The following is a 230,686-nucleotide window of genomic DNA, read 5'->3' on the forward strand; positions in this document are numbered from 1 at the left end:
ACGCAGGTGTCGGGACAGTCCAGGGGGCACGCGCCGGGATGCACGGTGGTGGCCATGCCGCGGATGCTATCGTCACCGGCCGCCCCGCAACGGCCCGTCACCGCTGCCACCGCGGCGCGCGGCGGCTACCATCGCGGTGCACACACCGATGTCGACCCGGCCGGGGCGAACCCGCCGGGTCGGTGTGGTGGCCGGCTACCCTTGCGGGGGTCGTCCCACCCGTCGGGGCGGGAATGCCCCGGCGGTGACCGGCCGTTACACCGGAAGACCAGCACCACGAGCGAGGGGAAGTCGAACATGGGCGAGCGCATGCTGCGCGGTAGCCGGCTGGGCGCGGTCAGCTACGAATCCGACCGCAACACCGAGCTCGCGCCGCGCCAGACCCGCGAGTACCTCTGCGCCAAGGGCCACCAGTTCGAGGTGCCGTTCGCCGTCGACGCCGAGGTCCCCACCACCTGGGAATGCAAGTTCGACGGCAGCGTCGCCCGGCTCGTCGACGGCACCGAACCGGAACAGAAGAAGGCCAAGCCGCCGCGTACCCACTGGGACATGCTCCTGGAGCGGCGGTCCATCGCCGAGCTGGAGGACATCCTGGCCGAACGGCTCCAGGAGGTCCGCACCCGCCGCGGCCGCGCCTGACCCGCACACACGACGACGCCCCCGGGAGGTCCCGGGGGCGTCGTCGTGTGTGCGGTGTTCAGGGCCGGCGGGGCTCCACGATCTCCCCCTCGATGGCCCGACCCTCGTCGACCACCTGCGGGGCCACCACGTCCTCCCCGGCCGGCGGCGCGGCCGGTTCCCCCTGCCGCACCCGCACCGTACGCGGACCGAACAGGTCACCGGCGACCATCGACGACACCCGCCGCTCGGTGGCCCGCTGCACCCCCGCACGCGCCAACCGGCGCACCGGCGGCACCAGCAGCAACACCCCCACCAGCCCGCTGATCAGGCCGGGGATCGCCAGCAGCAACGCACCGGCCAACCCGACCAGCCCGTCGGTCACCTGCCGGCCCGGCGGCTGCCGGGACTCCACCGACGTGCGGAACCCCCGCCAGGCGCGCATCCCCTCCCGCCGCAGCAACACCAGCCCCAGCAGGGACGCGGCGAACACCAGCAGCACCGCCGCACCGAACCCGACGGCCCGGCCCACCCCGATGAACACGGCCAACTCCGCCACCACCGCCAGCAGCAGGACCAGTGGCACGAACCTCAGGTATCGGCGCATCTCACCTCATCCGCGTCGCGCGGCACCCGCTCACCGCCACCGGCCGGACAATGCCCGCGGGGCGACAGGCCCGCCCCTCCAGCATGCCACGCCCCCTCACGGCCACCGGTCGTGACCGCGACGCCACCGCGCCGGCCGCCGGTCCCGCAACCCCCAGGTGGTGATCCGCCACAACGCCTCGGCCACGATCAGCGGGCTCATCTTGCTCGCCCCCCGCTCCCGCTCCACGAACGTGATCGGCACCTCCACGATCCGCACCCCCGCCCGGTGCGCCAACCGCGACAACTCCACCTGGAACGAGTACCCCTGCGAACACACCGACTCCAGCCGCATCGCCCGCAACGCCGACAACCGGTACACCCGGAACCCGCCTGTCGCATCCGACACCGGCATCCCCAACGCCATCCGCGCGTACAGGTTCCCGCACCGCGACAGCAGCAGCCGCCGCCACGGCCAGTTCACCACCCGCGCCCCACCCACCCACCGCGACCCGATCACCACGTCGGCGTCGCGGGCCGCCGCCAACAACGCCGGCAGGTCCTCCGGGGCGTGCGACCCGTCGGCGTCCATCTCCACCACCGCGTCGTAGCCGTGCTGCCGCGCCCACCCGAACCCGGCCAGGTACGCCGCCCCCAACCCCTGCTTACCGGGCCGGTGCAGCACGTGCACCTGAGCGTCGGTGGCGGCCATCGCCTCCGCGAGCGTCCCCGTACCGTCGGGGCTGTTGTCGTCGGCGACCAGCACGTCCACCGCCGGCGCGGCCCGACGGACCCGGGCCACCACGTCGGCGACGTTGTCTGCCTCGTTGTAGGTGGGGACCACCACCAGCACCCGGCCCACCCCCGGCTGTCCCCCGGCTGCCTCGCCCACGCCTGTCCCCCGTTCCTGCCGGCTCACCCGGCGGCGGTGACCTCCCGGCGACGCCGCAACGCCCCCGCGACGACCAGGGCCGCGACCGCCAGCCCGGCCAACGCCACCTCCGGCCACCATCCGGCCCGGGTGGCCGGGGTACGCCCCTCGGCGAGCGTCACGTCCCGCACCACCACCGCCCGGGTGTTGAACCCGGTGGCGTCGCTTACCCGCCCGTCCGGGGCGACGAACCCGGACACCCCCACCGTCGAGGCCATCAACGCCGCACGACCGTGCTCCACCGCCCGCAACCGCACCATCGCCAACTGCTGCCGGGCCTCCGCCACGTCGAACGTGGCGTTGTTCGTCTGCACCACCAGCAACTGCGCCCCACCGTCGACGGTGTCCCGCACCAGCCCGTCGTAGGCCACCTCGAAACAGATCACGTCCCCGAGCACCACCGCACCCGCGTCGACCACCCCCGGCGACGCCCCCGGCACGAAATCGGCCCGCACCCGGTCCACCTGCTTGGACACCGCACGCGCCAACGACCGCATCGGCACGTACTCCGCGAACGGCACCGGATGCCGCTTCGTGTACACCTGACCCAGATCCGGGCCACCGCCCGGCCGCCACAGGATGCCCGCGTTACGGACCTCACCGTCACCCGGGCCGGCGAGCACCGCACCGACCAGGATCGGTGCGCCGATCGCATCGGCGGCCTGCGAGATCCGGGCCCCGGCCGCGGCGTTACGCAACGGGTCGATGTCCGAGGAGTTCTCCGGCCACACCACCAGGTCGGGACGCCGCTCGGCACCCGAACCGACGCGCTCCGCCAGCGTCAACGTCGCGTCGACGTGGTTGTTCAGCACCGCCTGCCGCTGGGCGTTGAAGTCCAGACCCAACCGGGGCACGTTGCCCTGCACGATCGCCACCCGCACCGTACGGCCACCCGCGTCGGCCCCCGACGGCACCAGCCACCCCACCGCCACCAGCGCCACCACACCCGCCACCACAGGGGCCACCGGCTGCCACCGCACCACCGGCCACCGCCGCCACACCGCCACCAGCAGCAACCCGCCGACCACCGCGACCACCGCGGTGACCAGCGGCGCACCCCCCAACCACGCCCACCCCAGCAGCGGCGACGAATCCTGACTGAACGCCAGCCGCCCCCACGGGAAACCCCCGAACGGGGTACGGTCCCGCAGCGCCTCCTGCCCCACCCACAACACCCCGGTCACCGGCGGCCACGCCCACCGCCACCGGTCCACCACCGGCGACACCCACGCCGTCGCCGCCCCCAGCACCGCCAGATAGCCGGCCTGCAACAACGACAGCAGCACCCACGGCAGCAGCCCGGTGTGCAGGTTCGTCCACGCCAGCAGCGGCGCGAACAACGCCACCCCGGTCAGGAAACCCAACCCGGCGCCCGCACGCAGCCGCCGCCGGTGCGTCGCCGCCGCCAACCCGGCCACCCCGACCGCCGCGAACGGCCACCAGCCGTACGGCGGGAACGCCACCAACAACGCCAGCCCGGCGGCCACCGCCACCGGCACCGCCACCCGCAACGGCAACGGCGACCGCACCGGCCGCACCACGGTCGGGGTACGCGTCTCATCCCGGTCGAGCGTCGTCACCGGCACCTCACCACGATCACGGGCCGAAGGCTACCCGCCCCGCGCCGGTACTCCCGAGACCACCGAGCCCGAACCGACCGAGGTCACCCCGGCCCCACCGCCCTGATGCGGGAACCGGTCGGGGTGGGGCGGACACGAAATCGGGGCGCGGCCTAAGCCGCGCCCCGATGCTCCCAGGCCCTTCCCGGCCGGTGGGGCGAGAACGAGCGACGCCGACCTTCGGACCGACCCGACGGTGGACTGGCTGCCCCCGCCTGGCCGTTGTCTACTGGCCGTGCCCCTCACCCTGCCCGTACACCGGTAACCGCGGCCGGTTCGCGCCGCCCCGCCGACCCCCGCCCGCTGGACCTGGCCGCCGCGACGCGATACACCAACAATGTCGCTCGGCCAGCGGACGAAGGGACGAAGCGAACAACAGCCGCTTCCCGTAGTAGGACTCAAAGACGGTACGGCCTACACCCCCGCCGCTGTCAACCCACCCACGGCCAGTCGCCCCCACCGACACGGCGTGTCGCGTCGGCGGGTCTCAATCCCCACCCAGATGCCGCCGCAGCAACGCCCCCGCCGCCGCCGGATGCTCCGCGGCGAGCAACCCACCGGCGGCCAGCACGTAATCCACGTCCACCACCGGCCGCGCCGCCCGCGGCAACGGCCACCCCCCGGCATGATCGGTCAACACCTGCGTCAACACGCCCACCGCCGCCCCGGCGTCAGCGTGACGCAACACACCCCCGGAACCCACCAGCAACCGCACGTCCCGCAGATCCCGCCCCGCCCGCTCACCCGTCGCCGCACCCCGGGCATGCCGCCGCAACGCCACCGTCGCCGCCAACGCCGCGATCCGCCCCTCCACCACCCGGTCCCGGCCGTCGACCGGCAGGAACCCCGGATCGGCCGCCCGCGCCGCCGCCGCCACCCCCAACGTCTCCTGCTCCGCCACATCGAGCAGCCGCTCCTCCACCGCCGCCCGCACCACCCCCGGCGCGCTCCACCGCATCCCCAGGTCACCCTCCACCGTGCGGGCCCGCCACAGCGACCCCGCCACCTCCCGACCCGGCCCGTCGGCCCGCTCGTCCGGCGTCAACACCGAATACACGTCGGTCGTCGCCCCACCCACGTCCACCACCACCAGGTCACCACCCACCACGTCGGCGAGGACCTCCACCCCCGTCAACACCGCATCCGGGGTCGCCGCCCGCACCAACCGGCCGAACCGGGCCCCCCGCGACAACCGCTTCCCCCCGATCACGTGCCGCAGGAACACCTCCCGGATCGCCGCCCGCGCCGACGCCGGCGCCAACACCCCGATCCGGGGCAACACGTTGTCCGCCACCGTCACCGGCACCCCCGCCGCCGCCAACACCCCCCGCAGCGCGTCCCGCACCTCCACGTTGCCCGCCAGCACCACCGGCACCCGCCACCGGGCCCGCGCCAACCGGGTCGCGTTGTGCGTCACCGTGTCGACGTCCCCGCCGTCGGTGCCACCCACCAGCAACACCACGTCCGGGCGGGCCGCCCGCACCGCCGCCAGCTCCGCCGACCCCAACCGGCCCGCCGCCACGTGCACCACGTTCGCGCCCGCCGACAGCCCCACCCGTCGACCCGCCTGCGCGGTCACCAACGGCTCGTAACCCACCACCGCCAGCCGCAACCCGCCACCCGCCGACGAACACACGTACCACGGCAGCACCCCGGCCGGCCCCGCGCCGGCCCCGTCGGCCGCCGCGCCCACCGCCGCGTCCAACCCGTGCAGCACATCCGTGCCGACCGACGTGGGCGCCGACGCCGCCCCCACCAGCCGGCCCGCGTCCAGATCCACCACCGCCGCCTTCGTCCAGGTCGACCCGACGTCGGCGCAGACCGCCAGCCTCACGCCGCCGCCGGAACGACCACGGTGCCCGTCGCCGTCACCGCCACCACCGGCTCCGCCAACACCTCCGCCGCCGACCCACCCCGCTCCGGCCGACCCCGGCACACCACCCGCGCCACGAAGTCGATCCCCCGGCTGCGGGTACCCACCCGCACCACCGTCGCCGTCACCTCCACCACGTCACCCGCCCGCACCGACGACACGAACTGCACATCCGAGTACGACGCGAACAACCCCTCGTCACCATCGGTACGGATACACACCTCCGTCGCCACGTCCCCGAACAACCCCAACACGTACGCCCCGTCCACCAGGTTCCCCGCATAGTGGGCATGCGCGTACGGCACGTACCGCCGGTGCGTCACCGTCAACCCCAACCGTGCGTCACTCATCCCCGCGCCTCCCTGTCCGTCACCAACGCATGCACCAGGTACGACGCCACCTCACCCGGCGTGGTACCCCGACCGAAGATCCGGTCCACACCCAGCTCCGCGGTCATCGTCTCGTCGAACCGCGGCCCACCCACGATCAGCAACGGCCGCTTCCCCGCCGGCATCGCCTCCCGGAACGCCGCCGACATCTCCCGCGTGTTGTGCAGATGCGCATCCCGCTGCGTCACCACCTGCGACACCAGCACCGCATCCGCCCGCTCCCGCCGCGCCGCCTCCACCAACTCCGGCACACTCACCTGCGCACCCAGATTGGTGACCTTCAACTCCCGGTAGTACTCCAGGCCCTTCTCCCCGGCGATACCCTTCACGTTGAGGATCGCGTCGATGCCCACCGTGTGCGCATCCGTGCCGATACACGCCCCCACCACCGACAGCTTGCGACGCAACCGCCGCTTCACCACCGCGTTGACCTCCTTGGCCGACAGCAGCGGATAATCCCGCTCCACCACCTGCACCGCCGACAGGTCCACCAGATGGTTCACCCGCCCATACACCACGAAGAACGTGAACCCGTCACTCATCGGCTTCGCGTGCACCAGCATCGCCGGATCGATGCCCATCTTGTTCGCCAACTGCACCGCCGCACCCTCGGCCCGCTTGTCGTGCGACACCGGCAACGTGAACGACACCTGCACCATGCCGTCACCCGTGGTGTCCCCGTACGGCCGAACGACCGTCTTCTCACTCATGATGGTTGCTGCTCCAGGATCTCCGTGGCCGGGTTGTAGTAGTCCACCTCGTGCCGCGCCACCCCCGACAGGCCCTTGCCCCGGTCCGCCGGCCGCTTCATGATCCCGAACGTGCCCTCGGCGATCGCCGTCAACAACGACTGGTCCCCGATCCGCTCCAGCAGATCCACCGCCTCACCCAACACCCGGTGCGCCCGCTGCTGGATGAACCCACCCGGCGCCGGCACGAAATCCTCGTGCAACCCACCCGCCGCACCCAACACGTACCGCACGTTCTGCAGGGCGATGTCCCGGTCCGACAACCACGGCGTCACCACCGCCTCGGTCATCATCCCCACCAGCAGGATCCCCTGCCCCGTCATCGTCCCCACCAGATTGAAGAACCCGTCCAACAGATTCCCCCGGAACACGTCCCCCGTCATGTGCTTCGTCGGCGGCATCCACTTCAACGGCGCATCCGGGAACAACTCCCGCGCCAACAACGCATGCGCCAACTCCAGCCGGAACGACTCCGGCACCTCCGGATTGATCTCGAACGCGTGCCCCAGGCCCAACTGGGCGTCGGCCAACCCCGCCTCGTGCGCGAAGAACTCGTTGAGCAACTGCGACACCGTCACCGTGTGCGCCTCATCCACCGCATCCGCCGTGGTCAGGTAATTGTCCTCACCGGTGTTGATGATGATCCCCGCCCGCGCGTGCACCTGCCGCGAAAACCGCTGATCCACGAACGTCCGAATCGGATTGATGTCCCGGAACAGAATCCCGTACATCGAATCGTTGAGCATCATGTCCAGCCGCTCCAGGCCGGCCAACGTCGCCATCTCCGGCATGCACAACCCCGACGCGTAGTTCGTCAGCCGCACATACCGGCCCAACTCCCTCGACGTCTCGTCCAACGCCGCCCGCATCAACCGGAAATTCTCCTGCGTCGCGTACGTACCCGCGAAACCCTCCCGGGTCGCCCCCTCCGGCACATAGTCCAACAACGACTGCCCCGTCGACCGGATCACCGCGATCACGTCCGCACCCGCCCGCGCCGCCGCCTGCGCCTGCGGAATGTCCTCGTAGATATCCCCCGTCGCCACGATCAGATAGATCCACGGCCGCTGCTTCGGATCCCCGTACCGCTTCACGAGGCGATCCCGCTCGGCCCGCCGCCTGTCGATCCGCCGCACACCCGCAGCGACCGCCCTGCGGGCCGCCCGACGCGCCACCGTCGCCGCCCTGCCAGCGGGCAGCGCGAACCGCACCGAACCCGCCGCCGCCTTCTGCGCCAGCAACGTCACGTCGTCCAACTGCTCCCGCACCAGCGCGTCGAACACCGGCACCGCCACCCCGTGCCCCAGACCCACGTCCGCGACCACCGCATCCACCAGCCGGTTCACCCACGGAATACCGTCCGGGTCCGCACCCGCCACCCCCGCCAGGCGCAGCACCGCCCGCTCCACCGACACCGTGGTGTGGGTACGCGCCAACTCCACCACCGGCTGCCCGGCCCGACGCGCCAACTCCCGCGCCCGCGCCACCAGCACCGGATCCAGGTCGAGCTTCCCGCTCACCACGTCAACCCGCCGCACCCGACGACGGCGCGGACCCGCGCCGGCACCTCAATGGTCCGCTCGCTCACGACACGCCTTCCTCATAGATGACCTCACCACGCAGCACCGTCGCCCGACACACCGGCAACGGCGTCGGATCCTCCGGCCCCCGCAACTCCGGATCGGCGGACTGCACCACCGGCAACCCCCGCTCCACCCCCGCCGGGGCCTCCCACACCGCGAACGTCGCCGGCGCCCCCTTGGCGATCACACCCTCGTTGTCCAGACGCACCGCCCGCCACCCACCCCGGGTGTGCGCCGCGAACGCCGCCCGCACACTCATCCGCTGCGCCGCACTGTGATGCGCCGCCGCCGCCCGCACCGCCCCCCACGGATCCAGCGGCGTCACCGGCGAATCCGACCCGAACGCCAACGCCACCCCCACCCCGTGCATCGCCCCCATCGGATTCGACTCCAACGACCGCACCAACCCCAACCGCGACTCGTACATCCGACCCGCACCACCCCACAACCGGTCGAACGCCGGCTGCATCGACGCCACGATCCCGAACTCCACGAACCCGGCGATCAACGCCTTGCTCATGATCTCCGCATGCTCCACCCGGTGCCGCGCCGCCCGCACCCGATCCGTCCCCAACACCGCAGCCGCCCCCGCGAACCCCGCCAACACCGTCCCGATCGCCGCGTCACCGATCGCATGGAACCCGCCCTGCACCCCGTGCGCCGCACAGTCCACCAGATGATCACGCACCTGATCCGCGCTCAGATACCCGTGCCCACACCCCTCACCATCGCGGTACGGCCCCGACAGATGCGCCGTCCGCGACCCCAACGCCCCGTCCGCGAACAGGTCACCACCCGCACCCACCGCCCCCAACTCCCGCGCCCGCGCCGCCCCCGACAACTCACCCCAGTACCCGTACACCTCCGGCAACCCCGCACCCGACAAACCCAACAGACCCGTGAAATCCTCCTCGTCGGAGATCTCCGGACCACCACACTCGTGCACCGCCGCGATCCCCAACGACGCCGCCCGCGCCAACGCCACCCGCTGCGCCGCCACCCGCTGCCCCCGCGTCACCCCGGCCCGCGCCACCGCCCGCACCACATGGTGCGCGTCCCGCCGCAACCACCCCGACGCGTCGAAACCCGGCAGACCCGCCACCTGCGGACACGCCGCCAGCAACGCCTGCGACACCAACGCCGAATGGATCGACGCCTGCGACAGATACACCCGCCGGCCACCCGCCGCCCGATCCAACCGCGCCGCGTCCGGCAACGCCGCATCCACCCAACCCGACTCGTCCCAACCGTGCCCCAACACCACCGCGTCCGGCGCCAGACCCGCCGCGAACACCGCCACCGCATCCAGCAACTCCGCCGCCGACCGCACCGACGACAGATCCAGACCCGACAACACCAACCCGGTGTCCGTCGCGTGCACGTGCGCGTCCACGAACGCCGGCGTCACCAGCGCCCCACCCAGCTCCACCACCCGGTCGGCGACCGGCGCGTCAGCGTCCGCACCCAACCAGGCGATCCGCCCGTCCCGCACCAACAGCGCCGTCGCGCTCGGCTCCGCCGGACAGTGCAGCACTCCACCGCGGTACAACGTCGAGGGGTTCGTCATGGCACTCAGTCTGCCGCCAACCGGGACGCGAAGAGACCACGTACCCCCGGCTCCGACCGCACCAACCCCAACGCCAACTCCGCGTGACCCGGCACGTAACCGTTGCCCACCAGCATCGTCACGTCCGCCGCCAACCCCTCCGCACCCAGAGCCGCCGCCGCGAAACTCGTCGCCATCGAGAAGAAGATCACCGTGCCGCCGTCCGCCGTGGCCAACACCGCGCCGTGCTCACACCCCGGCACGTCCACGCACACCACCGTCACGTCCGCCGGCCCACCCAACGCCGTCGTCACCGCCGACGACACCCCCACCGGATCCCGGGCGTCAGCCAACGCCACCACCGACGCCAGACCGGCCGCCACCAGCGCGTCCCGCTCCGCCGCCACCGGCACCACCCCGACCGTACGACCAGCACCCGCCCGCCGCGCCGCCGCCAACGACAACGACCCGCTCTTACCCGCCCCACCGATCACCGCCACCGTCACCGGCGACCCGTCACCCGCCCGCTCCCGCCGCGCCACCTGCTCGGCGACCACCCGGGCCGTCAACGCCGGCGCCCCACACACGTCCAGCACCGCCAACGCCAACTCCGGATGCAGATCCGCCGGCAACACCGCCGCGATCGACCGCGCGAACAGGATCGCGTACCCGTCACACGGCACCTGCTCGCTGCGCCCGTCCCACCGGGCCAACCCGTCGAGGATCGCAAGCGGGGTCAGCGTCAACGACACCAACGTCGCCACCCGGTCACCCACCGCCAACCCCAACGGCGACCGCCGGCCGGCCTCCTCCACGGTGCCGATCAGCATCCCACCCGACCCGGTCACCGGATTCTGCATCTTGCCCCGCACCGACACGATCTCCAGCACCTCGGCACGGACCTTCGCCCCGTCGCCGTCGTGCTTCTGCGCCAACTGCCGGAAACTCGCCGCGTCCAGATTCAGCCGCTCCACCCGGATGCGCACCTCGTTGGGGGCGATCCGCGGGTCGGCGTCCAACCGCCAGGCCGCCTGCGGCAGCACCCCCGCCGGTTCCACGACACGGTGCAGACCCACCGGTGACGTCACGCCGACCTCCCCTCTCCACCGCCCGAAGCCCCGACCAGGACTCGCATCGCGGGAAAACTTACGGCAGACTAATTTCTTCGCCGGATATTTTCCAGTAGCCTTCGGATCTACCGATCATCGCACCAGCTTGCCGGTCACCCCGGCCGCACGCACCACGAGGAGGGGCCGTGACCCAGACCCAACCGATGGCGACCATCCCCGGCCCCCGCCCCGCCCCGGTCGCCGTACCGACCGCCGGGCAGCCCTACGAATACCGCCGCACCCCCCTGGTCGAACCCGACTGGACCCGCTTCCCCGGCTGGCGGGACGTCACCCGCGAACAGTGGGAGAACGCCCAGTGGCAACGCGTCAACTGCGTCAAGAACATCAAGCAGCTCCGCGCCGTCCTCGGCGACACCGTCGACGAGAGCTTCTACACCGACCTCGCCGCCGACCAGCAGGCCCTGGCCACCATGTCGATGCTGGTGCCACCCCAAATGATCAACACGATGGTGCCGTTCGCCCCGATGACCACCGAGGCGTTCCGCGCCGACCCGATCCGCCGCTACATGATCCCCGTCGCCGCCGACCGGCGCACCGACTGGCCGTCGCACCCCTACGCCAGCCGCGACTCCCTGCACGAACACGACATGTGGGTCGCCGAGGGCCTCACCCACCGCTACCCCACCAAGGTCCTCGCCGAACTGCTCTCCACCTGCCCCCAGTACTGCGGCCACTGCACCCGGATGGACCTCGTCGGCAACTCCACCCCCGCCGTCGACAAGCTCAAGCTCACCCTCAAGCCCGTCGACCGCTACGACGCCCACATCACCTACCTCAAGGCCCACCCCGGCGTCCGTGACGTGGTCGTCTCCGGCGGTGACGTGGCCAACGTCCCCTGGCGCAACCTGGAGTCGTACCTGATGCGGCTGCTCGAACTGGAGACCGTCCGCGACATCCGGCTCGCCACCAAGGCCCTGATGGGCCTGCCCCAGCACTGGCTGCAGAACGACGTCGTCGAGGGCCTGGAACGGGTCGCCCGCACCGCCGCCCGACGCGGCGTCAACCTGGCCATCCACACCCACGTCAACCACGCCCAGTCGATCACCCCGCTGGTCGCGAAGGCCGCCCAGACCGCCCTCGACGTCGGCGTCCGCGACGTGCGCAACCAGGGCGTGCTCATGCGCGGCGTCAACGCCACCGCCCCCGACCTGCTCGACCTGTGCTTCGCCCTGCAGGGTGAGGCCGGCATCCTGCCGTACTACTTCTACATGTGCGACATGATCCCCAACGCCGAGCACTGGCGGGTCCCCGTCTGGCACGCCCAGCAGCTCCAGCACGACATCATGGGCTACCTGCCCGGCTACGCCACCCCCCGGATCGTCTGCGACGTGCCCTTCGTCGGCAAGCGCTGGGTGCACATGCTCACCGAGTACGACCGGGAACGCGGCATCTCCTACTGGACCAAGAACTACCGCACCTCCATCGAGTCGGCCGACCTGGAAGCGCTCAACAAGCGCTACGCCTACTACGACCCGATCGACACCCTCCCCGAGGCCGGCCAGCAGTGGTGGGCCGCCCACCGCGACGACTGAACCCGCACCACCCCGTCGCCCCCGTGACCCGGACCGGTCACGGGGGCGACGGGCGTCACGCCCCGCGCGGGGCGTACATGATCACGGCGACGCCGAGCAGACAGATCGCCGCGCCCGCCAGGTCCCACCGGTCCGGCCGGAAGCCGTCGACCAGCACCCCCCACGCCAGCGATCCCGCCACGAACACCCCGCCGTACGCGGCCAGGATGCGGCCGAAGTTCGCCTCCGGCTGGAACGTCGCCACGAACCCGTAGACGCCCAACGCGATCACCCCGGCGGCGATCCACCACAGGCCCCGGTGCTCCCGCCAGCCCTGCCAGATCAGCCACGCCCCACCGATCTCGGCGAGCGCGGCCAGGACGAACAACACCAGCGAACGGGCGACCAGCATGCCCGCACGCTAACCCGGGTGGCCCCCGCACCGTGCCCAGGGGCCACCCGACCGGCGTGGACCGTCAACGCATGGCGTCCCGGACGTCCCGACCGGCGTCCTTGACGTGCTCGCCGGCCTGCCGGGTCCGCGCCTCGCTCTGCTCGGTGGCGCCCTCGGCCCGCATCCGCTCGTTGTCGGTCATGTCGCCGAGCCGCTCCTTCGCGGCGCCGGTCAGCTCCTGGGCCTTGTTCTTCGCCTTGTCGGTGAAGCTCATGTCGCCTCCTGTCGCTGCGGCGGTCACGGGGCCGCTGCCCCGTACCGGTGGCGTCCCCGATCCGACCGACCCGAAACAAAACCGCGCCGTAGGCGCTGGTCGGAAGGGGTGCGCCTTGGCGCACCATCTGTAAGGCATCCTAGGACAATAGGTGGCCGGCTGGGACCGGCGGATGCTGGTTGACTGGGCGGATGAGCGAGATCATCCTGATCCGGCACGGCGAGACGACGTGGAGCGCCAGCCGACGGCACACCTCGTACACCGACCTGGAGCTGACCCCCGACGGCGAGCGGCAGGCCCGCGCCCTGGCCGGGGTGCTGGCCGGGCAGCGCTTCGCCACCGTGCTCGCCAGCCCCCGGCGACGCGCGCTGCGCACCGCGCAGCTCGCCGGCCTCACCGTCGACGCCACCGACGACGACCTCACCGAATGGCACTACGGCCGGTACGAGGGCCGAACCACCGCCGACATCCACACCGAACGCCCCGACTGGGACCTCTGGACCGACGGCTGCCCCGACGGGGAGACCCCCGACCAGGTCGGAACCCGGGTCGACCGGCTGCTCGCCCGGCTCACGCCGCTGCTGGCCCAGGGCGACGTCGGGCTGGTCGGGCACGCCCACCTGCTCCGGGTCGTCGGCGCCCGGTGGATCGGCCTGCCCGCCGCCGGCGGCGGCAAACTACGCCTGGACACCGCCACCGTCAGCGTGCTCGGCCACGAACACGGCCGCCCGGTGATCCTGCGCTGGAACGGCCGCTGAGCACCGGGCGGCAGCTACGCCGGGGCCTCCGCGCCGCTGCGGGCACGGCTCCGCAGCTCCCCCACGGCCACCTTCGGCGGACGCCCCTCGTACGGGGTGGACAGCACCACCGTCGTGCGGGTGGTCACGTTCGCCGCGGTGCGGATCTCCTGGAGCACCCGTTCCAGGTCGGCCGGCCCGGCCACCCGCACCAGGAGCAGGTAGAAATCCTCCCCCGCCACCGAGTAGCAGGAGTCGATCTCGGGCAGGTGGGCCAGCCGCTCCGGCGCGTCGTCCGGCTGCGACGGGTCGAACGGCCGGATCGCCACGAACGCGGTCATCGGCAGGTCCAACGCCTCGAACGACACCCGGGCGGTGTACCCGTTGATCACGCCGCGCTGTTCCAGCCGGCGGACCCGCTGGTGCACGGCCGAGACCGACAGGCCGACCCTCTCCGCCAGATCCGTGTACGACAGGCGGCCGTCGGCGGTCAGCGCGGCGATGATGGCACGGTCGATCTCCTCCACCCGTGCAACCTACCCGGTGGAGCGCTCCCCTGGCGACGACGTCCCGCCCGATGTGACGCTCAGCGGGCCGCCCGGTCGCGCACCGCGTCCGCCGCGAAGTTGAGCACCTCGGCCAGATCCTCCTCGTCGAGGAAGGGCAGATCGGTGAGGATGTCCGTCACCGACATCCCCTCCGCCATCATCGCCAGCAGGGTCGCCACCGGGACACGGGACTGCCGCACGCACGGCGCGCCGCCCATCACCTCGGGGTCGATGGTGATCCGGGGAAACGTCACCGGCACAGGTTAGTCCCTCGCCAGCGCCCGGGAGATCACCAGCCGCTGGATCTGGTTGGTGCCCTCGACGATCTGGAGCACCTTCGCCTCCCGCATGTACCGCTCGACCGGGTGGTCGGCCACGTAGCCGGCCCCGCCGAGCACCTGCACCGCGTCGGTGGTCACCCGCATCGCCACGTCGGTGGCGAACAGCTTCGCCTTGGCCGCCTCGATCGAGTACGGCCGGCCGGCGTCGCGCAGCCGGGCCGCCGCCAGGGTCAGCGCCCGCGCGGCGGAGATCTGGGTGGCCGCGTCGGCCAGCAGGAAACCCACCCCCTGGAAGTCGACGATGGCCCGGCCGAACTGCTGCCGTTCCCGGGCGTAGCCGACGGCGTAGTCCAACGCCGCCTGGGCCAGGCCGACCGCGCAGGCGGCGATGCCCAGCCGCCCCGAGTCCAGCGCGGACATCGCGATGGTGAAGCCCGCGCCCTCCCCGCCGATCAGCCGCTCGGCCGGCACCCGGGCGTCGTCGAAGGCGATCTGCGCCACCGGCGACGAACGCAGCCCCATCGTCCGCTCGGCCGCCTGCGGGGCGATGCCCGGCGTGCCCCGGTCGGCCAGCAGGCAGGAGATGCCCTTCGGGCCCGGTCCGCCCGTCCGGCAGAACACGTTGTAGAAGTCCGCCACCTGGGCGTGCGTGATCCACGCCTTGACCCCGGTGACCCGGTAGTCGTCGCCGTCGCGGACCGCCCGGGTGGTCAACCCGGCGGCGTCCGACCCCCCCTGCGGCTCCGACAGGCAGTACGCCCCGAGCAGTTCCCCACCCACCAGCTCCGGCAGCAGCTTGCGCTGGGCGTCGGTGCCGAACGCGGCAAGCGGGTAGCAGGACAGGGTGTGCACGCTGACCGCCTCGGCGACCGCGAGCCACCGGCCGGCGAGGATCTCCAGCACCTGCAGGTAGACCTCGTACGGCTGGGCCGCACCGCCGTGCTCCTCGGCGTACGGCAGGCCCAGCAGGCCGGCCCGGCCCAGGGTGCGCAGCACGTCGCGGGGAAACTCGGCGCGCTCCTCGAAACCGGCGGCCCGGGGCGCGAGTTCCCGGTCGGCCAGTTCGGTGGCGAGGTCGAGCAGGTCGTGGGCCTCGTCGGTGGGGAGGATGCGGTCGACAGTCATAGCGCGATGAGCTCCAGAGGTGGGTGAGCCGCCGCCCGTCGTCCGCCGGGCGCCACCCCGCAAGCTTAACGGTCGTTCGGGTCGGGGCCCAGTCCGGCGTCGGCTGGCACCCCGGGTGAACCGTCCCCGCCGCGGCTACGTACCACCGGACGCCTTCCCCGGTCCCGACGAGCCCGACCGGAGTTCCCATGCACCGACGCGCAGCACTGACCTCGACGGCGGTGGCCCTCGCCGCGCTCGTCGCCGGCTGGGCGGCCCTGACCGTCCCCACCGCGAACGCCGAGACCGACACCGCACCACCGGCCGCCACGAGCCCGGCCGACCCCGCGACGCCCGCCCCGCCACCGGCCACCGCCGACGCCCCGGTCCCCACCGGGGCACCGGCCGCCGCGCCCGTCGGGTCCCCGGTGGACCGGCACGGCCGGCTACGGGTGTGCGGGGTGCACCTGTGCGACGCGGCCGGCGAGCCGGTCCAGTTGCGCGGGATGAGCAGCCACGGCCTGCAGTTCTTCCCGAACTGCCTCAACACCGACTCGCTGGCCGCGCTGCGCACCGACTGGCGGGCCGACTTCGTCCGGGTGGCGATGTACGTCCAGGAGGGAGGATTCGAGACCGACCCGGCCGGCTTCACCCGCCGGGTCGACGAGGCGGTGGAGACCGCCAGCGCCCTCGGCCTCTACGTGGTGGTCGACTTCCACGTCCTGACCCCCGGCGACCCGCTGGTCAACCTGGACCGGGCCCGGTCGTTCTTCGCCGAGGTCGCCGCCCGGCACGCCGCACGGACCAACGTGCTCTGGGAGATCGCCAACGAACCCAACGGGGTCGCCTGGGCCACCATCAAGAGCTACGCCGAGCAGGTCATCCCGGTGATCCGCGCCGCCGACCCGGACAGCGTGGTGCTGGTCGGCACCCGGGGCTTCTCCTCCCTCGGCGTCTCCGAGGGTGCCGACGAGACCGAGGTGACCGACGACCCCGTCGAGGCCGAGAACATCATGTACACGTTCCACTTCTATGCCGCCTCCCACCGGGACCTGCAACGCGACACGGTGGCCCGGGCCGCCCGGAGCCTGCCGCTGTTCGTCAGCGAGTTCGGCACCCAGACCTTCACCGGCGACGGCCCCAACGACCTGGCCAGCGCCACCACCTGGCTGGACCTGCTGCAACGCCTGAAGATCAGCTACTCGATGTGGAGCTACTCCGACGGCCCGGAGAGCAACTCGGTGTTCCGGCGGGGCACCTGCGCCGGCACCGACTTCACCGGCACCGCCGTGCTGACCGAGTCGGGAGCGTTCATCCGCTCCCGGATCCTGGGCTGAGCCGCCGGGACGCCCACCGTCGATACCATCACCCCATGCAGACGGAGGTCGTCTTCGAAACGCACTCCTGGAGCGAGGACAACGAGCGGGGCGTCGCCACCGGCTGGCTGCCCGGCCGGCTGTCGGCCCGGGGCCGGGAACTCGCCGCTGAACTCGGGCGACGCCGACGCACCGACGGCATCTCGGCGGTGTTCACCTCCGACCTGCGGCGGGCGGTGGAAACCGCCGAGATCGCCCTCTCGGGAACCACCGTCCCGGTGCTGCACGACTGGCGGCTACGGGAGTGCGACTACGGGGAGCGGAACGGCAGTCCGGCGCGCGAACTGCACGAACAGCGCAGCCGCTACCTCGACCGTCCCTACCCCGGCGGGGAGAGCTGGCGACAGGCCGTCCGACGGGTCGGACGCTTTCTCGACGACCTTCCCACGCGGTGGGCGGGGCGGCGGATCCTGGTGATCGGACACGTCGCCACCCGATGGGGGCTCGACCACCGGATCGACGGGGTAAGGCTGGAGGACCTGGTGGACGCCGACTTCGCCTGGCGGGAAGGCTGGGAGTACCGGCTGACGGACCCGCCAGGGCCGTCGTCCTCCTGACCGACCGACGCCGGTCAGCCGGCGACGACCGCCGAGATCCGGCGGACCCTATCGGGGTGGGTCAGCACGTCCACGCTGTCGACGTACTGGTCCACCGCGCCGACCAGGGGACGGTCCCGCAGGGACGGGTCGACGATCGAGTTGCGCAGCGCGGTGGCCACGCGGGGCGCGTCGAGCACCAGGAAGGGCCGCCCGTGGAAGGGCCGGACCGCGACGTCGACCGGTCCGGCCAGCCCGGTGTCGTTGGTCCACCCGGCCACCGTCTCCAGCGCCCGCACCAGCCCCGCCTGCCGGTGCGGCCATTCGCCGGGACCGAGCGTGTCGGCCAGCGCCGCCACCACCGGGCCGGCGTCTGGTAGCGCGGCGAACACACTGCCGAGCCACTTGTCGTACGGCGGCCAGCGGCGACGGGCCAGCAGGCCGAGCCGCATCAGGTCCCGGGCGACGCGGGCGGCCACCAGCCGGCTGCCCAGCGCGTCGCCCACCTCCGCGCACCGGCCGACGAGATGCTCGGCCTGCCCCACCCGGGTCCACCCGGCGGCCAGCACGTGCCGCCACACGTCGTCCGGATACCAGGCCAGGGCGGCCCGGACCGCGCCGAGGGCACCGTGCAGCCCGTCGTGGAAGACCGCACCGCCGGTCAGCTCGGCCAGCCGCTGGGTCGGCACGGCGAGCCAGTCGTCGGTGGTGACGGCGACGGTGGGGTCGAAACCGAGCCGGCCCCGCAGCCAGTCGGGCAACCCGACCACCTCGACCCCGCTGCGGTCACCGTCGACGTCGGGCAACCCCACCCGGGCCGTCGGCCAGCCGCGGAAGCGGGTCGGCCGGCCCAGGAACCGCAGCGGCAGGTCGGCCAGTGCCGCGCGCAACGGTGCCAGTTCGCCCGGGTCGGCGACGAAGACCTGGGCCCGCGGCCCCCAGTCGTGGTCGGTGGAGCGCTCGGTGTCCAGGCCCAGCAGCTCCGAACCGCCGTCGAGCAGGCCGGCGGAGTACCGCAGGCCGGGCAGGCGGTCCATCAGCAGCGGCGCGATCGCCTCGTCGTGGAAGCGGCGGCACAGGACAAGACCGGGCACGAACTCCATGCCCGGCAGTCTCACCCGGCGGCCACCGTGCCGTCACGCCGGTTTCCGACCGGCACCCACCCCCGACGCCGGCGTTGTGGAGGATCGGCAGGCCGAGGCCGACGATGGTGGTGGCAGGTGGATCGCGGTCATCGGTGTTCCCGCGGAGCGGTGGTGCCGCGGGTGGAGCGCAGGCTCCACCCGATCGACACCGTGAGCGTCACGACGATCACGCCGAGGGTGACCGGGATGGGCAGTTTCCCGACCGGGGTCTCGGACAGGATGAGCTTGACGCCGGCGAAGCCAAGCAGGACGGCGAGGCCGTAGTGCAGGTGGACGAAGCGGCGAAGCAGCCCGGCGAGGCAGAAGTACAGGCTGCGCAGGCCCAGGATGGCGAACGCGTTGGCGGTCCACACGATGAAGGTGCTGGTGGTGATGGCCAGGATTGCGGCCACGGAGTCGATGGCGAAGATCAGGTCGGTGGCCTCGACCGCGATGAGCACCACGAACAGCAGGGTGGCGACGCGCTTGCCGGTGATGCGGGTGAAGAACCTGTCGCCGTGATAGGTGGCGTCGGTGGGGATGATCTTACCGACCAGGCGCACGACCGGGTTGCGGTCGGGCGATGTCTGCCCGCTGTGCCGGAAGGCCATCTTGTAGCCGGTGTAGATGAGGAACACGCCGAACACGTACGCGGTCCAGAAGAAGGTCTCCAGCAGTTCGGCACCGACGAAAATGAACACCAGGCGGAAGAGCAGGGCGCCGATGACGCCCCAGAACAGCACCTTGTGCTGGAACGCAGGCGGTACGGCGAAATAGTTGAAGATCAGCGCGAAGACGAAAACGTTGTCGATCGACAGGGCCTTCTCGATCAGGTAGCCGGCGTAGTAGGTGCCGGCCACGTCGCTGCCCTGCCACACCCACAGGATCACGCCGAACAGCAGCCCGGCGGTGATCCAGATGCCCGACCAGACTGCGGCCTCACGAAAGCCGATGACGTGGTTGTCGCGGTGCAGGAACAGATCGACGGCGAGCATCGCGGCCACCGCGAGCATGAGCAGGGCCCAGATCCACCAGGAGACGGCCACGGGGATACCTTTCGACCAGCCGGACCCGCGACCGCGGGCCGGCGTGCTGGTCGAAGGTCTCCCCGAGCCACCGCACCGGTGGCTTGGCCGCCGGAACCCGGATGGGCCGGATCCGTACTGACGACGGCGCATTGAGCGTCTGGGTACTCCCCCTCGAACTACGATTAAGGATTCACGAAAAATGAATCGTGTGTCAACCGGATCCGGCTGACAGAACGCTGTGGATCCGCGGCACCTCGGGAAGGCGCTGCCGACCTCCGACCGCGGCGAGGGAGGCCAGCCGCCGGTGACAGCGGAGACCGGGCCGGTGCGGCCGGTGGGCGTCCCTCATCCTGTCGGTGAGGTGTGCCAGGCTGTCGGGCGTGGCAGACCAACAGCCGATCCTGCTGATCGACGCGCCCAGCCTCTACTTCCGGGCCTACTTCGGGGTGCCCGAGTCGGCGGCGCGGACCGACGACGGCCAGCCGGTCAACGCCGTGCGCGGGTTCCTCGACATGCTCGCCCAGCTGGTCCGCACCCGCCGGCCCGACCGGATGGTCTGCGCGCTCGACCACGACTGGCGGCCCGCCTGGCGGGTGGAGCTGCTGCCGTCGTACAAGGCGCACCGGGTCGCCCCGGCCGGCGGCGAGGAGGTGCCCGACACCCTCTCCCCGCAGGTGCCGGTGATCCTCGACGTGCTGGCCACGATCGGCATCACCGCCGTCGGCGCGACCGGCTACGAGGCCGACGACGTGCTGGGCACCCTGTCGGTCACCCAGCCCGGCCCGGTGGAGGTGGTCTCCGGCGACCGCGACCTGTTCCAGCTCGTCGACGACGAGCGCCGGGTCCGGCTGCTCTACATCGGTCGCGGGGTCGCCAAGCTCGACGACTGCGACGACGCCGCCGTCCGGGCCCGCTACGGTGTCCCCGCCGACCGGTACGCCGACTTCGCCGCCCTGCGCGGTGACCCGAGCGACGGGCTTCCCGGGGTGCCCGGGGTCGGCGAGAAGACGGCCGCCCGGCTGATCGACCGCTACGGAGACCTGCCCGGCATCCTCGCCGCGCTCGATGATCCCGGCTCCGGGTTCGCCCCGGGGCTACGCGCCAAGCTCGACGGCGCCCGCGACTACCTGGCGGTGGCCCCGAAGGTGGTCCGGGTCGCCACCGACGTGCCGCTGCCGGCGCTGCCGACCACGCTGCCGACGGCGCCCGCCGACCCCGACCGGCTGCTGGAGCTGGCCCAGCGGTGGAACCTGGCCGGCTCGTGCCGGCGGCTCGTCGACGCCCTCGCCCAGCACTGACCGCGCGGAGGCGGTGCGGGCGGATCGTCCACCGGTCCGCCCCGCACCACCGACCGGACGGTCGGGATCCCGCCGTCGGAGCCTGCGGCGGTCAGCGCGACGGCGGGGGCGGGGCGTCCCGACGGGACGGGAACGGGGTGCCCGGCCGGCCCAGGGTGGTCGACCGGGCGCGCAGGCCCACCGGGTCCGGGGCCGCCTGCGGTTCGACGACCGGCGCGTTGACCTGCCGGGCCTGCAGGTAGGCGGCGGCGGCCCGGTCGTCGTCGGTGGGCGCGGCCAGCAGCGCGTAGACCAACCCCACCACCACGAAGATCACCGCGAGGACGATCGGCACCAGCAGGGTGCTCACCCCCGCGCCGGTCACCTCGCCGCGCTGCCCGTGCAGGTGCACCGACAGGGCACTCATCCCGGTGAAGTGCATGCCGTTGACCGCCACCCCCATCACCAGGGCGGAACCGACGATCGCCAGGCCCCGGCGGACGGTCATCGCCAGCCACAGCGCCACGGTGGCCGCGACGATGGCGATGGCCACCGACAGCCCGACCCGGGTGGCGTCGTAGTTCAGGTCACCGTTGAGCCGCATCGCGGCCATCCCGGTGTAGTGCATGGCCGCGACGCCGATCCCGGTGAACAGGCCACCCCCGAGGACCTTCGCCGCACCGAGCCGGCCGGTGCCGACGATCGCCAGGCCGATCCCGACGGCGGTGACGGCGATCACCGTGCTCGCGGCGGTCAGCGGCACGTCGTACCGGATGCGGGTGCCGGTGACCGCGAACCCGAGCATGGCCATGAAGTGCATCGCCCAGATCGCGGTGCCACCGATCGCCCAGGCGGCCAGCAGGCCCCACCAGAACCGCTGGCCGGAACCGGTGGCGGTACGGATCCGCCCGGCACAGACCAGACCGAGGAACGAACCGAGCACGGACAGCGCGTAACTCAGCGCCGGTGTTATCCACCCGTACTCAAAGTGATTGATCTCCGCCACAGCGGTCTTCCCCCCACTCATTACCGGCGCGTAGGCGACCGCGCCCGAGCAATGATCGGGGAGCCTGCGAGCAGGCGCAACAGCGGCCCCCCCGGCAATCCGGGGGGTGCCGTCACGGTGACCGTCCGATGCGTCGATTCACCGCCCGAGGGTGACCGAAAGTGATGATCAGGCGGAGGGGTAATGGGCGAGTACGCCCCGGTTCACGGCGGCGATCGCCTGCCGTGCGGTGGCCCGCAACTCCGTCGACGCCCCACCGGAGTCGGATAGTTGACCGAGCAGGTCGGCGACCTGTCGGGCCCAGCGGACGAAATCCCCGGCCGGCATCTCCCCGTCGAACTGGTGCCCACTGGCGAGCACCTTGGCCAGGGTCTCCCCCCGCGCCCACCGGTAGATCGGCCAGGCGAACCCCAGATCCGGCTCCCGGGTGGCGGTCAGGCCCCGCTGCGCCTCGTCGGCCTCGATCTCGCTCCACAGCTTGAGCGTCTCGTCGACCGCGTCGGCGACCGGCCCACGCGGCAGCGACGCCCGCTCGTCGACGTCCCGCCGGGCCTCGAACACCACCACCGAGACGGCGGCGGCCAGCTCCGCCGGCGACAGACCGTCCCAGACACCCCGCCGCAGACACTCGGCGACCAGCAGGTCGGCCTCCGTCCAGATCCGGCCCAGCATCCGACCGGCGTCGGTCACCCCACCGTCGGCCGACAGGTAACCCCGGGCGGTCAGCAGGGCGACGATCCGGTCGAAGGTCCGGGCCAGGGAGCCGGTCCGCCCCGACACCCGCTGCCGCAGCTCGTCGGTGTCCTTCTCCAGCCGCCGACGCCGCTCCGCCCACCGGGCGTGATCCTCCCGCTCCGGGCAGGCGTGGCAGGGGTGCCGCCGCAACTCGGTGCGGAGCTGGCTGAGCCGGTGGTCCTCACCGGCGGCCTGCCGGGACCGGCCACCCCGCCGGCCACCGTGCCGGTCCAGCCCGGTGCCGCTGACCTCGGCGGCGAGATCCCGCCGGGCGGCCGGCGAACGGTGGTTGAAGTGCTTGGGCACCCGGATGCGGGCCAGCACCTCGGCCGGGGTGGTGAAATCGCCGGGACTCACCCGCCCCGCCCAACGGTCCTGGGTGAGCACCAGCGGCCGGGGCTCACCGAACCCCCCGGTCGCCGGGTCGAGGACGACCGCGAGCCCGGCGCGCCGCCCGGACGGCACCCGGATCACGTCACCGACCCGCAACCGCTCCAACGCCGCCACCGCGGCGGCCTTGCGCTGGGTCTGCCCCTGCCGGGCGATGGTCCGCTCCCGGTCGGCGATGGCCACCCGCAGCGCGAAGTACTCGTCGAAGTCACCCTGGTGACAGGCCGCCTCCGCGCCGTACGCGTCGATGGTCTCGGTGTTGCGCTGCACCTGGCGGGCCAGCCCGACCACCGACCGGTCCGCCTGGAACTGGGCGAACGACGACTCCAGCAGCGCACGGGCCGGCTCGGCACCCACGCTACCGACCAGGTTGACCGCCATGTTGTACGACGGCCGGAAGCTCGACCGCAGCGGATAGGTGCGGGTGGAGGCCAGGCCCGCCACGTGCCGGGGATCGGTCTCGGGCGACCACACCACCACGGCGTGCCCCTCGACGTCGATGCCCCGCCGACCGGCCCGCCCGGTGAGCTGCGTGTACTCCCCCGGGGTCAGATCGACGTGGGCCTCGCCGTTGAACTTGACCAGCCGCTCCAGCACCACGCACCGGGCCGGCATGTTGATGCCCAACGCCAGGGTCTCGGTGGCGAAGACCGCCTTGACCAGCCCCCGGACGAACAACTCCTCGACGACCTCCTTGAACACCGGCAGCATCCCGGCGTGGTGGGCGGCCAGACCACGCTCCAAGCCGTCGAGCCACTCCCAGTAGCCCAGCACGCTCAGGTCCTCGCCGGGGATCGCGGTGACCCGGGACTCCACCACCCGACGGATCTCGGCGCGTTCCTCCGCCGAGGTCAGCCGCAGACCGGCCGCCAGGCACTGCTGCACGGCGGCGGCGCAGCCGGCCCGGCTGAAGATGAACAGGATCGCCGGGAGCAGCCCCTCCCGGTCGAGCCGGTCGACGATGTCCGGACGCAGCGGCCCCCGCCAGCGCGGACCACGCCGACCGCCGCCGGGGCCGGCGCTGCGCCCCTCCCCCAGCTCCAGCCGGCGGGTCTGCTCCCGGGTGTAGCGCAACAACTCCGGGTGCACGTCGTGCTTGCGGGCCGCGTCGGCGTCGTGGAACAGGTCGAACATCCGCCTGCCGACCAGCATGTGCTGCCACAACGGCACCGGCCGGTGCTCGCTGACCACCACCGCCGTCTCACCGCGCACCGTGACCAGCCAGTCGGCGAACTCCTCGGCGTTGGAGACCGTCGCCGACAGCGACACCAGGGTGACCGAGGAGGGCAGGTGGATGATCACCTCTTCCCAGACCCCGCCCCGGAACCGGTCGGCGAGGTAGTGCACCTCGTCCATCACCACGTAGGCCAGGCCGGCCAGGGTGGCCGAACCGGCGTAGAGCATGTTGCGCAGCACCTCGGTGGTCATCACCACCACCGGGGCGTCCCCGTTGATCGCGTTGTCGCCGGTGAGCAGCCCGACCTGCGCGGCACCGTAACGCTGCACCAGGTCGTGGTACTTCTGGTTGGACAGCGCCTTGATCGGCGTGGTGTAGAAGCACTTGCGCCGGGGGGCGGGGGGCGCGTCCCCGGCCGGCGACGCCGCACCCGGCACGCCCCGCAACGCCAGGTGCACGGCGAACTCGCCGACCACCGTCTTGCCCGCCCCGGTCGGGGCGCAGACCAGCACCCCGCTGCCCCGCTCCAGCGACTGGCACGCCTCCCGCTGGAAGTCGTCGAGGTCGAACCCCAGGTCGAGGGTGAACTCTTCCAGGGCCGGGAACTGGGCGGCCTGGGCAGCCCGGCGACGGGCCTCGGCGTACCGCTCGGCGGGGCTCGACATGTCAGCAAGATTAATCGGTACCACCGACACCCACCCGCCAAGGCCGTCCGGCACGGCCGTCGGGGCGGGTCGGTAGGGTGCACGACGTGCCGGATCATGCCGAACCGTCCCCGACCCCGAACGGCGTCACGCACGCCACCCGGGCGGGCGCGTCCCGCCATCGCGTCCAGGCGGTGCTCTTCGACTTCCACGGCACCCTCGCCCAGGTCGAACCGGCCCACGACTGGGTGGTCGCCGCCGCCGCGACGTGCGGGGTCGAGCTGGAGCGGATGCGGGCCACGGCGCTGGCCGACCGGCTGCTCACCGCCGGCCGGGCCGGCGGCCCGCTGCCGGCCCGGGTACCACCCCGGCTCGCCGAACTCTGGGCCGACCGGGACCTCTACGAGCACGCCCACCGGGCCGCGTACACCGGGCTGGCCGAGACGGTGGACGCCGGGATCGAGGGCTTCGCCGAGGCGCTCTACGAGCGGGTGCTGGCCCCGGACGGCTGGGTGCCCTACCCGGACACCGCGCCGGTGCTCACCGCGCTCCGCGACGCCGGGATCCCGGTGGCGGTCGTCAGCAACATCGGCTTCGACATCCGCCCCCTCTTCGCCGCCTGGGGCCTGGCCGACCTGGTCGACGCGTACGCGCTGTCGTACGAGGTGGGGCGGTGCAAGCCGGACCCGGGCATCTTCCTGCGCGCCTGCGGGATGCTGCGGGTGGACCCGGAACGGACGCTGATGGTCGGGGACACCCCGGCCGACGCCGGGGCGGTCGCCGCCGGCTGCGGGGTGCTGGTGCTGCCGGCCGCCGGACCAGGCCGCCCCAGCGGTCTCGGCACCGTGCTCGACCTGGCCCTGCCCTCCCCGTGACCGGGTCGTCCGGCCGGGCGACGGCGGTCGGGCTGGTGCTCGGCGGGGCGTTGTCGGTGCACTTCGGCTCCGCCGTGGCCGCGCTGCTCTTTCCCCGGGTCGGCGTCCCCGGCACGGTCACCCTGCGGCTGGCCATCGGGGCGGTGCTGATGCTGCTCGTGTGCCGCCCCCGGCTACGCGGACACGACCGGGCCGACTGGCTGGCCGTGGGCGCGTTCGGGCTCGCCCTGGCCGGCATGAACTCGGTCTTCTACCAGGCCATCGAACGGATCCCGCTCGGCCCGGCGGTGACCCTGGAGGTGCTCGGGCCGCTCACCCTGTCGGTGCTGACCGCCCGCCGGTGGACAGCCTGGTGCTGGGCGGGCCTCGCGCTGGCCGGGGTGGCGCTGCTGGGCCAGGGCGGCTTCGACCGGCTGGACCCCGTCGGCGTCGGCCTCGCGCTCGCGGCGGGCGCGCTGTGGGCCGCGTACATCGTCAGTTCCGCGCGGGTCGGCGGTCGCTTCCCCCGGGCCGACGGGCTGGCCCTCGCCCTCGCCCTGGCCGCGCTGCTGTCCCTGCCGTTCGGCCTGGCCGACGCCGGGGCCCGGCTGTGGCATCCGGGGGTGCTGGCCCTCGGGGCCGGGTTGGCGCTGCTCGCCTCGGTGCTGCCCTACACGCTGGAACTGCTGGCCCTGCGCCGGCTGGCCACCTCGACCTTCGCCGTGCTGATGAGCCTCGGTCCGGCGCTCGCCGCGCTCGCCGGCTGGCTGATCCTGGGGCAGGACCTGCACCCGGTCGAGGTGCTGGCGATCGGCCTGGTGGTCGTCGCCAGCATCGGCGCGGTCCGCGCCGCCGCCCCCAGGGGGCCGCTCACCGCAGCAGACGCACCGCCCGAGGCACCGCGCTGATCCGTACCGGCAGGTCCAGGGAGCGCTCCCCGTCGGCGTAGGTGGTGATGCCCTCGGCGGCCAGTTCGACGGTACGGGCCCGGAAGCTGCTCGCCAGCGGATGCGTCACGTGGGTGCCGGCGTAGATGCGCGGTTTGACCCGGATCAGGGTGCGCCTGTCGAAGCGGCCGCCGACGACCACGTCGAGCAGCCCGTCGGTGAGGTCGGCGGCGGGGCAGATCCGCATACCGCCCCCGTAACGGGCACCGTTGCCCACCGCCACCAGCACCGCGTCCACCTCGTGCGCGACGCCGTCGAGGCGCAGCGTGTAGCGGCGCGGGCGCAACCGGGCCAGCTCGACGAGGATCGCCAGGTCGTACCGGCGGGGGCCGCGCGGCCAGCGCATCCGGTTGGCCCGCTCGTTGACGATCGCGTCGAAACCGGCGGCGAGGACCGCCCCGTACCAGCGGTCGGTGCCGTCGCCGCCGGTCATCCGGGCCAGATCGACCCCACGGGTACGGCCGGCCCGCAGCGCGGCGGCGATCACCGCGACGGCGGCGAGGGGATCGGCCGGGAACCCCGCGTCGGCGGCGAAGTCGTTGCCGGTGCCGACCGGCACCGGGGCGAACGGCACCGCCGTACCGCCGACCGCCTGCAGCGCCCGGTGGACCGTGCCGTCGCCACCGACCGCGACCAGCGCGGACGCCCCGGCGGCGACCGCCGCGTGGCAGGCCGCCTCGGCCCCCGCGGGGTCGTGCGCGGTGAGCAGCTCCACCGGGTGCCCGGCGGCGGCGAGGCCGTCGAGGACCCTGGGCAGCAGCGCCCGGTGCCGGCCCCGGCCGGCGACAGGGTTGGCGAGCACGGCGACCGGGCCAGCCGCCCGACGATCGTCTGCGGTCACGGCGAGCACCGTACCGGCTCGACCGGTCCCCCGGCTGACCCCGATTCCCTCTGCGTCCCACCTGGTCCGGTGGCTGTTCTTCCGCCTTGCTCGCGGGTGGAGTCGGGGTCACCACCTGTGGAGTCGGGGTCACCACCTGTAAGGCATCCTAGGCTGCTAGGTGGGATGGATCCGGGGTGGGGATGACCGGTGCGCGTCCTTTCGACCTGACGACGTCAACGGCTCGGTTCCCGGCCGGGCACCACGGCACCGGGCACCACGACGAGGTTTCCCGGCCTCCGGGGCTGCCGGGCCGGGCTCCCGGTGTGACGCCGTCGACAGGTGACGCGTCACCGTCATCAGTTCGAAAGGATGCGAACCGACCACCGGTCCCCACCCGCCAGCCCGGGGGGCCGGCGGGTGGGGACCGGAACCGGCCCACCGGTGCGGGCCGGACGTGGTGGGTCAGCCGTGTGCCTTCTGCTGGCAGGGCACGCAGAAGCGGGCCTGGGGCAGCACCTCCAGCCGCTCGGCGGGGATGGACACCTCGCAGCGTTCGCAACGGCCGTAGTTCCCCTCGGCGATCCTGCGCAGCGCGCCGGCCAGGTGGTCCAGGCTCTGCCGGGTCGCCGCGATCAGCGCGCCCCGGGTGTGCGCCTCGGCCGGGTCACCGGTGTCGGCGGTCAGCTCGGTCAACCGGGCGGTCTGCGACGCGAACTGGTCGGTGAGGCTCTCGCGGAGCATGGTCAGCCGGTGCTGGTCGGCCTGGTGGTGCAGATCGGTGCTCATGGAAGGGTCCTTTCGGGCTCAGAGAAGCCGGGAAATAGAAAAAGGGCCGAAGCCTGGTGGCTTCGCCCTGGTGGCCGTTGCGGAGGATGCGGGGTCTCCGGGTGGGCCACGCCCGGCGGGGATCGGGCTCGGCCGCCCCTGGGTGGGCACGACGGCGGGCAGGGTCGCGTCGGGAACGGTCCCGCCGGGAACCACCGCCCCGAACCGGCCGACCACGACCACCGCCACCGGGGAACCGGTGGCGGTCGGGCGGAGGCTGACGGCCGGGTACATGGGGGCAACCATAGGCCGTGTCCGGGGGAAAACCAACGGATAACCACCGTCGGGCCGACCACTGCCGGACCGCCGTCGGCGGCCCGGACGACCGGCCCGACGGCTGTGCTTACATGGGCACCATGGCACAGCCGGTGATCCTCACCATCGACGACGACCCCGCCGTCTCCCGGGCGGTCGCCCGGGACATCCGCCGCCGGTACGGCGACCGGTACCGGGTGGTCCGGGCCGACTCCGGCCCCGGCGGGCTGGAGGCGCTGCGGGAGATCAAGCTGCGGGGCGAACGGGTGGCGGTGATGCTGGCCGACTACCGGATGCCCGAGATGAACGGCATCCAGTTCCTGGAGGCCGCGATGGACCTCTTCCCCGCCGCCCGCCGGGTGCTGCTGACCGCGTACGCCGACACCGAGGCGGCGATCGACGCGATCAACGTGGTCGACCTGGACCATTACCTGCTCAAGCCGTGGCACCCGCCGGAGGAGAAGCTCTACCCGGTGGTGGACACCCTGCTGGAGGCCTGGCTGGCCAGCCCCGACCAGGCCAGCGACGAGATCCGGGTGGTCGGGCACCGCTGGTCGGCCCCGTCGTTCGCGGTCCGTGACTTCCTCGCCCGCAACCTGGTGCCCTACCGCTGGCTGCTCACCGACGACCCGGAGGGTGGCCGGCTGCTCGCCGCCGCCGGGGCCGACGCCACCGACGTACCGCTGGTGGTCACCCCGGACGGCAAGGCGCTGGTCGCCCCGACGGAGGCGGAACTGGCGGCGGTGGCGGGGCTCACCGTCGCCCCGTCCGCCGACTTCTACGACCTGGTGGTGGTCGGTGGTGGGCCGGCCGGGCTCGGCGCCGCCGTCTACGGGGCGTCGGAGGGGCTGCGCACCGTGCTGGTGGAGCGGCGGGCCACCGGCGGCCAGGCCGGGCAGAGCAGCCGGATCGAGAACTACCTCGGTTTCCCCGACGGGGTCTCGGGCGCCCAGCTCACCGACCGGGCCCGCCGGCAGGCGTTGAAGTTCGGCGCGGAGCTGCTCAGCACCCGCGAGGTGGTGGGGCTGGAGAGCGCCGGAGCGGCCCGGCTGCTGCACTTCGGCGACGGCAGCACCATCGCCGCGCACACGGTCGTGCTGGCCACCGGCGTGTCCTACCGGGTGCTCGACGCACCCGGTCTGGCCGACCTGACCGGGCGCGGGGTGTTCTACGGCGCGGCGTCGACCGAGGCACCCAGCTGCGTCGATCAGGACGTCTGGATCGTCGGCGGGGCCAACTCCGCCGGCCAGGCGGCGGTGCACTTCTCCCGGTACGCCAGCCGGGTGCACCTGCTGATCCGGGGCGCCGACCTGACCGCGTCGATGTCGTCGTACCTGATCCAGCAGTTGGACCGGATCGACCGGATCGTGGTGCACCCGCACACCGAGGTGGTCGGCGGCGAGGGCGACGGGCACCTGGAACGGCTGCGGCTGCGGGACACCCGCAGCGGCGACGTCCGCGAGGTGGACGCCTCGTGGCTGTTCATCTTCATCGGCGCGGAGCCGCGCACCGAATGGCTGGACGGGGTGCTGGTCCGCGACGGGCGGGGCTTCATCGTCGCCGGCCCGGACCTGACGGTCGGTGGCCGCAAACCACCGGGGTGGACCCTCGCCCGCGACCCGTACCACCTGGAGTCGAGCCTGCCGGGGGTGTTCGCCGCCGGTGACGTGCGGGCCTCCTCGGTCAAGCGGGTCGCCTCGGCGGTCGGTGAGGGTGCCATGGCCGTCTCGCTGGTACACCGCTATCTGGAGGCACAGTGAGCGACTCCGACGAACGACTCACCCCGGACCAGATTCGGGAGCTGTTCCTGTTCGCCGCCCTCGACGCCGACCAGCTCGACTGGCTGGCCGAACACGGTCGGGTCGAGCACCGGGCCGCCGGCACCGTGGTCTACGCCGAGGGCGAGGAGGCGACCTGCTTCTTCACCCTGCTGTCCGGCACGGTGTCGATGAGCCGGCGGGTGCACGGCGACGACCTGGAGGTCACCCGCACCGACCAGCGCGGCGTGTACGGCGGGGCCACCCAGGCGTACCTCGGTGGACAGGTCGACCAGGTCTACCTGAACACGCTGCGCGCGGTCACCGACGCCGCGTTCCTGGTGCTACCCGCCGAGACGTTCGCCCACGCGGTACGGTCCTGGTTCCCGATGGCCATGCACCTGCTGGAGGGGCTGTTCTTCGGGATGCGCGACACCCAGACCATCATCGGCGAGCGGGAACGGCTGCTCGCCCTGGGTTCGCTGTCGGCCGGGCTCACCCACGAGTTGAACAACCCGGCCGGGGCGGCGGTACGGGCCACCTCGGCGCTGCGGGACCGGGTCGCCGGGATGCGGCACAAGCTGGCGATGATCGCCGACGGCCGGCTCGACGGCCGGCGGCTGCACGCCCTGGTGGAGTTGCAGGAGGAGGCGGTGAAGCGGGCCGCCCGCGCGCCGCAGCTGTCGCCGATGGCGGCCAGCGACGCCGAGGACGCCCTGGCCGACTGGCTGGACGGGCAGCGGGTCACCGCCGGCTGGGACCTGGCGCCGACGCTTGTCGCCGCCGGCCTGGACACCGCCTGGCTGGAGCAGGTCCGCGAGGTGGTCGGCCAGCAGGACCTGGAGTCGGCGGTGCGGTGGCTGTCGTACACGTTGGACACCGAGCAGTTGATGGCCGAGATCGACGACGCGGTCACCCGGATCTCCACCCTGGTCGGCGCGGCCAAGCAGTACTCGCAGCTCGACCGGGCCCCGCACCAGGTGGTGGACGTGCACGACCTGCTCGACGCCACCCTGGTCATGTTCAAGGCGAAGGTGCCGCCGGGGGTGCGGGTGGTCCGGGCGTACGACCGGGACCTGCCCCCGATTCCGGCGTACGCGGCCGAGCTGAACCAGGTGTGGACGAACCTGATCGACAACGCGTTGTCGGCGATGGGCCCGGAGGGCACCCTGACGCTGCGCACCGGCCGGGCCGGCGACCTGCTGGCCGTCGAGATCGTCGACACCGGGCCGGGTATCGCCGAGGCGGTCCGGCCGCGTATCTTCGAACCGTTCTTCACCACCAAGGCCGTCGGTGAGGGCACCGGGCTGGGGCTGGACATCTCGTACCGGATCGTGGTCAACAAGCACCACGGCGACATCCGGGTGGAGAGCGTGCCCGGGTCGACCGTGTTCCGGGTGCTCCTGCCGTTCAGCGCCCCGGCCCGCGCCACCGACGCCCCGGGACGCTGACAGCGAATCCGGCCGTCCGAGGATGCTGTGATCGCGCGGTCACAGAGGATAATGGTTGGTCGCCGTCGGGGGCAAGTAGTGGTTCCCCTCATGTCGCCGGGAGTGGCCCGGCCATACGCTCGGCCACGGGGGGTCTGCCGTCCGCCGCAACCGGCCGGCAGGTCGCCGTACCCCGTCCCCGACGCAGGCGGAGGCCATCGTGACCATCGACCGGGTGACGACCGGGCCGGCGACCGCCGGCACCGCGGTCGGCTACACCGTTGAGGAACTCGCCCGCAAGGTGGGCATGTCGGCGCGGAACATTCGTGCCCACCAGGCCCGCCGGCTGTTGGCACCCCCGGTGCGCCGGGGTCGGGTCGCGCTCTACGACGACTCCCACGTCCGCCGGCTGGAGGCCATCCTGACCCTGCAACGGCAGGGTTTCAACCTGGTCTCCATCGAGGCGATGCTCGGCGTGCGGGGCAGCGACGACACCTCCGACGGGCTGACCGCGATGCTGCAACGGTTGGCTGCCGAACGGCCCGCGTTGACCCACGCGTTGACCCGGCACGGGGTGATCGGGCGGGCGCCGGACGGCACGGTGCGCACGGTGCGGCCCCGGCCGTTGCGTGCCGCGTTGGACCTGCACCGGGTCCGGATGGGCACGGTGCCGGCGTTGCAGGCGCTCAGTGAGGTGCTCGACAGCGTCCGGCCCCTCGCCGACGAACTGGTCGCGGAGGTCACCGCCCGGATGTTGACGCTCGCCCCCGAACTGGGTGGCGGGCCCCGGCCGTCGTGGTCCGACGGGGACCGGGAGACGATCCTGCTGACCCAGGGGGTGGTCAACGTGCTCACCGAGGCGTTCCGGTTGGCGGTGGAGCACCAGGCCGAGGCGCACATCGCGGGCCTGCTGGACACAAACGGTCCACAGCCGACGCCCGTCGGGGACGGCGCCCTGGCCGACAAGGGCTGACGCCGCCGCAGCGGGGGCCCGGGTCAGCGGTCGGTGTCGTCGAAACGGGACACCCAGGCGACCAGACCGGAGCGGGACTCCACGCCCGCCTTGCGGTAGATCCGGGTCAGGTGCGCCTCCACCGTGCGGGGGCTGATGTGCAGCTGACGGCCGATCAGCCGGTTGGTGACGCCGGTGCTGGCCAGCCGGGCGATGTGCCACTCCCGGTCGGTCAGGGCGGTCTCGGCGAGCGCCCGCACCGGCCGGGCCAGTCGCAGGCCGACCCGTTCGGTGCCGCACCGGACGGCCAGTTCCTGTGCCCGACGGCGGGCCCGGCCGGCGGGGCCGTGCTGGTCCACCGCCTCGGAGGCGCGGGCGATGGCGACCAGGGCGAGGCTGTGCCGCAGCGTCATGCCGGCGGCCCGGAACCGGTCCGACGCGGTACGCAGGTACGGCAGCGCCGTCAGCACCTCGCCCCGGGCGAGCAGCACCTCTCCGTACGCCGATTCGGCGAAGGCGTACTGGCCGGGCAGGCCGAGCAGGTCGGCGGCGGCCAACGCGGCGCGGGCCCGCCGGTACGCCTCGGGCAGGTCCCCGGCAGCCAGGGCGGCGGCGCAGAGCAGTTCGTGCCACATCGGTCGCAGGGAGGCCTGCAGGCGGGTGAGCCGGCTGTCGCCACCGGCGTCGGTGAGCATCTCCACACAGGTGGCGGGGTCCCCGGCGAGCAGTGTCGCGGTGGCCAGCGCGGTCGCCGCGGTCCGTCCCGACCAGCTGTCGAGGTCGTTGGCGAGCTCCACGGCGGTGCGGGCCAGGGCCACCGCGCGCTCGTCGTCGCGCGGGCCACCCCGCCACGCGGTGGCCTGCGCCTCGAAGGCGAGGGCGAAGCTGAGCAGGGAACGGCTGCCGATCCGGCGGGCGATGCCGCCGGCTTCGGTGGTCAGCCCGATCACGGTGCCGAGCTGGCCCCGGTGGTAGGCGACCTGGCTGCGGCCGAGCAGCAGTTGGCAGAGCCCGTCGTCGCGGTGGGCGTCCCGGACCAGGGTGATCCCCCGGTCGAGGTGCCGGGTGGCGTCGGCGGGGCGTTCCAGGAACAGCTCGGCCAGCCCGAACGCCAGCAGGCAGTCGGGGCGCTCGCGCAGGTCCCGGTCGGGCAGCGCGTCGACGATCGGCGCGCCGACGGCGAGCAACTCCCGGGCGATCTGCACCTCACCGTCGTGGGCGGCGGCGAGTCCGCGCACGGCGAGCAGGCCGGCCCGGTCGACGCCGCTGGCCTCGCCGTCGGGTGCGCCGCCGGGCACCGGCGACGGGTGACCGGACAGGATGCCGATCGCGCCGAGTTCGGTGGCGAGTTGGAACGCCCCGGCGGTCGGCGTCGGTGTGCCGACCAGTTCCCGGCGGCTGATCGCGGCGGCCTCGGCGTAGTTGCCGAGCAGGCGTTCCACCCGTACCCACTGGGCGACGGCGGCGGTCCGGCGGCCGGTCGGATCGACGGGCAGTTCGGGGACGACCTCCCGCAGCAGGGTGCGGCTCTCGGCGAGGTTGCCCATCTCGCCGGTGATCCGGGCCAGCAGCAGGGTGACGTCGTGCCGGCTGTCCGGGGAGCCGGCCGGCGGGCGTACCGCGCGCAACGCCGTACGCAACCAGCGGACGGCCAGTTCCGGGGCGTCGCCGCGGATCTGCTCGGCGGCCCGGCAGAGCACGTCGACGTAGGGTTCGACCGGCCGGCCGTGGGGCAGCCCGAGCAGGTGTTCGGCCTGCTCCGCCCGCTCGGCCGGCGGGGCCTGCCGGGCGAGCAGCACGGTCAACGCCCGGTGGTGCGCCTCCGCCCGCCAGGCCGGGTCGGTGTCCTGCGCGACCGCCGCGCGCAGCACCGGGTGCCGGAAGGTGAACCGTGCCGTGGTCGGGACGACCCGCAGCAGGTCCCGGCGGACCAGACGCCAGGCGGACTCGGTCACCTGCCCGGCCGGCAGCCGGGCGACCTCGGCGAGCAGGTCCACCCCGCACGGTGTGCCGCACACGGCCGCGGCGCGCAGGCAGGTCGCGTCGACCGGGGCCAGGCCGGCCCACTCGGCGCGCAGGGTGGCCACGGCCCGGTCGGTGAGCCGGGGCCCGGTGGTCGGCGCAGCGTCCCGGTCGCCGTCGGCCGGCCCGACGGCGTCCAGCGCGGCGAGGTAGCCGGGGTTGCCGGCGGCCCGGTCGTGGCGGCGGCCCAGGTCGGCCGGGTCCTCGTCCGGGTACAGCGCGACGGTTTCGGCGAGGCTGAGTGGCCCCAGTTCGATCCGCTCCCGGCCCCGGCCGCCGGGGACGCCGGCGTCGGGCGGGCCGAACGGCATCGCGGTGTCGAGCTGGCGGGGCCGGTAGACCAGGATCAGCAGCAGCGGCGCCGACACCGGGTAGCGCAGCAGGTGGGCGACGAGCCCCATGGACGAGGTGTCGGCCCAGTGCAGGTCGTCCAGGACGAGGGCCAGCCCGTCGCGGGCGGCCAGGGTGAGCAGCCGGCGGGCCAGTTGGTAGGTGCGGAACTGGCGTACGTCGAGCGGAGCGACGGCGGGCGGGGTCGGCAGGCCGTCGGGCACGGCGGTGGGGTGCTGTGGGTCGACGCTCACGGGGTGGGGGGCGCCGAAGGCGTGCCGGAAGACGTGGAACGGGATGTCCCGCTCGGCTTCCACGCAGGTGCCGACGGCCCGGGGCAGGGCCGGGAGGCAGCCGTCCAGCGCGGCGTGGACGAGGCGGGTCTTGCCGATTCCCGGGTCGCCGACCACCTCGCACACGACCTGGGTGCCGGTGCGGACGCTGTCGGCGTGGGCGGCGCGGATGCGGGCGACCTCCGGCCGCCGTCCGACGAATGGTGAGCCGGACAGCGCATCCTCCAGCCCAGCTGCCGTCACGCAGATCACGTGTATTCCCTGCGACCCTCCAATGGGGATTGCCGGGACTATACCGGTGGCCGGAAACACGAGGAACATCGATGTCGCGGGGGTGACCGAACGATTCGGCCCGCTGACCGTACGGATGGCGGAATCGGCCGTTTCCGGTGTGGCGTCGTCGTGCGGCGTCGGTTGGTGGTCAGCGGGTGGGCGGGGTGACAGGCAGCGCGGCGATCAGTCGGATCTGCGCGGTGCGGGACTCGTCGATGCGCCGGGCCAGGTCGCGGACGGCCGGGGCGACCGCCACCGCCAGGTGCGCCCGGGCCAGCGCGGCGGCCTGCCGCTGCTGCGGCACCAGCACCGCCACCAGGGCGGCGTCGTAGCCGGCGTCCGGGGTGCCGCGCAGCAGTGCCACCGGGTCGGGGGTGTCGCCCGGGTCGGGGTGGGCGTGCCGGTGGTGGTCGCCAGCCGGGCCGGCGGCGGCGATCCACCGGCGGGCCTGGGCCACCTCGTCGCTCTCGGTGGCGTCGATCGCCGCGACGAGGGTCCGCAACCGGGGTTCCCGGACCCGCTGCGGTGCGGCCCGGACGATGGCCAGGGTCCGTTCCTGGTGGGCGGTCATGGTGTGCAGGAACGCCAGGTCGGTTCCGTCTACCACGGTCGTCGTGCCCGACGGTGCCGGCGCGGGGGTGGCCGGGGCGCGGTGGACGCGCATCCGGCGAGCAGCAGGGCCGCCACGGCGACCAGGGTGCCCCGGCGGCGGCCGGGTCGGCCGGCGGGTACGGGTGGCCGGCCGCCGCCGGCCCGTCGGGGGCCGGCGGCGGGTGGGGACGTGACGCCCGGTCGAGGCGGTGGCATGGTCGACGGCCGGGTCAGATCCGGGTCCACAGGGCGGGCACGTAGGGCGGTTCCCAGCCCGGCAGGGCGGTGTGCGCCTGCCGGCACCGGTAGCTCACCGCCTGGTAGGTGACCACGTCGCCGACCTGGTAGCTGCGACCGGCCGTCCAGCTGCCACCGGTGGTCGGCGCGGCGGTCGGGGTCGGGGTGCGGGTCGGGGTGGGTGTGGGGCCCGGGGTGCGGGTCGGCGACGGGCTCGGGGTGGGGGTGGGGCCGGTTCCGCCTATCTGCACGTCCACGCAGGAGTAGAAGGCGTTGGCGGTGTCGGAGATGTTCCAGACGGCCAGGATCTTCTGTCGGCCGGTGAAGCCGCCGAGGTTGACGGTGTGCGAGACGGTGGCCTCGGGTTGCCGGCCGCCGCCGTCGACGACGCCGACCCGGGTGCCGCCGATGAAGTACTCCCAGGTGCTGGTGGCGTGCCGGGCGGTGTTCACCCAGGTGAAGGTGACCGTGCTGCCGACCGGGGTGGCCGGCCAGCCCCGGTTGTCGTCGTTCAGGACGTCGAACTGGGTGATGCCGGCGTTGCAGCTGCGCAGGCCCTTGACGCCTTCGACGCTCTGCGGCTCGTAGCGGATCTGCCCGCAGTCGGGCACCTTGCCCTGTGCGCAGAGGGCCTGGCGGCTGGGCGGGGCGGAGACGTAGCCGTGGGCCTGGGCGGGGGCGGCGAGGCCCAGGGAGGTGACGACGGCACCTGTCGTCACCAGGGGGACGGTGATCGTGCGGCGCATGGGGTACTCCTCGACGAGGGGGGATTGTCACCACGGTAAATTAAAGTTTGTTAACAGTAAAGACGTCTTCCTGTTTTCGGCACCGGATGCCGGCCACCCCCGGGACTGTCCCGACCCGCGACGGGTATCCGCGCCCGCATGGAGTGCCGAGGGCGGGTCCTCGTAATCTCGGCGGACGTCGGCGCCGGCCACGACACCGCAGCCGGCGAACTGGCCCGCCGGCTGCGGGAACGCGGCCTCACGGTGGACCGGCTGAACCTGCTGGACGTGCTGCCGCGCCCGGTGCGCTGGATGCTGCGGGAGGCGTACCGCGACGTGCTGCGTCGGCTCCCCCGCGGCTACGACGCGCTGTTCACCCTGACCGCCCGGTCCCGGCTGTCCGTCGCACTGATCCGCGGCCTGCTGCGACCGGTACGACGCCGGCTGGGCCGGGCCATCCCACCGGACACCCTCGCCGTGGTGACCACCTACCCCTTCGCCAACCAACTCCTCGGACCGCTGCGCCGGCAGGGCCGGCTCACCGTCCCGGTGGTCAGCTACGTCACCGACTTCGCCCTCCACCCCACCTGGCTGAGTCCCGGCGTGGACCGGTACTACGCGCTGCGGCACGCCGAGGCGCCCCCGGCCGACGCCGACGCCACCCCGGTCACGACGGTGCAACCGCTGGTGTCACCCGCCTTCGGCGGCGCGCACCGCACCGACCGGCGGCAGGCCCGCCGCCGGTTCGGGCTGCCCGAGCAGGACCGGCTGGCGTTGATCGTCGCCGGGGCGTGGGGCGCCGGGGACGTCGAGACCACGGTGGCGGAGGTCGGCGCGACCGGCTGGGCGCGACCGGTGGTGGTGTGCGGGCGCAACACCCCGCTCTACGAGCGGCTGCGCCGGGACTGGGAGCACGTGTTCGGCTGGGTGGACGACATGCCGACCCTGATGCGCGCGGTGGACGTCGTGGTGGAGAACGCGGGCGGCCTGACCTGCCAGGAGGCGCTCTCCGCCGGGGTGCCCGTGGTGACCTACCGGCCGCTGCCCGGACACGGGCGGGCCAACGCCGGCATCCTCGCGCGGGCCGGCCTGACCCGACGCGCGTCGTCGGTGGAGCAGTTGCGGCCGGCGCTGGTGGAGACCGCCGGCCGGCGCGACCGGCCCGACCCGCTGTCCGCCGACCCGGCCGCCGTGGAGGCACTGGTCACCGCGATGGCCGCCGTACCCGGTGACGGCCGGGCGTACCACCGGCCACGCCGGGGCCTCGGCGACGCCGTGGCGGTGGTCGCGGCGCTGCTCGCCCCCACGCGGGACCACCGGTGAGGCAGCGGACGGCGGGCCTGCTGGCGGCGGGCCTGGTCGCCGTCGCCGCCGGCCTGCACGGGGCGCCGGCGGTCACCGCGCTGCCGGCGCTGCGGGGGCGACTGCTGCACCGGCTCGACGGGGTGGGACCGCCGGACCGGATCGCGCTGACCTTCGACGACGGCCCCGACCCGCGATCCACCCCGCACTTCCTGGAGGTGCTGGCCGCCCACCGGGTACGGGCCACGTTCTTCCTGCTCGGCACGATGCTGCGCCGGCACCCCGAGCTGGGACGGCGGCTGGTCGCCGCCGGGCACGAGGTCGCCCTGCACGGCGGGGAACACCGCAACCTGCTGCTGCGGGGGCCGCTGGCCAACGGCCGCGACCTCGCCGCCGCCCACGAACTGACCGTCGCCGTCACCGGGCAGACGCCCCGGTTCTACCGCCCGCCGTACGGGGTGTCGACCGGGCCGGCCCTGCTGGCCGCCCGCCGGTTGGGTCTGCGGCCGGTGCTCTGGACATGCTGGGGACGGGACTGGACCCGTACCGCCGACGCCCGGTCGGTCCTGGCCGAACTCCGTCGCGGTCTGCGCGGCGGCGGCACCGTGCTGCTGCACGACTCCTCCTGCGCGGCCACGCCCGGCGCGTGGCGGTCCGCCCTCGACGCCCTCCCCCACCTGCTCGACGAGTGCCGGCAACGGGGGTGGACGGTGGGCCCGCTCGGCGACCACCTGGACGGGACATGACCCTCGCGGTGCTGGCCGCGCTCGTCGCGGCGTTCGCGTTCGCCCTGTCCACCACGCTGCACCAGCGCGCGGCCAAACAGCAGCAGCGGCGGCGGGCGCTGGACCTGCGGCTGCTCTCGCGGCTGGTGCGGACCCGACTCTGGCAGCTCGGCTGGATCCCCGACGTCGTCGGCGTGGGCGCCCACGCCGTGGCGCTGCGCTACGGACCGCTGACCCTGGTGCAACCGCTGCTGGCCAGCGGGCTGTTCATGGCCATCCTGATCGAGGCCGGCTGGCGCCGGCAGCCGGTGCACCGGCGCGACCTCGCCGCCACCCTCGTCGGCACCGCCGGGCTGGTCACCTTCCTGGCCGCAGCCGACCCCCGGGCCGGGGTGACCGAGCCGGGCGCGGCGGCCTGGGGGTGGGTCGCCGCCGGCACCGTCGCCGTCGTCGCCGGCTGCCTGGCCGCCGCCCGCCGGGCCGGCGACGCGGCCCGGGGCACCCTGCTCGGCATCGCCGCCGGGGTCCTCTACGGGGTGAGCGCCGCCCTGCTCAAGGCGGTGGCCGCCCGGTGGCACGGCGACCCGGTCGCGCTGGCCCTCGACCCGAGGTCGTGGGCGCTGGTGGTGGTCGCCCTGCTCGGCGTGCAGGTGAACCAGGCCGCGTTCCAGCACGGACGGCTCGCCGCGCCACTTGTCGCGTTGACCCTGACCGAACCGGTCACCGGGGTGCTCGTCGGGGCCACGGCGTTCCGGGAGACCCTGTCGCTGACCGGGGTCCGGTTGCCGCTCGTCGTCGGCGCGGTCGTCGCCCTCGTGGTGGGCGTCCGGCTCGGCGTGTCCCGGGCCGCCCGGGACCCGGCACCCGCCGGGCGGCGGTGAGCCGGGTGCCGGTCAGTCCGGGGGCACCAGGACGAGGCGACCGGCGGTGGTGCCGGCCCGCTGGTCGGCCCAGGCGTCGACCGCCTCGGCCAGCGGCCGCACCTGGTGGGTGACGGTCAACCGGCCGGCGGCGGCGTGCCCGGCGACCAGCGTGATGGCCGTGGCCCGTTCGGCGGGGGTCAGCTCGTTGTTGGTGTAGCCCAGCAGGCGCAACGATCCGCCGCGCAGGGTGGCCGAGTCGATCGTCGCGGTCGGCGCGGCCGACCCGCCGAGGTTGACCAGCCGGCCACCCGGGGCCAGGGCACGCAGGGCCGCCACGGCGGGCACCCCGAACAGGGGGTCCAGCACCAGGTCCACCGGGCCGTCGGCGGCCTGCCGGAACCGCCGGGCGAGGGTCTGCGGATCATCGGTGGCGGTGAGCCGGACCACCGCGTCCGCGCCGCAGCGGCGGGCGGAGTAGACGGCGGCGTCGGACCGGCAGGCGGCGACCACCCGTCCCGCCCCGGCGAGCCGGGCGAGTTGCACGGCGGCCTGCCCCACCGTGCCGCCGGCGGCGAGCACCAGCACCACCTCCCCGGGTCGTAGGCCACCGCGCAGGGTCAACGCCGCCCAGGCGGCGACCGCCGAGAGCCCGAGGGCCGCCACCAGGTGGTGGTCGGCGTCCGGCGGCAGGGGCACCGGGTCGGCGGCGGGGACCACCGCGTACCCGGCCAGGCTGCCGTCGCCCGGCGCCATCCCCGCCCGGGTGGGGAACCAGACCGGGGTGCCGTCGTCGAGGGTGCCCACGCCCTGCACCCCGGGGACGTACGGCAACGCCGGCGCGCCCAGGTAGGAGGTGCCCGAGGCGCAGAGCAGGTCCAGCGGGGTCAGCGGGGCGGCGGTGACGCGTACCCGCACCTCACCGTCGGCCGGCACCGGTCGGGGGCGGGTGACCACCTCGGGTGGCACGCCGTGACCGGTGACGACGACGGCGGACATCGACGCGGGGTCGGCTCCGGCGGCCATCAGGTGGCGATGTCGGGGTAGGGCAGCGAGAAGTGGGCCAGCCGCAGGCCGTACTGCTTCTGGTAGGCCATCGGTTCGACGTGGTCCCGTTCGAACATGGCGATGAACAGGGTCAACGTCAGGAACGGGTGGGCGCCGAGGGCGAAGAGCCGGACGTGGTCGTGGCTGGCCAGCGCGTCGCGTTCCTCGTCGGTGAAGCGCAGCCAGGTGCTCGCCTCGCCGGTGTGGCAGTTGAGGACCGCGTTGGCGCGTTCGGCCTCCCACCAGGTCACCGTGCCGTGCGGGTCGGTGCGGTAGCGCTCGACCAGCTCCGGGTCGCGGTCGACGGTGTAGAGGAACTTGTCGACCAGGTAGCGGCTCATGCCGGCGCTCCGTTCGGGTACCAGGTGAAGTACGCCTCCATGGTGTGGAACAGGTCGAGGGTGTCCACGTGGTCGGCCTTGGCACCCGCGCCGGCCACCCCCATCATCAGCATGAAGTCCATGAAGCCGTGGGTGGCGTTGCCGGGGGCGTGCAGGCTGTCCAGGGTCACCTCGGACAGGCAGCCGTCGAGGTCGCCGTTGGCGATCCACTCCACCGCCCGGCGGTCGAACTCCGGGTCGGGGCCCTGCGGGCCGAACTGGCGGGGCCCGCCCAGCTCCAGCGACAGGTGGCCGGTGCCGATGACGGCCACCCGCAGGTGGCTGGGCCAGCTCTCGACGATCTCCCGGATGGCCGCGCCGAGCTGCACGAACCGTTTCGGCTGCGGCAGCGGCGGGGCGAAGATGTTGGTGTAGATGGGCACGATCGGCAGGTCCGCCTCGGGCCGCAGCGTGATGATCGGGCAGGTGATGCTGTGGTCGATCCGCAGCTCGTTGCTGAAGGCCAGGTCGAACCCGGCGTCCAGGCCGGCGCGCAGCACGTGGGCCGACAGGTCCTCCTGGCCGCGCAGCAACATCCGGGGCAGGCCGAACTCGCGTTCCTCGTTGTACCAGTTGGCGTCGTAGAACGGGGCCTTGCCGACCAGGAACTGCGGCATGTTGTCCAGCCAGAGCTGGTGGAAGTGGTCGGAGCCGACCATCACCAGCACGTCCGGCCTGGCCCGGGTGAGGGTCTCCCGGAAGGCGAGGATCTTGCGGGCCCAATCGTCGGCGAACGGGGGCCGGTCCTCGCCGGTGGCGGTGGTGGCGCGGTAGTAGAACGGATGGTGGGTGGAGGCGATGACCGCGACGACCTGGGCCATGGCCGCTCCTCTCGCAGACGGTGGAGGTGGGGGGATCAGTCGGCGTCGTCCGGCACGTACCGGGCGTTGCGGTCGACGGTGCGGTAGATGTCCATGCCGAGCGGGCGACGGCGTTCCTCGGCAAGGTGGCCGAGCAGGCCGGCGGTGCGGGCCAGCAGGGCGAAGCCGCGCAGCAGGTCGATGGGCAGGCCGAGGTCGGCCAGGGCCGCGCCGCACACGCCCGCGCCGTTGAGCGGCAGGGTGCGGCCGAGCACCTGCGGGTGGACCCGGCCGATCGCCTCGAACAGCCGCAGGTGCGGCCCGCGCAGGCCCTCCTGCTCGGCGATCGCGATCAGCACCGGGGTGCGCGGGTCGGTCTCCTTGTGCACCGGGTGGCCGAGCCCCGGCACCAGACGCCTGTCGGCGCGGGCGGCGCGGACCGCGTCCAGGGCGACGGCGTCCCAGCCGGCGTCGTCGGTGGGCGGCTCGGTGAGACCCGCGAGGGTGTCGGCGAGGAACCTGCCGCAGTCCTCGGTGACGCCGAGGAAGCGGGAGCCGCCACCGAGCAGGCCGGCGGCGATCGCGCCCTGCAACGCCTCCGGCGCGCTGAGGTAGGTCAGCCGGGCGGCGATCGCGGTGGGGGTGAAGCCGTGGTCGGCCAGGGCCACCAGGACGGTCTCGAAGACGCGGACCTCGCCGGGGCCGGGGCGACGCCCGGCGACCAGCCAGAAGGCCAGTTCACCGAAGCCCACCCGGCCCATCAGGTCGCCGGCCAGGTCCTGACCGAGCAGGCGGATGGTGGTCGGGTCGGAGGTGCCGATCGAGGTCGGGAAGTCTAGCTGCCGGTCAGCCACGCGCGGATCTCCTCGCCGTGTTCGTCGAGCGCGGGCGGCGGGGTGCCGTACCGCGCGGGGGTGTCCGAAAGGGTGATCGGGTGCCGGATGCCGGGCACCGCGGCGGCGCCCTCGCCGACGGTGACCACCGGGTCCAGCCCCAGGCGTTCGGCGAGCGCCACCCCGCCGTCGATGGTGTTGATCGGGGCGCAGGGCACCCCGACGGCCATCAGGTCGGTGAACCACTCGTCGCGGGTGCGCCGGCGCAGCCGTTCGACCAGCAGCGGGCGCAGCGCCTCCCGGTTGGCGGTGCGGTCCTGGTTGCGGGTGAACCGGGGGTCGTCGACGAGTTCCGGCAGGTCGAGCACCTGGCAGAGCCGGCGGAACTGCCCGTCGTTGCCGGCGATGACGATCAGCTCGCCGTCGGCGACCGGCAGTGGCTCGTACGGGAAGAGGCTGGGGTGGGCGTTGCCCATCCGGTAGGGCACCACCCCGCCCGCGACGTAGCCGCTGCTGTGGTTGACCAGGCCGGACAGCGCGGAGGAGAGCAGGTTGACCTCGACGTGCTGGCCACGGCCCGAGTCGTGCCGGTGGTGCAGGGCGGCGAGGATGCCGATCGAGGCGTGCAGCCCGGCCATCACGTCGAACACGGAGATGCCGGCCCGGTAGGGCGGGCCGTCCGGGTCGCCGGTGAGGCTCATCAGCCCGGAGATGGCCTGCACCATCAGGTCGTATCCGGGGTAGCCCGCGCCCGCGCCGGTGCCGAACCCGCTGATCGAGGCGTAGACCACCCGGGGGTTGCCGGCGGCGACGGTGTCGTAGTCCAGCGCGAAGCGGCGCAGCCCGCCGGGCTTGAAGTTCTCGATCAGGACGTCGGCGCGGGCGGCCAGCTTGTGCGCCACGGCCAGGTCGTCGGGGTCCTTGAGGTCGAGCGCGATGGACCGCTTGTTGCGGTTGATGCCCAGGTAGTAGGTGGAGACGTCGTCACGGACCGGCGGCATCCAGGTGCGGGTGTCGTCGCCGCCGGGCCCCTCCACCTTGATCACCTCGGCCCCGAGGTCGGCCAGCAGCATGGTGGCGTACGGCCCGGCGAGGATGCGGGAGAAGTCGGCCACCACGACGCCGTGCAGCGGCCCGGTCCTGCTCGGTGTCTCCTCCGCCATGCCCCACCCCTCGACTTGACCGCCAGGCGGACCACTGTCCGCCTGGCCAGTTTCCCGATGAGCCCACCGGGCGTCAACACCCCGAGGCAATTCTCGGGAAACTCCCAGCTCCACGCCGTTTGCAACGAGCGGAAACAGTTCGGCAACTCGCCCTTGACATGACCGGTGACCGGGAACACACTGGCGAAACTTGATCTGACCGTACAGCGGACGATCGTCCGCAGACCTCGGAACGGAAGTGGCGGCGATGAGCGCGAACGAGGGGCGGACACCGGCGGTGGGCCGGCCGGTGGTCTTCCGCAACGGCCTGGTGCTGACCATGGACGACGCCCACACGGTGCTCCCCCGCGCCGACGTGCTGGTCGTCGACGACCGGATCGCCGCCGTCGGCGTCGGGCTGGACGTGCCCGAGGGCACCTGGGAGATCGACGCGGCCGGCGGCATCGTCATGCCCGGCATGATCGACACCCACCGGCACATGTGGCAGACCGCGATGCGCGGCTACGGTGCCGACTGGACCCTCACCCAGTACTTCGTCTGGTACTACCTGGAATCCGGCAAACTGTTCCGCCCCGAGGACGTCCACGCCGGCAACCTGCTCGCCGCCATCGAGGCGATCGACGCCGGGGTCACCACCACCGTGGACTGGTCGCACGGCCTGCAGACCCCGCAGCACGCCGACGCCGCCGTCGACGCCCTGGAGGCGGTGCCGGGCCGGTTCGTGCTCGCCTACGGCAACCTGCAACAGGGGCCGTGGGAGTGGGCCACCACCCCCGAGTTCCGCGACTTCGTCACCCGCCGCATCCACGGTCGCGGCGACCGGCTCGGCTTCCAGATGGCCTTCGACGTCACCGGCGACCCGGCCTTCCCCGAGCGGGCCGCCTTCGAGGTCGCCCGGGACCTCGGCGTACCCGTCACCACCCACGCCGGGGTCTGGGGGGCCACCAACGACGACGGCATCCGGCTGATGCACGAGCACGGCTTCATGACCGAGTCGACCGTCTACGTGCACGCCGCCACCCTCAACCGCGACTCGTACCACCGGATCGCGGCCACCGGCGGCTCGGTCTCGGTGTCCACCGAGAGCGAGCAGAGCGCCGGCCAGGGCTACCCGCCCACCTGGCAGCTACGCCAGCACGACATCCCGGTCTCGCTGTCCATGGACACCAGCGTCTGGTGGAGCGGGGACCTGTTCTCCGCGATGCGCGCCACGCTCAGCGCCGACCGCTCCCGGGAACACCTCGAGGCGCACGGTCGACAGGAGACCGTCACCCACTGCCACCTGCGCGCCGAGCAGGTGGTGGAGTGGGCGACCCGGGGCGGCGCCCGGGCGCTCGGCCTCGACCACCTCGTCGGCGCCCTCACCCCGGGCCGCCGGGCGGACGTGGTGCTGATCAAGAACGACCGGTCACCGGTGATGTTCCCGATCCTGCACCCCTACGGCCACGTGGCGTTCCAGGCCCAGCGCGGCGACGTGCACACCGTGCTGGTCGACGGCCGGGTGGTCAAGCACGAGCACCGGCTGGTCGACGTCGACCTCGCCGCCGCCCGCACCGCCGTGGAACGCACCGTCGAGCACCTCACCGCCACGATGGGCGTCGACGCGTGGGAGAAGGGGATGAACCCGGACGTCCCCGAGACGGCGGTGCTGGACAACCCGTACACCTACACCGAGTGGGACGCCGGCTCGGCACAGTGGAAGCATTAGCCATCCGACGCGCCCGGCGGGTGACCGCCCGCCGGGCGCGGGGCAGCCAGCGAAGGGACCCCATGGGGCGCGAGGCCGGAACCGACTTCATCGAGGCGCTGGCGCGCGGCCTCGACGTGCTGCGCTGCTTCCGTCCGGGCCAGCCGACGATGACGCTCAGCGAGATCGCCACGGTGACCGGGCTGGCCCGCCCCACCGTCCGCCGCATCCTGCTCACCCTGGAGGAGCTGGGCTACGTGCGCGCCGCCGACCGGGGCTTCGCGCTCACCCCCCGGGTGCTGGAGTTGGGCGTGGCGTACGTCAACTCGCTGAGCATCTGGGACGTCGCCCGCCCGCACATGCGCCACCTGGTCACCGAGACCGACGAGTCGACCTCGCTGGCCCAGCTCGACGGCAGCGACATCGTCTACGTGTCCCGGGTCGCGGTGCCCAAGATCGTCACGCTCGCGGTGACCATCGGCACCCGGTTCCCGGCCGTGGCTACCTCGATGGGCAAGGTGCTGCTGGCCGCCCTCACCCCGGCGGAACTCACCGCCGTGCTGGCCGTGCCGAGCCGCTCCGGCATCGCCGCCCGCTGGCAGCCGGACCGCGCCGAGCTGGACCGGGAACTGCGCGAGGTGCGGGCACGCGGCTGGGCCCTGGCCGACCAGGACCTGGCCGCCGGCATCCGGTCGGTCGCCACCGGGGTCCGCGACGGCGACGGCCGGGTGGTGGCAGCGCTCAACGTCACCGTGCACGCCGCCGAGACCTCACTGGAGCGGCTCACCGACGAGCACCTGCCCCGCCTGCTGCGCACCGCCGCCGAGATCAGCCGGGACTGGGCCCGGCTGGACACCGTGCCGATGACCGTGCAACGGCCCGCCACCAACCGTCCGGGCTGAGCCGGCGGCTGCGACAGCCGTCTCAGGATCACCGTCCAGGCTGGTCAGCGGCTTCCCGCCCTGGCACCGTCGGCCGTACGCCGTGCCGCACCGGCCGGCGTCCCGGCCGACGCCCTCCGCCGCCCGGTCCGGCCTCTCCCGCCGGTGCCGGGCCCGCCCCGCGACGGAGAGCGCACCGGCCGCCCGTCGATCCGTGGGAGCGTCGATGCAACCTTCCGTCCGTACCGCACCGCCCCGTCCCGGGCGGCACACCGCCCCCGCCGGCCGACCGTCCGACCGACGGTGGCGGCGACTGCGCGCCCTGCTCGTCGTGACGCTGAGCGGCCTGCTGGTCGCCTCCGGCCTCACCCTCGTCCCGACGGCCGACGCCGCCGACGGCGGGTACCCCCGTGGCCCGGCCCCGACGGCGGCCAGCATCGCCGCCGCCCGGGGACCCTTCGCGACCGCCGAGACGACCGTGTCCGCGCTGAGCGTCCGGGGCTTCGGCGGCGGCACCATCTACTTCCCGACCAGCACCGCCGAGGGCACCTTCGGCGCGGTGGCGATCGCGCCCGGGTTCACCGCCGGCCGGTCCAGCATGGCCTGGCTGGGGCCACGACTGGCCTCCCAGGGGTTCGTCGTGTTCAACATCGACACCGTGACCCGCTCCGACCAGCCGGCCAGCCGGGGCCGGCAACTGCTGGCGGCGCTGGACTTCCTGGTGGACAGCAGCACGGTGCGCGACCGGATCGACCGCGACCGGCTGGGCGTGATCGGCCACTCGATGGGCGGCGGCGGCGCGTTGGAGGCGACCATCGCGCGGCCGTCGCTGCGGGCGGCGATCCCGTTGACGCCGTGGAACCTGACCAGGGACTGGTCCCGGTCCCAGGTACCGACGCTGATCGTGGGCGCCGAGAACGACACCGTCGCACCGACCCGCAGCCACGCCGAACCGTTCTTCGCCAGCCTGCCCGACGGGTTGGACAAGGCGTACCTGGAGTTGAACGGAGCGAGCCACTTCGCGCCCAACACGCCGGACACCACCATCGCGTCGTTCAGCATCTCCTGGCTCAAGCGCTTCGTCGACGAGGACGTCCGCTACGAGCAGTTCCTCTGCCCACCGCCCCGGACCGGGGCCGAGATCTCCGCGTACCGGGACAGCTGCCCGCACGCGGTCTGACCCGCCGACGCCCCCGGCTCAGGCCGGGGGCGTCGAGGTGAGCAGCGACCACAGGGCCTGCTCCGCCAGGGCGAGGTCGAGCGGGCGACCGGTCAGCAGCTCGGCGTAGAGCGCGGACTCGACGATCCGGATGTAGAGGTAGGCCAGCGACTCCGGCTCGCCCGGCAGGGCCCGCAGGTCGGGGCCGAGCACCTCGCGGAAGATCGCCACCTGGGCACGGACGAAGCGGCGGTGCACCAGCCCCGGCGTGGTGAACAGGATCCGGGCGGCGAGTTCCGGTTCGGCGGCGAGGAACCGGCGGAACGGCGCGGACCGGGACAGCTCCCCGACGTAGTGCCGGGTCACCTCCACGACGCCACCGACCCCGTCGGCGCGCCGGGCCCGACGGGCCACGGTGAGCAGCCGGTTGCCGAGCCACCACAGCACCTCGCCCAGCAACCGGTCCCGGCTGCCGGCGACGCGGTAGAGGGTCGCCCGGCTGACCGCCAGGGCGCGGGCCAACCCGTCCATGTCGACCGTGCCGTGGGCGAGGAAGTAGTAGCCGCCGCCCCGGACCAGGGCCTCGTGGCTGAGCACCCGGCGGGGTGGCACGCCACGCGACCCGCCGGGAGCGCCGTGGCCGCCCGCGTTGTCGGGCCGTGCGGCACCGGACGTGCGGGGACGGAACGTCGCTGAACCCATACCTGGTACACGGTCGTCGACCATCGATTGTTCAACGACGTCCCCACCGGCACCGCGGTGAGCTGCGCCGACGCGAGCGGCGCGGCCCGTCGGCGGATCAGTCCGGGTGGGACGCGGCGGGACGACCGGCGATGGCCGGATAGACCTGCTCCACGATGGTCAGCAGGGTGGCGGTCAGCAGCAGGTGCACCTGGTCGCGGTCCAGCGCGCCCCGCTGGAGCCACTCCCGGGCGGTCGAGGTGGCCAGCCCCCCGTACGCCCGGATCATGCCGCGCAGCTCGGCCCGGCAGGTCGTGACGTCGGCCAGCCCGACCGCGACGAGCACGCTGTCCGCCGCGACCTCCTCGGCCTCGGTGAGCACCCGGGCGACGTCGGCGTCGTGGCCCATCCCACCGGCGGTCACGGCGGCCAGCCAGGAGTCGCGGTGCCGGGAGACCACGTCGAGGAACCAGGTGACGCTGGCGTCGACCCGGGTGCGCAGGTCGCCGTCGGGCAGCCGCTCGACGGCGACCCCGGGCACCGTCACCATCACCCGCACGACCTCCAGGTAGAGCTGCTTCTTGGTGCCGAAGTAGTGGTTGATCAGGCCCCGGGCCACCCCGGCCTCGCGGGCGACGTCGGTGGTCGACACGTCCGCGTACGGGCGCGCGCCGAACAGCCGTACCGCGCAGGCGAGGATCTGTCCCCGCCTGGCGTCGGGCTCCAGCCGCCGTCGCCGGGGTTCGGTGTCAACGCTCATCCGCCGAACCCTATCGGCAGGTCGGCGCGGCGTGTCCCGGGTCGGCGGCCGGTCTGGTCAGCCGGGGTGCCGGTCGCCGGCGGGCGGGTCGACGCCGGACGATGATCAAGGATTGTTGACACGTTGCCAACAGGGCGTGAGGGTGGACCCATGCCGACGCCTGGACTCGACACCTACACCTCGCCGTGGCGCGCGCCCGAGCACGACGACCTCGCCGACCTGGCCCGCGACTTCTTCACCCGGGAGGTGCTGCCGCACACCGAACGACTGCTCGCCCAGGGCCACCCGGACCGCGACCACTACCGGCGCGCCGGTGAGCTGGGCCTGCTCGGCCTGTCCGTGCCCGAGGAGTACGGCGGGGGCGGCGGCGGCTTCACCCACGAGGCGGTCCTGCTGCACGAGCAGGCACACGTCGGGGAGAGCACCCTCGGGCTGGGGGTGCACAGCGGCATCGTCACCGGTTACCTGGTCGCCTACGGCAGCGCCGAGCAGAAGCGACGCTGGCTGCCCGGACTGTGCCGGGGGGAGCTGGTCGGGGCGATCGCGATGACCGAACCCGACGGCGGCTCCGACCTGCAGGCGATCCGGACCCGGGCCGTCCGCGACGGCGACGACTACCTGGTCACCGGGGCCAAGACGTTCATCAGCAACGGCGGCCTCGCCGACCTGGTCGTCCTGGCCGTCAAGACCGACCCGACCCAGGGTGCCGCCGGCATCTCCCTGCTGGTCTGCGAGGTCGGCGACGAACCGGCCGGATTCCGGCGGGGCCGGCTGCTGTCCAAGATCGGGCTGCACGGCAACGACACCGCCGAGCTGTTCTTCGACGGGCTGCGGGTGCCGGCCGACCACCTGCTCGGCGGGGCCGAGGGGCTCGGCTTCGGCCAGATGATGCGGCAGCTGCCCCAGGAACGCCTGGTCATCGGCGTCGGCGCGGTGGCGGCGATGCAGCGGGCCGTCGAGCTGACCACCGCGTACGTCAAGGAACGCACCGCCTTCGGCAAACCGCTGATCGGCCACCAGAACACCCGGATGGTGCTGGCCGAGTGCGTCACCCGGACCCGGGTCAGCCGGGTGTTCCTCGACGACTGCATCGGCCGGCACGACCGGGGCGAGCTGGACGTGGCCACCGCGGCGATGGCGAAAGCCTGGCTCACCGAGGGACAGTGCGAGATCGTCGACAGGTGCCTGCAACTGTTCGGCGGCTACGGCTACACCACCGAGTACCCGATCGCCCGGATGTACGCCGACGCCCGGGTGCAGAAGATCTACGGCGGCACCAACGAGATCATGAAGGAGCTGATCGCCCGTGCCCTCTGACCCCGACGCGCCCACCGGTGGACCGCTGGCCGGGGTACGCGTCGTGGAGCTGGCCAGCCTGGCCCCGGCCCCGTTCGGCTGCATGGTGCTGGCCGACCTCGGCGCGGACGTGGTGCGCGTCGACCGGCCGGGCGGCGTCGGCCCGGGACGGCTGAGCGTCCCGGCGACCGGCCCCCTGCACCGGGGGCGGCGGGTCACCACACTGGACCTGAAGACCCCCGCCGGGGTGGCCGACCTGCTGCGTCTGGTCGAGCGGGCCGACGTGCTGGTCGAGGCGTACCGGCCGGGGGTGGCCGAGCGGCTCGGTTTCGGGCCGGAGACCTGCCGGGACCGCAACCCCCGCCTGGTGTACGCCCGGATGACCGGCTGGGGGCAGGACGGCCCGCTGGCCGACCGCGCCGGGCACGACATCGACTACATCGCGCTGGCCGGCGCGCTGGAGCCGCTGGGCCGCCCCGGGCACCGCCCGCACGCCCCGCTGAACCTGCTCGGCGACTTCGCCGGGGGTGGGATGCTGCTCGTCACCGGGGTGCTGGCCGCGCTGCTGGAACGGGAGCGCTCCGGCCTCGGGCAGGTGGTCGACGCCGCGATGGTCGACGGGTCGGCGCTGCTCACCGCCTTCCTGCACGGGATGCTCGGCGCGGGCCGGTGGACCGCCCCCCGGGGCGGCAACCTGCTCGACGGTGGCGCGCCGTTCTACGACACCTACCGCACCGCCGACGACGGGTTCGTGGCGGTGGGCGCGCTGGAACCGGCGTTCTACGCCGCGCTGCTGACCGGCCTCGGCCTGGCCGACGACCCGACGCTGCCCGCCCAGTACGACCCGGCCGGCTGGCCGGAGCTGCGGCGGCGGTTCACCGCCCGGTTCGCCGAACGCACCCGCGACGAGTGGACGGCGGTCTTCGCCGACCGCGACGCGTGCGTCACGCCGGTGCTCGCCCCCACCGAGGCGCACCGCCATCCGCACAACGCCGCCCGGGGCACCTTCGTCGCGGTGGGCGGCGAGGTGCAGCCGGCACCCGCACCCCGGTTCGCCCGGACCCCCGCGCCGCCGCCCCGGCCGGCACCGGACCCGGCCGAGCCGCTGGACGTCGCCACGGTCCTCGACGCCTGGGCCGACCGACCGTGACCTGCCGACCCGGCCGGCCGGCGAGCACCGGTCCGGCGCTCGACCGGGTGCGGCGGTGGGCGACCGGCGGGGCAGTCGAGCCGGAGCGGCGACGGACCGGGCCGGTCAGCCCACCGGGACGGCGGGAGCCGGACGGGCGGGGGTGGCGGCCGGTAGTTGGCGGTCGTGCCACCGGGTGAGCAGGGCCAGCGAGGTGACCGCCCCGACCAGCGCGAGGAACATGTCCCACTGGGTGTCCCAGACGTCGCCCTGGGTGCCGAGGAAGTCGTCGGCGGCGGAGCCGCCGGCCACCGAGGACCACCACTCGATCATCTCGAAGAAGGCGCTGAAGGCGAGGCAGGCGCAGACCACCAGCGGGGCGAGCCAGCGGCTGCCGCGCAGCGGGGAACGCCGGACGAGGATCTCGCGGACCAGGATCGCCGGGACGAAGCCCTGCACGAAGTGCCCGAGCCGGTCGTACGGGTTGCGGGAGAGGTCGAGGGCGTCGCGTACCCAGTCACCCGGCGGGACCCGCGCGTAGGTCCAGTGCCCGCCGACGATGAGGACCAGCGCGTGCGCCGCCAGCAGGCAGCACAGCAGGGTGGTCAACGGGAAGCGCCGCCACACCAGCAGCACCACCGGCACGCCGACGATCACCCAGACCGTCTCCAGCAGCCAGGTCAGCCGGTCGTACGGCCGGATGCCCGACAGCACCAGCGCCACGACGACGAGGCCCAGCAGCAGCGGCGGGACGAGGGTACGGGCCCGGGTCACGGCGACCACCTGTCCGATGCGTGGGGGCCGCCCAGTCGCCGCCCGGCCGCCGACGATAACAGCGCCCACGTCGGAGCACCGTCGTCGGGCCGCCCGTGCGTCGGAGCGGTGCGGCGCAGGTCCGGGTCTGCCCGGTCGGCACCGACCGAGGGGGTTTACCTGAATCCATGGGTGTCGATACGGTGCAGGCGGCCCGTCCTGGCACCCCGTCACCGCAGAAGGAGCCCCATGCCACCCGCCACCCGCACCCGAGGTCCCCGTCCCCGGCGGCTCGGCCTGCTGGCCGTCACCACCCTCGCCCTGGTCGCCGCCGCCACCGCCGTCGCCCCGCCGGCCGCCTCCGCGGCCACCGTCGACACCGGCGTGGACTACGTGCTCGTCAACCGCAACAGCGGCAAGGCGATGGACCTGTACGACTGGTCCACCGCCGACGGCGCGCCGGTCAGGCAGTACACCCGCAACGACCTCGCCGTGCAGCGGTGGCGGTTCGTCGACGTCGGCAGCGGCTACTACCAGCTCCGCTCGGCGCACAGCGGCAAGGTCCTCGAACTGCCCAACGCCCTCGACGGCACGGCCCTGGTGCAGAACCCGGCGACCAGCGGCAACACCCGGCAGCACTTCCGGCTCGTCGACTCGGCCGGCGGCTACGTCCGGCTGCTCAACCGGCACTCCGGCAAGGCCCTCGACGTGTGGGAACGGTCCACCGCCGACGGGGCGACCATCTCCCAGTACCAGGACCTCGACGGGACCAACCAGCAGTGGCAGCTCGTCCGGCCGGGCGGCACCGCCGACTGCGGCAGCGGCGCTTTCCAGGCCGAGGCGGTGCTGGCCGGCGGTACCTGGACCGTCCGCAACGGCGGGACGACCGTGCACACCGGCACCGACCTGCGGGCCGCCGTGCAGGCCGCGGTGAACAGCCTGACCGCCGGGCGGACCAGCAAGCAGCGGGTGGTGGTGCGCGGCTCGGGTTCGATGAGCGCCAACTCCCGCATCTCGCTGCCCAGCTACACCACCCTCGACGTGTGCGGGACGATCAACGTCACCGGCACCGGCTCCGGTGACCAGGCCCCCGTCTACTCCCGGGGCACCACCCAGGTCGAGGTGCAGCACCTCACCCTCACCGGCACCCCGCTGTACGGGGTCTTCCTGCGCAACGTCACCAACGTCGTGCTGGGGCAGCTCGACATGCGGCTCTCCGCCGGTCTCGGGGTCCGCATCGACAACCGGGGCGACACCAGCCAGTGGACCCGCAACGTGCGCATCGACACCGTGTACGTCTCGGGCGCCAGCTCGCACGCCGTCGAGACGTACGGCGTGGACGGGCTGACCGTGGGCACCGTCACCGCCCGCAACGTCGGCGAGTCCGGTCTGCTGCTCAACCAGACCATCAACGCCACCGTGTCCACCGTCGACGCCGAGAACGCCGGCACCGGCACCGGCTACGCCGCGTTCCGGATGGCCAACCGCAACGGCCGTATCGGCGACAGCTACCCGACCAACATCCGGGTCGGCACCGTCCGGGCCCGGGGCGGCGGCCGGGGCGTGTTCTGCGTCTCCGAGTCCGGAGGCGCGACGATCGACCGGGTCGACATCGCCAACACCGGCAACAACGCCGTGCTCATCGAGAACTGCTACGGAGTGAGCCTGGCCACCAACGGCGGCACGATCAGCGGCGGCGGCGAGGTCCGGCTCGCCGAACGCGCCGAGTTCCCCGGCAACCGGGACCTCACCCTGCGCAACTTCACCCTGGTCAACAACCGGATCGTGGAGAACCCCTGCGCCGACAACCTGACCATCGGCAACATCACCCTGAACAACGCGACGATCGTCCGCTGCTGACCCCCGGCGGGGGCGTCGGCGGCGTGTCGGTGGCATGTCGGCGCGGTGTCAGCCGGCCGGCGCACGCTGGCCGGCATGACAGCTGAGTTGATGATCGAAGCCGAGGGCCTGGTCAAGACCTTCGGGTCCACCCGGGCGTTGCAGGGGGTGGACCTCGCCGTACCCCGGGGCACCGTGCTCGGGGTGCTCGGCCCGAACGGCGCCGGCAAGACCACCGCCGTGCGCATCCTGTCCACGCTGCTGGTCCCCGACGCCGGCACCGCCCGGATCAACGGCCTCGACGTGGTACGCCAGGCCGAGCGGGTCCGGCAGTCCATCGGCCTCACCGGCCAGTACGCCTCGGTCGACGAGGACCTGACCGGGCGGCAGAACCTGGAACTGTTCGGGACGCTGCTGGAACTCGGCCGGGCCGGCGCGCGGCGGCGGGCGGCCGAACTGCTCGACTGGTTCGACCTGACCGCCGCCGCGAACCGGCCGGCCAAGACCTACTCCGGCGGGATGCGCCGCCGGCTGGACCTGGCCGCCAGCCTGGTCGGCTCACCGGACGTGATCTTCCTGGACGAACCGACCACCGGCCTCGACCCGGCCAAACGCGAGGACATGTGGGACGTGGTCCGGTCGCTGGTGGGCAACGGGGCGACCGTGCTGCTCACCACGCAGTACCTGGAGGAGGCCGACGCGCTGGCCGACGCCATCACGGTGATCGACCACGGCCGGGTCATCGCCCACGACACCCCGGACGGGCTCAAGCGGATCGTCGGCGGGCAGACCCTGGAGGTGCGGCCGACCGACCCGGCGCAGCTGGCCCCGACCGCGGCGATCCTGTCCCGGGTGGGCTCCGGCGCGCCCGCCGACGAGATCCGCAGGGGGGTGCTCGCGGTGCCGGTCACCGACGACTCCGCGTTGACCGAGAGCGTCGCCCGGCTGGCCGCCGCCGGCATCGCGGTCACCGAACTCTCGCTGCACCTGCCCAGCCTCGACGAGGTCTTCTTCACCCTCACCGGCCGGACCGCGGCCGACGACACCACCCGTACGGAGGTCGCCGCATGAGCACCCTGACCGGTACCCCGCCCCGCACCGGACCGACGCTGTCCACGGTCGTGGCACAGCCCCGGCCGTTGCGGCTGCTGCGGCACTCGCTGGCACTGGCCAAACGCAGTCTGATCAAGACCTGGCGCACCCCCGAGGCGCTGATCGACGTCACCCTGCAACCGGTGCTGTTCCTGGTCATCTTCGTGTACGTCTTCGGTGGCGCGGTCGCCGGCTCCACCCACGACTACCTCCAGTACCTGCTGCCGGGCATCCTGGCGCAGACCATCGCCACCGGGTGCATCGCGATCGGCGTCAACCTCAACACCGACATCGCCAAGGGCATCTTCGACCGGTTCCGTTCGCTGCCCGTCCCCCGGTCCGCACCGCTGGTCGGCGCGGTGTTCGGCGACGTGGTGCGGTACGTGATCGTGACCGTGTCGACCCTGGCGATCGGCTACCTGCTCGGCTTCCGGGTCGAGTCCGGCCCGGTGCAGGCCCTCGCCGGTTGCCTGCTCGCGGTGCTGTTCGCGCTCTGCCTGAGCTGGCTGCCGGTCTACGTCGGGATGAAGGTCCGCACGCCGGGCGCGGTGCAGGGGGTGATGTTCGCGCTGATCATGCCGTTGAGCTTCGCGTCCAACGTGTTCGTCGCCGCCGGCACCCTGCCGGGCTGGATGCAGGCGGTGGTGACGGTGAACCCGCTGACCCACCTGGTGACGGCGATGCGCGGACTGTTCCTCGGCACCCCGGTCGGCAACCACGTGTGGTGGACGCTGCTGTGGTGCGCCGGCTTCGTGGCGGTGTTCATGCCCCTGGCGCTGCGGGCGTACCGTCGGCGGGTCTGACCCGGCCGAGCAGGTCGTCCATCAGCTCGCCGACGCGGGCGGTGGCCGCGGCGGCCGGCCGCGCCCGCCACCCGGCCAGCAACGGCTCCCGCCGCGCCTCGTCACCGAGGGCGGCGGTGAGCCGTTCGCCGACGCCGGACGGGAAGAAGGTCGCCGAGTTGCTGCCCAGCCGGGTACCGAGCGCGAACAGCTCACAGGCGGTCCCGACCTCGCCGCACCAGGCGGCGAGTTCGGCGCCACCCAACGCCCAGGTCCCGATCACCGGCAGGTCCCGCGACGACAGCGCCTCCGCGCCGGCGGCGGCCAGCAGGTCGGCGGCGCGGGCGCCAACGTCGTGCCGGGCGGCCGGCCAAACCTCGGCGATCCGCAGATGCAGCACCACCACCGCGACCCGGAGCACGACCCGGGGCTGCGGTGGCGGACCGGTCCAGCCGGCCAGCGCGCGGATCACCGCGTCGGCGTGGCCGAGCGCCTCGGGGTGCCGCCCGCGCTGCCAGGCGAGGCGGGCCAGGCCGAGGCTCGCCTGGGCGGTCTCGATCTCCTCCCCCTGGCCGGGGGCCGCCGTCTCGACCAGCCGCCGCTCGGCCGCCGGGTCGCCGCCCAGGGCGAGCTGCACGTCCAGCATCACCTGCACGGCACGGACGTCCTGGGTCGCGCCGATCAGCTCCATGTGGTGCACGCCGCGCGCCAGCCACGTCGTGGACCCGCCGCCGTCGGTGACGGTCAGCGCCTGCCCAACGGCCTGCGCCGCCATCGCCATCCCCCAGTGGTCACCGGCCGCCCCGAACCGCCGGTACGCCTGCTCGGCGTCGGCCAGGGACGCCGCCGGCAGGCCGCCGCTGTCCCGGATCGCCGCGCGGGCGAACAGGCCGAAGCCCTGCACGTACGGGTCGGGATGCTCGACCAGCACGGTGGTGCTCGGCATCGCCAGCTCCGGGTCGAGCTGGTCGAACGCCGGCAGCACCGAGGCGAGCACCGCGTGTCGGGAGGACACCTCCCCGGGCCGTTCGGTCAGCAGCCGACGCAGGGCCCGGCGGGCGATCACGGTGAGCCGCACCGGGCCGCTGATGCCGGCGTTGACCGCCACCAGCAGGCACATCCAGGCCAGCCGGTCGGCGTCGGGCAGCGGTCGGCCGCCGGTCCGGCCGGAGACGATCGCGGAGCCGCAGCGCCGGTCGGGGGCGTCGAGGTGCAGCAGACCCCGGGACCAGCCGGAGACCTCCAGGTGCAGGCCCCGCACCGTCCACAGGTGGAACAGCGGGGTGGCGATGTCCACCGCGGCCGGTTCGTCGTCGTGCCCGAGCGCCCACCGCAGGCCGGCGACGAGGTTGTCCTGCTCGGCGGCGCACCCGGCGAACGCGTCGAGCTGGTCGGGGCCGATGAACCGGTCGAGCAGCCCGACCGCCTGCCGTCGGGCCCAGCCGACCAGGCCGGCCGTCGCCGGGGCGCGGTCACCGGCCGCGTCGAGCCGGGCCTCGCCGTACTCGCGGACGGTCTCCAGCATCCGGTAGCGGGGTGGACCGTCACCCTCGACGAGGGTCAGCAGGGACTGTTCGACCAGCCGCGCCAACCCACGCCGGACGTCGGGCAGGCCGGCGACGGCGGCGGCGAGGTCGGCGGTGAACGGGGCGGGGACCACCGCGACCCGCTGGAGCAGGTTCCGGTCGGCGGGGGCGAGCAGTTCCCGGCTCCAGTCGACCATCGCCCACAGGCTCGCGTGGCGCTCCGGCAGGCCGCGCAGCGCGGCGTCGAGCAGCGCGAACCGGTCGGTCAGCCCGGCCAGCACGTCGTCGATCGGCATGTGCCGCAGCCGGGCGGCGGCCAGTTCGAGGGCCAGGGGGAGATTGTCGAGGCGATGGCACAGGGCCAACGTCCGGTCGGTGTCCCAGGTGGGCACCGCACCACCGGCGCGGGCCCGGGACTCGACCAGCGCCACCGCGTCGGCGTCGGGCAGCGCGGTCAGCCGGTGCACCCGTTCCCCGACCAGGCCCAGCGGCGCCCGGCTGGTCGCCAGCACGGCCACCTCCGGTGGGCTCACCGCGACCAGGTCCGCGACGACCGCCGCCACCGGGTCCAGCAGGTGTTCACAGTTGTCCAGCACCACCAGGCCGTCGAGATCCGGCGCCAGGGCACGCAGCCGCTCCGGCGGGGTGAGCACCCGGCGGTCGAGACCCAGGGTGCCACCGGCCGTCGTGGTGTCCGCCCCGCCGAGAGCAGCCAGAACGGCGGGCAGCACCTCCTCGGCGGCCCGCAGCCCGGCCAGTTCGATCACCCGGGCCGGCCGTCCGGCCGCCACCGCCCGACGTACCACCTCGGCGGCGAGCCGGGTCTTGCCCGCGCCGCCGGTGGCCACGACCGTCACCAGGGCCGCGCCGGTCAGCGCCGCCTCCACCGCCTCGACGTCACGGTCCCGGCCGACGAGCGCGGTCACCGGCCGCCGCCACCCGGACGGCAGCACGGTCCGGGTCGCCGCGACCGGCGACGCCGGGCCGGTCGGGGTGGCCAGCTCGCCCCGCAGCAACGCCAGGTGGACCTGGTTGATCAGCGGCGACGGGTCGGTGCCGTAGCGGTCGGAAAGCTCGGTGCGCAGCCGCGCGACCACCTCCAGGGCCTCGGCGTCGCGCCCCTGGGCGGCGAGCATCCGGACCAGCAGGGCGGCCGACGGCTCGTCCGGCGGGGTCCGCGCGACGAGCCAGCGCAGGTCGCTGTCGTCGTACGGGCCGGGGCCGGTCAGCGCCGCCTCGGCGCGCAACGCGACGACGTCGGCGAACAGCCGGGCGGTCGCCCCGGTGTCTGACTGCGGGACCTCGGGGAACAACATCCGGGCCGCGTCGGCGGCGTCCCGGGCGGCCGGCCCGGCACCGTCACGCAGGGCGGCCCGACCCCGTTCCAGCAGCGACCGGGCCCGGACGGCGTCGACGGTGACCTGGTCGGCGGGCAACCGGTAGCCACCCGGGACGGCGACCACCGGCAGTCCGAGCCGGCGTACCCGGGAGACCAGGGCCTGCACCGCGCCGGTTGCGTCGTCCGGCGGTGCGCCGTCCCACACCGCGTCCACCAGCAGCGGGGTGGAGACCGCCCGGCCCCGCGCGTCGACCAACGTGCGGATCACGGCGGCGAGCCGTTCACCCCGGACCGGCCGGCCGTCGACGGCGAGCGGGCCGAGGATGCTGATCTGCACGGCTCCAGCATCCCTCACCGGGACACCCGGCCGACGCCGTCCCCCCGGTTCAGCGGCGGGTCCGCCGCGACCTGACCACCCCGACCAGCGCCGCCAGCAGCAGGCCGACGCCGATCACCCCGACCCCCAGCAGCAGCGACCGGGTTGCGCCGACGCCGGCCCGGGGCCCCGGGGCGGGGGCGGCGCCCGGGGACGCCGCCGCCGGTGCTCCGGTGGACGCCGTCGGGGCGGGCGGGGACGACGCGGCCGGCGTGGGGGTCGACGGGCGGGCGTAGCGCAGCACCGTCGGCAGGGTGCCGGGCGGCTGACCGGCGGTCTCGGAGACGGTGAGCAGCCAGCGGCCGTCGCGGCTGTAGCTGACCGACTCGCCCTGCGGCTCATCGGGCAGCGCCACGGTCCGGGGCGTGCCGCCGGTGAGCGCGCCCACCACGTCGCCGTCGGTCACCTCGTACTCGAAGGCGTCGGCGTAGGTGCGCAGCACGACCCGGCGGCCGTCCGGGGCGACGGCCCCGCCGGTGACCAGCCGACGGCCGAAGAACGAGTACGGGTTCGGGGTCGTGGTGAGCGGCAACCGGACCTGCCCGGCCAGCGTCAACGGCACCGTCGCGCCGGCCCGCAGCGGCCCGGCCGGCACGTAGACGCCGGCGCTGCCGCCCTGCTTGGTCACCACCACCGGGCGACCGGCCCCGTCGAGCAGCAGCGCCTCCGCGTCGTGCGCCCCGTCGGGGTACGTCAGGCGGTGCAGCACCGGCCGGCGGGCCCCGGGCGCGAGCTTCCACAGCGCCACCGTCGACCGGGTCCGGTCGTTGTCGCCGATGTCGGCGACCCAGACCGTGCCGTCCGCGCCGAGCACCAGGTCCTCGGTGTCGCGGGGCCGCGACGGGTAGGCCACCGTGCGCACCACCGCGCACCGGGTGTCGAGGAAGAAGATGCGCCGCCGGGACGCCTCGTCGGCGCCGTCGTTGACCATCACGAACCCGGAGTCGGTGGCGGCCATGCCGGAGATCTCGGTCAGCCGCCCGTCGCGGACCCGGCACACCGTGGCCGGCGCCGCCGCACGCGCCGGGTCGGGGACGGCCACCGTCGCCGCGCCGACAACGAGCAGCGTGGTGAGCAGCGTCGACACGCGGATGCCCGGCCGCCGCGTCATCGCCCCTCCCCCGCCGTGGCCGACGACGCCCGCCGCCGACGATCCGAGCACAGGAGCTTGCCGGTCGTCGTAGGCCGCGTCAATGCCGCCACCCCGCCGGGCACTGAGGTGTACGCCACCGCGTCGCGGCCGCGTACGGGCCGGTGCGGGCGGCGGCCGGTGACTAGCCTGGGTCGGTGCCTCCACGCCTGCCCCACCCGGACCCGGGCACGCCGGACACGGCGGGGCCGCTGCGGTACATCTGGTGGCTGGTCCGCTGCCAGCCGTGGCGGGTGCTGCGCGGGTCGCTGTTCGGCACGGTCTGGATGGTGGGGCTGTCGGTGCGGCCGTTCCTGGTCGCCCGCGCCGTCGACGACGGGCTGCGGACCGGCGACACCGCCGCGTTGCTCGGCTGGGTCGCCGCGATCGTGGTCGCCGGGGCCGCGCTGGCCTGGGCGGGCATCATGCGGCACCGGACCATGACGTTCATCCGGGAGGACGCCAGCGCCCGCTCGGCGGCCGTGCTGCTGCGTCAGCTCGCCCGGGTCGGGGCGGTGCTGCCCCGCCGGCTCGCCGCAGGTGACGTCGCCACCGTCGGCGGGTACGACATCGTGCGCACCTCGCAGGTGCTCACCCTGACCGGCCCCGGCGTGGGCGCGGTGCTGGCGTACGCGGTCGCGGCCGTGGTGCTCTGGTCGATCGACCCGGTGCTGGCGCTGGTGACGCTGCTCGGGGTGCCGGTGATCGCGCTGGTCGTCGGCCCGCTGCTGCGCCGGCTGGAGCGGGCCGAGGCGGTCTACCGGCAACAGCAGGGCGAGCTGACCACCCGGGCCGACGACATCGTCGCCGGCCTGCGGGTGCTCGCCGGGGTGGGTGGCCGGCACCTGTTCGCCCGCCGGTACGCCGCCCGGTCGCAACGGCTGCGGGCCGAGGGCTACCGGGTGGGTGCGGTGCTCAGCTGGGTCGACGCGCTGACCGCCGTCATCCCCGGGCTGTTCCTCGCCGTGGTGGTGTGGCTGGCCGCCCGCACGGCCGTGACGGGCGGGATCACCGTCGGGCAACTGGTGGCCGTCTACGGCTACGTGGCGGTGCTCATCGTGCCGGTCTGGTTCCTGCTGGAGGGCAGCTACCAGTTGATCCAGGGCCGGATCGCCGCCCGGCGGATCGTCGACCTGCTCCGGCTCGCCCCGGACCCGGTGGGCGGCCCGACGACCCGTCCCGCCCCGGCCGGCCCGGCCCCGCTGCACGACCCGGACAGCGGGCTGACGGTCCCGGTGGGCGGGTTGGTCGGCGTCGCCGCCGACGACCCGGCCGACGCCGCGGCCCTGGCCGACCGGCTGGGCCGGTACGTCACCGGCGCGGTCACCTGGGGCGGGGTCGCGCTGACGGCCGTCGACCTCGACGAGGTGCGCTCCCGCATCCTGGTCGCCGACCACGACGGGTACCTCTTCGCCGGGACGCTGCGGCAGATCCTCACCGGTCCACACGGCACCGTCGACGACGCCCGGATCGACGCGGCGGTGCACGTGGCATCGGCCCGCGACGTCGTCGAGGGGCTTCCCGACGGCCTCGACGCCCCGGTCGGCGACCGGGCCCGTACCCTCTCCGGCGGCCAGCGGCAGCGGGTCCGGCTGGCCCGTGCCCTGCTCGCCGACCCGGAGGTGCTGATCCTGGTCGATCCGACGTCGGCGGTGGACGCTCACACCGAGGCCCGGGTCGCGCAGCGCCTGCGGCAGGCCCGGACGGGTCGCACGACGGTGCTGCTGAGCACCTCACCGGTGCTGCTCGGGCACGCCGACACGGTCGCCCACCTGCGCGCCGGCCGGATCACCGGCACCGGGACGCACACCGCGCTGCTGGCCGCCGACCCGGACTACCGGCGGCTGGTCTCGCGGACCAGCGGCACCGACGACACGCCGGTGGGGCGGGCCGGACGGTGACGAAGCTCCCGGTCGCGAGTGCGGCGGTGGTCCGGCGGGCCGCCCGCGACGTGCTCGCCGGTGACCGGTGGGCGGTCGTCGGGGTGCTGGCGTTGCACAGCGCCGCCGCCCTCGCCGGGTTGGCCGCGCCGTGGCTGATCGGGCGGATCGTCGACCAGGTCACCGCCGGGGCCGGGGCGGGCGCGGTGGACCGGCTGGCGCTGGCCATCGGCGGTTGCGTGCTGGTGCAGGGGCTGCTCGCCCGCTACGCCCAGTACGCCGGGCACCGGTTCGGTGAGCGGGCCGTGGCGCGGCTGCGCGAGGACTTCGTGACCCGCCTGCTCGGCCTGCCCGTCTCGGTGGTCGAGCACGCCGGCACCGGTGACCTGGCCACCCGCAGCTCGGTGGACGTGTCCACGGTGGGCACCATGCTGCGTGACGTGGTGCCGGTGCTGGTCATCGCGGGGACCCAGTTGACGCTGCTGTTCGGCGCGGTGTTCCTGCTGGACCCGCTGCTCGGTCTGGTCGCGCTCGCCGGGTTCCCGTCGATCGGGTTGGCGGTCCACCGGTATCTGCGCCGGGCCACCCCGGCCTACCTGGCCGAGGGGGCGGCGACGGCGGAGCTGACCGAGGCGCTGACCACGACCGCCGAGGGTGCCCGCACCGTCGAGGCGTTGCGGCTGGGCCGTGACCGGGTCGCCCACGGCACCGCCCGCATCGGCGCGGTGTGGACCACCCGACGGGCCACCCTCGCCCTGCGGTCGGCGTTCTTTCCGGTGGTGGAGGGCAGCTATCCGCTCCCGATCGCCGCCGTGCTGCTCGCCGGGGGTGTCCTGCTGTCGCGGGGACGGGTCAGCCTGGGTGAGGTGGTCGCCGCCGCGCTCTACCTGCAACAGGCGATCGACCCGCTGGACCGGCTGTTGCTGTGGGTGGAGCAGGCGCAGCGCGGCGTCGCCTCGTACGCCCGGGTGCTCGGGGTGGGGCAGGTGCCGCCGGAGCCCCGGGGCCGGGCGGCCCTGCCCACCGGGCGCGTGGTGCAGGTGCGCGGGGCGACGTTCCGGTACGCGGACGGCCCGCAGGTGCTGCACGGCATCGACCTGACGGTCGCGGCGGGCGAACGGCTGGCCGTGGTCGGCCCGTCCGGGGCGGGCAAGTCCACCCTGGCCCGGTTGCTCGCCGGCATCGACGTGCCCGCCCGGGGGGTGGTGAGCCTCGGCGGGGTCCCGGTCACCGACCTCGACCCGGCCGAACGCCGCCGCCGGATCGCCCTGGTCACCCAGGAGCACCACGTCTTCCTCGGTACGCTGCGGGACAATCTGGCGTTCGCCGCGCCCGGCGGCACCGACGCGCAGTTACGGGCCGCCCTGGCGGCGGTGGGGGCCGACTGGTTCGCCGACCTGCCGGACGGCCTCGACACCCCGCTCGGGGCCGGAGTGCGCGACCTGGGCCCGGCCGAGGCCCAGCAGCTCGCGCTGGCCCGGCTCGTCCTGGCCGACCCGGACATCCTGATCCTCGACGAGGCGACCGCCGCGCTGGACCCGACGACCGCGCGGCGCACCGAGCGGGCGCTCGGTGCGGTGCTGGCCGGCCGGACGGTGATCGCCATCGCGCACCGGCTCAACACCGCGCACGACGCCGACCGGGTGGCGGTGCTGGAGGACGGCCGGATCACCGAGATCGGCCGACACGACGACCTGGTCGCCGCCGACGGCGTCTACGCGTCGCTGTGGCGGTCCTGGCACGGCCACTGACACCGCCGCTGATCAACCCGGGCACGGTTTCCGGCACCCCGGGACGTGCCGGAGCAGCGCGGTGAACCTCGGCTCACGGGTCCGGGCGGCGACCACCGCCCGACCCCGGTGCCACCATCGCCGATGCGCCCCGCCGGCCCGGCGTAATCACCTTGTCGCCCCACCGGTCGGCGTCTACTGTGCGGTGATGCTCTCGGGACCCCTGACGTTGACCCTCGATGCCCGAGATCCGGACCGACCCGCGCGATTCTGGGCCGGCCTGCTCCACCGGGAGGTCGTCGAGGACACCACCGGTGGTGCGCTCCTGCCCGGCACGACGACCCAGCTCAGCCTCCGGTTCGTCCCGAGCCCTGCTGAGAAGCGCGGGCCGAACCGGATGCACCTGCACCTGACCAGCACCAGCCCCGACGACCAGCGGCGGCAGGTGGCGGCCGCGCTGGACCTCGGCGGCACCCACCTCGACGTCGGGCAGCGTCCCGAGGAGGGGCACATCGTGCTGGCCGACCCCGAGGGCAACGAGTTCTGCGTCATCGAGGCGGGCAACGGTTTCCTCGCCGGGTGCGGTCCGCTCGGCGAGATCGCCTGCGACGGCACCCGGGAGGTCGGCCTCTTCTGGAGCGAGGCGTTGGGCTGGCCGCTGGTCTGGGACCAGGACCAGGAGACCGCCGTCCAGTCACCGCACGGCGGCACGAAGGTCGCCTGGGGCGGTCCGCCCGTGGCCCCGAAGCAGGGCCGCAACCGGCAACGCCTGGACCTCGCGCCCGAGGTTGACCAGCAGGCGGAGGTCGACCGACTGGTCGCCCTCGGGGCCACCCGGCTCGAGGTCGGCGCGGCCGGCGACGTCGTGCTGGCCGATCCGGACGGCAACGAGTTCTGCGTGACGGCGAGCTGACCGCCAGGCCGTTCGCCGGGGCACCCCCGTCGACTCACGGCCCGTGCCGGCCGATCGGGTCAGTCGAGGATCGTGACCGTGGTGAGTCGACTCAGACCGGAGATGGTCAGGACGCTGGCCAGCAACGGGTTCGCCACCACCGACACGCCGTCGACGTGGGCGAACAACGCGGCCAGAGCGGCGCTGTCCAGGTACTCCACGGCGGTCAGGTCGACGGTCAGCCGGTGCCCGTCGACGACGGCGTCGGCTATCGCCGCCCGGAACTCGTCGGCGTTGCTCATGTCGATCTCGCCGGTGACGGTCAGCACCGGCGCGCCGTCGGCCTGCCGGCCGGTGGCCAGGCCCAGGGGCGTGTTCATGCGGGGATCCTCGTGTGCAGCTCGACGGTGGTGCCGGCGTCGGTGGTCCGGATGTCCACGTGCGACATCAACGCGCGCATCAGGTTGATGCCGCGTCCCCGGTCGTGGTCTATCTCGGGCACCTTCCACCGTCCGGAGTCGACCACCGTGACGAACAGGTCGGTGCCGGCGGCCACCGCGAGCAGACGGATCAGCCCGGGACGGGCGTCGCGGTGGCCGTGCTCGACCGCGTTGGCGCAGGCCTCACCGGTGGCCACCAGCACGTCCTGGGCCAGGTGCGGGTCGGCGCCGGTGCGGCGCAACCACTGGCGCAGGGTGGAACGCACCGGGGCCATCTGCGAGCGGTCGGCGGGGAACGACAGCTCCAGTGGTGCCGGATGGCGGTAGAGCAGCAGGGCGATGTCGTCGTACCCGCCCTGCGGGGTCATCCGCCGCATCACCCGGTCGGCGAGCTGCTCCACCCCGGCGGTGTGGTCCTCCCGGACGGCGGAGGCGGCCTGCGCGATCCCCGTGTCGAGCGACTGGCGGCGGCGTTCCACCAGACCGTCGGTGTAGAGCAGCAGCACGGCCCGGGCCGGCACGATGCTCGTCGCGTCGGGGCGGCCACCGCGCGACGGGATGCCCAGCGGGCTGCCCCGGCCGTCGGCCAGCAGTTCGGTGTGGCCGTCGGGGTGGGTGAGGATCGCCGGTGGATGCCCGGCGCTGCTGTAGGTCAGCTTCCCGGTCTCCGGATCGAGGATGCCGCAGAACACGGTGGTGCAGGCCGCGCCGGGCAGCATCCGGGCAAACCGGTCCAGGGCGGTGAGCACCTGCGCCGGGCCGGACGCCTCCAGCAGCAGGGCCCGGCAGGCGCTGCGCAGTTGCCCCATCACGGCGGCGGCCGGCAGACCCCGGCCGACGCAGTCGCCGACGACGATGCCGATCCGGCCGTCGGGCAGGGTCACCGCGTCGTACCAGTCGCCGCCGACCTCGAGGGGGCGGGTCGCCGGCTCGTAGCGGACGGCGAACCCGGCGGGGAGCTCGGCGGGACCGAGGATGGAGCGTTGCAGGGCGACCGCCACCTCACGTTGCTGGTCGGTGGCGTGGGCCCGGTGCAACGCCTGCCCGAGCGCGCCGCACAGCAGCAGCAGGAGCATCTGGTCCTCGGTGCCGAAACCGCGCGCCGGGTCGAGTTCGAGCCAGATCACCAGCGGCCCCTGCGGCGAGTCGACAGTGGTGCCGACACCGGCGGGCCGGGACCCGGTGGCCGGGTCGATGGTGATCCGCAGGGGTGGCTGCGCCCGCAGCGTGGTGACCGTCTCGCGGACCGGGCCGGACAGTTGCTCCCAGTCGGTGCCGGGGGCGGCGGTCACCGTCGGCGTGCCGTCGGGCGCCCAGCGGACGGCGACCGCCCGGTGGGCCTGCCAGAGCTGGCTCAGCTCCTCGATGCCGGCGCGCAACGCCTCGCTGGTGCTGGCCGCCCGGGACAGCCGCTGGTTGAGCGTGCTGAGGGCGGTCTCCCGCTGCACCGCGTACCGTTCGGCGGTGACGTCGCGGATGGTGCCGACGACCATCCGCCGTCCGTGGTCGTCGGTGACCGCGTTGAAGGCGACCGCCGTCCAGAGGCGGTGCCCGTCGCGGTGCCGCAGCGGCACCACGAACGATCCGTGGGAGACGGTCATCGCCTGGGCGAACGCGTCGGCCACCAGCCGGTTCGCCGAGGCGTCGGCGACGTCGTCGGGCCACCACGGGTAGCGGGGGCGGTAGGGCAGGCCCTCGGGGCCGTACCCGAACAGTTCGGCGAAGGCGGTGTTCATCTCCACCAGCGCGCCGTCGGCGTCGAGGACGAAGAACCCCTCCTGCAACGAGTTGATCATCGCGGCCCGCCAGTTGGCGTGGTGGTTGCGCAACCGGGCCAGGTCGACGTTGGCCCGGACCCGGGCCAGCAGTTCCTCGGCGGAGAAGGGTTTGACCAGGTAGTCGTCGGCGCCCGCCTCCAGTCCCTCGACGGCGGCCTCCTGGCCGGCGCGGGCCGACAGCAGCAGCACCGGCACCCCCATGGTGCGGGGTTCGGCGCGCAGCGCGGCGACCAGTTCGAGGCCGTCCAGGCCGGGCATCATCACGTCGCTGACGATCAGGTCGGGCGGTGCGGTCCGGGCCCGGGCCAGCGCGGCGATCCCGTCGCCGACGGCGGTGACGTCGTAGCGGGACCGCAGCAGCCGGTGCAGGTACTCGCGCATGTCGGCGTTGTCGTCGGCGATCAGTACCCGGGGCCGGGCCGCGCCGGGCAGGCCGGCCGGTGCCGGCTGCGGCACCGGCGGGTCGTCGGTGTCGGCGGCCGGCAGCCAGCGCAGCGCCTCCTCGACGAACGGTTCGGCGCTGTCCGACGGCACGGGCGCGCCGACGCCGGTGACGACGTGCTCGGCGGGCAGGTGGGCGACGCCGTACGGCAGCCGTACGGTGAAGGTGGTGCCGACGTCCGGGGTGCTGTCCACGGTGATCGTGCCGCCGTGCAGGCCGACCAGCTCCCGGACCAGGGCCAGGCCGATGCCGCTGCCCTCGTGGGACCGGGACCGGGCCTGCGGCACCCGGTGGAAGCGCTCGAACAGCCGGGGGATCTCGTCGGCCGGCACGCCGATGCCGGTGTCGGCGACCTGCACCGTCGGGGTGCCGTCGTGGTCGGCGACCGTGACCCGGATGCCGCCCTGGAAGGTGAACTTGAGGGCGTTGCTGAGCAGGTTGAGCACCACCTTCTCCCACATCGTCCGGTCGACGTGCACCGGCCCCGACAGCGGCGGGCAGTCCACGTCGAGGGTGAGGCCGGCGCGTTCGACCGCCGCCCGGAACACGCTGGCCAGCTCGGCGGTGAACCGGGACAGGTCGACGGGCTCGTAGCTCGCCTGCATCCGACCGGCCTCGATGCGGGAGAAGTCGAGCAGCGCGGTGACCAGCTTGCCCAGCCGTAACGCGTTGCGGTGCATGACGTCCAGCTCGTCGCGGACCTGCGCGTCCCCGTCGCCCAGCCGGGCCCGCAGCTCCTGCAACGGGCCGCTGATCAGCGTCAGGGGGGTACGGAACTCGTGGCTGATGTTGGAGAAGAACGCCGTCTTGGCCCGGTCCAGCTCGACGAGTTCCTCGGCCCGCTGCTGCTGCACCTCGTAGGCGACCGCGCCGTTGATCAGGGCGGCGCTCTGCTGGGCCACCAGGTCGAAGAAGGTGCGGTAGCCGTCGTCGAGCGCCCGGCCGGCGCTGGCGGCCAGCACGATGACACCGATGTCCTCGGCGCCGGTCTCGCCGTGCAGCGGCAGCACCACCGCCTCGGTCGGCGCGGTCTGCCAGCCGCCGGCCGGCAGTTCGCCGGCCCGGTCGAGCAGGTCGGTGACGTGCGCCGGTCGACCGTCGGCGAGCACCTGCGCCACCGGCCACACCGCGGCGGTGGCCCCGCCCGCGCGGTCGACCTCACCGGCGCGGGTGCTGGCCGTCAGCCGCAGCCCGCCGTCGCGGGCACGCAGGTACACCGCCGCGTACGGCACGTCGGCCCCGGCCCGGCCGAGCGACGCGGCGACCAGCTCGCACGCCTCACCGACGGTACGGGCGGTGCCGGCCTGGGCCCCGAGATCCTGCAACGCGGCGAGCCGCCGCTGGCCGATCACCCGTTCGGTGGTGTCGCTGACCGCGGTGAACACGCCGCGCACCACACCGTCGTCGTCGTGCAGCGGGCTGTAGGAGTACGTCCAGTAGGTCTCCTCCCAGTAGCCGTGCCGGTTCATCGGCAGCAGCAGGTCCTCCGACCAGGTCGCCTCGCCGGTCTCCACCACGCCGCGCAGCATCGGCCCGATGATGTGCCAGATCTCGCCCCACACCTGGTCGCCGGGCTTGCCGAGGGCCGGGTGTTTGCTGCCGAGCAGCGGGCCGTAGGCGTCGTTGTAGAGGAAGCGCAGCTCCGGGCCCCACCAGACGATCATGGGGAACCGGGAGGTCAGGCAGATCCGGGTGGCGGTGCGCAGGCTCGCCGGCCAGTCGGCGACCGCGCCCAGGGAGGTGGCGGGCCAGTCGAAGGCGCGCATCCGGGCCGCCATCTCGCTGGCGCCGGTGAACACGGAACGCCCCGCCTCAGCCTCGGCCATCGCCGCCCCGCCCTCCCGCACGTCTCGCGCAGGGACGACCGCGTGTCCGCGGCTCGTCGCCGGTCACCGGCAGAGTCTCCTGCCACTGCGGCACAGCATGCCGTATGCGCCGCCGCAGCAGAAATCGGGCGGGGCGCACGGGCTCGTCGTTTCCCGGCCCGACCCACCGCACCAGACAAGTCGGTTTCGGGAAAGTTTCGGTTGCCGACGGCCCACGGTCACCCGGGCCGGCACCAGGGCCGGTGCTCCCCGACCGGCCGGTGTCGGGGGGCCGCATCGCCGCAACGACCAGGGCGTCACCCGACCTCCGAAACTTTCGGGCTATGCTGCCGACGGGCGCACGACTGTGGAGGAGATGGGCATGGCGGAGGACCGGGCGACGCTGTCGGAGATCGCGACCGCCGCGGGGGTGTCCGTGCCCACCGTCTCGAAGGTGCTCAACGGTCGACCCGACGTCGCCCCGGCGACCCGACGCCGGATCCAGGACCTGCTCGACCGGCGGTCGTACACCGCCCGCCGGGCGCCCGCGATGCCCGGTGCCGCCGGCCTCATCGACCTGGTCTTCCGGGATCTCGGCAGTCCCTGGGCGATGCAGATCCTCGACGGTGTCGAGGATCTGGCCTACCGGGCGGGCGTCGGGGTGGTCGTCTCCGCCGTGCACGGCCGCAGCCGCAGCCGCCCCGACCGGCGGTGGATCGAACAGCTCTCCAAGCGCCGCTGCGACGGGGTGCTGCTCGTGCTCTCCGACCTGTCCCCCAGTCAGCAGGGCCAGCTCGAAGAACTGGGCATCCCGGTGGTCATCATCGACCCGGCCGGCCAGCCCGGCGCGGGCATCCCGTCGGTGGGGGCGACGAACTGGTCCGGTGGGGTGGCCGCCGCCGAACACCTGCTCGACCTGGGTCACCACCGGATCGCGGTGATCGGCGGCCCGCCGACGGTGCCGTGCAGCCGCGCCCGGGTCGACGGGTACCGGGCCGCGATGAACGCGGCCAACCGCAAGATCCCCGCCGGGTACGTCCGGCACGGCGACTTCACCTCCCCGTCGGGCTACCGGGAGATGAACGCCCTGCTGGACCTCGCCCAGCCCCCCACCGCCGTGTTCGCCTGCGCCGACGAGATGGCGTTGGGCGCCTACGAGGCGCTCTACGAGCGCGGCGCCCGGGTCCCCGACGACATCAGCATCGTCGGCTTCGACGACCTCGACTCGGCCCGCTGGGCGGCCCCGCCGCTGACCACCGTGCGTCAGCCGCTGGCCGAGATGGCCGGCATGGCGACCCGGATGCTGCTCTCCCTGGTGGCCGGGGAGGGCCTGGACAGCCACCGGATCGAGCTGGCCACCCCGCTGATCGTGCGGCACAGCACCCGCCGGCTGGCCTGACCGGGTGGGTTCCGGTCTGCGCAGGCGTCACGGACCGTCCGGGCACCGGTCACGGGGTCAGCGCGGCAGGGAACGGGCCAGCCGGAAACCGACGTCGTCGATGCGCAACGTCGGGTGGCTGCGGCGGCGTACCGAGGCGCGGCAGCTCCAGTGCTCGTCGAACCAGCCGCCCCCGCGCAGCACCCGGTAGCCGCCGTACACCTCGGCGTCGTAGACGTCCCAGCACCACTCCCAGACGTTGCCGAGCAGGTCGTACAGGCCCCACGGGTTGGCGGTGCGCTCGGCCACCGGGTGCGGTCGTTCGCCGGAGTTGCCCCGGTACCAGGCGATCTCGTCGAGCGGGCCGTAGCGCGGACCGGTGGTGCCGGCCCGGCAGGCGTACTCCCACTCGGCCTCGGTCGGGAGCCGGTAGCCGTCGGCGCGCGGGTCCCAGTCGGCACCCTCACCGTCGTCGTGCAGCCGGTACGCCGGGGTGAGCCCCTCCTGCCGGGACAGGGCGTCGCAGAAGCGCACCGCGTCGACCCAGGACACCCCCTCGACGGGCAGCCGGTCGCCCCGGGTGGTGCTCGGCCGCTCCCCGGTCACCCGGGCGTACCACCCCTGGGTGACCGGTACGACGCCGAGCCGGTACGCCGCCACCCCGACCGACCAGCGCCGCTCGGTACGCCTGTCGGACAGGCTCACCTGTCCCGCCGCCACGGTCACCATCGCGGTCAGCGCGTCGTCGTCCACGGCAGCCGAGCCTAGCGAGGACCCGCCCGGGTCGGTCAGCCGACGGCCGCCGCCGCCGCGCGACCGGCGGTACGGCCGGAGAACAGGCAGCCGCCGAGGAAGGTGCCCTCCAGGGCGCTGTAGCCGTGCATGCCCCCGCCGCCGAAGCCGGCGACCTCGCCGGCGGCGTACACCCCGGCCAGCGGTTCGCCGTCGGGACGCAGCACCCGGGCGGACAGGTCGGTGTGCAGGCCGCCGAGGCTCTTGCGGGTCAGCACGTGCAGTTGCACCGCGATCAGCGGGCCGGCCGCCGGGTCGAGCAGCCGGTGCGGGGTGGCGACCCGGATCAGCCGGTCACCCCGGTAGCGGCGGGCCCCCCTGATCGCGGCGAGCTGGGCGTCCTTGCCGAACGGGTGGGCGATCTCCCGGTCCCGCGCCTCGACCAGCGCGGTCAGCGCGGCGGTGTCGAGCTGCGGGCCGTCGGTCTCGGCGGCCAGCTTGTTCATCCCGGCCACCAGCTCGGGCAGGGTGTCGGCGACGACGAAGTCGGCCCCGTGCCGCTTGAACGCCTCGACCGGGCCGGGCGCCCCCGGCCGGACGCGTTGCAGCACCTGCCGGACGCTGCGGTTGGTGAGGTCGGGGTTCTGCTCGGAGCCCGACAGCGCGAACTCCTTCTCGATGATCTTCTGGGTGAGCAGGAACCAGCTGTAGTCGTGGCCGGTGGCGCGCAGGTGCCGCAGGGTGGCCAGGGTGTCGAAGCCGGGGAACAGTGGTGCCGGCAGCCGGGCCCCGGTGGCGTCGAGCCAGAGCGAGGACGGGCCGGGCAGGATGCGGATGCCGTGCTGGGGCCAGATCGGGTCCCAGTTGCGCAGCCCCTCGGTGTAGTGCCACATCCGGTCCGGGTTGATCACCTGTCCGCCGGCGGTCTCGGTGATGGCGAGCATCCGGCCGTCGACGTGGGCGGGGACGCCGGTGACCATCCGGGTGGGCGGGGTGCCGAGCCGGGCCGGCCAGGCCCGCCGGACGAGGTCGTGGTTGCCGCCGATGCCGCCCGAGGTGATGATCACGGCCTGGGCGTCGTGCTGGAAGTCGCCGACGACCTCCCGGGAGCTGCTGCAACCCCGGGGCGCGTCGTCGGGGGCGAGGAGCGCGCCGCGTACCCCGGTGACGGCTCCCGCGGTGGTGACGAGTTCGTCGACCCGGTGCCGGAACAGCAGCGTCACCCGGCCCTGCGCGACGGCCTGCCGGACCCGCCCGGCGAACGGCTCGACCACACCGGGGCCGGTGCCCCAGGTGACGTGGAACCGGGGCACCGAGTTGCCGTGCCCGTGGGCCGCTCCCCCGCCCCGCTCGGCCCAGCTCACCACCGGGAAGACCCGGTGACCCATCGACCGCAGCCAGGCCCGCTTCTCCCCGGCGGCGAAGTGCACGTACGCCTGCGCCCACTGGCGCGGCCAGTGGTCCTCGGGCCGGTCGAAGGCGGCGCTGCCGGTCCAGTCCTGCCAGGCCAGCTCGACCGAGTCGCGGATGCCCATCCGCCGCTGCTCGGGCGAGTCGACGAAGAACAGCCCGCCGAACGACCAGAACGCCTGCCCGCCGAGGTTGTGCTCCGACTCCTGGTCCAGCAACAGCACCCGACGGCCCGCGTCGGCGGCCTCGGCGGCGGCGACCAGACCGGCCAGGCCGGCGCCGATCACGATGACATCCGTCTCCATGCGCCGACCCTACGTAGCGCGGTGCCAAAATGATCCGTGCCGGGGCGCAGTATTCACCAGCGGAATTGTCACCCGGATGACAAAGGATGGCCGATCGTGTCCGACGCCCTGCTCGACATCGAGCCCGGTCTCGCCGGTCTCGCGCCGTCGGTCGGCGACCACCTGCGCGGGCTGCGCGGACCGCTGCACGGGCGGATCCTCGCCACCGTCCGGGCCGCGATGGCCGCCCAGGGCCGGTCGCTGACCGGTGGGCAGGGGCAGGGCCTCGCCCTGGGCGTGCAGACCGCCGTCGACACCTTCGTCGACGCGGTCGCCGACCCCGCCCGGGATCTGACCGGAACCCGGGAGGTGTTCCACGCCCTGGGGCGCACCGAGTACCGCGAGGGGCACCGGGTGGACGCGCTGCGGACCGTGCTCACCCTCGGGGCCCGCGACATCTGGGCCTTCCTGGTGGAACACGCCACCGCGCCGGCCGGGCCCGGCGGGCCCGCCGCCACGCCGGCCGGCCCGGCCCCGGCCGACCTGTACGTGATCGCCGGGGCGTTGTTCGGCTACGTCGACGCGCTGGCCGGGGCCGCCGCCGAGGGGTTCCTCGCCGAGCAGCGGGACACCGCCCAGGACTGGGCCACCACCCGACGCCGACTGGTCACCCTCCTCGTGCAGCCCGACCCGCCGACCGGGGCGGTGCTGCACGCCGCCGCCGACGCGGCCCGCTGGCCGTTGCCGGCGACCGTTGCCGTGTTCAGCGTCGAGGGCACCGACGCCGAACACGTGGCCCGGGGTATCGGCGCGGGCGCGCTGGCCGCCGTCGTCGGCGACGCCATCCGGGTGGTACTGCCCGATCCCGGTACGCCGGGACGGTTCGACCGCGCCCGGCAGGCGCTGGTCGGACGACGGGCCGCGCTCGGGCCGACGGTGCAGCGGCAGCAGGCGCGGCTGTCGTACCGGCTGTCCCGCCGGGCGCTGACCCTGCACCAGCAGGGTGCGCTCGGCCCGGACCCGGTGGTGTCCTGCGACGACCACCTGCTCACCCTGCTCACCGCGTGGGAGCCGGGCCTGGCCGGGCACCTCGCCGGCACGGTGCTGGCCCCGCTGGCCGGGCTGCGGCCCACCACCCGCCGGGCCCTGGCCGAGACCCTGCACGGCTGGCTGCGCCGGCAGGGGCAGGTGGTCGCCGTCGCCGAGGACCTGCACACCCACCCGCAGACCGTCCGCTACCGGATGCGGCAGCTACGCGGCCTGTTCGGCCCGGCCCTCGACGACCCGGACGCCCGCCTCCTGCTGACCCTCGCCCTGCACCAGCGCCCGACCGGTGAGCCGGATCGTTCCGGCGACGGTTGAACCATGTGATCACGAAATACGAACCACTGTGCGTGCGTACCACCCGTTCCGCCGTGCTGCTGGGGTTACTCCTCGCGCTGCTGTCCGTACCGCTGACCCCGGCGACCCCGGCCGCCGCCCACGCCGCGCTGGTCGCCACCAGCCCGGTCCGCGACGCCGTGATCGGCTCCCCGCCCGGGGAGGTGGTGCTGGTCTTCAGCGAGTCGGTCTCCCCGGTCATCGGCCGGGTGCAGGTGCTCGGCCCGGACGGGCGGCGGGTCACCGCCGGGGAGCCGGTCGCGGACGGGGCCACCCTGCGCATCCCGGTCCGGGTGCCGGACCGGCCGCTCGGCACCTACCTGGTCAGCTACCGGGTCATCTCGGCCGACAGCCACCCGGTCGCCGGCAGCTTCGCCTACTCGGCCGGTGCGCCGTCGGCGACGCCCCAGGAGCCGGTGAGCGTCGACGAGCGCCCCTCGGGCGGGTGGACCCCCGCCGCCCGGTACATCGGCTACCTGGGCCTGGTCCTGGCGATCGGCCCCACCCTGTTCGGCGCGGTGCGCTGGCCGCGCCGTCGCCGCCGTCGCGCGGTGACCGCCACCGGGTACGTCGGTCTCGCCCTGGTGGTCGTGGGCACCGCCGGGACGTGGGTGGCGCAGGCCGCGGACATGGTCGGGGTGCCGGTCGGCGACCTGTCGCGTGGTGACCTGACGGCGGTGGCCGACAGCGACATCGGGCCGTTGCTGGGGGCCCGGCTGGCGCTGGCCGCGATCGCCGCCGGGCTGCTGGCGGCGGTGGCCGCAGGGCGGGCCGGGCGCGGCCGGCGGGTGGCGCTGGCGCTGGTGGGCCTGGCCGGGCTGGTGACCTGGCCGCTGGCCGGGCACCCGGTGGCCTCGCCCCTGCCGCCGGTGAGCATCCTCGCCGACGTGGTGCACCTGGCCGGGATGAGCGTGTGGCTGGGCGGGCTGTTCACCCTGGCGGTGTTCCTGCTGCCCGGCACCCACCGGCGGGTCCTGGGCCGGATCCTGCCGGCCTGGTCGCGGTGGGCGACCGTCGCGGTGGGGTGGCTGGTCGCCTCCGGCGTCGGGCAGGCCGCGATCGAACTCGGCCGGCCCGGCGCGCTGGTCGGCACCGCGTATGGTCGACTGCTCTGCGCCAAGGCGGCGCTGCTCGCCGCCGTGCTCGGCGTCGCGGCCTGGCAGCGGCGGGCGGTGCGCGCCGGCCGGGCCGCCGACCGGCCGGGCCGGGTCGCGTGGGCCGCCGGGGTGGAACTCGCCGCCACGGCGGTGGTGCTGGCGCTGACCGCCGTGCTGGTGCAGACCCCGCCCGGCCGGACCGCCGACACGCAGGCCGCCCGCGCCACCCGCGAGGGCGTCGCGCAGACCCTCACCAGCGGCACCTACACCCTCCAGTTCGACATCTACCCGGTCCGGGTGGGGGTGCCGAACTCGCTGCACGCGTACGTCTACACCCCGCAGGGGCAGCCGTTGCCGGTGGCCCAGTGGACGGTCAGCCTCGCCCTGCCGGCGGCCGGGATCGAACCGATGACCGTGCCGGTGGACACCCCGGAACCGCACCACGGCAGCGCCGAGATCAGCCTGCCGGCGCGCGGGGACTGGACGATCCGGTTCACCGTACGCACCAGCGACATCGACCAGGCCACCGTCACCGCGACCGTCCCGGTCCGCTGACCGGCGGGGGTACGGGGTGGCCGGGTCACCGTCCCTTACGGTTCGCCGGGCCGATCGGCTAGCCTGCATCGGCCCGGGTGTCCCCGGGCGGAGGGAGGACACCATGACCACACCGACATCCCGGCACGTCGCGCAGGAGCGGGACGCCGCCGATCCGCTCGCCGGCCTGCGGGACCGGTTCGTGGTCGACGACCTGCTCTACCTCGACGGCAACTCGCTGGGCCGGCTGCCGGCCGCCACCGGCGACCACCTGACCGGCCTGGTCCGTGGCGGGTGGGGCACCGAACTGGTCCGGAGCTGGCCGACCTGGATCGAGTGGCCGCGCCGCATCGGGGACCGGATCGCCGCCCACGCGCTGGGCGCCCGCGACGGCGAGGTGATCGTCTCCGACTCCACCTCGGTCAACCTCTACAAGCTGGCCGCCGCCGCCCTCGACGCCCGGCCCGGCCGACGGACGATCCTGGCCGACGCCGAGGAGTTCCCCACCGACCGGTACCTGTTGGAGGGGCTGGCCGCCCAGCGCGGGCACACCCTGCGGCTGCTCCCCTCCGACCTCGACGAGGGGCTGGACCCGGACACCCTGGCGGCGGCGCTGACCGAGGACGTGGCGCTGGTGGTGCTGTCGGCGGTGTCGTACCGCTGCGGGGCCCTGCTGGACGTCGCGGCGGTGACCGAGGCGGCCCGCCGGGTCGGCGCGCTGGTGCTGTGGGACCTGTCGCACGCGGTCGGCTCGGTGCCGCTGGACCTGACCGCCGCCGGGGCCGACCTCGCGGTCGGTTGCACCTACAAGTACCTCAACGGCGGCCCCGGAGCGCCGGCCTTCCTCTATGTGCGGCGGGAGCTGCAGGAGTCACTGCGGCAGCCGATCTGGGGCTGGTTCGGCCAGCGTGACCAGTTCCGGATGGGTGCCGGCTACGATCCCGCGCCCGGCCCGGAGCGGTTCCTGGTGGGCACCCCGCCGGTACTCGGGATGGCCGCTCTCGACCCGGCCCTGGACGTGCTGGCCGACGCCGGGATGGACCAGGTGCGGCAGAAGTCGCTGCGGCTCGGCGAGCTGATCATCGAACTGGCCGACGCCTGGCTCGTCCCGCACGGCTTCCGGCTCGCCTCGCCCCGCGACCCCGACCGGCGCGGCGGGCACGTGTCGCTGCACCACCCGGAGGCGTTGCGGATCTCCCGCGCCCTGGTCGACGCCGGGGTCGTCGGCGACTACCGGGTGCCGGACCGGCTGCGGCTCGGCCCGGCGGCGCTCTACACCCGTCACGTCGACGTGTGGGACGCGATGGACCGGCTGCGGGACATCGCCGAACGGCGGGCCTGGACCGGGGTGCCGGCGCAGCCGTCCCGGGTCACCTGAGCCGGACCCGGGCAGTTCCCGGATTCTCCCCGCCCCGCCGCCGACTTCGTACCAGCATGTCGGGTGGAGGCGGGGGGTGGCGTGGACGTCCTGGTCCTGATCGTGGTGCTGGCCGCCACCGTGCTGGTCGGCACCACCATCGGCGGCCGGTACCGGGTCGCCCCGCCGGTGCTGCTGATCACCATGGGTGGCCTGCTGGCGCTGCTGCCGCCGCTGTCGGACGTGGTGCTCGAACCCGAGGTGGTGCTGCTGCTCTTCCTGCCGGCCGTGCTCTACCGGGAGAGCCTGGTGATCAGCCTGCGGGAGATCCGGTCGAACCTGCTGGTGATCGCCTCGCTGGCGGTGGCGCTGGTGGTGGTGACCATGGTGGCGGTGGCGCTGGTCGCCAAGGGGCTGGGGATGAGCCCGCAGGCGGCCTGGGTGCTGGGCGCGGTGCTCGCCCCGACCGACGCGGCGGCGGTGGCCGGCCTGGCGAAACGGATGCCCCGCCGCATCCTGACCACGCTGCGGGCGGAGAGCCTCGTCAACGACGGCACCGCGCTGGTGCTGTTCTCGGTGACGGTCGGGTTGATCGTCGGTGGCACCGCGCCGGGGGTGTTCGGTTTCCTGGGGCGGTTCTTCGGCTCGGCCGCCGGAGGTGTGGCCGCCGGTCTGGTCGTCGGCCTGGTCGTGGTGCTGATCCGCCGCCGGTTGGACGACCCGCTGCGCGAGGGCGCGCTGAGCGTACTCACCCCGTTCGCCGCGTTCCTGCTCGCCGAGGTGGTGCACGCCAGCGGGGTGCTCGCCGTCGTGGTCGCCGGGCTGCTGCTGTCGTACGCCAGCCCGAGGATCATCCGGGCCCGGTCCCGGGTGTTGGCGTACGCCTTCTGGGACCTGTCCACCTTCCTGATCAACGGGGCGCTGTTCGTGCTGCTGGGGATGCAGATCCCCCGGGCGGTGAACCACGTGACCAGCACCTCGCTGGTGCGGTCGGTGGCGATCGCCGCCTCGGTCACCCTGATGGTGGTGGTGGTCCGGCTGGTGTGGTTGCAGCTGTTCTCCTACGGCCTGCCGGTGGTGGGCCGGGGCGCCACGGTGAGCCGGCGGGTCCGGGTGGCGGCCGGCTGGGCGGGGTTCCGGGGGGCGGTGTCGCTGGCCGCCGCCCTCGCGGTGCCGGTCACCACGGTCACGACGCACACGCCGGTGCCGGAACGGGATCTCATCATCTTCTGCACCGCCGTGGCGATCGTGTCGATCATGCTGGTGCAGGGCACCACCCTGCCGGCGGTGGCCCGCTGGGCCGGTCTGCGTGGGGACGAGGCACGCGGGGACGAGGTCCGGCACGCCCGCCGCCGGGCCACCGAGGTGGCGTTGGCGGCGCTGCCGGGCGTCGCCTCCGACCTCGAGGTCGACGGCACGGCGGTGGACCGGTTGCGTGCCGACTACCAGCGTTACCTGGACCTGGTGACGGAGTCCGGTGGGGGGCCGGAGGCCGACCGGGCCCAGGAGTCGGACACGCGGCTGCGGCTGGGGGTGCTGGAGCACAAGCGCCGCGAGGTGACCCGGCTGCGCGACAACAACGAGATCGACGACAGCGTGCTGCGCGAGGTGCAGGCGGCGCTGGACATCGAGGAGATCCGCCTGCTCGGCCCGCAGACCGAGGACTGAGCCGGTGTGCCGCCGACGGTCCCGGTCGGCGAAGGGCGTGCCCGGCGAGATCACCCTGCGGGCGGGGTGTCAGCCGGGCGGCGGCGGGCACTCGAGAACGGCGATCGAGTTTCCGGTGAACAGTCCCAGGTGTGGATGGCCGGAGAAGATCCGGACCGCCTCGTCGTGAGAGTCCGCCTCCACGATGGTGTAACCCGTCATACCGTCGGTGAAGTCCTCGACCCCCTGCGCCGTGACCAGCTTCTTCGCGAACAACGGAGCGCCCGGGTCGACGAGAGCCCTCTCGTTGGCCTGCGCCCACGATGCCCAGGCGTGGAGGAACTCGGTCTGCTGCTGTTCGCTGAGTGCGGCCTTGCCGGCCTCGTCGGCCGCGCCGTTGAAGAGCGCAAGGAACCTGCCCATCCCCGCATCGTAGCGGCGGCCGGCCAGGCGTACCTGCCGCGCCTCGCGGACCCCGGGGACGCGGGCGGAGCGTTCAGCGGCTACGAGCACGGACATGTCACCGGGACGACCAGCGTCGTTGAGCAGCACGTAGCCGGCGAACTTCCCAGCTCTCGACCGCAACTGTCCGATCACTGAATGCTGATCGGGTGTGGCTCGTAGGACAACCGTCCTTCCGGCCAGGAGCCGCACCCGCGTCCGGCGCGCCGGTCTTGCTGCCCGAGCATCGTCGCGCCCCGTCTAAGGAGGACCGGGTGGACAGTGTGCAGGGCGAGCCGGCACCGAGTCGGGGCGAGCAGATCCAGGCCGCGGAACACGAGGCGGCGAAGCAGCGACTCCTCGCGCAGGCCGAGGCCGAACGGATACCGGCCGAGGAGACGACCCGGGCGCTGCCGGACCGACGGTGGCGTCACGGGCAGTAGCCGACCGTCGCGGGCGGGGTGCGTCCGTTCCCGGCGACGGCATCGATTGACAGTCGTGCACGGGCGGGGTTACGGTGCGCCCAGGAAAGCGCTTTCACGCACCGTTGCCCACCTCCACCCCGTCCCCGGAGGTTCATCCGCCATGCGCAGAAGCCGCCGCCTGCCCGCCCTCGCCGTCGCGGCACTCACCACCGCGCTGCTCACCCTCACCCAGCTCGGCGGCGCACAGGTCGCCCACGCCGCCACCCTGTTCAGCGACGACTTCGCCGACGGCGACCTCGCCGGCTGGTCGAGGTCCGGTGGTTCCTGGTCGGTGGCCGCCGACGACAGCCCGGCGTTGCAGCAGGCCAGGGCCGACACCGGCGACGCCCGGCTGTTCGCCGGCAGCGCCTCCTGGGCCGACCAGGCCGTCCAGGCCCGGGTGAAGCCGCTGACGCTGCCCGGCAACGGCATGGTCGCGCTGCTGGCCCGCGCCAGCGGCGCGACCAGCTACTACCGGCTCGCCCTGCACGCCGGCGACCAGGTCCGGCTGGAGGCGGTACGCAGTGGCCGGGTCACCCCGTTGGGCACGGTGTCCCACCCGGTGACGGTCGGCGACTGGCACACGCTGCGGATCGAGGTCGCCGGGACGGTGGTACGCGGCTGGGTGGACGGCGTCCCCGTCGGGGCGGGCACCGCGACGCTGACCGCGACCGGCCGGATCGGGGTGCAGACCGGCAACGCCACCGCCCGCTTCGACGACGTGCTGGTGACCCGGGGTGAACCCGCGCCGACCAGCGCACCGCCGAGCCCCACCGCCACCCCGACCGGCGCGACGCCGACCCCCACCGCCACCCCGTCGGACACCCCGCCGCCCACCGGCCCGACGCCCACGCCCACCGGGCCGGCGCAGCGGTCCTCGGTGGTCGCCCCCGACGGCAGCGGGGACTTCACCAGCGTGCAGGCGGCCGTGGACGCCGTGCCGGTGGGCAACGCGAGCCGGTACACGATCACCATCAGGCCGGGCACCTACCGGGAGACGGTGGCGGTGCCGGCCGGTAAGCCGTACGTGTCGTTCGTCGGGTCGACCGGGGACCCCCGGGACGTGGTGATCGTCTACGACAACGCCTCGGGCACCCCGAAGCCGGGCGGTGGCACGTACGGCACGTCGGGCAGCGCCTCGGTGACCATCGACGGTAACGACTTCACCGCCCGGCACCTGACCTTCGCCAACGACTTCGACGAGGCGGCGCACGACTACAGCGCCGAGCAGGCGGTGGCCGTGCTGACCCGGGCCGACCGGCTGGTCTTCGACGACGTACGGTTCCTGGGCAACCAGGACACGCTCTACCACAACAGCGCCTCCGCCGACGCTGTCGGCCGGGCGTACTTCCGGGACTGCTACGTCGAGGGCGACGTCGACTTCATCTTCGGCCGGGGCACCGGGGTCTTCGACGGCTGCGAGATCCGTTCGCTGGACCGGGGCTCGACCAGCAACAACGGCTACGTCACCGCCGCCTCCACGATGATCGGCAACCCGTACGGCCTGCTGTTCACCGGCTGTGCCCTGACCACCGACGCGGCGGCGGCGCAGAGCGTGCACCTCGGTCGGCCGTGGCACCCAAGCGGGGACGTCAACGCGATCGGTCAGGTGGTGTTCCGCGACAGCGTGCTCGGCGCGCACGTGAAGGACTCCCCCTGGACCGACATGTCCGGCTTCTCGTGGCGCGACGCCCGGTTCGCCGAATACCGCAACAGCGGTCCCGGGTCGACGGTCACCGCCGACCGGCCACAGCTGACCGACGCGCAGGCCCCGGACTTCACCCCGCAGCGCTACCTGGCCGGCGTCGACGGCTGGAATCCGATCCCCTGAGCACCCGTGCCGCCGCCGGCCACGATCCGCCCGTGGCCGGCGGCGGAGCGGACCCGACGACAGCCGGGCATTTACATTTAACAAACTTAACTGCTAGCCTCCCCGCCATCGACGAGGAGGTATGTCATGCGACTTCGACCAGGGACGACGGCCGTACTGGCCGGCGCGGTGCTGCTCGCCGCCGCGCTGCCCGCCGCGAACGGCGTCGCCGCGCCGGCCACCGTCACCGCCGGCACCCTCGCGGCCTGCTCCGCACCGGCCTGGGCCGAGGGCGTCAGCTACCCGGCGGGCACCCGGGTCAGCTACCTCGGCCACCTCTACGAGTCGCTGGTGACCCACACCCCGCCGGCCGGCGCCGGCTGGAACCCGGCCGCCGTGCCGGCGCTCTGGCGCGACCTCGGCGTCTGCACCGGCACCCCCTCCCCCACCCCGACGCCGACGCCCACCGCCACGCCCACCCGGCCACCGTCGCCGACCCCCACCCGGCCCCCGACCCCGACACCCACCCCCGGCACGACCACGCCGCCGCCCGACGGCACGGGCTGCGCGCTGAAGTCCCGGCCGGCCGGCAAGGTGCTCCAGGGCTACTGGGAGAACTGGGACGGCGCGGCCAACGGCGTCCACCCGCCGCTGGGCTGGATACCGATCACCGACCCCCGGATCACCGGGCACGGCTACAACGTGGTCACCGCCGCCTTCCCGGTGATCCGCGCCGACGGCACGGTGCTCTGGGAGGACGGGATGGACGCCACCGTCCGGGTGCCCACCCCGACCGAGATGTGCCAGGCCAAGGCCGCCGGGCTGACCCTGCTGCTGTCGATCGGCGGGGCCACCGCCGGCATCGACCTCGGCTCGGCGGCCGTCGCGGACCGGTTCGTCGCCACCGTCGTGCCGATCCTCAAGCGGTACCACTTCGACGGCATCGACATCGACATCGAGACCGGGCTGACCGGCAGCGGCGACATCACCCGGCCGTCCCCCTCGCAGGCGAACCTGATCCGCATCATCGACGGGGTGCTGGCCCAGATGCCGGCCGGCTTCGGCCTGACCATGGCCCCGGAGACCGCCTACGTCACCGGCGGCAGCGTCACCTACGGCTCGATCTGGGGCGCGTACCTGCCGGTGATCAAGCGGTACGTCGACAACGGGCGGCTCTGGTGGCTGAACATGCAGTACTACAACGGCAGCATGTACGGCTGCGCCGGTGACTCGTACCCGGCCGGGACGGTGGCGGGCTTCACCGCCCAGACCGACTGCCTCAACGCCGGCCTGGTCGTCCAGGGCACCACCATCCGGGTCCCGTACGACAGGCAGGTGCCCGGCCTGCCCGCGCAGCCCGGTGCCGGCGGCGGCTACCTCGCGCCGGCCTCGGTGGCGCAGGCGTGGAACACCTACCGGGGCGGCCTCAAGGGGCTGATGACCTGGTCGGTGAACTGGGACGGCTCCAAGGGCTGGACCTTCGGCGACAACGTCCGCACGCTCCAGGGACGCTGAGCCCGACGGGTCGGGGCCCCGCCCGCAGCGGGGCCCCGCCCGGCGGGAGCATTCCGGGAATGACAGCCGACCCCGTACCCGCGCCGCCGATGACCTACCGGCAGGTCCTCACCACCCGCAACGTGCCCCAGCTACTGCTGTCGGCCTCGTTGTCCCGCCTGGCGTCCGAGATGCTGTTGTTCGTCGTCGTGCTCTACGTCCTCGCGCGGTTCCGTTCCCCGGTCCTGGCCGGGCTGGGCGGGTTCTTCCTGACCCTGCCCGGCTTCCTGGTCAGCCCGATGGCCGGCGCGCTGCTCGACCGGGTGGGCGCCGCCCGCGCGGTCATCCTGGACAACCTCGTCAGCGCCGTCCTCATCGGTCTGATCGCGCTGGCCTCCGTGGGCGGCCGGCTCACCCCCGCCGTGCTGCTGACCCTGCTGGGGCTCTTCTCGTTGACCAGCCCGCTCAGCGCGGGCGGGATCCGGACGCTGATCCCCCGGTTCGTGCCCGACGACGCCTACGACCGGGCCAACGCGCTGGACCTCAGCACCTACTCGGTCATCGAGGTCGTCGGTCCGCTGGTCGGCGGTGCCGTGATCGCGCTGATCGGCCCCGACCCGGCGCTGGTGCTGGTGGTCGCGATGTACGTCCTGGCCGCGCTGAGCCTGCTGCTGCTGCTGCGAGGGTCGGCCGCCGAACCGCCCCGGACGCGGCGTCGGCACCTGCTGCACGAGGCGTGGGAAGGCGTCAGTTATCTCGTCCGCGACGCCACCCTGCGCGGTCTCGCCCTGTCCTACTCCTGCTACCAGGTCACCTTCGGCATCCTCGTCGTGGCGGTGCCGGTCTCGGTGGCCCAGCGGGTCGGCGGCGCAGGGCACACCGAGCAGTACGCCGGCGCGCTCTGGAGCCTGGTGGGCCTGTGCGGTGCGGCCGGTGCGCTGACCGCCGGACGACTGCTGCGGGCCGGCCGCGAGCGGCTGCTGCTGATCGTCACCACGGTGCTGTCCGCCGTCGCGATCTACCCGTCGGGCGCCATCGCGACGCTCGCCACCCTGGCGGTCGGGCTGGCGCTGTTCGGCCTGCTGGAGGGCGCCCTCAACGTGGGTGTGCTGTCGCTGCGGCAACGGCGGACCGATCCCGCCCGGCTGGGCCGGGTCATGACGGTCTCCATCAGCGTCAACCTGATCGGGTTCCCGGTCGGCACCGCGCTCGGCGGGGTCCTGGTCGAGCGCTCCGGGTCGCTCGCGTACGCGGTCGCGGCGGGCTTCGCGCTCCTCGCGGCGCTGTGGGGCGCCCTGGTCATCCCCCGCGAGCCGGCCGGGACACCCCCGGTCAGAGCCGGGCGCCCACGTCGACGCCGTTGGCGGGGCGCAGGAAGTCCGACGTCGGGACGGATCCGTCGGCGGCCCGGGGGCCGGTGACCGTCGACGGGTCGGTGCTGGCCAGTGGCCAGGTGCCGCCGAGGTCCCAGGAGTTGCCGGCCCCGGTCGAGGAGCCGGGCGACACCTCCGGGGAGTTGCCGACCGCGAGGTTGCGGTGCAGCTGGGAGGCGGAGTGGGAGACGTCGAAGCCGGCCTTGCCGTTGCGCCACGCGGTGTTGCGGTCGAAGACCAGCGCGCCCGGGTTGCCGTTGTCGATGAAGCCGCCGGCCGAGTTGCCCCAGGCCATGCTGTTGCGGGTGACGTGGTCGACGGCGGGGCGGGGATCGTTGCCACCGCCGTGCTTGAAGCCGTTGCCGTCACCTGCGTAGTCGGGCAGGTCCCAGTAGTTGTAGCCGTTGTCGTAGGCGACGCTGTCCTCGATCAGGATGGGCGACAGGAACAGCCAGGCGTCGAACCCGTCGTCGGAGTTGCGCCACAGCCGCGCGCCGCGTACCTGGTTGTCGAGGCCCGAGCCCTCCTTGATGGCCAGTCCGTCGGCGCTCTCGCCGTTCTTGCGGGGGTCCCGGTTGCCGTAGCTGTCCAGGTTGACGATCCGGTTGCCGCTGGACGCGCCCTGCAGGTGCAGGCCGGACTCGTAGTTGTCCCGGGTGACCAGACGCTCGTACCTGCCGTAGTTGGTGTCCACCCCGAAGATCCCGTACGGACCGTGGACGATCTCCAGGTCGACGAACCGCCACCAGTCCGCCTCGACGTGCAGCACACCCCGGTCGGCGCGGGGGATGCTGGCACCCACCGCGGCCGGCGTGTACGGCATGTTCTCGCCGTCGATGACCACCTTCTCGCCCTGGTAGCTGGTGAGGGTGATCGGGTGGTACCCGGTGCCGTCCTTGAGGATCTTGATGGTGCTGGTGGGCGCGTAGGTGCCGCCGCGTACCGTGATGGTGGTGCCGGGCTGGGCCAGGTCGTGCGCGCGTTGGATGGTGCGCAACGGCCGGGCCAGCGTGCCGGGGTTGGCGTCGTCGCCGTCGGTGGCCACCACCAGCACGACGGTCCCGGGCGGCGGCACGGTGGGTGGCGGGGTCAGCGGTGGTGTGGTGGCCGGCGGGGTGATGCTCGGTGGCGGGGTGTCGTTGTGGACCGGCGGTGTGGTCGGCGGGATGTCGACGTTGCTGACCAGGACGTCGTCGAAGGACGCCGACGAGTATGTGGTCTGCACCCCGATCCGGCCGGCCCCGATCAGCGGGTTGGTGACCTCGCCGACGAAGACCCCGTCGACGCGGCCCCGCACGGTGCTGCCGGTGACCTCGACGGCGAGGGTGTGCCAGGTGCCGGTGGCCACCGGGTGGGAGATGCCGGCCAGCACGGTGACCGTGCCGCCGTTCACCGCCTGCAACTGCGCCCGGTCGTCGGGCAGCAGCGCCAACCGGTAGTAGCGCGTCGACCCGGCCGCGCGGGCCAGCAGGCCGACCTGGCTGCCGGGGCCGAGGCTGAGCGGCTTCACCCGGGCCTGGACGGTGTAGTCGGTCCAGCCGGCGTTGCCGGCGAAGAGCCGGGCGTTCCCGCTGCCCGCGTCGGACTGCCGCAGCGCCGGGGATCCGTCGGTGACGACACCCCACGTCCCACCCGACCGGGACCAGCCGGCGGTGTCGCCGTCGGTGAAGTCGTCGCTGAACATGGTGGCGGCCGAGGCGGTGGTGGCCGGCCCGGCCAGGAGGGCGGCCGTGGCGGTGAGCACGGCGGCGACCAGCGGGGCCAGCCGGTGCAGCGGGGACGGGCGCATGGGGCGTACCTCCGGCGGGGTGGGCGGCGCGGAGCAAGAATGCGCTTTCCGGACGATACGAGAGGGCATCGACATCCGTCAACCTGCCGGGTTCGACCCGACCGGAGGTCCAACGACGCGGCGGCCGACCCCCGGGAAGGGGATCGGCCGCCGTGGTCAGCCCGGCGTCACCGCCAGGTGTCGTTGGCGCTCCACGAGCCGGTGGACCCGACGGTGCCGCTACGGTTGCCCCCGGACTCCCAGGTCACCGTGCCGTTCGGGTTCTTCTTGAGGTACTTGTACTCGAACGTCGTGTTCGCCGGCAGGGCGACCGTGGCCCGCCACAACGGGTAGGCGGCCGAGGAGAGCGCCACCGCGTTGGCCGGGTTCCACGAGCCCAGCGCCGCGACGCCGCCCACCACGTAGACGTTCTGCCCGTACGTGGTGGTGGCGTTGACGGTGAACGACGCCCCCTGGGTGCCGGCCGGGTCACCCCGGAAGGTGTCGGTCACCGAGGAGGTGCCGCCGCTCGGCGTGGTCAGCGTCCGGTTGCTCCCCGACTCCCAGGTCACGACGCCGGCCGCGGTCTTCTTGAGGAACTTGAACTCCACCGTCGAGGACGCCGGCAGGGTGACCACCGCCCGGTACGTCCCACCGCCCTGCGCGGTCAGCGGGACGGCGGCGGCCGGGGCCCACGAGCCCAGCGCCGGGACGCTGCCGACGACGTAGGCGCTCTGGTCACCGGTCAGCGTGGCGGTCACGGTGAAGGTGGTGGCGACCGTGCCGGCCGGCGCGGTCGGCGTCGGCGTGGCGCTGGCGGTGGGCGTCGGGGTGGCCGTGGGGGTGGTCGACGGGCCGCCCTTCGCGTTGACGTGCAGCGCCACCGCGCCGTTGGCGGGGATCTGCACGGTGGCCCGGCCTCCGCTGACGGTCACCGTGGTGCCGGTGCAGCCGGCCGTGCCGCGCGCTCCGGAGATCACGTCGCAGTACGACCCGTCGGCCAGGCCGGTGGTGAAGGTGGCGGTGGTGGCGGAACCGGAGTCGTTGATCCCGATCCAGGCCCGGTCGCCCCGGTGGAAGCCGATGACGTTGCTGTTGACCACGGTGAAGTCGGAGACGCTCTTGACCGACTTCGCGGCGTTCGCCCAACCGACCATGCCCTTGATCCCGGTGGACCGGGTCAGGCAGTTCCAACTGCCGCCGCAGACGGTGTCGGTGACGTACCCGTTGCCGTCGGCGGGTGGCGACTGGTTGCGGTTGGACCAGGTGAAGCTGTCGTAGACCGACGGCTTGCCGTGCGGGTAGGCCAGCGCGAAGTAGTTGGCCAGCACGTAGTCGCTGCCGTCGCGGTAGGACAGCACCACCCCGTCGCGTTCCAGGTCGTGGTTGGTGACCATGGCGAACACGTTGGCGCTGGGCGCGTCGAGGTTCCAGCCGCCGACGTTGGCCAGGTTGGCGATCGAGCCCTGGAACGCGGACTTCAGGCCCTTGGCGTACCCGAAGTCGAGCACGTCGCCGTTACCGGTGAAGGCGCGCGCCTTGAGCGCGTCGTTGCTGGCCCCGTCGAAGATCTCCTGGGCGACGTACGGTCGCTTGTTCTCGGCGGTGGTGTTGCGCACCTTGCCGAGGATCGCGGCGAAGTCGTCCTTCTTGACGTGCTTGACCGCGTCCACCCGGAAGCCGTCGACGCCGAGGCCGACCAGGTCGTTGAGGAAGCCGGCGATCTTGGTGCGGACGCTGTCCTTCTCGGTGTAGAGGTCGGTCAGGGACAGCAGCTCGCAGCTGGTCACCTGGGCCTCGTTGTTCCAGTCGTTGATCGCACCGGAGGTCGGGCAGTTGTCCCCCGGGCGGTGGAAGTCGCCGGTGCCGTAGGGCACGGCGGGGAAGCTGTAACCGGGGCCGGAGAAGTCGGTGCCGGCGTACCCGACGACCGACTCGGGGTTGTTGGCGCCGGCCATGTGGTTGACCACCGCGTCGACGTACACCCGCACGCCGGCGGCGTGGCAGGTGGTGACCATGTCGGCGAACTGCTGCCGGGTGCCGAACCGGCTCTCCAGCCGGTAGGAGACCGGCTGGTAGACCTCGTACCAGGGGTGGACGCCGTCGGCGCTGCTCGGCAGGCTGACCGACTCCTGCGGCGGGGCGACCTGCACCGCGCCGTAGCCGGCCGGGCCGAGGTGGTCGGTGCACGCGGCGGCGACGGAGCGCCAGTTCCATTCCCAGAGGTTGGCGGTGACCTCGCTGTCGTTGAGGGCGACGGCGGCGGAGGCGGGAACGGTGGCCGGCAGAGCGCTCAGGCCGGCGAGGGAGGTGGCGGTGACGGCGAGGGCGAGGAGACCCCGTCGCAGACGGGCTCCCCGGGAGACGCGGGGTGTGGACATCGGGAGTGGACCTACTTCCGGGGGTCGAAGAGGCGCTTGGCGGTGGGACGGCCGTCCAGTGGAGAAGACGATGCGGCATCGATGAAAGGTTTTGCAAGACCTTGCGGCAAACTTTTCGACATCCGCCGGCAATGATCCGTAAGGAGTTGCAGCGTGCGGTGTTCCGGCCACCCGGCGTCGCCCGCGCTCCACACCGGGGTTCGCCCTGCGTCGCGCCGGGAACCCGGCGTCGTCCGTACCGTGACGAGGGGGTGCCGTGACCCGTCCGCCCACCGGCCGGGCCGGCACCGCATGGCACCGGTGACCACATCGTTACGCCGGGGCCTGCGGCCGGTCACCGAGTCCACCCGGGTCAGCACCGCCGAGGTCTTCTTCGACCTGGTGTTCGTCTTCGCGTTCCTCCAGGTCACCACCCTGATGATCGCCGAGGACAACGACCTGGGCGTGCTGCACGGGCTGCTCGTGCTGAGCCTGCTGTGGTGGTCCTGGTCGCTGTTCGCCTGGCTCGGCAACCGGGTACGCGCCAACTACGGCATCGCCCGGCTCACCCTGCTGGCCACCACCCCGGTGATGTTCGTGCTCGCCGTCACCACCCGGGAGGCGTTCCAGGACTCACCGGGCGGGATCGACACGCCGCTGTGGTTCGTGGGCTGCTATCTCGCCGTACGGTGCTGCTACCTGATCCTGCGGCTGTACTCCTCGCCGCAGCTGCGGGCCCGCGACGTCCTTGCGCTCACCGTGCCCCCGGTCGTGGCAGCCGGGCTGCTGACCGGCGCGGCGCTGCTGCCGCGCACCGCGCTGCCCACCGACCGGATGCTCGCCGCGCAGGTGCTGCTGTGGGTGCTGGCCGGCATCGTCGACTATGTCGCCGGCCAGGCCCTGCCGCTGCCACCACGCATGATCTTCTCTGCCCGGCACTGGACCGAACGGCACAACCTGATCGTCATCGCCGCCCTCGGGGAGGTGTTGATCGCGGTCGGCATCGCCGGCTCACAGCTGACCAACTCGATCGGCCTGCTGACCGCCTCCGCCCTCGCGGTGGTGGTGGCGGGCGCCCTGGAGTGGATCTACATCGACCTGTCGACGCTGGTCGGTGAGCACGCCCTGCGCGCCGCCCCACCGGCCGAACGGGTCGCGCTCGCCCGGGACTGCTACTCCTTCCTGCACCTGCCGATGATCGCCGGCATCATGCTGCTGGCCCTGGGGTTCAAGCACATGCCCTCCCTCGTCGGGGAGGCCGACACCTACACCGGCGGCCAGCCCCTGGACCACACCGGCCGCTACGCGCTGTACGGCGGCGTGGTCACCTTCCTGCTCGCCCACGCGACGTTCCAGTGGCGGCTCAGCCGTACCTGCCGGAACCTGATCTGGCCCCGGCTGGTCGCCGCCGCGACGCTGCTCGCCCTGCTGCCGGCCACCGCCGGCATCCCCGCCCTACGGGCGCTGGCCTGGCTGGCCCTGGTCTGCCTGGCCACCGCGGTCACCGAGTACCTGGTCAGCCGCAGCGAACGACGTCGGCTACGCCGGGCCCTCGTCGACGAGCACGAGGCCAGTTGCCCGCACGGGCCGGGCCGGGCGGTCTCCTGACCGGCCCGGCCGCCCACGTCGGCATCCGACGCGGACGGCCGGACCGGCGGATCACCGCCGGTCAGCGTCCCCGCGTCGGGGTGCTCACATCGGTTTCCAGCCGTCGCTACCGGCAAGGTAGCGCTGCGGCGTGTAGGTGGCCGCCTGGGCGTCACTGAGCTGGGGACGGTTGCCGTTGGTGCCGGCGCCGGGCCCGGTGTTGCGGTACTCGCGGAACCGCGCGTTCTGCCACACGTTGCCGGACATGTCGATCCAGGGCTGGGCGGTCTTCATGGTCGCGCTGAGCGTCGACTCGCGGTAGAGGACCTGGGCGTCCGGCCCCCACGGGCGGCCGAGCTGGGTGGTGTTGTTCGTCGCCCCGGTGATCGTCGACCGGTAGATCAGCATCCCGTACGTCTTGCTGGCCGGCGTCCGGGCGGCGGTGATCGGTCCACCGGTCGACCGCTTCTCGTAGATCGAGGTGCCGTCGATGACGATCGTGCCGCCGCCGAAGATGAAGTCGACGGTGCCCTCCACGTAGGAGCCGACCACGTACGCCCGGGTCTTGTCGTTGACCAGGAAGGTGTCCTGGTCACCGAGGAGCCGGACGTTGCGCAGCACCGCCCGGTCGGCGTTCAGGTGCAGCGCCACCGCCTGCTGGTCGACCCCCGAGGAGTTCTCCACGAAGTCGTTGGCGATGGTCAGGTTCTCGGCGACGAAGTTCGCCCCGTCGACGAACATGCTCGCGCTGTTGAAGGTGCCGTAGGTCGTGCCGTCCGGCTTGCGGGTGCCCGCGGAGTTGTTGAAGACGAGCACGACGTTCGACGGTGCCGAGCCGAGGCCCCGCAGGGTGACGTTGGTCTTGTTCGACGCCACCCGGACGACCTCGCGGTAGGTGCCCGGCTTGATGGTGATCGTGGTCCGGCTGGAACTGTTCGCCGGCACCGCGTCGATGGCGGCCTGCACCGTGCGGTACCTGCCGGTGCCGTCCGAGGCGACCGTCGGCGTCCCGCTGGTCGGCGGTGGGGTGGTCGGCGGAGGCGGGGTGGTGGGTGGCGGCGTCGTCGGGGGCGGGGTGGTGGGTGGCGGGGTGGTCGGCGGTGGCGGGGTGGTCGGCGCGGCGGTGGTGGGGGTGGTCGTCCCGGTGCAGGCCGTGCCGTTGAGCGTGAAGCCGGCGGGGTCGGGGTTGCTGCCGGTCCAGGTGCCGTTGAACCCGACGTCCACCACGCCGCCGGTGCCGATGGCGGCGTTGTAGTCGAGGTTGGTGGCGACGACGGCGCCGCTGGCCGGGCTGGCGGTGAAGCCCCACGCGCTGGTGATGGTCTGCCCGGCGGGGAAGGTCCAGCCGAGCCGCCAGCCGTTGACGGGGTCACCCAGGTTCTTGATCGAGATGGCGGCGGTGAAGCCACCGGTCCACTGGGCGCCGACCTGGTAGGTGACCTGACAGCCGGCGGCGGCCTGCGCCGAGACGGCGGTGACGACACCGGCGACGAGGGTGGTGGTGACGGCGGTGGCGACGATCGACGCCGCCCGCCGGGTGCGATTTCTCACGAGCGAACTCCCCGGGGTATCCGAACACGGACCGCCGTGGGAGCGCTCACACGAGCCTCGCACACCCGGTCTCCGCTGTAAAGCGTCACCGACCGGGCACTCCCGGTGGGCGCGGGCCCGTCCGGTCACGCCGACCCGGCCGGGCCTGGAGGCGGGCCAGCGCCCGGTGCTGATCATCCTGTCGGTCGGGCCTGTTACGGTCGCGCCGCTGTCACACCAGTCGAGCCGGAGGTAGGCGTGATCCGTTCGCACTTGTCGTCGTTCGCCGGAATGCCGGTGGTCCCCTTCACACCGGGGATGACACTGCCCGACGATCCGTCGGCCGTCGCCTGGCGGCTGGAGGTCGAGGACTTCGAGGCCGAGCCGGAGGAGTTCGCCGACCTGGTCGCGGCGCTGCGGGCGGAGGTGCCCGGCGAGTCGGTCCGCGCCCTGGTGATCGGCGAGTGGGGCTCGGCGTACGAGCGGGCCCTCCCGGTCGACCTGCTGGCCGACGCCGCGAAGGACTGGACCGCCCTGCGCGCGGTGTTCCTGGCCGACCTGGTCAGCGAGCAGTGCGAGATCTCCTGGCTCACCCACGGCGACCTCACCCCGCTGCTGACCGCCTACCCGCAGCTGGAGACGCTGTGGGTACGCGGGGCCAACGAGCTGACCCTGCAACCGGTGCGCCACACCGGGCTGCGGGAGCTGGGCTTCCAGACCGGCGGCCTGCCCGGTGCGGTGACCCGCGCGGTGGGCGACGGCGACCTGCCCGCCCTGCGCCGGCTCGACCTGTGGCTCGGCCGGCAGGACTACGGCGGCGACACCGGCGTCGACGACCTGGCCGCGATCCTGACCGGCGACCGGCTGCCCGCGCTGCGGCACCTGGCGGTCTGCAACGCCGAGTTCGCCGACCACGTCGCGCAGGCGGTGGCCACCGCCCCGGTGGTGTCCCGGCTGGAGGTGCTCGACCTGTCGATGGGCGTGCTCACCGACCCCGGCGCCGAGGCGCTGCTGGCCGGGCAGCCGCTGACCCACCTGCGCCGCCTCGACCTGCACCACCACTTCCTCTCCCCCGAGGTCGCACAGCGGCTGACCGACGCGCTGCCCGGTGTCCAGGTCGACCTGGACGACCCGCAGACGCCCGACGAGTACCACGGCACCGTCTACCGGTTCACCGCGGTCGGGGAGTGAGCGACGATGACGTTCGGTTCCCACGCCCAGACGTTCGCCGGCCGGCCGGTGGTCGAGTTCCCCGCCGACGGGCCGCCACCCGTCGTGGACGGCCCGGTCTGCTGGCGGATCGCCGACTGGCACTTCGACGGCGACACCCGCCAGGACCTCCTGTCGGAGCAGTTCCGGGACCGGTTCGACCGGTTCGTCGAGCAGGTCGGTGACCGGGTCGAGGCGCTCGTCGTCGGGGCCTGGGGATACGCGGCGTTCCACCACGCCCCGATCGCCCAGCTCTGCGCGGCGGCTCCCCGGCTGCCCCGGCTGCGGGCCCTGTTCCTCGGCGACATGGTCACCGAGGAGTGCGAGGTCTCCTGGATGCGGGTCGGCGACGTCAGCCCGTTGCTGACGGCCTACCCGGAGCTGGAGGTGCTGCGGGTACGCGGCGGCGAGGACTTCAGCTTCTCCCCGGTGCGACACGGGCGGCTGCGGACGCTGTCCGTGCAGAGCGGCGGGCTGTCCCGGGAGTTCGTCGCCGCGGTGCTCGGCTCGGAGCTGCCCGCGCTGCACCACCTGGACCTGTGGCTGGGCACCGACGACTACGGCGGGAACACCACCGTGGCCGACCTGGACGCGCTGCTGGCCGGGAAGCTCTTCCCGGCGCTGCGCCGGCTCGGGCTGCGCAACGCCGAGATCGCCGACGAGCTGGCCGCCGCCCTCGCCACCGCCGCCGTGGTGCCCCGGTTGGAGCGGCTCGACCTGTCGCTGGGCACCCTGTCCGACGACGGGCTAGCCGCGCTGCTCGACGGGCAGCCCCTGACCCACCTGTCCACGCTCGACCTGCACCACCACTACCTGTCGGAGGAGGCCGCCAACCGGGTGGTCGCCGCGTTGCCCGGCGTCGAGGTGGACGTCTCCGAACCACAGGATCCGGACGAGGACGACGGGGAGACCTACCGCTACACGGCGGTGTCGGAGTGACATGCGACTGACCGTGGTGGGCAACCCCGACAACCGGCGGGTCGCGCTGTTCCGGCGGGCCGTACGCGAGGCGGGGTTGCCCGACCCGGCGGTGCTGCCCTGGGCGCGGCTGCTCACCGGGGCGGCCCCGCCGGACGCCGACACCCTGGTCCGGGTCGACTCCCCCGGCGAGGACGCGGAGGTGGACCGGCTGCTGCGCGGCGCGGCCACCCCCGCCCGGCACGGGGAGCTGATCGGCCTCGCCGACACGTACACCGGGCTGGTGGCCGGAATGGGCCGGGTGGCCGCCGGGGGCGCGACGCTGCTCAACCACCCCGACGACGTGGCGGCGCTGTGCGACAAGCGCCGCTGCCACGCGCTGCTGTCGGCCGCCGGGGTGCCGGTACCGGCGGCGCTCCCGCCGGTCGGCGGCTACCCGCAGTTGCGGGCGGCGATGGCGGCGGCCGGCTGGCACCGGGTGTTCGTCAAGCCGGCACACGGCTCGTCGGCGGCCGGCGTGATCGCGCTCGCGGTCGGGCCGCGCCGGGTGCAGGCGGTCACCCCGATCGAGATCACCCCGGACGGGCTGTTCAACTCGCTGCGGCTGCGCCGCTACGACGACGAGGCGACCATCGCGGCACTGGTCGACCGGCTCGCCCCGGAGGGCCTGCACGTGGAGCGGTGGCTACCCAAGGCCGGGCTGGCCGACCGGGTGGTCGACCTGCGGGTGGTGGTGGTCGCCGGCCGGCCCACCCACGCCGTGGTCCGGGCCGCCCGGGGACCGCTGACCAACCTGCACCTGGGCAACGCGCGCGGCGACCTGGCCGCGCTGCGGGCGGCGGCCGGCCCGGAGTCCTGGACGGCGGCGATGCGGACCTGCGAGCGGGCGGCGGCATGCTTCCCCCGGTCACTGCACGTCGGGGTCGACCTGATGTTCCTGGTGGGCTGGCGGCGACACGCGGTGGCCGAGGTCAACGCGTTCGGCGACCTGCTGCCCGGGGTGCTGACCGACGGCCGGGACACCTACGCCGAGCAGGTGCACGCGCTGACCAGCGGCCGGTGGGACCGGTGGCGGGAGGAGGCCGGATGCGCACGCTAATCGGCAGTCACGACATCTGCCTGGTCACCCTCGACACGCTGCGCTTCGACGTGGCCGACGAGCTGGCCGAAGCCGGTCGGACACCCCGGCTGACCCGGGCGCTGCCGGGCGGGCGGTGGGAACGGCGGCACTCCCCCGCCAGCTTCACCTACGCCGCACACCACGCCTTCTTCGCCGGTTTCCTGCCCACCCCGGTCGGGCCGGGCCGGCACGAGCGGCTGTACGCGGCGGCGTTCCCGGGCAGCGAGACCGCCGGGGCCGACACCTGGGTCTTCGACGCCCCCGACCTGCCCACCGCGCTGGCCGGGGCGGGTTACCACACGCTCTGCCTGGGCGGGGTGGGCTTCTTCAACCGGCGCAGCCCGCTCGGGTCGGTGCTGCCCGGCCTGTTCGCCGAGGCGCACTGGGAGCCGGAGTTCGGCGTCACCTCCCCGACCTGCCTGGACGCGCAGCTCGACCGGCTGGCCGAGGTACTGCCCGGCCAGCCCGCCGACCGGCCGGTGTTCACCTTCCTCAACGTCGCCGCTCTGCACCAACCCAACCGGCACCACCTGCCCGGCGCGGCGCACGACAGCCAGGACAGTCACGCCGCCGCCCTGGAGTACGTCGACTCCCGGGTCGACCGGCTGTTCGCCCTGCTCACCGGGCGGGGACGGCCGGTGTTCACGATCATCTGTTCCGACCACGGCACCGCGTACGGCGAGGACGGGCACACCGGCCACCGGATCGGCCACGACGTGGTGTGGACCGTCCCGTACGCCCACTTCGTTCTGCGACCGGGGGAATGGTGACCAGCACCGACACGGGCCTCGACGGCTCGCCGTACCAGCAGTACCTCTACGCGTACCCGCACAAGACCTCCTACCGGGCGCTGCGGCCCCGGCCGCTGCTGGCCGACGTGTGGCGGGCGGAGGCCCGCGACGCGCTCTTCCTCTACGTGCACCTGCCGTTCTGCGAGATGCGCTGCGGCTTCTGCAACCTGTTCACCCGGGCCAACGCCCCGCAGGAACAGGTGACGGCCTACCTGCGGCAACTGCGCCGGCAGGCGGAACGGGTCGCCGACGCGCTCGGCGACGACGCCGGGTACGCCCGGGTGGCGTTCGGCGGGGGCACCCCCACCTACCTGACCGCCGACGAGCTGACCGACCTGTTCGACATCGTCACCGGCACCTGCGGGGCGCGGCTGCCGGGCGTACCGCTGGCGGTGGAGACCTCGCCGGCCACCGCGACGCCGGACCGGCTCGCGGTGCTCTCGGCGCACGGGGTGCACCGGGTGAGCATCGGCGTGCAGAGCTTCCTCGACGTCGAGGCGCGGGCCGCCGGCCGGCCGCAGCGGCGCACGGAGGTGGAGACGGCGCTCGGCGCGATCCGCGACGCGGCGGTCCCCGTGCTCAACATCGACCTGATCTACGGCATCGACGGACAGACGGCGGCGACCTGGCAGGAGAGCCTCGACGCGGCGCTGGCCTGGCGGCCGGAGGAGCTGTACCTCTACCCGCTGTACGTGCGGCCGTTGACCGGGCTGGGTCGGCGGGCGCACGGCCGGGCCGACTGGGACGCCCACCGGCTGGCCCTCTACGAGCAGGCGGTGCAGGTCCTCGGCGCGGCCGGTTACCGGCAGGAGTCGATGCGGCAGTTCCGCCGCGCCGACGTGCCCGCCCCGGACGGACCGGACTACTGCTGCCAGGACGACGGCATGGTCGGCCTCGGCTGCGGGGCGCGCTCCTACACCACCGCGCTGCACTACTCGTTCGACTACGCGGTCTCCGTGTCGCAGGTCCGGTTGGTGTTGGACGACTACCTGGCCCGGCCGGCCGACGACTTCCGCCACGCCGAGTTCGGCTTCGCCCTCGACGGCGCCGAGCAGCGCCGCCGGTGGCTGCTCAAGTCGCTGCTGCGCGCCGAGGGGGTCGACGCGGCGGCCTACGCCGCCCGGTTCGGCCGGCCGCCGGGCGAGGACTTCCCCGAGCTGGGGCGGCTGGCCGACCGGGGCTGGGCGGACGCCGACGGGCTGCGGCTCACCCCGGCCGGGTTGGCCCGCTCCGACGCGATCGGCCCGTGGCTGACCTCCGCCCGGGTCCGGCAGGCGATGACCGGGTACGTGCCCCGGTGACCGCTCAGCCGCCGCACGTCCTCCCGCCCCGCACGGAACTGCCGCTGCACGTCGTCCCGCCCCGGGCGGCGCAGCCGGCGTGTTCCGGGGCCGGGGCCGCCGACGTCGGGGCGGAGCTGGCGGTGCTCTACCGGGGGCCGCTGGCGAGCTGCAACTACGACTGCCCGTACTGCCCGTTCGCCAAGCGGGTCGACCCGCCGGAGCTGCTGCGCGCCGACCGGGCGGCGCTGGACCGGTTCGCCGACTGGGTGACGGCCACCACCGACCGGCGGCTGTCGGTGCTGTTCACCCCGTGGGGCGAGGGGCTGACCCGCAGCTGGTACCGCGACGCCATGGTGACGCTGTCGCACCTGCCGCACGTCGGCCGGGTGGTCATCCAGACCAACCTGGCCGCCCGGGTGGACTGGCTGGCCGACGCCGACCTTGCGACGGCGGCACTGTGGACGACGTACCACCCGGGGCAGGTCACCCGGGACCGGTTCCTCGCCCGCTGTGCCCGGCTGTCCGAGCTGGGCGTGCGCTACTCGGTGGGGGTGGTCGGCCTGCCCGAGCACCTGGCCGAGGCGCGGGCGCTGCGGGCCGCGCTGCCCGAGACGGTTTACCTGTGGGTCAACGCCGCCGACGGGCACCACTACACCGCCGGGCAGGAGGCGGCCTGGACGGCGCTGGACCCGCTGTTCGGCTGGAGCGTCCGCCCGCATCCGTCGCTCGACCGGCCCTGCCACGCCGGGGAGACGGCGATCTCCGTCGCGGGTGACGGCACCGTGCGCCGCTGCCACTTCCGGCCCGCGCCGATCGGCAACCTCTACGACGGGTCGTGGCGGGCCGCCCTGAAGCCCCGGGCGTGCGACGCCGCCCTCTGCGACTGCCACATCGGGTACGTCCACCTCAAGCCGCTCGGGTTGCGCGACGTGTTCGCCGGTGGGGTGCTGGAACGCATTCCCGCAGCCTGGCCGGCGGTCACCTCGCCGTCGGTCCAGACGGCCCAGCCGATCCCCTCCCCCGGCCGGTAGGAGCCGGACGTCGGCTGGCACGTCCTCAGTACGATCGTCGATCTGCCGTCCCCCGGCATGTTCGACGTGGGGCGGGCGGCACGACCGCACCACCACCGTCCGTCACCGTCATCAGGGGACCGCTGGATGTCGACGTCCGTGCTCGACCGGATCAGTGAAGCCGACCGGACGAGAAGCACCGTCCTGTCGTTGGCCGGGACGCGGGAGACCGAACTCCCCGCGACGGTCGGCACCCTGCGCCGGTTGCGGACCCTGGACCTGCGCCACAGTCGGATACGCACGCTGCCGCCGACCATCGGGGCGCTGAGCAGGCTGGAGGTGATCGACGCCAACGGCGGGGCGCTGACCGGGTTGCCGGCGGAGATCGGTCGGCTGCACCGGCTACGCGACTTGGACCTGGGTGGTTGCCCGGTGCGGGAGATCCCCCGCCAGTTGTGGGAGTGCGCCGCCCTGCGCCGCCTGCGGCTCGACGGCGACTACCAGCAGCTACCGCCGGGCATCGGGCAGCTCCGTCAACTGGAGTGGCTCTACATCGAACCGACCTGCCGGCTGGTCTGGCTGCCGCGCGGCTTCTCGGCGCTGCCGTCGTTGCAGGAGCTGGCCCTGGCGCCGGCCCCCGACGGCACGCTCGCCGGGGCGGTGTTCCGGCTGCCCCGGCTGCTCCGGCTGACCGTGCTCGGTGACGGCCCGGTACGGCTGCCCCCGGAGACGGGCCAGTTGAGCCGGCTACGCGAACTCGATCTCGGTGACGCCGTCGTCACCGACCTGCCGACCGAGCTGGCGGACCTGCCCGACCTGATCACCCTGCGGGCGCGGGCGGACCGGCTGGCCGAACCGCTGGGCGAGCTGTACCGGCGTGGTCTGCCGGCGCTGCTGTCCTACCTGCGTGACGAGGGCCGGGACGGGGTGCCGCTGCACGAGATCAAGGTGCTGCTCGTCGGCGAGGGCGAGGTGGGCAAGAGTTCGCTGGTCGGCGCGTTGCACCGGCATCCGTTCCTGGTGGGCCGGCCGACCACCCACGGGATCGAGCTGAGCAGGCTCGCCCTGCCCCACCCGGAGACCCCGGAGATGGACATCACCCTGCGGATGTGGGACTTCGGCGGCCAGGAGGTCTACCGGATCACTCACCAGTTCTTCTTCTCCCGCCGGTCGCTGTACCTGCTGGTGTGGAAGCCCCGGCAGGGTCAGGACGAGAACGCGATCGAGTTCTGGCTGCGGCTGATCCGGTTACGCATCGGCCGGGACGCCCGGGTCCTGATCGTGGCCACCCACGGCGACGAGCGGCAACCCGAGATCGACCTGCCCCACCTGCGGGCGAAGTTCGCCCCGTCGTTGCTCGGCCAGTGGGTGGTGGACAACGCCTCCGGCCGGGGCGTCACGCAGATCGAGGCGGAACTGGCCCGGCAGGCGGCCCGGTTCCCGCAGATGGGACGGCGGCTGAGCAAGCGGTGGGTGGCCGTGCGTGACGCCCTGGCCACCTTCACCGAACCACAGATCCCGTACGCCACCTACCATGCGCTGTGCGCGCAGCACCAGCTCGACGCCGATGCCGAACAGACGCTCATCGAACTGCTGCACGACCTGGGCACCGTCGTGCACTTCTCCGAGGACGACGGGCTGCGCGACATCATCGTCCTGCAACCGGAGTGGTTGACCCGGGCGATCGGCTACGTCCTGGAGGACAGCCGGACGCGCGCCGACGGCGGGGTGCTCGACCATGCCCGGCTGCGCGAGATCTGGCAGTCGCCGACGCCGGGCCGGGAGCAGTACCCGACCGCCTACCATCCGTACTTCCTGCGGCTGATGGAGAAGTTCGACGTCTCCTACCGGCTGCCCGAGAACGACCGCAGCCTCGTCGCCCAACTGGTGCCCTATCAGAAGCCGGAGGTGCCCTGGCAGGAGACGCCGCTGCGGATGCCCCGGGTCAACACGGTCAGCCTGATCTGTGAACTGTCCGACGAGGCCCCAGGGCTGATCTCCTGGCTCACCGTCCGCAACTACCGGTTCTCCACCGGCCTGCACTGGCGGCGGGGGGTGTTCCTGCGGCACCGGGCATACCACCTCGATGCGTTGATCCAGCTCGACGACGACAGGCGGCTGTCCCTGGTGGTCAAGGGAGGTGCCCCGGTCTACTTCTTCAGCATCCTGCGCGACGCCATCGAGGACCTGCTGCGCAGCCGGTGGCCCGGCCTGGCTTACCGCCTGCTGGTGCCCTGCGTCAACACGCTTGCCGACGGGCCGTGCCGGGGCACGTTCCCGCTGGTCGCGCTCGACGGGTTCCTCCGGGAGCACCGGACGGTGGTGGCCTGCCACACCTGTCTTCAGGACACCGACCTGTGGCTGTTGCTGAGCGGTTTCCCCCCTGAGCAGGGTCCCGCCTTCGCCGTGTTGGCCCGCCAGGAGCGGCGGATCGCCGAGATCGAACAGAGCATCTCGGCGGTGCACGCCACCGTCGGCCACCTGGAGGAGATCGCCAGCGACACCGCGCTGCTGCTGCACGGTATCCGCCGGATGCTGGCCGTCGAGGTGGCCGACTGCCCGGCGCTGGTCAGCATCTGCGAGGTCCCCAGGTCGCGGTACAACCCGGCCCGACTGCTGACGCACCAGTTCCAGCTCAGCCTCTGGTGCGAGTTCCCCGACCAGCAGCACCGGTGTACGCATCCCGGTTACCCGTTCACCCAGACCCGGGACTGGTTCCTGCGGGCCGGGCCGTACCTGGAGCGGCTGGCCATGGTGTTGCGGCTGATCCCGCTCACCGGCGCGGTCACCGGCCTGCTCGGTGTGCTCGAACCGGCCCGCGCCGCCGAGATGGCCCGGCTGAAGGCGGAGATCGACCTGATGGGCGCGGCGACGAACCTGCTACCGGGCGACCGCGGCACACCACCGCGACCGGCGGTGCCCGGCTCCCCGGACGCTGCCTTCCGCGGCGACGAGGTGGCCGGTTTCCGGGCCGTCCGCGAGCTGCTGTTCGCGCTGGACCCGGCGCGGGAGTTCGCCGGCCTGCGGCGGGTGGTGGCGGAGTCGGGCGACTACCTCTGGGTCTGCCCGGAGCACTACCTGCACTACGATCCGGGGCTGCCGGAACTCTGAGCGGCCCGGTCGGTCAGCGGGTGCGCTCGGCGCGGCGCAGCAGCCCGGCGGCGAGCAGCCCACCGGCCAGGACCGCCACCGCCCCGGCGGTCTGCCCGGTGACCAGCGCCGACGCGAACGCGTCGGTGACCCGACCGCGTTCGGTCTCGCCTGCGGCGGCGGCCAGCGCGGCCGGGTACGAACCGGCGCCGGCCACCGCGACCGGCGCGAGCGCGGCGAAGCGGGCGTTGAGCACCGCGCCGAGCACGGCGATGCCAAGGCTGCCGCCCACCTCGGCCATGGTGCCGTCGATCCCGGCGCCGACACCGGCCTTCGCCGGGGGGATGGAACTCATCACCGCCTCGACGATGGCCGGGTTGGCCAGGGCGCAGCCGAAACCCATCACCAGCAGCCCGGTGAGCAGCACGGCGTAGCTGTCGGAGCGGACGTGGGTGACCAGGGTGAGGCCGGCGGAGAGCAGCACCATCCCCAGGGCGATGGCCCCGGGCACCCCGAGCCGGCGGATCAGCCGGGTGGCGACCCCGCCGAGGTTGAGCAGCACGATGGACAGCGCGAACGGCACCATCCGCAGTCCCGCCTCCCAGGCCGGGTAGCCCCGGACGAACTGGAGGTCCTGGGTGAGCAGGAACAGTGCGCCGGTGGATCCGAAGGTGATCAGGACGACCCCGGTGACCGCGCCGACGAACCGGCGGTCGGTGAAGAAGTGCATGTCCAGCATGGGGGCGGCGATCCGCCGTTCCCAGCCGACGAAGGCGGCCAGCAGCAGCACGCCGACGCCGGCCGCGCCGAGGATGGCCGGTGAGGTCCAGCCGCGTTCGGGACCGTCGATGATCGCCCAGACCACGCCGGTGAGACCGGCGGTGGACAGCAGCACCCCACCGACGTCGGGCCGCCCACCCACCGGGTCGCGGGACTCCGGCACCAACGCGAGGCCGGCCACCAGGCAGACCAGCACGATGGGCACGTTGACCAGGAAGATGGCCCCCCACGGCAGGTGGGCGAGGATGATCCCGCCGATGGGCGGTCCGGCGGCGTACCCGAGGGCGCTGGTCGCCGCCCAGAGGCCGATCGCCCGGGAGCGTTCGGCACCGTCGAAGACCTGCATGGCGACGGCGAGGGTGGCGGTGACCAGCAGTGCCCCGCCGACGCCCATGCCGGCGCGGGCGGCGATCAGCTGGTCGCCGGAGCGGGCCAGCCCGGCGGCCAGCGAGCCGACGCCGAACAGCACCAGGCCGGCGACGAGCATCCGGCGGCGGCCGTAGCGGTCGGCGGCGCTGCCGGCGGTGAGCAGCAGCCCGCACTGCACCAGCGCGTACGCGTTGATCATCCACTGGATGTCGGTGGTGCTCGCGTCCAGCTCGGTGGTGAGCACCGGCACCGCCACGGTGAGCACCGTGTTGTCCAGCACCACGGTCAGCTGGGCCAGGCAGAGCACCGCCAGGATCAGCCAGCGCGACCGCAGCGGGGTCGCCGGGCCGGGCCGCGCGGCGGACAGCGCGGTGGTCATCGGGGCGGAGCGTAGCGGGCGAGCGGGTTGGTCAGGGTGCCGGCGAACTGGAGCGCCGCCGACGGGTCGGCGAGGTCGACCATCTGCTGGTTGTTGCGCAGTTGCAGCCGGTTGAGGCAGGACAGGGTGAACTCCTCGGCGAACAGGTCGTGCCGGCGCAGCCGGTCGGCCAGGTGCGGCACCCGGGCGGCGTAGTCGGTCGCGCAGTCGGCGACGGTACGCCAGAAGTCGTCCTCGTCGAGCACCCCGGCCCCGGCCAGCACGGCGTTGAGGTGGCGGAAGAAGCAGTCGAAGACGTCGGTGAAGATGGTCAGCAGCTGCTCGTCGTCGGGGATGGCGGCACGGACCCGCCGCACCAGCGGCGGCAGGTCGGCCTCGGGGTCCATCACCACGATCTCCTCGGCGATGTCCTTGAAGATGACCCGCTCCACCACGCCGTCGTGCAGCACCAGGATGACGTTCTCGCCGTGTGGCATGAAGGCCAGCCGGTGGGCGTAGAAGCTGTGCAGCAGCGGCACCAGGTAGGCGTCGAGGTAGCGGCGCAGCCACTCCCGCGCGGGCAGGCCGGACTCGGCGATCAGGGCGGCGGCCAGCGACCGTCCGTCGCGGTCGGTGTGCAGCAGGGCGGCCATGGTGGACAGCCGCCGGCCGGGGGCCAGGCCGGGCACCGGGCTCTCCCGCCACAGCGCCGCCAGCATCTTGCGGTACGGCGAGTAGCGGTCGGTGGCCGCCTCGTACTGCGGGTGGCGGTAGCCGACGGCGGCCCGCTCGCGCAGGATGGTCAGCCCGGTGCCGGTGAGCACCGGGTCGCCGGTGACCAGGTCGAAGAGCCAGTCGTTGATCGCCGGGGTGGCCTCCATGTAGGCCGCCGACAGGCCGCGCAGGAACCCCATGTTCAGCACGGACAGCGCGGTCTTGACGTAGTGCCGGCGCGGCTCGGTGACGTTGAAGAAGGTCCGGATGGACTGCTGTGGCAGGTACTCGTCGGGGGCCTCGCCGAGGCAGACCAGCCGTCGGCGGGCGACCTCCCCGGCGAAGGTGACGGCGAGGCGGTTCCACCACTGCCACGGGTGCACCGGGATGAGCAGGTAGTCGTCGGGGTCGAGGCCGGCGTCGGCCAGGGTGGCGGTGAACCGGGCCAGGGTGTCCGGGCCGAGTTCGGTGTGCAGCACGGTGGCGTAGTCGAGATCGGCGGCGCTGCTGAAGGTGGCGTGGTCGCGGTGCGCGGCGACCCAGACCAGCCGCACCGGCCGGCCGGCCTCCGGGGCGTACGCGTGGTATTCACCGATGCCGAAGCCGATCCGGCCGTTGTTGGCCACGAAGCACGGGTGCCCCTCGGTCATCCCCGTCTCGATGGACTGGAAGTCGGCGCGGGCCAGCTCGTCGGCGCCCACCGCCGGCCGGGTCAGCTTGAACGCCGTGCCGGCCAGGGTGGAGGTGATCTCCTCCAGGTAGACGGGGAGCACCTGGTCGCTGAGGCCGAGCGCGCCGCGCAGTTCGAGGCAGAGGTCGACGGCGTCGAGCGGCAGATCCTCGTCGCCGCGCCGCCGGGTGATGCTCTCCGGGTCGATCTGCCAGTGGTCGAGGGTGAACCGGCGGGCGGTGAAGCGGTACTCGACCGTGTCGTCGTCGGTGCGGACGGCCCACCGGTCGTCGCCGGTGGGGGCGGGCTCGATCAGGCGTTCGTGGGCGAACTCGGCCAGCGCCTTGGCGACCAGCAGCCGGTTGGCGTGGGCCCAGGTGGCGGGGGTCAGGTGGGCCACGGATGCGGCGGGGTTCACGCGGGCACGTCTCCTCGGGTGGCGGCCAGGAACTGGTCGCGGGTACAGACGCTGAGCAGGGCGTCCTTCTCCGGTTTGCGGATCGGTCCGACGACGGTGAAGCCGACGGCGGCGTTGAGGGCGTGCACGGCGGTGTTGCGCACGTCGGGTTCGACGACCACCCGTCGGGTGGCCGGGTCGGCGAACAGCCAGTCCAGGACGGTGGTGATGACGGCCCGGGTGAAGCCGTGCACCGGCCGGTCGGTGGGGGCGCAGAGGAAGTGCATGCCGACGTCGCCGGGCTGCGCGGGATGGAGGCCGACCAGCTCGATGCGGGCCGGGTCGTAGCGTTCGGCGAGGAACGTCGGTTCGCCGCGCCACAGCCCGAGGTACGCGTCGTGGTGCGGGTGGTCGGCGATGCCCCGGTACTCCCGGGCGACCCGGTCGACGTCGGCGTCCTGCATCAGCCAGAACGCCGACTTCGGGTGGGTCACCCAGCGGTGCAGCAGCCCGGCGTCGCCCTCCGGGTCGAGGGTACGCAGCGCGAACTCGCCGAGCGCGGGGTCGTGCCGGCGGTGGACGACGTGGGTCACGAGGTGCCGCCCGCCTGGACGCCGAACTCCTGGAAGGCGATCCGCTGCTCGATCGGGTAGTGCTCGCGTCCGGTCAGCTCCCGGATGATCCAGGAGTTGCGGTACGGGCCCATGCCCAGGTCGGGTGAGGTGATGCTGTGGGTGTGGGTGCCGGCGTTCTGCAGGAACACCCCCCGGCCGGTGTGGTCGATGCTGTAGTTGCGGGCCACGTCGAAGCGGCCGTGGGCGTCGAAGCGCAGCCGGTCGCGGATCGGGTCGAGGAACTGCGGCACCCGGTAGTGGTAGCCGGTGGCCAGCACCAGCCCCTCGGTGTCGAGGGTGAGGTCCCGCTCCTGCTCGATGTTGCGCAGCCCGAGGGTGTAGCGGCCGGCGGCCTCGTCGTACCGGGCGCTGGTGAGTTCGGTGTTGGTCAGCAGCCGGGTCGGCACCGGCCCGTGCACCCGGTGGGCGTAGAGCAGGTCGAAGATGTCGTTGATCAGGTCGGCGTTGATCCCCTTGAACAGGCTCTTCTGGGTGCCCTCCAGCCGGTAGCGGGTGGCCTCGGGCAGCGCGTGGAAGTAGTCCACGTAGTCCGGGGAGGTCATCTCCAGGGTGAGCTTGGTGTATTCGAGGGGGAAGAAGCGCGGCGACCGGGTGACCCAGTTGAGCTGGTAGCCGCAGGCGCCGAGGTCGGTGAGCAGGTCGTGGTAGATCTCGGCGGCGCTCTGCCCGCTGCCGACGACGGTGATGCTGCGCTTGGCGCGCAGCGCCGCCCGGTGCTCGCGGTAGCGGGAGTTGTGGATGACGTCGCCGCCGAGGCCCCGGCAGGCGTCCGGGACGTACGGCGGGGTGCCGGTGCCCAGCACCAGGTGCCGGGCCCGGTGGGTGACCCGTTCGCCGGCCACCTCGGCGTGCACCACGTACCGCTCGTCGGCGGGGTCGTAGGAGATGCCGGTGACCTGGTGGCCGAAGCGGACCGAGGGCAGCTTCGCCGCCGCCCAGCGGCAGTAGTCGTTGTACTCGTGACGCAACGGGAAGAAGCTCTCCCGGATGTAGAACGGGTAGAGCCGGCCGACCTCCTTGAGGTAGTTGAGGAACGAGTACGGCGAGGTCGGGTCGGCCAGGGTGACCAGGTCGGCGATGAACGGCGTCTGCAACCGGGTGGACTCCAGCAGCATGCCGGGGTGCCAGTCGAACTCGTCGCGGGCTTCGAGGAACAGGCCGTCGAGGTCGTCGAGCGGCGCGGTCAGACAGGCCAGCCCGAGGTTGTACGGGCCCAGCCCGACGGCGATGAAGTCGTGGGTCGACACAGGGGTTTTCTCCAGGGCGGGGTGGTCAGCCGACGGGGCTGGACAGCTCGGCGGTGGCCCGTGCACGGGCGTACCAGCCGGCGTGTTCGGCGATCAGGTCGAGCACGTGGGCGATGTCGTCCAGGGTGGTCTCGGGGTTGAGCAGGGTGAGCTTGAGGTGGTGCGCGCCGTCGACCTTGGTGCCGGCGACCAGGGCCGCGCCGGAGGCGGCCAGCGCCTCGCGGGCGTGCAGGTTGGCCTCGTCGACGACGTCGCGGCCGGCGCCCGGCGGCAGGTAGCGGAACACCACGGTGCTCAACTGCGAGCGGGTGACCACCTCGAAGCGGGGGTCGTCGGCGAGCAGCCGCCAGGCGGCGGCGGCGAGGTCGACCACCTCGTCGAAGAGGCTGCCGATGGCGTCGGGCCCCATGATGCGCAGGGTGAGCCAGAGCTTGAGGGCGTCGAACCGGCGGGTGGTCTGCAGGCTCTTGTCGACCTGGTTGGGGATGCGCCGCTCGGCCATCCGCGCCGGGTTGAGGTAGTCGGCGTGCCAGGTGGCGTGGCGCAGCACCCGCCGGTCGCGGACGACCAGGGCGCTGGAGCTGACCGGCTGGAAGAACGACTTGTGGTAGTCGACGGTGACCGAGTCGGCCCGTTCGATGCCGGCCAGCAGGTGCCGCCGGGTGGGCGAGACCAGCAGCCCGCAGCCGTACGCGGCGTCGACGTGCAGCCAGACCCCGGCGGCGGTGCAGATCTCGACGATCCGGTCCAGTGGGTCGATGGTGCCGAAGTCGGTGGTGCCGGCGGTGGCGACCACGGCCAGCACGGTCTGGCCGTCGCGGCGGCACCGGTCGAGGGTGTCGGCCAGTTCGTCGGTGCGCATCCGCCGGCCGGCGTCGGTGGTGACGGTGAGCACCGCGTCGGCGCCGAGGCCGAGCAGCTTGGCGGCCTTCTGGACGCTGAAGTGTCCGGCGGTGGAGGTGATGATCCGCAGTCGGGACAGCACCTCGGGCCGGCTGGGCCGGTCGGTGCCGCCGCCGACGATCCGGGCATACGCCTCCTCCCGGGCCAGCAGCAGCGCCTGGAGGTTGGACTGGGTGCCGCCGCTGGTGAAGATGCCGTCGGCGGTCGGGCCGAAGCCGATCCGCCCGGCGGTCCAGTCGACCAGCCGGCGTTCGATGAGGGTTCCGCCGGCGCTCTGGTCCCAGGTGTCCAGGGAGGAGTTGACCGCGCTGAGCACCGCCTCGCCGAGCAGGGCGGGGATGACCACCGGGCAGTTGAGGTGGGCCAGGTAGCGGGGGTGGTGGAAGTAGACGGCGTCGCGCAGGTAGACGTCGTGCAGTTCGTCGAGGGCGGCGGCGGTGTCGCCGAGCGGACGGTCCAGGTCGATGCCGGCGACCCGGGGGGCCAGCTCGTCGGGGGTGATGCCGGTGCCGGGCCGGTCGACGCCGGCCACCCGGGCCGCGACCCGGTCGATGCCCTCGGTGACGGCCCGGCGGTAGTCCTCGACGGTGCCGGCGGTGAACAGGTGGGCGCGGGGTGGGGTGGGACGCGTCCCGGTCACGGGGGCCTCGACGGTGGATCCGGGCAGGCTCATGGGCAGTCCTCGACGGTCGGTGACGGGGGCGCGGGCGGGACGGTGGGCGGGTCAGGTCGTCCCGGCGGCCCAGTTGATCTCGCAGAGTTAGGCTACCCTAACCTAACTTCTTGTCAATCCCGACACCCCGCCCCGCCCACCGGCTCAGCCCACCGGGGTGGCGTGCGCAACCGCCGGCTCGGCCGGGCGGGTCGCGCCGGCCCGGAACCGGCGCTGGTGCCCCAGTCCGACCAGGACGCCGACGGCGACCAGCACCACCGAGGCGAGCGCGACGGCGGGATAGCCGACCCGGTCGGCGGCGGCCAGCCCGACCGAGGCCGCCAGGAACGAGCAGATCAGCCCGAACGACGACAGGACCGTGAAGTCGGTGCCCCCGGTGCCCGGCCGCGAGTAGTCCATGTTGACCACGTAGAGCACGACGTTGGCCACGGTGTACGCGGCCATGAAGCAGCACAGCGCGGCCACCGTCGCCGCAAGCGGCGCACGCCCGTTCAGCAACGGCAGCAGCATGACGGTGGAGACCGCGAGGGCCGCGCCCCCGACGACGAGCAGCCGCGCCCGGCCGAACCGGTCCACCCCGACCCCGGCGAGCAGGCCGGCGACGATCGCCGGGGCGCTGATCACCACGCCGGTGACCACGCCGATGCGGGCCAGCGACCAGCCCGCGTCGACCAGCGCCGGGGTGACCAGGGCGTAGGCCGCGCCGGCTCCGGTGTAGACCAGCGGCACCACGCCGAAGGTCCACCAGCGGCAGCCGGGCTGCCCGAACACCGACAGCAACGCCCGGTACGCCTGCCCGGCGCCGGCCACCCGGGCGACCCGGTCCGGTTCCCGCAGCCGCCACACCACCACCAGGCCGACGGCGGTCAACGCGGCCAGCAGCCCGATCGCCGGCAGCCAGCCGAACCGGTCGTAGACCAGCACGCACGCGCCGCCACCGAGCAGGTTGCCCAGGTAGCTCGCGGCGACCTGGATGCCGTTGCCGGCGCCCCGCGTCCCCTCGGACAGCACCCGGACGGCGACCGCGTCGACCGCGATGTCCTGGGTGGCGGAGAGGAAGACGTAGGCGGCGCAGATCGCCACCACCGGGCCGAGCTGCCGGGTCGGGTCGGCGAACGGCAGCAGCGCCAGCAGGCTCAGCACCAGACCCGCCTGCAACGGCAGCAGCCAGGACCGGTAGTGCCCGTGCCGGCGGGAGCCGTACCTGTCGAGCAGCGGAGCCCAGAGGAACTTCAGCGGCCAGACCAGGCCGACGAACTGGAGCAGGGCCAGGGTGTCCAGTGAGGTGCCGCCGTCGCGCAGGATGGCGGTCAACCCGACGGTGATGAACCCGATGCCGAGATACTGCGTGACGTAGAGCGTGGTGAGCGTGCCGAGGCGTCCGGTCACCGCGCGCTCCAGTAACCCAACGCGGTGAGCTGCTGCTTGCCCACGCCGAGGGTGCGGCGCACGTGCCGGGTGAGCGCGCGGGTGCTGCCCGCCTCGCAGGCCAGCCAGTAGTGGGCGTCCGGCGCGGCCGGCAGCTCCGCCCGGACGGTGTCGACGAGCTGCTGCCCGTCCTGCCCGCGCGGCACCCAGGTGACCCGGTGCTGGTCCCCGGCGCGCGGGGTGAGCGCCTGCTCCCCCGGGTGGGCGTACTCCAGCCAGACCGTGGCGGGGATGCCGGCGGCGGCGTCGAGCAGGCTGTTCACCGCCGGCAGCGAGGCGGCGTCACCGACCAGGTAGAGGTGCGCGGGGGCCGGGTCGGGCAGGGCGAAGGCGCTACCCTGGAGGGTGGCCACGATGGTGTCACCGACCTGCGCGCCGGCCGCCCAGCGGGCCGCGCAGCCGTCGTGCAGGGCGAATTCGAGGCTGAACCGGCCGGTCGCCGGGTCCAGGTCGACCAGGGTGTACGCCCGCTGGTGCGAGCGACCCGCGTCGTCGAACCAGAGCCGGATCCACATGGTGGGGTGCACCTTGGCCGCCGCCAGCAGGCCGCCGTCGTCCATCAGCAGACGCCGGTAGTGGTCGCCGACCGGCTCGGTGCCGCGCACGGTCAGCCGGAAGTCCCGACCGCCCATGGCCTTGAGCACCAGGGCCTCCCAGTTCCGTTTCACACGCCCTCCAGGTAAGGTCCGCCTAAGTTAGGCGAGGGTAACTTACCTGGGGAGTCCTGTGGAGAGTGGGACCGGCACGGAACCGGGCGGTCGTCCGGCCACCGGCGTGCACCGCGACCGGTGGGGCGTACCGCACCTGTGGGCCGACACCGTCGACGAGCTGGCCCGATGGCAGGGCCGGGTGGCCGCCACCGACCGGGCCTGGCAGCTCGAGGTCGAACGGTGGCGGGCCGAGGGCCGGCTCGCCGCCCACGTCGGGCCGACCGAACGCGACTGGGACCGGTTCGCCCGGCGCTCCCGCCTCGACGACACCGCCCGGCGCTGCTTCGAGCAGCTCACCCCGGCCACCCGGCGCTGGGTCACCGCGTACGCCGACGGGGTCAACGACGCGTTGCCGGCCGGCGCGGCGGCGGCCCCGGAGTTCGCCGCCACCGGCAGCACGCCCGGCCGGTGGCGACCCTGGTCGCCGCTGGGCGTGTTCCTGGTCCAGCACATCCTGTTCGGCACCTTCCCGCAGAAGCTGTGGCACGCCCACGTCGCCGCCACCCTCGGCCCGCACGCCCGCGAGCTGTTCGCCGTCGAGGGGCCCGGCGGCTCCGGCAGCAACGCCTGGGCGCTGCCCGCCGACCCGCTGACCGGGCGCGGGCCGGTCATCGCCGGCGACCCGCACCGGCTGCTCGAACTGCCCGGCATCTACCAGCAGATCCGGCTCGCCTGCCCCGAGTTCGACGTCGTCGGGCTGGCCTTCCCCGGCGTGCCGGGGCTGCCGCACTTCGGGCACGCCGGTGACGTCGCCTGGGCGGTCACCAACGCGATGGCCGACTACCAGGACCTCTACCGCGAACAGCTACGCCGCGACGGCGACCGGGTGCTGGTCCGCGACGCCGACGGCTGGGTGCCGGCCCACCGGCACGTCGAACGGATCGAGGTACGCGGCGACGCGACCGAGACCGTCGAGGTGATCGAGACCCCGCGCGGGCCGGTGATCGACCACGACCGGCACACCGGCGAGGCGCTCAGCCTGCGCACCCCGACCCGGGTCACCGGGAACCTCGGCTTCGAGGCGCTGCTGCCGCTGCTGCGGGCCCGCACCGCCGACGACGTCGCCGACGCGCTGCGTGGCTGGGTCGAACCGGTCAACAGCGTGCTCGTCGCCGACCGGCACGGCACGGTGCTCCAACTCGTCGCCGGCCTGGTGCCCGAGCGCGACGACAGGTGCCGGCGCGAACCGGTGCCCGGCTGGGACGCCCGCTACCGGTGGCGCGGCGACTACGCCACGACCAAGCCCGTCGAGGTCGGCGGGCCGGTGGTCTGCGCCAACGACCGGCGCGACGACACCGCCGCCCTCGGCGTCGACTTCGCCCCGCCGCACCGGGCCCGCCGCATCCGTGACCTGCTCGCCGACGGCGTCGCCGCCCCCGACGTCCACATGGACACCCGACGCGGGTCGACGGTCCTGCGGGACCTGCTCGCCCGGCTCGACCCGGCCCCGCTGAGCGCGCCCGCCCGACGGCTGCGGGACCGGTTGACCGGATGGGACGGCCGGATGGCCGCCGACAGCGTCGACGCCGGGACGTTCGCCGCCTGGCGGGCCGCGCTGGTCCACCGGCTGGCCGCGCACCCCGTGTTGGGACCGTTGCACTCCCCCGGCGGCTACGACCCCCTCTTCGCGCCGTGGACCGACCCGCTGGCCCGAATCGGGCACGCCGTGGAGGGGGTGGTCGCCGGGCTGCCCCGCCTCGGCGGCGCGGTCGAACCGCTCGCCGCCGCCGCCCTGGAGGACGTCGCCGCCGGCGACCCACCCGGCCCCTGGGGGCGGCGACACCTGCTGCACCCGCTGCACCTCGGGGTGTCCGACGCGGTCACCGAACGGGTCGCCGCGATGCGGGCGGCCACCGCGCTCGGCGGCGACACCGACTGCGTGCTGGCCACCTCCAGCGTCCCCGGCGTCTCCGACGCGTGCTGGCGCGGGCCGGTCGCCCGCTACGTGTGGGACCTCACCGACCGGGCGGCGAGCCGCTGGATCGTCCCCTTCGGCGTCTCCGGTCGCCCCGACGACCCGCACTTCGCCGACCAGTTACCACTGTGGGCCACCGGTGGGCTGATCCCCGTCGGCACCGACTGGCGCACCCTGACCCCCGCACCCGAGACGAGGACCCCGTGACCTACCAGGAGCAGATCCCCGGCTTCGGTGAGCTGACCCTCACCGTGGTCGACCCGGACGCCCACGCCACGCTGCTGCACGGCTGGGTGACCGAGCCCCGCGCGACGTTCTGGGGGATGGGGTCGTACACCGTCGAGGAGGTACGCGAGGTCTACACGTTCGTCGACGGCCTGAGCACCCACCACGCATACCTGATCGGGTTGGACGGCGCGCCGGTGGGCCTGTTCCAGAGCTACCAGCCGGAGGCCGACCCGGTCGGGGAACGCTACCGGGTACGCCCCGGCGACATCGGGATGCACCTGCTGCTCGCCCCAGGCCGGCGGCCCCCGCGCGGACTCACCGACGCGATCGGCCCCGCGCTGGCCCGGTTCCTGTTCCGCGACCCCACCCGGCTGCGGATCGTGGTCGAGCCCGACGTGCGCAACCGGTTCGCGCTGCGCCGGCTCGAACGCGAGGGGTTCACCTTCGCCGACGAGATCGACATGCCCGACAAGCGCGCGCAGTTGGCGTTCCTCACCCGGGAGCGGTTCGAGGCGGACCACCCCGTACCGGCGTGAGCCGCCCGGCCCAGCACCCGTCGGGCCACCTGGGCGGGTGTGCCGGCCGGATCAGCACGTACGGATCCTGCCGCTGTGGCCGGCGGGCACCAGTCGTCCCGCGTACGCCCAGCCCTGCAACGGGTCGGACGACTGGGACGAGCGCATGTCGTCCCCGGGATCGAGTCGTGGCCAACGGATCTTGATCCAGACGCCCGCGACCTCGTCGTCCAGGACCGGATCGAAGCTCGTGGTCATCGAACAGCCGGCATAGACCAGCGTCTTGTCCCAGGCCGCACCGGCCCGCCTGCCCCCCGCCTCCGGCGACGTGCGGACGAACAGGTGTCCGGGGGCGACAACCAGGTACGGTGCCAGATCACCTGGCGGGGGCGGCACGTCCGCGTACCTCTCGGCGCGCTCGAGCGCCTCCTCGCGGGTGAGTTCCCTGGCGCCGTTCTGGAAGATGTTGGCGTTGTTGATGACGTCGGCGGCCTGGCCACCGTTCTGCGCCTGCTTGTTGCCGGTGCCACCGGTCTGGGACTGGCTGTCGCCGTGCCCTCCGCCCTGCCCGGACTGGAGACACGCCACCACACCGAAGACGACGGTCGCCAGCACCCCGCAGATCGCAACCGTCAGGTTCTTCCTGTTCCAACTCCACGCCATGGCACTCACTCCGCAGCTCGGCGCACGACCTCAGCGGTACGGGACAGCGGACGAGCGCTGGGCCTTTCGCCGGAAACTCGACCTGCGGTCAATACAAGCACCGGTTTCAATGCCTACCAAGGCACCGAACTGTCCTGAAGGCGACAAAAGCCTACCGGACCCCCGCAGACCCGTTCGCCCCGACGGCGGGCCAACTCCCGCCTTCGGCCACCATCGGTGCTCAGTGCGACGGCGTGTCGGCCCGGGTGCGGACGACCCGAGACCAGGCGGGCACCGGCAGGCGGGCGGTGGAATTGATGACGAGTTGGTGCCGGTCGCCGAGCTGGTCGTCAGCCTGGATCCTGATCTCGAACGGATCGCACTGCACGAACCCGTCGACGGTGAACGAGCCGAGCCGGTATCCCTCCGTGAGCTTGGGCTGCGGCGGAAGGGGCGCCCGACCCAACCAGAAGAACTCCGCGTCGACCGGTCGCACGCCCCGCGCGGCCAGCTCCTCCTGGAAGGTCTGGTACGGCAGCCAGGGTCCGTCACCGAACCGGTAGTCGACCCTGGTGACACCCGCGAACCCCGGGCCGGTGTTCGACAGGTGCAACTCCCAGCGATCGGCGTCGGTGGCGTGCGGTGTCCACGAATAACCGAAGCGGGGCTGGTTGGCGCGGGCGAACTGCGCCCGGGTCAACATCAGGCCGGCGAGGGCAGCCCCGATGGCGACAGTCGTCTGCAGGTCGACCAGCGAGAACCGCAACGGCCATTCGGTGGTCGCCGCGACATCGACGTTGCGACGGACGGCTTCCCAGACGAAGTTCACACCCAGCAGCCCGAGCACGACCGCAGGAAGCACGGTGAACAGGCGTGATCGCCGCACCGTGTGCCAGTGCGGCACCCCACCCGGCGCGCGGGTACCCGTGAAGTCACCGGTAGTCACCGTTCGACCGTAGTCGAGGGCGGCAACGCGGCTCGCGTACGCCCGCCGCCGACGGACGTCGGAGCGGCGTGGCGTAATCGGGTCGCGGGCCGGCCCGCCGGTGGGGACGATGTGGCGATGTCCGGCACACCCGAGGGGTTCACCTACCGCCTACGCAAGAACGGTGACGTGGAACTGCTGCACCACGGCCGCCTCGCCACCGTGCTGCGGGGCGTCGCCGCGGCCCGGTTCCTGACCGACGTGGACAGCGACGACCCGCAGGAGCTGATGGCCCGCCTCACCGGCAACTACCGGCACGGCAACGAACGGACCGCCAAACGGCACCCCCGCAACCGCGGCCGCTGACCCTCCGCACGCACCCGTCCCGGACCGGGGCCGTGGACCGTCAACCGTCGACGATCTGCTCACGGAGGATGTCGGCGTGCCCGCAGTGCTGGGCGAGTTCGCGGAGCACGTGCAGATACACCCACCGCAGCGGGACCGGTCCCATCCGGTGCCCGGACAGGACGTCGTCCAGGCCCAGCGTCGCGGTCGCCCGGCGGGACGCCGCGCAGGCCGCCCGGTACGCGTGCCGCACGCTGGCGACCGTGTCGCCGTCGTCGAGCACGAACGACTCCTCCGACGCGGCGGGGATGCCCAGCTCGGCGCGCGACCGGCCGGTGACGGCCTCGTCGAACCAGACCCGCTCCACGAAGGTCGCGTGTTTCACCAGGCCCAGCAGCGTGGTCCGGGAGGCCACCAGCGGGCGGCGGGCCTGTTCCTCGGTCAGCCCCTCCAGACAGCCGTCGAGCGCGGCACGGTGCTCGTCGAGGAACGCCTCGAACTGCGCAGCGAGCGGCTGGGCGACGACGGCTTCGGCGAAGGTCGGCGGAAAGGCGGGCATGCAGGACAGCATCCCAGACGCGCCGGTCGTCGACTGCCCGGGAATCCTCCTGACATAGTGTCGGTCGTACCTGCACGGGCACGTGGTGCCCGAAGGACCGCCGGAAGGAGGGTCGGGAGCATGACGAGATGTCCGGTCCGCTCCGGCGACGGGTCGACGGGCCACATCCCGGGCGGCGTCGACCGATGCCGGTGACGGGCCCCGCCGACGGGAAGGTCGACTTCCGCCGGACCCTGGACACCTACCGGGCGCAGCGGGGGCGGTTCCGGCTGGTCGACGTGCCCGACATGCAGTACCTGATGATCGACGGCCGGGGCGACCCCAACACCGCACCGGCCTTCACGGAGGCGGTCGAGACGCTCTATCCCGTGGCGTACCGGGTGAAGTTCGCCAGCAGGCGGGAACTCAGGCGGGACTACGTCGTCCCGCCGCTGGAGGGCCTGTGGTGGGCCGAGGACATGGCGTCCTTCACCACGGTGCGGGACAAGTCGCGGTGGCGCTGGACGCTGATGCTCATGGTCCCCGACTGGATCGGGCCAGGCATGGTCGCCGCCGCCGTCGCGCAGGTCGGGGCGAAGCGGCCACCCGGACGGATGGACGACGTCCGTCTGGAGCGGCTGGCCGAGGGGCGGTGCGTGCAGACCCTGCACGTCGGCTCCTTCGACGACGAGGCCGCCGTGCTCGCCCGTCTACACCACGAGTTCGTCCCCGCCCACCGGCTCCGCCTGACCGGCACCCACCACGAGATCTACCTGAGCGACTTCCGCAGGGTCGCCCCCGACCGGAGGCGCACCATCCTGCGCCAGCCGGTCGTCGCCGACACCCGGCCCGTCGGGGATCGTCGCGGGGCTGCCGCCGACGGCGGCGGTCAGCCGGCGCGGTAGCTCAGGTGGTAGCCCGGCGGCCAGCTGTGCAGGTTGTTGAGTTCGGCGGCCGGGCCGGTGCAGTCGGTCGTCCGGTAGCCGGCCACGGAGTGGAAACCTCCGCTCCAGGCGAGCAGCCAGGTCGCGTCGGTCGGGACGGGACGGCAGACGCCGTCGGGCGTGGCCTGCCGACCGACGACCTCGGTCGGGTAGCTGGAGTAGAAGACCAGCCCCGTGTCCGGGCTCTGGACGGGCTCGCCGGCGGTCGCGGACGACGTCGGCAGGATCGCGGTGAGCACGACGCCCAGGGCGACGGCGAGACCCGTGGCTGATCGGTGAACGGCGGCGCGCATGACGGTCTCCTTCGGTACGGCTGCGGTCCGTAATCCGGCGCGAGCCATAGAAAGTGACAGTGGTCGATATAACAATCCGTCGGGATGCGTGCGGTGTCAAGGAGCCGGGGCGGGGCAGCGGCCTGCCGATGGTGGCGTCGGAACCCCGCAGAGTGACGGAACGGCCGGTCGGACCGGACCTCGGGACGGGGCGACGGGAGGCCGTGGAAGTGTCGTACCCGTGGGCCATGATCTTGTGGTCACGGCGACGCCGGCCCGGCCGGCGCGCGCCATCAACCATGGTCGACGCCGGTGTTCCGGCGGGTGGGAGGACATGCGGTGACGGACGCTGACGAGGCCGCGGCGCGGCGGCGGAGCGTGGTGGCGGTGGTGCCACCGGCCCGGCCCCGCAAGCTGGCCAAGGTGCCCTTCGTCGAGCTGGCTGACGGGCGGTTACAGGGTGTGGTGTCCAGCGGTTCCGACATCGAGCGGGTCTACGTCTCGTCGGTGACCGCCGGTGACCACGCCTACCATTGCAGCACCAACAACAACCGGCCCTGCGGCGGGCTGCGCGGCGCGCCCTGCAAGCACCTGGAGGCCCTGGCCGACGAGGCCGTCCTCCAGTACGGCGTCGACCGGGTCGCCCGCTACCTGCGGGTCGACGCCGGTGACGGCACGCAGACCGGGGTCGAGCTGCTGTCCCGGCTGGACGCCCGGCACGAGCCGACCTCGGCCGCCGTGGTGTTCAGCCGGTTCCTGCGCCACCTGGCCTACCTGGAGCTGCCGGCCAGCACCGCCGTGCTGCCCGAGCTGCACTGGTTCCCGTCGACCGGGGCAGGTCGCTGATGCTCGGCACACAGCTGGCGCAGCTGCACGGCGACGCACCCACCGGGCTGGCCGACGCCGACGACGTGGTCGCCGGATTCGACGAGGCCCTGCTGCGGGGCTTCGCCCGGGTCGGCGAGGCGGACGCCGCCGCGCTGACCGCACTGGCCGCCGCGGTCGCGGGCACGCCGCTGGATGAACGGGTGGCCGACGCGGTGGGCAAGGTGACCGCCGGATCCATCGGGCAGGAACACCTGGCCGCCCTGGCCGGAGCCCGCACGGCGCTGCTGGGCGCGACCCACGACGCCCTGCTCGACCAGCTCGACACCGCCCTCGGGCGGCACCGGACCCCGTGGACGCCGACCGGCGAAGCGGGTGCCCCCTCCCCCGCCCGCGCCGCCGCCCGGTCCTGGCTGCACGAGACGGCCCTCGCCGGCTGGCGCGGCATCGACCACGAGCTGCTCTCCGCCGTCGGCACACCGGTCGAGGCTGCGTTGGCCGAGCCGGGGGCGCGCCGGCTGGCGGTGCTGCTCGATGGGCTCGCCGCCGAGCTGCGGGCCGGGTTGCCGGTGGCCACCATGGCGCAGCCGCCGGTACGCCGCTGGGCGGACCTGTGGGCCCGGGGCGTGCTGCTGGCCCAGGACGGGCCGGCCACCGACCCGACGGCCGGCACCACCCCGGTGAGCGGTCGCCTGCTGCCGCTCGGGGTCGACGTCCACGAGCACGAGACCGCCGTCCAGGCGCAGCTGCACGCGATCCTCGAACCGGCCGACGCCGGCACGCCCCGGCTGGTCCGGGTGACGGTGGGCGCGGCCAAGGTCGCCACGATCGGCGGCCCGGCGGTGTGGCGGCTGCTGTCGGCGTACCCGGTGCTGCTCACCGCGATCGCGCAGCGGCGGGCGCTGACCGTCACCGATCTGCCCGCGCAGGGTGGCGACCTGCACTGGGTCGATGGGCAGGCGCAGGCCGGCGAGCCCGCCGACCCGTTCGCCACCGCCCGGGTGCTGCTGGGCACGGCGACGGCGGCGGCGATCCCGCCGTTGGACCGGCATCCGGTGGCCATCGCCGAGCCGGTGCTGCTGGAGGGCTACACCGTGCACGACGGCGGGTCGACCGTCGACCTCGGCGGGCAGCGCCTCGCGGTCGCGCTGGACCGGCTGCCGGCCGCTGGGCCGCTCACCCCGGCGCTGGTCGCCGCCTCGTCGTCCTGCCTGGGCCTGGCCCGCTTCGACGGCGGCCGGTGGCTGGTGCAGCCGCTGGCGGTGCAGGCCACCGTCAAGCGCCGGCCGGTGGAGGCGCACAACGGCGACTGGGCCGACGGGGTGACCGACCCGAAGGTGGCCAAGGCCGAGGCCAGGGCGGGCGACGCCGTGGCCGTGCTGCGCGAACGCGCGGGACGGTTGCTGCGCCGATGAGCGACCCGACCCCCACGACCGGTGCCGTGCTCCCGGGTGACGTGCCGACCCCGGGCGATGTGGTGACCCCGGCCGACCTCGCTGCCGCCAACCGTCGGCAGGTGCTCTACTGGCGGCTGCTGGGGCGGCTCTTCGACCCCGACGAGCAGCCCACGCTGGAGGCGGCGAGCGTGGCCGTCGTCGACGACCTCGGCCTGCCCGCCGCGTTGCTGGACCCGACCGTGTCGGTGGACACCGTGGTGCAGCGTTTCCCCGCGCTCGCTGACGAACTGCGGGGCCTGCTCGCCCCCGACCCCGTCGGCCCGACCGACGACCGGCCCGTCGACGCCTCCCCCGACGCCGGGGCCCCGTCGGCCACGACGCCGGAGGCGACCACCGACGGCACGGAGGCGACGGAGGCGACCATCGACGGCCCGGGCGCGCCGGGCGGGGGTGACCCCGCCGACGGCGGGGTCCACCGGCCCGGCGAGGCCGAGGTACGCCGGGCCGCGCTGGTGTCGAAGCTGCTGCTCAACGTCTTCGGCACCGGGTCCGGGCCGGTCAGCGCCGGCCAGTTGGCCCGGTGGCAGGCCGACGCGGGTTGGTTCGAGCAGGCGCTCGGCTGCCCGCCGGGGGAGCTGCGTCGGCAGGGCGGCACCGGACTGGGCGCCACCCTCGCCGGGCTGGAGGGCGACCTGGTCCGCCGGATGCACCTGCGGGAGGTGCTGGCCGACCCGAAGCTGGCCGCCCAGCTCACCCCCAGCATGTCGCTGATCGAGCAGCTGCTGCGGGACAAGTCCAACCTGTCCGGGGTGGCGCTGGCCAACGCGAAGTCGCTGATCCGGCGGTACGTCGACGAGGTCGCCGAGGTGCTGCGGACCCAGGTCGAGCAGACCACCGTCGGCGCGATCGACAGGTCGGTGCCGCCGAAGCGGGTCTACCGCAACCTCGACCTCGACCGCACCATCTGGCAGAACCTCACCAACTGGAGCCCGGAGGACGAACGCCTCTACGTCGACCGGCTCTACTACCGGCAGACCGCCCGCAAGACCACCCCGTCGCGGCTGATCGTGGTGGTGGACCAGTCCGGGTCGATGGTCGACTCGATGGTCAACTGCACCATCCTGGCCTCGATCTTCGCCGGGCTGCCCAAGGTCGACGTGCACCTCATCGCGTACGACACCCGGGCGTTGGACCTGACCCCGTGGGTGCACGACCCGTTCGAGGTGCTGCTGCGCACCAAACTCGGTGGCGGCAACGACGGGCCGGTGGCGATGGCGATGGCCCGCCCCAAGATCGTCGAGCCGCGCAACACGGTCATGGTGTGGATCTCGGACTTCTACGAGTTCGACCGCTCCCAGCCGCTGTTCGACGGCATCGAGGCGGTGCACCGCTCCGGGGTGCGGTTCATCCCGGTCGGCTCGGTCAGCAGCTCCGGCCAGCAGAGCGTCAACCCCTGGTTCCGGCAGCGCCTCAAGGACCTGGGCACCCCGGTGCTCTCCGGTCACATCCGCAAACTCGTCTTCGAGCTCAAGAGCTTCCTCACCTAGGAGAATCACCCCTCATGTCCGAGATGTTGCGTGCCCCCGCCGAGGTCAAGTACGCCGACGAACTCGACTACCTGGAGTCGGTCGACACCGGCCCGAAGCCGTTCTCGTGGCGGTTGAGCCCGCGCATGGTGCGGCTGTTCGTCCTCGGCTCGGAACGGGCCGACGGTCTGGAGCGGGAGATCCCGCAGAAGTGGTTCGGTGACCGCAGTTTCGTCGAACGCAGCATCGTGACCCTGGCGTCGGACCGGGGCCTGCTGCTCATCGGCGACCCCGGCACCGGCAAGAGCTGGCTGGCCGAGCTGCTGTCCGCCGCGATCTGCCGCAACTCGACGCTGGTCGTGCAGGGCACCGCCGGCACCACCGAGGACCACATCAAGTACTCGTGGAACGTCTCGATGGTCATCGCCAAGGGGCAGTCCCGGGAGTCGATGATCCCGTCGCCGATCATGACGGCGATGGAGCAGGGCGTGGTGGGCCGCTTCGAGGAGCTGACCCGCTCCACCAGCGACGTGCAGGACGCGCTGATCTCCATCCTGTCGGAGAAGTACGTCTCCATCCCCGAGCTGAACGACGACAACATCGTCTTCGCCCAGCCCGGTTTCTCGATCATCGCCACCGCGAACAGCCGCGACCGGGGCGTCAACGACCTGTCGTCGGCGTTGAAGCGCCGGTTCAACTTCGTCCGCATCCCGGTGGTCACCAACAAGCGCAGCGAGGCGGAGATCGTCCGGTTCCGCACCGAGGAACTGCTACGCCGGCACCGCATCGAGCTGGACGTGCCGCCCACCCTGTTGGACATCCTGTTGCAGAGCTTCGCCGACCTGCGGGCCGCCGCCGCGTCGGCGACCAGCGACGACGAGAAGCTGGAGTCGGCGCTGTCCACCGCCGAGCAGATCGGGGTGCTGGAGGACGCCATCCTGCACAGCCAGTTCTTCGGCGACCGGGCCCTGCGGGTGGAGACGCTGGCCTCCTCGCTGGTGGGATCGTTGGCCCGACGCAGCCCGGAGGACCTGGCGATCCTCAACAAGTACCTGCACGGCGTGGTGGAGCCCCGGGCCAAGAAGAACGGCGAGGGCTGGGGCGGCTTCCTCGACGGCGGTCGCCAGGCGATCGCCTCGCTGTCGTGACCACCGCCGACGCCGGCACCGCCGCGCCGCCCGGCACCGCCCCGCCCGCGACCGCCGGACCGTTCGGGGCGCTGCGGGAGCAGCTCACCGACGCGGCGGCCACGTTCGCCGGTTCCGCCGACGCGCTGGCCGGCATCCTCGCCGGCATCGTCGACGACGTGGACCGGGCGCTGGGCGAGCGGTTGGAGATCTTCCCGGTCTGTCACCACTCGCCGGCCTCGGCGCTGGCGATGGTCCGCCGGCTGCGGCACAAGCAGCCCAAGGTGATCTACCTGGAGCTGTGCGAGGATCTCCAGCCGCTCCTGGGCGAGCTGCGCAACTGTCGGCTGCCGGTGGCGGTGCAGGCGTTCGCCTCCGAGCTGGACGGCTTCCCCGCCGAGTGGGGGCCGCTGAGCGTCGTCGCCCCGGTCACCGAGGCGTCCGCCGAGTACCAGGCGATCGCGTACGCGCTGGAGACACCCGGGGTGGAGCTGGTGCTGGTGGACCGCTCCACCGACCACGTCTTCCAGTGGTCACCGCGCGGCGACGCCCCGGCGGCCACCGACGCGCCGGCCGACACCGCGCCGCAGACGGCGGGCGGCGAGGCCGGGGAGCAGTCGGCCCTGCACGGCGACGCGGTCGGCGTGGAGATCGGCGACCTGCGGCCCCGGTTCGCCGAGCTGGAGGCGTACCTGCTGCACCACGGCAAGGTGCGGCACTGGTCGGAGTGGTGGGACCAGTACGTCGAGCGTCCCCTCGCCGACGCCGACCACGACACCTACCGGCAGGTGATGGTGCTGATCGGCAGCCTGTTCCGCCGGCTGCGGCCGGCCGGGTCGGACCGTACCGACCGGGACGAGGACCGGGAGCGCTACATGTGGACCCGGATGCGGGAGCACCTCGCCGCGTCCGGGGCCGACCCGGCGGACTGTCTCTACGTGTGCGGCGCGTTCCACGCCGCCAGCCGGGTCGAGCAGTTCGGCCTGGACTCCCCCGCCCCGGACTTCGCGATCACCCCCCGCACCGGCACCCGCTGGCGGTACGGGCTGATCCCGTCGAGCCACTCGGCCATCGAGGCGCAGTTCGGGCTGGCACCGGGGTCGGTGTCGATCGCCGCCGCCAACTGGACGCAGGCGGTCGGCCGGTCGGGACTGGCCCCGTACCGGCTTGACGGTCAGCGGGGCGTCAAAGGCGGCCGGGGCAAACGGAAGGCCGCCCCGCCGGTCGCCACGCCGGCCGGTCCGGTCGCCGACCGGCTCACCGGGTTCCTCGCCGCGCCACCGGCGCTCGACGGGCTGGACGAGGCGGAGCTGCGCGGGTGGTGCGTGGACATCGTCCGGTTGGCCCGCCGCAACGGGTACCTGGCCAGCACGGCCGACGCGATCGCGGTGTTCGAGACGTCGATCCTGCTGGCCGGGTTGCGCAACCGGGCCCGGCCCACCCCGTACGACTTCGCCGACGCGGCGGTGACCTGCATCGAGAAGGACGTCGTGCCGGGTCGGCGGGACGTGCGACGGCTCTGCGAGATCCTGCTCGGCGGGGACCGGATCGGGCAGGTCGGCTACGACGCCCTGCCACCGCTGGCCCGCGACGTGCTCGACCGGCTGCAACCCCTCGGCCTGGACCTGGAGAAGCGCACCATCCAGCGGGCCCTGCTGGACCTGCACGCCACCCCGGCGCTGGCCGGCTGCTCGGATCTGCTGTGGATGCTGCGGCACCTGCTGCCCGCCGACGCGGTCCGCCCGATCATGGGTGAGCGCCGGTTGGGGCACCGGTCGATCCAGGAGAGCTGGGACCTCGCGTTGGGCCGGCACCAGCGGGCGCTGATCGAGCTGGGCTACGAGGGGGTGACCGTCGAGCAGGTGCTGGAGCAGCGGCTGCGGCGGTCGGTCCGGGGCCCCGACGCGACGGCCGCCGGTGCTCTCGCCGCGGTGGAGGACGCCATCCGGTTGCTGGACAGCCCCCGGTTGGTCGACGAGTTGGGCGCGCGGGCCGTGGAACTGCTGTCCACCGAGCGCACGGTGGACGACGCCCCGGACGTGCTGCGGCGCATCCGCCGGTTGCTGGCCCACCACCGGGCCACCGCGCCGACCCTGCCGGCCTGGTGCGAGGCGTTCGTGACGACCGGGTACGCGCACTACTGCACCCTGTTGCCGACCGCGTTCGTCGAGGAGGAGACCGGGGTCCGGCAGGTCGGGGCGATGCTCGGCTTCCTGTTCAGCATGGAGAGCCTGGCGCTGTCGCTGGGCTGCGACCGGTCCCAGCTCGAACTCGCGGTGGCCCAGTCGCACCCGGAGAGCCCGGCGAAGGTCGCCCTGCTCTGGGCGGCCCGGCACCAGCTCGGCCTGCTGCCGCTGGCCGAGCTGCGGCAGCGCTGCGCCGACCTGCTGGGTAACCCGCTGGTGGTGCCGGCGTTCCCGAGATACCTCTCGGGTTTCGTGCACGCGCTGGAACCGGTGCCGGGGCTCGCGCCGTTCGTGGTGGAGACGATGTCCACCGCGTTCGCCCGGTTGCCCGACCCGGTGCTGCTGCCCTGGCTACCCACGCTGATCACCACCCTGCGCGAGCACGGCCCGGAGTTGGTGCCGCTGCTGGTGCGGGAGGCCGCGCGCACCTTCCCGGGGACGCTGCCCGAGCTGGACGCCTGGGTGCCGCCCTGGATGGGGCCGCCGGCCGGGCCCGCCCCGGTGGCCCGGCCGGGCGCGCCGACGGGGCAGGTGCACGGCCTGCTCGCGGCGCATCCGGTTGCGGTGGACGCGGTCGCCGGGCTGCTGGGCTGCGAGGGCGGCTGGTCGGAGCCGGTCGACGCCCCGACGGGGTCGGCGGCGGCGACGCTGCTGCTCGCCCATCCGGACACGGTGGAGGCGGTGTCGGTGCTGCTCGGCTGAGGCCGGCGGTCGTGCCGGGCGGCTGGTGGCCCGGCACGACCGCCGGTCGCCGGGTGGGGTGCCACCACCGCAGGTGTGGTGGCGGCACCCCACGGCCGGGTCACCGGCTGGGGGTCGTCGCCGGATCGCCGGGGTGGGTGGTCAGGGCCCGCGTCACGGGGTGTACGTCACGCCCGGGTAGTCGGCCTGGGCCTGGACGAACTGCGCCTGCCAGTCGGCGGGCCAGCCGCCGAAGGCGGTGGTGGCCAGCGGTTTGAGGCTGACGCCGGCCGCGCCGCTCCAGAAGTGCACGAACTCCCCCCAGTTGAGGTCCCGGGCGTAGACGCCGTCGAACTGGTGGAAGTGCTGGGACAGCAGCTGGAAGAACTTGTTGAGCACGACCTTGCCGCCGTAGTTCTGGTAGATCGGGTAGAACCAGTCCCGGAACCAGTACGTGTTGGCGACGGGGAAGTTGTCCGAGGTGAGCAGCTTCGCGTTCTTCCAGCGGGTGGCGTCGGTGGTCCGGCCGGTGCCGACGTAGCAGTCGTACTGGAAGATCTCGGCCCACTTGCTGTCGCCCCAGATGCCGTAGGCGGGTGAGCCGTTCACGCCGAACGCGGTGAACTCGACGGTGTGGTTCATCTCGTGGGAGATGACGTCCTCGTTGAGGTCGGTGTTTCCCCAGCCGCCGCCGCTCATGTCGTTGACGTCGCGGAATGCCGTGTTGGGGTCGAACTGGCTCAGCGCGAACCCGCCCGATCCCGCGTCGTCGTGCAGCACCTCGTACAGCCGCTGGCCGCTGAGGTTGCCGTAGTTGGCCTGGACGTACTCCCAGATCTGTTTGGCGTAGTCCTTCACCCAGGTCAGATCGGTCGAGGCCAGTCCCGGATCGCGGTAGATGGCCACGTTGGCGTCGTAGTAGTAGCGGGTGAGTGTCTCGTTGGGGGCGTGCCAGGTCTCGGTCCAGGTGGTGGCCGGGGTGGCGCTGAGGGTGGTGGTGTCGGCGGTGGCGTAGCCGGAGTTGCCGGCCACCCCCTCGGCCCGTAGCCGGTAGTAGTAGTGGGTGCCCGCCGGCAGTTTCAGGTTGTGGAACTTCGTGGTGCTGGCCGGCAGCACGTACGCGGTGCTCCAGGTGGTGCCGTTGGTCGAGCGTTCCAGCCGGTAGGCCGTCTCCCACCGGGTGTTGTCGGTCCAGGTGAGCCGGATCTGGTCGCTGGCCGCGGTGGCGAGCAGGCCGGTGGGCGCGGCCGGCGCCGGGGTGGTGGCGGTGGTGGTCCCGTAGATCTGCCACTCGCCGATCTGCATGTTGACCGACCCGTTGGTGGCGGTCACCCGCAGCCGGTAGTACCGGTAGGCGTTGGTGTTGCCGAACGAGTAGGTGTTGCGGTGGAAGCCGGTGATGAACGTCTGGTTGCTCTGGGTGTCCAGCGGCGTCCAGCTGCCGCCGGTGGTGGAGGCCTCGAAGACCCAGTTGCGCGGGTTGCGGTCGGGCCAGTCGTTGGCGGAGGTGACGGCGTAGCTGGTCACCACGGCCGCCGTGGTCGCCTCGAACTGGATCCAGCCGGCACCGCTGTAGGTGAAGTACTTGCGGTAGGGCGTGTTGTCGATGACCTTCTCGATGCCCTCGTCGCCGGTGGTCGACCACTGGTCGGTGATCGTGCCGGGGGTGTCGGTGATGTCCACCGCGGCGGCGAGGTGGACGCCCGGGAGGTGGCTCGGGGTCCCCGCGACGAGCAGGAGGATCGCGGCCACCGCGGCGAGCAGGGGCAGTGCCGCGCCCGGGGGCCGGCGGCGGATCGGGTCAGCGCGCATGGAGTGGGGTCCTCTCGGCGTGGTCGGTCCTAACCGGTGCGTGCCGGGAGCCGATGCCACCTCCCGGTGACCCCCGCGCACGCGGCACGACGGCCCGCCCCCGCTTCTCGGGGGGATCGGGTCGTCGAATAAATGGCGGGGATTGGCTCCGGAATGGCTTCGCCAGAAGCTTGACGAATCGGCCGGGCGACACCGGAATAGCATTCGATGTGGATGCCGCGACCACTCCCCGTTGACCGTCTGCGCACCGAATACTAGTTGCGGCATAGCAAGCGGTCAATGAGACCTCTTTCTCACCGATGAGCGGGAAATGCAATTACATAGATATCCCACCCGTGGGAGGCAACCCGGGACGACAGCCGGGGCCCGGGTGGGTGACGGTCCGGCCACCGGCCGGGCCGGGCACGCGGCGGCGCTGGCCGGCCGTCGTTCACTCCCATCCCGCGCGCCGTGCAGCGGCTGTTCACCCGCCTCTCGGAGGCTTCGTCACCGACACGGTCGACACCCGGATCACGTGGAGGGCTCTGCAGTGCAGCACAGGAATTCCGAGGACGCCACAGGCGGTCAGCTGTCACGCCGCCAACTGGTGAAGTACGCGGGCGTCGGCGCGACGCTCGCCGCCGCCGGCCCGTTCGTGGGCGTCGAGGCGGCCCACGCCGATCCGGACCGGCAGGATCAGGCGACGGCCGGCGCAGGTCGGGCCGATGACCGGATCTGGCGGGCCGGCGACCACCACATCCACTCCGAGTACAGCGGGGACTTCGACACCTCGACGAACCCGCCGACGTTCCACAAGGGCGCCGACGCGGTCTATCCCATCGTCACCAACGCGATCATGGCGAAGAACTTCGGACTGACCTGGGCCATGTGCACCGACCACGGTGGACCGACGCACTCCAAGGTGAACCTGGAGCAGGCGTACCCCGATCTGCTGCGGTCCCGCCGGCTGGTGCCCGAGGTGTTGCAGTTCTGGGGCATGGAGTTCGACGCCCCGGCGATGGACCACCACACCCTGATGATCCCCCGGCACGCCGACGAGGCGAAGCAGCTCTTCGAGCTGGAGAGCCGGTTCGCCAAGCGGGACCCGTTCCCGGCCGACCCGGGCCGCGACACCGAGGCCAAGATGGTGGAGTTCCTCAAGGTGGCGCGGAACATGCCGCACAAGCCGCTGGTGATCGCTCACCACACCTCCCGCTCGGCGACCGGGCTCGGGGTGTACGGGCAGGACCTCCCGCACGAGTTCCGCAACGGCAACGACGCGGCCCCGGACGTGTACGTCGGCTTCGAGGGCGCCCCGGGCCACCAGGCGGGCCCACTCAACGGCAGCGCCCGCGGCGGCTACGGCAACCACCCCACCTACGGCGGCTACGACCAGGCGACCGCCCGGGTCGGCGGGCTGTGGGACGCGCTGCTCGGCGAGGGGCGACGCTGGTGGATCACCGCGACGTCCGACTCGCACGTGCACTGGACCCGGGGCGGCACCGACTTCTGGCCGGGTGAGTACAGCAAGACCTACGTGCTGGCCCGGCAGGAGTACCACGACATCATGGACGGCCTGCGCCACGGGCGGATCTTCGTCACCACCGGTGACCTGATCAGCCGCCTCGACGTCACCGCAAGCAGCCAGGGACACTCGGCCGGCTCGGGTGAGACCGTCACCGTCAGCCGCCGCAACCGTACCGACGTGGACGTCGTGATCCGGTTCCGGCCGCCGGCCGGGACGAACGGCAACGGCGACCGGCCGCAGGTCCGGCGGGTGGACCTGATCGTCGGGCAGGTGACCGGACCGAGCATCGACCGGGACGCCGACACCAACCCCACCACCGCGGTGGTGGCCCGGTTCGGTCCGCGCGACTGGCAGCAGCAGGGTGCCCAGTACGTCATCCGGCACACCCTGCGCGACGTCGGGGTCGACAGCTACCTGCGGGTCCGCGGCACCAGCACCGACGAGGCGGAGCCGCTGGCCGACGGGCTGGAGAGCCCGTGGAGCGACCTGTGGTTCTACTCCAACCCGGTGTTCGTCCGGGTGCGCTGACCGCCCGGTCCCGGCCCGCCGTCGGCGGGCCGGGGCCGCCCGCACCCGGTCGACGACGGTGAATATGATCAGGCGTACGGCGGAGGTTCCCCCCGGGCGGACGACGGTCCAGGGTGGACGCCGACTCGCCATGAAACGCCCGCGTTCGAGCGGGTGTGGGGCAATTGGCGAATCGCGTACCGGTCCCCGGTTGTGAATCTTGACCACCCGAAAGCGCAGGTCATACGCTCCGGGCACCCTTGATTCATTTCCCGGGAAGGGAAACGAAACGCCTCATGCGAACGCCGATATTCCGCTCCGCATCGCTTTCCCGCCAGCGGTTGGCCAGCGCCACCGCCATCGTCCTCCTGGCCGGAATCACCCCCCTGGTGGTCGGCCCGTCCGCCTCCGCCGCGCCCCCGACGACGTGTAGCACCGACCCCACCGACCGGTTGGCATCGGTGCCCAGCCCGGAGAGCTTCCTCGGCTTCCCGCTCGGCACCGGCCAGGAACGGGTGGTCACCAACGAGGAGGTGCGGGGCTACCTCGACGCCGTGGACACCGCCTCGAAGCGGGTCGTCACCGGCGTGATGGGCACCAGCGTGCTCGGCCAGCCGCTGCCGTACGCGATCGTGTCCAACGAGCGCAACGTGCGGCCGGCCGTGCTCAAGGGCATCGCCGAGGACGTCCGCTCGCTGCGCGACCCCCGCCAGGTCAACCAGCAGCAGGCCGGCGAGATCGCCGAGGCGGCCCCGGCCATCGTCTGGGTCACCGCCAACGTGCACGGCGGCGAGAAGAGCGGCACCGACGCCGCCCTCAAGACGCTGTACGAGCTGGCCGCCGGGCTGTCCTGCGAGGTCCAGCAGCGCAACGACAACCTGGTCACGATCATCGTGCCGACGCAGAACCCGGACGGCCGCGACGCCAGCCGCCGGCAGAACGAGTACGGCTTCGACATGAACCGGGACTGGTTCGCCCGGACCCAGCAGGAGACCGACGGCAAGCTCGAACTGATGCGCAAGTACCCGCCGCAGGTCTTCATCGACGCGCACGAGATGGGCGGCCGGCAGTACTTCTTCCCGCCCAACGCCGACCCGATCCACCACGAGATCTCCGGCGAGGCGGTCGACTGGATCAACCGGATCGGCGAGGCCAACAAGGCCGGCTTCGGCTACAACGGCGCGTGCGGCGGTGCGGTGACCACCGAGTGCTACTTCAACTACTCCACCTACGACCTGTTCTTCATGGGGTACGGCGACACGGTACCGGCCGCCGGCTTCGGCGCCGCCGGCATGACCTTCGAGAAGGGCAGCTCGTCGGCGGTGGCCGACCGGGTGCAGCAGCAGTTCCACACCCAGTGGTCGACCCTCGGGTGGGCGGCGACGCACAAGGTCGAGGTGCTCAACGGCTGGTTCAAGGTGTGGAAGGACGCCCTCGCCCAGGGCCGCGCCGGCACGCTGGAGCCCAACGAGGTGGTCCAGCCGACCAACACCGTGCAGTTCCCGGTGCCGAACCAGACCGTCAGGTCGTACTTCCTGCTGCCCGACCGGCAGCTCGCCGACGCCCGGCAGCTCGTCGAGCGGCTGCGCCGGATGGACGTGGAGGTCTACCAGGTCAAGAAGGCGGTCAAGCTGCCCACCGCGAAGCTCTTCGGTGGTCGCTCGGCGACCAACCTGACCGTGCCGGTGGGGTCGTACTGGATCCCGATGAACCAGCCGCAGAAGCACTGGATCCAGGCGATCATGGGCGAGGACCCGTACACGCCGTTCCCGTACTTCTACGACGTGTCGTCGTGGAGCAACCCGCTGCTGATGGGTGTGAACGCCGTCTACACCGGCGCGGACGTCAAGCCCAACGCCGAGCTGATCGACAAGATCCAGAACACCGGTGGCGGCAAGATCCTGGCCGCGCCGCCACTGAAGGGCTCCTACACCTACGAGCTGGACTCCGCCGCCGCGGCCGAGTTCACCTTCACCCTGCTGGGTCAGGGCGTGCAGCTCGTCCGGGACCTCGACAACGGCCAGGTGGGGATGCCCGCCGGCGCGTTGACGCCGGAGCTGAACACCACGGCCAAGAAGCTGGGCGTCACGCTCACCCCGTACACCACGGCGGCCGTCGGCACCCCGATCAGCCGGCCGGACGTCGGCCTGTTCCAGGGCACCGGCATCTCCACCACCTCCGGCTCGCACGGTGAGGCCCGGTACGTGCTGGGCAAGCGGTGGGGCCTGGACCTCACCCCGGTCACCACCGCCGACATCAACGACAGCACCCCCGCCTTCACCGGCCGCACGGTGCTGCTGGTGCCGGACGGCAGCAACGCGACAGGTGGGCTGACCGCGACCGGGCAGGCCAACCTGCGCAACTGGATCGCCCAGGGCCACACCTACCTGGGCCTGCGCAACGAGGGCACCCGGATGGCCCGCGCCGCCGGGCTCACCTCGACCACCGAGAAGCCGAAGCCGACCGGCTACACGGTGATCGGCTCGCACCTGCGGGTCGACGTGGATCCGGACAGCCCGGTCGGGCTGGGCCGGCCGGCGGAGGACTTCGAGTTCAACAACAACGACCCGATCCTCACCCCCAGCAGCACCGGCCGCAACGTGCTGCGCTACCCGAGCGGGGACACCTTCTGGGCCAACGGCTACACGGTGCAGGGTGACGCGCTCAAGGGCACGGTCGCGGTGGTGGACGAGCCGACCGGCGCCGGGCGGGCGGTGCTGTTCGCGTTCAACCCGCTGTTCCGGGCGTACAACGAGAGTGGTCTGCACCTGGTGGCCAACGCGCTGCTCTACCCGGGCGGCGGCACCGCGGCCCGGACCGCGTCGCCGGTCCCGGTCGACCCGGCCCGCGCCGCCGCGGCGGCCGCCCCGGTCGCCGAGAACCTGGGCGGACAGTGGCGGCCGTTCACCCTCCAGGTGGCCGCCGGTGACCTGGCCCGCGCCGAGGCGGTCGTCGACAGGTACACCGACACCGCCCGGGTATCCGTGGCGGACGGCTCGGCGTACCTGGTGATCCCGAACCCGGCGGGTCTCCAGATCGACGAGCACCCGTTCCTGGGTGACCTGGTGCGGACCCTGCGGGCCGAGCAGGTCCCGCTGCGTTCCGTGGTGGGTTAGCACCCGCCAGGGTGGGGGCGACGCCGCACGGCGTCGCCCCCACGCCCGGTCCGGGCACCGCGCCTCCCGGCACCCCCACGCCGCACCGGCAGCACGTGCGCCGCCGCGACTGCCACCCCACCCCCGCGCGGAGCCGGCCATCCGGCGTCGGCTAGGAACGGTGCATGCCCCGCTACCTGCTGTTTCCCGGCCGACATCACCTGCTGACCCGGTTCCAGGCCGACTATCTGCACCGGCTCGCCACCGGCGGTCACCACGACGCTGCCGACGGCGACCACGCCGGTGCCGACGCCGGGCCGACCGGCACCGGCGGCCGGGTCACCGACGACGAGGCCACCGTGGTCTGGGCGGTCACCTCGGCCAACCACGAGAACACCCGCCGCAACCCGGTCCCCTACCACCGGCGGGAGGCGGCGATCGAACGGTTCAGCGTGCTGGCCGGGCTGCGGTCGGTGGTGGTGCCGGTCTTCGACACCGCCGAGACCGACCGGTTCGCCGAGGTGACCCTCAAGAACGTGGCGGCCACCGCCGGCCTGGAGCTGACCCCGGAGAACACCGTGGTCGCCTGCTCGACGCCGCAGGTCGCCGCCATGTACGCCCGGTTGGGGTTCCCGCTCGCCGGGGTGGAGGCCGACGTCGACCCCACCCCCGCCCGGCCCTGGGACGTGCTGTTGCGGCTGGCCGCCGACGACCCGTCGTGGCGGGAGCTGGCCCACCCCGCCACCCTCGATGTCTACGCCCGCTACCGGCTCGACGACCTGGTCCGTTCGGTCGTCAACGATCCGGTGGTCGGGGACGAGGGCGGGCTGACCGCCACCCGCGACTACCGGACGTACGCCGAGGCGTTCGCCGACGCGGCGCAGCGCAAGTGGGCGGCGGTGCGCGAGCACGTGCGGCCCGGCCGGATCGTCGACGTCGGCTGCGGCGCGGGCGCGGTGCTGGAGCTGGCCGACCGGGAGCCGACGCTGCGGGAGAGCGACCTGATCGGGGTCGAGGTGGCCCGCCACCTGTACGAGGAGTGCGTGCACAAGAAGGCACAGGGCTTCTTCGCCAACCCGAACGTCTTCTTCTACCGCCGCAACGTGCTCGGCGGGGCGGTGTTCGCGCCCCGCTCGGTGGACACCACGATGACCTTCGCGCTGACCCACGAGATCTGGTCGTACGGCGATCGGATGGCGTCGCTGCGCCGGTTCGTGCAGGCCATCTACGACCACACGGTGCCCGGCGGGGTGTGGATCAACAGCGACGTCTGCGGGCCGGACGGCCGGGACCGGACGGTACGGCTGCGGCTGTCGACCACCGACGGGGCGAACCCGGCCCGGCCCCGTGCGGATCTGGCGTCACTGCCGGCCGACCAGGTGGCCGCGCATCTCGCCGGGCTGTCCACGCGGGCCCGGCTGGACCAGTTCGCCGTCGACTACCGGTTCCCGTTCGGATTCCGCCCGGTCGACGACGGCACCGGCGCGGTGGTCGAGCTGCCGCTCGGCGCGGCGATGGACTTCCTCACCCGCAAGGACTACACCGACAACTGGCTGTCCGAGACGCAGGAGGAGTTCTGCGGGCTGGAGTGGGCCGACTGGAAGGCCCTGCTGGCCGACGTGGGCTTCGAGGTCGACCCGGCCAGCGGCCCGTACCGCAACGACTGGATCGTCACCCACCGGCTCGCGCCGACCGCGGCGCTGTCGACGGTGGACGGGGCGACGCTGGACTGGCCGGTGACGCACGTGCTGCTGGTCGCCCGCCGGCCGGTCAACACCTGACCCGGCGGGAGGACGGAAGGCCGGGGACGGGAGGGATCCTCCCGCCCCCGGCACCGCCGTCAGGAGCCGGTCAGGACAGGAACTTGTCCAGCGCCGCCTCGATGGTGCCGCTGTCCGGGGCCGCGTACGCCTTCATCGTCGTCTTGTTGTACGAGATGAAGCTCGGGCACCGGGTCGCCGGGGCGTTGACGACCCCGCCGTCGCCGATCTTCTCCGCGGTCTTCGCGGCGTAGAAGGTCAGCTGGTAGCGCGAGGAGATGTACGAGACGCTGACGTTCTTGCCGTCGCTGGCCTTGTAGTCGCACTTCTTGGGCGCGCCCTCGCTGCCCGGGACCATCGACATGCAGCCGACCACCGACACGCTGGTGAAGTCCGCCGACTTGGCGTAGTACCGCTTGTCGGAGCCGACGATCTTCGACGACCAGAACGACGGCCGCTCCGGGTTGTTCGAGAAGACGTACGCCTTGGCGGTGGCCGGGCCGCTGTAGGTGGCCGCGTTGAGGATCGGGCTGCCGTCGCAGACCGACGACAGGTCGCTGGAGTAGCGGGCCGTCACGGCGTTGTTGTTGTTGTTCGGCTGCTCCGTGGGCGGGTCGGACGCCTGCGGAGTGGACGAGGGTTCCGTGCCGGAGCCCTGGTTGGCGGTCGCGCTCGGCGTCGGGGTCGGGTCGGGCTCGTCGTCGTTGCCGACCAGGGCGAGCCCGATGCCGGCGCCGCAGAGCGCGAGGATGAGGACCACCGCGCCGATGATGAGGCCGATGACCAGGCCCCGGTTCGACTTCTGCGGCGGCACGGGAACACCGAACTGCGGGGCCTGACCGTACTGCGGGGCCTGGCCGTACTGCGGGGCCTGGCCAGGCTGGCCGTACGCCGGGTAGCCGGCGGGCGGTGCCGGCGGCCCGCTCCACGGGGTGACGTTCGGATCCGGCTGTTCTCCGTACGGAGGGTGACTGTTGCTCATCTGAAGCCCTTATCGCTGTCGACGGTACCCAGGCACTGGATCATCGGTCAGGGTAGTGAGCGGCACAAACCGAGGCGCTGGTTGTCGGGTGACAACCAACGTCGGTCGACCACACGGGGTGAGGCGGAGTGACGCTGTGTATCTGTCACTGTTCCGTCGGCAGGAACGTCAGCACCAAAACGAGAGCTCCGGACGCCGAATGTGGGGCACGGAAAAGGGATTCGGCCCGGAACGTGCCTTCCGTGCCCGCCACTGCGAGAACGGTTCACAATGTGACGTAGATCATTGCCGCACATCCCGATGATCGGCAACCGTCGGCGGCCCGGCCGGCTCCTCCCCCCGGCGCAGCACCTCCGCGGCGGTCCGGACCACGGCCCGGTCCAGCAGCCGGCCGGCTGCGTCCGTGGCCACCCCCGACCCGTCCCGACCAGCCCGTTCCCACGCGTCGAGCACCGCTCTGGCCGCAGCAACCTCAGCCGCCGTCGGGGTGAACATCGCGTTGATCGTCGCGAGCTGACCCGGGTGGACGGCGCTGCGGGCCCGGAACCCCTGCCGCAGCAGGATGCCGGTGGTGCGTTCCAGCAGCTGCGGATCACGCAGCGCCGTCTCCACCGGGCCGACCGGCGCGACGATCCCCACCGCCGCCGAGGCCACCACCACCTGCGACCGGATCGGCGCGAACTCGGCCCGGTCCGGCCCCGGTTGCAGGCCCAGTTCCCCGGCCAGGTCCGCCTCGCCGAGCCCCAGCCGCAGCACCCGGGGCGCGGCCGCGACCTGCGCGACGGTCAGCACGCCACGGGCGGTCTCGACCAGGGCCACCACACCGAAGGTGCGCTCGGCCAGCCCGAGTCGACGTTCCGCCGCGCCGAGCGCCCGGTCCACCTCGTGCAGCAGCTCCGGCTCCGCTTTGGGCACCCACACGCCGGCCGCCGCCGCCGACAGCACCGCCACGTCCGCCTCGACCTGGTCGCTGTTGATCCGGACCCACCGCTGCCCGGGGTCGGTCACGTCGGCGAGCGCGTCGGCCACCGTGCGGCGGGCCTGTTCCTTGTGGGCAGGGGTGACGGCGTCCTCCAGGTCCAGCACGAGGGCGTCCGCCCCCCGACCCGGGGCCTTGCCGATGAGGTCCGCCCGGTCACCCGGGACGTACAGGTAGCTACGCGCGACAGGCTGCACCACGCCTCCTACCGCGCGGTCCGGGCCACGTAGCGGCCCTGCGGGTCACCGGTTACCTTGCCGTCGACCAGGACGTGCGCGCCCCGCACGAAGGTGTCGGTGACCCGGGCGGTCAGGTCGAACCCCTCGAACGGGGTGTACTCCTGGGTGGACTCGGAGTCCTCGGCGCGGACCGTCCAGGCGCTGTCCGGATCGACCAGGCACAGGTCGGCGTCGTACCCCTCGGCGATCGCGCCCTTGCCGGCCAGGCCGAACCGTCGGGCCGGGTTCCACGAGGTCAGCGCCGCCACCCGGGACAGCGGCAGGCCGCGCCGCCGGCCCTCGGTCACCAGACCCGGCAGCAGGTACTCGGCCCCACCGAAGCCCGACTTGGCCAGGAAGATGTCGTCGCGCGGCTGGCCGAACTTGACCTCGTCCTTGCAGCAGGCGTGGTCGCTGACCACCCAGTCGACCCGACCGGCGAGCAGGTGTGCCCAGAGCGCCTCCACGTCCTCGCGGGGACGCAGCGGCGGGTTCACCTTGCCGCCGAGGCCGTGCGCGGTGGTGATGTCGGCCAGCAGGTGCCCGATGGTGACCTCCCGGCGGAAGTCGATGTGCGGGAACGCCTCGGCCATCCGCAACGCGGCGTCGAGCGCCTTGGCCGAGGACAGGTGCAGCAGGTTGACGTTCGGCAGCCCGGTCTCGTGGGCCAGGTACGAGGCGATCGAGACCGCCAGCCCCTCGGAGTGCGGCGGCCGGGAGGCGTGGTACGCCTCCAGCCCGGTCAGCCGGCCCTCCTGCTCCACCTGCCGGGTGTAGGCGCTCATGATCTCGGCGGTCTCGCAGTGCAACGACAGCGAGATCTGCGCCGCCAGGTCGGGGAAGCGTTCCCGGGCGGCCTGCACGCCGCGCATCACGAACTCGAAGTGCGCGTAGTCGTACCGCTCGTCGTCGGGGATCATCAGGAAGGAGTTCTGGTCGGCCGAGCGACCGTGCAGGCCGTGCCCGCCGTAGAACATGAAGATCTTGAAGGAGGTCACCCCGAACCGCTCGACCAACTCCGGGATCTCCCCGATGTGCTCGCGCATCATCGGGGCGAGATGGAAGCCGTAGTCGATGTGCGACCGGCCCTCGCAGGCGGCCAGCACCTCCGGGAAGAAGTCCGCGTACCGGCCACCACGGTTGAGGTAGTACTGCCCGGTGCGCATGTACGTCAGCGCCGTGGTGACGCCACCCTGGGCCGATGCCCGGCTCTCCGAGGCGGTGTCCTCCCCCAGCGGATTGTAGATGCCCCAGTGCTGGTGGGCGTCGACGACACCGGGAAAGGCCAGCCGGCCCTGCCCGTCGAGCACGGTGGCGGCCTCCCGCGCCTCGATCCCCGGGGCGACCCGGCTGATCCGGCCGTCGGTGATCGCCACGTCCACGGGTTCGGCGTCGGGCCGGTCGTGCCGGACCACCCGGACGTCGCGCAGCAACAGGTCGTAGGTGCTCATGCTCTCACTCCTCGGGGTGTGTCGTGGGTGGCCACCGCGGTGGCCGCTGCCGGTCCGGCCGCCGCGAGCAGCCCGGTCAGCCGCCGGACGTCCGGGGCCCGGTCCAACCGGCCGATCTCCTGTTCGACCGCCGCGGCGACCTCCTCGGGCAGCCGGCCGGCGACGTTGTGCCGGAACTTCACCGCCAGCTCCGCGCGGGTCAGGGGGCGTTGCGGCCCGCCCCGGTTGGTCAGCACCTCCTCGGTCCACTCCCGCCCGTCGCGGGTGACCACCCGCAGGACGGCCGGGAACTGGTACGGGAAGATCCGGTCGCAGCGCGCGTCGGGCACCACCTCCACCCGGTCCATCACCGCCCGGCGGGACTCCTCGACCGCGAGGGCGTCGGTGAAGTCGTCCGGGCCGACGCCCAGCACGCCACCGCCGTGCAGCCCCGCAGCCACCGCGTACGGGCCGCTGAACTGCGCCTCGTAGCCGGTGGCGGGACGACGCTTGCGGTCGATGGGCTGACCGATCGTGCGGATCACCGGGGTGGGCACCCCGAGGGTCACCTGCGCCACGTCCTGCGGGGTCACCCCCCGCGCCCGCAGGGCCAGGGCGGCGTCGATGGCCGCGTGGGTGAAGTGGTTCGCCGGGTACGGCTTGAAGAAGATGTCCGGCACCGCCCAGTCGACGCCCAACCCACGGACGATCTCCGCCGGGTCGTACTCGCCGCGCAGGAACGCCTCGAAGAAGCCGAAGCGCCCCTCCAGCACCGTCGGTGGGCCGGTGATTCCGTGCCGGGCCAGGCTGGCGGCGGTGACCGCCGAGTGGGCGGCCCACCCGCAGTGGATCCGCTTGACCGTGCCGCCGGTGCGGTTGGCCTCGATCAGGCCGGCGGCCATCGAGGCGGCCACCCCGAGCGCGTCGAGGGTCCGGTCGCCGTCCAGCCCGAACAGCCGGGCGGCGGCCACCGCGCCACCGAGGGTGCCGCAGATCGAGGTGGCGTGCTGACCGTGTTCGAAGAAGACCGAGTTGCCGGCGTCCCGGTCGTAACCGGCCATCCCGAGCCGGACGCAGACCTCCAGGCCGACGGCGATGGCGGCGACCGTCTCCGCGCCGGAGGCGCCGGTGAGTTCGGCGGCGGCCAGCGCGGCGGGCACCACCGACGCGCTCGGGTGCAGCACCGACGGCAGGTGGGTGTCGTCGTAGTCGAGGGAGTGCGCCAGCACCCCGTTGGCGAAGGCGGCCAGCGGGGCCGGCACCGGGGTGGGCAGTCCGATCGCCGTCGCCCGGCCCAGGCCGCCCTGCTCCCGGACGTACTCCAGGGCGGCCCGGCTGGTCGGCAGGTCGACCGCGGCCACGCAGAGGCCGACGACGTCGAGCACCCGGTTGCGGACGCTGTCGACCACCTCGGCGGGGAGGGCGGCGGCGGGGGTTCCGGCGGCGAAGACGGCTAGCTGCCGCCCGAGGGTCGACTCAGGCACGGCCGACCACCGCCAGCGGCCGGACCGGGGAGCCGGTGGCGCCGTAGAGGGCGAGCGGGGCCATCATGAAGGTGAACTCGTGGACCCCGTCGCGGGCGATCTCCTCCAGCGCCATCGTCTCGATCAGATAGATGCCGTGCTCGACCAGCAGCACCCGGTGCGCCGGCAGTGCGCTGTGCCCCTGGCCGGGGCGCAGGCACTCGAAGGCGATGGTGTCCGCGCCGGCGGCTTGCACCCCCGCGGCGGCCAGCCACTGCGCGCCCGCCGTGCTGATGCCCGGTACGCCCGACTCCCGGCCGACGTACCGGCCGGGGTCCTCGTCGTCGAAGTGCCGACCCCAGCCGCTGCGGATCAGCACCACGTCGCCCGCCTGCACCGGGGTTCCCTGGCGGCGTACGGCGGCGTCGAGGTCGGCCGGGGTGATCTCGTAGCCGGGCGGGCAGTCCGGCAGGTCGAGCGCGGCGGGGACGTCGAGCAGGACACCCCGGCGCACCATCGGCGCGACCGTGTGCACACCCAGCTCGGTGAACCGCCCACCGGCCTGGGCGGCGGCGGCGTCCGCGCCGCCGTGCAGCCGGCCGTCGTGGGAGACGTGGGCCAGCGCGTCGACGTGGGTGCCGACGTGGGTCCCCATCACCAGCAGGTCGTTGGCGGCGGACCCACCGTCGGCGCGGACCATGTCACCGTGCCGGCGGGGCATGCTGAGCCAGAACGGCGGATGGTTCGGCGACTGCGGCATGCCGATCGAGAGCTGCCGGCCGAGGTCGTAGATCGCTACGCCGGCGCGGACGGCGTCGAGCAGCCGGTCGGCGTGTCGGGCGGTGGTCGTCACGGTTCCTCACGTTTCAGCGGGTTACGGCCACACCGTCAGGCGACGATGTGGCGGGCTCGGAGGTCGGCGAGTTCGGCCGGATCGCAGCCGCACTCGTCGACCAGCAGGGAGTCGGTGTCCGCGCCGAGGGCGCGGCCGGTGAAGCGGACCCGTCCCGGGGTGCCGGACATCCGCCACATCACGTTGTGCATCCGCATCGGCCCGAGGTCGGGATCGTCCACGGTGGTCAGCATCTCGGTGGCTCGAACGTGCGGGTCCTCGACGATGTCCCGGGCGTCGTAGACCGGGGCGACGGCGGCGCCGGCCTCGGTGAACGCCCGGGTGACCTGGGCGCGGGTCCGCGCAGCGATCCACCCGCCGACGTGGGCGTCGAGTTCGTCGGCGTGCCCGGCCCGGCCGGCCCCGGTGCGGAACCACGGTTCGTCGATCACCTCGGGGTGCCCGACCAGCCGCAGCACCCGTTCGGCGATCGCCTGGGCGCTCGTCGACACGGCCACCCACGCGCCGTCACTGGTGCGGTACGTGTTGCGGGGCGCGTTGTTGACCGACCGGTTGCCGTTGCGCTGCTCGACGATCCCGAGCTGGTCGTAGACGGTGGGGCCGGGGCCGACGGCGGTCATGATGGGCTCCAGCAGGCTCATGTCGATCACCTGCCCCGCGCCGCCGGTGCGGTCCCGGTGCCACAGCGCCATCATCACCGCCGAGGAGGCGGCGATCCCGCAGATGCTGTCGGCCAGCCCGAACGCCGGCAGCGAGGGTGGGCCGTCGGCGGCGCCGGTGAGGTGGGCGAAACCGCTCATCGCCTCGGCGAGGGTGCCGAAACCGGCCCGCCCGGCGTACGGGCCGATCTGCCCGAACCCGGTGATCCGGGCGATCACCAGGCCCGGGTTGACCCGGTGCAGCTCCTGCGGGCCGACCCCCCAGCGTTCCAACGTGCCGGGGCGGAAGTTCTCCACCAGCACGTCCGCCCGGGCGGCCAGCCGCAGCAGCAGGGCGGCACCCTCCGGGGCGGACAGGCTCAGCCCGACGGTGCGCTTGTTGCGGGAGATCTCCTTCCACCACAGCGGATGGCCGTCGCGGGACTTGCCGTGCCCGCGCATGCTGTCACCGGCGGTCGGATGCTCGATCTTGATCACCTCGGCACCGAAGTCACCGAGGATCTGGCAGCACAGCGGACCGGCCAGGATCGTCGACACGTCCAGCACCCGCAGGCCGGTCAGCGGCCCGTCACCGGGTGGGGCGGCACCGGGCCGGTCGGCGGCGGACCGGGTCGGGTCGGGCCGGTCGTCGGTCGTCGTCATGATGTCCCCTCTCCCCCGCCGGAGCGCGGCATCGGCGGCCGGAAGCCGAGTTCGGCGGAGATCTCACCGGCGGCGGCGGCCACGAGCGCACCGTGCGCGGCGCAGACCTGCGGGGTGAACCGGTCCTGCGGCCCGCACAGCGAGATGGAGCCGAAGACCTGACCGGTGCCGTACCGGACGGCGGCGGCGACACTGCCGGCCCCGTTCTGCCGCTCGCCCAGGCTCACCGCGTACCCCTGCCGGCGGATCCGGGCGAGTTCGGCCCGCAGCAGGTCCGGGTCGGTGATCGTCGACGGGGTGACCCGGTCCAGCGGCTGCCCGAGGTACTCGTCCAACTCGACCGCCGGCAGCGCGGCCAGGATCGCCTTCGACGACGACCCCGAGTGCAGCGGGTGGCTGGTGCCGAGGGAGACCGACATGCGCACCTCGTGCGGGGAGAGCACCTGGTCGATGTAGACCCTGATCCAGCCCTGCCGCACCGACAGGGTGGCGGTCTCCCCGGTGCCCCGGACCAGCCGGACCAGGTACCGCCGGGCGATCTCCGGCACGTCCAGCGCCCGCAGCGCCGCCAGGCCCACCGCGAGCGCCCCGGTGCCCAGCCGGTAGCGCTTCGTCTCCTCGTTGAAGCTGAGGAAGTCGTCGGCCACCAGCTCCTTGAGGATGCGGTACGCGACCGCCTTCGGCAGCCCCAGCTCCCGGGCGATGGTCGACACGCCGAGGGTCTCCGGCGCCCGGCCGGCGATGATGTTGATGACGTCGAGCGCCCGCCCGAGACCGGAGCGGACCGGTCTGTCGTCCCGGGCGATGACGGGGGTGGTGGTCATGTCAGTCCTCACTGTCGACGTACGCGGGGTGGGCAGGGACCGCCGCTCACGGTGGCGTCACGGGGGTGCCCGGCGGCAATCCTCGCAACTGTCGATGTCGTTCCACCGCCACCACGAGCGCCACCGAGGCGAGCACGACGACGCCGGCGAGCGCCTGCCGGCCGGTCAGCCGCTCGTCGAGCACCACCATGCCGAGCAGGACCGCGATCACCGGGTTCACGTAGGCGTACGTGGCGACCAGTTGCAGCGGGGCACGGCGCAGCAGCCAGGTGTAGACGGTGAAACCGACGACGGTGCAGACCAGCATCAGGTACAGCCAGGCCAGCCAGGACCGGGTGGTCACCTCGGCGGGGCGCAGGTCGTGCCACTCGCCGGCGAACAGGCCGGCGACCGCCACGCAGGCGCCGCCGACCAGCATCTGCCACCCGGTGCCGACCAGGTGGTCGGCCGGCACGGCCAGCCGCTGGGTCAGCGTGGAGCCGAGCGCCCACACCACGGTCGACGCCACGATCGTCGCCATACCCGCCAGGTGCAACCCCTGGCCGGGGGCGGCGACCAGCAGCAACGCCAGCCCGGCCAGTCCACCCAGGACCCCGGCCACCGCCGCCGGCCGGGGGCGTTGACCGGAGCCGAGCCGGATCAGCAGCACCCACAGCGGCATGGCGGCGACCAGCAGGGAGGCCAGTCCGGAGGCGACGTACTGCTGACCGACGGCAAGCAGGGCACTGCCCGCGCCGACCATCAGGACTCCCCCGGCGGCGACCCCCGGCCACTGGGCCCGGGGCAGCCGCAGCCGGCCCGGCCCACGCCGGACCGCCACCACCGTGCACACCAGCACCCCGGCGGCCAGGAACCGGCCGGCGGTGGACACCATTGGCGACAGGCTCTCCAGGGTGATCCCGTTGCCGAGGTAGGTGGAGCCCCACAGCAGGTAGACCGCGCCCAGACCGGCAGCCGTGGCGGCGGGCTCACCCGGACGGCCGGGTGCCGCCGGTGGCCGGGCGGCCACGACGGTCGCCCGGTCAGCGCCGGCCATCGGCCCGGACCCCCGTCCGTGGGTCGGCCCACGGGGTGTAGGTGCACCCGGGCCGCCGGCCGGTCACGGGGTCGCCACCTCGACGTCGAGCTGCCCGGCGACCGCGTCGGCGAACGCCTCGGGCTGCTCGTCGGCGACGAAGTCGGTGCCACCGGGGATGGTGACCAGCGGCGCGTGCGGCAGGGCGGCGCGCACCACCGGGGTCATCCGGTCGACCAGGTCGTCGGCCCCGTGCAGGAGCACGGTGGGCACCGCCGCCAGGGCGGCGGTGTCGAGGGTGTGGTCGAAGACCGCCCGGTAGGCGGTGGCGTAGTCCGGCCCGGTCATCAGGTACTCGGCGACCTGCCGGTCCGCCTCGTCGGGCGTGAGCCGGGGATAGAGGCCGTACACCCGGTCCCAGATCACCCGCAGGTGCGACCCGTCCCGGTGCGGCTGGTAGCCGGGGGCGTAGGTCGCCTTCTTCTCGGCCCGCTCGGCCGGATCGTAGAGCGGCAGGCCCTGCAGGATCAGCCGACCGACCCGGTGCGGGGCCCGCAACGCCGCCTCGGCACCGATGGTCGCCCCGGTGTGCTGTCCGAGCAGGTGCACCCGGTCCAGCCCGAGGGAGTCGGCGGTCTGCCACAGCGCGGTGGCGTACTCGGGGATCGACCACGGGTGCGGTGGCGGGTCGGACATCCCGAAGCCGGGGGTGTCCACCGCGACGACGTGCAGGCCACGGGCGGCCAGTGGGGCCAGGGCCGCGTCGTAGGTGGCCGACGACAGCGGCGACTGGTGCACGATCAGCAGGGTCGGCCGGGCGGGCGGGCCGGCCTCGCGGTAGTGGACCTGACCCCAGGGCAGGTCGACGTAGCCCCGACGGGCGGTGCCACGGACCCGGCTCACCGGGTCACCGCCAGGGCGGCCATGACCTCGACGACGTGCTTGATGCCGGCCCGGTAGTCGTCGAGCCGGATGTTCTCGTTCGGCCCGTCCACCCCGGAGTCGGCCCGGGACACGCCGACGCCGACGATGGGCCGACCGGCCAGGGTGCCCTGGTTGCCGATCCACTGGGTGTACGGCTCGATCACCGGTTCGGTCCGGTAGACCCGCCGGGCCGCGTCGGCCACCAGGGCGACGAACGGGTCCCGGTGGTCGGTCATGTTCGGCCGGCTGGTCGCCATCACCTCGACGTCCAGATCCCCGAAACCGGTCGCCTCCAGGTGGTCGCAGACCGCGGCCAGCACCCGCTGCGGGTCCTGACCGGGGACCAGCCGGATCTCCACCTTCGCCGTGGCGGTCGACGGGATGCCCAGGGTGACGTCGTCACGCATGTCACCGCCGGAGATCCCGGCCACCGTGAGCGTGGGGACGGTACGGATCGCCACCGCCGCCTGCCGGTCGTCGAGGCCACCGGCGAAGCTGGTGACCCCGGCCCGGCGGCGCAGGTAGTCCCCGTCGAACTCCACCTCGGCGAGCAGTTCCCGCTCCTGGTCGGTCAGCGGGCGGACGTCGTCGGCGAAGCCGGGGACGGTGACCGTGCCGTCGGGGCGTTGCAACCGGGCCAGGGCGGCGGCCAGCCGGGCGGTGGCCGCCGGCAGTAGCGCGGTGTTCTGGCTGGTCAGGTCGCGGGGCAGGGTGCGGGCGGTGAGCCGCAGGTAGAGCACGCCCTTCTCGGCCAGTTTGAGCAGCGGGCGGTCCTGCCCGTCCACCCAGGAGTTCTCCCACAGCGCGCCGTCGCTGGTCAGCCGGTCGGCGTGGGCGTCGACGAACGAGCCGAGGCCGGGGCTGTGCAGCCACTTCTTGCCCTCGAAGATGAACCGGCTGGTGACCGGGGCGGGCAGGCCGGCCAGCCGCCAGGCGGCCACCGCGTGGATGCGGGACATCAGGGCGCCCTTGTCGTCGGCCACCCCCCGGGCGTACAGCCGGCCGTCGTGGATCTCGGCGGCGTACGGCGGGCTGATCCAGTCGGCGTCGTCACCGGCCGGCTCCACCTCGACGTCGTAGTGGGTGAAGTGCAGCAGCGCCCGCTCCCCGTCGCCGGGCATCTCGGCCAGTACGTACGGGTACGAGTGCTCCCAGTCGACGAGGTCGGCGTGGCCGCCCCAGCGGCGTACCGAGTCGGCGATGAACTCCGCCGTGGCGAGCATCTGGTCCGGTTCCTGTCGACGGCTGCGGATCCGGCAGAGCTGCTGGAGTTCGGCCACGAACTCGTCGAAGTGGGCGTCCACCGCCGCGAGCGCGGCTGCGGTGTCGGGGTGTGCCATGAGGGGTTCCTCCCACGGTGTGGTCCGGTCGGCGGTGCGGCTGCCGACCGTCAGTGGATGGTGACGCCACCGTCGACGAAGAGCGTCTGGCCGGTGACCATGGCGGCGGCGTCACTGAGCAGGTAGGCGACCGCGTTGGCGACGTCGGCGGGCTCCGCCATCCGGCCCAGCGGGATGGTCGCCAGCTTGTCGGCGAGATAGCCGGCGTCGCCGCGTACGTCGGCGGTCATGTCGGTGGGCACGATGGTGGGGCCGACCGCGTTGACCCGGATCCGGTCGGGCGCCCACTCCAGTGCCAGCACCCGGGTCAGGTGCAGCACGCCGGCCTTGCTGACGCAGTAGCCGACGGTGTCGAGCACCGCGATGTGGCCGTTGGTGGAGCCGATGTTCACCACCGACCCGTGGGTGTCCCTCAGCGCCGGGTACGCGGCCTGGCAGACCCGGAACGTGCCGGTGAGGTTCACGTCGAGCACGGTGCTGAAGTCCTGCTCGCTCATCGTCGCGGCCGGCCCCCGCCGGACCACCCCGGCGTTGTTGACCAGCAGGTCGAGCCGGCCGTGCCGGTCGAGGACGTCGGCCACCAGGTCGACGCAGGACCGGCCCGACCGGACGTCCACCCGGTGCCGGCTGTGCGGCCCGTCGGGGGTGGGGGTGTCCCAGGTGTCGGCGACGTCGGCGTGCGCCACGGTCGCCCCCCGGGCGGCCAGGGTGGCGGCGATCCGCGCGCCGATGCCCCGGGCCGCCCCGGTGACCAGCGCCACCCGGCCGTCGAACCGGTTCGGGTCGTCCGTCGGGACGCTCATGCCCCGATCACCTTGGTGTCCTCGGCCCAGAACGCGAGCCGTCGTTGCAGCAGCCGGATGACGAAGTGCGCGACCAGGCCCATCAGCGACAGCACCACCAGCACGGCGAACATGCCGGCGATGTCGAAGTTGTAGTTGGTCTGCAACAGCAGGTAGCCCAGCCCCTCCTTGGCGCCGATGAACTCACCGACGACCGCGCCGAGGATGGCGAAGACGATGCCGATGTCGAGGCCGGCGAAGATGAACGGCAGCGCGCTCGGCAGCCGGACCATCCGGAAGATCTGCGACCGGCTCGCGCCGAACACGGTGAGCATCTGGATCCGGTCGGCGTCGGCGGCCCGCAGCCCCTCGATGACGTTGACCAGCATCGGGAAGAACGAGATGACCGCCGCCATCACCACCTTGCTGGTCAGGCCGAAGCCGAACCAGAGCACGAACAGCGGGGCGAGGGCGACCTTCGGCACGGTCTGGAACGCCACGATGTACGGCATCAGGGTGGCCTCGACGACCTTGATCTGGGAGATGAAGGTGCCGAGCAGGACCGCCGCGCCGACGCCGATGGCGAAGCCGAGCAGCGACTCCTGGGTGGTCACCCAGAAGTGCCCCCAGAACTGGTCGTCGGTGAGCTGCCGGTGCAGCGCCTCGGCGATCTGGGAGGGGCGGGGCAGCACGTACTCGTCGACGTCGAGCAGTTGGGTGCCGTACTCCCAGGCGAGCACAACCACGACGAAGACCGTCGGGACGAGCCACAGCTGGGGACGGTCCCGCAGGTCGAACCGCCGCCGGGCCGGCTGCTGGCCCGGCGGTGCGCCGGGGGACGGCTTGTCGCGCACATCTGTCGTTGCCATGGCGGCACCTCGTCAGTCGATCACGCCGGCGGCGTGGAAGTGGCGGCGGATCCGGTCCACGTAGACCCCGGCCCGGTCGGAGGACATCACGCCCAGGTCGCGCGGGCGGTCCAGGTCGATGGGCAGCACCTCGGCGATGCGCCCCGGGCGGGAACTGAGCACGACGACCCGGTCGGAGAGGAAGACCGCCTCGGGGATCGAGTGCGTCACCAACACCACCGTCTGGTTGCTCTCCCGCCAGATGCGTAGCAGCTCGACGTTCATGTACTCGCGGGTCATCGCGTCGAGCGCGCCGAACGGCTCGTCCATCAGCAGCACGGCCGGGTCGTGCACCAACGCCCGGCAGATGCCGGCCCGCTGCTGCATGCCGCCGCTGAGCTCGTGCGGGTACTTCCCCTCGAACCCGGTCAGGCCCACCATCTCCAGCAGTTCCTGGGCGCGTTGCCGGTGCCGGGCGGGATCCAGCTTCTGGATCTCCGCCGGCACCATGACGTTGTCGAAGATGGTGCGCCAGGGCAGCAGGGTGGGCGCCTGGAACACCATCCCGACCTCGCGGAGGGGTCTGACCACCTCGGTGCCGGCGATCCGTACCGTGCCGCCGGTCTTCGGGCTCAACCCGGCCAGGATCTTGAGCAGGGTGGTCTTGCCGCAACCCGACGGGCCGACGACCGAGATGAACTCGCCGCGCCGGACGGTCAGGTTGATGTCGCGCAGTGCCTGGGTGGGTGCCGACCGGCGGGGCTGGTACTGCTTGTCCAGGCCGGCCACCTCGATCCAGGAGTCCTCAGACACCGTGGCCGGCTGCTGCTCCCGGCGTCCCATCGCCTTGATGGCCATCGCGTTCCCTTCCGCGTCCGCCGCGCGCTACTGGGCGGGGTAGTTGGCGGCCTTGTCGAGCACCGCGGCCTTGTCGAACTGGTTTGCGCCGGAGAGCAGACCCGGCTCCCACACGTCGCCGAGGGGAACGTCACCGGTGATCTGGCCGGCCTCCTTGGTGTACGACTGGGTCTTGGTCCACTCCTGGTCGCTGATCGCGCCCCAGTCGCCGAACTGATCCGGGCTGCCGGACGCCGGGGTGGCGGTCTTCAGCCAGGCGGTGAGGCTCCTGGTGTCGGCGGGTAGCTGCGCCGCCGCGTCCTTACCGGCGAGGATCTGCGGGAACACCTTGTAGCCGATCCGCATGGCGGCCTCCGGGTTCTTCGCGGAGAAGAGCATCGCCTTGTAGGCCGCCCGCAGGAACCGGGTGTAGACGTCCCTGTTGTCGTCGAGCTTGCGGGCGCCGACGGCGAAGCTCAGCGACCGGATCCCGTCGAAGGCGTCGGGGTTGTCGAGGTACTTCAGCGTGGTGCCGGAGTTCTCGATCACCGCGTACGCCTGGGTGTAGAGCGCCAGCACGTCGACCTTGCCGTCCTTGAGCGCCGCGGCGGCCTGCGCACCGACCCCGACGGGCAGCAGCTCGACGTCCTTGGCCGGGTCGAGGCCGGCCGCCGCGACGTAGGCCCGGGCGTACGGGGCGGACCCGGACGCCAGGCTGATCACCCCGATCTTCTTGCCCTTGAGGTCGGCGCCGCCGGTGAGGGTGCTGTCCGGCTTGACCGCCATCACCCAGGGCCAGTTCTGCACCAGGCCGCCGATGGCCTTGACCGGGACGTTCTTCTGCACCGCGCCGAGGATGGAACCGGTGTCGGCGGCGGTGAGGTCACCACTTCCCGAGGCGACCGCCTGGAGCGCGGCGACCGAGCCGTCCGTGTTGATCGTCTCGACGGTCAGCTTCTCCTCGTCGAAGTAGCCCAGTTCCTTGGCCACCGCGTACACGGCGACCTCCTCCTTCGGGCCGATCACCGCCGAGGCGATGGCGAAGGTCAACTTCGCCGGTGCCCCCGCCTCGGTGCCCGACTCGTCACCGGAGCCCCCGCATCCGGCCAGCGTCACCGCGGCGACCAGCGCCGCCGGCAGCAAACCCCACTTGTGCTTCATGTCGATACCTCGTCCTCGTTCAGGGAAAGGGCTGGTCAGCCGCGCACAGCGGCGGCGGCCGGGACGGATCGGTGCTGGTGTGGGTGGGTCGCCCCGACGCCGCCACGGCGGGCGGGAGGCGGGGACCCGGGTCGGTGGATCAGCGGGACGGGTCCCGCCGCGCCACGGTGTCGGCGAGGTCGTTGTAGACGTGCTGCTCGACGATCAGCCCGTCGCGCAGCACGAACACGTCGGCGTAACGGATGTCGTCGAAGCCGGCGCCGTCGGGCCACTGCCCGTACAGCCGACCCAGGGAGACCACCGAGACGGCGTCGCCGTCGGTGCCCACCAGGTAGCGGTCGCGGTGCTTGCGCACCCACCGGTAGGTGCCGGTCGCGCCGGCCACCAGTTCGTCGAGGTTGCGGTAGACCCGGCCGCCGGGAAAGACGATGCGGACCTCCGGTGCGAGCAGGCGACCGGCCCGGTCCAGCTCGCGGTCCTCGCACAGTTGCAGGTAGTGGTCGACCAGCCGGGCCGGTTCGCCGGCGCAGGTGCCCTCGGGGAGGTCCCCGGGCGGTCGCCCGCCGTCCATCAGCCGGCCCTGCCGTTCAGCGCCGCCTCCCACTGGTCGCGCAGCGGGTGCTCCGCGGGGCCCTGCTCGGTGAGGATGCGCATCAGCCGGTGCAGCAACTGGTCGCGGTCGCGGGCCAGGGCGAGCTGTTCGGCGTCGTCGGCGGTGAAGCCGTCGACGTCCCCGGCGTCGATCACGTCCCGGCGGACCAGTAGCTGCTCCAGCACCCGCAGCCGCTGCCGGCTGACGTGCAGCTCGGTGGAGAGTTGCAGCACCAGGTCGAGCAGCTTGCCGAGCCGGGGGTCGCCGAAGTAGTCGAACTCGGTGCTCATCACGCCTCCGGTTTGGTCGCGGACAGTACGGCCCAGGGGAAGTGCCACTCGGACCGGTCGCCCCAGCCCTCGGGCTGCATGCCGTTGCGGCGTTCATCGAACGGTGTCCAGCCGGCGTCGGTGAGGCCGGCCTCGGCGCAGATCGCGAGCAGGTCGGAGCCGAACAGGGCGTGGAAGAACGGCTCGTTGTTCCGCTCGGCGTGCTCGTAGACGGTGGCGTCGCGCAGCGGGTCACCGGTGAGTTGGAACTCCAGGAAACGCAGCGCGCCGCCCGGCTTGAGCAGGCGGGCGGCCTCCTCGATCGTCTCCCGGATGGCCGTGGCCGGCATCTCGTGCAGCACCATCGTGCCGGTGACCACGTCGCAGGAGGCGTCGGCGAGGTCGGTGGCCCGGCCGTCGGCCTGCCGGTAGTCGATGGCCAGGTCGGCGGCCTCCGCCTCGGCGTGCGCCAGGCGCAGTCCGGGGGCGGCCAGGTCGAGTCCGATGACCTGTGCGGTCGGGTAGCGGCCCACCAGCGGCCGGGTGCTCTTGCCGAAGCCGCAGCCGATGTCGACGACCCTGGTCGCGGCGGGCAGGTCGGGCAGCGCGGTCCGGGTGAACAGCTGGTGGAACTTGTAGCCGTCGTTGTCGCGCAGCATGACGATCCGCGCGCCGAACTCGTAGACGTAGGCGGACATGTCGTCGGAGAAGAAGCCGCCCGGCTGGATGTGGATGTCGTAGTCGGTGTACCAGTCCGGCAGGGGCAGGTCGGGGTCGAGGGTGAGCGAGCCGGCCGGCTGCGCCGGGACGGCGGTCAGTTGCCGGGTCAGCTCCGCACGCCGGTCCAGTACGGCGTCGCCGGCCGCCTTCCACAGCATTTTCTGCTGCACCCGCTCCAGGTGGCTGAACCAGGGGTAGAGCGGCAGTTCGCGCAGGGTCCGGCCGGCCTCGTCGATGCTGGTGGCCGGCGCACCGGTGGCGGCGTACTCCCTGGTGAGTGCTGGGTACACGGTGTCGGCCCAGCGCTTGCGCAGGCCGAGGACGAAGTCCACGGCGGATCGTTCGTCCAGGGTCAGGCGGTCCTCGACGTCGAACATGGCTGATCTCCTTTGTCGTGTCCGGTTCCACGCAGGGCGGCGCCGGATCGGGAGGGATGCTCGGGGCGGAGGCGACCGGGGTCGCCGCCGCCGGATCAGTAGGCGAGCGCCACCTGGGCGGCGGCGGGGGTGTCGTGGCGGCCGAGGAAGGCGCCGGCGAACCGGCCCTCGTAGACCGCTTCCAGGGTGGTGCGGGGGGCGTTTGCGTCGCCGACGAGATGGACCCGGGGTCCGTCGGGCGACGCGTCGAGCTGGCGGTAGAGGGAGTCGTCGGCGACCGACGGGCCGGCGTCGACGACCGCGGTGACGTCGTGAATCTCGAGGTCGGGGCCGGTGAGCGGCCCGGTCAGGGCCACCGTGGTCAGGCCTGCGGCGCGGACGGTCCGCAGTGGATGGGCCACGACGCCCAGGTCCGCGAAGCGGCTGAACAGGGCCAGTCGTGAGTAGGTGGTGATCCGGGCGGCGATGCTGGCGGTCGGGGAGACCAGGTGCACCCGGCCGCCCCCTCGGGCCAGGGCCTCGGCGACGGAGGCGGCGGCCCAGCTCCCGTCCTCGTCGATCACCACGTAGCTGCCGGTGACGGGTGCGTCGAGGGCGGCGACCGCCTGCCAGAGGTCGAGCACCGGCGGCCCGCCCGGCAGCGGCCGGGGGCGGGGGCGGGACCCGGTGGCCAGCACCACGTCGTGGTAGGCACCGGCCCGCACCTGCGCGGCGGTGATCCGCCTGCCGAGCAGCACCTCGACCCCGGTGGCGTACGCCTCGGCGGCGAGGTCCCGGGTGAGCAGGCCGAGCCGTTCCCGGCCGGGCACCCGGGCGGCGAGGCCGACCTGGCCGCCGAGCGCGTCACCCGCCTCGGCCAGGGTGACCCGGTGGCCGGCCCGTCGTGCGGCGGTGGCCGCGGCCAGGCCGGCCGGACCACCGCCGACGACGAGCACCCGGCGCGGCGGTGCCGGCCGCTGCGGGCGTCGCCAGGCCGCCGCCCATTCCCGCTCCGCCCCGACCTCGGGGTTGACCACACAGGTGATCGGCAGGCTGGCCTCGACCCGGGCGATGCAGCCCTGGTTGCAGGCCAGGCAGGCCCGGGTCTCGTGGTGTCGGCCCTGGGCCGCCTTGCGGACCAGGTGCGGGTCGGCGATGTGCGGACGGGCCAGACCGACCAGGTCCGCCTCCCCCGCCGCGACCAGTTCGGCCGCCTCGGGCAGGCTGTCGAGCCGACAGACCGCCAGCACGGGCAGGTCCGGGAAGGCCCGCTTGAAGGTGGCCGCGTGGTGTCGGAACGGCGCGTGCCCGAAGCTCATGTCGGCCATCTGGGTGGCCAGGGTGTAGCTGCCGTGATAGGCGGAGTGGCTCACGTGGACGTAGGCCAGCGGGAACTCCTCGCGCAGCCGGGCGACGATCTCCACCATCGCGTCGGGATCCAGGCCGCCGGGAAGGAACTCGTCGGCGCTGACCCGCAACCCGACCGGCAGGTCGGTGGCGGCCAGCACGGCGGTCAGCACCTCGCGGGTGAGCCGCAGCCGGTGGTCCAGGCTGCCGCCGTAGGCGTCGGTGCGCCGGTTGGTGTGCGGCGACAGGAACTGTTGGAGCAGGTGCCCGTGGCCGGCGTGCAGTTCCAGGCCGTCGAAATCGGCCCGCCGCATCCGCCCGGCGGCGGCGGCGAACGCGGCGACCACCACGGCGATGTCGTGGCGACCCATGGCGTGCGGGACGTGCGCGCCGGTGGCCCAGGCCACCGGGGAGGACGACCAGGCGGCGGTGCGGGTGGCGTCGCCGTTGGCCTGCCGGCCGGCGTGCATGAGCTGGGCGAAGATGCGCGTGCCGTGCCGGTGCACGGCCTCGGTGACCGCCCGGTAGGCGGGGATGCCGGCGTCGGTGAAGCTGCCCAGGCTGATGCTGCGTCCGGCGCTGGTCGGGTGCACCCGGATGGCCTCGGTGACGATCAGGCCGACGCCGCCGGCCGCCCGCTCGGCGTGGTAGGCGGCGAGTCGGGGGGTGGGCTCGTTGTGCAGGCCGAAGTTGGTGGTGTGGCCCGGGACGAAGACCCGGTTGCGCAGCGGGACGGAGGCGAGGCGGACTGGCGTGAAGAGGGTGTGCACCGTCCCGTCTGCCATGCTCGGGCCTCCCGTCTGGACGTACCACCACCGGACCGAAGACCGTTCGGGTGGACCGTACGCCGTTCGAATGGAGGGAACGCTAGAGCCGCCTCACGTTGACCGTCAATGACCTACCAGTCAGTAACTTGCTGGTTAGCATAGCTTTGACCTGCTGTTTCTCTCAGGCGAACGGTCGACGGTCCGCCAATCCACCCTCCTGCCGCCAATCGGACACGTGCGGGGCGGCGGCGAATCGACCCCGACAACCGCGACCGCCACGAACGGGCCGACCACCGGCCACACCCACGCCCGCGAACGCCCGGCCGCAAACAAAATCGATACATGTACATAGATCGGTTCCACCGCATATCGTGAGGGTCGAGAAAAGGGCCCGCGCGTCCCCGCGGGCACCTCGCGCCCACCGCCATAGGAGGCGGCCCATGCCTGCCGCGCCCCACCCCACCACCCTCCGCCGGATCGTCCTCGCCCTCGCCGCCTGCGCGGCCGTGCTCGTCCCGCTGACCCTCACCGCCCCCGCCGCGCGGGCCGCGCCCGTCACCGTGGTCAACGGCACGCAGTTCACCGACACCAACGGCGCCGGCGTGCACGCCCACGGCGGCGGCATGATCAAGGTGGGCGACTACTACTACTGGTTCGGCGAGAACCGCAACGACAACAACACCTTCCGGTACGTGTCGGTCTACCGCTCCACCGACCTGCGCACCTGGGAGTTCCGCAACAACGTGCTCACCCAGTCCTCGGCGGGCGAGCTGGCGACGGCGAACATCGAACGCCCCAAGGTGATCTACAACGCCAGCACCGGCCAGTACGTGCTCTGGATGCACTGGGAGAACGGCGTCGACTACAACCAGGCCCGGGTCGCGGTGGCCACCTCCAGCACGGTCGACGGCAACTACCGCTACCTGGGCAGCTTCCGCCCGCTGGGCCACGACTCCCGGGACCAGACGGTGTTCCGCGACGACGACGGCACCGCGTACCTGATCTCGGCCACCCGCAACAACGCCGACCTGAACATCTACCGCCTCACCGCCGACTACACCGGGGTCGCGTCGCTGGTGCGGACGCTGTGGCCGGACAACTACCGGGAGGCCCCGGCGATGTTCAAACGCAACGGGGTCTACTTCCTGGTCACCTCGGGCGCCACCGGCTGGTCGCCCAACCAGGCCCGGTACGCCACTGCCGGCAGCGTCGGTGGCACCTGGACCAACCCGACGAACTTCGCCGACGGCACCACCTACGACTCCCAGTCGGCGTACGTGCTGCCGGTGCAGGGCAGCGCCGCCACCTCGTACCTCTATCTCGGCGACCGCTGGGCCGGCGCGACGGGCGGCCCGGTCAACCAGTCCCGGTACGTCTGGCTGCCGCTGAACTTCCCCACCGCCACCTCGCTGACCATGAACTGGTTCCCGCAGCTCACCATCGACACCGCCACCGGCGCGGTCTCCGGGGTCGACGGCGGCTACACCTTCGACACGCTGCGCGCCCGGCACAGCGGCAAATGCCTGGACGTGCTCGACCGGTCCACCGCCGACGCCGCCGCCGTGGCCCAGTACGGCTGCAACACCGGCACCAACCAGCAGTGGCAGCTACGCGACGCCGGCTCCGGCTACGTCCAGATCGTCGCCCGGCACAGCGACAAGTGCCTCACCGTGGCCGGCGGATCCACCGCCGACAACGCCGCGGTGCAGCAGTTCGGTTGCCAGTCGGGGCGTACCGACCAGCAGTGGCAGGTACGCGACGCGGGCTCCGGGTACGTCCAGCTCGTGGCCCGGCACAGCGGCAGGTGCCTCGACGTCAGCGGCTACTCCACCGCCGACGGCGCCCGGGTGATCCAGTACACCTGCGGCACCGGCGCCAACCAGCAGTGGCAGCGGGTCCGCGTGGGCTGACCGCACCCCGTCCGCCGTCCCGCCTCCCGCAGGCCGGGACGGCGGACGACGACCGCCCCGTGCCCCACCAGCACCGAAACCCGGTGTGACGATTCCCTCACCCCACGTGTCCCCGCGCCGACGTCTACTGGACCGGACAGCAGACGTCCTCGCGGGGGTACGGGGTGCGGGACAGCACGCAGGAACAGCTCCACCGGCTCCGGTCACTGCGGACCGCCGCCGGACTGACCATCGAGGAACTCGCCGCCCGGTCCGGGGTGAGCGCCCGCACCATCGGCGGGATCGAGCGGCACACGATCCGCCGCCCGCACCCCGGCACCCTGCTGGCGCTGGGCACCGCCCTGGGGCTGCACGGGTCCGACGCCGGCCGGCTCGGCACCGCCGACGAGCAGGTCGGCGGGGTCTCCGGGCTGCCCGGGGTGACACCCCACTTCACCGGCCGCCACGCCGACCTCGCCTGGCTGACCGCCCGGCTGGGCCACCGCCACGCGGTACAGCTGATCGGCCTGCCCGGGGTGGGCAAGACCGCGCTGGCCGTCCAGGCCGCCACCCGGCTGGCCGACCGGTTCCCCGACGGGGTGCGCTTCCTCGGCCCGGTCGGGGACGCCACCGCCGCCACGATCGCGCGACGGCTGCTGCCGGCCGCCACGACGGCGTCGACCGGGTCGGACCCGCAGGCCGTCGGGGCGTACCGCGACCTGGTGCGCGCCCGGCGGATGCTGGTGGTGCTGGACGGCGTCCGGGACACCCGCCAGGTCGGGCCGTTGCTCCCCGCGGACGCCGCCGCCGTCACCCTGGTCACCGGCGGGCAGCCGCTGGCGGGGCTGCCGGAGGCCGACCGGTGGCTGGTGCCGCCCCTACCGGCCGCCGACGCACGGGCGGCGCTGACCGCGATGGTGCACGGCAGCGGCACTCCCGCCCCGGCCGTGGCCGAGCTGGCCGCCTGCTGCGCCGGTCTGCCGCTGGCCCTGCGGGTGACCGCGAACCGGCTGCTGACCCGGCCGCAGTGGAGCGCGCAGTGGCTGATCGACCGGTTGACCCGACCGGACCGGGTGCTCGGCGCGCTGGTCGCCGGGGACCTGTCGGTCCGCGACGCCTTCGAGCGGGCGTACGCCGGGCTGCCGTCGCCGGCCCGGCGCGCCCTGCGGCTGCTACCCCGGCTGGTCGGGCCCGCGCCCGCCGAGGCGGGTTTCCTCGATCTGGCCGAACGGGGCTGGCTCACCGCCGGCCGGGACCACCGCTACCAGCCCCACCCGTTGGTCTGTGCCTTCGCCCGGGTGGCACCCGGCACCTGACGCTCAGCCGGTCCCGGACAGCTCGGCGAGCAGGTCCCCGGCCCGGCGGGCCAGGTCCGGGTCGTCACAGTCGTCGGCCAGCGCGATCGCCCGCGCCAGGTACGCCGGGGCCGACCGGGTCTCCCCGGTGCGACGCAGCGCCTCGACCAGCTCCACCAGGGCCAGCGCCTCGATCGCCGGCATCGCGGTCGCGCGCAACCCGGACACCGCCTCCCGCCGGACCGCGACGCACTCCGACCACCGGCCGAGAGCGGCGAGGTCGTCGCCGATGCGCCGGCAGGTCAACGCGTCGGTGGAGGCCCGGGCGAAAGCCGCGATCGGGTGGTCCGGATCGCGCAGCAGCCGTCGCGTCCGCTCGTGCACCCGCAGCGCCTCGGCGGGTCTGCCCAGCGCCAGCAGGGAGGAACCGAGCGAGGCCATCGCCTGCGGCAGCCCCTCCGGGTCGGCCGCGCGGCGCAGCATCACCCAGGCCCGCTGCCGGTGCCGCAGCGCCGCCGCGTGCTCACCCAGCCCGGTGTGGCCGCTGGCGGCGTAGAGCAGCGCCCAACCCTGCTGGGCCGGGTCGCCCGCGCGGACGGCCCGGTCCAGCGCCCGGGTGGCGGTGGCGACACTGCGCGCGTACTCGCGTTGGCAGATCGCCTGCGCCCAGGACAGATAGTTGAGGTGGACCGCCTCGGTGCGGGGGTCGCCCAGCCGGGCGGCGGAGCCGGCGGACAACCGGAAGACCTCCGGCCAGACGTCGAGGTGCACCCGGCTGTCGGAGAACCAGTGCAGCGCGTCGACGGTGTCGACCACCTGCTCGTGCAGGCCGTCGGTGGCGGCGGACCGCAGCGCCGCGAACCAGTTGCCCCGCTCGGCGTCGAGCCAGCCGGCCGCCGCCGTCCGGTCCGGGAACTCCGTCAGCGACGCCGGGCCGCCCGGCTCGAAGTGCTGCCCGGCGGCCGTGGTGCGGGCCAGCCACCACCGCAACAGGGTGGTCCGCAACGCACCGGTCGTCGCCGGCTCCTCGGCGGTCATCCGGTCGCCGGCGAACTCCCGGACCAGGTCGTGCAGCCCGTACCGGTCCGCCGGCACGGCGGCCACCAGCCCGCTCTCGACCAGGGCCTCCAGCCGTCGCTCGGCCTCCTCGACGTCGGCGTCGCCGACCACGGCGACCGGCTCCGGGCCGAAGTCCGGGCCGGGCACCAGGGACAGCCGCCGGAAGGTGCGCCGCAGGTCCGCCTCCAGCCGCCGGTACGACAGGCTCAGCGCGGTGTGGATGCCGGCGGCCCCGGCGTCGATCACGGTGAGCCGGGCCTGCTCTCCGGTGAACCGCCGGTTCAGCTCCCCCACCGACAGCCCCGGCTCGTCCGACAGCCGTTGCCCGGTGACGCGCAGGGCCAACGGCATGTGCCCGCAGTGCCGGGCCAGCTCCGCCCACCCGGTCGGGTCGGCGTCCGCGTCGGGCGCGGCGATGGCCCGCAGCATCGCGGTCGACTCCTCGGCCGGCAACGGCTCCAGGGACAGCCACCGGGCGACGTCCAGGCCGCTGAGCCGTCGCCGGCTGGTGACCAGCACGAGACCGGGCCCGGCCCCGGGCAGCAGCGGCCTCGCCTGGGCCTCGTCGGCGGCGTTGTCCCACACCACCAGGGCCCGGCGCTGGCAGAACACCGACCGGTACGCCGTGGCCCGCTCGTCGAGCCCGGCGGGAATCCGCCGCTCCGGCACACCGAGGGCGCGCAGCAGCAGGTGCAGCGCCTCGCCGGGCGGGGTGGGGACGTCGTCCATGCCGCGCAGGTCGACGAAGAAGCAGCCGTCGGGGAACTCCGGGGCCAGGTCGGTCGCGGCCCGTGCCACGAGGCCGGTCTTGCCCACCCCGGCCGGCCCGGTGACGACGACCACGGTGGCCTGCTGCCGGTCGCCCGGCGGCCGGCGCGCGACGTCGGCGAGGGTACGCAGCGCCGCCGCCCGCCCGGTGAAGTGGCACGGTGGGGCGGGTGGCTCGCAGCCGGCGGGCCGGTCGGAGGTGACCTCGTCCAGCCGGCGGCGCGCGTCGTCCGGCACGTCGAGGACGTCACACAGGACGGTCAGGGTACGCCGCTGTGGGCGACGGACCCGGTCGCGTTCGATGTCGCTGATCGCCCGGACACTGACCCCGCAACGCTCGGCGAGCCCCTCGATCGACAGGCCCGCCGCCAGCCGGTGGGCCCGCAGCACGGCGCCCAGCGACGGCCGTTCGGGTGTGCTCGGTATCGGGTTCACCGGGCACACCCTCACAGATCACCGACCTGCGGTGCCACACATAGACCAGTGACTTACCGCATGGTCGGATCACCGACCATTCAGCCGCCACGTCTGGTATCCGCCGTAGTTGCACGCCCGGGCGTACGCCTCCCCGCTGCCGTGGGTGTCGACGCAGATGTAGCGGGTGTCGAAGTAGTTGAGCCGCAGGGACACCTGGTTCCAGTTCGGACCGTAGCCCTCGATCTGCTGCTTCAGGCTGCCGGTGCACTCGTAGGCGTGCTGTTGCGGGCCGCCGTACTCCCACATCTCGATACACCGGCCGGTCTGCCGGTTGCGGATGGTCACCCGGTCGTATCCGGACGGGGCCTTGCCCGCCGAGGTGACGGTCCACGTCTGCCAGTTGTTGCCGGCCTGGCACGGCAGGGTGTAGATCGATCCGACACTGTTGCTGTCCAGGCACATCCCGGTGGCGAAGTTCTGGAACTGGCCGGTGAACTCGTAGCCCGCCGCCGCCGGGGAGGCGGACGCCACCGCCGCCCCCGCGACCAGCATCATCGTCGCGGTCAGTCGCGCGAGAACCCCGCGCCACGTCGTGTTGCCCCTCCTGACCGTCACCCTGGCTCCTCCTGTCGTCGGTCCGGACCACTGCCGCCCGGCTGTCCCGATTACACCGACGTCTGCCGATGGAGGCCATGCAGAACGGCAGGCAAGAAGCGGCGTCCTCAGCGGTCCGCCCACCGGTGCGGTCGCCCTTTCGTGACGTCACCGGGCCCGGCCGGGAACTGCCGCCGAGTGCGGACGATTTGTCGGCCGCCGCCGGTGCGACGTCAGACGTCAGACCATTAACGTCAGTTTTTCGCGCCGGATATTACGCCGCCTTTCGACCGGCGCGGGCCGGCTGACCTCGGCGGCCACGACCATCGGTATCGCCGGATTGGCCACGGCACGTGTCGGAACTGTTGCTGTGCCGGCGTCGAATTGCGGAACCGTTATGCTCCTCGCAAGCACGGCGCATTCCCGCGCCGCTGCCGGAATTCGGCGTTGAGGGCGGAAATGAACATCGGGGAGATCGCCCGGCGGGCCGGAGTGTCCCGCAGCACCGTGTCCTACGTGTTGAGTGGGAAGCGGGCGGTGTCGGCGACGACCCGGCAACGGATCCAGGCGGTCATCGACGAGCTGGGCTACCGGCCGAACGCCAGCGCCCGCGCGTTGAAGGAGGGGCGTACCCGCACCCTCGGGCTGGTCATCCCGCCGGCCAGCCAGCGCCTGACCGACATGCAGCTGGGCTTCGTCGCCAGCGTCGTCGAAGCGGCCGCCCGGCACGACCTGGACGTGCTGCTGTCCCCCTCCGGCGGCGACCACGACCGGTCGTTCGAACGGATCGTCACCGGACGGCGGGTGGACGGGGTGGTGCTGATGGAGATCCGGCTGACCGACCACCGGGTGACCCGGCTGGCGACGGCGGGCGTGCCGTTCGTGACGATCGGCCGGACGGCAGAACCGCACGGGATGAGCTGGATCGACGTCGACTACGCGACGTTGATCTCCCGCTGCGTGCACCACCTGGCCGACCTGGGACACCGCCAGGTGGCCCTGGTGAACCGGTCCGCCGAGCTGGTAGCGGCGGGTTACGGCCCGAGCCACCGCGCCCTGGCCGGGTTCCGGGCGGCGGTCGCCGAGCGGGGCCTGACCGGTGTCGACGTCTGCTGCGGCGACGACACCCCCTCGGGCGAGGCGTGCGTGGCGCAACTGCTCGCGGACCACCCGCAGGTCACGGCGGTGGCCACCCTCAACGAGGCCGCGCTGCCCGGGATGCGGCGGGCGTTGGACGCCGCCGGTCTGTCGGTGCCGGGCGACTTCTCCGTCACCGGGGTCGCCGCCCGGCACTGGGCCGAGGACTTCCACCCGCCGCTGACCGCGGCGGACGTGCCGATGCGCCAGATGGGGGCCGAGGCGGTGGCGCTGCTGCTGGAGCTGATCGCCGCGCCCGGCGGCACGCCCCGGCACCGGCTCTACGCCCCGCCCATCTCGCTGCGGTCCAGCACCGGCCCGGCCCGGTCCCACTGACCCGGGCCGGCGGTCACGACCCGGTGACCGGTGGGTTCCGGCGTTCCTGCCGGGCTGCGGCGAGCACGAGATAGCTGCTGGCCGTCCAGGTGTACGCCCGGTCGCGCAGTCCCTTACCGGTCTCGGCGTCGAAGTTCTCGGCGAACCCGGACCTCTCGCACAGGGCGAGGAACCGCCTGCCGATCTCGTCGGCCAGCGCGGTGTGCCCGGCCCGGCGCAGCCCGTCCTCGACCAGCACGGTGGAGGGGGCCCAGATGGGGCCCCGCCAGTAGCCGTCGGCGAGGTAGTGCGGCGAGTCGGTCGGTTCGGTGGCCAGCCCGTGGGTCGTCAGGTGGGCCGCGACGCCCCGGGCCAGCGCACCGGTGACCGGGGCGGGCAGGTCGTCGCCGAGGATGACGGGCATCAGGTCGAGCAGGCTGCGGCTGGCCCGGCGTCGCCCGGTGTGCGGGCTGCGGGCGGTGAAGCGTTCGCCGTCCCACAGGTCGCGCAGCAGGGCGGTACGGACCCGGTCCGCCTCGGCCGACCAGCCGGCGGCGGGCCCGCCCAGCTCGGCGGCGAGGTCGGCCAGGCAGCGCAGTTGGCTGACCAGGAGGGCGGCCAGGTCGGCGGTCTCCAGGACCCGGCCGTCGTCGAAGGTGGTGGCGTTGTCCCAGCCGCTGTCGTTGCCGTGCTGGTAGTGGGGCAGGTCGCTGCCGGGGGCGCGGCGCGCGTCCAGCCAGAACCGGGTCCACCGGGCCAGCCGGTCGTACGTCTGGGCCAGCACCGCCCGGTCCGGCGGGGTGGGCAGGCGGCGGCGCAGTTGGCCCAGGGCCCAACCGTGCACGGGTGGCTTGACGAAGTTGTTCAGCACCTCGGAGTGGGTGACCGAGTCGGGCAGTGCGCCGGCGGCGTCCTGGTGGTCGAACGGCAGGTGGAACTGGTGCCAGGCCAGGTCCGGTTCGCCGGCGGCCAGGGCGATCGCGTTGAAGCAGTGGTCCCAGCTCCACACCTTGTCCATCCAGTGCTTGGACATCAGCACGGCCGGTCGGGTGACGAAACCGCCCGGCTCGACGGTGGCCGACCACAGCACGTACGCGGCCAGTTCGGCGGCGGGGGTGTCGGCGTCGCGCCAGGGGGCGACCGCGTCGACGAAGGCGGCGAACTCGGCGCTGCGCTCGCGGTACAGCTCGTCGAAGGTGCCGGTCGGCCGGTAGGGGGGCCGGGCGGTGGCGTACTCCTCGATGGCGATCTCCCAGGGCCGGTCGGCGGGGAGGTCCAGCCACCGGTCGGCGACGCCGAGCGCCTCGACGCCCACGACGTCGTGCAGCGGCGCGGACAGCCCGGTGACCCGGTAGCGGCGGCCCGTCTCGTAGGAGGTGAACACGGCCGAGCCGTCGACCGGGTCGCGGTAGAGGTAGGTCCCGCTGAACGGGGTGAGGGTGCCCGCCGCGGCGGCGATCCGCAGGCCGAGCCCCCGGCCCCGCAGCCGGAGGGTGTCCGGCCCCTGGTAGCCGACGTCGATCCGGCCGTCGCCGTCGCGCCAGGTGAGCAGCGCGGGGGTGGCGACGACCGTGGCGTCGGCGTGCGGGGCCAGACGCAGCACCGGGTGCATGCCGGTCTGGTGGGAGACCAGGTGCAGGTCGTCGGCGTACGTCTTCTCGGCCACCACCGGGGAGATGTCGAACCAGGAACCGCGGTAGCTGAACGGGACGTCCTGGAGGGAGAACTCCGGGCCGGACGGTGCGACGGTCATGTCGGGTGACGCCCTTTCGTGGTTCGGGTGGTCAGCCTTCGACGGTGCCACGTCGGGCCACCGGCGGCGGACGACGGAACCGAAGCCTCGAATCGATTCGAACGAAGATAGGTCCGCCCGCGCCCGGTGGTCAAGGACGACCCCTGCCGGTCCGGGCCAGCAGGCCCTCCTGGCTGACCGGCGGGCAGATCATCTGCGGAAACATCCCCTTCACCGCACCGTCATTACATTGACATCCTTCATCATTCCGCTCTACGATCCGTTGCGAATCGATTCGCATGCGAAACCCTCCCGGAGAGCGTCCCCACGCCCCACAAGGAGCCGCCGTGAACATCCCGTCCCACCGCCGGCCCGGACGAGCCCGCGCGATCACCACCCGCATCGCCGTCGGCCTGCTCGCCGTCGCCGCCACCGCCGTCGCCGCCACCCCGGCCCGGGCCGCCGACGAGTCGATCAGCATCAACTTCGCCAGCGCCGACGGCACGCCGACCTACCGCGCCTCCGGCTGGATCTACGGCATGACCGAGAACGCCAGCGGCCCGGCCGACCACTTCTACCGGGACGTCAGGTTCCAGTACATGCGGGCCGGGGGCGCACAGCTGCCGGGCAGCGGTTGGGTCGGCGGAAACTACGACCGCCGGTGGAACTCCACCCTCGCCCAGGCCCGCCGGACCGCCGCCCTGGGCGGTCAGTTCATCATCCTGCCGCACGACCTGTGGGGCGCCGACGGCGCGGGAATCTCCCGCTTCCCCGGCGACAACGGCAACTGGACCGACTACGACAACTTCCTCACCCGGCTCATCGGCGACGTCCGGGCTGCCGGGCTGCGGGTGCAGTGGGACATCTGGAACGAACCCAACATCACCATCTTCTGGAACCGCCCGATCTCCCAGTACCTCGAACTGTGGCGACGCACCTACCAACGGCTGCGGGCGGAGTTCCCCGACCAGCTCATCGTCGGGCCGAGCTGCGCCTGCGTGCCGTCGACCAACCACGCGTTCTGGAACCAGTACCTGGACTTCGTCCGCTCCACCAACACGGTGCCGGACATCGTCAGCTGGCACTCGCTGCCCGGCGACCCGGTCGCCAACGTCGCCGCGGCCAACGCCACCCTCGACGCGCGCGGCATCCCCCACCCGCGGCCGTACCAGATCAACGAGTACGGCGCGTCCAACGAGCAGAACCCGGCGGACGGCGCCTGGTACGTCGCCCGGCTGGAGCGGGCCCGCGCGGACGGCCTGCGGGCGAACTGGGCCAGCGCCGGCAACCTGCACAACGACCTGGGCAACCTGCTGGTCCGCAACGCCGCCGGCCAGCACCAGCCCAAGGGCGAGTGGTGGGTCTACCGCTACTACGCCGCGCAGACCGGGCAGATCGTCGCGGTGACCCCCAGCCCGTCCTACGACGCCTTCGCCACCAGGACGACCGGGACGGCGAGGGTGCTGGTCGGCGGCGGTCGGACCACCGGCAACCTGACGGTCAACCTGCAACGGCTGGACGCCACCAGCGGCATCGTGCAGAACAACCAGGTGCGGGTGCTCACCCAGCGCATCCCGTACAACAACGGCGGTGCGGTGCAGGGGCCGGTCACGGTGTCGAACACCGTGGTCACGCTGACCAACAACGCCGCCTCGGTGACCCTGCCGTACGGCAACCAGAACGACACGTACACCGTCACCGTGCTGCCGCCCACGGAGACCGGCTTCACGTCGGTGGCGGTGGCCCAGCACTCCCAGCAGTGCCTGGACAACACCGGCTCGGGCACCACCGACGGCAATCCCCAGCAGCAGTTCCCCTGCGAGGGCGGCGACCAGCAGGTGTGGAACTTCCGGCCGGTCGCCGGGGTGGCCGACACGTACACGGTGGTCAACCAGCAGAGCGGCAGGTGCCTGGACGTCAGCGGGGCGTCCACCGCCGACGGCGCGGCCGTCGACCAGTGGACCTGCCAGAACGGCCCCAACCAGCAGTTCACCCTGCGCCGGGTGACCTACGGGGGCAACGATCCGCACGACTACCAGCTCGTCGCCCGGCACAGCAACAAGTGCGTCGACGTCAACGGGGTCTCCACCGCCGCCCAGGCGCGGATCCTGCAGTGGACCTGCAAGCCGGTCAGCCAGAGCAGCCCGCTGAACCAGACCTGGCGGCTCTGGGGCCGGTGACACCGCCGCCCCGCGCGACCGGGGCCGGACACACCCCCTCCAGATTGATTTACGTCACTGTATTGGGTGATCCTGGGAGGGCTGGCGAACCGATTCGCCGCCACCACCCGAGGGCGGGTCCACCCGGCCCACCCCGTCGACGCACCAAGGAGCCGCCCCGTGCGCACCCCGTCCCCGAACGGACCGGTCCCCGGTCCCGTCCCCCGGTCCCGCCGCCGACACCGGCTGACCCTGTTGGTCGGCGCGCTGGCCGGCCTCCTCGTCATCGCCGGGGCCACGCCCGGCCTCACCTCGCCGGCCGCCGAGGCCGCCGCCGCGGCGATGGCCGCCATCGAGCCGGGACAGAGCACCCGGATCGTCGGCACCGCCTCCGGGCGCTGCCTCGAGGTCCCCAACTCCAGCACCGCCAACGGCACCCAGACGCAACTGTGGGACTGCCAGGGTGGGGCCAACCAGACCTGGACCTGGACGGCCAGCCGCCAGCTCACCGTGTACGGCAACAAGTGCCTGGACGCCAACGGCCGGGGCACCACCGCCGGCACGGCGGCGATCATCTGGGACTGCAACGGCCAGACCAACCAGCAGTGGAACGTCAACGCCAACGGCACCATCGTCGGCGTGCAGTCCGGCCTGTGCCTGGACGCCAACGGCAACGGCACCGCCAACGGCACCAAGATCCTGCTGTGGACCTGCAACGGTCAGGCCAACCAGCAGTGGACCTCGCCGAGCACCCCGCCCACCACCGCCCCGCCGACCACGCCGCCGCCGACCACTCCCCCGCCCGCCGGCGCCCTGCCGTGCGACATCTACGCCGCCGGCGGCACCCCGTGCGTGGCCGCGCACAGCACCACCCGGGCGCTCTACGCCGCCTACACCGGCAACCTCTACCAGGTACGCCGCTCCTCGGACAACACGACCCGCAACATCGGGCTGACCGGCACCGGCGGCACCGCCAACGCCGCCACGCAGGACTCGTTCTGCACCGGCACCACCTGCGTGGTGACCGTCGTGTTCGACCAGTCCGGTCGCGGCAACGACCTGTGGTACCAGGGCTCCAGCGTGGTGCCCGGGTCGCCGCAGAGCCGGCCGGCGGTCGCGACCTCGGAGTCGCTGACGGTGGGCGGTGCCAAGGCGTACTCGCTCTACATCAACCCGGGCAACAGCTACTGGCGCGACGGTCACCTGACCGGGGTGCCGACCGGGTCCGCGCCCGAGGGCATGTACATGGTCACCAGCGGCACCCACGTCAACAACGGCTGCTGCTTCGACTACGGCAACAGCGAGACCACCCGTAAGGCCGACGCCGCCGGCGCGATGGACGCGATCAACTTCAGCAAGCAGTGCTGGTTCGGCGGTTGCTCCGGCTCCGGCCCGTGGGTGCAGGCCGACCTGGAGTGGGGCCTGTTCCCCGGCGGCAGCAGCTCCTGGAACCCGAACCAGCGGGCCTTCACCAGCAAGTTCGTCACCGCCACCCTGAAGAACAACGGCACCTCGCGCTTCGCCATCAAGGGCAGCGACGCCCAGTCCGGCAGCCTCTACACCCTCTACGACGGCTCGCTGCCGCCGGGCTACAGCCCGATGAAGAAGCAGGGCGCGATCATCCTGGGCAGCGGCGGGGACTGCTGCAAGCCCGACGGCGGCGCGAACCTCAGCGCCGGCACCTTCTACGAGGGGGCGATGGTCGCCGGCTACCCCTCGGACGCCACCGAGAACGCGGTGCAGGCCAACATCACCGCCGCCGGCTACCGCTGATCGACCACACGTCGTCGTCGCGCCGGTCACCGTCCACGGTGGCCGGCGCGGCGGCCGTCGATGCCGGATGCCGGTCGGGCGCTACCCGGCCGGCGCGCCGAGGCGGTGGTCCAGGGCGGTGTGCCGGCGGCCCGCGCCGACGGTACGCACGGCGGCGGACAGCGCCCGGCGGGAACCGACCAGGACGACGAGTTGCCGGGCCCGGGTGACGGCGGTGTAGAGCAGGTTGCGTTGCAGCATCATCCAGGCGCTGGTGGTCAGGGGTACGACCACCGCCGGGTACTCCGAGCCCTGCGAGCGGTGGATGGTCATCGCGTAGGCGTGGGCCAACTCGTCCAGCTCGTCGAACTCGTAGTCGAGGTTCTCGTCCTCGTCGGTGCGGACGGTGAGGGTCTGTTCCTCGGGGGTGATGGCGGTGACGATGCCGAGGGTGCCGTTGAAGACGCCAGCCTGGCCCTTGTCGTAGTTGTTGCGGATCTGGGTGACCTTGTCGCCGATGCGGAACACCCGCCCGCCCATCCGCCGCTCGGGTTGCCCCTCGCGGTGCGGGGTGAGCCGCTGCTGCAGCAGGGTGTTCAGGGCGGCGGCACCGGCCGGTCCCCGGTGCATGGGGGCGAGGACCTGCACGTCGCGGCGCGGGTCGAGACCGAACCGGGTGGGGATCCGGGTGCAGGCGACGTCGACGGTCAGCGCGGCGGTGGCCTCGGTGTCCTCGCAGGCGAACAGGAAGAAGTCCGGCAGGCCGTCGAGCAGGGGTGGCCGGCCGGCGTTGATCCGGTGCGCGTTGGTGATCACGCCCGACTGGGCGGCCTGACGGAACACCCGGGTCAGCCGCACCCGGGGGATGGCCGGCGCGGTGAGCAGGTCACGCAGCACCTCCCCGGCACCGACGCTGGGCAACTGGTCGACGTCGCCCACCAGGAGCAGGTGCGCCCCCGGCGGCACCGCCTTGACAAGCTTGTTGGCCAGGATCAGGTCGAGCATGGACGCCTCGTCGACGACGAGCAGGTCGACGTCGAGGGGATTGTCCCGGTCGTGCACGGCCTCCCCGCCGGGACGCAGTTGCAGCAGCCGGTGCACGGTGGCGGCGGGGTGCCCGGTCAGCTCCGACAGCCGTTTCGCGGCCCGCCCGGTCGGCGCGACCAGGGTGATCCGGGCCTTCTTCGCGGCGGCCAGCGCGACGATGGACCGTACGGTGAAGCTCTTGCCGCAGCCGGGCCCGCCGGTGAGCACCGCCACCTTCGCCGTCAGCGCCAGCCGCACGGCGTGCTCCTGCTCGGGGGCGAGGTCGTTGCCGGTGACCGCCCGCAGCCAGGCCAGCGCCCGGGGCCAGTCGACGTCGGCGAAGTGGGGCAGCCGGTCGGCCCGGTCGTGCAGCAACCGCAGCAGGGAGCCGGCCAGCGACTGCTCGGCACGGTGGAACGGCACCAGGTAGACCGCCGGCACCGGCTCGCCGTCGTCGCCGGGCAGGAACTCCCGCACCACGCCCTCCTCGGCGATCAGGTCGTCCAGGCAGCGGGTGACGAGATCACCGGGGACGTCGAGGATCTTCGTGGCGTCGGCAACGAGCGCCGGGGCGGGCAGGTAGCAGTGGCCCGAGTCGGTGGCCTCGGACAGGGTGTACCGCAGGCCCGCCATCACCCGCTGCGGGCTGTCGTGCGGGATGCCCACCGCCTGGGCGATGGTGTCGGCGGTCTTGAAGCCGATGCCCCACACGTCGGCCGCCAGCCGGTACGGCTCCTTCGTCACCACCTCGATCGAGGCGTCGGCGTACTGCTTGAAGATGCGCACCGCGAGCGACGTGGACACCCCGACGCCCTGCAGGAAGACCATCACCTCCTTGATGGCCTTCTGCTCCTCCCACGCGGCGGTGATCTTCGCGGTGCGTTTCGGCCCGAGCCCGGCGACCTCGACCAGCCGGGCGGGTTCCTCCTCGATGATCCGCAGGGTGTCCAGGCCGAAGTGCGCCACGATCCGCTCGGCGAACACCGGCCCGATGCCCTTGACCAGGCCGGAGCCGAGATAGCGGCGGATGCCCTGGATGGTCGCCGGCAGCACGGTGGTGTACGAGTCGACCTCGAACTGCCGGCCGTACTTCGGGTGCGACGACCAGCGTCCCGACAGCCGCAGGCTCTCCCCGGGCTGCGCGCCCAGCAGCGCGCCGACCACGGTCAGCAGGTCGGAGCCCCGGTCGGTGGCGACCCGGGCGACGGTGTAGCCGGTCTCCTCGTTGACGTAGGTGAGCCGTTCGAGGACCGCGTCCAGGGTGGCGAACGGCGGGCGGGCGGGGGCGGTCACCCTCTCATCGTGCCGGGTGCCCGGCGCGCCCCGTCCACCGCCCGGACGCAGACCGGCGTCCTCCCCCGCCGGATGGGCGGGGAAGGACGCCGGGTGTCGCGGTGTGCCTGGTCAGCCGATGGTGAGGTTGCCGCCGGAGGCGGTCAGGGTGCTCTCCCGGGTCGACGCGCCGGTCCAGTCCGAGGAGAAGACCAACCGGTCACCGTCCCAGACGGTGATGCCGATCCCGTCGCGCCGGCCCGGCTCGCCCCGGTCGGTGGCGGTCACCCGCATGGTCAGTCCGGTGGCCACCGGGACCGGGTTCTGCGCGGTGGAGATGTCGTACAGGGTGACCTGGTAGCGCAGGTCGGCGACCGCTTCCCCGGCCACCGCGACACCGAACGACTCCAGCGCGGTGCTCTGGAACTTGTACCGCTTGCCGCCCGACTTGTAGCCGACCTTCGCGCTGCCGGCCAGCTTCTTGCCGTTGTTGATCCGGCCGTCCAGGGTCACCTCGATGCGCCGGTCGTCGTCGAGCGGGTAACCACCGGCGGTGGCCCCGCCCTTCAGGTAGCCCGAGCCGGCGACCGTCCGGCCGTACCCGCCGGCCACCGTGACGGTGGCCGTCGCGCTGCCGGTGTACGCCCCCGACACCGTGGCGGTGACCGGGTGCGCGCCGTGCGGCAGTACGGCGCGGCAGCTGGCCGAGCCGTCGTCCGCCGCCGCGCCGAACGGCGTCGCGACCGCCGTGCAGAGGGTCTCGTCGCCCTCGGTGAAGGTCACCGTCGCGTTGCGGACGTCACCGCCGCCACCGAGGACGGTGGCCCGCAGCAGCACGCCGGTCGTGTCGGCGTCGTCCACCGGGGAGGCCAGGGTGTCACCGGTGTAGGTGACCGTGGCCGCGCGGACCTGGGTGATGGTGAGGTCGGCGTCGCTGAGGTCGAAGAAGACGTTGCCGACCGCCTCGATCTTCAGCCGGCCCCGGGCGGTGTCCACGTTCGGCAGGGTCACCGTCGCCGCCCCGGTGTTCGGCACGCTCTCGGCCAGCACGTGCGGGAAGGTCGCCCCGCCGTCGGTGGACAGCGAGATCTTCACCTCGCCCACGTTGACCGGCGCGGTGTCCGTACCGGCCACGTCCCAGGTGACGGGCATGGTGCCGCCGCCCAGGTGGGTCGCCGACGTCGCCTGCGAGGTGACCAGGAACGGGCCGGCCGTCGGGGCGAGGGTCAACGCCACGTCGGCGCTGCCGATGCCGCCGCCGCCCGGGTGGTGGTCCCGGCCGGTGAGCCGGAAGTGCAGGGTCCGGTCGTTGGTCACGCCGACCCAGTCGGCGGTGGGCAGGAACTCCGAGTAGCAGTCCACCGTCGCGGCGGGCACGTTGCTCGCCCCGCCGGTGGCCGGTGGGGCCGGCGCGGCCGGGCAGGCCCCGGTGGCCGCGTTGGTGTTGTTCGCCGCGATCTGGGCCAGGTCGGGGAAGTGCCGGGTCGGGTCGGTGGTCACCGCGTTCTCCCCCGGCGAGTGGTACTCCAGGGTGTCGGTCGGGCTGACCGCCGCCGCCTCGCCGAACTGGCGGAACAGCGGCCCGTTGGTCTTGGTGTTGTTGACCAGCGCGGTGCCGGTGCTGCCGCCCCGGTCGTTCTGCTCCCACAGGTAGCTGACGGTGTCCCCGTCGGCGTCGGTGGCGCTACCGGTCAGCGCGAACGGGGTCCGCGCCGGGATGGTGTGCGCCGCCGCCGGCACGGTGACCACGGGGGCCCGGTTGCCGGTCTGCGCGGTCTGGAAACCGTTGTTGCCGGCCGCGCCGCCCCGGGCGGTCTCACCGACGAAACCGGACGCGCCCACGACGCCTGTCAGTTCGAGCGCCGGCACGTCGACCCCGGCCAGCGACCCACCGTTGAAGGTGACCTGGAAGCCGGTGTCGTTCGGTGCGCCGAGCCCGCCGAAGGCCGTCACGCTGACGGTGGCCCCGGCCGGCCAACCGGCGATCGCCTCGATCGCCGCCCTGATCCCGGCCGCGGTGTAGTTGCCGCCGCGCACCACCGGCACCGACGACTGCCCCGCGTAGCTGATGCTGAACGCGTCACCGTCGGTGTCGAAGCCGGACAGCGAGACGGTCTGCACCTCGTTGAGCGCCGGGCGGGTGCCGAAGACGAACGTGCTGATCTCGGTGTAGCTGCGCTGCGACCAGTACGGGTCGCTGTGCGGCTGGAGGTTGTCCTGCTGGCAGATGCCCGCGTACGCCATGATCGACGAGCCGCTGCCCGGCTCGTAGGAGTTGGCGGCGCTGCGGTTGCTGCCGGAGCAGTTGTACTGGGTGCCGTTGAAGGTGTGGTTGCCGGCGAACTGGTGGCCGATCTCGTGCGCCACGTAGTCCACGGCGTAAAAGTCACCGACCGGGGTGGGCAGGCCCGTGCAGCCGCGCGCCTTGCCGTCCAGGCCGACCACGCCGAGGCCGGCGACGCCGCCACCGGGCAGGCCGAGGCCGATGTGCCCGACGTCGTAGTTGCCCGCGCCGACGAGCTGGCCGAGCACGATCCGGTTGCGGTTGAGCAGCGAGCTGGTGCACGACGAGATCTGCGTCGGGGTGTAGCAGGCCGCCGCGCCGCACGGCCCGTTCGCCTCGGTGGCCAGGGCGGCGGTGTTCAGGTTGGTCTTGTCGGTGTCGTTGACCAGCACCAACCGGATCGCCGTCTCGTCCTCGTAGATCTGGGTGACCCGGTTGATCAGGGTCACCTTCGCCGCGGTGACGTTCTCCGCACCGAAGAAGGTGGCGTACGACGGGTCGGTGACCAGGGCCAGCCGGTAGGTGCGCAGGGTGACCGGCGCGCCCGCCGGGTCGTCCGCGGCCACCTCCGGCGACAGCGCCCCGGCCGCCGCCGCGACGTCCTCCCGCTCCACCATCGCCGGGTCGGTGTCGATCAGGTCACGGGCGTAGTAGCTGGCGTAGACGCTCTGGTCGCCGTGGTAGTACGGGTCGAGGTACCAACTGCCGCCGGTCGACCGGACCGAGGCGTGGAAGCCCAGCGGGGTCAGGTCGGCCCGGATGGTCGCCGTCGGGTCGTCCAGGCCCCGGCCGACGTACGTGCTGATCTCGGGATGCCGGGCGGCGAGCCCCGGCTCCATCACCGGCGAGTCGACCAGGCTGAACCGCTGGAAGCCCCCGGTGGGGGTGGGCAGCGCGACGGTCAGCGCCGGCTGCGACCGTCGGGCCGTGCCGGCCCGCTCGGCCGGGGCGTCGGCCAGGGTGTCGGCCAACGCGGCCCGGTCGAGGGTGTACGCGGCGAACCGCTCGGCGCGGATGTCGGGGGTACGCCCGTCGCGGGCGTTCACCGACGGCTCGCTCGGCAGCTGCCGCCAGGGGCCGGAGTCGGCCGGCGCGGCGACCGCCGCGGTGCCGCCGGTCAGCGGCAGCACGGTGGCGACCAGCACCGCGGCGCACAGCCCGGCCAGTCGGCGGCGGCCGCGACCAGCGGGATCGGGGGGTGGAACCGTCATCGAGTGGGCCTCACTTCACCAGGTATGGGGAACGGGCCGGATGGCGTGGCGTTCGTGGGCCACGCCGGGCTGTCCCGGGAAGCCCACGCTATGACGGGTCCCCTGTCGACAGACATCATCCGTAAAGTCGACGCGGTGGCACGGCGCGGCGGTGTAAATGCTCCCCAGTGGACCGTGTGGCACGCGCCGGGCAGGCCCGAACGGGCCGCCGGATGGGGCGGTCGCGGACCAGGTGCCGGGGTCAGCCGGCTGGTCGATCGCCCCGGATGCGGGCGTGCAGGTGCATGTCGTGCCGACCGTCGGCGTGCACGGCGTCGCTGCGCTTGGTGCCCTCCAGCCGGAACCCGGCGCGCAGCGCGGTCCGGCAGGAGGCGACGTTGCGGGTCGAGTGGTCCAGGTGCAGCCGGTGGAAGCCTGCCTCGTCCAACGCCCACCCGCCCAGCGCCGTCAACGCCCGGGAGGCCACCCCCGCCCGGCGGGCGGCGGGAAGCACCCAGTACGCGCACCCGGCGACGCCGTCATCGAGATCCATGCCGGTCAGGGCGATCCGGCCGAGCACCTCGACGCCGTCGCGGGTCACCGCCCAACTGGCACCGGTCTCCCGCGCCCAGGCCTGCTGGTACTCCACGAACCACTCCCGGACCTGACTCTCGGAGGCCGGATGACGGGTGTGCCAGTGCCGGATCTCCGGATCCCGGTAGGCGGCCAGGAACACCCGGGCGTCGGCCGGCTCCCACGCACGCAGGACCAGACCCCCCGGCGCGGCGAGGGTCGGCTGCGCACCGGCGGCGAGGGCCCCGGCAGGGATGGCCGGTGGCGTGGAGAGAGGGACCCGCACGCCTCATCCTCCCCCGGTGCCGTGGGCCGGTGTCAAACTCCGCTCGGGTCGACGTCGACGTCGACCCGGGCGAGGCCCCGGTGGGCGGCGAGGCGTTCCGCCTGCGCGACGATGCCGTCGTGGACGGCGGCGGACAGCTTCCGCCACGGCTGGACGGCGAGCGTCAACGCCCGGCCGGCCTTACGGGGCCGCCAGGTGCCGACGATCTCACCGCCGGCCAGGACGGCCCCGGGGCGGCCCAGCACCGGCCACAATTGCTTGGCGTGAGCCGCGTCCGGCACCAGGGTCGCCCGGTCCCGCGCCTGCAGGAACAGGTCGAACGGGCCGAGCAGGCGCACGGCCGTGGTGTCGGCGGCGCCGGTGAGCGCCGGCTCGTCGGCGGCGAGCAGCGAACGGGCCTCCCCGTCGACCCGTACCTCGACCACGTCCTGCGGCCAGCGGGCCCGCACCTCCCTGACCGGGGCGTCGAGGTAGTCGGCGACCTGCTTGGGGGTGGCCGGGCCGAGCAGCCGCAGGTAGGCGCGGACCAGGTCGAACCGGTCGCCGGGCGGCGCGGCCCGGGTGAACCCGGGGATGCGGTGCAGGACCGGTGGCGAGGTGCCGGGGCGCAGCTCCAGCCCGGCCCGCACGGCCGCCAGCCGGAACGGCATCTCGTAGAGGTGGGTGGCGGCGCACGGACGGCAGAACCGCAGGTAGGGCTCGGGCAGCAGCTCGGCCAGCCGCCCCGAGACGTCGCCCTTGACCGTCGGAATGGTGACCACCGCCCGCATCCGCGCCGCCACCTCGTCGAGGGCGGCCAGGTTGCCGATGCCGGCGGCCTTCAGCGGCCGGGCCGCGTCGTAGATGCGTTTACCCGCGTCCGCGTCGGAGTACGGCGCGACCGCCCCCGCCACCTCGGCCACGTCGGCGCGACGGTAGAGATGCGGCGCGCCGCGAACGGTCCAGAGCAGGATCAGGTCGTCCGCGACCGGTGTCGGCACCTCGACCCCGCGCAGCGCCAGGGCCCACCGGCCGCCGTCGGGGCCGGTGTCCTGCACCCCGATGTCGAGCACGGCGGTGTCCGCCGGGGTGCCCTCGACCCGGTCGAGCTGCTGCGCCCCGACCCGGAACTGCATCACCTGACGGCGGTCGATCATCCGACCAGCCTAGGTGCCACCCCCGACAACGCCTGTCCGGAGCTTCGACCGGGAACATCGTTCTTGGTGATCACGATCCGCACGGCAGCTCCACCTCCAGTCTCGTCGGTCCGCCCGGTGGGCTGGTCAGCGTCATCCGGCCGTCGTACGCCCCGACCCGCCGACGGATGCCGGTCAGCCCCGAGCCGCCGCCCTCGTCGGCGTCGCCGCGCCCGTCGTCGGTGACGGTCACCAGCAGCCGGTCCTGCTCGCGGCGGACGGTCACGTCGACCCGGCCGGCGCCGCTGTGCCGGACCACGTTGGTCAACGCCTCCGCCACCACGAAGTAGGCGGTGGCCTCCACCGAGACGGCGCAGCGTACCGGCACGTCGACGGTGAGCTGGCAGGGCACCGCGCAGCCGCCGGCCAGGCCGGCCAGGGCGCCGGTGAGGCCCCGGTCGTCCAGCACGGGCGGCAGGATGCCCCGCACCACCGTACGCAGTTCGCCGAGCGCCTGTTCCGCCGCGTCCTGCGCCTGCCCGAGGATCTCGTCGGCCCGGGCCGGGTCCCGCCGCACCGCCCGGCGGGCCGCCCCCAGCAGCACGCTGACCGCGACCAGCCGGTTCTGGGTGCCGTCGTGCAGGGAGCGTTCGATGCGGCGCAGTTCGACCGCGTGGGCGTCGAGCGCCGCGGCCCGGGTGGCGGTCAGTTCGGCGACCCGCAGCGACAGGTCGAAGCCCGGCGGCGGGGGCAGCAGCCACCGGCCCGGCCGGGCCTGGAGGCGGGCCAGCGCCGGACCGAACGCGACCGTGGCGGCCAGCCAGCCGAGACCGAGCAGTCCGACCAGCAGCGCCTCGGTCAGCCCGTCGACGCGCCACCAGACGATCCCCGGCGCGCCGGCCCCGGGCGGCAGCAGCCGGTACCACAGGGGGAACGTGAGGTCCTGCACGGCGTAGAGCGGCAGGGCCAGGCCGAGCAGTCCGCCGATCAGGCCGGTGACCGCGTGCAGGGCGACCCAGCCGAGTTCCCGGCGGACGAACGGGTCGCGCACCGCCACCCGCAGCTCGGCCGGCACCGGGCCCGGGGCGGGGATCGTCGCACCCCAGCGGGACAGCCGGGCCCGCTCCCGGTCGGCCACGGCGCGTACCGCCCGCAGCGCGCCGGGTGCCGCCGGCAGCCCCACCCAGACCAGGCAGGCCGCCGCGACGAACACCGCCCAGAGCAGCGCGGCCAACGCCAACAGTGCGGTGCCGAGGCCACCGACCAGGTGTTCGAGGGCGTCGACCGAGGCGCGGACCCGGTCCCGCAGGTGTGTCATCGCAAGACCTCCCGCGCCAACATAGGCCACCGGGCGGCCGGCCCGGCACCGTCGGTGCGGAAAGTAGCGCCTGCTGTACCAGCGCCGGTCGTGCTGGCGGGATCGTGTCCGACCCACCGTCGCGCCTAGCGTCGAACTGGTCGAACACCCGCCACCGAGGAGGCAGCCATGACCGATCCGTACCGCGTCGCCGACGCCCCGGCCGAGCCGACGCACCCGGCGACCGACCGGCTCCGCCCACTGCTGTGGGTGGTGCTGGTCGTCAGCCTCGCCGCCAACGCGGCGCTGACCACCGTGCTGGACAACCAGTGGGCCGGCTCCGCCTGCGGCCTGCTGGCGGTGCTCTGCGCCGGGACGCTGGTCGCCCGGCACCGCCGCGCCCGGTGACCGACGCCCGGGACGCGGGGCCGGTGGTGGGCCGGGTCGGAGCCCGCCCCCGGCCGGCGTTCAGCGGCCGTCGGGGGCGGTGCGCAGGGTGAGCAGGTAGCGCGCGGTGAGCGCGACGGCCCGGTCCTCGTCCCCGGTCAGCCCGGCCAGGGCCCGGGACGTCGTGTCCCCCGGGATGCCCGCGAGCGCCTGGGTCAGCCGGCCGCGCGCCGACGCCCCGGTGTCGCCCCGGGTGAGCAGCTCGATCAGGCCGGCGGCGATCCGGTCCGCCGTGGCGGGATCGGTCGCCAGCACGCTGAGCGCGTCGGCGGCGTCGACGTCGTTCACCTCGGCGACGATCATGTCGATGAGCGTCGGCACGGCGGCGGGCTCGCCACGACTGCCGAGCGCCAGCGCCGCGCACCTGCCGACCACGGGGTCCGGATGGCGCAGAGCGTCGCGGAGCAGCGCGGTGGCGTCCCCACCCGGGATCTCGACGACGGCCCGGACGGCACGTTCCCGCACCTCGGCCGCGGATGCGTCGAGCCCCTTTGTCAGCAGGGGCAGGGCGTCGATGCCCGCGTGGGCGAGCGCCCAGCGCAGCGCCCCGGCGACGTTCGGGTCGGCCTCGTCCAGCGCCGCCGCGACCAGCGCCTCCACCGGCACCGGCACCTCACCGACCGAGGCCAGCGCCGCGCGCTGACGCTGGTCCGCGCGGGGTGAGGCCAGGTCCCGCAGGAGCGCGACCACCTGCAGGACGTCCTGCCAGTCGGCGGGCCCGGCGGCGTCGATCCGCCGGAGGCGGGTGAGCAGCTCCCGCTCCGCGGCGATCCGCGCCCGTGTCTGCCGGATGAGGTCGTCGACGAGTTCCGCAGGGGTGAAGGCGGGGTCGTCGAGCGCCCGTCCCACCGCCCGCAGCGACAACCCCAGCGACCGCAGGCTCTCGATGTGGAAGATCCGTCGAAGGTCCGCGTCGGAGTAGTCGCGGTAGCCGACGCCGGTACGACCGGTCGGTCGGAGCAGTCCGAGCGACTCGTAGTGTCTGAGCATCCGGACGCTGACACCGCAGCGCCGTGACACGTCACCGATCAGCACCGCCTCACCCCGGCCCGCCGGTCCCGCCGAGAGCCACGATGCGCGTCGCCTCCCCGAGGGAGAACTCGAACCCGGCGTCCGGGTCGCGCACCAGCCGCTGCGTGGCGGCGGCGTGCGCGCGTACCCGGGGGTCCGGGTGCGTCCCGGCGGTGTGCAGGATCGTCGTGCCGGCCTCGCCGAGGGTGGCCAACGCCCGGCTGAGGCTCAGCCACGTCGCCCGGTCACCCCGCCCGAGCTGGGTGGCCAGCACCTCGGCCAGTCCGGACTCCGCGCCGTCGGGCACCAGGGCGACCGCCGCCCGCCAGGCGCTGCGCGCCACCTCGTCGTCGGGATCGGTCAGCAGGGCCCGGGTGACCGCCGGCCAGGCCCGCCGGTCCCCGATCTTGGACAGCGTGTGCAACGCCTGGCTGCGGGCCTGTGCCCGGGTCGACCCCAGGGCGGCGACGAGCCGGGGCACCGTCGCCTCCGGCGGGTGACGGGTGAGCGCCCAGGTCAGCATCTCGCGGACGGCGAAGTCCGGTTCGGTCGCGCAGCGGGCCACGAGCGGGTCGACGAACGCCGGGTCGGGGGTGGTGCCGATCGCCAGCGCCGCCCGCAGCCGCACCGACGGGTCCCCACCCGCCAGCCCCCGCAGCGCCCGCGTCGTGTCCGCTTCCGCTCTGGTCATCCGGATCACCTCCCCGACGCAGTGTCGACCCTGACACCGTGTCAGGGTCAACCGGCGGCCCGCCGCGTCCGCCCGACCCGGTGGGGTCACCGGGGGCGCAGGGCGGCCGGTGCACCGAACCGGACCGGCACGCCGGGTGAGTACAGCACGCTGACCGGCGGGCCGGTCGGCGTCGGCAGCCCGGCGGCGGTGACCAGTTCGTCGTCCAGGTGCAGCAGCTCGGCCCGGTGCAGCGGCCACTGCGGATGCCAGTTCGGCACGTGCCGGGTGCGCCCGTACGCCCGGGTGTGCAGGCCCCACCGGGCGGTGAGGAAGTGCTCCACCGGGGTCGGCCGGCGGATGGGCGCACCCACCCGGACCACCATCTCGCTGGTCGTCCCGACCGGCCCCGGCCAGCGCCGACGACACCGGTAGCTGCGCAGGTCACCGTCGTGGTCCACCCGCATCGTCGACCACAGGTACGGCAGCCCCAGGGTGAGCCGGGCGACCAGCACCGGGATCAGCCGGGACGCGTCGAGGGAGCGGAACACCACGGCCCGCCGACCGGTGTGGTCGACCGAGTAGAGCCGCACGTTGGTCTCCCAGAAGGTCCCCAGGTACGGCAGGGCCGGCCCCCGGCCGAAACCGAGGCCGACCATCCGGAAGCCGATCAGTCCGACGTAGGTGGTTCCGTCGAGGGTGTCCGGACGGGTGCCGGCCGGCAGCAGCGGCGCGACGAGTTCCGGGGCGACCGCCCAGTGCAGGAAGGTCAGGTCCGCCCAACGCTGGCGCAGCAGCGTACGGCGGAACGTCGGGGCGGGCGCGGGGGCGACGGGCTCGATCGGCACGTACCCATCCTGCTGCGCCGCCGCCAGCCGGTCAGGTGGTCGGCCTGTCGGGCCGTTCCCCGGCGGCGAGGGACGCCGGATCCACCCGTCCAGGACAAGAGGGATCCGTCTGTCCAGGAAAAATGGCTTGCCCCGTCGGCGGATGACACCAGCCGACGCCGCAGGCACCTCACCGCATGTCCACCCGCGACAGCCTGGGCATCGGACCGGTCCGGCGCGTCGATGTCCGACGGGGAACGGGCGGTCGGGGATGTCGGGTAGTTGACGCGGCGTAGTCGGGTGCCCGCTAGAGGCGGGTGCGGGGTGAGCGGAGGGTGACATCAGCCGACCCGCCACTGCGAGACGAGGTAGTCATGCCCGTCACCCCGACCTATCCCGGCGTGTACATCGAGGAAGTCGCGAGTTCCGTCCGCCCCGTGATCGGCGTGGCGACCGGGGTGACGGCCTTCGTCGGGTACGTGCGGACCGGACCGGAGCACCGTGCCGTCCGGGTCAACACCTTCGGCGAGTTCGAACGCCGGTTCGGCGGGGTCGACCGGGACTCCGAACTCAGCCTGGCCGTGCAACAGTTCTTCCGCAACGGCGGGGCCGCCGCCCTGGTGGTGCGGGTGCCCCGCGCCGACGCCCGGGCCGCCTCGGTGACCCTGCTGGACAAGGTCGGCGCCGGGGCGAAGTCCGCGCTGCTGCTGGACGCGACGAGCACCGGCGCGTGGGGCAGCGGACTGCTCGTCGACGTCGACCACGACGGCGTCACCGACGCCAAGTCGTTCAACCTCACCGTCACCGACACCGCCACCGGCGACACCGAACGGTTCACCGGGCTGTCCGCCGACCCGGCCGCCGCCGCGTACGCGGTTGCCCTGCTCAACGACCCGGACCGGGGTTCGGCGCTGGTCCGGGCGCGCGCCGGGGCCTCCGGGGCGGGCCGGCCGGTGCCCAGCGGCACGGTCGGCACCGCTCTCGGCACCCCCACCGTGGACGCCGCGAAGAACTACCGGCTCACCGTGCAGCCCGACCGGCCCACCAAGCCGGACCCGAACGACCCGGCCAAGACCGTGCCGGCGGTCGCCCCGGTGACCGTGACCGTGCTGGACAAGGGCGAGCGGTTGCCGTCCTCCCCCGCCGGGGTGGCCGCGCTGCTGCAACGGAAGGTCAACACCGCGTTGGGCGCCGCCGACGGCGCGGCCGGCCTGCGGGTACGGGTGGTCCCCACCGCCGCCGGCGGGTTGCGCGTCCTCGGTGACGTCGACGCGGTGGTCGCCCCGGCGGCCCTCGACGCGGCCTTCACCGTCGCGGGCGTCTCCCCCTCCGGTGACGTCGCCGACGGCGCGGCCCTGCTGGGCCTGGCCGGGACGACCGCCAACGTCGGCCGGTTCAGCCCGCTCGGCGTCAAGCGGCTCGGTCAGGGCGACCTGGTCACCGGCTCCGACGGCACCACCCTGCCCGGCACCGGCGCGTTGATCGGCAGCGAGGCCGCCTACACCGGCATCTACGCACTGCTCAAGACCGACCTGTTCAACCTGCTCTGCATCCCCGACGCCACCCGCGCCCGGCACGGCGACCCCGCCGCCATCGACAACGGGCTGGACCCGGAGGCCGTCTGGTCGGCCGCCTACGACCTCTGCGAGCGCCGCCGGGCGGTCCTGCTGGTCGACCCGCCGCCCGGGGTGGACGACCCGGACCGCGCCCTGGACTGGATCAACCAGCTCGGGGTCAAGGGCCCCAACGCGGTGGCCCACTTCCCCCGGCTGCGTATCCCCGACCCCACCGACGGCTTCCAGCCCCGCACCGTCGCCCCCGGCGGCACCCTCGCCGGCCTGTACGCCCGGCAGGACACCGAGCGGGGCGTGTGGAAGGCGCCGGCCGGCACCGAGGCGCAGCTGCGCGGGGTGACCAACCTGGTCTATCCGCTGACCGACGCCGAGAACGGGGTGCTCAACCCGTTGGGGCTCAACTGCCTGCGCACCTTCCCGGTGACCGGCACGGTCAACTGGGGGGCCCGCACCACCGCCGGCGCGGACGCGCTGGCCAGCCAGTGGAAGTACACGCCGGTGCGCCGGCTCGCCCTGTTCATCGAGGAGAGCGTCTACCGGGGCACCCAGTGGGCGGTCTTCGAGCCCAACGACGAACCGCTCTGGTCGCAGCTGCGGCTGAACCTGACGTCGTTCATGCAGGACCTGTTCCGCAAGGGCGCGTTCGCCGGGCGGACGCCCCGGGAGGCGTACCTGGTGCGGTGCGACGCGGAGACCACCACCGGCGACGACCGGGACCGCGGCGTGGTCAACGTGGTCGTCGGGTTCGCCCCGCTCAAACCCGCCGAGTTCGTCATCGTGCGGATCCAGCAGCTCGCCGGCCAGAGCCCGTCCTGAGAGGTGTGAGTCATGGTGCAGTTCGCGGTCAACCCGACGCGCTTCGACCCGTACAAGAACTTCAAGTTCCGGGTGAAGTGGGACGGCCGCTACGTGGCCGGGGTCAGCAAGGTCAGCGCGTTGAAGCGCACCACCGAGGTGGTCAAGCACCGCGACGGCGGCAACCCGTCGACCAGTCACAAGTCGCCGGGGCGGACCGAGTTCGAGGCGGTCACCCTGGAACGGGGGCTGACCCACGACGCCGAGTTCGCCCAGTGGGCGGGCCGGATCTGGGCGCTGCACGCCGGGGCCGGCGCGGAGGTGTCCCTGGCCGACTTCCGCCGGGACATCACCATCGAGCTGCTCAACGAGGCCGGGCAGGTCGCCCAGTCGTACCGGCTGTTCCGCTGCTGGGTGTCGGAGTACCAGGCGCTGCCGGAGCTGGACGCCAACGCCAACGCGGTGGCGATCGAGCACCTCAAGCTGGAGAACGAGGGCTGGGAGCGCGACGAGGCGGTCACCGAACCGGCCGAACCCCGGCTCGGGTCGTGACCGTCGCGGGCCCGCCGTCGACCGAGGTGGCGCTGGTCCACGCCTGGGACGACGCGCTCGGTCAGCCCGCGCCGCGCCGGGGGTTGCTGCTGCTCGGCCAGCCCGACGCCGACCGGCTGCCGGTGGGCGAGGTGACGGCGCTGCTGCTCGCCACGGCCGGCGGCTGGACGGGCGGCCGGGTGGCGACCACGGTGGACTGTCCGGCCTGCCCCGAACAGCTGGAGGTGACCCTCACCGTCGCCGACCTGCTGGCCGCCGCGCCACAGCGGGCCGACCGGGCCGCCGGCCCGTTCACCCTGCACTGGCGGGGGCACCGGCTCACCCTGCGGCTGCCCACCCCCGCCGACCTGGCCGGAGCGGCACGGGCCGGCGACGCGGCGGCGGCCGAGCGGTCGCTGCTCGACGCCTGCCTGCTCGACGCCGACCCACCGCTGACCGACCCGTCCGTCGCGCTGCCGGCGGTGTCCGCCGCGATGGCCGAGCGTGACCCGCTCGGCGTCGTCGCGGTAGCCCTGACCTGTCCGGGCTGCGGCGGCGACACCGAGGCGCTGCTGGACGTGCCGGCCTGGGCGTGGCACGCCGCCGACGTCCGGGTGCGTCGGCTGCTCGACGAGGTTCACCGGCTGGCCCGTGCGTACGGCTGGTCCGAGGCGGAGGTGCTGGCGCTGGGTCCGCACCGCCGGGCGGCGTACCTGGAGCGGGTCCCGTGAGCGGCTACCTGGCCGCGCTGGCCGCCCTGGCCGTCGGGACCGCGCCGCGGCTGCGCCCCCGCCCCCTCGGCCGGTTCGAGCCACAGGAGCCGGAACCGGACGGTTTCCCGGCCGACGAGGCACAGTGGCCGGCCACCCCGCCGCCCGCCCGGCCGGCCGACCCGCTGCCGTCGCCGGAGTCGCCGGCACCGCTGCCGCCGTCGCCGGGCACGCCGTCGGTCGTTGAGCCTGCCCCGGCCGTCGCGGTGGCGACGCCGCCCGCGCCGCCGGCCGGGGCACCGGTCCCCTGGTCGCCCCGACCGCTGCCTCCGCCCGGTGCCCGCGCCCCGGCGGTGACCGGGTCCAGCCGGCCGGTGCTGGTTCCGGCGCTGGCGGACGCGCCCCGACCGGACGCGCCCGTACCCCCGCCGGTGAACCGGGACGCACCGCCCCGACCGCCGGTCACCGCGACCACGCCGACCGCGCCGGCCGGGGCACCGGCGCTCCGCCGGGACGACCCGGACGATCCGCCGCCCCGGCCGGCCGCCCCGACGCCCACCGAGCCGGCCCCGGTCGCCGCACCGGCCCCCACCGCACCGGTGGCACGCGTCGCGCCGACCGTTCCGCCCGCCCACCGCGCACCGCCCACCCGGGCCGACGCGCGGGCACCGGAGCCGGTCGCCGTGCACGTGCACATCGGCCGGATCGAGGTCCGCCTCACCCCGCAGCGGAATCCGGCGACGCCCCCAACGGTCACCGCCCCGCCACTCACCCCGGCACCCGCCGTCGCCCCGGGCCCGGCGCCGGAACTGGAGTCGTACCTGCGCGGAGCGGGGGTGACGCGATGAGCACCGGGTACGCCCTCGCCGCCGTCACCGCCGTGCTGCGCGGGCAGTTGATGGCGTACCTGCGGGCCACCGGCGCGTCGTCGGCGGTCGGCGGGGTGTCGGTCTCCGCCGGCCCACCCGACCGGGTGACCGTCGGCAACCAGGAGGGCAACCAGGTCAACCTGTTCCTGAGCCGGGTGACCCGCAATCCCACCTGGGCCAACCTGGGGCCGCCGCCGCGCAGCACCGGTGGGGACGACGTCGCCGCGCCGCCGCTCGGTGTCGACCTGCACTACGTGGCCAGCGTCTACGGTCACGACCCGTTGACCGGGGAGATCCTGCTCGGGCACCTGCTGGCGATGCTGCACGAGACGCCGGTGCTGACCCGGGCGGCGATCCGCCGCTCGCTCGCCCCCGACCCGCCGGACCCGACGCTGCCCGCCCCGGTGGCCGACTCCCGCCTCGCCGAGCAGCTTGAGCAGTTACGGGTGAGCGTCACCAACAGCCCCGGCGGGGAGGAGAGCTTCCGGCTCTGGTCGGCGTTCAGCGCGCCGTACCGCAGCAGTGTCTTCTTCGACGTGTCGGTGGTGCTGATCGACCCGCTGCGCGGCGCGCGGGAGCCGCTGCCGGTCCGCGCGGTCAGCGCCGGCACGATCGACGTCGACGGCCCCGAGGTCGACCAGGTACGCGCCGACGGGCCGACCGGCACCCCGGTCACGGCCGGTGCGACCCTGGTGGTGACCGGCCGCAACCTCGCCGGGCCGGACGTACGGGTGCGGATCGGGGCGGCTTCGGCCAGCCCCGCCACCGTCACCGCCGGTGAGCTGCGGCTGCCGCTGACCGCGTTCGACCGGCCCGTCGCGGCCGGTATCCGGGGTCTGGTCGTCACCCACGCGGTGGCGCTGGGTGACCCGCCCACGCCCCGGCCGGCGATCAGCTCCGACGCGGTGCCGGTCACCTACCGGCCGACGATCACCGTCGCCCCCGCCGACGTGGTGGTCGAGTCCAGCCGCACGGTCGACGGGGTGCTGTTGCGCACCGGCACGGTCACCGTCGACGTCGTCCCCGGGGTCGAGACCGGCCAGCAGGTCACCCTCGGGCTGACCGGGGCGGGTGGCACGGTGCTCGCCGCGCCCGCCGGCAACGGGGTGCCGCCCGGCGGGGAGCGCACCGGGCGGATCGGTTTCGCCTTCCGCGACCTGCCGGCCGGCACGTACCTGGCCCGGTTGCGGGTCGACGGGGTGGACAGTCCGCTGCACGCCGACCCGACCGGCCGGTACGACGGCCCGGCCGTGGTGCTGTGATGCCCGCCCCACGCCCGGCCGCCCGCTGGCCCGCCCCGCCCCCGGTCACCGCCGGCGGCGACGGGCTGGCCGGCGAACTGGACCGCATCCGCCTGCTACTCAAGGGGGAACCGGCGGCCGACGCCCCGCCCGGCGGCTCCCCGCTGGACCGGATCGGCACCGGGTTCGGGCTGACCGGCTTCGAACGTGACGTGCTGGCCGCCACGGTCGCCGGTGAGCTGGGCCTGCTGGACCGGCCACCCACGTTCGCCTGGTGCCTGGACGCCCTGCCCGGCGGGCACTGGGACGCCCTCGCCGCCGACCGTCCACTGCGCGCGGCCCGGCTGGTGGAGCTGGCCGAGGGCCCCCTGCCGCACGCCCCGCTGCGGGTCGACGAGCGGGTCCTGCACGAGCTGCACGGCGTCGGCCGGCTCGACGAACGGCTCCGGCCCTACCTGGTGGCGCTACCCCCGCCGCCGGCCATCCTGCCGGCCAGCCGCCGTCGGGCCGTACGGCAGCTCTGCGCCACCTGGCAGGCCGGGCGACGCCCGCTGCGGGTGTGCGGGCCCGACCACGACGACCGGCTCGACGTGGTGGCGGCGGCCTGCACGACGGTGGGCCGGACCGGGCACCGGGTGGCCGCCGCCGAGCTGCCCCGGGCGGTGACCGACCGGGACGCCTTCGCCCGGCTGTGGAACCGGGAGGTGGTGCTCGCCGACCCGGTGCTGGTCGTCGAGCTGACCGGCGACGAACCACCGGACACGAGCGCCGCCGTGTCGCAGCTGCTGGCCCGGCTCGTCGGTGACGTGGTGGTCAGCACGCCCCGCGCGGTCGCCCTCGACGGGGTGACCCCGGGGCCGACGGTGGACCGGCCGACCCGGGACGAGCAGCGGGCGCTGTGGCGGGACCTGCTGCCCGGCCCCGCCGCGTCGGCCGCCGCCGGGCTGGCCCGGGAGTTCGACCTGGGGCACCGGGACATCCTCGACTCCGCTACCCCCGCCGCCGGGTCGGGCGACGACCCGGTCACCCGGGCCCGGGAACTGGTCCGTGGGCGGGTCCGCCGCGACCTGGACGGGTTGGCCGAGCGGATCGACGTGCGGGCCGGTTGGGACGACCTGGTGCTGCCCGCGCCCGCCCTGGCCCAGTTGCGGCAGTTGGCGGCCGCCGCGGCAGGTCGGGCGCTGCTGGTCGAGCAGGGTTTCGCCGGCCGGACCGGTCGGGGCCTCGGGGTGGGCGCGTTGTTCGCCGGGCCCAGCGGCACCGGCAAGACCCTCGCCGCCGAGGTGGTCGCCGGGGTACTCGGGTTGGACCTGCACCGGGTGGACCTGGCGACCGTGGTGAGCAAGTGGATCGGGGAGACCGAGAAGCAGCTGCGGCGGATCTTCGACGCCGCCGAACGGGGTGGCACGGTGTTGCTGTTCGACGAGGCCGACGCGCTGTTCGGCCGCCGTTCCGAGGTGCGTGACAGCCACGACCGGTACGCCAACATCGAGGTGTCGTACCTGCTGCAACGGATGGAGCGGTACCGGGGCGTGGCGGTGCTGACCACGAACATGCGCACCGCCATCGATCCGGCTTTCCTGCGCCGGCTGCGGGTGGTGGTGCCGTTCGGGCACCCGGGTCCCGCCGAGCGGGCCGGGCTGTGGCGGCGGGCCTTCCCGCCCGGGGTCGCCACCGCCGACCTGGACCTGCCCCGGCTGGCCGAACTGGACCTCACCGGCGGGGACATCCACACCGTCGCGCTGCGCGCCGCGCTGGTCGCCGCCGGGGAGGGCACCCCGGTCGGGATGCGGCACGTGCTCGACGCGGTCGCCGCCGAGTACGCCAAGCACGACCGGCCGGCCGATCCGGGGCTGTGGTCGTGAACGCCGAGGTCACGACCGTCGAGGTCGACATCCGCCGGCTGGTCGTCACCGGCGTCGACGGGCCGGTCGACGCAACCCTGGCGGCCGAGGTGGGTGCCCGGCTGACCCGGCTGCTGGCGCAGCGGGGGCTGCCGTCGACAGTGACCCCGGTGACCGATGCGCCGGCCACCGCCGACCTGCCGACCGCGCTGGCCGAGGCGATCTGGGTCCGGCTGCGCCTGCCCGGGTGGCCACGGTGACCGCCCCGGGCCCGGCCGCGCAGCGGGCGCCGCTCCCGGCGACGGAACCCGTCGCGGCACGTGACGACGCCCTCGCCACGCTGACCAGGGACCTGGTCGACAGGTACGCCCCGGCGCTGGGGCTGCGCCCCGACGCGGTGCGGGTACGCCTCGGCGGGGACGGTCGCCGGGCCGCCAACCATGGCGCGCGCGGGCTGCTGGCCGACCAGGTGGTGCACCTGGCCCCGGGTTTCGACCCGTCCCGGGCCGCCGGGCGGGCCCTGCTCGTGCACGAGCTGGGGCACCTGGCGCAGGCGGGCGGCACGACGGCGGACCCGGGACGGCAGGTGGCCGACCCGGAGGCCGAGGCGCGGGCGCTGGCCGACGCGGCGGCGGCCGGGCGGGCCCTGTGGCGGCCGGTGGCGTGGCTGCCGGCCGGGGCGGTCGCCGCCGACACCGGTGCCGTGGCCACCCCGTCGCGCCCGGCCACCCCGCCGGCCCCCGACCGCGCGCCGGCCGAGGAGGCCACGACCGGGCCGCTGGAGGCGGAGCTGGGCGCTCTGGTGGACCGCCGGTACCGGGCGGAACGGGCCCGGATGATCGACCTGCTCGACGGGCTGTGGGTCTCCGGCGACGACGTGCGGGGCTGCCTGCGCATCCTGGACACCCTGCCGTTCGTGGTCGCCCGCAGCCTGGTGCACAGCCTGCCCGCGCCCCGGCGCACCGACCTGGCCGGCAACCTCGACGACGACCACCACCGCGCCTACCCCCGGGCCGCGCTGGCCGCCCTCGGCGGGCAGACCCCCTACCTGCTGCGGGTGCTGGAAGCCGACAACGTGCACGGGTTGGACACCGACGGGCTCGACCCGGTGCGGCGGCGCACCGCCCTGAACGTGCTGCGGGCCCTGCGGACCAGTGTGTTGCGGGAGCTGCTGGCCGGTGACCGCAAGACGCAGTTCCGGGCGTTGCTGGCCGAGCGGCCCCCGTCGGGCAACGACGCCGACGCCCTGCGCGAGCAGGTCACCGCGCTGGGCGGGGCGTCGGCCGACGACGACCGGCTCGACCGGGACACCGACCTGGCCACCCGGCTGCGTCGGGTGCAACGGCTGATCGACGACCGCCGGGCCGACGAGGCGCTGCGTCAGCTCGCCGACCTGGCCCCCGCCGCACCCACCGCCGGCACCCCGGCCACCGCCGCGCCGGCCGCCGCCGGGCCGCCCGAGCCGGGGCCCCGGCTGCGGTACGTGGTCCGCCAGCTCGACGACGGCGGCCACCTCGACACCCTGCTCGACCAGGTGCCGTGGGAGGAGAAGCGGGTCGACGCGCCGCTCGGCCCCCGGCTGCTGGTCGTCCTCGCCGCCCGTGCCGAGCACCGGAACCTGGCCCGGGTGGAGGGTCTGCTGTCGTACGGGCTGTTCGACTGGGCGATCCGCGACCACGAGGCCCGCTTTGCGTACCTGCTGCTGCGCAGCCTGCCGCTGGCCGCCCAGGACCGGTGGCGGCAGCTCGACCGGGGCAGCTGGTTCGACCGGTTGGAGGAGAACATCCCCGCCGCCGACGTGCTCGGCGGCAGCTACACCGGCGTCGGCACCCTCGCCGAACCGCTGCAGCGGCGGCGGCGCAGCGCCGGGCAGGTCGACGCCGACCGGCTCGTCGCCGACATCCACCGGATCGTGCAGGGCGGCCTGGACGGGGTGAACGCCGTCGAGCTGGTCCGCCGGCTGATCGGCTACGACCGGCCGACCGGCGCGACCGCCGGTCCGGATGCCCGGGGGCGGGAGGCGCTGCGGACCGCCGTGCACCGGTTGGACGCCCTGCGCGACCTGGACCGCATCCTCGCCGCGTTGCCGGACGCGTACCTGACCCACGAGATGTGGCGGGCCGAGCTGCTCGACCTGCTCGCCCTGCGCGACCCGGCGCACCTGCAACGGCAGGCCCGCGGCCTGCTCGCGATCGGGCTGACCGACTGGGCGGTGAACCCCCGGGAGGCGTGGCTGGCCTTCCAGCTGGTGCGCAGCCTGCCGGTGGCCGACCAGACCCGGCTGGCCGCCGAGGACCCGGACCGGTGGGCCCGGATGCAGTCCGGGATGACCCCGCAGATGCGCGCCTCGCTCGCCGTCACCGCGATCGCCGGTCCGCGCCGCGTCGAGGCCCGCGACCAGCTGCGGGACCGGCTGCGTGACGACCGGCTGTGGCGGGCCGGGCGGGTCACCGAGCTACGGTCGTTGATCATCCAGGCGTACGCGTTGGACGACCGGCGGTGGGTGTTCCTGCGTTCCCGGGAGGTCCGCGCGGACCTGCTGCCCGCCCTGGCGACGCTGGTGGCGGAGCTGCGGCTGTACCACGCGACCCGGCGGCCCACGTTCGATCCGGAGTCGCTGCGCACCGACGGCACGCCGACGGTGGTGGGTGACCTGGCCCGGTTGGTCGCGGTGGGGCTGAAGCTGCTGTTCCTCAGCCGCACCGGGCTGAGTCTGTTCACCGACGAGGTCACCGTCGACGAGTTCGACCTGCACGACGCCCAGTGGATCAGCGGCGACCTGGGGGGTGCCCGGCTGCGCGACAGCGACCGGGAACGCGCCAACCGGCTGTCGCTGTCGGTGGACGCCCGGCAGGGGGTGCTGCGGGTCCGGCTGCCCCGGCTGGAACTCGACGGGGTGAACCGCACCTTCACCGGCAGTTCGCTGCGGACGGGCCGGATCACCCTGACCGATCTGGACATCGTCGCCTCGTTCTCCGACCGGGGCTACGAGCGGCCGGTCGGCGCGCAGGCGGGGATGGGCGCGTTGAGCGTCTCCGACGTGGTGTACGCCAGCGACGGGCTGCCCGGCGGGCTGCTCGGCCTGACCCGGTTCGGGCTGTCCACGCTGGCCTTTCGGGCCGGGGCGACCGGGCAGGAGGACGTGACCGAGCCGGGCCGGCACGGCTGGGTCGGCATCCCGATCATCGATCCGCTGATCCACCTGCTGCACAACGTCATCTCGTTCTACGGCGGGCTGCCGTTCCTGTCCAAGATCAGCGACGCGTTGCTGGCCCCGTACACGGCCGGAGCGCCGTTCCTCGCCCAGCAGTTCACCTCGCTGACCGCCGGGGAGATCTTCACCCCGTTGGCCAACGCGACGATCGGACTGCTCACCGACGGGGTGTTCCGTCCACCACGGACGGTCGGCGAACGGGTCACCGACGCGGTGGAGATGATGCACTCGCTGCGGGTCAGCTTCTCCAGCGCCACCGCCGAGGGGCTCTCCTTCGCCGGCCTGCAACAGGTCGGCCGGATCGAGGTCGGCCGTACGCTGATCGGGGTGGCCACCAGCCTGCCGGCCCGGCTGCGCGCCGAGCAGGAGTCGCTGCGGCTGCGCCGCGAGACCGCCACCGGATCGCAACGCGCCGCCCTGGACGAGCGGCTGCGCGCCGTCGACAGCCAGCTCACCGCGCTGGAGCCGGCCGAGCGGGAACTGGACCGGTTGGAGTCCCGGCACCGCTGGCACGCCGAGTCGCTGTCCGAGGCCGAACGTCGCCGGCTGGTGGAACTGTCCGACCAGCTCCGCCAGTCCGTCGGCGGGGCGATCGACGTCGGCGGCATCCGGGTCACCGGGCTGACCGGTCGGGTCGAGGCCGCCGGGGTGGAGATCGACCCGATCCACGCCGAGGCGTCCCTGCCGTCGCGCGCCGGGGAGTACCTGCCCGACGACGAACTGATCACCAGGTTCCGCCGCGACCGTGTTCCCGCCGACGCGGCGACGACGGCCCGGGGCAGCACCGGGTCGGCCACCGTCGCCGGGGTACGGCTGCTGCCCGGCCCGGCCGGCGCACCGGCGCTGCGGCTGGCCGCCGGGGATCTGCCCACCCGCGCCGACGTCACCGCCCAGCTCGCCGCACTGCCCGACGAGCCCCGCTGGGCGGACCGACGGGCGGAGCTGACCCGTTGGCTGGCCGACCTGGACCGGTTGCGGGAGTTGGAGTCGCTGGCCGCCGAGCCGGTCGACCCGGCCGGCCGCCCCCAGCCCGGGCACCGCACCCGGGCCCAGGAGCAGGAGCTTCAGCTGCTGCGGGAACGGGCCCGGCGGTACTTCGGCATCACCGCCGGCGGGCTGAGCGTCGGCGGGCTCGACGTCACCCTGGACCCGGCCACCCTCGGGGTGCAGGTGCGGCTGGCCGAGCTGACCGCCACCGACGTCCGCGCCGGGGCCACCGCCGTGGAGCGGCTGACGGCGTCCCGGCTGCGGGTACGCGCCGACCTCGACACCGTCGGCGGCGGTGCGCTCCCCGCCGAGCTGGCCGGCCCGGCCGCCGCCGCGGGGTTGCCGGTCGGCCGGACCGCCGTCGGTTTCGGCGTGGGTGAACTGGCGGTGACCGGGGTCTCCGGGCCGGGCGTGCAGGCGCAGCGGATCGCGTTCACCGCACCGGCCCGCGCCGACGGCACACCCGGCGAGGCGATCCACGGCCGGGTGCTGCCCGACGGCGACGACCTGCGCCTGCCCGACCTGGTGGTGGAGCAGACCGAGCTGACCGGGCTGGCGTGGAACTCCCCCGGCCGCAGCGTCTACGCCCGGGGCAGCACCCGGATCGGCCGGATGAGCCTCGACGTGCGGGTCCGCACCGGCGCGACCGCCGCCGGGCGGCAGGTCCGTGGCGCGCTGGTGCGCAACCTGGTCATCGACCGGATCGACGCCGACCGGATCGGAATGGACGTCACCGACCCGGCGCCGGGCATGAGCGTCGAGGTGGTCTCCGGCGCGCTGATCGGGGTGCGGCTGCGCGACCTCGACGTGGACCTCACCGGCGAGGAGCTGACCTACTCCGGGCGGTTGACCGTCGGTCAGCTCGACCGGCTCCGGTTCGCCGTGATCTCCCGTGCGGTGCAGGGCGGCCCGACCACGATCACCGGCACCGTGGGTGGCCGGCCGACCGGCCCGGACGCCGCCACGGTCACCGTGGACCTGATCCAGGCCGGGCCGCACCGGGTCGACCCGGTGACCGGCCGGATCCTCAGCGACCCCACCGACAGCCAACGCATCCAACTCGATGGCCTCACCCTTACCGACACCACCCTGCGGACCCCGGACGGCGCGGTCACCGTACGCCGGGCGGGCCTCGGTGGCCGGCTGGTCACCGAACGGGCCGGCGGGCTGCGGTTCGAGGACGTCGGTCCGGCCCGCATCGAGCTGGGCGCGATCGACTGGCGGGCCGGCGACGGGCGGATCGTCTCCCGGGGGCCGACCGTGCTGGACGGGCTGACCGCCAGCGGTCGCTGGGACAGCACGCCGGAGCAGCGCGACGCCGCCGGTCGGGTCGTCCCGGCCGCCGCCGCGCTGCACCTGGAGCGGCTGCACATCGCCCGGATCACCGGGCGGGACCTGCGCTACCGCGACGGGGTGCTCGACGTCGGCCTCGGCCGGCCCGAACCGGTCCCGGCCGGGGAACCGGACCGGCCGCCGTTGGAGATCCTCGACGTGGACCTGCGCGGCCTGCGCTGGTCGACGGCGGCGGGGGTGACCGCCGGACGGCTCACCACCGGGGTGACCCGGGTGGAGATCGCCGGCCGGATCGACGCCGCGCTGCACGTCGACGGCGCGTTGTGGGCCGCCCAGCTCACCCTCGCCTTCGGTCGCGGCGGCCGGATCCAGGCCCGGGTGGTCGGCGGTGAGGCTCAGCTCGGCGTCGGCCCCCGGCCGGGCGAACACGACCAGCACGTCAGCATCCAGGGGCTGGACACCGGGGTGGTCAGCGTCGGCCCGGACCACATCGAGATCGGCCCGGACGGCCAGCCGGGCCTGAACCTGGCCACCATCTCGGTGGACGCGCTGAACTGGCAGGGCGCGGCGCTCGGCCTGCGGATCCCGTCGGGCGCGGGGGCGATCACCCTGCTCGGCATCAGCGCGCGGGTCCGGGTCGACCTGTGGCCGGCGGGCACCCCGGGCGGCCGGTTCCGCCGGTTGCTGCTGCGCGAGCTGGTGGTGCAGCAGACCCGGGCCAGCGGGCTGCTGGTCGACCTGCACGACGGCACCACCATCCGGCTCAACCCGGACATCGAGGCGGTGCTCGGGGAGCTGCGGCTGGTGCCGGCAGCCGGGCAGGACGGCTTCCTGGTGGAGGCGACCCGCACGGCGGAGGGGATGCGGATCCTCGGCGGCCTGCGGATCGGGGCCATCGAGGCGGCCCGGGTCGGCTTCGACATCGGCACGTTCCTGTCCGGCGGCACGGCCGACTTCACCGCCGGCGGGCTCAGCGTCGACTTCCTCGACCACGGTGGCCTGCGGCTCAACCTGGCGCAGCCCACGCTGACCGCGATCAGCGCCCAGGTCACCGCCGACCCGCGCCGGCAACTGCTGTTCCTCGGCGCACCGACCGGCCGCCCCGAGTACGGGCTGCGGTTCACCTCGATCGGCTACGAGCAGGACCCGGCCGGTCCGGACGGCACGGCGGCCCCCGGCCGGCGGATCGCCGTACGCGGCGGTGAGGTGACCGGGCTGAGTTTCACCGACAGCGGGCTCGGGTTGTACGTCTTCGTCGAGCAGGGGCTGCTCGGCGACCTCACCCACGACCTGACCAGCGGCTCGGGTGAGCTGCCGTCGTTGGACATCCGCAACGCCCGGTTCGTGCTGGACCTGGCCACCATGCTGGGCGGCGGCTCCCCGATCCCGGCCCCGCCGCCGGCCCGGACCACCAGCGCGCAGCGCCGGGCCGCCCTGGCCGGCAAGTGGGACGCGCTGGTGCGGGTGCTGGACACCTACCGCATCGGCGAGGTGCTGGACAGCCTCAACGGGCACATCGACTTCGACGTCACCCACGACGGATTCCTGTGGGGTGAGCGGAGCTGGGAGGTGCGGCTGGCGTTGCGCGACGGGGCGGTCGACTACCGCAGGCTCACCGGCGCGCTGCCGTGGTGGACCCCGGGCCGGTTCATCGTCGAGGGCGACGACCTGGTCTACCGGGTGCACCTGCCCAGCTTCGGGGCGGAGGGCGCTCCCCCGCCGGACAACAACGTCGACCTCCTGCGGTGGCAGCTCGACACCGGCGAGGTCAGCCAGGCCCGCACCGAGCACCTGGTGCGGCTCAACCGGCTGCTGCGACCGACCGCCGCCTCCCGCGACGACCTGCTGCACACCGTCGCCGACGTGCAGAGCGACGAACCGTCGACCGGCCCGCCCGGCAGGTTGGCGATCGGCAACGTCGACGTGGACCTGTCGGTCAACAACCCCCGGGAGATCACCCTGCCGTTGGGCGGCGGCAACGAGATCGTGCTGGCCCCCGACGCGCTGGTGCACCTCGCCGTCGGCGGTGGGGTACGGCGGGCCGGCGGTGGGGGCGGCCTGCCGGGCCGGCTGCGGCCGGTGTCGTTGCAGAGCGCCACGGTGGCCCGGGTGAACCTGCTCTTCGACGGGCTCGGCCTGTCCACCGGGCAGATCCGGATCACCGAGCTGGCCGACTGCACCGTCGACTTCAGCGGGTTGGACCCGCTGCTGATGCAGGGCCGGATCACCCGGGCCGTGGCGGAGCGGATCCGCTGGCGGCGTCCCACCTCTGGAGGCACCCCGTGACCAGTCCCCTCAGCCCCCGACTGCTGCGCGCCGGCCTGGTCGTGCTCGACCCGGACAGCGGACGCAGCCGCCGGGTGATCACCCTGCAGTACAACCCGGACGCGCTGACCCGCGGTTTCCAGCTCAAGACGGCCGGGGCCGAGGGTGGGGCCCGGGGCGAGGCGCTGCGGATCACCGGCCCGCCGGTGCAGACGCTCACCCTGGAGGCCGACCTCGACGCCGCCGACCAGCTCACCGACCCGCAGACGGTGGAGCTGGGGCTGACCGCGCAACTGGCCGCCCTGGAGTCGCTGGCCTACCCCAGCCTGGCCGCCGTGCAGGACGCGGCGGCGCTGCTGGCCGCCGGAACCCTGGAGGTGGTGCCGCCGCCGGCGCCACTGGTGCTGCTGGCCTTCGGACGACGCCGGCTCTGGCCGGTACGGATCACCGAGTTGACCATCACCGAGGAGGCGTTCGACCCGATGCTGAACCCGATCCGCGCCAAGATCCGGCTGGGTCTGCGGGTGCTGACCGTCAACGACGTGGGCACCGACGGCCGGGCCGGCGGCCTGGCCATGGCCGCCCACCAGCAGCTCGAACAGCTCGCCGGTCGGGCGCGCGGCGGGCGGCTGGCCGACCTCGGCATCGACCGGCTGCCATGAGCGACCCGACCGACACCGACCCGGCCCTGGTTGCCGCGCAGAGCCGGGTCGCGGAGACCCTCTTCGCCGCCACCGGCGCCACCGGCGGCCAGCCGACGCCCGGGGCGCTCGCGCCGGACAGCCGGTACGCCGCCGTGGGCACCACGGTCACCGTCGACCCGGAGACCGGCGAGGAGATCGTGCACCTGCGTCGCCGGTTCGTGCCGCCCGCCGAGCGGCTCGCCACCGCCGGCTGGGAACCGGTCGCCGACGGCGACCGGGTCGACCTGCTGGCCGCCCGTACGGTCGGCGACCCCACCGCGTTCTGGCAGCTCTGCGACGCCAACGGGGTGTTCGACCCGACGGAGCTGATCCGCCCCGGCCAGGTGGTCCGGGTGGCCCTGCCCGAGGGGTTCCCGGGGAGCCTCGATGCCTAGCGGGGTGCGGTTGCAGGTGCTGATCGGGCCGCTGACCTTCCGGCCGGCCCCGATGGAGCTGGTGGCGGCGGTGCAGGAGGCGCAGGTCACCCAGAACGCCGGGCAGCGCTCGGGCTTCCAGCTGCGTCTCGCCCTGGGCCGGGGGTCGCCGGTGGAGCGGATGCTCGCCGACGGCAGCCTGGACCCGCCGACCCGGGTGCTGCTGGTGCTGCACCTCGACGGGCGGCCGCAGGTGCTCTCCGACGGGGTGGTGACCCGGCACGACGTGGCCCGCAGCAACGACGCGGGCGCGTCGACGCTCACCCTCACCGGGGTGGACGTCAGCCAGATGATGGACCTGATCGACCTGTCGGACCTGCCGATGCCGATGCCGGCGGAGGCCCGGGTGCTGACCCTGCTCGCCCCGTTCGCCGCGTACGGGGTGGTGCCGATGGTGGTGCCCAGCGTGCTGGTGTTCGCGCCGAACCCGGTGCAGCGCATCCCGGCGGTACGTGGCACCACCTTCGCGTACGTGTCGCAGCTCGCCGACGAGGTGGGTTACACGTTCTACCTGGAGCCGGGGCCGACCCCGGGGATGAACACCGCGTACTGGGGGCCGGAGGTGCGGGCCGGTCAGCCCCAGCCGGCGTTGACGGTCAACGCCGACGCGGGTTCCAACGTGGAGTCGTTGTCGTTCTCCTTCGACGGGGTGCAGAAGACCGTCTACCTGCTCACCGCGTTCCCCGAGCAGGTACGGGTGCCGATTCCGCTGCCGGTGCCGGACGTCAGCCCGCTCAACCCGCCGCTGGGCCGCAAGATCCCGATCCCGCTGTCGTACCGGCGGATGAACGTCGGGCGCTCCAACCCCGACGGCACCGACGACGCCACCGCCCGGATGGACGTCGTGCAGACCCTCGCCCGGGGCCTGGCCCGGGCCGCTCAGTCGGCGAACGTGATCAGCGGGTCCGGCTCGCTTGACGTGCTGCGTTACGGCCGGCTGCTGCGCTGCCGGCGGCTGGTCGGGGTGCGCGGGGCGGGCCGCGCCTACGACGGCGAGTACGTGGTGCGCAGCGTGACCACCACGGTCAGGGCGGGCGAGGTCAAACAGCGGTTCACCCTCGGCCGCAACGCCCAGGTCTCCACCTCCGGAAGGGCACAGCCATGACGACGAGGTACTACGGCAAGTATCGCGGCACGGTGGTCAACCACCTCGATCCGTTGCAGCAGGGCCGCATCCAGGTGACCGTCCCGGACGTCACGCTCCCACCGTCGAGCTGGGCGATGCCCTGCTTCCCGCTCGCCGGCATCCAGGCGGGCATGTTCGCCGTGCCGTTGCCGGGCACCGGGGTGTGGGTGGAGTTCGAGCAGGGCGACGCCGACCATCCGATCTGGACGGGCTGCTGGTACGGCTCGAAGGCGGAGATCCCGGCGCTGGTGTCGTCGGCCCCGCCGCCCACCCCGCCGATCGTGTTGCAGACCCCCGGCCAGGCCACCCTGATGATCTCCGACGCTCCGGGCCCGACCGGTGGAATCCTGCTCAAGACGCTGACCGGGGCGATGATCTCGATCAACGACACCGGGATCATCATCTCCAACGGCAAGGGCGCCTCGATCACCCTGGTCGGCCCGACGGTGGCGGTCAACCAGACCGCGTTGACGGTGACCTGATGCCCGGCCCTCTGCTGCACGTCGGGGCGGTGCTGACCTGCCCGCACACCGGCCCGGTCACCCCGCAGACCGGCAACGCGCGGGTGCTGGTCGGCGGCCTGCCGGTGGTCACCGCCACCGACGCGTACCCGGTCACCGGGTGCACCTTCCAGGTGCCGGTGGGCGCGGGCACCAAGCCGCAGCCCTGCGTCCAGCTCCAGTGGACCACCCCGGCGGCCCGGGTGCTGGTCAACGGGCAGCCGCCGGTGCTCGGCACCAGCGTCGGGCTCGGGGTCAGCGCGGAGGGCGTACCGCAGGGGCCGCCGACGGTGGCCGGCGTGCAGGTCCGGGCGGTGGCGTCATGACCTACCCGGCGTTTCCGTGGCGGCCGGACAACCGGGGCCGCTCCGGCCTGGCCGGCCCGGACCGGCACGTCGCCGACCTGGTGGAGGCGGTGCTGTTCACCGCGCCCGGGGAGCGGGTGAACCGGCCCGACTTCGGCGCCGGCCTCGGCCAGTTGCTGTTCGCCCCGGTCGACGACGCGGTGGTGGGCACGGCCGAGTTGCAGGCCCGCAGCGCGTTGCAGCGGTGGCTCGGTGAGCTGATCGAGGTCGACGACGTCCGGGTCGACCTGGCCGGGGCGGCGGTGCGGGTGCACGTCGCCTACCGGCTGCGGGCCACCGGCCGACCGGCGCAGGTGTCGGTGGAGAGGGGTGCGGGATGAGCGTGCGGTGCGACGACGACGAGCGGCGGGCCGAGGTGGCCCGGCCGGGCAGCGCGTTCAACGGCATCGACTGGGTCGAGGTGGACGCCGCCGACCAGCGGCTGCTGCACGTGGGTTTCCTGCACCCGCTGCCCGGCCAGACCGGCGGGGTGCCCGCCGGTGCGCCGCTGGCCGTCGGCAACGTGGTGGTCGACGGCGGGGTCCGGATCACCGGCGTACGGGTGCTCAGCGTCGCCGCCGCCGGGGCGGAGCTGACCGTCCGGGTGGACCGGGCCGGTGACTTCTCCCCGTACACCCTGCGGTTGGTGCGCTCGGCGGTGGACGACCGGGTGCCGCCCGGCTTCGACCCGGTGCTGTCGGCGCAGGATTTCTCGTTCAAGGCCAACTGCCCCAGCGACCTGGACCCGGCGCCGACCGCCCCGCCGGTGCCGCCGCCACCGGCGACCACCGCGCCGGCCGACTACCTGGCCAAGGACTACGCCGGGTTCCGGCGGCTGATGCTCGACCGGCTCGCCGCCCTGCCCGGCGGCGCCGACCGGCACCCGGCCGACCCGCTGGTCACGGTGGTGGAGGCGCTGGCCCACGTGGCCGACCGGCTGTCCTACCGGCAGGACGCCGCCGGCACCGAGGCATACCTGGGCACCGCCCGCAGCCGGATCTCGGTACGCCGGCACGCCCGGCTGCTGGACTACGCGGTGCACGACGGCTGCGCGGCCCGCGCCTGGCTCAGCGTGCGGGTGGCCGCCGGGTCGGACGTGGAGAGCCGGGGACTGCCCGCCGGGACCCCGGTGCTGGCCGCCGACCGGGCCACCCCGGCGGTACGCCCCGCCGACGCGACGGCGCTGCTGGCCGGCGGCGCGACCGGGTTCGAGACGCTGACCCCGCTCGCCCCCCGGGCCGCCCGCAACGAGATCGCCCTGTACGTGTGGGGCGGTCGGGACTGCGGCCTGCCCGCCGGGGCGACCCGGGCCACCCTGGTCGACCTGCCCGCCACCGGCCTGGCCCCAGGTGACCTGCTGCTGCTGGAGGAGGTGCTCTCCCCGCGGACCGGGCGACGTGCCGACGCCGACCCCACCCACCGGCAGGTGGTCCGGCTGGTGTCGGTACGCCCCACCACCGACCCGGTGACCGGGGTGGCCGTGCTGGAGGTGGGGTGGAGCGCCGCCGACCGGCTGGCCTTCCCGCTGACCGTCACCGCCTCCGTCGCCGGCACGGGCACCGACCACCTGGTGACCTGTGCGGTGGCCCGCGCCAACCTGGTGGCCGTCCAGCACGCCAGCGCGGTGTCCGGGCAGCTTCCGCCGGCCGCCGAGCACCGGTGGCGGCCGGTGCTGACCGACGAGCCGGTCGCCGCGGCGGTGCCGTTCACCACCGACACCCCGGCCAGCCAGGCCCTCGACCAGGACCCGCGCGCCGCGGTGCCGCTGATCCGGTTGGAGACCACCGAGGGCAGTTGGCGGCCCCGCCGGGACCTGCTCAACGCCGACCGCTTCGATCAGGGTTTCGTCCCGGAACGCGAGCGCGACGGCCGGGTGAGCCTGCGCTTCGGCGACGACGTGTCGGGGCGACGACCACCGGCCGGCACGGTCTTCCAGGTCGCCTGGTGGCGCGGCGGCGGCGCGGCCGGCAACCTCGGCCACGACGCGCTGACCACCCTGGTCACCGACCGGGTCGGGCTGCTCGCCGCGACCAACCCGCTGCCCGCCGTCGGCGGCACCGACCCGGAGGACGTCGAACACGCCCGGCAGCACGCCCCGGTCGCCTTCGCCACCCAGGAACGGGCGGTCACCACCGCCGACTGGGTGGCGGCGGCGCGACGGCTGCCCGAGGTGGCCAACGCCACCGCCCGGGTCCGCTGGACCGGCTCCTGGTGGACGGTCTTTCTCACCCTCGACCTGACCGGCGGGCAGCGGCTGGCCGACGAGCCGGAACTGGCCCGCCGGCTGGCCGGGCGGCTCGACCGGTTCCGGGTCGCCGGGTACGACCTGCAACTACGAGACCCGGTGGACCTGCCGGTGGAGCTGCGGCTGTGGGTGTGCGTCACCGGCGGCGCGTTCCGCTCGGACGTGCGCCGGGCCCTGCTGGACCTCTTCTCGGCCCGCGACCTGCCGGGTGGGGGGCGCGGCTTCTTCCACCCCGACCGGTTCAGCTTCGGTACCCCGCTCTACGTCAGCCAGCTGCTGGCCGCCGCGGTCGGTGTCCCCGGGGTCACCGACGTGCGGGTGACCGAGCTGCACCCGGTGGGGGTGGCCGCCGGCGGGGAACTGGACGCCCGGGTGCTGCGGGCCGGCGACACCGAGGTGATCCGCCTCGACAACGATCCCAGCGTGCCGGAGCACGGCATCCTGCACCTCGACCTGGTGGGTGGACTGTGACGTCACGAGTGGGCCGGGAACCCAATCCGCCCGGCCGGGCCGCCATCGGGTACCGGCTGGGCCGGCAGGCGGACTTCGCCGCCGAACTGGTCGACCGGCTCTCCGGCCGGCCGGAGCTGGCCGGGCTGACCACCCGGGAGGTCGACGACCCGGCGGTGGCGCTGCTGCACGCCTGGGCGACCACCCTGGACGTGCTCGCCTTCTACCAGGAGCGGATCGCCAACGAGGGTTTCCTCGGCACCGCCACCGAACGCGGTTCGGTGCTGATGCTGGCCCGCGCGATCGGCTACGAGCTGCGCCCCGGGGTGGCCGCGACGACGTGGCTGTCGTTCACCGTCACCGCCACCCCCGGCGCCCCGCAGGGGGTGCCGATCCCGGTGGGCAGCCAGGCACAGAGCGTGCCCGGCCCCGGCGAGCTGCCGCAGGTCTTCGAGACGGTGGCCCCGCTGCTGGCCCGCCCGGAGCTGAACGCGGTGGGGCTGCGGGTCACCGCGCCCCGCGCACCGCGCCCCGGTGACGACACCCTGCACCTGGCCGGCGTCGACACGGTGCTCACCCCGGGCACCGCGCTGCTGGTGCTCGGCCCCGACTGGTACGACGTGCGCCGGGTGCGCTCGGCCACCCCGGTGCTGCCGGCGGTGGTGGCCGCGTCCGACGGCGGCGCGGTGGTGCCGGCGTACACGGTGGTCGGGTTGGACGCGACGGTGGCCGCCCAGCCGCTCGGCACGGAGCTGCGCCAGTCGGGCCGGGAGGTGCAGGTGCACCTGCTGACTCAGCGGGCGGCGCTCTTCGGCTACCAGGCGCAGCCGTGGTCGGCGCTGCCGGTGGCGCTACGGGTCGGCGAGCTGAACCCGGGCACCAACCAGGTGCTGCCGGGCGCGTACGCGACCCGCAAGGACAGCTGGGTCGACGCCGCGCTGGGCAAGGACGAGCGGACGCTGCACCTGGACCAGTCGTACCCGTCGGTCGTGGCCGGGTCGTGGCTGGTGCTGGAGACCGCCGGGGTGGCGCAGGTGCGTCGGGTCGACGCGGTGGCGGAGCTGCCGGTCGCCGACTTCGGCATCGCCGCCCGCACCACCCGGGTCACCGTGGCCGGCGGCGACTCGAACACGTTCACCCGGCGTAGCACCACCGTGCTCGGCGGCAGCCGGCTGCTCCCGACGGCCGCTCCGCCGCTGACCGCCCCGCTGGCCGCGACCGCGACCCTGGAGCTGGCCCGGCCGACGCCCGGACTGGAGCCGGGCCGGCCGCTGGTGCTCACCGGCGTCGACCCGGACGGCGGGCCGGTCGGCGAGGTGGTGACGGTGCTGCGGGTGCGGGACGCGACCACGGTGGACCTGACCGCGAACGTGACCCGCCGCTACCGGCGCGACAGCGTCCGGGTGCTGGGCAACGTGACACCGGCGACCCACGGTGAGAGCCGGGCCGAGGTGCTGGGTAGTGGCGACGCGCGGCAGGCGTTCCCCCGGTTCACGCTGCGGCACGCGCCGCTGACCCACGTGCCGGCGGCGACCGCGAGCGGCTCCCGCACCACCCTCGCGGTCTGGGTCGACGGGGTGCGCTGGCAGGAGGTGCCGGCGCTGCTCGGGCAGGCCCCCACCGCCCGGGTCTACACCGTGCGGCGGGCCGACGACGGCACCGTCACGGTCACCTTCGGCGACGGCCTGACCGGGGCGCGGCTGCCCACCGGGCGGGACAACGTGGTGGCCACCTACCGCAGCGGCGTCGGGCGGTCGGCCGACCTCGCGCCGGGCCGGTTGACGATCCCGCTGTCCCGCCCGCTGGGTCTTATGGAGGTGGGCAACCCTGTGCCGGCCGCCGGGGCCGACGACCCGGAAGGGGTGGACCGGGCCCGCCGCAACGCGCCGCTGGCGGTCCGCACCCTGGGGCGGGTCGTCTCACTGGCCGACCACGCCGACTTCGCCCGCGCCTTCGCCGGGATCGGCAAGGCCCGCGCGGACCTGGTCTGGGACGACGCCCGGCAACTCGTCCTGCTCACCGTCGCCGGCCCGGACGGGGCGGAGATCCCACCGGACGCGGCGGTCCGCGCCGACCTGCTGCGGGCGCTGGACGCCGCCCGCCAGGCGGCGGTGCCGGTACGCATCCTCGGCCACCACCGCCGCCGGGTGGCGGTGACCGCCCGGCTGCTGCTGACCCCCGGGTACCGGTTCGCGGCGGTCTCGGCCGCCGCCCGCGCGGCGCTGGTCGCCGGGTTGAGCTTCGACGCCCGCGACTACGCCCAGCCGGTGCGCGCCAGCGAGGTGCAGGCGCTGCTGCACCGGGTGCCGGGCGTCGCGGCGGTCGTGCTGGAGCTGCTGTACGACGCCGGGCAGTCGCCGGCCCGCCTCGACGTGATCACCGCAGCGCCGGCCCGCCGGGTCGGTGACGTGCTGCTGCCCGCCGATCTGCTCACCGTGGACGCCGGTGACGTCACCCTGCTGGAGGCATCGTGAGGGTCGAGGAGATCTGGGACCTGCTGCCGGCCGCCCTGCGCAGCCGGGACGAGGCGGCCGGCGGGATGCTGCGCGCCCTGGTGGAGGTGCTGGCCACCCAGGCCGCCGCGCTCGACACCGACATCGACCAGCTCACCGACGACTGGTTCGTGGAGACCTGCGCCGAGTGGGTGGTGCCCTATCTCGGTGAGCTGGTGGGGGCGGGTCAGCTGCATCCGCTGGCCGACGGCGGCGGGTTGTCCGACCGGGCCCGGGTGGCCGACACGATCCGGTTCCGCCGGCGCAAGGGCACCGCCGCCGCCCTGGAGGAGCTGACCCGGGCCAACACCGGTTGGAGCGCCGCCGTCGTCGAGTTCTTCGAACGGTTGGTCGCCACCCAGCACGTCAACCACGTCCGCGACGCGCCGGCCACCGCGTCGATCCGGGCCGCCGCGCCGTTGGAGCTGGTCGGCGGGCCGTTCGAGACGGTCTGCCGGACGGTGGACGTGCGGGCGATGGACACCGGGACCGGCCGCCCCAACATCGGGCACATCGGCCTGTACGTGTGGCCGTTGCCGTCGTACCGGCTGGACCGGGCGACGGCCGCGCCGGTCGTGACGCCGCCTGACGGCCGGTGGTGGATCGACCCGGTGGGGGTGGGCCGGCAGTTGACCGGGCCGACGGTGACCGAGCCGGACATCGACCACCGGGCCGACGAGGCGAACGTGCCCGGTCCGCTGCGCCGCCGGCCGTTGCGCGACGAGTTGGCGGCGCTGGCGTCGGACAGCCCGCCGTCGGCGGAGCAGCGGCGCTGGTTCCGCGACGACGACCCGTCGTTCGTGGTGTGGATCCAGCCCACCCCGGCCGACGAGCTGCGCCCGGTGCCGCTGGACCTGCTGCGGATCTGCGACCTGGCCGGCTGGGAGCTGCCGACCGGCAGCGGGGTGCGGGTCGACCCGGTGCGCGGCCGGATCACCGTCGCCGCCGGCCGGCCGGTGCACCGTCTCGCGGTCTCCTGGTGGTACGCGTTCAGCGCCGACGTCGGCGCCGGCCCGTACCCGCGCCGGGGTGACCTGGGGGCGGCGGACGGGCCGGTGGACTGGCAGCTCGCGGTGAGCGTGACGGAGCCGCCGCGGGCCGGGGAGGTCGTCGCCTCGCTGGGCGAGGCGGTGACCGCCTGGCACGACTTCCAGGCCGCACACCCGGGCGGCACCGGCCGGATCGTGGTGCTGGACAGCCACCGCTACCGGGAGAACCTGTCGGTGCGGGTGGGGCAGGGCAGCCGGTTGAGCGTGCTGGCCGCGCAGTGGCCCCGGCCGCCGCACCGGCCCCGCCGGCAGACCGACCTCGACCCGGTCGGGGTGCGGCCCTGCCTGCTGGGCACGCTGGCGGCCACCGGGGTCGGCGTCGGGGACCGCCCGGGTGAGCTGGTCGTCGACGGGCTGCTGGTCGCCGGGACGGTGACCGTCACCGCGCCCGACGGGGGTGGGCCGGGCCTGGGCCTGGTCGAGCTGCGGCACTGCACCCTCGGGCCGACGGCGACCGGGTTGACGGTCACCGCCGGCAACGACCGGACCCGGGTGGTGGTGCACCGCTGCGTGACGGGGGCGCTGGCCACCACCGACGGACCGCTGACCGTCACCGACTCGCTGGTGCACGGCACGGTGGCCGCCGGCGACGCGGCGGCGGAGCTGACCGGGGTGACGGTGTTGGGTACCACCACGGCGCGGGTGCTGACCGCCACGGACTGCCTGTTCGACCAGCCGGTGACGGTGGCCCGCCGGCAGCAGGGGTACGTCCGGTTCAGCTATCTGCGGCCCGGCTCGGTCACCCCGCGCCGCTACCGCTGCCAGCCGGACCTCGCCCAGCAGTCCCGCCCCGACGACCCGGACGTGGCCACCCGGGTCGGTCCGGCGTGGGCGAGCACCCGCTACGGCGACGCCACCTACGGCCGGCTGGCCGCCACCGCCGCCGTGGAGCTGCGTACCGGTGCGGAGTCCGGGGCCGAGCTGGGGGCGTTCCGGCGTGCCCTGACCCCGCAACGTCTGCACAACCTCACCCTCGCGCTGGCGGAGTACCTGCCGCTGGGGCGGGTGGCCGCTGCCCTGCCCGTCCTGCCGACCGGAGGAACCACACCATGAAGGGCGACATCAGCCGCGTCACGTTCGACCAGCGGCGGCACGCGACGAGCGTCCGCAAGCAGCAGGGCCGGGTCGACCTGGACGCGGACTGGAACGAACAGCAGGACATCCAGGCGCACCTGCGGGCCACCGCGCTGACCGACGTGGTCGGCGCGGCGGGCGCGCCGGTGGTCGGCGGGGCGTTCGGGTTGACCGGCGGGGCCGACCTGAAGCTGTCGGCCGGCCGCTACTACCTCGACGGGGTGCTCTGCGAGAACGACACCCCGCTGTCCGTGTTCGCCCAGCCGGACCTGCCGGCGGGCGGGCCGTTCGTCCGTAGGCTCGACGGCACCTGGCTGGCCGGCGGCGCCCCGGTGCCGCCGGGGGTCTACGCGGCGTGGCTGCAGGTGTGGTCGCAGCACGTGACGGCGATCGAGGACCCGGCGCTGCGGGAGGTCGCCCTCGGCGGGCCGGACACCACCACCCGGCTGCGGACCGTGTGGCAGGTGCGGCTGTTGCAGGCCGGGCCGCCGAACACCCCGGTCGGCTGCGCGGACACCCCACCCGGTTGGGCGGAGCTGACCGCCGCCTCGACCGGCACCCTCGCCGTCCGCGCCGACCCGACGGGCAGCTCCGGCGGTGACTGCGTGATCCCGACCGGGTCGCCGTACACCGGGTTGGACAACCAGTTCTACCGGGTGGAGATCCTCACCGGCGGGACGCCCGGCACGGCCGGTTACGTCTGGTCGCGGGACAACGCCGCCACGGTGGCGACGTGGGAGAGCATCGACGTCGACGTGCTGACCGTGAAGGTCCCGGGCCGCGACGGCAGCGCCGGCTTCACCAACGGCTCCTGGGTGGAGCTGACCGACGACGGCCGGGAGCAGAACGCCCTGCCGGGCACGCTCGTCCAGGTCGACCGGGTGGAGGGGGACCGGATCGTGATCCGGCCGGGCACCGCCACCGGCAGCCTCGACCGGGCCGACTTCCCGTCCCGGCCCCGGGTGCGCCGCTGGGACGGCCGGGGCACCGTGCCGGCCGGGGGCGTCGAGGTGGACCTGGAACTCGGTATCAAGATCCGGTTCTCGGCGGCGGGCACCTTCCGCACCGGCGACTGGTGGTCGTTCCCCGCCCGCTCGGCGGTGCACGACGTGCAGTGGCCCCGGGTCGGCACCACCCCCGTCGCGCAGACCCCGCACGGGCCGCGCCGGGCGCACGGCCGGATCGGCGTCGTGAGCTGGGACGGCAGCCAGTGGAGCGTGCTGCGCGACTGCCGGCCGGTGTTCGCCCCGTTGACCGGGCAGGCCACGCTGAGCCTGCTCGGCGGGGACGGCCAGGAGGCGGTGCCGGTGCCGGGCAACCCGGCGACCCTGGTGCCGTTGGGGCACGACCTGGTCACCGGGGTGGCCATGGGTGGCCAGCCGGTCGCGAAGGCCCGGGTCCGGTTCACCGTCACCGGTGGGGCGGGCCGGCTCACCGCCGGGGCGGTCACCGCCAGCACCGTCACCGTGGAGACCGGCACCGACGGGCGGGCCCGCTGCGCCTGGCAGCTCGACTCCGCCGCCGCCACCCAGGAGGTCACCGCCCAGCTCCTCGACGAGGCCGGCCAGCCGGTCCACCTGCCGGTGACGTTCACCGGCGCGTTGTCCCGCGCCGACCGGGTGTCGTACGACCCGACCGGGCGGCCGTCGCTGGCCGGGGCGACCACCGTGCAGGCCGCCATCAACCAGCTCGCCGCGTCCGCCACCAGCGGCTGGGCGACGATCACCATCCGGCCCGGCATCGACTGGGTGCAGGCGCTCACCACGCTGCCCGCCGGGGACGTGCTGATCTGCTTCGCCCCCGGCCTCTACACCAGCACCGTGCCGGTCACCTTCACCGGCCGGGCCAACATCCGGGTGCTGGGCAGCGGGCCGGCCAGCCGCATCCGGGTGCAGGGGCAGGAGTACGCGCTGATGTTCGTCAACTGCGGCACCGTGTCGGTGTCGCACCTGGCGGTGGAGACCCCCGGCCCGGCTGCCGCCGAGGGGCGGCTCGGCCCGGTGTCGGCCGTCAACTGCGCCGAGGTGACGATCGAGCACTGCCAGCTCACCGGGGTGGCCGGCGCGTCGCCGCAGAGCACCTGCCTGACCGTCCGCAACGACCAGGGCACCCCACCGGGGAAGGTCCGGGTGCTCGACTCGGATTTCCTCATCGGCCACGGCCAGCAGGGGGTGCTGCTGGTGAACCCGGACCACGCGGTGGTCACCCGGTGTCGGTTCTCCTGCCCGCCCCGGCCGGCCTCGTTGACCCTGGCCGAACTGGTCAAGGACGAGAAGTTCCGCAGCCAGCTCGCCACCCAGCTGGTGGGCCGGCTCGCCCTGGACCGCGACGACCGGTTGGAGGCGGGTGAGTGGAACACCGTGATCCGGGTCGGCCGGTGGGGCGTGCGGATGAACTCGATGGTTCCGCAGAGCGAGTGGAAGACCCTGTCCACCCTGCGTCCGCCGAACGCCGAGGATCAGCGCACCGCCGAGGCCGCCGAGGCGTACGTGCTGCGGCTGGCGGACGTGGCCACCGAGGACCCGGCCCAGCTGCCCTCGTACCGGCGGCAGCTCACCTCGCTCAAGGGGCGGCTCGGGCAGAACGCCGGGCGGATCTTCGACACCGACGAGGGTCGCAAGACGCTGCGGGACTACCTGGTCGGTGAGGGGATCGAGGTGCGGGAGGCCGACGACATCGCCCGCGACCGGCGGGAGGTGGCGTTGCCGGTGCCGGGGGCGAGCCTGCGCTTCGACTCGGCGTTGAGCCAGGGCGCCTGGGAGGCGGCGGTGGCGGCGTCGCCGCCGTCGCGTCCGGTGCAGACCCCGTCGGCGGCGGCCAGGCACCTGCGCAGCGTCGCCGACCGGATCCTGCTGGAGCCGGCCTTCGGCGAGAAGTACGCCGGCGGGTACCGGCGGGACCTGACCGCCGCGGCGGAGGTGTCGGTGGGGGCCTGCGCGGTGGTGATCGGCGGCGGCACGGCGGTCGGTGACGTCGAGGTCTCCGACTGCCGCATCGACCAGGTCGCCGAGGGGGTCCACATCGGGGTGTCCTACCACAAGGGACCGCCGATCCAGGGCCGCACCATCCGGGTGACCGGCAACGACATCCACCTCTACCAGGCGTGGTGGCGTGGTTCGGGCACCATCCGGGGTATCAAGATCGGCAGCATCCGGCACGTGTTCGTCTCGGACAACCGGATCTCGGTGACCGCCGGGGCGGGCGTCGGCATCTGGGCCTTCGCGGCCGGCGGGCCGATCATGGCGATCCGCGACAACCTGGTGCAGAACTGCGAGCCGGCGATCCTGTGCAACCCGTCCTGGTCGGGGGCGCCGGCGAAGCGGCTGTGGTCGGTCACCGACAACGTCTCGTCGAACGGCTCCATCCAGGTGGCCGGGGGTGCACGCAGCTCCGGCAACGTCAGTTGAGCTGTCGCAAGCACGACTGCGTCGGCCCGGCGGTCGGGACTACGCTTTCGGTGACTGCCACTTAGCACGGTTGCGGATTGCAGATGTGGTCTAGGGGTTCAAATCCTCTGGTAGTCGCCAACAAAGCGGCGGGGCGGGCCTTCGGGCCCGCCCCGTTCGTCACCTGTGTCCCGGGCCCGCACCACCGGCGGGCCGGGTCGGCTGTCGCGCACCCCGGGACCCGGTCGCCGTGAGCACAGCCACGTTTATGAACGGTGACGCGACAGTTAAATTCGTACGGGGTTCGCCGCACATACGAGAATCGGCGGGACAAACCACGCCTGCCTGACAATTGTTTCGTCACGCCGGGTCACCTACCACGCATAGCCGACTGAGCTGCCAAAACGGCCGTTCACCGGCCGTCAGATCGCGCAGCGCGACCAGGCTATTGACCATGCGCGATGGGTCGCATATTGTTCGCGGTGCAAGTTCCACCGGACGCGATAAACACCGCCACAATCAGAAGCAGCCGTCGGCAATCGACGCAGCCTTTCCGCTGCCCGCCGTGTCGGGTCAACCGCGCACGCATTCCACCCGACCAGCAAGGAATCCCCGTGGAAATGCTCACCCCTTCCGGGCGCACCCTGGCCCTTTTCGACGGAATAGGTGGTCACCAGGGAAATCTGCTCCCCACCCTCGGGGCGTTGCACGCGCAGCCGGAGAACGCGCTCTTCTTCGACCGCATGTTCCGGACCCTCGACGACCTGCGGGAGCATCTCGGCCCCGTACCCGAGCCGGTCGTCCCCACCGGGAGCCGACTGCGCCGGTGGTTGACCGACCCCGCCACCGCGCCGCCGACCGGCACCGACGACTCGGTCGTCGCCGGCATCTGCGTCCACCTGATCCAGCTGTGCGACCTGCAACCCCGGCGGGCCGTCCCGGACACCGTCACCGCCGCCATCGGGCACAGCATCGGGCTCCAGGCGGCCATCGTCGCCGGCCTGCGGCCGAAGCGCACGGACGCCTTCCTCGCCCTGGCCGAGACCTCAATCAGGCTGGTCGCGCTGAGCCTCGTCCGCGGGCACCAGGCCACCGCCGACCGTCCCGTCCCCATCGAGCTGACCGGGCGGTACGCCACCGGCGGCGGCCAGCGCCAGCGCCCCGGCCCGATGGCGCTGGTCGACGGCCCCTCCCGGGCGGATCTCGCCGCCCTGGTCGACTGCTACCGGCGGGACACCCGACGGTCGGTCACGGTCGGCCTGGTCAACACCCCCACCACCGGCGTGCTCAGCGGGCACACCGAGGACCTGCTGCACTTCTACGCCCACCACGAGGCGATGTTCCGCGGCGGCGCGACGACCTGGACGTTCCTCACCAACACCCTGCCGTTCCACAGCCCGCACCTGGCCGCCGCCGCCGACGAGGTACGCCGGGACCGGACCTTCGTCGGCCCCCTGCCCGCCGCCGGTGAGCTGCGGATACCGGTCTACGCGGCGGACGCCCCCCGGACCCTGCCGCCCGACGCCGACCTGCTCGACGAGTTCGTCGAGCAGGTGCTGGTCCGCCCGGTCGACTGGGCGACCGCCAGCGTCCACGCCGTCACCGACGCCGGCATCACCACCGTGCTGGACTGCGGCCCCGGCCCCGCCGCCCGCCGGTTCACCCGGGAGTGCCTCGGCGGCCGGACGCTGCGCTTCGAGTCGATCCGACGAGCCTCCCGGCGACCGTGAAAGGACACCACGTGCACTGTCTACTCTTCCCGGGCCAGGGGGTGCAGCGCCGCGGCATGGGCGCCGACCTGTTCGGCCTGTTCCCCGAGGCCACCGCCAGGGCCGACGAGATCCTCGGCTGGTCCATCGAGGAGCTGTGCACCCGGGACCCGCACCGACGCCTGCGCGACACCCGCTACGCCCAGCCCGCGGTGTTCTTCGTCAACGCCCTGCTGGCACAGCAGGTGATCGCCGAACGCCCCGGGCACTACCGGTACTTCGCCGGCCACAGCCTCGGTGAGTACAACGCGCTGGTCGCCGCCGGGGTGCTCGACCTCGACGTCGCCCTGCGGCTGGTCGACCGGCGGGCCGAGCTGATGTCCCAGGTCACCGGCGGGGGCATGTCGGCGGTGCAGGGCCTGCCGGTGTCGTTCGTCAGGCGGGCGTTGACCGAGACCGGCCTGCCCCGGGTGTTCGTGGCGAACCTCAACGCCGACACCCAGAGCACGATCGCCGGGGACCGCGCCGAACTGGCCGTCGCGGCCAAGGCGATCGGCGCGCTGCCCGGGGCCCGGGTCGTCCCGCTCAACGTCAGCGGCCCCTTCCACACCCCGCTGATGGCGGCGGCGGAGCAGCGGTTCCGGGCCGTCCTGGACGGCTGCGACTTCGCCCCCGGGCACACCCCCGTGGTCTCCGGCGTGACCGGGGACGTCTTCGACACCGACCGCGCCGCCGAACTGCTCGCCCGGCAACTGTCCACCCCGGTGGAGTGGGTCCGGGCGGTCACCACCCTGCGCGCGGCCGGGGTCACCGGGTTCGACGAGGTCAACGGCAAGACCCTCAGCGCATTTCTCACCCGCATCGCGGAGAGGTGATTCACCGTATGGACACGGATATCGCGGTCGTCGGCCTGTCGGTCGAGGTTCCCGGGGCCGACGACCTCGACACCTTCTGGCAGATCATCAGTTCCGGGGCGAGCCTCACCCGACCATTTCCCACGAACCGTCAGGAAAAGCTCGCCGAATACATCAGGTATCTCCGGGCGACGAGCATCGAACCGGTGAACGAGCCCGACGTCGAATACCACAACGGCTGTTTCCTCGACGAGGTCGACACCTTCGACCACACCGTTTTCGGAATGAATCCCCGGCAGGCCACGCTGACCGACCCGCACCACCGGATGGTCATGCGCGCCATGTTCCTCGCCTTCGAGGACGCCGGTTACGGTTTCGACCGGCTCCGGGGCAGCCGTACGGGGGTGTTCGTCGGTTTCGCGGTCAACCCCGGCTCGACCTATCTGGACTACATCTGCCGCGTCGACCCGAACAACGGCCAGCAGGCCATCACCGGCAACATCCCGGCGATGCTGGCCAACCGGCTGTCGCACCTGCTGGACCTGCGCGGCCCGAGCCTGGTGGTGGACACCGCCTGCTCGGCCACCCTGGTCGCGGTGCACCAGGCCAAGAACGCGCTGCTCGCCGGGGACTGCGAGATGGCGGTGGTCGGCGGCGCCCGGATCGTCTTCTCCCCCGTCAAGCACCCGCACTCCAACATCGGTATCGAGTCCTCCGACGGGGTCACCCGCACCTTCGACGAGGCCGCCGACGGCACCGGCTTCGGTGAGGGGTCGGGTGCGGTCGTGCTCAAGCGGATGTCGCAGGCGGTCGCGGACGGCGACCGGATCTACGCCGTGATCAAGGGCAGCGCGGTCAACCACGACGGCAACACCGAGGGCATCACCAATCCCGACTCCGACTCGCAGGCCGACCTGCTGGACGCCGCCTGGCGCAACGCGGGCGTGCACCCCCGGACCCTCGGCTACCTGGAGGCCCACGGCACCGCCACCCGGGTCGGTGACCCGATCGAGCACGAGGGGATGAAACGCGCCTTCGCCCGGTACACCACCGACCGGGGGTTCTGCGCGGTCGGCACCGTCAAGGCCAACGTGGGGCACCTGTTCGAGGGCTCCGGCGTGATCGGCCTGATCAAGGCCATCGCGGTGCTGCGCAACCGGATGATCCCACCGCAGGCCAACTTCAAGAACCCCAACCCGAAGCTCGACTTCGCCGCCGGGCCGCTGTACGTCTCCACCAGCCTGCGACCGTGGGAGTCCCCCGACGACGGCCCACGGCGCTGCGGGGTCAGCGCCTTCGGCCTCGGCGGCACCAACGCCCACGTGGTGCTGGAGGAGCACGTCGCGGCGGCACCGGCGACCCCCGCCGGCCCGGGGCCGTTCCTGTTCACCCTCAGCGCGGCCACCCTGAAGTCCCTGGTCCGCCTCGGTGAGCGGTACGTGCGGTTCATCGACGCCGCCGGCCTCGACGGGGTCGACATCGCCGACGTCTGCCACACCAGCCAGGTCTCCCGCAGCGGGCACCGGCACCGGGCGGCCTTCGTCGTCCACGACGTGGCCGACCTGCGCCGGCAACTGGTCGCCTCACTGGCCGACGGGGCGTCGCCGCCGCCGGACGGCCCGTTGGGCGACGAGGCCCGCCGCTACCTGGCCGGCGCGCCGGTGGACTGGCGGCGGCTCTCCGACGGCCGCCGCCGGATCGTCCGCCTTCCCGGGTACGCCTTCGACACCACCCCCGCGTGGGTGCAGTTCCCCGACACCTGGCGGGCGCAGCTGTCGCTGGGCACCGTCGACGAGGACCACCCGGTCACCCACGACGTGGTGTTCGCCCCTGCCGCCGACCCGACGCCGGCCGCACCCGGGGCGCGGGTGCTGGCCCTGGTCGACCCGGACACCGACGCCGGACGGCTGCTCGCCGCCACCGACCTGGACGACCTGCGGGTGCTGCGGCTCGGCGAGCCGGTACGCCCCGGCGGCGCGCCCTTCGACGCCCGGTCGGCGGACTCCTTCGCCGAGATCGCCCAGCTGGTCGAGGACGACGGCATCACCCACCTGGTGCACGCGCTCGGCTTCGACGCCGTCCCCGCCGCCGACCTCGCCGGGCTCGACCTGCGGACCGGCAAGAACCTGCACAGCCTGTTCCACCTGACCAAGGCGTTGATGGCGGCCGGCGTCAAGCTGGAACTGACGGTGCTCACCCGACGCGCGGTCTGCGCCCACGACGCGGAACCCGACGTGGTGGTCGAGAACGGCGCGCTGGTCGGCTTCGGCAAGGTCATCGGCCGGGAGTACCCGTACCTCGGGGTCACCCACCTCGACGTCGACCCGGACGTGTCGCCCGACGCGGTCCGGGCGGAGATCCTCTCCCCCGAACGCGGGGTGTTCCTGTGGCGCGACGGCCGACGCCTGCACGAGGTCTTCGTCGAGGTGCCGCAGGTCGACACCGACGGCCCGCAGAGCTACCTGCGGCCGGGCGGCACCTATCTGGTCACGGGCGGCACCGGAGCGCTCGGCCTGGCCGTCGCCCACGCGTTCGCCACCCGGCAGCCCGACCTGACCCTGGTGCTGCTCAGCCGGTCCGGCCTGCCGCCGCGCGCGCAGTGGCCGGACCTGCTGGCCGCGCCGGCCGGCGACGCCCGCGCCGGGCGGGTACGCGCGGTGCGGGAGTTGGAGGAACTCGGCGCGCGGGTGCGGGTGGTGGCCGCCGACGCCGGTGACCCGGAGGCGCTGGCCGCCGCGGTGGCCGACGTCCGGGGCGAGTACGGCCGCATCGACGGCATCGTGCACGCCGCCGGCCTGCCCGGTGGCAGCACCGTGATGTTCCGGGAACTGGCCGACTTCGACGCGGTGGTCCGGGCGAAGCTGCACGCCGCGTTCCTGCTCGACCAGCTCACCCGGGCCGACCGGCCAGACTTCGTCGTGCACTTCTCGTCGGTGGCGTCGGTGTTCCCCGCCCCCGGCCAGGCCGACTACGCGGCGGCCAACTACTACCTGGACAACGTGGCCCGCAGCCGGGCCGGCGGGTCGACCCACGTGATCGCGCTGGACTGGGTCGCGTGGAAGGAGATCGGCATGGCCGTCGACCACGGCACCAGCGGAGACACCATGTTCCGGGCCCTGCCCACCCGGGTCGCGCTGGACGTCCTCGACGCGGGCCTGCGCTCCGGCCGGTCCCGGCTGTTCGCCGGGGAGCTGCACTACCGGGGGGAGCTGATCCACCTGCTGCGCTCCTACGACGTGCGGCTCTCCGCCGAGATCGACGCGAAGGTCGACAAGGAGATGCAGGCGTTGGAGCAGCGGCTGCGGCAGGCCGCCGACAGGATCCGGGCCACCGTCGACGCGGTCGACGTCGAGCTGGAGGGCCGGCCGGAGGGCGGGTACACCGACGTCGAACGGTCCGTGGCGCAGTGCCTCGCCCTCGCCTTCGGCTATCCGACGCTCGACGTGGAGGCGGACTTCTTCGACCTGGGCGGCGACTCCATCATGGCCGCCTCGGTGGCCAACTCCATCGCCGTGCGGCACGGCGTGCAGTACGACGTCGCGGACCTGCTCGCCGACCGGACCGTCGCCGAGATCGCCTACCACGTCGAGGACCTGGTCGCGTTCGCCGACGCCGCCGCCTGACGACACCGATCGGAGGGTGGCATGTCGGACATGACTACGGGGCCGGCGCTGCGGCGCATCGTCGGCTTCGCCCTGCCGCTGACCGCGGCGAACCTGCTGCAACAGGGTTACCTGCTGGTCGACAGCGTCGTCGTCGGCCGTTACGTCGGGGTCGAGGGGCTGGCCGTGGTGGGTGCCTGCGGGCCCCTGTTCTATCTGCTCAACGCCATGTTCATCGGGCTGGGCACGGCGTTCACCATCCGGTTGGCCCACCTGACCGGCGGCCAGCAGGTCGACCGTCGCCGCGACGTGGTCGCCGCCCTCACCCTCCTCACGGTCGTCTGGGCCGCCGGCTGTGTCGTCCTGGCGACGCTGCTGGTCGAGCCGGCGCTGGCGGTGATGGGCATCGACGGGCGGCTCGCCGCCGACTCGGCCCGGTTCTTCGGCACCCTGGCGCTCGGCTTTCCCGGGATCTTCGGCAGCGCCGCGGTCAGCGCCTACTTCCGTGGGCTGGGTGACTCCCGCTCGGCGATGTGGGTGCAGGGCGTCGGCAGCATCGCCAACGTCGTCCTGGTGCTGCTCTTCGTCGCCGTCCTGGACGGGGGTGTGGTCGGCGCGGCGTTGGCCACCGCGGTGGCCAGCACGGTGGCCCTGGTGGTCGGGCTGGTCTGGGCGGCGCGCACCCACCCGGTGCGGCGCGGCGGGCCGCGGCCGGCGATCCGCCGGGAACTCGTCGACGCCGCCCGGCTGGGTCTGCCCCTGGCCAGCCAGCACATCGTGCTCGCCCTCGGGATCATGGTGCTGGTCGGGATCATCCAGTCCTACGGGGAGGTGGTCCTCGCCGCGTTCACGATCGTCTCCCGGATCGAGTTGTTCACCGGCATCCTGTTCCTCGACTTCTCCGGGGCGGTGACCGCCTTCGCCGCCCAGAACCTCGGCGCGGGCGACCTGGCCCGGGCCCGCGCGGGGCTGCTGCGCACGCTGCGGTTGACGGCCGTGCTGTCGGTGCTGGTCGCCGGGGTGGTGCTGGTCGCCCGCGCTCCGTTGGCCGCGCTGTTCACCGACGATCCGGCCACCCGGGAGCTGACCGGACGCTACCTGACGATCATCTATCCCTTCCTGCTCCTCTACACCGCCATGGTGGTCATCCACGGGTACCTCAACGGTGCCGGCCGGACGACCGCGCCGCTGATCTGCACGCTCATCGCCTTCGTCGCCGTGCAGATCCCCTTCGCCTGGCTGCTGAACGGGCCGTTCGGCATCGACGCCGTGATGTGGGCGGTGGTGGCCAGCTGGACCGCCGGGCTGACCTACAGCGTGTTCTGCCTGCGGCGGGTGCTGTTCGTCCGGCCCGCGCCGGCGGCGGTGCCCGCCGCGACCTGATGCCCCGTCCATCCCCGCCCCGTGAGGACCACCAGTGATCAACCACCGCACCGTCGAGGTGACGTTCCACGCGGGCCGCAGCCGGACCGCCCACCTGACCTGGGGCCAGCAGGGCACCTGGGACGTCCTGCGCCGGTGGCTGCCGGAGATGAAGCCGTTCTTCGTGCTGACCCGGTGGCTGGACGTACCCCTGCTGCTCGAGGTCGACGACGTGCTGGCGCAGCTGTCCCACCTGCTGCAGCGGCACGAGTCGCTGCGCACGCTCTTCCCGGCGGGGGTCGACGGCCAGGGCAGCCAGCACGTCCTCGGCGAGGGCGTCGTCACCGTCGAGGTCGTCGACCGGCCCGACGGTGACCCGGTCAGCTTCGCCGACATCGTCACCGACTGTCTGGGCCGGGCCGGTGGCCGTCCGTTCGCCCACGACACCGAGCTGCCGATCCGGTTCGCCGTCGCCACCCACGAGGGCATCCCCGTGCTGCTGATGTTCGCCGTGTCCCACCTGGCGGCGGACCACCTCGGCGCGGACCTCCTGGCCGCCGAGCTGGCCGCGTTGCTGCGGGCCAGGACCGACGGCGACGCCCCACCGCCGGCCCGACCGGCGGTGCAGCCGGTCGACCTGGCCGTCTTCGAACGCTCCCCGGACGGGCAACGCCTCAACGTCGACGCGCTGGCACACCTGCGTCAGCAGCTCCGCCGGCTCCCGGCCGACCCGCTGCCCGAGCGGGTCACCCCGGTCACCCCCCGGTATTGGCGCGGGGAACTCGCCTCGGACGCCGCCGCCGTGGCCCTGCGGCTGGCCGCCCGACGACTGCGCACCACCACGTCGGTCACCCTGCTGGCCGTCGTCAACGCGCTGGTGCGCACGGTCTGTGCCACGCCGGTCTACCCGCTGGACATCATGCAGAGCAACCGGGTGGAACCGGAGCTGCGGTACACCGTGACCAGCCTCAACCAGGCCGTCCGTACCGCCATGGAGGTGTCCGGCGACACCGTCGGTGACCTGGTCGGGCACGCCCGTGCCGCGATGGGGGCGGCGATGCGGCACGCCCGCCACGACGGCCGCGCCGCCGCCCAGGTGGCCCGCGCCGCCGCCGACGCCGCCGGACGGCCCCTCCCGGTCGGCGGCCAGTTCAACGACCGGTGGTCGCTGCAACCGCGACCCGCCGGCCCGGCGCCGGACCCGCAGGCGTTGGCCGGGCTGGCCGCGACGACCACCTTCGAGTGGCCGCAGCGGGCCGCCGCCGAGGCGATGCCGTTGTACGCCGACGCGGGCGGCACCGCCGAGCGGATCCACCTGTCGCTGATGGCCGACACCGCGCTGCTCGCCCCCGCCGACATCCGGGGCTTCCTGTACGCCGTGGAGCAGGTCGCCATGGAGCTGGCCCGGGACGACGTCAGCCTGCGCCGGGTGACGGAGATCTTCGAGGGTCACCGGCTCTGTGCGGTCCCCGGAAACGCGGACACCCCGTGACCGGGCGGTAGGTGCCCGGTCACGGTCGGGTCAGTGCACGACGACGACCGCCGAGGGCGGTTCCAGGTCGGCGAGCCGGGACGGGCGGACCACGAGGAACAGCACCGCCAGCGCGGCCACCATGCCCCCGGCGACCACCAGCGCCATCGCCACCGCGCCGTTGCCCAGCACCCCCACCATCGGCGCGGCCACCGCGCCGACGCCGAACTGCACCGCGCCGAGCAGGGCCGAGGCGGTGCCGGCGGCCTCACCGTGGCGGGACAGCGCCAGCGCCGGGGCGTTCGGCATCGCCAGGCCGGCCGCCGCCAGCACCACCCACAGCGCCACCAGCAGGGCGGGTAGCCCACCGAACCCGGTCACGGCGAAGGCCAGCAGGGCCAGCCCGGCCAGGGTGCCGACGCTCAACGAGGTGACCAGGATGCGCTGCGGGGAGTGGCGGCGCAGCAACCGGACGTTGTACTGGGCCGCCCCGATCAGGCCCACCGCGCCCGCCCCGAACGCCAGCCCGAACTGCTGCTCGTCGAGCCCGTACCGTTCCTGCAGGACGAACGACGAGCCGGCGACGTACGCGAACAGTGCCGCCATGGCCAGCCCGGCGACCACGACGAGCCCCACGAAGGTCCGGTCGCGCAGCAGCGCGCCGTACAGGCGCGCGGTCGACCACACACCGCCGGGCTGGCGACGCTCGGCGGGCAGGGTCTCGGGCAGGCCGATCACGGCGACCACGACGAGCAGCACCCCGAAGACGGCCAGGGTCACGAAGACCCCCCGCCAGTCCGTCCAGCGCAGCACCCCGCCGCCGAGGGTCGGGGCGAGGACGGGGGCGGCACCCATCACCAGCAGCAGCCGGGACAGCAGGGTGGCGAAGGCGGTGCCGTTGAACAGGTCCCGCAGCACCGCCATCGCGACCACCGTGGCGGCGGCGACGCCGAGGCCCTGCACCACCCGCAGCGCGCCGAGGACGGCGATGTGCTGGGCGACGACGCAGAGTGCCGACGCCACGACGTGCAGGGCGAGGCCGGCGATGAGTGGGCCACGGCGGCCGACGGCGTCGGAGAGCGGCCCGATCAGCAGTTGGCCGAGGGCCAGCCCGGCGAGCGTGCCGGTGAGGGTCAACTGGACCGCCGCCGAGGTGGTCATGAGGTCGGCGGCGATGGCGGGCAGCGCCGGCAGGTACATGTCGATGGTCAGCGGGCCGATGGCGATCAGCGAGCCGAGGACGAGGACGAGCCGGACCCGCTGCCGGCGGGTCATCAGTTCTCCGGGCGTCGGTGCGACCTTCGTCAGCCGGTCGGGGGCGAGATCGGTCATCGGGGAAGCTCCGCCCGGTCGTGGTGCGGCCGGGCGCGAGGCGGTACGACAGTCACACCTGGCTTCAAATCCGGACCTGCTGTTCTGATTCCCGCTCCACCGAGAGGTAACGCGGGTCACAGCCGCTGGTCACGGATCAGGCCGGGTCCACGCGCCCCAGCCGCCAGTACCCCATGAAGGCGACGGCGCGGCGGTCCACGCCCCGCTCGGCGACGAGGTGCCGGCGCAGCGCGCGGATGACACCGGCCTCGCCGGCGAGCCAGGCGTAGACGGGCACGGGCGCGGTCGGGGTCGGCACCTCCCACAGCGGGGCCACGTCGACGTCGACGTCGACGACCGCCCCGGCGGGCGTCGTCCCGGTGCCCGACAGCAGCCGTTGCGCCGCCGCTGCCACGGCGGGGAGCAGCCTGCTGCCGTGGCCGCCGCCGGCGCGGGCCAGCCAGCTCACGGTGACGCCGGGTGGGGCGGACACCGGCAGGACGTCGGCCGGGTCCGGCACCTCGAGCAGCACCTTGCCCCGGGCGTCGAGGGGCAGGCGTTCCAGGATGGCGCTGATCGCGGGCACGGCGGTCTCGTCACCGGCCAGCAGCAGCCGGCCGGCGGGCGGCGGGCGGAACTCGATGCCGCCGTGCTCGCCGTCGTAGCCGGCGTCGGGTCCGAGCAGCCCGGCCTCGTCGCCGGGGCGGACCCGCAGTGCCCACCGGCCCGCCGGGCCGTGGTCGCCGTGCAGCACCAGGTCCACGTCCACCTCGGACAGGTGCTGCCGGACCGCCCGGACGGTGTACGTGCGGATCGGGCAGCGCTCCTGTTCGGGCAGGGCGCGCCAGTGGGTGTACCAGTCGTCGCCGCCGGGCAGGTGGACGCCGGGTCGGCCGGGCACCGGCAGCACCAGCTTGATCCGCTGGTCGTACCCGTTGTCGGCGAACCGGTCGAGGTCCGGGCCGGTGAAGGTGACCCGCAGGAACGACGGGCTGAGCCGACGCGCGGTGCGTACCTGGACGTCGAACAGCCGCCAGGGCGCGACGGGCAGGGTCCCGGTGCCGGTCAGGTGGTGCCGCTCCCCCGCCGGGCGAACTCGATCACTAAGCACGTAGGTGAGGCTAACCTAACCAACAACGTGAATGGCGACGTGGGTCACCCCTCCCCCGTTCGGGGCGCGTCGCCCCCTGCCCGCGCAGCCCCGAGCCTGGTCAACGCTCCCGGGCGGCGCGGTCGAGGAAGAGCAGCCGGGCCCGCTTCTCCGGCAGGTCGATCTCCGGACCGGGCACGAAGCCGGCCCGGACCAGCCGGTCGATGGCGCGGGCGTTGCGGGCGTCCGGTTCGGCGACGATCCGCAGCCGGGTCGGGTCGGCCAGCACGAACGCGAGGAACACGTCGAGGAGCACGCCGGTGAAGCCGGGCTGCGGGCCGTCGTCCGGCGGGCCGATCAGCAGGTGGATGCCGAAGTCGCCGGGGCGTACGTCGTAGCACCGCCCGACCGGGTCGGCCGCCGGCTCGTAGGTCTGGAAGAGCGCCACCGGCCGGCCGTTCCGGTGGGCCAGGTAGGCGTGGTGGGTGGTCAGCGAGTCGAGGTACGCGTAGATCTCGCGGACCCGCTCCCGGCTGGCCCCGCGCATGCCCCAGAACCGGGACCGCTCCCGGGTCACCCAGTCGTGGATCACCGCGACGTCCCGGTCGGGATCCACCGGCCGGAGGGACACCTCCCCGAATCCGTCGACGCGGCACGAGGTGGAGGTCGGCGCAGTGGTCATGGCACTCCTTCCGGGCGACCGGCCCGACGGGCCCGTCACTTTTCGCTGTCGGAACGACACCCTCGGCGACGATTCCGTCAGACCCCATCACAACTTCGGAAAGTATGCAAACGACCACCCGGGGCAATGTTCCGCCGGCGACGCCCCGCGACGGCGGCGACACCGGAACGGCGACACCGGAAAACCGCACCCGGCCACCGGCGATCGGCGACCGCATCCCGGGCCGCCGGCCTGTGACACGTCAGGCACCCCCTGGTATTGACTCGCGTATTTCGTTCTGATAGCCGACCCGGGCCGGAGCGCAAAGGCGGCGATTCGCTCGGAGCGCCGAGGATCACTAATCGTGGAACAGGGGGTGACACATTGCCGTTCGTCGTTGAATAATTGCCGCTGTCGAGTGCCGGTCCCGTGCGCGCCGGCGTTTAGGAGAAGGGACAGTCGTGAAACGTGACCAGTCACCGGTGCTGCCGGGCGACGGCTCCACGGACTACGCCCGTTACATGCGCACCGACGAGCTGCTCGCCCTGCAACGCCGCCCGGCGGAGATGCTCCACCGTGACGAGCTGCTCTTCCAGGTGGTGCACCAGTCCGCCGAGCTGTGGCTGAAGCTGGCCGAGGCCGAGCTGAGCGCCGCCGTCGGGCGGACCGGGGCCGCCGACCCGACCGCCGCGGCGGCGCTGCTGGCCCGCGCGACGCTCGCGGTACGACTGGTCACCGACCAGCTGGAGATGTTCCGGCACCTGTCGCCTGTCGACTTCCAGACGATGCAACCCGCGCTGGGCAACGGTTCCGGTGCCGAGTCGCCCGGCTGGCGGCGGGCCGCGACGGTCAGCAGGCGGCTCGGCCGGGTCTTCGCCGAGCACCTCGCCACCCGGGGCGGCAGGCTCGACGCGCTGGCACCGACCGACCCGACCCGGCGGCTCGCCGAGGCGATGATCGCCTGGGACGAGCAGGTCCACCAGTGGCGGGTACGCCACTACGAGGTCGCCCTGCGGGTCGGCGGGCACGCCCCCGGCGGCACCCCGGGCAGCGCGGCGAACGTGCTCGCCAAGCTCCTCGAACACCGGTTCTTTCCCGAGCTGCGCCCGTCCCGGCCGGGCGCCGACGTCCCGGTGGCGGCGCATTCGGGCACCGCAGAGGCATGACGAGCCGCGCCACTCGAAAAATCGTCGGCGCTCCCTGTGACAGATACCCCCACGAGGTGCGGTTCGTGCGTGAGCTGACGAGCTGGTCGTCCGGTACGGCCGATCCCGAGCAATTTCCCTACCAGGCAGTGGTCACCGAATTTCATCGTGTCGGTAAACACTTCGTCAAAAAGGAGCTCCTCGTCCAGCTGGACGCCGCGCGCGCCCGGGTGAACGCGCGGACCACCCCCGCCCGCGAGTTGTCCGCCTTCCTCGACGTGGCGCTCGACAAGTGGGACGGCCGGTACGACTACCGCAGCTACCTGGCCCTGCCCCTGCTCCCCCTGTCCACCGTCGCCCCGGAGACCGGACCGGGCGGGCGGGTGGCCGACGAGGTCGACCGACCGGGGCCCGGCGGTGGGCGCTGGGAACGTGACCGGCTCCTGGTCGACCTCGTCGCCGACGCCCTGGCCTTCGAGCTGGCCGCCTCGACCGACGCCATCGACCTGCTCCCCGAACAGCGGCCCGGACCGGCGATGGCGGCCAAGCGGTGCCGGCTCGGGGTCCGCGCCGTCGCGTCGGCCCTCACCCGGCTCGGCCTGGCCGGGGCGGTCACCGAGCGGGACCCGGTCGCGGCGGCGGTGACGCTGCACCGGCTCGCCGTCACCGGCCGCGCCCCCGCCCGGGAACGCGCCCTGGCGTTGAGCATGCTGCCGGTCTACGTCTCCCACGACGAGTACCTGTTCATCCGGGTCCTCCAGGCCTACGAGTGCGTCTTCGCCGGGGTCGCCGAGGAGCTGCGGGGCACCATCGCCGCGTTGGACACGGGCCGGCCCCGCCCGGCCGCCGGCCGGCTGGCGTACGCCCGGGAGCTGATCAGCGGTGCCGGGACGCTGTTCTCCCTGCTGGCCACCATGCAACCGGCGGCGTTCCGGACGTTCCGCGAGTACACCGAGGGGGCCAGCGCCATCCAGTCCCGCTCCTACAAGCTCATGGAGTCGCTGTGCCGTACGCCGGAGCCGGAGCGGTTGGACTCCACCGCGTACCGGTCGGTGCCGGAGGTACGCGAGGTGGTGCGGGCCGGCCAGCCGTCGATCGACCGGGCCTACCGCGCCGCGGTCCGGGCCGGCTCGCTGCGGGGGCCCGACCTCGACCTGGTACGGCAGCAGATGGCGGCCTTCGCCGAGGCGGTACTGACCTGGCGACGCACCCACCACCGGCTGGCGGTCCGGATGCTCGGTGCGCGCTCCGGCACCGGCTACACCGAGGGCACCCCCTACCTGGCGGCCGTCCGCGCCGTCCCGGTCTTCACCACCGTGTCCACCGACAACCGTCCACCCCGGACCGATCCGATCGGAGGCTGCGAGTGAGCGCACCCGCGATCCACCCGGCGCGTTGCCTGGACGCCGCCGCACACGCCACCCTGCGCGCCGAGTTCCCGCTGCTGGAGACCTGCGTCTACCTGGGCAACAACTCCACCGGCGCGGCACCCCGGGCCGTCGAACGGGTGCTCGCCGACCACTGGGCGACCCTGCGCGACTGGCGCGACGAGGTGTGGCAGGGCTGGCACGTCGGCCTCGACCGGTACGCCGACTCGGTCGCCGCGCTGCTCGGCGCACCACCGGGCAGCGTGGTCACCGACGCCAACCTGAGCACCCTGCTGGCCCGGGTGCTGTCCTGCTTCGACTACCGCCCGCCGCGCGACCGGATCGTCACCACCGACCTGGAGTACCCGACGGTGCCGTTCATCGGCACCGCGTTCCGCCGCTACGGCGCGCGGCTCGACGTGGTCGGCACCGGCGGCCCCCGGTTCGACGAGGACGCCCTCGAAGCCCGCATCGACGAGCGGACGCTGCTGGTCTGCGTACCCCATGCGAGTTTCTCCTCCGGGGCCACCATCGACCTGGCCCGGCTGGTCGCCCGCGCCCACGCCGTCGGCGCCCTGGTGGTGGTGGACGCCTTCCAGACCGTCGGGGCGGTCCCGCTGGACGTGACGGCGCTCGGCGTCGACATCGTCCTCGGCGGCGCGCACAAGTGGCTGTGCGGGGCCGGCACCGCCTTCCTCTACGTCCGCCCCGACCTGGCCGAGCGGCTGGAACCGGCGGCGACCGGCTGGCAGGCCGGCGACCGGGCCTTGACCTTCCGGGTGTCGACCGGGTGGGCGGCGGGGGCGCAACGCTTCGCCGGCGGCACGCCGTACCCGTTGACCTCGCTGATCTCCCAGGTCGGCCTGGACCTGCTCGCGGGCGTCGGGATCGGAGCGATCCGGGCGCACTCGCTGGCGCTGACCCAGCGGGTCCTGGACCGGGCGGCGGCGGCCGGCCTCACCGTGGTCAGCCCCACCGACCCGGACCGCCGGGGCGGGGTGGTCTGCCTGGACGTCCCCGACGGGGAGGAGGTCAAGCGGCGGCTCGCCGCGCGGAACATGATCTGCACCTGGCGGGGCTGGCTGCGGGTCGGACCGCACGTCTACAACACCCTCGACGAGGTCGACGCGTTCATGGACGCGCTGAGCGAGGAGCTGGACCGGTGAGCGTCACCCTGTCCCCCCGGGCGCTGATGAGCCTGCTCGTCAACGGTCCCAAGGCCGTCGACGTGCTGGAGACCGCGCTGGCCCTCGGCCTGCTCGACGCGCTGGAACCCGGCCCGGTACGCCTGGACGCGCTGGCCGACCGGTTCGGGGTGCGCCCGCTGCGGCTCTACAAGTTCCTCGACTGCCTGGAGAGCCTCGGCTGCGTCACCCGGCACGAATCCGGCGACGACATCGCCGGGGCCAGCTACCGGGCGGTGCCGGGGCTGCGCGACGCCGTGCTGGCGGTGGTCGGCCCGGACGCGATCGAACGGGACCGGGACCGCTACCCGTGGCGGCTGCTGCACGGCCGGCTCGCCGAGAGCCTGCGCGGTGAGGTCGGCATGAGCGACGACGACTTCGCCTGGCCGCCGAAGACCGACGCGCAGACCGCCGACTTCGAACGCAGCATGGCCGCCGGGCTCGGCCCGGTGATCGAGACGGTGCGCCGGCACGCCGACCGGCTCTGGGCGGACCGGCGACGCCTGCTGGACGTCGGCGGTGGTGACGGCACCCTCGCCGCGCACGTCCTCGACACCGCCCCCGCCCTGCGGGCCGACGTGTTCAACCTGCCGCCGGTGGCACCCCTGGTCGAGGCCACCCGGGCCGACCGGGGGCACCCCGACCGGCTGGGCTTCGTCGGCGGCGACTTCCTGGCCGGGCCGCTGCCGACGGGCTACGACGCCATGGCGTTCGTCCGGGTGCTGCACGACTGGCCCAACGACGTCGCCCGCCGCCTGGTCGAGCAGGCGTACGCCGCGCTGGAACCGGGCGGGCTGCTGCTGATCGCCGAGGAGTTCCGCACCCCGGACCGGCTGGCCGTGCAGTTCTTCTGGAGCTACTTCCTGATCGGTGTGGACAGCTGCGTCAGCCGGCTGCGGGAGGTCGAGTTCTACACCGGGCTGCTCACCGAGGTCGGGTTCACCCGGGTGGCGGTGCTGCCCGGCGGGTGGGAACTGGTCACCGCGTACAAGCCGGGGTGATCCACCGGTCGACGCCGGGGCCGGCGGACGCCTGAGGTCCGCCGGCCCCGGCCGGGCCGGTCAGGGGCGGCGGGCCAGCACCGCGCCGTTCGCGCCGGGAGCCTCGAACGGCACCGTGCGCACGTCGACGAAGCCGGCGTCGGTCAGCCACCGCCGGTACTCCGCGCCGGAGTAGTTCTTGCCGCCCTCGGTCTCGACGAGCATGTTCATGCCCATCAGGGCGGCCTCCGGCGGGCCGGTGCGCTCGTCGTTGAGCAGCAGCTCACTGACGACGACCACCCCGCCGGGGGGCAGCGCAGCGTGGCAGCGGGCCAGCAGCGCCCGGTTGGTCGGCTCGTCCCAGTCGTGCAGGATCATGCTGAGCAGGATCACATCGTGCCCGTCGGGCAGGGCCGGGTCGGCGAGGAAGTCACCGGCGACCGTGCCGATCCGGTCGCTCAGGCCCGCCTCCGCGATCCGCTCCCCGGCCCGCACGCACACGTGCGGCAGGTCCAGGATCGTCGCCCGCAGGTGCGGCAGACGCAGGCAGAACTCGATCGGGAACGCCCCCGCGCCGCCGCCGACGTCGAGCAGTCGGCGGTGCGCGCCGAAGTCGTACGCGTCGGCCAGCGCGCGGGCGGTGAACCGGGAGGTGGCGAACATGGCGTCCCAGAACTGGGCCACCAGCTCCGGGTCGGTGGTGTCGAACAGGGAGTCCTGCTGCTGCGGATCCCAGGTGAGTGGCCGGTTGCCGCGCAGTGCCTCGCCCACCCGGTGCCAGGGCAGGTAGGTGCGCAGGTCGGAGTAGCGCACCTGGGCACCGAAGTAGTAGGGCCGCCCCTCGACCAGGAACTGCTCGGCCAGCGCGGAGTTGCGGTAGCCGTCACCGGCCTTGTCCAGCAGCCCCAGCGACGCGCTGGCCGACAGCAGCAGGTCGGCGGGGCGTTCGTCGAGCCCGAACTCGGCGGCGGCCTCGGCAACGGTGACGGTCCGCCCGCCGGCCAGCCTGGTGAACAGGCCGAACTCGACCCCGACGGCGAGGGTCTTGAAACCCCAGACGCCGGCGACGAGGTGCATGAGAGGAGTGGGAGTGATCATGGGAACATAAGATCATGGAGCGGTGACGCGGTGGCACGCACCCGTCACTATGGAGTAATGATTCGCTTCATCCTGAACCTGTTGTGGCTCATCCTCGGTGGCGGAATCGTGCTGGCCCTCGGCTACTTCGTCGCGGCGGTGGTCTGCTTCGTGCTCATCATCACGATCCCGTTCGGGGTGGCGTCGCTGCGGCTCGCCTCGTACTCGCTGTGGCCGTTCGGCCGAACCCTGGTCACCAAGCCGGGGGCCGGCGTCCCGTCCGGGCTGGCGAACGTGCTGTGGGTGCTGCTCGCCGGCTGGTGGCTGGCACTGTCGCACCTGCTCGCCGGGATCGCGCTCTGCGTCACGATCATCGGCATCCCGTTCGGCATCGCCAACTTCAAGCTCGTCCCGGCGGCGTTCTGGCCGCTCGGCCGGGAGGTCGTCGAGGCGCCCTGACCTCACCCCGAGGCGACCTGCGGCGCATCTGTGGCGATCCGCCGGTGTCGACAGGGTGTCGATACCGCTCGATCAGCCCATAAGCGGACCCGCGGCGGCCGGACCCGCGGCGGCCGGGCCACGGGGCCGCCGGGGTCAGGGCCGCCGGTCGGCGTGCAGCCGGTCGAGGTGGGCGGCGAGTTCGTCGGTGACCAGCAGGTCGGTGCGGATCCGGTCGTGCGGGTAGCCGGCCCGGCCGATCATGTGCGCGGCGACCGGCGCGGTGGCCAACTGGAACGCGCCGACCAGCACCAGCGTGGTGACGTCCACCCCGGTCCGCAGCCGCAGCGCGCAGCCGAGCAGCACCAGCAGCAGGCCGAGCACCTGTGGCTTGGCGGCGGCGTGCATCCGCGACAGCAGGTCGGGGAAGCGGACCAGGGCGACCCCGGCGGCGAGACTGAGCAGCGCGCCGCCCAGCAGGCAGGCCGCGGCCACCACGTCCAGCACCGCGTCGACGCTCACCTGTCGTCCCGGCGGGTGGCGAAGCGGGCGACGCTGACCGAGCCGACGAAGCCGAGGATGGCCAGCACCACCAGGATCGGCAGCGCGGTCGCGTCCCGGCTGTAGGCGGCCTCGGTCGCCACGGCGGCCACCACGATCGCCAGCAACACGTCGGTGGCGACCGCCCGGTCGAGCACCGACGGCCCCCGGACGATCCGGGTGAGGGTGAGCGCACCGGCCACCGCCAGCAGCACGGTGACGATCACGGCGACAGCGGTCATCTCGAACTTCCTTCCAGGGTGGACGGTGTGTGCTCCCGGATCAGCCGCTGTTCCTCAGCCGAGCCGATCGCCGCGATCAACCGGGCCTCCAACTCCAGCACGCCGTCGCGGAAGCGTTCGACCTCGGCACGGTCGCGCACCCCGAGCACGTGGACGTAGAGGATGCCGGCGTCCCGGTCCACCTCGACGATGAGGCTGCCGGGCACCAGGGACAGCGCCTCGGCGGTCAGCGTGAGGTTGAGGTCGGAGCGGACCCGCAGCCGCACCGCGATGATCGCGCCCAGCGGGGGGTGCCCGAACCGCAGCGCCAGGGCCGCGATCTGGACGCTGGCCACCACCAGGTCCCGCAGGAAGCGCAGGGCGAACCGCAGCAGCGGCACCGGGTGCACCCGCCCGGCGAAGGTCACCGGGGGCAGCGGGAAGACGGTCAGCACCACCAGCCCCACGACCAGCCCACCGAGCACGTTGGCCCAGCTCAGCGTCCCCCAGAGCAGCACCCAGACGGTGACGAGGACGATCATCGCGACGGCCTGGTTGCGGCGGCGGGCCGCCCGGGTCAGCGGCCGGTCCTCCGGATGCTCCGGGGCCGGCCCACCGCCGGGAAGCTGCGGCGACGGCTCCCCGGGCGGCGGCGACCGGTCCGGGGAGCGCTGCGGCGGCGGATCGTGGCTCACGGGGTCCCCCCGGGGTAGACGGCCTCGACGTACGGGGTACGCCGCAGCAGGTCGTCGGCGGCGTCGGAGCTGAGGTCGAACAGCGGCCCGGCCACCACGGTCAGCCCCAGCCCCAGCACCACCAGGGCGACCGTCGGCGCGATCATCAGGCGGGGCAGCATCGCGCCCGGGTGGGCGTCACGGTCCGGCCCCTGGTAGGGCTGCTCCACCCCGTCGGTCCGGACGGTGTGCACGCTGTCCTGCGGCTCGGGCATCTCCGGGTGCGGGCGACGCCAGAACGCCAGGTTCCACACCCGGGCGATGGCGTAGAGGGTGAGCAGGCTGGTCAGCAGCCCACCGGCGACCAGCACCCAGGCCAGCACACCGCCGTCGTCCACCCCGGCCTGGACCAGGCCGAGCTTGCCCAGGAAGCCGGAGAACGGGGGGATGCCGGCCAGGTTCAGCGCGGGCACGAAGAACAGCACGGCGAGCAGCGGCGACAACCGGGCCAGCCCGCCGAGGCGGTCCAGCGCGGTGCTGCCGCCCCGGCGTTCGACCAGCCCGGCGGCGAGGAACAGGGTGGTCTGGATGGTGATGTGGTGCACCACGTAGAAGATCGCGGCGGCCAACCCGAGCGACGAGCTGAGCCCCACCCCGAACAGCATGTACCCGATGTGGCTGATCAGGGTGAACGACAACAGTCGTTTGATGTCGGACTGAGCGACCGCGCCCAGGATGCCGACCAGCATGGTCAACGCCGCGACCACCAGCAGCAGGTCGGCGGTCCGGCCGCCGGGGAACAGCAGCGTCTCGGTGCGGATGATGGCGTACACGCCGACCTTGGTGAGCAGGCCGGCGAAGACGGCGGTGACCGGCGCGGGCGCGGTGGGATAGCTGTCGGGCAGCCACGCCGACAGCGGGAAGACCGCCGCCTTGATGCCGAAGGCGAGCAGCAGCATGCCCTGCAGCACCAGCCGCAGGTCGTCGGGGAGCGCGTCGAGCCGGTCGACGAGCTGGGCCAGGTTGAGGGTGCCGGTGGCCGAGTAGACCAGCCCGATCGCCACCAGGAAGATCAACGACGAGAGCAGGCTGACCACGACGTACGTGGTGCCGGCCCGGATGCGGGTCTCGGTGCTGCCCAGGGTGAGCAGCACGTAGCTGGCGACCAGCAGGATCTCGAAGCCGACGTAGAGGTTGAACAGGTCGCCGGAGAGGAACGCGTTGCACACCCCGGCGGTCAGCACCAGATAGGTGGGGTGGTAGACCGACAGCGGGGTCTCCTCGTGCCCGTCGGCCATGCCCTGCCCGATGGAGTACACCAGCACGCAGAGGGTGACGGAAGCGGAGACCACCAGCATCAACGCGGCGAGCTGGTCGGCGACGAGCACGATGCCCAGCGGCGCGACCCAGCCGCCGACCTCGACGACGAGCGGCCCGTCGATCGAGGAGCGGACGAGCAGGGTGGCGGCCACGGCGACGGTCGCGGTGAGCACGGTGAGGCTGACCCACCGCTGTGCGCGGGGCCGGCTGGCCAACAGCAGGGTCAGGGCCGCGCCGAGCAGCGGCATCACCACCGGCAGCGGGACGAGGTAGTTCACGCGTCCCTCCCCCGCCCGCCGGCCGTCGCCGCCACCGAGGCCGCCGAGGGCCGCTGGCTGTCCGGGTCGGGCCGGCCGTCGCCGTCGAGCTGGTCGTCGGAGTCGGACTGGTCGGCGTCGTCGGTGCCCGGCCCCTCGTCCCGGTCGGCCAGGTCCATGATCCGGCGGTCCTCCACGTCGTCCTGCACCTCGTCGTGGCCGTTGAGGTGCCAGCTGCGGTACGACAGCGCCAGCAGGAACGCGGTCATGCCGAGGGTGATGACGATGGCGGTGAGCACCATCGCCTGGGGCAGCGGATCGCTCATTTCGTCGGCGTCGCTGGTGCCGACGATCGGCGGGCCACCGGCCCGACCCCCGGTGAGCAGCAACAGGTTGGCACCGTTGCCGAGCAGGATGACGCCCATCAGCACCCGGGTGAGGCTGCGTTCCAGCAGCAGGGTCACCCCGGCGGCGAAGAGCACGCCGACCACGACGATGTAGGTGAGATTGGGGGTCACACCAGCTCCTTGTCCCGTACGTCGTCGTGGGCGTCCTCCTGCTGGCGGTCCATCTCGGCGCCGAGGCTGCGCAGGATGTCCAGCACCAGGCCGACCACGATCAGGTAGACGCCGACGTCGAAGAAGACCGACGAGACGAAATGGACCTTGCCGAGCAGGGGCAGGTGCAGGTCGAGCACCGCGCTCTGCAGGAACTCCCCGCCCAGCGGCATCGCCACCACCCCGGTGCCGACGGCGAGGAAGAGCCCCGCGCCGAGCACCGCCCCGGCGTCGACCGGCGCGGCGGCGTTGAGTTCCCGCCGGCCGCCGGCCAGGTAGCGCACGGCCAGGGCCAGGCCGGCGACCAGCCCGGCGGCGAACCCGCCACCGGGGGCGTTGTGACCGGAGAAGAGCAGGTAGACCGAGAACAGCACGATGGCGTGGAACAGCAGCCGGGTGACCACCTGGAGGATCACCGAGTGCCGGTGCGCCTCGAAGCCGGCGGTCAGCCAGCGCGGCCCGCCGGTGGTCGCCGGTCGGGGGCCGGGGACGGCGCTGCGCCGGTCCAGGTCCCGGGAGCGGCGGAAGATCAGGCTGGCCACCCCGGTGGCGGCCACCACCAGCACCGCGATCTCGCCCATGGTGTCCCAGGCGCGGATGTCGACCAGGGTCACGTTGACCACGTTCTTGCCGCCGCCGTAGGAGACCGCCTCGTCGGGGAACCGCTCGGAGACCGGGGTGGCCAGCCGGCCGCTCGACGCGACCCAGGCCATCCCGGACACGACCGCGCCGACGGCGACCCCGAGGGCGATCCGGCCGCGCCGGCTGCGGCGGATCGGCCGGGCCGAGAACTTCACCGGCAGCCGGCGCAGCACCAGCACGAACATGACGATGGTGACGGTCTCCACCAGGAACTGGGTCAGCGCCAGGTCCGGCGCGCCGTGCAGGACGAACATCAGCGCGGTGCCGTAGCCGGCGACACCGACCAGGATCATCGCGGTGAGCCGGCGTAGCGCGCGGGCGGCCATCACGGCGGCGACGATCACCAGGGCGGCGACGACCGCCTGCAACGGGGTGTCCCAGGCGCGGAACTCCCGGGGCCAGGGCCCACCGGTGAGCAGCGCGCCGCCGGGCAGGACGACCAGCACCACCAGGATGATCCCGAGGTAGAACGGCAGCGAGCCGCGCTGGGTCGCGCCGGTCAGCTCCACCGCGAGCCGGTCCACCCCGGCGACCAGCCGCTCGTAGCCGGCCGCGCCGTCGACCGGGGTCCACCGGGTCACCCGCAGCCGTCCCCGGTGCAGCAGCAAAAACAGCCCGACGCCGACCGCCACCGCCAGGGCGGACAACCCGAGCGCCGGGGTCAGGCCGTGCCACAGCGCCAGGTGATAACCCGGCTCGGCGGTGGAGAACCCGTCGGCGTACGGGGCGAGCAGCCCGTCGAGGGCCGGGGCGGCGACGCCGACGGCCAGCCCGGCCACGGCGAGCAGCGCCGGGGCGGCGAGGAACGACCGGCCCGCCGGGTGCGGGTCGGTCGGCGCGACACCGGGCTTGCCGGCGAACGCGCCCCACAGGAACCGCAGCGTGTACGCCACGGTCAGCGCCGACCCGGCCACCACCCCGGCCAGCACCAGCAGGTCCGTCGTGCCGCCGTGTTGGAACGCCTCGAAGGCGGCCTCCTTGGCGACGAAGCCGGCCATCGGCGGCAGCCCGGCCATCGACGCGGCGGCCAGCACGGCGACTCCGGCCAGTACCGGCGCGCGGCGGCCGAGGCCGCTGAGTTCGCGCAGGTCCCGGGTGCCGGTGGTGTGGTCGACGATGCCGACGACGAGGAACAGGGTGGCCTTGAACAGGGCGTGCGCCAGCACCATCGCCGCGCCGGCCAGCGCGGCGTCCCGGCTGCCGGCACCGAGGACCACCATCAGCAGCCCGAGCTGGCTGACCGTGCCGTAGGCGAGGAGCAGTTTCAGGTCGGTCTGGCGCAGCGCCACCCAGGCGCCGAGGAAGAGGGTGG

Annotated in this window: 181 protein-coding genes (2 of these 181 only partly in view); 88 read left to right on the forward strand and 93 right to left on the reverse strand. The window is 73.7% G+C overall.

Annotated elements, in window-relative coordinates; genetic code table 11:
* Positions 1 to 56: the beginning of a molybdopterin-containing oxidoreductase family protein gene (locus ACN265_RS14095; protein ID WP_421407943.1), read on the reverse strand. 2,029 nt of this gene lie to the left of the window's left edge; only the first 56 of its 2,085 coding nucleotides appear in the window; its start codon is at positions 54 to 56; the stop codon falls past the left edge of the window.
* Between the two features lie 241 nt (positions 57 to 297).
* On the opposite strand from ACN265_RS14095, the gene ACN265_RS14100 reads away from it, so the two are divergent.
* Positions 298 to 639 carry an RNA polymerase-binding protein RbpA gene (locus ACN265_RS14100; RefSeq protein WP_007070998.1) on the forward strand — a complete coding sequence of 114 codons (342 nt, stop codon included), beginning with the start codon at positions 298 to 300 and terminating at the stop codon, positions 637 to 639.
* Positions 640 to 697: 58 nt separating this feature from the next.
* Here ACN265_RS14100 and ACN265_RS14105 read toward each other — a convergent pair whose 3' ends face one another.
* The 9 genes from ACN265_RS14105 to ACN265_RS14145 all read right to left on the reverse strand — a co-directional run bounded on the left by ACN265_RS14105 (position 698) and on the right by ACN265_RS14145 (position 10,969).
* On the reverse strand, positions 698 to 1,225 hold the full coding sequence (locus tag ACN265_RS14105; RefSeq protein WP_421407945.1) for an FxsA family protein: 528 nt from the start codon (positions 1,223 to 1,225) through the stop codon (positions 698 to 700).
* Positions 1,226 to 1,321: 96 nt separating this feature from the next.
* On the reverse strand, positions 1,322 to 2,095 hold the full coding sequence (locus ACN265_RS14110; RefSeq protein WP_421407947.1) for a polyprenol monophosphomannose synthase: 774 nt from the start codon (positions 2,093 to 2,095) through the stop codon (positions 1,322 to 1,324).
* Positions 2,096 to 2,118: 23 nt separating this feature from the next.
* Positions 2,119 to 3,714, reverse strand: a complete 1,596-nt coding sequence (gene lnt, locus ACN265_RS14115) for an apolipoprotein N-acyltransferase (RefSeq protein WP_421411489.1) — start codon at positions 3,712 to 3,714, stop codon at positions 2,119 to 2,121.
* A 526-nt stretch (positions 3,715 to 4,240) separates the two neighbouring features.
* The gene (locus ACN265_RS14120; protein WP_421407948.1) at positions 4,241 to 5,587 is read right to left on the reverse strand and encodes a glutamate mutase L; all 1,347 of its coding nucleotides are present in this window, start codon (positions 5,585 to 5,587) and stop codon (positions 4,241 to 4,243) included.
* A complete protein-coding gene (locus tag ACN265_RS14125; protein WP_088647080.1) occupies positions 5,584 to 5,976 on the reverse strand; it encodes a hotdog domain-containing protein in 393 nt (130 codons plus the stop codon). The genes ACN265_RS14120 and ACN265_RS14125 overlap by 4 nt, the downstream gene beginning before the upstream one ends.
* The gene (locus tag ACN265_RS14130) at positions 5,973 to 6,725 is read right to left on the reverse strand and encodes an OAM dimerization domain-containing protein (protein WP_363653125.1); all 753 of its coding nucleotides are present in this window, start codon (positions 6,723 to 6,725) and stop codon (positions 5,973 to 5,975) included. Before ACN265_RS14130 ends, ACN265_RS14125 begins: the two co-directional genes overlap by 4 nt.
* A complete protein-coding gene (locus ACN265_RS14135) occupies positions 6,722 to 8,284 on the reverse strand; it encodes a lysine 5,6-aminomutase subunit alpha (RefSeq protein WP_421407950.1) in 1,563 nt (520 codons plus the stop codon). Before ACN265_RS14135 ends, ACN265_RS14130 begins: the two co-directional genes overlap by 4 nt.
* A gap of 64 nt (positions 8,285 to 8,348) precedes the next feature.
* On the reverse strand, positions 8,349 to 9,914 hold the full coding sequence (locus tag ACN265_RS14140; protein WP_421407953.1) for an amidohydrolase: 1,566 nt from the start codon (positions 9,912 to 9,914) through the stop codon (positions 8,349 to 8,351).
* A 5-nt stretch (positions 9,915 to 9,919) separates the two neighbouring features.
* Positions 9,920 to 10,969: a zinc-binding alcohol dehydrogenase gene (locus tag ACN265_RS14145; protein ID WP_421411491.1), complete on the reverse strand. Its 1,050-nt coding sequence runs from the start codon at positions 10,967 to 10,969 to the stop codon at positions 9,920 to 9,922.
* Positions 10,970 to 11,148: 179 nt separating this feature from the next.
* Between ACN265_RS14145 and ACN265_RS14150 the strand changes: the two genes are divergently transcribed.
* Positions 11,149 to 12,555: a KamA family radical SAM protein gene (locus ACN265_RS14150; protein ID WP_204924230.1), complete on the forward strand. Its 1,407-nt coding sequence runs from the start codon at positions 11,149 to 11,151 to the stop codon at positions 12,553 to 12,555.
* Between the two features lie 55 nt (positions 12,556 to 12,610).
* Here ACN265_RS14150 and ACN265_RS14155 read toward each other — a convergent pair whose 3' ends face one another.
* The gene (locus ACN265_RS14155) at positions 12,611 to 12,946 is read right to left on the reverse strand and encodes a YnfA family protein (protein ID WP_420115255.1); all 336 of its coding nucleotides are present in this window, start codon (positions 12,944 to 12,946) and stop codon (positions 12,611 to 12,613) included.
* 64 nt (positions 12,947 to 13,010) lie between these two features.
* Positions 13,011 to 13,202, reverse strand: coding sequence for a CsbD family protein (locus tag ACN265_RS14160; protein WP_204924232.1), 192 nt, complete (start codon positions 13,200 to 13,202; stop codon positions 13,011 to 13,013).
* Positions 13,203 to 13,393: 191 nt separating this feature from the next.
* On the opposite strand from ACN265_RS14160, the gene ACN265_RS14165 reads away from it, so the two are divergent.
* On the forward strand, positions 13,394 to 13,960 hold the full coding sequence (locus tag ACN265_RS14165; protein ID WP_421407955.1) for a histidine phosphatase family protein: 567 nt from the start codon (positions 13,394 to 13,396) through the stop codon (positions 13,958 to 13,960).
* Positions 13,961 to 13,974: 14 nt separating this feature from the next.
* Here ACN265_RS14165 and ACN265_RS14170 read toward each other — a convergent pair whose 3' ends face one another.
* From ACN265_RS14170 to ACN265_RS14180, 3 genes are read right to left on the reverse strand one after another with little or no spacing between them, the layout of a single operon-like run.
* A complete protein-coding gene (locus tag ACN265_RS14170) occupies positions 13,975 to 14,466 on the reverse strand; it encodes an Lrp/AsnC family transcriptional regulator (protein ID WP_421407956.1) in 492 nt (163 codons plus the stop codon).
* Between the two features lie 59 nt (positions 14,467 to 14,525).
* The gene (locus tag ACN265_RS14175) at positions 14,526 to 14,741 is read right to left on the reverse strand and encodes a DUF433 domain-containing protein (protein ID WP_088647100.1); all 216 of its coding nucleotides are present in this window, start codon (positions 14,739 to 14,741) and stop codon (positions 14,526 to 14,528) included.
* Between the two features lie 9 nt (positions 14,742 to 14,750).
* Positions 14,751 to 15,893, reverse strand: a complete 1,143-nt coding sequence (locus ACN265_RS14180; RefSeq protein WP_421407958.1) for an acyl-CoA dehydrogenase family protein — start codon at positions 15,891 to 15,893, stop codon at positions 14,751 to 14,753.
* A 188-nt stretch (positions 15,894 to 16,081) separates the two neighbouring features.
* Between ACN265_RS14180 and ACN265_RS14185 the strand changes: the two genes are divergently transcribed.
* Together ACN265_RS14185 and ACN265_RS14190 are read left to right on the forward strand one after the other, a co-directional pair.
* Complete coding sequence (locus ACN265_RS14185) at positions 16,082 to 17,209, forward strand: glycoside hydrolase family 5 protein (protein WP_421407960.1); 1,128 nt, start codon at positions 16,082 to 16,084, stop codon at positions 17,207 to 17,209.
* Between the two features lie 35 nt (positions 17,210 to 17,244).
* The gene (locus ACN265_RS14190; RefSeq protein ID WP_421407962.1) at positions 17,245 to 17,805 is read left to right on the forward strand and encodes a histidine phosphatase family protein; all 561 of its coding nucleotides are present in this window, start codon (positions 17,245 to 17,247) and stop codon (positions 17,803 to 17,805) included.
* Positions 17,806 to 17,819: 14 nt separating this feature from the next.
* On the opposite strand, the gene ACN265_RS14195 is transcribed toward ACN265_RS14190, so the two are convergent.
* Complete coding sequence (locus tag ACN265_RS14195) at positions 17,820 to 18,887, reverse strand: DUF4037 domain-containing protein (RefSeq protein ID WP_421407964.1); 1,068 nt, start codon at positions 18,885 to 18,887, stop codon at positions 17,820 to 17,822.
* A gap of 128 nt (positions 18,888 to 19,015) precedes the next feature.
* A complete protein-coding gene (locus tag ACN265_RS14200; protein WP_420115261.1) occupies positions 19,016 to 19,954 on the reverse strand; it encodes a TerC family protein in 939 nt (312 codons plus the stop codon).
* Positions 19,955 to 20,316: 362 nt separating this feature from the next.
* On the opposite strand from ACN265_RS14200, the gene ACN265_RS14205 reads away from it, so the two are divergent.
* Positions 20,317 to 21,234, forward strand: a complete 918-nt coding sequence (locus ACN265_RS14205; RefSeq protein WP_421407967.1) for a 5'-3' exonuclease — start codon at positions 20,317 to 20,319, stop codon at positions 21,232 to 21,234.
* Positions 21,235 to 21,325: 91 nt separating this feature from the next.
* Here the strand turns inward: ACN265_RS14205 and ACN265_RS14210 are convergent, their stop codons facing one another.
* Complete coding sequence (locus tag ACN265_RS14210) at positions 21,326 to 22,219, reverse strand: MHYT domain-containing protein (RefSeq protein WP_204924239.1); 894 nt, start codon at positions 22,217 to 22,219, stop codon at positions 21,326 to 21,328.
* A 168-nt stretch (positions 22,220 to 22,387) separates the two neighbouring features.
* Positions 22,388 to 25,186, reverse strand: a complete 2,799-nt coding sequence (locus tag ACN265_RS14215; RefSeq protein ID WP_421407968.1) for a DEAD/DEAH box helicase — start codon at positions 25,184 to 25,186, stop codon at positions 22,388 to 22,390.
* An 86-nt stretch (positions 25,187 to 25,272) separates the two neighbouring features.
* On the opposite strand from ACN265_RS14215, the gene ACN265_RS14220 reads away from it, so the two are divergent.
* Positions 25,273 to 26,040 (forward strand): HAD family hydrolase, encoded by a 768-nt coding sequence (locus tag ACN265_RS14220; protein WP_421407971.1) that lies wholly within the window; start codon positions 25,273 to 25,275, stop codon positions 26,038 to 26,040.
* Positions 26,037 to 26,927: an EamA family transporter gene (locus tag ACN265_RS14225; protein WP_307826104.1), complete on the forward strand. Its 891-nt coding sequence runs from the start codon at positions 26,037 to 26,039 to the stop codon at positions 26,925 to 26,927. The genes ACN265_RS14220 and ACN265_RS14225 overlap by 4 nt, the downstream gene beginning before the upstream one ends.
* Here the strand turns inward: ACN265_RS14225 and ACN265_RS14230 are convergent.
* A complete protein-coding gene (locus ACN265_RS14230; protein WP_357927588.1) occupies positions 26,890 to 27,816 on the reverse strand; it encodes a diacylglycerol kinase family protein in 927 nt (308 codons plus the stop codon). The two genes, ACN265_RS14225 and ACN265_RS14230, sit on opposite strands and share 38 nt — an antisense overlap.
* A 435-nt stretch (positions 27,817 to 28,251) precedes the next feature.
* Positions 28,252 to 28,575 carry a TraR/DksA family transcriptional regulator gene (locus ACN265_RS14235; protein WP_421407973.1) on the reverse strand — a complete coding sequence of 108 codons (324 nt, stop codon included), beginning with the start codon at positions 28,573 to 28,575 and terminating at the stop codon, positions 28,252 to 28,254.
* A 395-nt stretch (positions 28,576 to 28,970) separates the two neighbouring features.
* Between ACN265_RS14235 and ACN265_RS14240 the strand changes: the two genes are divergently transcribed.
* From ACN265_RS14240 to ACN265_RS14250, 3 genes are all read left to right on the forward strand, one after another.
* Positions 28,971 to 30,629: an FAD-dependent oxidoreductase gene (locus ACN265_RS14240; protein ID WP_357927584.1), complete on the forward strand. Its 1,659-nt coding sequence runs from the start codon at positions 28,971 to 28,973 to the stop codon at positions 30,627 to 30,629.
* A complete protein-coding gene (locus ACN265_RS14245) occupies positions 30,626 to 32,077 on the forward strand; it encodes an ATP-binding protein (protein ID WP_421407975.1) in 1,452 nt (483 codons plus the stop codon). Before ACN265_RS14240 ends, ACN265_RS14245 begins: the two co-directional genes overlap by 4 nt.
* A 199-nt stretch (positions 32,078 to 32,276) precedes the next feature.
* On the forward strand, positions 32,277 to 33,029 hold the full coding sequence (locus tag ACN265_RS14250) for a MerR family transcriptional regulator (RefSeq protein ID WP_420119490.1): 753 nt from the start codon (positions 32,277 to 32,279) through the stop codon (positions 33,027 to 33,029).
* A 23-nt stretch (positions 33,030 to 33,052) separates the two neighbouring features.
* Here the strand turns inward: ACN265_RS14250 and ACN265_RS14255 are convergent, their stop codons facing one another.
* The 3 genes from ACN265_RS14255 to ACN265_RS14265 all read right to left on the reverse strand — a co-directional run bounded on the left by ACN265_RS14255 (position 33,053) and on the right by ACN265_RS14265 (position 37,500).
* Complete coding sequence (locus ACN265_RS14255; protein ID WP_421407977.1) at positions 33,053 to 35,896, reverse strand: ATP-binding protein; 2,844 nt, start codon at positions 35,894 to 35,896, stop codon at positions 33,053 to 33,055.
* Between the two features lie 178 nt (positions 35,897 to 36,074).
* Entirely contained in the window at positions 36,075 to 36,533 is a 459-nt protein-coding gene (locus ACN265_RS14260; RefSeq protein ID WP_421407979.1) for a DUF305 domain-containing protein, read from the reverse strand.
* Positions 36,534 to 36,747: 214 nt separating this feature from the next.
* Positions 36,748 to 37,500 carry a lytic polysaccharide monooxygenase gene (locus ACN265_RS14265; protein ID WP_357927574.1) on the reverse strand — a complete coding sequence of 251 codons (753 nt, stop codon included), beginning with the start codon at positions 37,498 to 37,500 and terminating at the stop codon, positions 36,748 to 36,750.
* Between the two features lie 138 nt (positions 37,501 to 37,638).
* Between ACN265_RS14265 and ACN265_RS14270 the strand changes: the two genes are divergently transcribed.
* Genes ACN265_RS14270 through ACN265_RS14280 form a run of 3 tightly spaced genes read left to right on the forward strand, consistent with a single transcriptional unit; the run spans position 37,639 to position 40,387 of the window.
* A complete protein-coding gene (locus tag ACN265_RS14270; protein ID WP_421407981.1) occupies positions 37,639 to 38,802 on the forward strand; it encodes an MGDG synthase family glycosyltransferase in 1,164 nt (387 codons plus the stop codon).
* Positions 38,799 to 39,527: a polysaccharide deacetylase family protein gene (locus ACN265_RS14275; protein ID WP_421407984.1), complete on the forward strand. Its 729-nt coding sequence runs from the start codon at positions 38,799 to 38,801 to the stop codon at positions 39,525 to 39,527. The genes ACN265_RS14270 and ACN265_RS14275 overlap by 4 nt, the downstream gene beginning before the upstream one ends.
* Entirely contained in the window at positions 39,524 to 40,387 is an 864-nt protein-coding gene (locus tag ACN265_RS14280) for a DMT family transporter (protein ID WP_421407986.1), read from the forward strand. The genes ACN265_RS14275 and ACN265_RS14280 overlap by 4 nt, the downstream gene beginning before the upstream one ends.
* Before the next feature lie 12 nt (positions 40,388 to 40,399).
* On the opposite strand, the gene ACN265_RS14285 is transcribed toward ACN265_RS14280, so the two are convergent.
* The 5 genes from ACN265_RS14285 to ACN265_RS14305 are packed head-to-tail and all read right to left on the reverse strand — an operon-like array spanning position 40,400 to position 44,589.
* Complete coding sequence (locus tag ACN265_RS14285) at positions 40,400 to 41,365, reverse strand: quinone oxidoreductase family protein (RefSeq protein ID WP_421407988.1); 966 nt, start codon at positions 41,363 to 41,365, stop codon at positions 40,400 to 40,402.
* Positions 41,366 to 41,391: 26 nt separating this feature from the next.
* On the reverse strand, positions 41,392 to 41,754 hold the full coding sequence (locus ACN265_RS14290; protein WP_363653072.1) for a hypothetical protein: 363 nt from the start codon (positions 41,752 to 41,754) through the stop codon (positions 41,392 to 41,394).
* Positions 41,751 to 42,614, reverse strand: coding sequence for an extradiol ring-cleavage dioxygenase (locus tag ACN265_RS14295; RefSeq protein WP_421407990.1), 864 nt, complete (start codon positions 42,612 to 42,614; stop codon positions 41,751 to 41,753). The genes ACN265_RS14290 and ACN265_RS14295 overlap by 4 nt, the downstream gene beginning before the upstream one ends.
* A gap of 35 nt (positions 42,615 to 42,649) precedes the next feature.
* On the reverse strand, positions 42,650 to 43,447 hold the full coding sequence (locus ACN265_RS14300) for a citryl-CoA lyase (RefSeq protein ID WP_204924253.1): 798 nt from the start codon (positions 43,445 to 43,447) through the stop codon (positions 42,650 to 42,652).
* Positions 43,429 to 44,589: a CaiB/BaiF CoA transferase family protein gene (locus ACN265_RS14305; RefSeq protein WP_421407992.1), complete on the reverse strand. Its 1,161-nt coding sequence runs from the start codon at positions 44,587 to 44,589 to the stop codon at positions 43,429 to 43,431. Before ACN265_RS14305 ends, ACN265_RS14300 begins: the two co-directional genes overlap by 19 nt.
* A 247-nt stretch (positions 44,590 to 44,836) precedes the next feature.
* On the opposite strand from ACN265_RS14305, the gene ACN265_RS14310 reads away from it, so the two are divergent.
* From ACN265_RS14310 to ACN265_RS14320, 3 genes are all read left to right on the forward strand, one after another.
* Complete coding sequence (locus ACN265_RS14310; protein ID WP_421407994.1) at positions 44,837 to 46,297, forward strand: amidohydrolase family protein; 1,461 nt, start codon at positions 44,837 to 44,839, stop codon at positions 46,295 to 46,297.
* A gap of 62 nt (positions 46,298 to 46,359) precedes the next feature.
* Positions 46,360 to 47,178, forward strand: coding sequence for an IclR family transcriptional regulator domain-containing protein (locus ACN265_RS14315; protein ID WP_420117026.1), 819 nt, complete (start codon positions 46,360 to 46,362; stop codon positions 47,176 to 47,178).
* 205 nt (positions 47,179 to 47,383) lie between these two features.
* Positions 47,384 to 48,337 (forward strand): alpha/beta hydrolase family protein, encoded by a 954-nt coding sequence (locus ACN265_RS14320; RefSeq protein ID WP_421407996.1) that lies wholly within the window; start codon positions 47,384 to 47,386, stop codon positions 48,335 to 48,337.
* Positions 48,338 to 48,355: 18 nt separating this feature from the next.
* On the opposite strand, the gene ACN265_RS14325 is transcribed toward ACN265_RS14320, so the two are convergent.
* Together ACN265_RS14325 and ACN265_RS14330 are read right to left on the reverse strand one after the other, a co-directional pair.
* Entirely contained in the window at positions 48,356 to 48,928 is a 573-nt protein-coding gene (locus ACN265_RS14325; RefSeq protein WP_421407998.1) for a QsdR family transcriptional regulator, read from the reverse strand.
* Positions 48,929 to 49,115: 187 nt separating this feature from the next.
* On the reverse strand, positions 49,116 to 49,757 hold the full coding sequence (locus ACN265_RS14330) for a TetR/AcrR family transcriptional regulator (RefSeq protein WP_204924259.1): 642 nt from the start codon (positions 49,755 to 49,757) through the stop codon (positions 49,116 to 49,118).
* 150 nt (positions 49,758 to 49,907) lie between these two features.
* Here ACN265_RS14330 and ACN265_RS14335 point away from each other — a divergent pair, with 150 nt between their 5' ends.
* Together ACN265_RS14335 and ACN265_RS14340 are read left to right on the forward strand one after the other, a co-directional pair.
* Positions 49,908 to 51,074 carry an acyl-CoA dehydrogenase family protein gene (locus tag ACN265_RS14335; RefSeq protein ID WP_421408001.1) on the forward strand — a complete coding sequence of 389 codons (1,167 nt, stop codon included), beginning with the start codon at positions 49,908 to 49,910 and terminating at the stop codon, positions 51,072 to 51,074.
* Positions 51,064 to 52,203, forward strand: coding sequence for a CaiB/BaiF CoA transferase family protein (locus ACN265_RS14340; protein ID WP_421408003.1), 1,140 nt, complete (start codon positions 51,064 to 51,066; stop codon positions 52,201 to 52,203). The genes ACN265_RS14335 and ACN265_RS14340 overlap by 11 nt, the downstream gene beginning before the upstream one ends.
* A 105-nt stretch (positions 52,204 to 52,308) precedes the next feature.
* Here the strand turns inward: ACN265_RS14340 and ACN265_RS14345 are convergent, their stop codons facing one another.
* Positions 52,309 to 52,956: a DUF2238 domain-containing protein gene (locus ACN265_RS14345; RefSeq protein WP_421408005.1), complete on the reverse strand. Its 648-nt coding sequence runs from the start codon at positions 52,954 to 52,956 to the stop codon at positions 52,309 to 52,311.
* A gap of 228 nt (positions 52,957 to 53,184) precedes the next feature.
* On the opposite strand from ACN265_RS14345, the gene ACN265_RS14350 reads away from it, so the two are divergent.
* The 3 genes from ACN265_RS14350 (at position 53,185) to ACN265_RS14360 (ending at position 56,669) form a co-directional block, all read left to right on the forward strand.
* Entirely contained in the window at positions 53,185 to 54,795 is a 1,611-nt protein-coding gene (locus tag ACN265_RS14350; protein ID WP_204924263.1) for an RICIN domain-containing protein, read from the forward strand.
* Between the two features lie 75 nt (positions 54,796 to 54,870).
* A complete protein-coding gene (locus ACN265_RS14355; protein ID WP_204924264.1) occupies positions 54,871 to 55,845 on the forward strand; it encodes an ATP-binding cassette domain-containing protein in 975 nt (324 codons plus the stop codon).
* A complete protein-coding gene (locus ACN265_RS14360) occupies positions 55,842 to 56,669 on the forward strand; it encodes an ABC transporter permease (RefSeq protein ID WP_208565998.1) in 828 nt (275 codons plus the stop codon). The genes ACN265_RS14355 and ACN265_RS14360 overlap by 4 nt, the downstream gene beginning before the upstream one ends.
* Here ACN265_RS14360 and ACN265_RS14365 read toward each other — a convergent pair.
* Both ACN265_RS14365 and ACN265_RS14370 read right to left on the reverse strand, forming a co-directional pair.
* Positions 56,629 to 59,850, reverse strand: a complete 3,222-nt coding sequence (locus ACN265_RS14365) for a BTAD domain-containing putative transcriptional regulator (RefSeq protein ID WP_421408009.1) — start codon at positions 59,848 to 59,850, stop codon at positions 56,629 to 56,631. The genes ACN265_RS14360 and ACN265_RS14365 overlap by 41 nt on opposite strands.
* A gap of 49 nt (positions 59,851 to 59,899) precedes the next feature.
* Complete coding sequence (locus ACN265_RS14370; protein WP_421408010.1) at positions 59,900 to 61,000, reverse strand: hypothetical protein; 1,101 nt, start codon at positions 60,998 to 61,000, stop codon at positions 59,900 to 59,902.
* A gap of 176 nt (positions 61,001 to 61,176) precedes the next feature.
* Here ACN265_RS14370 and ACN265_RS14375 point away from each other — a divergent pair, with 176 nt between their 5' ends.
* The 3 genes from ACN265_RS14375 to ACN265_RS14385 all read left to right on the forward strand — a co-directional run bounded on the left by ACN265_RS14375 (position 61,177) and on the right by ACN265_RS14385 (position 65,541).
* On the forward strand, positions 61,177 to 62,919 hold the full coding sequence (locus ACN265_RS14375; protein WP_421408012.1) for an ABC transporter ATP-binding protein: 1,743 nt from the start codon (positions 61,177 to 61,179) through the stop codon (positions 62,917 to 62,919).
* Positions 62,916 to 64,649 carry an ABC transporter ATP-binding protein gene (locus ACN265_RS14380; protein WP_421408013.1) on the forward strand — a complete coding sequence of 578 codons (1,734 nt, stop codon included), beginning with the start codon at positions 62,916 to 62,918 and terminating at the stop codon, positions 64,647 to 64,649. Before ACN265_RS14375 ends, ACN265_RS14380 begins: the two co-directional genes overlap by 4 nt.
* 187 nt (positions 64,650 to 64,836) lie before the next feature.
* A complete protein-coding gene (locus ACN265_RS14385; protein WP_421408016.1) occupies positions 64,837 to 65,541 on the forward strand; it encodes a VOC family protein in 705 nt (234 codons plus the stop codon).
* 59 nt (positions 65,542 to 65,600) lie between these two features.
* Here the strand turns inward: ACN265_RS14385 and ACN265_RS14390 are convergent, their stop codons facing one another.
* Positions 65,601 to 65,900, reverse strand: coding sequence for an STAS domain-containing protein (locus ACN265_RS14390; protein ID WP_421408019.1), 300 nt, complete (start codon positions 65,898 to 65,900; stop codon positions 65,601 to 65,603).
* On the reverse strand, positions 65,897 to 70,006 hold the full coding sequence (locus tag ACN265_RS14395) for a SpoIIE family protein phosphatase (RefSeq protein WP_421408020.1): 4,110 nt from the start codon (positions 70,004 to 70,006) through the stop codon (positions 65,897 to 65,899). Before ACN265_RS14395 ends, ACN265_RS14390 begins: the two co-directional genes overlap by 4 nt.
* A gap of 361 nt (positions 70,007 to 70,367) precedes the next feature.
* Between ACN265_RS14395 and ACN265_RS14400 the strand changes: the two genes are divergently transcribed.
* A complete protein-coding gene (locus ACN265_RS14400; protein ID WP_204924271.1) occupies positions 70,368 to 71,384 on the forward strand; it encodes a LacI family DNA-binding transcriptional regulator in 1,017 nt (338 codons plus the stop codon).
* Between the two features lie 57 nt (positions 71,385 to 71,441).
* Here the strand turns inward: ACN265_RS14400 and ACN265_RS14405 are convergent, their stop codons facing one another.
* Both ACN265_RS14405 and ACN265_RS14410 read right to left on the reverse strand, forming a co-directional pair.
* Positions 71,442 to 72,092 (reverse strand): formylglycine-generating enzyme family protein, encoded by a 651-nt coding sequence (locus tag ACN265_RS14405; RefSeq protein ID WP_420115687.1) that lies wholly within the window; start codon positions 72,090 to 72,092, stop codon positions 71,442 to 71,444.
* A gap of 59 nt (positions 72,093 to 72,151) precedes the next feature.
* Positions 72,152 to 73,810, reverse strand: coding sequence for an FAD-binding dehydrogenase (locus tag ACN265_RS14410; RefSeq protein ID WP_421408022.1), 1,659 nt, complete (start codon positions 73,808 to 73,810; stop codon positions 72,152 to 72,154).
* A gap of 96 nt (positions 73,811 to 73,906) precedes the next feature.
* On the opposite strand from ACN265_RS14410, the gene ACN265_RS14415 reads away from it, so the two are divergent.
* The 4 genes from ACN265_RS14415 to ACN265_RS14430 all read left to right on the forward strand — a co-directional run bounded on the left by ACN265_RS14415 (position 73,907) and on the right by ACN265_RS14430 (position 79,825).
* Complete coding sequence (locus tag ACN265_RS14415; RefSeq protein ID WP_421408024.1) at positions 73,907 to 75,151, forward strand: PucR family transcriptional regulator; 1,245 nt, start codon at positions 73,907 to 73,909, stop codon at positions 75,149 to 75,151.
* A gap of 32 nt (positions 75,152 to 75,183) precedes the next feature.
* Positions 75,184 to 76,821: a copper resistance protein CopC gene (locus ACN265_RS14420; RefSeq protein ID WP_421408026.1), complete on the forward strand. Its 1,638-nt coding sequence runs from the start codon at positions 75,184 to 75,186 to the stop codon at positions 76,819 to 76,821.
* Between the two features lie 103 nt (positions 76,822 to 76,924).
* Entirely contained in the window at positions 76,925 to 78,178 is a 1,254-nt protein-coding gene (kynU, locus tag ACN265_RS14425; RefSeq protein WP_421408028.1) for a kynureninase, read from the forward strand.
* A gap of 81 nt (positions 78,179 to 78,259) precedes the next feature.
* On the forward strand, positions 78,260 to 79,825 hold the full coding sequence (locus tag ACN265_RS14430; protein ID WP_421408029.1) for a Na+/H+ antiporter: 1,566 nt from the start codon (positions 78,260 to 78,262) through the stop codon (positions 79,823 to 79,825).
* A 69-nt stretch (positions 79,826 to 79,894) separates the two neighbouring features.
* Here the strand turns inward: ACN265_RS14430 and ACN265_RS14435 are convergent, their stop codons facing one another.
* On the reverse strand, positions 79,895 to 80,401 hold the full coding sequence (locus tag ACN265_RS14435; protein WP_421408030.1) for a hypothetical protein: 507 nt from the start codon (positions 80,399 to 80,401) through the stop codon (positions 79,895 to 79,897).
* Between the two features lie 119 nt (positions 80,402 to 80,520).
* Here ACN265_RS14435 and ACN265_RS14440 point away from each other — a divergent pair, with 119 nt between their 5' ends.
* The 4 genes from ACN265_RS14440 (at position 80,521) to ACN265_RS14455 (ending at position 85,434) form a co-directional block, all read left to right on the forward strand.
* Positions 80,521 to 80,688, forward strand: a complete 168-nt coding sequence (locus tag ACN265_RS14440; protein ID WP_204924666.1) for a hypothetical protein — start codon at positions 80,521 to 80,523, stop codon at positions 80,686 to 80,688.
* A 142-nt stretch (positions 80,689 to 80,830) separates the two neighbouring features.
* On the forward strand, positions 80,831 to 82,540 hold the full coding sequence (locus ACN265_RS14445) for a pectinesterase family protein (protein ID WP_421408032.1): 1,710 nt from the start codon (positions 80,831 to 80,833) through the stop codon (positions 82,538 to 82,540).
* A 126-nt stretch (positions 82,541 to 82,666) separates the two neighbouring features.
* Positions 82,667 to 84,034, forward strand: coding sequence for a carbohydrate-binding protein (locus tag ACN265_RS14450; protein WP_421408034.1), 1,368 nt, complete (start codon positions 82,667 to 82,669; stop codon positions 84,032 to 84,034).
* 59 nt (positions 84,035 to 84,093) lie between these two features.
* Positions 84,094 to 85,434 carry an MFS transporter gene (locus ACN265_RS14455; RefSeq protein WP_421408037.1) on the forward strand — a complete coding sequence of 447 codons (1,341 nt, stop codon included), beginning with the start codon at positions 84,094 to 84,096 and terminating at the stop codon, positions 85,432 to 85,434.
* Here ACN265_RS14455 and ACN265_RS14460 read toward each other — a convergent pair.
* Both ACN265_RS14460 and ACN265_RS14465 read right to left on the reverse strand, forming a co-directional pair.
* Entirely contained in the window at positions 85,346 to 87,175 is a 1,830-nt protein-coding gene (locus ACN265_RS14460) for a right-handed parallel beta-helix repeat-containing protein (RefSeq protein ID WP_421408039.1), read from the reverse strand. The two genes, ACN265_RS14455 and ACN265_RS14460, sit on opposite strands and share 89 nt — an antisense overlap.
* A 167-nt stretch (positions 87,176 to 87,342) precedes the next feature.
* Positions 87,343 to 89,535 (reverse strand): carbohydrate-binding module family 20 domain-containing protein, encoded by a 2,193-nt coding sequence (locus tag ACN265_RS14465; protein ID WP_421408041.1) that lies wholly within the window; start codon positions 89,533 to 89,535, stop codon positions 87,343 to 87,345.
* A 300-nt stretch (positions 89,536 to 89,835) separates the two neighbouring features.
* On the opposite strand from ACN265_RS14465, the gene ACN265_RS14470 reads away from it, so the two are divergent.
* Positions 89,836 to 91,122: a low temperature requirement protein A gene (locus ACN265_RS14470; protein ID WP_421408043.1), complete on the forward strand. Its 1,287-nt coding sequence runs from the start codon at positions 89,836 to 89,838 to the stop codon at positions 91,120 to 91,122.
* An 84-nt stretch (positions 91,123 to 91,206) separates the two neighbouring features.
* Here the strand turns inward: ACN265_RS14470 and ACN265_RS14475 are convergent, their stop codons facing one another.
* The gene (locus tag ACN265_RS14475) at positions 91,207 to 92,652 is read right to left on the reverse strand and encodes a pectinesterase family protein (RefSeq protein WP_421408044.1); all 1,446 of its coding nucleotides are present in this window, start codon (positions 92,650 to 92,652) and stop codon (positions 91,207 to 91,209) included.
* 237 nt (positions 92,653 to 92,889) lie between these two features.
* On the opposite strand from ACN265_RS14475, the gene ACN265_RS14480 reads away from it, so the two are divergent.
* The 7 genes from ACN265_RS14480 (at position 92,890) to ACN265_RS14510 (ending at position 102,073) form a co-directional block, all read left to right on the forward strand.
* Positions 92,890 to 93,822 (forward strand): STM4015 family protein, encoded by a 933-nt coding sequence (locus ACN265_RS14480; protein ID WP_421408046.1) that lies wholly within the window; start codon positions 92,890 to 92,892, stop codon positions 93,820 to 93,822.
* 6 nt (positions 93,823 to 93,828) lie between these two features.
* Positions 93,829 to 94,779, forward strand: coding sequence for an STM4015 family protein (locus tag ACN265_RS14485; protein ID WP_420116215.1), 951 nt, complete (start codon positions 93,829 to 93,831; stop codon positions 94,777 to 94,779).
* Between the two features lies 1 nt (position 94,780).
* Positions 94,781 to 95,857 carry an STM4014 family protein gene (locus tag ACN265_RS14490; RefSeq protein ID WP_421408048.1) on the forward strand — a complete coding sequence of 359 codons (1,077 nt, stop codon included), beginning with the start codon at positions 94,781 to 94,783 and terminating at the stop codon, positions 95,855 to 95,857.
* Positions 95,845 to 96,648, forward strand: a complete 804-nt coding sequence (locus ACN265_RS14495; protein WP_421408050.1) for an STM4013/SEN3800 family hydrolase — start codon at positions 95,845 to 95,847, stop codon at positions 96,646 to 96,648. The genes ACN265_RS14490 and ACN265_RS14495 overlap by 13 nt, the downstream gene beginning before the upstream one ends.
* Complete coding sequence (locus ACN265_RS14500) at positions 96,645 to 97,970, forward strand: STM4012 family radical SAM protein (RefSeq protein WP_307826108.1); 1,326 nt, start codon at positions 96,645 to 96,647, stop codon at positions 97,968 to 97,970. Before ACN265_RS14495 ends, ACN265_RS14500 begins: the two co-directional genes overlap by 4 nt.
* Complete coding sequence (locus ACN265_RS14505; protein ID WP_421408053.1) at positions 97,967 to 98,983, forward strand: STM4011 family radical SAM protein; 1,017 nt, start codon at positions 97,967 to 97,969, stop codon at positions 98,981 to 98,983. Before ACN265_RS14500 ends, ACN265_RS14505 begins: the two co-directional genes overlap by 4 nt.
* A 126-nt stretch (positions 98,984 to 99,109) precedes the next feature.
* Positions 99,110 to 102,073, forward strand: coding sequence for a COR domain-containing protein (locus ACN265_RS14510; protein ID WP_421408056.1), 2,964 nt, complete (start codon positions 99,110 to 99,112; stop codon positions 102,071 to 102,073).
* 13 nt (positions 102,074 to 102,086) lie between these two features.
* Here ACN265_RS14510 and ACN265_RS14515 read toward each other — a convergent pair whose 3' ends face one another.
* The 7 genes from ACN265_RS14515 to ACN265_RS14545 all read right to left on the reverse strand — a co-directional run bounded on the left by ACN265_RS14515 (position 102,087) and on the right by ACN265_RS14545 (position 110,894).
* Complete coding sequence (locus ACN265_RS14515) at positions 102,087 to 103,580, reverse strand: MFS transporter (RefSeq protein ID WP_363652998.1); 1,494 nt, start codon at positions 103,578 to 103,580, stop codon at positions 102,087 to 102,089.
* A complete protein-coding gene (locus ACN265_RS14520) occupies positions 103,577 to 105,361 on the reverse strand; it encodes an IucA/IucC family protein (RefSeq protein ID WP_421408058.1) in 1,785 nt (594 codons plus the stop codon). The genes ACN265_RS14515 and ACN265_RS14520 overlap by 4 nt, the downstream gene beginning before the upstream one ends.
* The gene (locus ACN265_RS14525) at positions 105,358 to 105,933 is read right to left on the reverse strand and encodes a GNAT family N-acetyltransferase (protein WP_421408059.1); all 576 of its coding nucleotides are present in this window, start codon (positions 105,931 to 105,933) and stop codon (positions 105,358 to 105,360) included. The genes ACN265_RS14520 and ACN265_RS14525 overlap by 4 nt, the downstream gene beginning before the upstream one ends.
* Positions 105,930 to 107,222, reverse strand: coding sequence for a lysine N(6)-hydroxylase/L-ornithine N(5)-oxygenase family protein (locus ACN265_RS14530; RefSeq protein WP_421408061.1), 1,293 nt, complete (start codon positions 107,220 to 107,222; stop codon positions 105,930 to 105,932). The genes ACN265_RS14525 and ACN265_RS14530 overlap by 4 nt, the downstream gene beginning before the upstream one ends.
* Before the next feature lie 25 nt (positions 107,223 to 107,247).
* On the reverse strand, positions 107,248 to 108,798 hold the full coding sequence (locus tag ACN265_RS14535) for a pyridoxal phosphate-dependent decarboxylase family protein (protein WP_421408063.1): 1,551 nt from the start codon (positions 108,796 to 108,798) through the stop codon (positions 107,248 to 107,250).
* Positions 108,799 to 108,942: 144 nt separating this feature from the next.
* Entirely contained in the window at positions 108,943 to 110,187 is a 1,245-nt protein-coding gene (locus ACN265_RS14540; protein ID WP_421408066.1) for an MFS transporter, read from the reverse strand.
* A complete protein-coding gene (locus ACN265_RS14545; RefSeq protein WP_421408068.1) occupies positions 110,184 to 110,894 on the reverse strand; it encodes a siderophore-interacting protein in 711 nt (236 codons plus the stop codon). Before ACN265_RS14545 ends, ACN265_RS14540 begins: the two co-directional genes overlap by 4 nt.
* A 58-nt stretch (positions 110,895 to 110,952) precedes the next feature.
* On the opposite strand from ACN265_RS14545, the gene ACN265_RS14550 reads away from it, so the two are divergent.
* On the forward strand, positions 110,953 to 113,058 hold the full coding sequence (locus ACN265_RS14550; RefSeq protein WP_421408070.1) for a penicillin acylase family protein: 2,106 nt from the start codon (positions 110,953 to 110,955) through the stop codon (positions 113,056 to 113,058).
* Positions 113,055 to 113,615, forward strand: coding sequence for a GNAT family N-acetyltransferase (locus tag ACN265_RS14555; RefSeq protein WP_420116155.1), 561 nt, complete (start codon positions 113,055 to 113,057; stop codon positions 113,613 to 113,615). Before ACN265_RS14550 ends, ACN265_RS14555 begins: the two co-directional genes overlap by 4 nt.
* 51 nt (positions 113,616 to 113,666) lie before the next feature.
* Here ACN265_RS14555 and ACN265_RS14560 read toward each other — a convergent pair whose 3' ends face one another.
* Complete coding sequence (locus ACN265_RS14560) at positions 113,667 to 114,257, reverse strand: hypothetical protein (RefSeq protein ID WP_421408072.1); 591 nt, start codon at positions 114,255 to 114,257, stop codon at positions 113,667 to 113,669.
* 220 nt (positions 114,258 to 114,477) lie between these two features.
* A complete protein-coding gene (locus ACN265_RS14565; RefSeq protein WP_421408075.1) occupies positions 114,478 to 115,182 on the reverse strand; it encodes a hypothetical protein in 705 nt (234 codons plus the stop codon).
* A 117-nt stretch (positions 115,183 to 115,299) separates the two neighbouring features.
* Between ACN265_RS14565 and ACN265_RS14570 the strand changes: the two genes are divergently transcribed.
* Positions 115,300 to 115,527, forward strand: coding sequence for a hypothetical protein (locus ACN265_RS14570; RefSeq protein ID WP_204924296.1), 228 nt, complete (start codon positions 115,300 to 115,302; stop codon positions 115,525 to 115,527).
* A gap of 40 nt (positions 115,528 to 115,567) precedes the next feature.
* Here the strand turns inward: ACN265_RS14570 and ACN265_RS14575 are convergent, their stop codons facing one another.
* Positions 115,568 to 116,065, reverse strand: coding sequence for a DinB family protein (locus ACN265_RS14575; protein WP_421408078.1), 498 nt, complete (start codon positions 116,063 to 116,065; stop codon positions 115,568 to 115,570).
* A gap of 185 nt (positions 116,066 to 116,250) precedes the next feature.
* Between ACN265_RS14575 and ACN265_RS14580 the strand changes: the two genes are divergently transcribed.
* Complete coding sequence (locus ACN265_RS14580) at positions 116,251 to 116,949, forward strand: GyrI-like domain-containing protein (RefSeq protein ID WP_421411493.1); 699 nt, start codon at positions 116,251 to 116,253, stop codon at positions 116,947 to 116,949.
* Here ACN265_RS14580 and ACN265_RS14585 read toward each other — a convergent pair.
* Complete coding sequence (locus tag ACN265_RS14585) at positions 116,934 to 117,281, reverse strand: hypothetical protein (protein WP_421408081.1); 348 nt, start codon at positions 117,279 to 117,281, stop codon at positions 116,934 to 116,936. The two genes, ACN265_RS14580 and ACN265_RS14585, sit on opposite strands and share 16 nt — an antisense overlap.
* A 357-nt stretch (positions 117,282 to 117,638) precedes the next feature.
* Here ACN265_RS14585 and ACN265_RS14590 point away from each other — a divergent pair, with 357 nt between their 5' ends.
* From ACN265_RS14590 to ACN265_RS14610, 5 genes are read left to right on the forward strand one after another with little or no spacing between them, the layout of a single operon-like run.
* Complete coding sequence (locus tag ACN265_RS14590; RefSeq protein WP_204924637.1) at positions 117,639 to 118,106, forward strand: hypothetical protein; 468 nt, start codon at positions 117,639 to 117,641, stop codon at positions 118,104 to 118,106.
* Positions 118,106 to 119,500, forward strand: coding sequence for a hypothetical protein (locus ACN265_RS14595; protein ID WP_421408083.1), 1,395 nt, complete (start codon positions 118,106 to 118,108; stop codon positions 119,498 to 119,500). Before ACN265_RS14590 ends, ACN265_RS14595 begins: the two co-directional genes overlap by 1 nt.
* Positions 119,497 to 121,029, forward strand: coding sequence for a VWA domain-containing protein (locus tag ACN265_RS14600; RefSeq protein ID WP_421408086.1), 1,533 nt, complete (start codon positions 119,497 to 119,499; stop codon positions 121,027 to 121,029). Before ACN265_RS14595 ends, ACN265_RS14600 begins: the two co-directional genes overlap by 4 nt.
* 14 nt (positions 121,030 to 121,043) lie before the next feature.
* Positions 121,044 to 122,156, forward strand: coding sequence for an ATP-binding protein (locus ACN265_RS14605; RefSeq protein WP_357927470.1), 1,113 nt, complete (start codon positions 121,044 to 121,046; stop codon positions 122,154 to 122,156).
* On the forward strand, positions 122,153 to 125,023 hold the full coding sequence (locus ACN265_RS14610; RefSeq protein ID WP_421408089.1) for a DUF5682 family protein: 2,871 nt from the start codon (positions 122,153 to 122,155) through the stop codon (positions 125,021 to 125,023). The genes ACN265_RS14605 and ACN265_RS14610 overlap by 4 nt, the downstream gene beginning before the upstream one ends.
* Positions 125,024 to 125,176: 153 nt before the next feature.
* Here ACN265_RS14610 and ACN265_RS14615 read toward each other — a convergent pair whose 3' ends face one another.
* Positions 125,177 to 126,814, reverse strand: coding sequence for a hypothetical protein (locus ACN265_RS14615; protein WP_421408091.1), 1,638 nt, complete (start codon positions 126,812 to 126,814; stop codon positions 125,177 to 125,179).
* 529 nt (positions 126,815 to 127,343) lie between these two features.
* Between ACN265_RS14615 and ACN265_RS14620 the strand changes: the two genes are divergently transcribed.
* From ACN265_RS14620 to ACN265_RS14630, 3 genes are all read left to right on the forward strand, one after another.
* A complete protein-coding gene (locus ACN265_RS14620) occupies positions 127,344 to 128,849 on the forward strand; it encodes a phosphoesterase (protein ID WP_421408094.1) in 1,506 nt (501 codons plus the stop codon).
* Positions 128,850 to 129,124: 275 nt separating this feature from the next.
* Positions 129,125 to 131,944, forward strand: a complete 2,820-nt coding sequence (locus tag ACN265_RS14625; protein ID WP_421408097.1) for a M14 family zinc carboxypeptidase — start codon at positions 129,125 to 129,127, stop codon at positions 131,942 to 131,944.
* A gap of 164 nt (positions 131,945 to 132,108) precedes the next feature.
* A complete protein-coding gene (locus ACN265_RS14630) occupies positions 132,109 to 133,704 on the forward strand; it encodes a class I SAM-dependent methyltransferase (RefSeq protein WP_421408099.1) in 1,596 nt (531 codons plus the stop codon).
* Positions 133,705 to 133,774: 70 nt separating this feature from the next.
* Here ACN265_RS14630 and ACN265_RS14635 read toward each other — a convergent pair whose 3' ends face one another.
* The 18 genes from ACN265_RS14635 to ACN265_RS14720 form a co-directional block, all read right to left on the reverse strand.
* Entirely contained in the window at positions 133,775 to 134,665 is an 891-nt protein-coding gene (locus tag ACN265_RS14635) for a hypothetical protein (RefSeq protein ID WP_204924308.1), read from the reverse strand.
* Between the two features lie 282 nt (positions 134,666 to 134,947).
* Entirely contained in the window at positions 134,948 to 135,841 is an 894-nt protein-coding gene (locus ACN265_RS14640; protein WP_420117316.1) for an HpcH/HpaI aldolase/citrate lyase family protein, read from the reverse strand.
* A gap of 8 nt (positions 135,842 to 135,849) precedes the next feature.
* Entirely contained in the window at positions 135,850 to 137,313 is a 1,464-nt protein-coding gene (locus ACN265_RS14645; protein WP_421408102.1) for a dihydroorotase, read from the reverse strand.
* Complete coding sequence (locus ACN265_RS14650; RefSeq protein WP_420117314.1) at positions 137,310 to 138,776, reverse strand: MmgE/PrpD family protein; 1,467 nt, start codon at positions 138,774 to 138,776, stop codon at positions 137,310 to 137,312. The genes ACN265_RS14645 and ACN265_RS14650 overlap by 4 nt, the downstream gene beginning before the upstream one ends.
* The gene (locus ACN265_RS14655; protein ID WP_421408105.1) at positions 138,769 to 139,608 is read right to left on the reverse strand and encodes a cyclase family protein; all 840 of its coding nucleotides are present in this window, start codon (positions 139,606 to 139,608) and stop codon (positions 138,769 to 138,771) included. Before ACN265_RS14655 ends, ACN265_RS14650 begins: the two co-directional genes overlap by 8 nt.
* A gap of 35 nt (positions 139,609 to 139,643) precedes the next feature.
* Positions 139,644 to 140,909, reverse strand: coding sequence for a CaiB/BaiF CoA transferase family protein (locus ACN265_RS14660; RefSeq protein ID WP_420117312.1), 1,266 nt, complete (start codon positions 140,907 to 140,909; stop codon positions 139,644 to 139,646).
* Positions 140,906 to 141,733 (reverse strand): IclR family transcriptional regulator, encoded by an 828-nt coding sequence (locus ACN265_RS14665; protein WP_357017171.1) that lies wholly within the window; start codon positions 141,731 to 141,733, stop codon positions 140,906 to 140,908. Before ACN265_RS14665 ends, ACN265_RS14660 begins: the two co-directional genes overlap by 4 nt.
* A gap of 46 nt (positions 141,734 to 141,779) precedes the next feature.
* Positions 141,780 to 142,769 (reverse strand): EamA family transporter, encoded by a 990-nt coding sequence (locus ACN265_RS14670; RefSeq protein ID WP_421408109.1) that lies wholly within the window; start codon positions 142,767 to 142,769, stop codon positions 141,780 to 141,782.
* Positions 142,770 to 142,832: 63 nt separating this feature from the next.
* Positions 142,833 to 143,651, reverse strand: coding sequence for an alpha/beta fold hydrolase (locus ACN265_RS14675; protein WP_420117310.1), 819 nt, complete (start codon positions 143,649 to 143,651; stop codon positions 142,833 to 142,835).
* Positions 143,648 to 145,012 (reverse strand): M20/M25/M40 family metallo-hydrolase, encoded by a 1,365-nt coding sequence (locus tag ACN265_RS14680; RefSeq protein ID WP_421408113.1) that lies wholly within the window; start codon positions 145,010 to 145,012, stop codon positions 143,648 to 143,650. Before ACN265_RS14680 ends, ACN265_RS14675 begins: the two co-directional genes overlap by 4 nt.
* 50 nt (positions 145,013 to 145,062) lie before the next feature.
* A complete protein-coding gene (locus ACN265_RS14685; RefSeq protein WP_420117308.1) occupies positions 145,063 to 145,815 on the reverse strand; it encodes an SDR family NAD(P)-dependent oxidoreductase in 753 nt (250 codons plus the stop codon).
* On the reverse strand, positions 145,812 to 146,663 hold the full coding sequence (locus ACN265_RS14690; protein WP_421408115.1) for an ABC transporter permease: 852 nt from the start codon (positions 146,661 to 146,663) through the stop codon (positions 145,812 to 145,814). The genes ACN265_RS14685 and ACN265_RS14690 overlap by 4 nt, the downstream gene beginning before the upstream one ends.
* A gap of 12 nt (positions 146,664 to 146,675) precedes the next feature.
* Positions 146,676 to 147,500, reverse strand: coding sequence for an ABC transporter ATP-binding protein (locus tag ACN265_RS14695; RefSeq protein WP_420117306.1), 825 nt, complete (start codon positions 147,498 to 147,500; stop codon positions 146,676 to 146,678).
* A 27-nt stretch (positions 147,501 to 147,527) separates the two neighbouring features.
* Complete coding sequence (locus ACN265_RS14700) at positions 147,528 to 148,640, reverse strand: ABC transporter substrate-binding protein (protein ID WP_420117305.1); 1,113 nt, start codon at positions 148,638 to 148,640, stop codon at positions 147,528 to 147,530.
* Between the two features lie 139 nt (positions 148,641 to 148,779).
* Positions 148,780 to 149,211, reverse strand: coding sequence for a nuclear transport factor 2 family protein (locus tag ACN265_RS14705; protein ID WP_420117304.1), 432 nt, complete (start codon positions 149,209 to 149,211; stop codon positions 148,780 to 148,782).
* Positions 149,211 to 149,522, reverse strand: coding sequence for a hypothetical protein (locus tag ACN265_RS14710; RefSeq protein ID WP_420117303.1), 312 nt, complete (start codon positions 149,520 to 149,522; stop codon positions 149,211 to 149,213). The genes ACN265_RS14705 and ACN265_RS14710 overlap by 1 nt, the downstream gene beginning before the upstream one ends.
* Positions 149,522 to 150,598 carry a class I SAM-dependent methyltransferase gene (locus tag ACN265_RS14715; protein WP_421408120.1) on the reverse strand — a complete coding sequence of 359 codons (1,077 nt, stop codon included), beginning with the start codon at positions 150,596 to 150,598 and terminating at the stop codon, positions 149,522 to 149,524. The genes ACN265_RS14710 and ACN265_RS14715 overlap by 1 nt, the downstream gene beginning before the upstream one ends.
* 95 nt (positions 150,599 to 150,693) lie before the next feature.
* Positions 150,694 to 152,709 (reverse strand): FAD-dependent oxidoreductase, encoded by a 2,016-nt coding sequence (locus ACN265_RS14720; RefSeq protein WP_421408123.1) that lies wholly within the window; start codon positions 152,707 to 152,709, stop codon positions 150,694 to 150,696.
* A gap of 422 nt (positions 152,710 to 153,131) precedes the next feature.
* Between ACN265_RS14720 and ACN265_RS14725 the strand changes: the two genes are divergently transcribed.
* Together ACN265_RS14725 and ACN265_RS14730 are read left to right on the forward strand one after the other, a co-directional pair.
* Positions 153,132 to 154,601, forward strand: coding sequence for an RICIN domain-containing protein (locus ACN265_RS14725; RefSeq protein ID WP_421408126.1), 1,470 nt, complete (start codon positions 153,132 to 153,134; stop codon positions 154,599 to 154,601).
* 164 nt (positions 154,602 to 154,765) lie between these two features.
* Complete coding sequence (locus ACN265_RS14730) at positions 154,766 to 155,896, forward strand: helix-turn-helix domain-containing protein (RefSeq protein WP_421408129.1); 1,131 nt, start codon at positions 154,766 to 154,768, stop codon at positions 155,894 to 155,896.
* Between the two features lie 3 nt (positions 155,897 to 155,899).
* Here ACN265_RS14730 and ACN265_RS14735 read toward each other — a convergent pair whose 3' ends face one another.
* Positions 155,900 to 158,137, reverse strand: coding sequence for an ATP-binding protein (locus ACN265_RS14735; RefSeq protein WP_421408131.1), 2,238 nt, complete (start codon positions 158,135 to 158,137; stop codon positions 155,900 to 155,902).
* Between the two features lie 69 nt (positions 158,138 to 158,206).
* Complete coding sequence (locus ACN265_RS14740) at positions 158,207 to 158,734, reverse strand: RICIN domain-containing protein (RefSeq protein WP_420117297.1); 528 nt, start codon at positions 158,732 to 158,734, stop codon at positions 158,207 to 158,209.
* 438 nt (positions 158,735 to 159,172) lie between these two features.
* On the opposite strand from ACN265_RS14740, the gene ACN265_RS14745 reads away from it, so the two are divergent.
* Positions 159,173 to 160,186, forward strand: coding sequence for a LacI family DNA-binding transcriptional regulator (locus tag ACN265_RS14745; RefSeq protein WP_420117296.1), 1,014 nt, complete (start codon positions 159,173 to 159,175; stop codon positions 160,184 to 160,186).
* Between the two features lie 13 nt (positions 160,187 to 160,199).
* Here the strand turns inward: ACN265_RS14745 and ACN265_RS14750 are convergent, their stop codons facing one another.
* Entirely contained in the window at positions 160,200 to 161,918 is a 1,719-nt protein-coding gene (locus ACN265_RS14750) for an amylo-alpha-1,6-glucosidase (protein ID WP_421408135.1), read from the reverse strand.
* A gap of 326 nt (positions 161,919 to 162,244) precedes the next feature.
* On the opposite strand from ACN265_RS14750, the gene ACN265_RS14755 reads away from it, so the two are divergent.
* Positions 162,245 to 164,077, forward strand: a complete 1,833-nt coding sequence (locus ACN265_RS14755; RefSeq protein ID WP_421408138.1) for an RICIN domain-containing protein — start codon at positions 162,245 to 162,247, stop codon at positions 164,075 to 164,077.
* Between the two features lie 159 nt (positions 164,078 to 164,236).
* Positions 164,237 to 165,829: an arabinofuranosidase catalytic domain-containing protein gene (locus tag ACN265_RS14760; protein ID WP_421408140.1), complete on the forward strand. Its 1,593-nt coding sequence runs from the start codon at positions 164,237 to 164,239 to the stop codon at positions 165,827 to 165,829.
* Positions 165,830 to 165,910: 81 nt separating this feature from the next.
* Here the strand turns inward: ACN265_RS14760 and ACN265_RS14765 are convergent, their stop codons facing one another.
* The 5 genes from ACN265_RS14765 to ACN265_RS14785 all read right to left on the reverse strand — a co-directional run bounded on the left by ACN265_RS14765 (position 165,911) and on the right by ACN265_RS14785 (position 174,872).
* Complete coding sequence (locus ACN265_RS14765) at positions 165,911 to 168,127, reverse strand: ATP-dependent RecD-like DNA helicase (RefSeq protein WP_421408142.1); 2,217 nt, start codon at positions 168,125 to 168,127, stop codon at positions 165,911 to 165,913.
* A gap of 111 nt (positions 168,128 to 168,238) precedes the next feature.
* A complete protein-coding gene (locus ACN265_RS14770; protein WP_421408145.1) occupies positions 168,239 to 171,601 on the reverse strand; it encodes a M12 family metallo-peptidase in 3,363 nt (1,120 codons plus the stop codon).
* A gap of 241 nt (positions 171,602 to 171,842) precedes the next feature.
* Complete coding sequence (locus ACN265_RS14775; RefSeq protein WP_420117290.1) at positions 171,843 to 172,439, reverse strand: GNAT family N-acetyltransferase; 597 nt, start codon at positions 172,437 to 172,439, stop codon at positions 171,843 to 171,845.
* A gap of 32 nt (positions 172,440 to 172,471) precedes the next feature.
* Positions 172,472 to 173,575 (reverse strand): winged helix DNA-binding domain-containing protein, encoded by a 1,104-nt coding sequence (locus ACN265_RS14780; RefSeq protein ID WP_420117289.1) that lies wholly within the window; start codon positions 173,573 to 173,575, stop codon positions 172,472 to 172,474.
* A gap of 70 nt (positions 173,576 to 173,645) precedes the next feature.
* A complete protein-coding gene (locus ACN265_RS14785) occupies positions 173,646 to 174,872 on the reverse strand; it encodes a sensor histidine kinase (RefSeq protein ID WP_421408148.1) in 1,227 nt (408 codons plus the stop codon).
* A gap of 168 nt (positions 174,873 to 175,040) precedes the next feature.
* Here ACN265_RS14785 and ACN265_RS14790 point away from each other — a divergent pair, with 168 nt between their 5' ends.
* A complete protein-coding gene (locus ACN265_RS14790) occupies positions 175,041 to 175,259 on the forward strand; it encodes a hypothetical protein (RefSeq protein WP_421408150.1) in 219 nt (72 codons plus the stop codon).
* Positions 175,260 to 175,319: 60 nt separating this feature from the next.
* Here ACN265_RS14790 and ACN265_RS14795 read toward each other — a convergent pair whose 3' ends face one another.
* From ACN265_RS14795 to ACN265_RS14805, 3 genes are all read right to left on the reverse strand, one after another.
* Positions 175,320 to 176,333 (reverse strand): MerR family transcriptional regulator, encoded by a 1,014-nt coding sequence (locus tag ACN265_RS14795; RefSeq protein ID WP_421408152.1) that lies wholly within the window; start codon positions 176,331 to 176,333, stop codon positions 175,320 to 175,322.
* A 4-nt stretch (positions 176,334 to 176,337) separates the two neighbouring features.
* Positions 176,338 to 177,000 (reverse strand): HEAT repeat domain-containing protein, encoded by a 663-nt coding sequence (locus ACN265_RS14800; protein WP_421408153.1) that lies wholly within the window; start codon positions 176,998 to 177,000, stop codon positions 176,338 to 176,340.
* Between the two features lie 86 nt (positions 177,001 to 177,086).
* Complete coding sequence (locus ACN265_RS14805; RefSeq protein ID WP_421408156.1) at positions 177,087 to 177,827, reverse strand: YqjF family protein; 741 nt, start codon at positions 177,825 to 177,827, stop codon at positions 177,087 to 177,089.
* 353 nt (positions 177,828 to 178,180) lie between these two features.
* Between ACN265_RS14805 and ACN265_RS14810 the strand changes: the two genes are divergently transcribed.
* From ACN265_RS14810 to ACN265_RS14920, 23 genes are all read left to right on the forward strand, one after another.
* A complete protein-coding gene (locus tag ACN265_RS14810; protein ID WP_204924329.1) occupies positions 178,181 to 180,196 on the forward strand; it encodes a phage tail sheath family protein in 2,016 nt (671 codons plus the stop codon).
* Between the two features lie 12 nt (positions 180,197 to 180,208).
* Positions 180,209 to 180,727, forward strand: coding sequence for a phage tail protein (locus tag ACN265_RS14815; protein ID WP_204924330.1), 519 nt, complete (start codon positions 180,209 to 180,211; stop codon positions 180,725 to 180,727).
* On the forward strand, positions 180,724 to 181,437 hold the full coding sequence (locus tag ACN265_RS14820) for a hypothetical protein (protein WP_421408159.1): 714 nt from the start codon (positions 180,724 to 180,726) through the stop codon (positions 181,435 to 181,437). Before ACN265_RS14815 ends, ACN265_RS14820 begins: the two co-directional genes overlap by 4 nt.
* The gene (locus ACN265_RS14825; protein ID WP_421408161.1) at positions 181,434 to 182,264 is read left to right on the forward strand and encodes a hypothetical protein; all 831 of its coding nucleotides are present in this window, start codon (positions 181,434 to 181,436) and stop codon (positions 182,262 to 182,264) included. The genes ACN265_RS14820 and ACN265_RS14825 overlap by 4 nt, the downstream gene beginning before the upstream one ends.
* Positions 182,261 to 183,547 carry a DUF4255 domain-containing protein gene (locus tag ACN265_RS14830; protein WP_420115874.1) on the forward strand — a complete coding sequence of 429 codons (1,287 nt, stop codon included), beginning with the start codon at positions 182,261 to 182,263 and terminating at the stop codon, positions 183,545 to 183,547. The genes ACN265_RS14825 and ACN265_RS14830 overlap by 4 nt, the downstream gene beginning before the upstream one ends.
* Complete coding sequence (locus tag ACN265_RS14835) at positions 183,547 to 185,391, forward strand: ATP-binding protein (protein ID WP_421408164.1); 1,845 nt, start codon at positions 183,547 to 183,549, stop codon at positions 185,389 to 185,391. The genes ACN265_RS14830 and ACN265_RS14835 overlap by 1 nt, the downstream gene beginning before the upstream one ends.
* Positions 185,388 to 185,630, forward strand: coding sequence for a hypothetical protein (locus tag ACN265_RS14840; protein WP_421408165.1), 243 nt, complete (start codon positions 185,388 to 185,390; stop codon positions 185,628 to 185,630). Before ACN265_RS14835 ends, ACN265_RS14840 begins: the two co-directional genes overlap by 4 nt.
* Positions 185,627 to 193,150, forward strand: coding sequence for an eCIS core domain-containing protein (locus ACN265_RS14845; RefSeq protein ID WP_421408167.1), 7,524 nt, complete (start codon positions 185,627 to 185,629; stop codon positions 193,148 to 193,150). The genes ACN265_RS14840 and ACN265_RS14845 overlap by 4 nt, the downstream gene beginning before the upstream one ends.
* Complete coding sequence (locus tag ACN265_RS14850; protein ID WP_088645885.1) at positions 193,147 to 193,791, forward strand: hypothetical protein; 645 nt, start codon at positions 193,147 to 193,149, stop codon at positions 193,789 to 193,791. Before ACN265_RS14845 ends, ACN265_RS14850 begins: the two co-directional genes overlap by 4 nt.
* Entirely contained in the window at positions 193,788 to 194,207 is a 420-nt protein-coding gene (locus ACN265_RS14855) for a hypothetical protein (RefSeq protein WP_204924337.1), read from the forward strand. The genes ACN265_RS14850 and ACN265_RS14855 overlap by 4 nt, the downstream gene beginning before the upstream one ends.
* Entirely contained in the window at positions 194,200 to 195,351 is a 1,152-nt protein-coding gene (locus tag ACN265_RS14860; RefSeq protein ID WP_421408172.1) for a hypothetical protein, read from the forward strand. Before ACN265_RS14855 ends, ACN265_RS14860 begins: the two co-directional genes overlap by 8 nt.
* On the forward strand, positions 195,348 to 195,854 hold the full coding sequence (locus ACN265_RS14865) for a phage baseplate assembly protein V (RefSeq protein WP_067303923.1): 507 nt from the start codon (positions 195,348 to 195,350) through the stop codon (positions 195,852 to 195,854). The genes ACN265_RS14860 and ACN265_RS14865 overlap by 4 nt, the downstream gene beginning before the upstream one ends.
* Positions 195,854 to 196,198, forward strand: a complete 345-nt coding sequence (locus tag ACN265_RS14870; RefSeq protein WP_204924339.1) for a hypothetical protein — start codon at positions 195,854 to 195,856, stop codon at positions 196,196 to 196,198. The genes ACN265_RS14865 and ACN265_RS14870 overlap by 1 nt, the downstream gene beginning before the upstream one ends.
* A complete protein-coding gene (locus tag ACN265_RS14875) occupies positions 196,195 to 196,557 on the forward strand; it encodes a GPW/gp25 family protein (protein ID WP_421408175.1) in 363 nt (120 codons plus the stop codon). Before ACN265_RS14870 ends, ACN265_RS14875 begins: the two co-directional genes overlap by 4 nt.
* On the forward strand, positions 196,554 to 198,932 hold the full coding sequence (locus ACN265_RS14880; RefSeq protein ID WP_421408177.1) for a baseplate J/gp47 family protein: 2,379 nt from the start codon (positions 196,554 to 196,556) through the stop codon (positions 198,930 to 198,932). Before ACN265_RS14875 ends, ACN265_RS14880 begins: the two co-directional genes overlap by 4 nt.
* Positions 198,929 to 201,385 (forward strand): putative baseplate assembly protein, encoded by a 2,457-nt coding sequence (locus ACN265_RS14885; RefSeq protein ID WP_421408179.1) that lies wholly within the window; start codon positions 198,929 to 198,931, stop codon positions 201,383 to 201,385. Before ACN265_RS14880 ends, ACN265_RS14885 begins: the two co-directional genes overlap by 4 nt.
* Entirely contained in the window at positions 201,382 to 203,505 is a 2,124-nt protein-coding gene (locus ACN265_RS14890; RefSeq protein ID WP_421408181.1) for a hypothetical protein, read from the forward strand. Before ACN265_RS14885 ends, ACN265_RS14890 begins: the two co-directional genes overlap by 4 nt.
* Entirely contained in the window at positions 203,502 to 206,933 is a 3,432-nt protein-coding gene (locus ACN265_RS14895) for a DUF6519 domain-containing protein (protein ID WP_421408184.1), read from the forward strand. Before ACN265_RS14890 ends, ACN265_RS14895 begins: the two co-directional genes overlap by 4 nt.
* Before the next feature lie 599 nt (positions 206,934 to 207,532).
* Positions 207,533 to 208,642 carry a hypothetical protein gene (locus tag ACN265_RS14900; protein ID WP_421408187.1) on the forward strand — a complete coding sequence of 370 codons (1,110 nt, stop codon included), beginning with the start codon at positions 207,533 to 207,535 and terminating at the stop codon, positions 208,640 to 208,642.
* Between the two features lie 11 nt (positions 208,643 to 208,653).
* Complete coding sequence (locus tag ACN265_RS14905; RefSeq protein ID WP_421408190.1) at positions 208,654 to 209,496, forward strand: ACP S-malonyltransferase; 843 nt, start codon at positions 208,654 to 208,656, stop codon at positions 209,494 to 209,496.
* An 8-nt stretch (positions 209,497 to 209,504) separates the two neighbouring features.
* Positions 209,505 to 213,098 carry an SDR family NAD(P)-dependent oxidoreductase gene (locus ACN265_RS14910; RefSeq protein WP_421408192.1) on the forward strand — a complete coding sequence of 1,198 codons (3,594 nt, stop codon included), beginning with the start codon at positions 209,505 to 209,507 and terminating at the stop codon, positions 213,096 to 213,098.
* Positions 213,099 to 213,128: 30 nt separating this feature from the next.
* On the forward strand, positions 213,129 to 214,460 hold the full coding sequence (locus ACN265_RS14915; protein WP_421408195.1) for an MATE family efflux transporter: 1,332 nt from the start codon (positions 213,129 to 213,131) through the stop codon (positions 214,458 to 214,460).
* A gap of 34 nt (positions 214,461 to 214,494) precedes the next feature.
* Positions 214,495 to 215,931, forward strand: coding sequence for a condensation domain-containing protein (locus ACN265_RS14920; RefSeq protein WP_204924349.1), 1,437 nt, complete (start codon positions 214,495 to 214,497; stop codon positions 215,929 to 215,931).
* Positions 215,932 to 215,961: 30 nt separating this feature from the next.
* On the opposite strand, the gene ACN265_RS14925 is transcribed toward ACN265_RS14920, so the two are convergent.
* The 3 genes from ACN265_RS14925 to ACN265_RS14935 form a co-directional block, all read right to left on the reverse strand.
* Positions 215,962 to 217,185 carry a multidrug effflux MFS transporter gene (locus ACN265_RS14925; protein ID WP_204924640.1) on the reverse strand — a complete coding sequence of 408 codons (1,224 nt, stop codon included), beginning with the start codon at positions 217,183 to 217,185 and terminating at the stop codon, positions 215,962 to 215,964.
* Between the two features lie 193 nt (positions 217,186 to 217,378).
* Positions 217,379 to 218,290, reverse strand: coding sequence for a siderophore-interacting protein (locus tag ACN265_RS14930; protein ID WP_421411496.1), 912 nt, complete (start codon positions 218,288 to 218,290; stop codon positions 217,379 to 217,381).
* 142 nt (positions 218,291 to 218,432) lie between these two features.
* Positions 218,433 to 218,993, reverse strand: coding sequence for a GNAT family N-acetyltransferase (locus ACN265_RS14935; RefSeq protein ID WP_421408198.1), 561 nt, complete (start codon positions 218,991 to 218,993; stop codon positions 218,433 to 218,435).
* Between the two features lie 440 nt (positions 218,994 to 219,433).
* Here ACN265_RS14935 and ACN265_RS14940 point away from each other — a divergent pair, with 440 nt between their 5' ends.
* From ACN265_RS14940 to ACN265_RS14955, 4 genes are read left to right on the forward strand one after another with little or no spacing between them, the layout of a single operon-like run.
* Complete coding sequence (locus tag ACN265_RS14940; RefSeq protein ID WP_420118675.1) at positions 219,434 to 220,138, forward strand: tryptophan 2,3-dioxygenase family protein; 705 nt, start codon at positions 219,434 to 219,436, stop codon at positions 220,136 to 220,138.
* Positions 220,139 to 220,194: 56 nt separating this feature from the next.
* Positions 220,195 to 221,487 carry a tryptophan 2,3-dioxygenase family protein gene (locus ACN265_RS14945; RefSeq protein ID WP_421408202.1) on the forward strand — a complete coding sequence of 431 codons (1,293 nt, stop codon included), beginning with the start codon at positions 220,195 to 220,197 and terminating at the stop codon, positions 221,485 to 221,487.
* On the forward strand, positions 221,484 to 222,650 hold the full coding sequence (locus ACN265_RS14950; RefSeq protein WP_421408205.1) for an aminotransferase class V-fold PLP-dependent enzyme: 1,167 nt from the start codon (positions 221,484 to 221,486) through the stop codon (positions 222,648 to 222,650). The genes ACN265_RS14945 and ACN265_RS14950 overlap by 4 nt, the downstream gene beginning before the upstream one ends.
* Entirely contained in the window at positions 222,647 to 223,669 is a 1,023-nt protein-coding gene (locus ACN265_RS14955) for a methyltransferase (RefSeq protein ID WP_421408207.1), read from the forward strand. The genes ACN265_RS14950 and ACN265_RS14955 overlap by 4 nt, the downstream gene beginning before the upstream one ends.
* Positions 223,670 to 223,729: 60 nt before the next feature.
* On the opposite strand, the gene ACN265_RS14960 is transcribed toward ACN265_RS14955, so the two are convergent.
* On the reverse strand, positions 223,730 to 224,746 hold the full coding sequence (locus ACN265_RS14960; RefSeq protein ID WP_421408210.1) for a methyltransferase: 1,017 nt from the start codon (positions 224,744 to 224,746) through the stop codon (positions 223,730 to 223,732).
* A gap of 57 nt (positions 224,747 to 224,803) precedes the next feature.
* On the opposite strand from ACN265_RS14960, the gene ACN265_RS14965 reads away from it, so the two are divergent.
* The gene (locus tag ACN265_RS14965; RefSeq protein ID WP_204924355.1) at positions 224,804 to 225,184 is read left to right on the forward strand and encodes a YccF domain-containing protein; all 381 of its coding nucleotides are present in this window, start codon (positions 224,804 to 224,806) and stop codon (positions 225,182 to 225,184) included.
* A 135-nt stretch (positions 225,185 to 225,319) separates the two neighbouring features.
* On the opposite strand, the gene mnhG is transcribed toward ACN265_RS14965, so the two are convergent.
* The 6 genes from mnhG to ACN265_RS14995 form a co-directional block, all read right to left on the reverse strand.
* A complete protein-coding gene (gene mnhG / locus ACN265_RS14970) occupies positions 225,320 to 225,685 on the reverse strand; it encodes a monovalent cation/H(+) antiporter subunit G (RefSeq protein WP_145920159.1) in 366 nt (121 codons plus the stop codon).
* Positions 225,682 to 225,945 (reverse strand): monovalent cation/H+ antiporter complex subunit F, encoded by a 264-nt coding sequence (locus ACN265_RS14975; RefSeq protein WP_088645903.1) that lies wholly within the window; start codon positions 225,943 to 225,945, stop codon positions 225,682 to 225,684. Before ACN265_RS14975 ends, mnhG begins: the two co-directional genes overlap by 4 nt.
* Positions 225,942 to 226,505, reverse strand: a complete 564-nt coding sequence (locus ACN265_RS14980) for a Na+/H+ antiporter subunit E (RefSeq protein ID WP_232377538.1) — start codon at positions 226,503 to 226,505, stop codon at positions 225,942 to 225,944. Before ACN265_RS14980 ends, ACN265_RS14975 begins: the two co-directional genes overlap by 4 nt.
* Positions 226,506 to 226,615: 110 nt before the next feature.
* Complete coding sequence (locus ACN265_RS14985; RefSeq protein ID WP_420117473.1) at positions 226,616 to 228,196, reverse strand: Na+/H+ antiporter subunit D; 1,581 nt, start codon at positions 228,194 to 228,196, stop codon at positions 226,616 to 226,618.
* Entirely contained in the window at positions 228,193 to 228,693 is a 501-nt protein-coding gene (locus tag ACN265_RS14990) for a Na(+)/H(+) antiporter subunit C (protein WP_204924358.1), read from the reverse strand. Before ACN265_RS14990 ends, ACN265_RS14985 begins: the two co-directional genes overlap by 4 nt.
* Positions 228,690 to 230,686, reverse strand: partial view of a Na+/H+ antiporter subunit A gene (locus tag ACN265_RS14995; protein WP_421408214.1) — the 3' portion only. It continues 826 nt past the right edge of the window; the window shows 1,997 of its 2,823 coding nt (coding positions 827-2,823); its start codon lies off the right edge, out of view; the stop codon is at positions 228,690 to 228,692. The genes ACN265_RS14990 and ACN265_RS14995 overlap by 4 nt, the downstream gene beginning before the upstream one ends.

The sequence above is a fragment of the Micromonospora sp. WMMD730 genome, assembly GCF_049178955.1.
In the GTDB taxonomy this organism is placed as follows: Bacteria; Actinomycetota; Actinomycetes; order Mycobacteriales; family Micromonosporaceae; genus Micromonospora; species Micromonospora wenchangensis.

Bases quoted from the DNA above. Each gene is read 5' to 3' on its own strand.
- ACN265_RS14865 (WP_067303923.1), top strand. From the start codon at position 195,348: ATGACGACGAGGTACTACGGCAAGTATCGCGGCACGGTGGTCAACCAC.
- ACN265_RS14860 (WP_421408172.1), top strand. From the start codon at position 194,200: ATGCCTAGCGGGGTGCGGTTGCAGGTGCTGATCGGGCCGCTGACCTTC.
- ACN265_RS14485 (WP_420116215.1), top strand. From the start codon at position 93,829: ATGACGTTCGGTTCCCACGCCCAGACGTTCGCCGGCCGGCCGGTGGTC.
- ACN265_RS14155 (WP_420115255.1), bottom strand. From the start codon at position 12,946: ATGCTGGTCGCCCGTTCGCTGGTGTTGTTCGTCCTGGCCGCGCTCGCC.
- ACN265_RS14695 (WP_420117306.1), bottom strand. From the start codon at position 147,500: ATGGCCATCAAGGCGATGGGACGCCGGGAGCAGCAGCCGGCCACGGTG.
- ACN265_RS14785 (WP_421408148.1), bottom strand. From the start codon at position 174,872: ATGACACACCTGCGGGACCGGGTCCGCGCCTCGGTCGACGCCCTCGAA.
- ACN265_RS14185 (WP_421407960.1), top strand. From the start codon at position 16,082: ATGCACCGACGCGCAGCACTGACCTCGACGGCGGTGGCCCTCGCCGCG.
- ACN265_RS14180 (WP_421407958.1), bottom strand. From the start codon at position 15,893: ATGACTGTCGACCGCATCCTCCCCACCGACGAGGCCCACGACCTGCTC.
- ACN265_RS14960 (WP_421408210.1), bottom strand. From the start codon at position 224,746: ATGATCACTCCCACTCCTCTCATGCACCTCGTCGCCGGCGTCTGGGGT.
- ACN265_RS14400 (WP_204924271.1), top strand. From the start codon at position 70,368: ATGGCGGAGGACCGGGCGACGCTGTCGGAGATCGCGACCGCCGCGGGG.
- ACN265_RS14705 (WP_420117304.1), bottom strand. From the start codon at position 149,211: ATGGACGGCGGGCGACCGCCCGGGGACCTCCCCGAGGGCACCTGCGCC.
- ACN265_RS14105 (WP_421407945.1), bottom strand. From the start codon at position 1,225: ATGCGCCGATACCTGAGGTTCGTGCCACTGGTCCTGCTGCTGGCGGTG.
- ACN265_RS14915 (WP_421408195.1), top strand. From the start codon at position 213,129: ATGACTACGGGGCCGGCGCTGCGGCGCATCGTCGGCTTCGCCCTGCCG.
- ACN265_RS14790 (WP_421408150.1), top strand. From the start codon at position 175,041: ATGACCGATCCGTACCGCGTCGCCGACGCCCCGGCCGAGCCGACGCAC.
- ACN265_RS14690 (WP_421408115.1), bottom strand. From the start codon at position 146,663: ATGGCAACGACAGATGTGCGCGACAAGCCGTCCCCCGGCGCACCGCCG.
- ACN265_RS14360 (WP_208565998.1), top strand. From the start codon at position 55,842: ATGAGCACCCTGACCGGTACCCCGCCCCGCACCGGACCGACGCTGTCC.
- ACN265_RS14465 (WP_421408041.1), bottom strand. From the start codon at position 89,535: ATGTCCACACCCCGCGTCTCCCGGGGAGCCCGTCTGCGACGGGGTCTC.
- ACN265_RS14335 (WP_421408001.1), top strand. From the start codon at position 49,908: ATGCCGACGCCTGGACTCGACACCTACACCTCGCCGTGGCGCGCGCCC.
- ACN265_RS14270 (WP_421407981.1), top strand. From the start codon at position 37,639: ATGGAGTGCCGAGGGCGGGTCCTCGTAATCTCGGCGGACGTCGGCGCC.
- ACN265_RS14165 (WP_421407955.1), top strand. From the start codon at position 13,394: ATGAGCGAGATCATCCTGATCCGGCACGGCGAGACGACGTGGAGCGCC.
- ACN265_RS14295 (WP_421407990.1), bottom strand. From the start codon at position 42,614: ATGGCCCAGGTCGTCGCGGTCATCGCCTCCACCCACCATCCGTTCTAC.
- ACN265_RS14535 (WP_421408063.1), bottom strand. From the start codon at position 108,798: ATGAGCCTGCCCGGATCCACCGTCGAGGCCCCCGTGACCGGGACGCGT.
- ACN265_RS14630 (WP_421408099.1), top strand. From the start codon at position 132,109: ATGCCCCGCTACCTGCTGTTTCCCGGCCGACATCACCTGCTGACCCGG.
- ACN265_RS14780 (WP_420117289.1), bottom strand. From the start codon at position 173,575: ATGATCGACCGCCGTCAGGTGATGCAGTTCCGGGTCGGGGCGCAGCAG.
- ACN265_RS14900 (WP_421408187.1), top strand. From the start codon at position 207,533: ATGCTCACCCCTTCCGGGCGCACCCTGGCCCTTTTCGACGGAATAGGT.
- ACN265_RS14395 (WP_421408020.1), bottom strand. From the start codon at position 70,006: ATGGCCGAGGCTGAGGCGGGGCGTTCCGTGTTCACCGGCGCCAGCGAG.
- ACN265_RS14305 (WP_421407992.1), bottom strand. From the start codon at position 44,589: ATGGCGGAGGAGACACCGAGCAGGACCGGGCCGCTGCACGGCGTCGTG.
- ACN265_RS14815 (WP_204924330.1), top strand. From the start codon at position 180,209: ATGGTGCAGTTCGCGGTCAACCCGACGCGCTTCGACCCGTACAAGAAC.
- ACN265_RS14235 (WP_421407973.1), bottom strand. From the start codon at position 28,575: ATGAGCACCGATCTGCACCACCAGGCCGACCAGCACCGGCTGACCATG.
- ACN265_RS14605 (WP_357927470.1), top strand. From the start codon at position 121,044: ATGTCCGAGATGTTGCGTGCCCCCGCCGAGGTCAAGTACGCCGACGAA.
- ACN265_RS14215 (WP_421407968.1), bottom strand. From the start codon at position 25,186: ATGTCGAGCCCCGCCGAGCGGTACGCCGAGGCCCGTCGCCGGGCTGCC.
- ACN265_RS14515 (WP_363652998.1), bottom strand. From the start codon at position 103,580: ATGACCACCGCGCTGTCCGCCGCGCGGCCCGGCCCGGCGACCCCGCTG.
- ACN265_RS14370 (WP_421408010.1), bottom strand. From the start codon at position 61,000: ATGACGCGGCGGCCGGGCATCCGCGTGTCGACGCTGCTCACCACGCTG.
- ACN265_RS14240 (WP_357927584.1), top strand. From the start codon at position 28,971: ATGGCACAGCCGGTGATCCTCACCATCGACGACGACCCCGCCGTCTCC.
- ACN265_RS14510 (WP_421408056.1), top strand. From the start codon at position 99,110: ATGTCGACGTCCGTGCTCGACCGGATCAGTGAAGCCGACCGGACGAGA.
- ACN265_RS14925 (WP_204924640.1), bottom strand. From the start codon at position 217,185: ATGACCCGCCGGCAGCGGGTCCGGCTCGTCCTCGTCCTCGGCTCGCTG.
- ACN265_RS14745 (WP_420117296.1), top strand. From the start codon at position 159,173: ATGAACATCGGGGAGATCGCCCGGCGGGCCGGAGTGTCCCGCAGCACC.
- ACN265_RS14645 (WP_421408102.1), bottom strand. From the start codon at position 137,313: ATGAGCACCTACGACCTGTTGCTGCGCGACGTCCGGGTGGTCCGGCAC.
- ACN265_RS14280 (WP_421407986.1), top strand. From the start codon at position 39,524: ATGACCCTCGCGGTGCTGGCCGCGCTCGTCGCGGCGTTCGCGTTCGCC.
- ACN265_RS14320 (WP_421407996.1), top strand. From the start codon at position 47,384: ATGCAACCTTCCGTCCGTACCGCACCGCCCCGTCCCGGGCGGCACACC.
- ACN265_RS14750 (WP_421408135.1), bottom strand. From the start codon at position 161,918: ATGACCGTCGCACCGTCCGGCCCGGAGTTCTCCCTCCAGGACGTCCCG.
- ACN265_RS14715 (WP_421408120.1), bottom strand. From the start codon at position 150,598: ATGTTCGACGTCGAGGACCGCCTGACCCTGGACGAACGATCCGCCGTG.
- ACN265_RS14495 (WP_421408050.1), top strand. From the start codon at position 95,845: ATGCGCACGCTAATCGGCAGTCACGACATCTGCCTGGTCACCCTCGAC.
- ACN265_RS14405 (WP_420115687.1), bottom strand. From the start codon at position 72,092: ATGGTGACCGTGGCGGCGGGACAGGTGAGCCTGTCCGACAGGCGTACC.
- ACN265_RS14410 (WP_421408022.1), bottom strand. From the start codon at position 73,810: ATGGAGACGGATGTCATCGTGATCGGCGCCGGCCTGGCCGGTCTGGTC.
- ACN265_RS14680 (WP_421408113.1), bottom strand. From the start codon at position 145,012: ATGGCACACCCCGACACCGCAGCCGCGCTCGCGGCGGTGGACGCCCAC.
- ACN265_RS14265 (WP_357927574.1), bottom strand. From the start codon at position 37,500: ATGCGCCGCACGATCACCGTCCCCCTGGTGACGACAGGTGCCGTCGTC.
- ACN265_RS14585 (WP_421408081.1), bottom strand. From the start codon at position 117,281: ATGCGCGCCGCCGTTCACCGATCAGCCACGGGTCTCGCCGTCGCCCTG.
- ACN265_RS14190 (WP_421407962.1), top strand. From the start codon at position 17,245: ATGCAGACGGAGGTCGTCTTCGAAACGCACTCCTGGAGCGAGGACAAC.
- ACN265_RS14140 (WP_421407953.1), bottom strand. From the start codon at position 9,914: ATGACGAACCCCTCGACGTTGTACCGCGGTGGAGTGCTGCACTGTCCG.
- ACN265_RS14160 (WP_204924232.1), bottom strand. From the start codon at position 13,202: ATGAGCTTCACCGACAAGGCGAAGAACAAGGCCCAGGAGCTGACCGGC.
- ACN265_RS14285 (WP_421407988.1), bottom strand. From the start codon at position 41,365: ATGTCCGCCGTCGTCGTCACCGGTCACGGCGTGCCACCCGAGGTGGTC.
- ACN265_RS14870 (WP_204924339.1), top strand. From the start codon at position 195,854: ATGCCCGGCCCTCTGCTGCACGTCGGGGCGGTGCTGACCTGCCCGCAC.
- ACN265_RS14660 (WP_420117312.1), bottom strand. From the start codon at position 140,909: ATGACGACGACCGACGACCGGCCCGACCCGACCCGGTCCGCCGCCGAC.
- ACN265_RS14575 (WP_421408078.1), bottom strand. From the start codon at position 116,065: ATGCCCGCCTTTCCGCCGACCTTCGCCGAAGCCGTCGTCGCCCAGCCG.
- ACN265_RS14195 (WP_421407964.1), bottom strand. From the start codon at position 18,887: ATGGAGTTCGTGCCCGGTCTTGTCCTGTGCCGCCGCTTCCACGACGAG.
- ACN265_RS14560 (WP_421408072.1), bottom strand. From the start codon at position 114,257: ATGGCGTGGAGTTGGAACAGGAAGAACCTGACGGTTGCGATCTGCGGG.
- ACN265_RS14570 (WP_204924296.1), top strand. From the start codon at position 115,300: ATGTCCGGCACACCCGAGGGGTTCACCTACCGCCTACGCAAGAACGGT.
- kynU (WP_421408028.1), top strand. From the start codon at position 76,925: ATGACCACACCGACATCCCGGCACGTCGCGCAGGAGCGGGACGCCGCC.
- ACN265_RS14635 (WP_204924308.1), bottom strand. From the start codon at position 134,665: ATGAGCAACAGTCACCCTCCGTACGGAGAACAGCCGGATCCGAACGTC.
- ACN265_RS14125 (WP_088647080.1), bottom strand. From the start codon at position 5,976: ATGAGTGACGCACGGTTGGGGTTGACGGTGACGCACCGGCGGTACGTG.
- ACN265_RS14875 (WP_421408175.1), top strand. From the start codon at position 196,195: ATGACCTACCCGGCGTTTCCGTGGCGGCCGGACAACCGGGGCCGCTCC.
- ACN265_RS14100 (WP_007070998.1), top strand. From the start codon at position 298: ATGGGCGAGCGCATGCTGCGCGGTAGCCGGCTGGGCGCGGTCAGCTAC.
- ACN265_RS14800 (WP_421408153.1), bottom strand. From the start codon at position 177,000: ATGACCAGAGCGGAAGCGGACACGACGCGGGCGCTGCGGGGGCTGGCG.
- ACN265_RS14830 (WP_420115874.1), top strand. From the start codon at position 182,261: ATGAGCACCGGGTACGCCCTCGCCGCCGTCACCGCCGTGCTGCGCGGG.
- ACN265_RS14385 (WP_421408016.1), top strand. From the start codon at position 64,837: ATGCTCTCGGGACCCCTGACGTTGACCCTCGATGCCCGAGATCCGGAC.
- ACN265_RS14350 (WP_204924263.1), top strand. From the start codon at position 53,185: ATGCCACCCGCCACCCGCACCCGAGGTCCCCGTCCCCGGCGGCTCGGC.
- ACN265_RS14685 (WP_420117308.1), bottom strand. From the start codon at position 145,815: ATGAGCGTCCCGACGGACGACCCGAACCGGTTCGACGGCCGGGTGGCG.
- ACN265_RS14965 (WP_204924355.1), top strand. From the start codon at position 224,804: ATGATTCGCTTCATCCTGAACCTGTTGTGGCTCATCCTCGGTGGCGGA.
- ACN265_RS14880 (WP_421408177.1), top strand. From the start codon at position 196,554: ATGAGCGTGCGGTGCGACGACGACGAGCGGCGGGCCGAGGTGGCCCGG.
- ACN265_RS14835 (WP_421408164.1), top strand. From the start codon at position 183,547: ATGCCCGCCCCACGCCCGGCCGCCCGCTGGCCCGCCCCGCCCCCGGTC.
- ACN265_RS14455 (WP_421408037.1), top strand. From the start codon at position 84,094: ATGACAGCCGACCCCGTACCCGCGCCGCCGATGACCTACCGGCAGGTC.
- ACN265_RS14855 (WP_204924337.1), top strand. From the start codon at position 193,788: ATGAGCGACCCGACCGACACCGACCCGGCCCTGGTTGCCGCGCAGAGC.
- ACN265_RS14390 (WP_421408019.1), bottom strand. From the start codon at position 65,900: ATGAACACGCCCCTGGGCCTGGCCACCGGCCGGCAGGCCGACGGCGCG.
- ACN265_RS14895 (WP_421408184.1), top strand. From the start codon at position 203,502: ATGAAGGGCGACATCAGCCGCGTCACGTTCGACCAGCGGCGGCACGCG.
- ACN265_RS14700 (WP_420117305.1), bottom strand. From the start codon at position 148,640: ATGAAGCACAAGTGGGGTTTGCTGCCGGCGGCGCTGGTCGCCGCGGTG.
- ACN265_RS14580 (WP_421411493.1), top strand. From the start codon at position 116,251: ATGCCGGTGACGGGCCCCGCCGACGGGAAGGTCGACTTCCGCCGGACC.
- ACN265_RS14975 (WP_088645903.1), bottom strand. From the start codon at position 225,945: ATGACCGCTGTCGCCGTGATCGTCACCGTGCTGCTGGCGGTGGCCGGT.
- ACN265_RS14595 (WP_421408083.1), top strand. From the start codon at position 118,106: ATGCTCGGCACACAGCTGGCGCAGCTGCACGGCGACGCACCCACCGGG.
- ACN265_RS14770 (WP_421408145.1), bottom strand. From the start codon at position 171,601: ATGACGGTTCCACCCCCCGATCCCGCTGGTCGCGGCCGCCGCCGACTG.
- ACN265_RS14290 (WP_363653072.1), bottom strand. From the start codon at position 41,754: ATGAGCCGCTACCTGGTCGACAAGTTCCTCTACACCGTCGACCGCGAC.
- ACN265_RS14330 (WP_204924259.1), bottom strand. From the start codon at position 49,757: ATGAGCGTTGACACCGAACCCCGGCGACGGCGGCTGGAGCCCGACGCC.
- ACN265_RS14615 (WP_421408091.1), bottom strand. From the start codon at position 126,814: ATGCGCGCTGACCCGATCCGCCGCCGGCCCCCGGGCGCGGCACTGCCC.
- ACN265_RS14625 (WP_421408097.1), top strand. From the start codon at position 129,125: ATGCGAACGCCGATATTCCGCTCCGCATCGCTTTCCCGCCAGCGGTTG.
- ACN265_RS14450 (WP_421408034.1), top strand. From the start codon at position 82,667: ATGCGACTTCGACCAGGGACGACGGCCGTACTGGCCGGCGCGGTGCTG.
- ACN265_RS14935 (WP_421408198.1), bottom strand. From the start codon at position 218,993: ATGACCACTGCGCCGACCTCCACCTCGTGCCGCGTCGACGGATTCGGG.
- ACN265_RS14720 (WP_421408123.1), bottom strand. From the start codon at position 152,709: ATGGCAGACGGGACGGTGCACACCCTCTTCACGCCAGTCCGCCTCGCC.
- ACN265_RS14710 (WP_420117303.1), bottom strand. From the start codon at position 149,522: ATGAGCACCGAGTTCGACTACTTCGGCGACCCCCGGCTCGGCAAGCTG.
- ACN265_RS14910 (WP_421408192.1), top strand. From the start codon at position 209,505: ATGGACACGGATATCGCGGTCGTCGGCCTGTCGGTCGAGGTTCCCGGG.
- ACN265_RS14460 (WP_421408039.1), bottom strand. From the start codon at position 87,175: ATGCGCCCGTCCCCGCTGCACCGGCTGGCCCCGCTGGTCGCCGCCGTG.
- ACN265_RS14490 (WP_421408048.1), top strand. From the start codon at position 94,781: ATGCGACTGACCGTGGTGGGCAACCCCGACAACCGGCGGGTCGCGCTG.
- ACN265_RS14445 (WP_421408032.1), top strand. From the start codon at position 80,831: ATGCGCAGAAGCCGCCGCCTGCCCGCCCTCGCCGTCGCGGCACTCACC.
- ACN265_RS14355 (WP_204924264.1), top strand. From the start codon at position 54,871: ATGACAGCTGAGTTGATGATCGAAGCCGAGGGCCTGGTCAAGACCTTC.
- ACN265_RS14600 (WP_421408086.1), top strand. From the start codon at position 119,497: ATGAGCGACCCGACCCCCACGACCGGTGCCGTGCTCCCGGGTGACGTG.
- ACN265_RS14310 (WP_421407994.1), top strand. From the start codon at position 44,837: ATGAGCGCGAACGAGGGGCGGACACCGGCGGTGGGCCGGCCGGTGGTC.
- ACN265_RS14315 (WP_420117026.1), top strand. From the start codon at position 46,360: ATGGGGCGCGAGGCCGGAACCGACTTCATCGAGGCGCTGGCGCGCGGC.
- ACN265_RS14725 (WP_421408126.1), top strand. From the start codon at position 153,132: ATGCCTGCCGCGCCCCACCCCACCACCCTCCGCCGGATCGTCCTCGCC.
- ACN265_RS14130 (WP_363653125.1), bottom strand. From the start codon at position 6,725: ATGAGTGAGAAGACGGTCGTTCGGCCGTACGGGGACACCACGGGTGAC.
- ACN265_RS14670 (WP_421408109.1), bottom strand. From the start codon at position 142,769: ATGGCCGGCGCTGACCGGGCGACCGTCGTGGCCGCCCGGCCACCGGCG.
- ACN265_RS14665 (WP_357017171.1), bottom strand. From the start codon at position 141,733: ATGACCACCACCCCCGTCATCGCCCGGGACGACAGACCGGTCCGCTCC.
- ACN265_RS14810 (WP_204924329.1), top strand. From the start codon at position 178,181: ATGCCCGTCACCCCGACCTATCCCGGCGTGTACATCGAGGAAGTCGCG.